The 173,723-nt window shown below is 34.7% G+C and carries 123 protein-coding genes and 1 tRNA gene (1 of these 124 only partly in view); 76 read left to right on the top strand and 48 right to left on the bottom strand.

Annotated features, from left to right (window positions below; all coding sequences use genetic code 11):
* Nucleotides 1–228 precede the first annotated feature (228 nt).
* The 3 genes from ICJ84_RS08360 to ICJ84_RS08350 form a co-directional block, all read right to left on the bottom strand.
* Nucleotides 229–2,649, bottom strand: a complete 2,421-nt coding sequence (locus ICJ84_RS08360; protein ID WP_188215916.1) for a glycoside hydrolase family 95 protein — start codon at nucleotides 2,647–2,649, stop codon at nucleotides 229–231.
* A gap of 673 nt (nucleotides 2,650–3,322) precedes the next feature.
* Nucleotides 3,323–4,795 (bottom strand): sulfatase, encoded by a 1,473-nt coding sequence (locus ICJ84_RS08355; RefSeq protein WP_241748725.1) that lies wholly within the window; start codon nucleotides 4,793–4,795, stop codon nucleotides 3,323–3,325.
* Nucleotides 4,796–5,044: 249 nt separating this feature from the next.
* A complete protein-coding gene (locus ICJ84_RS08350; RefSeq protein ID WP_188215915.1) occupies nucleotides 5,045–5,608 on the bottom strand; it encodes an RNA polymerase sigma factor in 564 nt (187 codons plus the stop codon).
* A 123-nt stretch (nucleotides 5,609–5,731) separates the two neighbouring features.
* Here ICJ84_RS08350 and ICJ84_RS08345 point away from each other — a divergent pair, with 123 nt between their 5' ends.
* The 15 genes from ICJ84_RS08345 to ICJ84_RS08275 all read left to right on the top strand — a co-directional run bounded on the left by ICJ84_RS08345 (nucleotide 5,732) and on the right by ICJ84_RS08275 (nucleotide 30,184).
* Nucleotides 5,732–6,862 carry a FecR family protein gene (locus ICJ84_RS08345; protein ID WP_188215914.1) on the top strand — a complete coding sequence of 377 codons (1,131 nt, stop codon included), beginning with the start codon at nucleotides 5,732–5,734 and terminating at the stop codon, nucleotides 6,860–6,862.
* Between the two features lie 215 nt (nucleotides 6,863–7,077).
* Nucleotides 7,078–10,359, top strand: coding sequence for a SusC/RagA family TonB-linked outer membrane protein (locus ICJ84_RS08340; RefSeq protein WP_188215913.1), 3,282 nt, complete (start codon nucleotides 7,078–7,080; stop codon nucleotides 10,357–10,359).
* Between the two features lie 18 nt (nucleotides 10,360–10,377).
* Nucleotides 10,378–11,694, top strand: a complete 1,317-nt coding sequence (locus ICJ84_RS08335; RefSeq protein WP_188215912.1) for a RagB/SusD family nutrient uptake outer membrane protein — start codon at nucleotides 10,378–10,380, stop codon at nucleotides 11,692–11,694.
* A gap of 13 nt (nucleotides 11,695–11,707) precedes the next feature.
* On the top strand, nucleotides 11,708–12,526 hold the full coding sequence (locus ICJ84_RS08330; RefSeq protein WP_188215911.1) for a DUF4843 domain-containing protein: 819 nt from the start codon (nucleotides 11,708–11,710) through the stop codon (nucleotides 12,524–12,526).
* Between the two features lie 22 nt (nucleotides 12,527–12,548).
* Nucleotides 12,549–14,132, top strand: a complete 1,584-nt coding sequence (locus tag ICJ84_RS08325; RefSeq protein WP_188215910.1) for a PKD-like family lipoprotein — start codon at nucleotides 12,549–12,551, stop codon at nucleotides 14,130–14,132.
* A gap of 22 nt (nucleotides 14,133–14,154) precedes the next feature.
* Nucleotides 14,155–16,740, top strand: a complete 2,586-nt coding sequence (locus tag ICJ84_RS08320; protein WP_188215909.1) for a M60 family peptidase N-terminal accessory domain-containing protein — start codon at nucleotides 14,155–14,157, stop codon at nucleotides 16,738–16,740.
* Between the two features lie 13 nt (nucleotides 16,741–16,753).
* Nucleotides 16,754–18,100 carry a TlpA family protein disulfide reductase gene (locus tag ICJ84_RS08315; protein ID WP_188215908.1) on the top strand — a complete coding sequence of 449 codons (1,347 nt, stop codon included), beginning with the start codon at nucleotides 16,754–16,756 and terminating at the stop codon, nucleotides 18,098–18,100.
* A gap of 130 nt (nucleotides 18,101–18,230) precedes the next feature.
* Complete coding sequence (locus ICJ84_RS08310) at nucleotides 18,231–19,649, top strand: TlpA family protein disulfide reductase (RefSeq protein WP_188215907.1); 1,419 nt, start codon at nucleotides 18,231–18,233, stop codon at nucleotides 19,647–19,649.
* A 13-nt stretch (nucleotides 19,650–19,662) separates the two neighbouring features.
* A complete protein-coding gene (locus tag ICJ84_RS08305) occupies nucleotides 19,663–21,162 on the top strand; it encodes an aspartyl protease family protein (RefSeq protein WP_188215906.1) in 1,500 nt (499 codons plus the stop codon).
* A 24-nt stretch (nucleotides 21,163–21,186) separates the two neighbouring features.
* On the top strand, nucleotides 21,187–22,587 hold the full coding sequence (locus ICJ84_RS08300; protein ID WP_188215905.1) for a redoxin domain-containing protein: 1,401 nt from the start codon (nucleotides 21,187–21,189) through the stop codon (nucleotides 22,585–22,587).
* 1,211 nt (nucleotides 22,588–23,798) lie between these two features.
* Nucleotides 23,799–24,383 (top strand): YceI family protein, encoded by a 585-nt coding sequence (locus ICJ84_RS08295; protein WP_188215904.1) that lies wholly within the window; start codon nucleotides 23,799–23,801, stop codon nucleotides 24,381–24,383.
* A gap of 40 nt (nucleotides 24,384–24,423) precedes the next feature.
* Nucleotides 24,424–25,698, top strand: a complete 1,275-nt coding sequence (locus ICJ84_RS08290) for a hypothetical protein (RefSeq protein ID WP_188215903.1) — start codon at nucleotides 24,424–24,426, stop codon at nucleotides 25,696–25,698.
* A 135-nt stretch (nucleotides 25,699–25,833) separates the two neighbouring features.
* A complete protein-coding gene (locus ICJ84_RS08285) occupies nucleotides 25,834–26,409 on the top strand; it encodes a YceI family protein (protein ID WP_188215902.1) in 576 nt (191 codons plus the stop codon).
* Nucleotides 26,410–26,595: 186 nt separating this feature from the next.
* Nucleotides 26,596–28,704: a glycoside hydrolase family 2 protein gene (locus tag ICJ84_RS08280; protein ID WP_241748724.1), complete on the top strand. Its 2,109-nt coding sequence runs from the start codon at nucleotides 26,596–26,598 to the stop codon at nucleotides 28,702–28,704.
* A gap of 49 nt (nucleotides 28,705–28,753) precedes the next feature.
* The gene (locus ICJ84_RS08275) at nucleotides 28,754–30,184 is read left to right on the top strand and encodes an alpha-L-fucosidase (protein ID WP_188215900.1); all 1,431 of its coding nucleotides are present in this window, start codon (nucleotides 28,754–28,756) and stop codon (nucleotides 30,182–30,184) included.
* 51 nt (nucleotides 30,185–30,235) lie between these two features.
* Here the strand turns inward: ICJ84_RS08275 and ICJ84_RS08270 are convergent, their stop codons facing one another.
* Nucleotides 30,236–30,700 carry an Lrp/AsnC family transcriptional regulator gene (locus ICJ84_RS08270; protein ID WP_188215899.1) on the bottom strand — a complete coding sequence of 155 codons (465 nt, stop codon included), beginning with the start codon at nucleotides 30,698–30,700 and terminating at the stop codon, nucleotides 30,236–30,238.
* Between the two features lie 167 nt (nucleotides 30,701–30,867).
* Between ICJ84_RS08270 and ICJ84_RS08265 the strand changes: the two genes are divergently transcribed.
* Complete coding sequence (locus ICJ84_RS08265) at nucleotides 30,868–31,824, top strand: NAD-dependent epimerase/dehydratase family protein (RefSeq protein WP_188215898.1); 957 nt, start codon at nucleotides 30,868–30,870, stop codon at nucleotides 31,822–31,824.
* Between the two features lie 13 nt (nucleotides 31,825–31,837).
* Complete coding sequence (gene kbl, locus ICJ84_RS08260) at nucleotides 31,838–33,028, top strand: glycine C-acetyltransferase (protein ID WP_188215897.1); 1,191 nt, start codon at nucleotides 31,838–31,840, stop codon at nucleotides 33,026–33,028.
* A gap of 107 nt (nucleotides 33,029–33,135) precedes the next feature.
* Here kbl and cydB read toward each other — a convergent pair whose 3' ends face one another.
* From cydB to ICJ84_RS08215, 9 genes are all read right to left on the bottom strand, one after another.
* Nucleotides 33,136–34,212, bottom strand: a complete 1,077-nt coding sequence (gene cydB, locus ICJ84_RS08255; protein WP_188215896.1) for a cytochrome d ubiquinol oxidase subunit II — start codon at nucleotides 34,210–34,212, stop codon at nucleotides 33,136–33,138.
* A gap of 2 nt (nucleotides 34,213–34,214) precedes the next feature.
* On the bottom strand, nucleotides 34,215–35,546 hold the full coding sequence (locus ICJ84_RS08250; RefSeq protein WP_188215895.1) for a cytochrome ubiquinol oxidase subunit I: 1,332 nt from the start codon (nucleotides 35,544–35,546) through the stop codon (nucleotides 34,215–34,217).
* Nucleotides 35,547–35,749: 203 nt separating this feature from the next.
* Entirely contained in the window at nucleotides 35,750–36,337 is a 588-nt protein-coding gene (locus tag ICJ84_RS08245; RefSeq protein ID WP_188215894.1) for a methyltransferase domain-containing protein, read from the bottom strand.
* Nucleotides 36,338–36,340: 3 nt separating this feature from the next.
* Entirely contained in the window at nucleotides 36,341–36,637 is a 297-nt protein-coding gene (gene trxA, locus ICJ84_RS08240) for a thioredoxin (protein ID WP_188215893.1), read from the bottom strand.
* Nucleotides 36,638–36,643: 6 nt separating this feature from the next.
* Nucleotides 36,644–36,913: a heavy-metal-associated domain-containing protein gene (locus tag ICJ84_RS08235; protein WP_188215892.1), complete on the bottom strand. Its 270-nt coding sequence runs from the start codon at nucleotides 36,911–36,913 to the stop codon at nucleotides 36,644–36,646.
* A gap of 10 nt (nucleotides 36,914–36,923) precedes the next feature.
* The gene (locus ICJ84_RS08230; protein WP_188215891.1) at nucleotides 36,924–37,256 is read right to left on the bottom strand and encodes a rhodanese-like domain-containing protein; all 333 of its coding nucleotides are present in this window, start codon (nucleotides 37,254–37,256) and stop codon (nucleotides 36,924–36,926) included.
* 128 nt (nucleotides 37,257–37,384) lie between these two features.
* On the bottom strand, nucleotides 37,385–38,797 hold the full coding sequence (locus tag ICJ84_RS08225) for an MBL fold metallo-hydrolase (RefSeq protein WP_188215890.1): 1,413 nt from the start codon (nucleotides 38,795–38,797) through the stop codon (nucleotides 37,385–37,387).
* A gap of 67 nt (nucleotides 38,798–38,864) precedes the next feature.
* A complete protein-coding gene (locus ICJ84_RS08220; protein ID WP_188215889.1) occupies nucleotides 38,865–39,662 on the bottom strand; it encodes a sulfite exporter TauE/SafE family protein in 798 nt (265 codons plus the stop codon).
* A 64-nt stretch (nucleotides 39,663–39,726) separates the two neighbouring features.
* Nucleotides 39,727–40,359, bottom strand: a complete 633-nt coding sequence (locus ICJ84_RS08215; protein WP_188215888.1) for a Crp/Fnr family transcriptional regulator — start codon at nucleotides 40,357–40,359, stop codon at nucleotides 39,727–39,729.
* Nucleotides 40,360–40,567: 208 nt separating this feature from the next.
* Here ICJ84_RS08215 and ICJ84_RS08210 point away from each other — a divergent pair.
* The 23 genes from ICJ84_RS08210 (at nucleotide 40,568) to ICJ84_RS08100 (ending at nucleotide 81,147) form a co-directional block, all read left to right on the top strand.
* A tRNA-Arg gene (locus tag ICJ84_RS08210) sits at nucleotides 40,568–40,641 on the top strand.
* 1,159 nt (nucleotides 40,642–41,800) lie between these two features.
* Nucleotides 41,801–43,282, top strand: a complete 1,482-nt coding sequence (locus ICJ84_RS08205) for a DUF4886 domain-containing protein (RefSeq protein ID WP_188215887.1) — start codon at nucleotides 41,801–41,803, stop codon at nucleotides 43,280–43,282.
* A 261-nt stretch (nucleotides 43,283–43,543) separates the two neighbouring features.
* On the top strand, nucleotides 43,544–44,647 hold the full coding sequence (locus ICJ84_RS08200; RefSeq protein WP_188215886.1) for an alpha/beta hydrolase family protein: 1,104 nt from the start codon (nucleotides 43,544–43,546) through the stop codon (nucleotides 44,645–44,647).
* 151 nt (nucleotides 44,648–44,798) lie between these two features.
* Nucleotides 44,799–48,644, top strand: a complete 3,846-nt coding sequence (locus tag ICJ84_RS08195; RefSeq protein WP_188215885.1) for an FG-GAP-like repeat-containing protein — start codon at nucleotides 44,799–44,801, stop codon at nucleotides 48,642–48,644.
* A gap of 30 nt (nucleotides 48,645–48,674) precedes the next feature.
* Nucleotides 48,675–50,456, top strand: coding sequence for a hypothetical protein (locus ICJ84_RS08190; RefSeq protein ID WP_188215884.1), 1,782 nt, complete (start codon nucleotides 48,675–48,677; stop codon nucleotides 50,454–50,456).
* A 168-nt stretch (nucleotides 50,457–50,624) separates the two neighbouring features.
* Nucleotides 50,625–52,568: a right-handed parallel beta-helix repeat-containing protein gene (locus ICJ84_RS08185; RefSeq protein WP_188215883.1), complete on the top strand. Its 1,944-nt coding sequence runs from the start codon at nucleotides 50,625–50,627 to the stop codon at nucleotides 52,566–52,568.
* 102 nt (nucleotides 52,569–52,670) lie between these two features.
* A complete protein-coding gene (locus tag ICJ84_RS08180; RefSeq protein ID WP_188215882.1) occupies nucleotides 52,671–54,164 on the top strand; it encodes a PQQ-dependent sugar dehydrogenase in 1,494 nt (497 codons plus the stop codon).
* A 922-nt stretch (nucleotides 54,165–55,086) separates the two neighbouring features.
* A complete protein-coding gene (locus ICJ84_RS08175) occupies nucleotides 55,087–55,665 on the top strand; it encodes an RNA polymerase sigma factor (protein ID WP_188215881.1) in 579 nt (192 codons plus the stop codon).
* 158 nt (nucleotides 55,666–55,823) lie between these two features.
* Nucleotides 55,824–57,905, top strand: coding sequence for a DUF4962 domain-containing protein (locus tag ICJ84_RS08170; RefSeq protein WP_188215880.1), 2,082 nt, complete (start codon nucleotides 55,824–55,826; stop codon nucleotides 57,903–57,905).
* 231 nt (nucleotides 57,906–58,136) lie between these two features.
* Nucleotides 58,137–58,715 (top strand): RNA polymerase sigma factor, encoded by a 579-nt coding sequence (locus ICJ84_RS08165; RefSeq protein ID WP_188215879.1) that lies wholly within the window; start codon nucleotides 58,137–58,139, stop codon nucleotides 58,713–58,715.
* Between the two features lie 105 nt (nucleotides 58,716–58,820).
* Nucleotides 58,821–59,969 carry a FecR family protein gene (locus ICJ84_RS08160; RefSeq protein WP_188215878.1) on the top strand — a complete coding sequence of 383 codons (1,149 nt, stop codon included), beginning with the start codon at nucleotides 58,821–58,823 and terminating at the stop codon, nucleotides 59,967–59,969.
* 110 nt (nucleotides 59,970–60,079) lie between these two features.
* The gene (locus ICJ84_RS08155; protein WP_188215877.1) at nucleotides 60,080–61,879 is read left to right on the top strand and encodes a glycoside hydrolase domain-containing protein; all 1,800 of its coding nucleotides are present in this window, start codon (nucleotides 60,080–60,082) and stop codon (nucleotides 61,877–61,879) included.
* A 16-nt stretch (nucleotides 61,880–61,895) separates the two neighbouring features.
* Nucleotides 61,896–64,865 (top strand): DUF5107 domain-containing protein, encoded by a 2,970-nt coding sequence (locus tag ICJ84_RS08150; protein ID WP_188215876.1) that lies wholly within the window; start codon nucleotides 61,896–61,898, stop codon nucleotides 64,863–64,865.
* 536 nt (nucleotides 64,866–65,401) lie between these two features.
* On the top strand, nucleotides 65,402–68,881 hold the full coding sequence (locus ICJ84_RS08145; RefSeq protein WP_188215875.1) for a TonB-dependent receptor: 3,480 nt from the start codon (nucleotides 65,402–65,404) through the stop codon (nucleotides 68,879–68,881).
* Between the two features lie 62 nt (nucleotides 68,882–68,943).
* Nucleotides 68,944–70,632 (top strand): RagB/SusD family nutrient uptake outer membrane protein, encoded by a 1,689-nt coding sequence (locus ICJ84_RS08140; RefSeq protein WP_206688689.1) that lies wholly within the window; start codon nucleotides 68,944–68,946, stop codon nucleotides 70,630–70,632.
* 213 nt (nucleotides 70,633–70,845) lie between these two features.
* Entirely contained in the window at nucleotides 70,846–72,069 is a 1,224-nt protein-coding gene (locus tag ICJ84_RS08135; protein ID WP_188215873.1) for an Nramp family divalent metal transporter, read from the top strand.
* Between the two features lie 26 nt (nucleotides 72,070–72,095).
* Nucleotides 72,096–73,220: a M20 family metallopeptidase gene (locus ICJ84_RS08130; protein WP_188215872.1), complete on the top strand. Its 1,125-nt coding sequence runs from the start codon at nucleotides 72,096–72,098 to the stop codon at nucleotides 73,218–73,220.
* A complete protein-coding gene (locus ICJ84_RS08125; protein ID WP_188215871.1) occupies nucleotides 73,213–74,250 on the top strand; it encodes an NAD-dependent epimerase/dehydratase family protein in 1,038 nt (345 codons plus the stop codon). The genes ICJ84_RS08130 and ICJ84_RS08125 overlap by 8 nt, the downstream gene beginning before the upstream one ends.
* Before the next feature lie 103 nt (nucleotides 74,251–74,353).
* Nucleotides 74,354–74,995: a class I SAM-dependent methyltransferase gene (locus ICJ84_RS08120; RefSeq protein WP_188215870.1), complete on the top strand. Its 642-nt coding sequence runs from the start codon at nucleotides 74,354–74,356 to the stop codon at nucleotides 74,993–74,995.
* 272 nt (nucleotides 74,996–75,267) lie between these two features.
* Entirely contained in the window at nucleotides 75,268–76,335 is a 1,068-nt protein-coding gene (locus ICJ84_RS08115) for a dihydrodipicolinate synthase family protein (protein ID WP_188215869.1), read from the top strand.
* A gap of 310 nt (nucleotides 76,336–76,645) precedes the next feature.
* Entirely contained in the window at nucleotides 76,646–77,428 is a 783-nt protein-coding gene (locus ICJ84_RS08110; protein ID WP_188215868.1) for an alpha/beta hydrolase, read from the top strand.
* Between the two features lie 27 nt (nucleotides 77,429–77,455).
* A complete protein-coding gene (locus tag ICJ84_RS08105; protein WP_188215867.1) occupies nucleotides 77,456–78,451 on the top strand; it encodes a Gfo/Idh/MocA family protein in 996 nt (331 codons plus the stop codon).
* Nucleotides 78,452–78,873: 422 nt separating this feature from the next.
* Nucleotides 78,874–81,147 carry a TonB-dependent receptor domain-containing protein gene (locus tag ICJ84_RS08100; protein WP_188215866.1) on the top strand — a complete coding sequence of 758 codons (2,274 nt, stop codon included), beginning with the start codon at nucleotides 78,874–78,876 and terminating at the stop codon, nucleotides 81,145–81,147.
* 515 nt (nucleotides 81,148–81,662) lie between these two features.
* Here the strand turns inward: ICJ84_RS08100 and ICJ84_RS08095 are convergent.
* From ICJ84_RS08095 to ICJ84_RS08075, 5 genes are all read right to left on the bottom strand, one after another.
* Nucleotides 81,663–82,919, bottom strand: a complete 1,257-nt coding sequence (locus tag ICJ84_RS08095; RefSeq protein ID WP_188215865.1) for a tyrosine-type recombinase/integrase — start codon at nucleotides 82,917–82,919, stop codon at nucleotides 81,663–81,665.
* Nucleotides 82,920–83,410: 491 nt separating this feature from the next.
* Nucleotides 83,411–84,841: a TolC family protein gene (locus ICJ84_RS08090; protein WP_188215864.1), complete on the bottom strand. Its 1,431-nt coding sequence runs from the start codon at nucleotides 84,839–84,841 to the stop codon at nucleotides 83,411–83,413.
* A gap of 23 nt (nucleotides 84,842–84,864) precedes the next feature.
* Nucleotides 84,865–86,226 (bottom strand): HlyD family secretion protein, encoded by a 1,362-nt coding sequence (locus ICJ84_RS08085; protein WP_188215863.1) that lies wholly within the window; start codon nucleotides 86,224–86,226, stop codon nucleotides 84,865–84,867.
* A gap of 6 nt (nucleotides 86,227–86,232) precedes the next feature.
* Entirely contained in the window at nucleotides 86,233–87,897 is a 1,665-nt protein-coding gene (locus tag ICJ84_RS08080) for a peptidase domain-containing ABC transporter (protein WP_188215862.1), read from the bottom strand.
* Complete coding sequence (locus tag ICJ84_RS08075; protein WP_188215861.1) at nucleotides 87,887–88,567, bottom strand: TetR/AcrR family transcriptional regulator; 681 nt, start codon at nucleotides 88,565–88,567, stop codon at nucleotides 87,887–87,889. The genes ICJ84_RS08080 and ICJ84_RS08075 overlap by 11 nt, the downstream gene beginning before the upstream one ends.
* Before the next feature lie 446 nt (nucleotides 88,568–89,013).
* On the opposite strand from ICJ84_RS08075, the gene ICJ84_RS08070 reads away from it, so the two are divergent.
* The 4 genes from ICJ84_RS08070 (at nucleotide 89,014) to ICJ84_RS08055 (ending at nucleotide 93,436) form a co-directional block, all read left to right on the top strand.
* Nucleotides 89,014–90,507, top strand: a complete 1,494-nt coding sequence (locus tag ICJ84_RS08070; RefSeq protein WP_188215860.1) for a retropepsin-like aspartic protease — start codon at nucleotides 89,014–89,016, stop codon at nucleotides 90,505–90,507.
* A 148-nt stretch (nucleotides 90,508–90,655) separates the two neighbouring features.
* Nucleotides 90,656–92,338 carry a GMC oxidoreductase gene (locus tag ICJ84_RS08065; RefSeq protein WP_188215859.1) on the top strand — a complete coding sequence of 561 codons (1,683 nt, stop codon included), beginning with the start codon at nucleotides 90,656–90,658 and terminating at the stop codon, nucleotides 92,336–92,338.
* Nucleotides 92,331–92,954, top strand: coding sequence for a gluconate 2-dehydrogenase subunit 3 family protein (locus tag ICJ84_RS08060; protein WP_188215858.1), 624 nt, complete (start codon nucleotides 92,331–92,333; stop codon nucleotides 92,952–92,954). The genes ICJ84_RS08065 and ICJ84_RS08060 overlap by 8 nt, the downstream gene beginning before the upstream one ends.
* Before the next feature lie 8 nt (nucleotides 92,955–92,962).
* Nucleotides 92,963–93,436, top strand: coding sequence for an RNA methyltransferase (locus ICJ84_RS08055; protein WP_241748723.1), 474 nt, complete (start codon nucleotides 92,963–92,965; stop codon nucleotides 93,434–93,436).
* A gap of 68 nt (nucleotides 93,437–93,504) precedes the next feature.
* On the opposite strand, the gene ICJ84_RS08050 is transcribed toward ICJ84_RS08055, so the two are convergent.
* The 4 genes from ICJ84_RS08050 to ICJ84_RS08035 all read right to left on the bottom strand — a co-directional run bounded on the left by ICJ84_RS08050 (nucleotide 93,505) and on the right by ICJ84_RS08035 (nucleotide 101,754).
* Nucleotides 93,505–95,100, bottom strand: coding sequence for an arylsulfatase (locus tag ICJ84_RS08050; protein ID WP_188215857.1), 1,596 nt, complete (start codon nucleotides 95,098–95,100; stop codon nucleotides 93,505–93,507).
* A gap of 88 nt (nucleotides 95,101–95,188) precedes the next feature.
* Nucleotides 95,189–97,042 (bottom strand): RagB/SusD family nutrient uptake outer membrane protein, encoded by a 1,854-nt coding sequence (locus tag ICJ84_RS08045; protein WP_188215856.1) that lies wholly within the window; start codon nucleotides 97,040–97,042, stop codon nucleotides 95,189–95,191.
* Between the two features lie 10 nt (nucleotides 97,043–97,052).
* Complete coding sequence (locus ICJ84_RS08040; RefSeq protein WP_206688688.1) at nucleotides 97,053–100,448, bottom strand: SusC/RagA family TonB-linked outer membrane protein; 3,396 nt, start codon at nucleotides 100,446–100,448, stop codon at nucleotides 97,053–97,055.
* A gap of 157 nt (nucleotides 100,449–100,605) precedes the next feature.
* Nucleotides 100,606–101,754, bottom strand: coding sequence for a FecR family protein (locus ICJ84_RS08035; RefSeq protein ID WP_188215855.1), 1,149 nt, complete (start codon nucleotides 101,752–101,754; stop codon nucleotides 100,606–100,608).
* Between the two features lie 170 nt (nucleotides 101,755–101,924).
* On the opposite strand from ICJ84_RS08035, the gene ICJ84_RS08030 reads away from it, so the two are divergent.
* Nucleotides 101,925–102,503, top strand: coding sequence for an RNA polymerase sigma factor (locus ICJ84_RS08030; protein WP_188215854.1), 579 nt, complete (start codon nucleotides 101,925–101,927; stop codon nucleotides 102,501–102,503).
* A 3-nt stretch (nucleotides 102,504–102,506) separates the two neighbouring features.
* On the opposite strand, the gene ICJ84_RS08025 is transcribed toward ICJ84_RS08030, so the two are convergent.
* The 8 genes from ICJ84_RS08025 to tsaD form a co-directional block, all read right to left on the bottom strand.
* Nucleotides 102,507–103,685 (bottom strand): THUMP-like domain-containing protein, encoded by a 1,179-nt coding sequence (locus tag ICJ84_RS08025; RefSeq protein WP_188215853.1) that lies wholly within the window; start codon nucleotides 103,683–103,685, stop codon nucleotides 102,507–102,509.
* A gap of 6 nt (nucleotides 103,686–103,691) precedes the next feature.
* Nucleotides 103,692–104,780 carry an AI-2E family transporter gene (locus tag ICJ84_RS08020; RefSeq protein WP_188215852.1) on the bottom strand — a complete coding sequence of 363 codons (1,089 nt, stop codon included), beginning with the start codon at nucleotides 104,778–104,780 and terminating at the stop codon, nucleotides 103,692–103,694.
* 70 nt (nucleotides 104,781–104,850) lie between these two features.
* The gene (locus ICJ84_RS08015; RefSeq protein WP_188215851.1) at nucleotides 104,851–107,196 is read right to left on the bottom strand and encodes a glycoside hydrolase family 95 protein; all 2,346 of its coding nucleotides are present in this window, start codon (nucleotides 107,194–107,196) and stop codon (nucleotides 104,851–104,853) included.
* 93 nt (nucleotides 107,197–107,289) lie between these two features.
* Complete coding sequence (locus tag ICJ84_RS08010) at nucleotides 107,290–107,787, bottom strand: TrmH family RNA methyltransferase (protein ID WP_188215850.1); 498 nt, start codon at nucleotides 107,785–107,787, stop codon at nucleotides 107,290–107,292.
* 219 nt (nucleotides 107,788–108,006) lie between these two features.
* A complete protein-coding gene (locus ICJ84_RS08005; RefSeq protein WP_188215849.1) occupies nucleotides 108,007–108,648 on the bottom strand; it encodes a DUF4159 domain-containing protein in 642 nt (213 codons plus the stop codon).
* Between the two features lie 9 nt (nucleotides 108,649–108,657).
* On the bottom strand, nucleotides 108,658–109,374 hold the full coding sequence (locus tag ICJ84_RS08000; RefSeq protein ID WP_188215848.1) for a 16S rRNA (uracil(1498)-N(3))-methyltransferase: 717 nt from the start codon (nucleotides 109,372–109,374) through the stop codon (nucleotides 108,658–108,660).
* On the bottom strand, nucleotides 109,374–110,012 hold the full coding sequence (locus ICJ84_RS07995) for a peptidylprolyl isomerase (RefSeq protein ID WP_188215847.1): 639 nt from the start codon (nucleotides 110,010–110,012) through the stop codon (nucleotides 109,374–109,376). The genes ICJ84_RS08000 and ICJ84_RS07995 overlap by 1 nt, the downstream gene beginning before the upstream one ends.
* Nucleotides 110,013–110,037: 25 nt before the next feature.
* Nucleotides 110,038–111,060, bottom strand: a complete 1,023-nt coding sequence (tsaD, locus tag ICJ84_RS07990) for a tRNA (adenosine(37)-N6)-threonylcarbamoyltransferase complex transferase subunit TsaD (RefSeq protein WP_188215846.1) — start codon at nucleotides 111,058–111,060, stop codon at nucleotides 110,038–110,040.
* Between the two features lie 299 nt (nucleotides 111,061–111,359).
* On the opposite strand from tsaD, the gene ICJ84_RS07985 reads away from it, so the two are divergent.
* The 5 genes from ICJ84_RS07985 (at nucleotide 111,360) to ICJ84_RS07965 (ending at nucleotide 120,062) form a co-directional block, all read left to right on the top strand.
* Nucleotides 111,360–115,706, top strand: coding sequence for a translocation/assembly module TamB domain-containing protein (locus ICJ84_RS07985; protein ID WP_317173661.1), 4,347 nt, complete (start codon nucleotides 111,360–111,362; stop codon nucleotides 115,704–115,706).
* Nucleotides 115,707–115,871: 165 nt separating this feature from the next.
* The gene (gene pfkA, locus ICJ84_RS07980) at nucleotides 115,872–116,858 is read left to right on the top strand and encodes a 6-phosphofructokinase (protein ID WP_188215844.1); all 987 of its coding nucleotides are present in this window, start codon (nucleotides 115,872–115,874) and stop codon (nucleotides 116,856–116,858) included.
* Between the two features lie 17 nt (nucleotides 116,859–116,875).
* Nucleotides 116,876–117,877, top strand: a complete 1,002-nt coding sequence (gene gap, locus ICJ84_RS07975; protein WP_188215843.1) for a type I glyceraldehyde-3-phosphate dehydrogenase — start codon at nucleotides 116,876–116,878, stop codon at nucleotides 117,875–117,877.
* A 90-nt stretch (nucleotides 117,878–117,967) separates the two neighbouring features.
* The gene (locus ICJ84_RS07970; protein ID WP_188215842.1) at nucleotides 117,968–118,831 is read left to right on the top strand and encodes an N-acetylglucosamine kinase; all 864 of its coding nucleotides are present in this window, start codon (nucleotides 117,968–117,970) and stop codon (nucleotides 118,829–118,831) included.
* A 10-nt stretch (nucleotides 118,832–118,841) separates the two neighbouring features.
* Nucleotides 118,842–120,062 carry an ATP-binding cassette domain-containing protein gene (locus ICJ84_RS07965; protein ID WP_188215841.1) on the top strand — a complete coding sequence of 407 codons (1,221 nt, stop codon included), beginning with the start codon at nucleotides 118,842–118,844 and terminating at the stop codon, nucleotides 120,060–120,062.
* A gap of 14 nt (nucleotides 120,063–120,076) precedes the next feature.
* Here ICJ84_RS07965 and ICJ84_RS07960 read toward each other — a convergent pair whose 3' ends face one another.
* Nucleotides 120,077–121,117, bottom strand: a complete 1,041-nt coding sequence (locus ICJ84_RS07960) for a GMP reductase (RefSeq protein WP_188215840.1) — start codon at nucleotides 121,115–121,117, stop codon at nucleotides 120,077–120,079.
* A 135-nt stretch (nucleotides 121,118–121,252) separates the two neighbouring features.
* Here ICJ84_RS07960 and ICJ84_RS07955 point away from each other — a divergent pair, with 135 nt between their 5' ends.
* The gene (locus ICJ84_RS07955) at nucleotides 121,253–122,668 is read left to right on the top strand and encodes an ATP-binding protein (RefSeq protein WP_188215839.1); all 1,416 of its coding nucleotides are present in this window, start codon (nucleotides 121,253–121,255) and stop codon (nucleotides 122,666–122,668) included.
* Nucleotides 122,669–122,675: 7 nt separating this feature from the next.
* Here the strand turns inward: ICJ84_RS07955 and ICJ84_RS07950 are convergent, their stop codons facing one another.
* Both ICJ84_RS07950 and ICJ84_RS07945 read right to left on the bottom strand, forming a co-directional pair.
* Nucleotides 122,676–123,056, bottom strand: a complete 381-nt coding sequence (locus ICJ84_RS07950) for a RidA family protein (protein WP_188215838.1) — start codon at nucleotides 123,054–123,056, stop codon at nucleotides 122,676–122,678.
* Nucleotides 123,057–123,120: 64 nt separating this feature from the next.
* Complete coding sequence (locus ICJ84_RS07945; RefSeq protein WP_188215837.1) at nucleotides 123,121–125,898, bottom strand: putative LPS assembly protein LptD; 2,778 nt, start codon at nucleotides 125,896–125,898, stop codon at nucleotides 123,121–123,123.
* 193 nt (nucleotides 125,899–126,091) lie between these two features.
* Between ICJ84_RS07945 and ICJ84_RS07940 the strand changes: the two genes are divergently transcribed.
* The 8 genes from ICJ84_RS07940 (at nucleotide 126,092) to bshA (ending at nucleotide 135,474) form a co-directional block, all read left to right on the top strand.
* Complete coding sequence (locus ICJ84_RS07940; protein ID WP_188215836.1) at nucleotides 126,092–127,216, top strand: N-acetylmuramoyl-L-alanine amidase family protein; 1,125 nt, start codon at nucleotides 126,092–126,094, stop codon at nucleotides 127,214–127,216.
* Between the two features lie 50 nt (nucleotides 127,217–127,266).
* Complete coding sequence (locus ICJ84_RS07935; RefSeq protein WP_188215835.1) at nucleotides 127,267–128,202, top strand: MlaD family protein; 936 nt, start codon at nucleotides 127,267–127,269, stop codon at nucleotides 128,200–128,202.
* Nucleotides 128,203–128,208: 6 nt separating this feature from the next.
* Nucleotides 128,209–129,516, top strand: a complete 1,308-nt coding sequence (locus tag ICJ84_RS07930) for a (Fe-S)-binding protein (RefSeq protein WP_188215834.1) — start codon at nucleotides 128,209–128,211, stop codon at nucleotides 129,514–129,516.
* A 7-nt stretch (nucleotides 129,517–129,523) separates the two neighbouring features.
* Nucleotides 129,524–129,898 carry a hypothetical protein gene (locus ICJ84_RS07925; protein ID WP_241748722.1) on the top strand — a complete coding sequence of 125 codons (375 nt, stop codon included), beginning with the start codon at nucleotides 129,524–129,526 and terminating at the stop codon, nucleotides 129,896–129,898.
* Between the two features lie 32 nt (nucleotides 129,899–129,930).
* Nucleotides 129,931–130,725, top strand: a complete 795-nt coding sequence (locus tag ICJ84_RS07920) for a (Fe-S)-binding protein (protein ID WP_188215833.1) — start codon at nucleotides 129,931–129,933, stop codon at nucleotides 130,723–130,725.
* 39 nt (nucleotides 130,726–130,764) lie between these two features.
* Nucleotides 130,765–131,250: an ABC transporter ATPase gene (locus tag ICJ84_RS07915; RefSeq protein ID WP_188215832.1), complete on the top strand. Its 486-nt coding sequence runs from the start codon at nucleotides 130,765–130,767 to the stop codon at nucleotides 131,248–131,250.
* A gap of 147 nt (nucleotides 131,251–131,397) precedes the next feature.
* Entirely contained in the window at nucleotides 131,398–134,316 is a 2,919-nt protein-coding gene (locus ICJ84_RS07910; RefSeq protein WP_188215831.1) for a glycoside hydrolase family 3 N-terminal domain-containing protein, read from the top strand.
* Between the two features lie 21 nt (nucleotides 134,317–134,337).
* Nucleotides 134,338–135,474, top strand: coding sequence for an N-acetyl-alpha-D-glucosaminyl L-malate synthase BshA (gene bshA / locus ICJ84_RS07905; RefSeq protein WP_188215830.1), 1,137 nt, complete (start codon nucleotides 134,338–134,340; stop codon nucleotides 135,472–135,474).
* Nucleotides 135,475–135,568: 94 nt separating this feature from the next.
* Here bshA and ICJ84_RS07900 read toward each other — a convergent pair whose 3' ends face one another.
* Nucleotides 135,569–136,054: a hypothetical protein gene (locus tag ICJ84_RS07900; protein WP_188215829.1), complete on the bottom strand. Its 486-nt coding sequence runs from the start codon at nucleotides 136,052–136,054 to the stop codon at nucleotides 135,569–135,571.
* 151 nt (nucleotides 136,055–136,205) lie between these two features.
* Here ICJ84_RS07900 and ICJ84_RS07895 point away from each other — a divergent pair, with 151 nt between their 5' ends.
* The gene (locus ICJ84_RS07895) at nucleotides 136,206–139,130 is read left to right on the top strand and encodes an FAD-binding and (Fe-S)-binding domain-containing protein (RefSeq protein ID WP_188215828.1); all 2,925 of its coding nucleotides are present in this window, start codon (nucleotides 136,206–136,208) and stop codon (nucleotides 139,128–139,130) included.
* Between the two features lie 55 nt (nucleotides 139,131–139,185).
* Here the strand turns inward: ICJ84_RS07895 and ICJ84_RS07890 are convergent, their stop codons facing one another.
* Nucleotides 139,186–140,031: a UDP-2,3-diacylglucosamine diphosphatase gene (locus ICJ84_RS07890; protein ID WP_188215827.1), complete on the bottom strand. Its 846-nt coding sequence runs from the start codon at nucleotides 140,029–140,031 to the stop codon at nucleotides 139,186–139,188.
* A 280-nt stretch (nucleotides 140,032–140,311) separates the two neighbouring features.
* Between ICJ84_RS07890 and aroC the strand changes: the two genes are divergently transcribed.
* From aroC to ICJ84_RS07870, 4 genes are all read left to right on the top strand, one after another.
* Complete coding sequence (gene aroC / locus ICJ84_RS07885) at nucleotides 140,312–141,376, top strand: chorismate synthase (protein WP_188215826.1); 1,065 nt, start codon at nucleotides 140,312–140,314, stop codon at nucleotides 141,374–141,376.
* A 237-nt stretch (nucleotides 141,377–141,613) separates the two neighbouring features.
* The gene (locus ICJ84_RS07880; RefSeq protein WP_188215825.1) at nucleotides 141,614–142,936 is read left to right on the top strand and encodes a dicarboxylate/amino acid:cation symporter; all 1,323 of its coding nucleotides are present in this window, start codon (nucleotides 141,614–141,616) and stop codon (nucleotides 142,934–142,936) included.
* A 2-nt stretch (nucleotides 142,937–142,938) separates the two neighbouring features.
* Nucleotides 142,939–143,757 carry a sulfurtransferase gene (locus tag ICJ84_RS07875; RefSeq protein ID WP_188215824.1) on the top strand — a complete coding sequence of 273 codons (819 nt, stop codon included), beginning with the start codon at nucleotides 142,939–142,941 and terminating at the stop codon, nucleotides 143,755–143,757.
* A gap of 21 nt (nucleotides 143,758–143,778) precedes the next feature.
* Nucleotides 143,779–144,393 (top strand): YiiX/YebB-like N1pC/P60 family cysteine hydrolase, encoded by a 615-nt coding sequence (locus ICJ84_RS07870; protein WP_188215823.1) that lies wholly within the window; start codon nucleotides 143,779–143,781, stop codon nucleotides 144,391–144,393.
* A 2-nt stretch (nucleotides 144,394–144,395) separates the two neighbouring features.
* Here the strand turns inward: ICJ84_RS07870 and ICJ84_RS07865 are convergent, their stop codons facing one another.
* The 4 genes from ICJ84_RS07865 to recG form a co-directional block, all read right to left on the bottom strand.
* Nucleotides 144,396–144,815: a thiol-disulfide oxidoreductase DCC family protein gene (locus ICJ84_RS07865; RefSeq protein WP_188215822.1), complete on the bottom strand. Its 420-nt coding sequence runs from the start codon at nucleotides 144,813–144,815 to the stop codon at nucleotides 144,396–144,398.
* Nucleotides 144,816–144,850: 35 nt separating this feature from the next.
* Nucleotides 144,851–147,016, bottom strand: coding sequence for an endonuclease MutS2 (locus ICJ84_RS07860; protein ID WP_188215821.1), 2,166 nt, complete (start codon nucleotides 147,014–147,016; stop codon nucleotides 144,851–144,853).
* Between the two features lie 373 nt (nucleotides 147,017–147,389).
* On the bottom strand, nucleotides 147,390–147,971 hold the full coding sequence (gene miaE, locus ICJ84_RS07855; protein WP_188215820.1) for a tRNA-(ms[2]io[6]A)-hydroxylase: 582 nt from the start codon (nucleotides 147,969–147,971) through the stop codon (nucleotides 147,390–147,392).
* A 35-nt stretch (nucleotides 147,972–148,006) separates the two neighbouring features.
* On the bottom strand, nucleotides 148,007–150,109 hold the full coding sequence (recG, locus tag ICJ84_RS07850; protein WP_188215819.1) for an ATP-dependent DNA helicase RecG: 2,103 nt from the start codon (nucleotides 150,107–150,109) through the stop codon (nucleotides 148,007–148,009).
* Nucleotides 150,110–150,193: 84 nt separating this feature from the next.
* On the opposite strand from recG, the gene ICJ84_RS07845 reads away from it, so the two are divergent.
* Genes ICJ84_RS07845 through ICJ84_RS07835 form a run of 3 tightly spaced genes read left to right on the top strand, consistent with a single transcriptional unit; the run spans nucleotide 150,194 to nucleotide 153,962 of the window.
* Complete coding sequence (locus ICJ84_RS07845) at nucleotides 150,194–152,155, top strand: M1 family metallopeptidase (RefSeq protein WP_188215818.1); 1,962 nt, start codon at nucleotides 150,194–150,196, stop codon at nucleotides 152,153–152,155.
* Between the two features lies 1 nt (nucleotide 152,156).
* Nucleotides 152,157–153,059 (top strand): patatin-like phospholipase family protein, encoded by a 903-nt coding sequence (locus ICJ84_RS07840; RefSeq protein WP_188215817.1) that lies wholly within the window; start codon nucleotides 152,157–152,159, stop codon nucleotides 153,057–153,059.
* A 3-nt stretch (nucleotides 153,060–153,062) separates the two neighbouring features.
* On the top strand, nucleotides 153,063–153,962 hold the full coding sequence (locus ICJ84_RS07835; protein WP_188215816.1) for a patatin-like phospholipase family protein: 900 nt from the start codon (nucleotides 153,063–153,065) through the stop codon (nucleotides 153,960–153,962).
* 509 nt (nucleotides 153,963–154,471) lie between these two features.
* Here ICJ84_RS07835 and ICJ84_RS07830 read toward each other — a convergent pair.
* Nucleotides 154,472–154,993, bottom strand: a complete 522-nt coding sequence (locus ICJ84_RS07830) for a DUF7935 family protein (RefSeq protein WP_188215815.1) — start codon at nucleotides 154,991–154,993, stop codon at nucleotides 154,472–154,474.
* Between the two features lie 17 nt (nucleotides 154,994–155,010).
* Entirely contained in the window at nucleotides 155,011–156,558 is a 1,548-nt protein-coding gene (locus tag ICJ84_RS07825; protein WP_188215814.1) for an FMN-binding glutamate synthase family protein, read from the bottom strand.
* A gap of 149 nt (nucleotides 156,559–156,707) precedes the next feature.
* Here ICJ84_RS07825 and ICJ84_RS07820 point away from each other — a divergent pair, with 149 nt between their 5' ends.
* The gene (locus ICJ84_RS07820) at nucleotides 156,708–159,074 is read left to right on the top strand and encodes an ATP-dependent helicase (protein ID WP_188215936.1); all 2,367 of its coding nucleotides are present in this window, start codon (nucleotides 156,708–156,710) and stop codon (nucleotides 159,072–159,074) included.
* A 59-nt stretch (nucleotides 159,075–159,133) separates the two neighbouring features.
* On the opposite strand, the gene ICJ84_RS07815 is transcribed toward ICJ84_RS07820, so the two are convergent.
* Entirely contained in the window at nucleotides 159,134–159,970 is an 837-nt protein-coding gene (locus ICJ84_RS07815; RefSeq protein WP_188215813.1) for a hypothetical protein, read from the bottom strand.
* Between the two features lie 172 nt (nucleotides 159,971–160,142).
* On the opposite strand from ICJ84_RS07815, the gene ICJ84_RS07810 reads away from it, so the two are divergent.
* Nucleotides 160,143–160,763 carry an L-threonylcarbamoyladenylate synthase gene (locus ICJ84_RS07810; RefSeq protein WP_188215812.1) on the top strand — a complete coding sequence of 207 codons (621 nt, stop codon included), beginning with the start codon at nucleotides 160,143–160,145 and terminating at the stop codon, nucleotides 160,761–160,763.
* Nucleotides 160,764–160,767: 4 nt separating this feature from the next.
* Here the strand turns inward: ICJ84_RS07810 and ICJ84_RS07805 are convergent, their stop codons facing one another.
* The 5 genes from ICJ84_RS07805 to ICJ84_RS07785 all read right to left on the bottom strand — a co-directional run bounded on the left by ICJ84_RS07805 (nucleotide 160,768) and on the right by ICJ84_RS07785 (nucleotide 165,158).
* On the bottom strand, nucleotides 160,768–162,150 hold the full coding sequence (locus ICJ84_RS07805) for a sulfatase (RefSeq protein WP_188215811.1): 1,383 nt from the start codon (nucleotides 162,148–162,150) through the stop codon (nucleotides 160,768–160,770).
* Between the two features lie 50 nt (nucleotides 162,151–162,200).
* A complete protein-coding gene (locus ICJ84_RS07800; RefSeq protein ID WP_188215810.1) occupies nucleotides 162,201–162,647 on the bottom strand; it encodes an SRPBCC domain-containing protein in 447 nt (148 codons plus the stop codon).
* A 144-nt stretch (nucleotides 162,648–162,791) separates the two neighbouring features.
* Nucleotides 162,792–163,631, bottom strand: a complete 840-nt coding sequence (locus tag ICJ84_RS07795; RefSeq protein WP_188215809.1) for an OmpA/MotB family protein — start codon at nucleotides 163,629–163,631, stop codon at nucleotides 162,792–162,794.
* Between the two features lie 88 nt (nucleotides 163,632–163,719).
* Entirely contained in the window at nucleotides 163,720–164,715 is a 996-nt protein-coding gene (locus tag ICJ84_RS07790) for a glycosyltransferase family 2 protein (protein ID WP_188215808.1), read from the bottom strand.
* Complete coding sequence (locus ICJ84_RS07785) at nucleotides 164,712–165,158, bottom strand: type I restriction enzyme HsdR N-terminal domain-containing protein (RefSeq protein WP_188215807.1); 447 nt, start codon at nucleotides 165,156–165,158, stop codon at nucleotides 164,712–164,714. Before ICJ84_RS07785 ends, ICJ84_RS07790 begins: the two co-directional genes overlap by 4 nt.
* Before the next feature lie 103 nt (nucleotides 165,159–165,261).
* Here ICJ84_RS07785 and holA point away from each other — a divergent pair, with 103 nt between their 5' ends.
* Entirely contained in the window at nucleotides 165,262–166,266 is a 1,005-nt protein-coding gene (gene holA, locus ICJ84_RS07780; protein WP_188215806.1) for a DNA polymerase III subunit delta, read from the top strand.
* Here holA and ICJ84_RS07775 read toward each other — a convergent pair.
* Nucleotides 166,263–167,756, bottom strand: coding sequence for a YfcC family protein (locus ICJ84_RS07775; RefSeq protein WP_188215805.1), 1,494 nt, complete (start codon nucleotides 167,754–167,756; stop codon nucleotides 166,263–166,265). The genes holA and ICJ84_RS07775 overlap by 4 nt on opposite strands.
* A gap of 90 nt (nucleotides 167,757–167,846) precedes the next feature.
* Here ICJ84_RS07775 and ICJ84_RS07770 point away from each other — a divergent pair, with 90 nt between their 5' ends.
* The 6 genes from ICJ84_RS07770 to ICJ84_RS07740 form a co-directional block, all read left to right on the top strand.
* On the top strand, nucleotides 167,847–168,512 hold the full coding sequence (locus ICJ84_RS07770; protein WP_188215804.1) for a uracil-DNA glycosylase: 666 nt from the start codon (nucleotides 167,847–167,849) through the stop codon (nucleotides 168,510–168,512).
* Between the two features lie 761 nt (nucleotides 168,513–169,273).
* Nucleotides 169,274–170,113, top strand: a complete 840-nt coding sequence (locus tag ICJ84_RS07760) for a 1,4-dihydroxy-2-naphthoyl-CoA synthase (protein WP_188215802.1) — start codon at nucleotides 169,274–169,276, stop codon at nucleotides 170,111–170,113.
* Nucleotide 170,114: 1 nt separating this feature from the next.
* Nucleotides 170,115–171,017 carry a 1,4-dihydroxy-2-naphthoate octaprenyltransferase gene (gene menA, locus ICJ84_RS07755; protein WP_188215801.1) on the top strand — a complete coding sequence of 301 codons (903 nt, stop codon included), beginning with the start codon at nucleotides 170,115–170,117 and terminating at the stop codon, nucleotides 171,015–171,017.
* 44 nt (nucleotides 171,018–171,061) lie between these two features.
* Nucleotides 171,062–171,739 carry a metal-dependent hydrolase gene (locus tag ICJ84_RS07750; RefSeq protein WP_188215800.1) on the top strand — a complete coding sequence of 226 codons (678 nt, stop codon included), beginning with the start codon at nucleotides 171,062–171,064 and terminating at the stop codon, nucleotides 171,737–171,739.
* Nucleotides 171,740–172,777 (top strand): o-succinylbenzoate synthase, encoded by a 1,038-nt coding sequence (locus ICJ84_RS07745; RefSeq protein ID WP_188215799.1) that lies wholly within the window; start codon nucleotides 171,740–171,742, stop codon nucleotides 172,775–172,777.
* Nucleotides 172,778–172,780: 3 nt separating this feature from the next.
* Nucleotides 172,781–173,723: the 5' portion of a CPBP family intramembrane glutamic endopeptidase gene (locus ICJ84_RS07740; RefSeq protein WP_188215798.1), read on the top strand. Its footprint extends 35 nt past the window's final position; the window shows 943 of its 978 coding nt (coding positions 1–943); the start codon lies at nucleotides 172,781–172,783; its stop codon lies beyond the right edge, outside the window.

The following is a 173,723-nucleotide window of genomic DNA, read 5'->3' as shown; positions in this document are numbered from 1 at the left end:
AAATAACACTAAATTTAACCACAAATGAATAGATTTTGAGCACTTAGTTTACTATGCTCACTTTGACCCGCCGCGGGAGGCTCACTTTGTCCGCCCTATCCACTATTTGGTGTCCTGTAAATTTTGATGTTATTCTTTTCTTACTATGTTCGTTTGAAATTAATAATGACGGGATTAAATATTATTCTTGTTTTTGGTTGCTTCCATTTGCACAACTTTTACGAAGTCTTACCAGTTTAATTTAATTTTTTCACCCTTTTTAAGTTTAACAGTTTTATTAGTGTCTCCAAATACAACGTTGGTTGAACTATCTGTTTTTGCTAAAATCTCTGAAGAAATCAATACACCATCCTTCCATTCTATTGAAATTTCAAATCCACCGCGTGTGCAAACTCCTCTAATGAAACCGTCTTTCCATGTCTCAGGTAAAGCAGGTAATAGATATATTGTGTCGTTAGTAGATTGTACCAACATCTCAATAACAGCGGCAGCTCCACCAAAGTTACCATCGATTTGAAATGGAGGATGGGCATCAAATAGGTTAGGGTAAGTGCCGCCATGACCTTTGTGTTTTCCATCCGATTTATCGGGGTCTACATATTTAAGTAGTTCTCGGTACATTTTATAAGCATGGTTACCATCTAGTAATCTGGCCCAAAGATTAATACGCCAACCTTTTGACCAACCTGTAGTTTCGTCTCCTTTTATATTGAGAGTAACCTCAGAGGCCTCTGCTAAGTCTGGTGTTTCCCTCACTGTTATGTGGTGTCCAGGGTAGAGTCCGAATAAGTGAGATTGATGGCGATGCTGTGGGTCTTCATCCTCCCAATCATAGTACCATTCTTGTAAATTACCCTTTTTACCAATTTTGTAGGGATGCAGGTTTTTATTAGTTTCCACTACCTGCTTGATAAATGCATCCTCAATATTTAGTTCCTGTGAAGCATGAATAAAATCAATAAATAACTCTCTAATCATTGCTAAATCAGCTGTACCTCCATACAAAGTGGCTCCATGATATCCATTTGATGTAATGTATTTATTTTCAGGCGATGTTGAAGGCGATGTTATCCATTGTCCATTTTCATCTTTTACCATCCATTCCAGACAAAATTGTACAGCTCCTTTCATTAATGGGTATGCATAATCTCTAAGGTATGTTTTGTCTTGAGTAAAACTGTAATGTTCCCATAAGTGTGTTGCCAGCCATGTACCACCCATATTCCAGTTAGCCCAGTTAGGGTCGCCTTGGCCATAATCGCCTACGGGATTACTAAGTGCCCAAATGTCAGAATTTTGGCAGGCCGTCCACCCATTAACACCATAATAGGTTTTAGCTGTAATAGCACCTGTTTCTGCGACATTTTTAATATAACTCAGTAAGGGCTTGTGCAATTCTGATAGGTTGGCAATTTCTGCGAGCCAATAGTTTTCTTGGGCATTAATATTTAAAGTGTAATTACTGCTCCATGGCGGGCGCATATAAGGATTCCAAATACCTTGTAAATTAGCAGGAACTTCTTTGGTTCTTGATGAAGAAATCAATAAATAGCGACCAAAATTAAAATAAAGTTCTTCCAGGTTTTTGTCTTCCAAGCCATCATTATATCGTAATAAGCGTTCATTGGTTGGTATTTCAGGAATATCAGTGTTTCCTAAATCCAAAGAAACACGATTGTAAAGGTTTTGGTAATCTTTAATATGGCTTTCCTTTAAAGTTGTAAAGGACTTTTTACTTGCCTTTTGAAGTGTTTCCAAGGCGACAGCCTGATTATCGAGACCTTCGGTTACTGGGTTTTTATCAAATCCGTTAAAACTTGTAGCTATGGAGATATAAATGGTGGCTTCTGAACAATTTTTTAGTTCAATGGTATTGTTTTCAATAGATATATCACCATCTATATTGTCAACTTTAAAAAGTGTTGTAAAACGTGTGCCTCTATTTTCATCAAAGCGAATGGCATTCGGCATGTTACCTCTATAACTTGGTTCTGCGTGGTAAGGCGCATAACCGTCCACTTTTAATATGTCTCCTTCTTGCGTCACCTTATATTTTAAAAGGCTTTCAAATCCAATGGCACAATTTATGGTTTTTTCTATATCGCTTGTTAGATGAATAGCCATAATTTGGTCTGGATGCGATACAAAATATTCCCGCTGAAAAGTTGCACCATTGTTTTGATAATTCACCTTAGAAATTGCATTACTAATATCCAGTTCTCTATAATAATTTGTGAAAGTATCTTGTTCTTTAAAATTAATTAGCATAGTTCCCAAAGGAGCATAAGATTGCGTAAAAGGTCCTTGAATAAATTTATTTAAGGAATCAGCTAATTTGTAATTCTCATCATTTAATGCTTTTCTAACCGGTTCAACATAGTTATAGGCATTCAGGTTGTTGTAGGGATTAATAGGTTCCCCAGACCATAATGTAGCATCATTAAGATATATTTTTTCAGAATTCACGCCTCCAAAAATGGAAGCTCCCATTTTGCCGTTTCCTAAAACTAAGGTTTCTTCAAAATAGTCTGCAGGTTTGTTGTACCACAGTATATTACTGGTTTTGCTATATGGAGAATTAAGTTTTTTTTCTGAATAGCAAGAACATAAAAGGATGAGAAAACAATAACTTGTAAGTGTTTTGTACATAACATTGGTTTTAAAATTCAAAAGACTATGAAACAGAGAATTAATATTTAATTAAAGATGCTTTGTTAACTAATCAATTAAAAATCGAAGATATGTAATAAAATAAATGATATAAGAGCATTTCCTGTCCAAAATCTGTTAAATCATAATATGTCCATGCATTGGATTTATATATCCATGTAAAGATTGGCTTCTCCATAGTTTTACATGGAATATAAATTCCTGTATTAGGAGTTTTAAACATACTAGTTTGGTTGTTGGGGAGCTTGGAGAACCTTTTTTATAAATGCACTACTTAGAATACTACTTTGCTTTTTTTTAATTAAATTATATTAGAAGATAGAATAATAAAGCGCTCAGCAGCCATACCCAATACCTTAATTCATCAGGGCAATACTTTTACTTTAGTAACCCCTTTATTATTTATAATTTAATCTACTAATAAAAATGGTTAGCATCGGCATAAAAGTATTTATACTTAATAGAAAGGACTATTTTGTTTTTTGTTTATGTAAACAGATTCAAGAAGCAAACAATTTTGGATTGGCTAACCAAGGGAAGCAGGAAGATGTAGCATAAAAACATTTAACAAGGCAAAAAAGACTGAGCATTTCTACAAAGTATCCATAATCACCTGAAAAGCAAAAAATAAATTAAAAGTCTTGTTTGCTGACTAGTAAAATATTTCTTTATTACCTTTTTCTAATATTGGTATTAATTTTTCAACTATTTCCTTGTTGTCATTTGATATATTTTTGGACTCAAAAGGGTCACTGTTATGGTCATAAAGTTCAATAGTAGGTTCTTCTTTTCTATAATATTTCGTGAGTCTGTATCTGTTTGTGCGCAATGAAATTCCATCTCTGTAATATGAGTACGCTACATTATCTGTTTGCATATTCTTTTGTTCAAGGATGCTAACAAAGCTTTTACCGTCTAATGAATCAGGAAGTTTTATATTGCAAAGTTCCATAAGTCCTGGATAAATGTCTACCGTTTCAATAATGGAATTAACTGATTTAGATTTATATTTGTTAGGTACTTTTATTATTAATGGACTTTTTAGGGCGTTTTCAAAAATAGTATGCTTGCCCCACATTTGTTGGTCTCCTAGATGCCAGCCATGATCACCCCAAACAACTACTATTGTATTTTTATCCAAGCCTAGTTTATTAAGCTCTTTTAGAATATGTCCAATTTGGTTATCAATATAGCTAACACAAGCGTAGTAGGCGTGACGGAGTGTTCTTGCATATTGCTCAGATACAGGGTGATTTAAACTTGCTTTTTCTTCTCCTAGTTTATATCCGTTTAATTCACCACTTTCATGGAGGCTTTTTAAATTTACACCTTCAGGAATCATTGGATTTGGAGATATAGGTATTGAATCTCTGTCGTATAAATCCCAATATTTCTTGGGGGCATTAAAAGGTAAATGGGGTCTAAAAAAACCAATCCCTAGAAAAAAAGGTTTAGAACTTTTTTTAAGTTGATTTAACTTAGAAATGGCTAACTTCGTTGTTAATCCATCAACATAGCCTGTATCATTTACTACTCCTTTTTCGTATGGTTTTACTTGTCTTTTAAGACTTTGTCTGTTTTCACCATTTGCATAACCAAAGAAAGCATTCCATCCGCTTTTCCATTTTCCATAATCAAAATCTAATTCATCCCAGCTATTCGGTAACTCTTGTTTTGTTGAGGGGGCTTCATTGTAGCCATAAATGTAACCGTCTGCAGAATGGCTTATTTTACCTATGCCCACAGTATGATAACCATTTCTTTTTAAATGATGAATGAAGGTTTCAGGCGCGTCTTGTTCTTGTTTGTTGGTTAATGTAAGCTCCGTTATATCATTTCGTAGATAGTCTTTACTAATAGGTCGCATTCCTGTTAATAAACTATGTCTTGAAGCTCCACAGGTAGGAACATTCACAAAATGGTTTGAAAAAAGTACCCCGTCATGTGCTAGTTGGTCTATGTTGGGAGATTTTATTACTGTATTGCCATAGCAACCCAGTTCTGTTCGTAAATCATCTACAGCAATAAAAAGAATATTAGGAGGCATAGTCTCTTTTTTCATAGTACATGAGGAAAATAAAATACCAATCAATACTAAAATAGCAATGTTACTCTTATTCATCATAATTCATAATTTTTATTTTCAGGTTTTCTGCAAAATGGTTTTAGTTGAAATTATTTAAATTTCAAGAGGATTTTCAGGTTACGAAACTAAGATATTAAAATTTATATGTAGGGAGTTAGTTCTTTATTTTTTCATTTAAAAATGCTCATGAAGTTCAAATTTTATAAAATGTTTAATAGTTGTTTCTATTTGTGAAATGTGAAAAAGTTTAGTAAATAAAGGAAAAAATATAACAAGTTTTAAACTCCTCTAGTAATCTGCGAAAACAATAAAAAGGTAAAGTTCATTATCACCTTCAAAGCCTTCACGAATTTTTTGGTAGGCAATACGCATTTGTGATTCTACTGTTTTTTGTGAGATACCAAAATGTTCAGCTATTTCCTTATATTTTAAACCTTCAATTTTATTTAGTTTTAGAATTTCTCGACATCGTTCAGGTAATTCGTCGATTAGGAGTCTTAATTTCTTTAACTTTTTTTCTATGATATCTTCATCTTCCGTGATAAGTTGTAGACTATCATTTTTAAGCTCATCAATAAACGTTTCCTTTTTTTTAGTCTTTCTGCAATGGTCGATATACTTGTTATAGGCGATTTTAAAAAGATAAGACTTGGTTGATTTTGATGTGTCAAGCTTTTCTTTAGTTTCCCAAAGGGTTATGAACGTTTGCTGACCAATATCGGATGAAAGATCCTGATCTTTTGAAATAGTCAATACATATGCAACCACTCTTTTGTAGTAACGATCGAACAGTTCTTTAAAAGCTGTTTCATCACCTTTTTTAATAGCTTCAGAAAGTTCTATGTCGCTCATGATTTGCATATTTTCTTATTAAGAAGAATTATCGCGTGTAAAGATTAAAAAAAAATTAAAATTTATTTAAGGGTATGTTAAGGAAACTGCGTAATAGCTTAAAATTAATCAAAATAGACCGTTTTGAAAAATCTCATAATTAAATATTTAAGCGACAAAATTACCGAAAAAGAGTTAAGTGAATTAACAGAATGGTTAAAAAATAAGAATAACCAAAAAATATTCAATCAATATATTGGAGATGAATATAAAATAAATCTGTTATTATCTAAGGTAGATTCTGAACTCGATTATCAAAAGGTGAAACAAGCTATTGAAACCAAAGAGCCGAAAATAAGGTATTTATCTAAATCTTGGTTTAAATATGCTGCAATTTTAGTTTTATTACTAGGTGTAGGATATATGTTAAAAATGACTATGCTTAATAGTAGTAATGTGCTTATTATTAAAGATGAGCCAATTACATTGACTCTGCACGATGGTAGTGTTCAAACTTTAGATGTTGAAAAAGTAGAGCAATTATTTGATGATAACGGAAATGTTGTTATAGAAAAAAACAAAGATAAACTTTACTACTCTAACGACTCTGGAGTGGAAGAGGTTGTTTTTAATACATTGAAAATTCCGTATGGAAAACGATTTGAATTGACCTTGTCTGATGGAACAAATGTGTCTTTAAATTCAGGTACTACTATTAAATACCCAACCAAATTTATTAAAGGCAAGAATAGACAGGTTTATCTGTCTGGAGAGGCTTATTTCGATGTAGCTCACGATGAAGATCATCCATTTATTGTAAACGCAGAGGCCTTAAATGTTCAGGTATTAGGTACAGAATTTAATGTGTCATCTTATCAGGATGATTTTATCACTAACGTGGTTTTGGTTAAAGGAAAAGTGAGTCTTTCAGAGGAAGATGATGCTGAAAAAGTTAACAGTGTTGTGATTCTTCCAGGAACAAAAGGAGTCTTTAATAAGGAGCTTGGTTCTATAGAAACTTCAACGGTTAATACAGATTTATATACTGCTTGGATGCACGGGGAATTGGTGTTTAGAAATACCAGTTTTAATGATATTCTTAAAAAAATAGAACGTCATTATAATGTAAAAGTTATCAATAAAAATAAGGCTTTAAGTAAAGAGGTTTTTAATGCTCGATTTAATAATCAGCCAATTGATTCAGTGTTAAGTTATTTGAATGACAGTTATAATATAAAGTATAAAATAGATGAAGGGCAACTAATAATTAAATAAATTATATATGAGATTAAGAAAACTATAGAGTTAAACCAAAAACTAAACCAAAAAATAATTTATGTCGAAAGAGACTCGCTTTTTTCGATAGAACTATTAACTATAAACATATGCGAATGAAAATGTTGTGTAAAGGTTTGAAAAGAAAAAACTTTTTACCATGCAAATTAAGCTTAACACTTACATGCTTAGTTGTATTATTTAATTGGGGACTGATGCACGCAGACGCCAGTAAAATTCAAAAAACAAAAATTACTTTAAACGTTGAAAACGAATTAGTAAGTAATGTTATTGATAGAATAGAATCTATTTCAGAATACAGATTTGTCTATAATGTAAAGAATGTAAATCTATTGAGAAAGGTCTCTATCAATGTAACTAATAAGGATATTGAAGAGGTTTTAAAAACCTTGTTTCAAAATACTCATACTAATTTTAAAATTAGAGGAAGCCACATTGTTTTAAATGATAAAGAAGAAACTTCAGAGGTAGAAAATTTACCAATAAAACAAAAAATTATTACTGTAAAAGGTAAGGTATACGATGAACGTAAGCAGCCATTACCGGGAGCTACGGTAATGGTGAAAGGAACCCTTAAAGGTGTGGTTACAAACTTTGATGGAGAATATGCAATACAGACACCTAGAGGAGAAGTTATGTTATTTAGCTATGTTGGTTATGAAACCAAAGAGGTTAAAGCAGAAAGTGAAAATATAGATGTTCAACTGTTCCCAAATGTAGAGGAGTTAAACGAAGTTGTTGTAACGGGTATCTTTAATCGAGCCAAAGAAAGCTATACAGGAGCAGCTACTTTTATTAATAGAAAACAATTAGAAGAATTTGAAAACAGGGATATTTTAAGGACTATTAGTAATATTGATCCCGCTTTTAATATATCAATAAGCAATGAATTTGGTTCAGACCCTAACCGCTTGCCAGATATTAATATTCGTGGTACGTCTAGTGTGCCCAACAAAAGTCAGCAAGAACTTGATCAGCTTCAGGACAGTGAACGTGCCAATTTAAATACGCCACTTTTTATTTTAGATGGGTTCGAGATTTCACTTCAACGTATGATGGACCTTAACCAGGATGAAATTGAATCGGTTACAATTTTAAAAGATGCCAGTGCAACTGCAATCTATGGAGCACAGGGTGCTAATGGAGTTGTTGTTTTGACTTCAATAAAGCCAAAAGCAGGTAAACTTAATGTTACTTTCCGTTCAAATTTTAATGTTGAGGTACCAGACTTAAGGAGTTACGATTTGTTAAATGCAGGAGAGAAATTAGAATTAGAACGTCTTGCGGGTTTATATGATTCCGAAGATTTTAATCAACAACTCTTACTTAAGCGAAGCTATAATGATAAACTTAAATTGGTAGAGGAAGGGGTTGATACTTATTGGCTATCTCGACCTGTACAAACCGGATTAGGTCAAACGCATAATCTGAGTTTAGGAGGAGGAGATCCTGCCTTTAGATACTCTATGAATTTTGGTTTCAGAAAAACAACTGGAGCAATGAAAGGATCTGATAGAGAGAACTTCAATGGATCTATTAATATCACGTATCTATTAGATAATATCCAGTTTTCTAACATTTTGTCTATAGGCTTTAACCAATCTGAAAATTCGCAATATGGATCATTTTCGCAGTATGCAAACTTGAATCCGTATTGGAAGCCGTATGATGAAGATGGACAAATTCCAGATCAATATGGAGAAGGTGATCCTGCTTCAAGTGTCGTATTCAATCCTTTGTTTAATGCGCAATTAGGAGGGTACGATAAGAGTAAGTATACCAATATTAGAGAAAATTTTCAGTTAGAATGGTCGATTAATGATAATTTTAAGGTACGAGGTGTTTTAGGGTATACTAAAAACTTAAGTAATTTAGATAAGTTTACACCACCAAATCATACCGATTTCTATGGAGTGAGAGACGAAGATTCTCGAGGAAGATATTCTTTAAGTATTAGAGAGAATTCTACTTTTAATACACAAGCTACCCTAAATTTTGCTAAGGTATTTAATGATAAACATAAAGTGTTTATTGGTGTTAACGGAACGATGAGAGAAACCTCTTATGTTAGTTATGGGATTGGTGTAAGTGGGTTTGCTAATGATAGAATGGATTTTATCTCGATGGGAAGTCAGTATCTAGGAGATTCGCCTTCTGGAACAGAAGGAACAACAAGGAGTTTAGGGCTAACCTCTAATGCTAATTATAGTTACGATAATATTTACTTTGCTGATTTATCGTATAGGTTAGATGGAGCATCTTCTTTTGGTAAAAATTCAAGATTTGCACCCTTTTACTCAATTGGTTTAGGAGCCAATTTAAGTAGGTTGGCGTATATTAAAGAAAAATTGCCAGTAATTTCAAATTTAAGACCTAAATATTCTTATGGAGTAACAGGGTCTTTACAGTTTAGTCCTTATGATGCGTTAACAACTTACAATTATTTGACAAGCAACGATAGGTACGATGGTAATTTAGGAACAGCTATAAGAGGTATTGGAAACCCCGATTTAAAATGGCAAACGACCTTTCAGCATAATATTGGTTTAGAACTTGGGTTTTGGAATAACCTTATATCATTAAACTCAAACTACTATTACAAAAGAACGGAAGACTTAATTACATCGGTTACTTTGCCATTATCTAATGGGTATACAACCTATACAGAAAATTTAGGAGATGTACTTAACCAAGGTGTTGAGATTGATTTGTCGGCTAATATCATTAGAAATAATCCAAAAGGTTGGAATTGGTCAGTTCGTGGAGGTATTGCACATAACCGTAATAAGTTATTGAAACTTTCAGAAGCAATGAAATTAATAAGCCTTGCAAATGAACAGTACAATATAGGGAAATCAGAACCTAATGTTTTATACCGTGAAGGTGAATCAATGAATGCCTTATATGTTGTGCCTTCATTAGGAATAGATCCAGCTACAGGTAGAGAAATGTTTGTGAATTCTGATGGTGAAGTAACTTATACTTATCCACAATATAACCGTGTAGCTTATGGTATTATAACTCCAAAAGTAAATGGTAGATTAAGTTCTAATGTAGGTTATAAAAATTTTAGATTAAATCTAGGTTTCTCGTTTAAATTAGGAGCTAATCTTTATAATTCAACTTTAGCAAGTCGTGTAGAGACAACTGATTTTACAAAAAATGTAGATCAACGTGTTTACGATGGGAGATGGCGTCAACCAGGCGATGTGGTGCCATACAAAAGTCTTACGAGCAATGATCCAACCTTGTTAACGAGTCGTTTTGTTCAAACGGAGCGCACCTTAGCGCTTAATACGCTTAATTTCGATTACAGAGTACCTAATGCCTGGGTTAGAAAGCATTTAAAAATGAACAGATTAAATATCTCATACTCTACTAACGACCTGCTTTATTTTTCAACAATAAAACTAGAGCGTGGAACGGGGTATCCATTTGCATGGAGGCATAGTCTTGCTTTATCATTTGGATTTTAATCTTAAATACAGAATCTTATGAAAAAAATATTTTTATATATCATAGCCATATCGAACTTCTTGGTTTCATGTTCGGTAAATGACTGGCTTACAGTACAGCCCGAAGATACACTTTCTAAAGACGAAATGTTCGAGTCTAAACAAGGGTTTTACGATGCGCTTTTTGGTGTTTATACGCTTACAAGAGATAATTATGATCATAATGGTCGTTTAATGAGTGAATTTATTGAGCATTTAGCAGCACAATGGGAAGTCACCTCTGGAACGATAAATGAATCAATAAAGTTTCATGAGTACAGTTTGTTAGATGGTCAGATTTCATCAACATTTGGAGCTCAATACAAACCTATTGCCAACCTTAACTTAATGCTTGAATATTTAGAAACACAGGATTTTCTTTCAGATGAAGATTACAAGCTTATAAAAGCCGAATGTTTAGGATTAAGAGCGTGGTTACATTTCGACTTGATAAGGCTTTGGGGGCCAATTCCCTCAAAGGTTAATACAACAAAAAAGTATTTGCCTTATGTAACTGTACTGGGATATGAAAGGAATCTGGCTATCGGTTATAATGAATACATGCAATTGCTGCAAAGCGATATTAATGAAGCCGAACAAATATTTAACAACTACCCGACTCACAAAACTTTTAGGTTAGGTAAATGGGGGGTGCTAGCCTTACAATCGCGCATAAATTTATGGTTAGGAAATAAAGAAGCTGCTTTGGGCTATGCAAACACTATTTTAGACTTTGTAAAAACTGATAGTGATGAAACTTTTAAATTAGGAGCACTAGATAATATTGGTATTGAAGATTATCGTTTTAACCGAGAGCATTTGTTTGGCATTCATGTAGATTTTGAAACGACCTTGTTTAATAATCAATTATATAATAATACAGCTTATTTAAATGAATTATATGAATATTCAGGTAGTGATATTCGTTTAGAGCTATGGGAAGATCGTAAAGTTACAGGTTTAGCAGAACCAGCTAAAAACCCACTGAAATATACTGGACAAGAAGGTTCTGTCCCAATTATACGACTTTCAGAAATTTATTTAATAGCTATGGAGTGTGGAGATTTGACTAAAGCCAATGAGCTTTATGAGGAGTTTGCAGAATCCAGAGGAATTGGTTTTGTAGAAATTACCAGTATATCTCAATTAAATGAAATTCTTTTAAAAGAATATAGGAAAGAGTTTATAGGAGAGGGCGTATTGTTTTATTACTATAAGCGCAATGATGTTTCAAGAATACCTAGAAATCCCGAAGTATGTAATGACGATTGTTATGTACTGCCTTTACCTAGAAAAGAAATTGATGTTAATGGATAAAACAAATAAGATGATGACAACAAAAATATTGAAATATACGGCAGGGTTATTTGCAATCTTAATTGCAGTAACATCGTGCAGTGAAGACGCTGTTGAGTCTTGGAATGCTCAGGATTATATTCATTTTGATAGCAATTATGAAAATTTCTTTTCCTTCGTTTATGCAGGATCTGAAGTAGAAAAAGACACCGTCAAGTTTAGATTAAATATTGCAGGGAACCTGTCTTCAAGAGATAGAGTATATAAAGTAAATCAAGCCAAATCTTATGGTTTTATTTACGAACAGGACGAATTTGGTAATGTTGTAGATTCTGCATTTATAGAATTACCTAATCAAGCTAAAGCGGGTGTGCACTTCGAAGATTTTTCAAATAAAACCTTTGTTGTTCCTGCAGACTCCTTAGGAGCAGATTTTGAGGTGGTGTTGTTAAGAGATGCATCACTAAAAGAAAATGATTATTCATTAAGTTTAGAAGTCGCAGAGACCGAGGATTTTAAACCAGGTAACGCTCCTACTCAAAAAGTGAATCTTGCAATTTCAGATAAGATTATTGAACCAGAATTGTGGACGAACTTTGCGGTTGGTAATACAACAGTATTTACGGTAATGGGCTACTATGGAAAAGTAAAACATCAGCTGTTAATAGACGCTACAGGACAGCGTTGGGATGATAGTTTTATTGAGTTAGAGCTTACTGAAGAGTATTTAGGATTTTATAAAAATCTAGCCGTTCTGGAATTAAATAGAATTAATGAAGAACGTGAAGCTCAAGGATTACACAAATTAAGAGAAGACGATTCCAATCCAAATTCAGAGGTGTATTTCTTCTAAAGTAAAAAAAATAAAAAGTAAAATGAAAAAAATAATATATATACTTAGCGCCTTGCTTTTTGCTTCTTGTTATGAAGATACTGGAAATTATAATTATACAGAAATAGAGGATATTACTATAGAAGAAGTGCCAAGTCAGTTAGGGGATTTAATTTTAATAGAAGATACCATTAAAATTAATCCGGTTGTAGGCCCCAAAGCCGAATTCGATAATAATAATTTCAATTACTACTGGTCTTTAAAAGAAGGCACAGGAGGTAGTGCTAAGTTAGTACGTTTTGCCTTCGAGAAAGATTTGGTTATGCCAGTTACTTTAGCAGGTGATATTACTTTAATGTTTGAGGTGGAGCATAAAGAAACGGGCATTATCAATTATCAAATAGTCAATGCTAGAGGAGTTTCTAAATTTTCCAATGGGATGTATCTATTAAAGGAGACCAGTAATGGTAAAACCGATATTGATATGATTGGTTTAGATAGTCAAACGGGGGAGCCTACAACATATCCAAATTTAATTAGTGTCCTTAACAACGGAACGGGATTAGATGGTACCCCTGTAACAATTGATTATTGGGGGTACAGAAAAGAAGATTATGAAAATGCGCAATTGGTAGCAGTACCCGCTTTACGCATCGCTTCGAAAGAAGATATTATGGTTATCGACACCAATGAGTTCGGTGTGCTTGGACAATTTGAAGACCTTTTTTTAGGAGATGTTCCTGCTGTTCGTAATATTCAAAATTTAAAATCGATTAATGGTAACACCACGTTAATAAATGATGGGAAAGTTTATGCATTTTCTAATTATTCCAATGGAATAGTTGCTGGTGAAGTTAAGGAATATGGAGGGAACAAATTTTTACCTGCTTTGGTGGGCGATTATTACATGGATAATGATATTGCTTGGGCAGCCAGAGATCAGGCGAATACTTTTTTAATGTACAATACTGTTGATGGTCATTTTAAATATACTATTACAACAGCTTCAGAACCAAGAGATGTTAGAGAATATCCAGGTTTTACAGACTTTAAACAAGACTTTAATGCTAATCTTTTGTTTATGGAATCTATAGCTTCAGGAATTTATGGATATAATGTTTATGCTTTACTTCAAAATAAACAAGATCCCGAAGTTTTGACGATGCTTGATATAAATGCTCAAAACATTAATGGAGGTTATGTGAGATTAAATAGCAGTACTTCACTTGCCGCTAGTGATTATAGGATAGACGATGCTTCCATGTGGTGTGTACACCAGCACAGAAAACAAATTTATTTTGTAGCAGATAATAAAATCTGGAAATATGATGCTGTAAGTAAAACGGAGCAGATGATTAAGGAATTTCCTGGTGAAGAAATTACGCATATCGATGTTTTAAATGAATGGTATACAGTCACAGGAGGTATCATCTTACAGCTTGAATATACAGATTTTATTGTAGCTACAAGCACAGGAAATAATTATAAATTATACAAGTTCGATATGGCTGCAGGAGATATAATTGAATCGGAGCCATACTTTACAAGTACTGGAGAAGGTAAGGTTACAGATTATATCTATATCAAACCATCAACAACACCTTTTTGGATGCGAACAAAATATTAGTAACTAACTAGAAGAATAAAAAATGATAAAGAAGTTATATATATTATCAGTTTTAGGGTGTTTGCTGGCTATGTTCAATAGCTGTGACGAATCCCTTTCAGAAGATACGATTAGAGATTTTAATCTAGAATTATCTAGAGATACCTTATTATTTAATGTAGGTGGAGGTATAAAATCTGTTGAAATATTTACCAATCAGGATGCGTGGACAGCTGAATATGATAATACGGACTGGTATACTGCAAGCGAATATAGAGATGCCGATGGTTATGAAATGCTTACCATTGAAGCAGAAAGCAGTGATGAGCTGGAAACCAGAGAAAGTTTAGTAAACATTACAGCAGGACCATACTCTAAAGAATTATATATTATTCAGTTAGGTAATGCACCTTCTATTATGTTTGAAAATGAAAGAGTTGAGGTTGATAAAGATACAACAGTGGTTGATATTAACTATGTAGCTAATATAGATTTTACGATTTCTAATGCTAGTACATGGGTAACAACCGAACTGATTGAAGATATGGGAGAAACAATTCTGCGTTTAAAAATTGGTAAGAATGAAACGGGAGCTAATCGCGAGTATGCCTTAATGTTTAATCAGGTTGGTGGCGAGTATACTGCTGTGCTTAACGTAGTACAATCGGCAACCTTATCTGGTTATGAACCAGCAAGTGTTGACGAAGTTACAGGTAATAAGAAAATACCTGTCATTTCAGGAACTTCCTCATCTACATTGGGCGATTTCGATATCAGTAAGTCTTTTGATGGTGATTATATGAGCTATTTTCAGTCAGATTACCAGGAAACTGAAAAATTAGAGTTTTCATATAAGTTAGATGCTGGTGATGATATGCTTAACTACATCGTATATTATCCTTCGGAGGAAGCACAGAGCCAATCTATGAGATTCGGTAATATCTATGTCAAAAAAGTAGGAGAAGATACGTTTACTAAAGTATTGTCTATGCAGTCATTCTATCAAGCAGATCCTAAAGTGTTTGAATTTGCTAATCCTATTGAAAATGTAGATGAAGTAAAATTTGAAGTGGTATTATCGTTTGCTCCATCAGGAACAATTCCATCGGTGTCTTGTGCTGAAGTTGAGTTTTATACATCTGCTGTGATTTACGATAATATTTTTACCGATATTACATATAGCGAATTATTACCTGATGTAACAATTGATGCTATTTTAAATATTGATAACGAATTCTATAGAAATATAGCAAAGCATTTGTTAAATGGAACTTATGAATATGAACGTATTTTAGATTTACAACCAATACAAAGCGATAGAGTAAATGCCAAAATCAATAAAGCATCTTTATATGAATATGCTACAGGTATTTATTTTGAAACTGGTCAAGATGTAGTTGTCTTTTGTGGGGAGCAATCAGGTGCTTCGCCGAGTTTAATTGTTTTAAATACAAATGGAACTACTCAATATCCATTAAAAGAAGGTGTTAATAAAATATCCGTTGCTCATGGAGGGAAAGTATATGTTAACAACCCGACAGCTTTAAAAGTTCATATTGCAAGCGGTATCTTAGAAGGTGTATTCAACAGTAACAATATTGATGATATTCAAAATTTAGAAGCTCGTGATTATAATGTAGTTGATATTGTAAGTGAAAATTATCATTTGATAGCGCCTTTAAGTTATGCACAAACCACATTAGCTAATATCGTTAATGCAGGAACAAATCTCGATGCCTTTATTGCAAATGCAAAAACATTTTACGCGGTTAATGAAGGGGCTTATATAGTTAATTCTAAATTAGGAATTGTTTTAAATGAAACCGATTTAAATTTAGGATCTGTGGTTAATTTAACAACAAATCAATTAGAGACTTTAGTAAATTATACAACAGGTTATGATGAAACCGTTTTTAATGTGTTAGAAGCTATAGGGGAAGCTTACGAACCTTATGTTAACCGAGCTTGGACTCAGGCAGGGGTATCGGCTAAACTGTTTGCTTTAGATTATTTCTACTACAACGGAGGTTATTCGGTACTTAAACAGAACAATATTTATGCTCAGGCATTTCAGGATATTATCGTAACCGATTTAAATTATAATAATGCTGAATCTGTTTGGTCTCAAGTGGTACCACTATGGCAATTAAATTATTACGCTAAAGAGTTGTTGGGAGTGTCTGATTACTATGCCCAAATGGCAACTAAAGTTAAAGCCTTAAGTTCGGTATCGACTAATTACACGACACATTTAAAAGCATTCACCACAGAAGTACTTAATTTAAATTTTAATGGCTTTTTTAATGTTTGGAATATGGGAACCACAACAACAGCAATTGTAGAGGAAGCGCCTGCAGGTTTAGCTTATTTTGCCGAGGATAATAAAGCGGCTTATATCACGCCAGCCGATGTCATTCAAGGGTCATTTTTTCCAAGTTTGGGGGGGTATCCTACTTTGTACGGCTATAAGAATGTGGTGGCTTTAGAAGTTTATAATGCTGGATTTTTGGCTCATGTGGCTATTGTTGGTGATGGTGGTAGCTTCTATAAATTAACCTGGCCTGAATTTAAATCAAATATGAAAATAGTTGCTATAGGTTCAAAAGGCGACAGAATTCAAGTAAATTAATTAAAACAATAAAATGAAATATTTTTTAAATCTAAGCTTAATCTTTTTTGTAATAGTTAATGCTTATGCAGGAGGCAAAACAGATAAAAAGCTAGAAATTCAAATTACATCCCAAGTTGATGCGGAAATCGTTCAGGTTTTCCGCATTGAGCAGGGAGATAAAATTATTGTAGATGAATTTCCATTAAAAACAGATGGAAACAGAATTTTTAAAGACACCGTTGCACAGGCATTCTATGTTGTAAAGTTTAATAGGGTAGAACGTAAAATATATGGTAAAGCAGGTGAGCTAGTAAAATTAATAGTTACCGATAGTACTATAGATTATGTGAAACCGAATAAAGAAAATAAAATTTTAGATAAATGGTATAATCTATCTAAAGAAGCACGTCGATATTCGGTAAAATATCATGGTCTGGATAGTAATGAACTTTTTAAAAGAACGCCTTTTTATGACAGACAACGAGCTTTAGAAAGTGCAAGTGAAGATTTTCATAAACAAATAAGTAAGTACCGTGGTGATGATTATTTTAAAAATGCCATGCATTTACTTGTGGACACAGAAATGACTTATTTTAAAGTATTTTTTATGCAAATACCACTTTTAGGGTATTATGATAAAAACGAATTACCTGAAGATTTATATGGCTCTATAAAAAACGAAAAAAGGTTTTCAGATCCTGGGCTTTTAGAGGTGTTCGAATATTTATTGCCATATGGGAAACTTTATTCTGGTTGGTGTCAGTACAAAGATTATACAAAAATGAAGCCAACCATAGAATATTTTGCGTCCCCAGAGATTAAAGTAGCCTATCTTTTAGGTTGGGCTGAGATGGATAAAAGTGGGGTTGAACTAGAGAAGTTAGAAAAGAAATATTTGCATTTGTTTAAATCCGGTTATTCGTTGCAGAGACTTAAAAAGTTACAAGAACAATTTGCTTACCTTAAAGATTCTAGTAAAACACCAAATTTTGAGTTTCAAAAGTTAGACGATGAAATTGTACCATTATCTAATTATTATGGTAAACTCATTGTTATAGATGTTTGGGCAACCTGGTGTGGACCATGTATGAAAGCAAGACCAGATTTTGAAGCTTTAGCTGAAGAAATGAAAGATGAAGATGTAACCTTTATAGGGGTTTCTGTAGATGATTCAGATTTAAAATGGAAAAAAACAGCTTCAAACTCACATTGTGTTGAGTTGCGAGATAAAGAAAAAGCATTTTCAAAAGCTTATGGCCTAACCACTATCCCTCGGTACATGATTTTTAGTAAAGAAGGAGGACTTCTTGTGAAATCGGCACCATCACCAAAAACGAGTGATTTAAAGAAAGAAATTTTAAAACACTTAGGTAAATAGTAATTTTTAAGTTAATCAATTTAGCACACTCTATAGTTATAACTATTATGATAGTTATAGGGTGTGCTTTTTTTTCTAGAATTCTTAAAGATTCAAAACTTCATATGCAATCATAATCTAATAGTATATAATGAAAAGAATTTTAATAGTTTTTGTAGTGTTAATTTCTGTATGTAAGGTGTCTGCTCAGGATGCAAAAATTTTGGTGCTTGGAACTGTAAAGGACACTATGCATATTACAACATACAGGTATATAGAAAACAGAGCAAAAGCTTTTAGTGAGTATATTTTTGATTCAGGTAATAGTTCAGAACACACTATAATTATTCCAGAACATATATGTAGTGAGCGTCTGTATTTTTCTTGTAATAAAGATTATACATTATTAGAAGTGAAGCCAGGAGCAACTATTGTAGTAAGTGCAGATGACAATAAAATGCATTTTTCTGGAGATTATGCTAAAGTAAATAACTATTTGTATCAATGGGTGAAAAACGATACAGCATCATTTTCAAATGTTTTGAATTTCAGATTAGGAATTAAAAACTACTACAATAAATCACATTATAGTTTTCCTGATAATTTTTTAGATACTCAGGAAGCCCAGTTAAAGATAGCTTCGCTTAACAAAAATGGGGTAAAGGAATTAAAAAAAGCAAAAATAAAAGATAAAGATTTTTTAAGCCGTCAAACGGTTTGGGTTAAAAATTTAGGGCTTCAAATTGCATTGGAAAATTACAAATACGCTGTTAGTAAGGGGATATCCTTGTCTTCAGATTTTTTAGAACTCTTTAAAGACTGGACTTTTGACGATGCAGCTCTTATAAGTCATCCTCAAGGGATACAACTCATGGAAGACTTTTTCGAAATGCAGGAACAAGAATTTGGCATTACACGTATTGTTCCAAACAGATTGGCCAAACGTGCGGCATCTATTAAAAATCCTGTTTTAAAAGAGTATTACGTACTACATCAGTTAAACGTATTTTTAAGAGCAGGAGTTTCTTTTATGATTGCTGATATATATAAAAATGCGGCACCAAGTATTACTTCTTCAGCGGGATTAGAAACATATAAAGCCATGAAAACACGTGTAGAAGAGGTTGATCAAATGAATATGACCGGAGTTGAAGCTTATAATTTTAATTATGAAAATGATAAGGGAGCGCGCGTTAAGTTAAGCGATTTTAAAGGCCAATATGTGTTTGTTGACTTATGGGCAACTTGGTGTGGCCCTTGTATTGTTGAAATTCCTTATTTAAAACAATTGGAAAAAGAACTTCACGGTAAGAATATTTCATTTGTCACTATTTCTTTCGACGAGCAGAAAAATAAGCAAAAATGGAAGAGCTTTTTAAAAGGTAATCGTATGGAGGGTGTGCAATTAATTACAAACAATGGAAAAACAAATCAGATTAAAGCATACTACCAAATTCATGGTATTCCTAGGTTTCTGTTAGTTGATCCAAATGGGAAAATTATTTCGGCTAACTGTTTGCGACCTTCAGATTCAGGTCTTAAGGCATATTTAAAATCAATATTATTATAACTAATTCTTTTAAATGAAATTACAAAATTGGGTTTTAATTGTCCTTTTAGGACTAGCGGTTAATAGTTTTGCTCAGGACTATAGTAAAGAACTTAATACTCTTAATAACTATAAAGCCTGCTTACTTAAAGCAGATAAGAGTTTAATTAAGAATTTTATTTCCGAAGATTTCAGATTAGGAGTTTATCAACATCCTCAGGCAAGTACGTTTTTTAGTGACTTTATAGATAATGTTGAAAGACCAACCGATATTTATTGGGATGAAATTAGCGGAGATAAAGAAAAATCTAATTGTCAAGTCCATTATGTTTTTGGTGAAAAGGAATTGATTTCTAAAGTGGTGTTTTCTGAAGATGGAAAGCTATTGTATTCAGATTATTTAGATCAAAAAGGATTCAATTTTAATCGTTATGGTAAATCTGAAAAAATAGCCACATTTCCCTTTACTTACGATCGTGGCTCGATTATTTTAAAAGCGAAATTAAATAAGTCAGATAGAGTGTTGAACATGATGTTCGACACGGGAGCAGATGGATTGGCGTTAAAAGCTGATTTACAGGAGGAAATGGAGGTTGAAATTACCGAAAAGCGAAAGGTATTTGTACCAGGAGGAGAGATGACTGTAAATTTTTCAGCGGGCAATACTTTAACAATTGGAGATTTTACATTGAAAAATCAAAATATGGTAATGTTTTCTAAAATTAAACCTGGTCTCGATGGTATTATAGGAGGAGCTAATCTTTTCAGAAATTATATTACCGAAGTGAATTTCGAACGACATGAAATTATATTGTACTCATTTGGTGTAAATGACTTTTTTAAAGAGTACAATGCGACTACATTTAGATATTCGGAAGGGGTTCCAACCATTCCTATCACAATTGCTTCGGAAGGAAACACATTTGAGTCAGAATTTATTTTAGATGCCGGAGCAGGGTATCAAGCTATCATGTTTGGGTCAGGAACAAAGCATCAAGATGAAGATTTGTTAATAAAAAGTATGAAGCCCTTGTTTAAAACATATAACGTAAGTGTGGGGCATAAATCACCGGTTCAAATCGGTTTAGTCGATAGCATAAACTTCGCTGGACTAACCTTTAAAAATGCTAGTCTAGCTGTAGAATCGTATGAAGAGCGTAGGCATAAAGGCCATAATGCGTTTGGGTCAATAGGTATTGAGTTTCTTAGAAGATTCAATTGGGTTATTGATTTGAATACGTATAAATTATATACCAAAAAGAATACAGAAACCGTATTGCCATTAGATTTTGTAATTGAAGATTATTTAATAGGTTATATAAATAATGTATTAGTGGTAAAACGTAATTTAACTACAGAGCAAGGGACAGAAGCAAGTGAAACAGATCCATTAAAATTATGGGATAGAATAGTGACCATCGATGGAGTATCTGCAAAAGATTTAAATGAAGCCTTAGTTTCTAAAATTAAGGAAAAGGAAACGGTGAAACTTCAGGTTTTTAGAAAAGGCCAACTCATTGATGTTGAATTATAGTTAATGATTTAAAAAAAGTTGATAATGAAGATAAATGATTTTCTTGTAGGTCTTATAGTGATTTCATTTGTAGGGTGTTCGGCAAGGCACAATATTACTAATGTAACTTTAGAGGAATTAAATCAAATGGCCCCTGAAGAGGCTAGTAAGACAATTAAGCACCTTTTAAGAAGTAAAGATGAAGATAATTACAAGGTCTTACTTAGTTATTATAAAATGTCAGGAGATTCAATTGCTGAAGCGCAATTAATTGAAAAGGTTATAAAAAGGAAGCCAGATAGTGAGTTAGCTATTCAAAGCAGAGTAAAAAGGATATGGTTACTTGATAATGATGAAGAGAGGGAGTCAGCTTTCGAGAACTTGAGACTAAATCATCCAAACTATAACTTTTCAAAAGAGTATTTTAAGCTTGCAATCAATTTTATGTTTAATGATAATATATCAAAGGCTTTAGAGTATGGTAATAAAATTGATAAGAGTGATCATTTAAGATATTTTTTCGTAAATCGTATTACAACTAAAATTTCAAATACTAATTCTCAAATTAATAAAATAGATTTTCTTAAAATAGAGATCAATAATATTGAGAATCATTACAGTGGTAGTAAGAAGCAACAGGTTTTAAAAGAAAGTAAATTAAACTTAGTAAATGCGCTAGAGGAAAGCAACAATATAACAGAGGCGCTTAAATCATTAGAAGATTTATATTTTAGTTTAGAAGGTGATGAAAAAAGTTCATTACAAAGTGTTTACGGAATAATGTTAGCAAAATGTAATGAATATGAAAAGGCTATGCCTATCTTAGAAAATGTTGTTGTAGATGGGTTGGCAACCGATGAAGTTAAAAAATATTTGAAATTGTCTTATGAGGCTCTAGGAAAGTTAGATTACCAATCATATGAGCATATGCTTATGAATCAGTTATCTAATAAAACTCATGAGGAAATAATTGAAAAAATAGTTAATGAGCCTTGTCCTAAATTTGCTTTATTAGATACTGAAGGCAAAACGGTTAAGCTAGAAGATTTTAAAGGAAAGACTGTTGTTTTAGATTTTTGGGCTACCTGGTGCGGACCATGTAAGGCTTCATTTCCAGCAATGAAAGAGGTTGTTGAAAAGTACAGGGAAAATGAAAATGTGAAGTTTTTATTTGTGCATACTTTTGAAAAGGATGAAAACCCATTAATATTGGCTAAAAATTATTTAGAGGAGAATAATTATAATTTTGAGCTTTATATGGATTATAAGAATGTAAAATCTAAAACTAATGAGGCTGCCAAGGCATTAGGTATTCAAGCAATTCCAACAAAAATCATTATCGATCCAGCGGGTAATATAAGATTTGTAGTCACAGGAGGAAGCATAGCAACTGATAAGGTAGTTAGCGAGATGTCTGTCGTAATTGATTATATTACATTTAGTTAAATTGTATTTAATGAGCTATCCCCAATGCGACTGCACCTTATGTTTAAGCCTAAATCAATTAAAGGTAAGTTTAACTAAAAACTCTATTACCTATATTTATCATAATAATACAAAAGTAACCGAATTTTATTAATTTTTGAATGTTGGTGAACGATTCGGTGAATTGTAAAATTGGACAATCGGCTGAAAGCGTTAATAAAGAGCTGATAAAATTTTAGCTTCTTTTTGGTATCGTGACGAAAGGTGTCTTTTTGGATTAAATAATTATTTGATTTTTACTATTTTAGTCTTAGCCGGGTTCATTTCAAATCGAATATAACGCTGTAATATTAGGTGTTCTTTTTACAGCGCTATTTTTTTATATATAGATGGGGGCTTATTAGAATGGAAAAAGAATAGTTGTTAACGTTTCAGTTTAATTAGTGGCTATTACACGTAAACCTTTAAGTTGAGTTTGTTTCAGCCATACCTTAAGGCCATCAAATTCTACTTTAGAGACTTATTTAAGGTCAATTTTATAAATAAAAAGATACAGTACTAAAATGGTTTAGGTTTAGTATGTGTATAGTTAAAAATAAGCCAATTAACAGCTGTTAATCGGCTTATTTTTTTGCATAATTTGTCATAACAGACAGAAGCATTAACTATTCTCTTTTTCTAATCTGTTAATGTATTTAATAAAATAGTCTTTCACCTTTTTCTTTCCATTTTCGTTTTTTAACGCCTCAAGTAAATCTAGATTGGTTTTTAAAAATATTTTTTAAGGTAAACTTATCTAGTTTAAGAAATTTGAAGAGGTTAAATTAGAAACACCTTTGGTCTCGTAATTTTGACTGATGATGTACGATCTTTTTTATGATTAATTGAGTTTGGTTTATATAGTAAAATTATGGTGTTATTATGAATAATATCAAATCTTAATAATTGAATTTTTAGATTAGATTTTATAAATCTGTAATAAGCAAAGTGCATTTTCTATTTTCAATTTTAAGATTCTGTAAAAGTAAAATACAAAAATCTTTAGAAATTTAGCAAAATGTACTTTGGCGCTTGTAATATTTTTACTAATATTATGTTGTTGTTTATCAGTTATTTAAGTTGTTTATAGTAGTGCTTGTTTAAGTTTGTTTAACCGAAACATGATAAAAATCATAGTTTCAAAATTGAAGTGCAATGTATCTTTGTAGTATAATTTAAAACATAAAAAAGAGATGAGTAAATATAGAAATTTAGGCGTTAAAATGTTGGGCTTAACAGTTATATTATTTATTAGTTTAAGTCAAGTTCAGGCTCAAGAATATAACTTAGTAAATAAAGAATCTTCATTAAAAGTTTACGGAACTTCAAGTTTACATGATTGGCATATTGATGCCGAAAATCAATCTGGTAAAATAAAGTTTTCGAGTACAGAATCCTGTGCAATCGATCAGTTGACGTTGGATGTTGTAACCGAAAGTTTAAAAAGTGGGAAATCAGGTATGGATAAGAACACTTATAAAGCTTTAAATACCAGTAAATACAAATCTATAGCTTTTAAATTAACAAAAGTTAATAACGTAACAGATAAAGGATCTGGGGTTTACGAGGTGAAAGCAAATGGCGATTTATCCATAGCTGGAACTACTAAAAATGTTCCTATGAATTTTAAAGTAACTATTAACGGCTCTAAAATTGCTTTAGAAGGGGAAAAGGCTTTTAAAATGACCGATTTTAAAGTTGATCCTCCCACAGCGATGTTCGGAACCATAACCACAGGCGATGAAGTAACAGTAAAATTTTCAACCATATTTAAATAAATCAATTTAAAACACTTAACAACTTAAACAATTAGAAATCATGAGATCAATTTTAAAAAATGCAATTTTAGGTTTAGCTATGTTGGCGGGACTTAGTTTCTATGCACAAAATAACAGAAGTTTAGATAATTACAGGCAACCAGACAAAAATGGAGTGAATGTATTTGAAGCACCGAAAGATACCGTTTCAACGTTTGATGGTGTTAAAGTACGAATTGGAGGGGCTTCTACATTGCAGTTCCAAGCTTTAGACCATGAGAATTCTGGAGCTGTAGATTTAAAAGAAATAGGAAGTAACTTTAATTTAGCTACCGCAAACTTAGATTTAGATGTCGCTTTAGCCGATGGTATTCGTATGCATTTAAGAACGTACTTATCATCTCGTCATCACCCAGAACCATATGTAAAAGGTGGGTATTTTCAAATCGACAAATTAGACTTCATTAGTGAGGGATTCTTAAGCGAATTTATGAAGCATACGACTATTAAAATAGGTCATATGGAAAATAACTATGGAGATACACATTTTAGAAGAACTGATAATGCACAAGCTATTTATAATCCATTTGTTGGTAACTTAATTATGGATGCCTTTACAACTGAAGTAGGTGCTGAAGTTTATTACAGATGTGATAGCGGATTATTTGGAATGGTTGGTTTCTCTAATGGGAAGTTGAATCAGGATGTTGTTTCTAGTGATGGAACAACGGGTGGAGCTGCCTTTTTAGCGAAATTAGGTTATGATAAACAATTAGATCAGGATTTAAGAGTTAGATTATCTGGATCTTTATATAATACTGGATATGTGAAAAGTAATTATTTATATACTGCAGATAGAGCAGGATCTAGATACTATTTTGTGATGGAAGGTGTGGATGCATCAGCTAAAGGGAATTTTAGATCAGGACGTTTTGATCCAGGATTTAAAAACCAAATAACAGCTGTAATGTTTAACCCATTTGTTAAGTACAAAGGATTAGAATTTTTTGGAACTGTTGAAATGACATCAGGTAGAGCGTTGAGTGAAACAGATAGAAGAAACACTAATCAATTTGCTGGAGAGTTAATCTATCGATTCGGACAAGATGAGAATTTTTATCTAGGTGGACGATATAACACTGTTGATGCTGAATTAGCAGGTGGAGATGATGTAAACTTAGATAGATTTCAGTTAGGCGCTGGTTGGTTTATGACTAAAAATATTCTTTTAAAAGCTGAATATGTAAATCAAACTTACGATGGTTATGCAACCGATAATATCTTAGAAGATGGTAAGTTTAATGGTTTAATGATGGAAGCGGTTATTAGCTTCTAAAATTATAGGAAGTAATTAATAGCAAAGTATTCAAGTCTCTAAAGTGTTGTTAAATAGTTAAACTATATAAATAACTAAATACTTTAGAGACTTGTTTATTATCTTTATACAGGAATAAATAAAGTTTATAGAAAAATGAGAAGAGTTGTGTTTGTAGTGTTTATACTGGCAGCATTAGCTTTTACAAAAACGGATACTGCAGTAAATACCACGTCGGTTGTCGTGTCTTCAAAAAGTACACTTGTAGTTAAAGGAACCACAAATGTGAATGCCTTTAGCTGTGTTTTTGATTCCAAACGATTAAAAAATCCTATATCTGTTACTTATTTTTCTAATGGCCAAAAATTAAAATTTAAAGAAACCGCTTTAGTTTTAGATAATGGTTGTTTCGATTGTGGAGGGAAAGGGATTAATCGTGATTTTCAGAAAATTTTAAAGTCAGAAACCTACCCTCAAATTAAATTAATTCTAAAAGAAACCAGTAGTTTAGAAGATAAAAGTGATGTTCAAACACTTGTTGATGTGGAAATTGCTGGAATAAAAAAAGAGTATAAAATACCGGTTACTGTGAGAAATAATGGAACCACATTAATCAACGGTGGATTAAAGGTTTGTTTGAGTGATTATAATTTAGAACAACCCAAAAAAATGTTTGGACTCATTACGGTTGATGATGAAATTCATATAGACTTTAATTTGGTTGTTGAATAACCAACGTTTTTTTTATAAAAGATAAAAAGGCTTCACAAATGACTATGAAGCCTTTTTTATGCGGTAATATTTCGTTATGATTAAAAATTACACCATGTCTGAAAGATAAGCCCTCATTAATAATTTATAAAAAGACTTTTTTTGTATTTAGCTTGATTTCCCCAAATGAATAAAAAAAATAGAAAATTGAAATTAGGAATTATATTGTTGAGTTTTGTGATAACACAATTTGGGTTTTCACAAACTGGTCGTAAAGTAGAAGCGTTTAACGACGGTTGGCAATTTAAAAAAGGACCATTTCCTGAAAATGAACTCATCTTTATGCAGGACTGGGATAAAAAGTGGACAGAAGTAACGATTCCGCATACCTGGAATGCTAAAGATATGCAGGTCGATTATGGTAATTTTTATGAAGGCGATGCCTATTATAAAAAGACTTTTTTGGTTGAAGAATCCTTGAAAGATCAACGCTTATTTTTAAAGTTTGAGGGTGTAGGTCAGGTTGCCGATTTTTATATTAATGGTGTTTTTGTTGGAAATCACAAAGGAGGATATTCGGCGTTTTCATTTGAGATTACTAAAGCTGTAAATTTTGGTAAGGAGAACGAATTTTTACTAAAAGTAAATAATGAAGCGCGTAAAGATGTTATTCCTGTAAATCATAATTTATTTGGAGTTTATGGCGGAATCCATCGTTCAGTTTGGTTAATAAGTACCAATCAAGTCAATATCGATGTTACCGATTATGCCTCCAATGGTGTTTATATCTCTCAGGAATTAATAGATAACAAAAAGGTGAATGTATCAGTTAACGTGAAACTGTCAAGTAAGCTTAAAGACATTCAACAGATTAATTTAGAATGTAAAATTTATAATCAAGAGGGAAAATTGGTTGCTCAGAAAAGCAATCCAGTTTCAGTAAGACCACAGGGTGTTCATGAGTTTACAACTTCTTTCATACTTAATAAACCACATTTATGGCAAGGACGAAAAGACCCTTATTTATACAAAGTGGTAACTACCCTTAAAGATGGGAATAATATTCTAGACGAAATTATTCAGCCTCTCGGAGTTAGAAAAGTCGAAGTCTTGGCTGATAAAGGCGTATTCTTGAATGGAGAAAAGTACCCGATGTATGGAGTTTGTCGTCATCAGGATTGGTGGGGAATTGGTAATGCTTTAGAACAAGAACACCACGATACCGATTTAGATATGATTATGGAAATGGGCGTAACAACGGTACGCTTGGCACACTACCAACAATCAGACTATTTCTATTCCAAATGCGATAGTTTAGGCTTATTAGTTTGGGCCGAAGTCCCTTTTGTTAACCGTGTTACTGGCGAAGAAGGTGCCAATGCCAAATTGCAATTAAAAGAACTTATTCGTCAAAATTACAATCATCCGTCAATTTATGTATGGGGGCTTCATAATGAAGTCTATAAGCCACACGATTATACGGCACAGCTAACCAAAGAAATGCACGATCTCGCTAAAGGGGAAGATCCAGGCAGATATACGGTGGCTGTTAATGGCTATGGACATATGGAGCATCCGGTGAATTTGAATGCCGATATTCAGGGTATGAATAGATACTATGGTTGGTACGAAGGGAAAATTGGCGATTTGGAAACATGGGCAAAAGGTTTGAAAGCCGATTATCCGGAGTATAAAATCATGTTAACGGAATATGGAGCAGGTGGAAACCCGAATCATCAAACCGAATTTATTGAAAATACCTGGGAATACTGGAAGCCTTTTTATCCGGAAACGTATCAGACAAAAACCCATGAAATTCAGTGGGGAATTATCAAAAATAATCCGAATATACTCAGTTCTTATTTATGGAATATGTTCGATTTTTGCGTGCCAAAATGGAATAATGGTGGTATTGAAGCCCGTAATCATAAAGGTTTAGTCACTTTCGATAGAACGATTAAAAAGGATGCGTTTTACTGGTATAAAGCCAACTGGAGTCAAGAACCGATTTTGTATATTACAGAAAGACGTATGGTAGACCGCGAAAAACAACAAACCAATATTAAGGTTTATTCTAACCTTGGAGAACCAAGGGTGTTTTTAAATGGTATTGAATTAGAAAGACCAAAAATGGGAACTACAGAGGTGCATTACATTTTTGAAAATGTAAACTTAGTACAAGGAGAGAATAGTGTTAAAGCGGTTGTTGTAAAAGAAGGGAAGGCATTTGAAGATATTATCAAATGGAATTTTAGGTCAGAAAAAACAAAAGATTTTAAAATGAAAGAGAGTACTAAAGTTCATGCTGGATTTTAGTGTTTTATTAAGAAAAAACAATACTACCAGAATAAAGAATATTTAATAAATGAAAAAAATATTATTAACCTGTCTTATTTTTATAATAGGAGTTACAGGACAATTACATGCTCAGGAGGAGTCGGAAAAAGAGGTGAAATACGGACAAATAACCGAATTGCCACGTCAGGATGACGCCATGAAAAAATGGCGTTCAAATCGTTTCGGACAATTCATTCACTGGGGGCTTTATGCTATTCCCGGAGGCGTTTGGAAGGGGAAAACGTATGAATATGCAGCCGAGTTTTTAAAGAGTTCTGCAGGTATTAGTACTGCTACATGGGATTCTTTACAGTATCAATTTAATCCAATAAAATTTAATGCTATGGCCTGGGCTAAAATGGCTAAAGCTATGGGGGTAAAGTATGCAACGATTACAACCAAGCATCATGAAGGGTTTTGTTTATGGCCTAGTGAATATACAGATTTCGATATTGAAAATACGCCTTATGGGAAAGATTTATTAGGGGAATTTATTGAAGCTTACAATGCCGAAGGTATTGATGTGAGTTTGTACTATTCTGTTTTAGACTGGCATCATCCAGACTGGCGTTATAAATTAAATTCTGAAGAAGATAAAGAAGCTTTTGAACGCTTAAAAATATTTACCAAAAATCAATTACTTGAGCTATTAGACCGTTACCCTACTGTTAAAGGTCTTTGGTTTGATGGAACTTGGGATCAGTGCTGGAAAGATAATGGCCAATTTTCTTATGAATTGGAAAAGAAACTGAAAGAAAAGCATCCGGGGTTAGTAGTTAATAGCCGCATGCGAGCAGATGAGTATGGTAGTCGTCATTTTGATTCGAACGGCGTATTGATGGGTGATTATGAGTCGGGTTATGAACGCCGTTTGCCTAATCCGTGGGATATTGAGGTAACTAAAAACGACTGGGAATGTTGTATGACTATTCCGGAGAACCAATGGGGTTATCATAAAGACTGGACTTTAACACACATTAAAACAGCTAACGAACTTATTGAAATGTTGGTGCAATGCACCTCTCAAAATGGTAATTTTCTATTGAATTTTGGTCCGACAGGTGAAGGAGATTTTAGAGAAGAAGAAGTGAAATTGGCAAAAGAAATTGGAGATTGGATGGATGACAATAGTTCTGCGATTTATAACTGTGGTTACGCTGGTTTAAAAAAACAAGGCTGGGGGTATTTTACTCAAAACAATGATTCTGAAACAACAATTAATATGGTGGTGTTTAATAAGCCGATTAATGGTAAATATCGCGTAAAGTTGAATAAAGGCAGTGTGATTAAAAAGGCGTATTTGTTATCTAAACCGGATAAAGCTCTAGATTTAGAAGAAATTTCGAATGGAGAATATTTTATTGAAGCAAAAAAGGTAAAAACTAAAGATCCTTTTGTGATTATTATAGAACTTGAAAATAAAGATTCTAAGAAGTTTCATCAAAAAGCGTTGACTTAAAAGTGAAAAATTGACAGCAAAAAGCCTTTGGACTGAGACCAAAGGCTTTTTTTATATCACAAATTCAGTAGATTGCTTGATTTCCTTTAATACAAAATAGCTCTCCAATACCCCGATATTCGAAATGTTCGAGAGCTTTACTCTCACAAAATCATGGTAATCATCTAAGCTAGTCATATTTATTTTTAAGAAGAAATCGACCTTTCCAGCCATATGGAAGCATTCCTGTACTTCTCGAAGTTCTTTAATTTGCTCTTCAAATTTATCAATAAACCCCTCGTTATGGTAACGAAGTGATACCATGCAAATAACGGTTACCGGATAGTTTAAAAGTTTCTTGTCTAATATCGCGACGTACTTTTTTATATAGCCATCGTTCTCCAAACGTTTTATGCGTTCGTAAACCGGAGAAATTGTCATATTTAAAGAGGCTGCAATTTCTTTGGTGGTCTTTTTTGAATCGTTTTGTAAGATTTTTAGAATTGTTAAATCTATATTGTCCAGTTTTTCTACCATAAGATGAAGTTATTTTTTCTTCAAATAAAGATAAATAATTATTTAAAAGGAATATTTTCTTTAAAAATTAATTTTTAAAAGTTTAATTACTTAATATATGTGTTTGAAAAGTGAATTTGTTTTTTGAATCGGCGTAATTCGTAATTTTATACTTTACAATTTAAGGTATGCAAAACGAAAAAATATTAGTTACAGGTGCTGGTGGCCAATTAGGTTCTGTGTTGGTTGAGGCCCTTAAAAATAAGTTTGGAGAAGAAGCTGTTATCGCTTCAGATTTGAACGAAATTAAAAATTATCAAGGTATTTACGAGCAATTAGATGTGACTGATAAAGCGCATCTGGAGGCTATTGTGAAAACATATAAAGTAACACAGATTTACCATTTAGCAGCTATATTATCTGCCAGAGGTGAGCAAAATCCATTGCAAACCTGGGAGATTAATATGAAAACTTTATTTAATGTTCTGGAAGTATCGGTTGCCGAAAAAGTGGGCAAAGTATTTTACCCAAGCTCAATTGCGGTGTATGGCGATATGGCACCTAAAATGGATACGGCACAGAGTGATTTTTTAAATCCGTCAACCGTTTATGGTATAAGTAAAGCTTCAGGTGAAAACTGGGCACAATACTATTTCTTAAAATATGGTTTAGATGTGCGCTCGTTGCGTTATCCAGGGGTTATTGGTTATCAATCTTTACCAGGCGGAGGAACTACTGATTATGCTGTAGAAATCTATCATAAAGCGATTAAGGAAGAAGATTTTGAATGTTATTTGAAAGCTGATGCCATGTTGCCAATGATTTATATGGATGATACCATCCGTGCTACTTTAGAACTTATGGATGCTCCAAAAGAGGCGATTACAGTAAGAACTTCGTATAATTTACAAGGAATGAGTTTTACTCCGGAAGAAATTACTGCGTCTATTCAAAAATATTATCCTAATTTTAAGGTGACTTATAATCCGGATTTCAGACAAAACATTGCTGAAAACTGGCCGTCATCAATTGACGATTGTCAGGCAAGACAAGACTGGGGTTGGGCACCGAAATACGATTTAGATGCCATGACCCAAGACATGCTTAAACACTTAAAAGAACAATACAATTTAGTAACTCAATAAAAATTTACACACTATGTACGGAGCAGTTAAACAACAGCTTGAAAACGAGTTAAACGACATAAAAGAATCTGGACTTTATAAAAAGGAACGTATCATTACGACGCCTCAAGGTGCAGAGATTAATACGACCGCAGGTAATGAAGTTTTAAATTTTTGTGCAAACAATTATTTAGGATTGTCTTCGCATCCCGATGTTGTAGAGGCTGGGATTGAAGCTATGAGAACGCACGGATTTGGTTTATCTTCTGTGCGTTTTATTTGCGGCACACAGGATATTCATAAAGAATTAGAGCAAAAAACAGCCGAATTCTTAGGGATGGAAGACTGTATACTTTATGCGGCGGCTTTTGATGCTAATGGTGGTGTTTTCGAACCGATTTTAGGTCCTGAAGATGCGATTATCTCAGATGAATTAAACCACGCATCTATTATAGATGGTATTCGTTTATGTAAAGCAGGACGTTACCGTTATTCTCACAACAACATGGAATCTTTAGAGGAGCAATTAAAAGCGGCTTCTGGAGCAAGAAGAAAGCTTATTGTGACTGATGGTGTGTTCTCTATGGATGGAACCATCGCGCAGTTAGATAAAATCTGTGATTTAGCCGATAAATATGAGGCTATGGTCATGGTTGATGAATGTCACGCTACCGGATTCGTTGGTAAAACAGGTCGTGGAACACATGAGTACCGAAACGTTATGGGACGTATCGATATCATTACGGGTACCTACGGAAAAGCTTTAGGTGGTGCTTCTGGTGGATTTACTGCTGCTAAAAAAGAAATCGTTGAGATGTTAAGACAAAAATCACGTCCTTATTTATTCTCAAATACCTTAGCGCCTGCTATTGCAGGAGCTTCGATTGCGGTTTTAGATAAATTAAAAACATCAACCGATTTAATTGAAAAAGTTCAGGATAACGCGAAACGTTTCAGAACTAAAATGACTGAAGCTGGTTTCGATATTATTCCAGGAGAACACCCTATTGTTCCTGTGATGTTATACGATGCTAAATTAGCTCAGGAGTTTGCCGCCAGATTACTTGATGAAGGTATTTATGTGATTGCCTTTTTCTATCCGGTAGTACCAAAGGAAAAAGCGAGAATTCGTGTGCAGCTTTCAGCAGCTCACGAAACACATCATGTTGATAAAGCGGTTGAAGCCTTCACTAAAGTAGGTAAAGCTTTAGGGGTTGTTAAATAACAAAACAGCATGTAATTAAAAGAAAACCTCGACATAAAAGTGTCGAGGTTTTCTTTTAAATTTAAAATGGAATCAAGAGAAAATGATCTTAATTTAAATAGATCATATTAGTGTTCTCCGTAGCCTACATCATCCATTTTTCCTTTAAATACTTTATACTGAATGGTAAAGTAAACAGCTACCAGAATTACTGCAATAACAAACCAGTTTACCCCAACCGAAAGGCCGTATGCATCGGCAGCCATATTGTAAATGGTTAGATCAGGGTTCGTTGTATTTGTAGATGGTAATAACTTTGGGAAAATAGAAGCCACTGTTGAGCTGATACCTCCAAATAAAAACAGTGACGAAAACAAAAATGCCGTACCGTCCTTTTTGAATGTTCTCACCTTAAATAATCCGAATAATCCCGTAAAGGTAATGATAGGGAAAATCCATAGCCATGGTGTTTTTATAAAGTTGTGAAAGGGTTTCGGTTCGATAATATGCCAGATGAAAAGGGATAGAACAACCAAAGCAAGCAACCCAAAATTCAGTTTAAATATGATGTTTTTTAGTTTTGAATTTAATTCTGAATTGGTTTTGTAAATAATCCAGTTCGCCCCGTGAATGGTTAAGGCGATAACGCCAATAATTCCTAATAAAATGGTAAACCAGTCAATAATACCTAAATGTTCGGCTTTAGGGCTAAATGTGGGATTCCAAAGCGGTAAAAAGAAATAATGCGGTTCGTGTGCTGAAACGCCATCAGTCACCATCCCTAAGTTAACGCCACGCACCACGTTTCCTAAGGCAATACCGAAGAATAGCGCTAGAAGTAAACTTGCTATTCCGAAGGCTTTATCCCAAATGGTTTCCCAAATTTTGTTGTGTATTTGTCCGCGTAATTCTAAACCAATGGCTCTAAAAATGAGTAGCCATAAAATCATAATTAACGGCAAGTAAAACCCGCTAAAGGACGCTGCGTAAAGTGTAGGGAAGGCAAAAAATAAAACGCCACCAGCAGCAATAAGCCAAACCTCGTTGGCATCCCAGAATGGCCCAATGGAGTTTGTGATGGCTTTTTTATCTTTTTCGGTTTTAGCAAAGAATAAATGTACAATGCCTGCTCCAAAATCGTAACCATCTAAAATAACATAAACGGTTAGCATGCACATTAAAACGATATACCAGAATAATTCCATAGTTAGTGTTTTGTAGTTTGTGGGCCTTTGTAAATAATTTTTCCGACAAGGATTAAAAAGAGTAGACCTAATAAAAGATACAATCCAATAAATCCGAGTAAGGTGAATAAGGTGTTTCCAGATGAAACGGTAGGCGAGATACCTTCGGTGGTTCGCAGTAAATTATAAACCAACCACGGCTGACGACCTAGTTCGGCAGTGTACCAACCTGTCGTGTTTGCGATATAAGGGAGTGGTACCATGAACAGTAACGCCCATAAAATCCATTTAGTTGTGAACAGTTTTTTTCGGAATAACTGAATAGCCGCTAAAAGCATTAACCCAATAAAAATGGTGCCCAGCCCCACCATAATGTGATACGCATAATACAAGCCTGGAATATTGGTCGGGTAGGTGTTGGGTTCAAACTCATTTAAACCTTTTATTTCGGCATCCCAATCTTGATACGTTAAAAAGCTTAGAATGTTAGGAACCGCTATTTTATTGTCTAATTTCTTTTCTAGGATGTTTGGCTGACCAATTAAAACAATTTCGCTACCACCTTCTTCAGTTTCAAAAATACCTTCCATAGCTGCAAAGGTTACGGGTTGATGTTTTACAACGTTTTTAGCCACTAAATCGCCCGTAGGGAAAGCAACTAAAACACTTGAAACCAAACCAAAAATGACACCGGTTTTAAGAAATAGTTTTCCGAAGTCGCTATGTTTATTATTCAACAGATAAAAAGCACCAACAGCCGAGACTACAAAAGCGGCGGTAATAATGGATGCTAATTGATTATGTAAATAAGATGGCAGTAACCAAGGATTTGAAAACAGGGCACCAAAATTATTAAGAACAAACTTTCCATTTTCTAAAATTTCATAACCTACCGGATGTTGCATCCACGAATGTGTGGCTATAATTAAATAGCCACTGGCCCAGGACCCTAAAAAGACTAAAAATCCGGTGATAAAATGGAGTTTGTGCCCAAGAAGTTTTTCACCAAAAAGGAAAAGACCTAAAAACGAGGATTCCAGAAAAAAGGAGAACATACCTTCCATAGCCAGTGTCTGACCAATGATGCCTCCAGTGAGTTCGGAGAACTTCGCCCAATTGGTTCCGAATTGAAATTCCATGGGGATGCCAGTCACCACTCCCATGGCAAAGTTAATCGCGAATATTTTCATCCAGAACTTTGCGGCTTCATTATATTTTTCGATTTGTGTTCTTAAAAATTTCCACTTAAACCAGACAATCATTAAAGACAATCCCATGGTTAATTGCGGAAACAAGTAGTGAAAGGTAATGGTGAATGCAAATTGCATTCTATCATAGAAAAGCATGTCTTCCATAGGGGGTAGGTTTGATTCCTAACAAAAATACGGCACAGAAAATTAAATCTCCTTGAAACACATAAAAAAAGCTTCCTTTTTCAAGAAAGCTTTTTGGCCTATTAATCAATTAATATGGGAGTATAGTTTTATACATTATTAATCTTCTGCAAGTTATTGTTTTTAAGTGAAATGCTTTGTAATAAATGTTACATAAGTCCTTTTTAGTCAACTTGTTTATGCGTCATTTTAATAAATAATTCCTTACCATGTCTGGGCGTAATGGAATTATAGCAAGGAGCTAACTCGATATTGAAATAAGGACCGAAATAATTGATGTAATCTGCCTCGCAGCCACCAAAAGGTGGTTCTGTTTGATTCAAAGGCATATCAAATAAAAGCCCGACCAGTTTTCCTTCAGGCTTCAAAAGCTGATGCATTTTTTCTGCATATTTAAACCGCAATTCCGGGTTAATGGCACAGAAAAAGGTTTGTTCGATAACCAAATCGAAGTGGTCGTTTAAATCGAAAAAATTACCTTGTATCATTTGGCTTTCCGGAAACTCAGGAATACGAGCCTTAATATTATCTAAAGCGGTTTTTGAGAGGTCTATAACATAAACGTTTTTAAACCCTGAAAGAAATAAGTATTCCGCTTCGTAAGCATTGCCAGCACCAGGAATTAATATTTTTAAATCTTTATTGGTAAGTTGATCAATATAGGTTTTTATTGGGGTTGAAATATGACCAATATCCCAACCCGTATTATTGGTTTTGTATCGGTTATCCCAATAACTTTCCGATAAATCCATAGGCTATTTGTATGATTGTAATAACGAAATTAAATCATTCTTTTGAAGTACGCCAGATTGACGCCATAATTGTTTTCCGTTTTTAAAAATCATTAAAGTGGGAACACCACGTACCTGAAATTTAGTAGCTATGGACTGATTTTTGTCTACATCTATTTTTATAATCGATACCTGGTCCTGCATCGTTTCTTTTACATCTTTCAGAATAGGGCTCATCATTTTGCATGGGCCGCACCATTCGGCAAAAAAATCGACTAAAACCGGTTTGTCTTGATTTATTATTTCTGAAAATTTGCTCATAATATTCTATTTTGAAAATTTACCCGTAGCACAACTTACAAACGATTTTGCTTTAGAGGAAAAACTGTTTTCATCTTCGATAGAAGGATAGCCCAAGGCTTTTAGTTTTGTTTCTACTTTTACAACACCGATTTCATTATCACAATTAAAGCTTACAGTGCTTTTTTCTAGGTCTATCTGAATATCTGAAATTTCATCGATATTCTCAAGGTTGTTGGTGATGGTGTTAGCACAGCCACCGCATTTAAGGTTTTGAATTATTATTGTTGTTTGCATGTTATAAATTTTAACGATAGTTAGAAAAGCCACCTTGTAAATCGTAGATTTCGGTGAATCCCATACTCGATAATTTTTTTGAAGCACTTCGGCTTCTGGCACCACTTCTACAATACACATATATTGGTTGGTCTTTCTTTAAAGCTTCACATTTTGAGGCAAATGTATTTGAAAAAATGTCGATGTTTTTTGCATTTTTAATCGCTCCGGATTTGAATTCGTTAGGCGTTCTCACATCAATTAATTGAACATTTTTCTTTTGAATGTGTTCTTTGAATTCGGATGCTGATAAAACATTTATGTTAGTGTTTTTTGTTCCGAAAAGGAATGATAATATGGACATGTTAAATGGATTTTTAGTGTTGAATATTACGCTATAAATTTACAACACAAAACTGACGCATGGCGTAACCTATGTTACAAAAAAAAGAGCGGTATTACCGCTCTTTTACTATCTATATAAACTTAAAATTATTTTAAGGTAGATGGACAAACATAGTTTGTTGTCGGGATGCCAGCGTTTTTAATCGCTGCATAACCACCGGCAACATCAACTAAATTATGAATGCCACGGCTTTTTAAAATTGAAGCTGCAATTACAGAACGGTACCCACCGGCACAGTGAATATAAAACGGTTTGTCTTCTGGGAATTCAGCTAAATGATCATTTAAATAATCAAGAGATGTGTGGTGTGCATTTACCACATGCTCAGACTTGAATTCACCGTCTTTTCTAACATCAAAAACAGGAACTTCTTCTTTGTCTAATATGTTCTTAAATTCTTCAGCAGAAATTGACGAAATGGTATCGTATTCGAAACCGTTGTGTTTCCAGGCTTCAAATCCGCCTTTTAAGAATCCTAAAGTGTTGTCGAATCCAACACGCGATAATCGAATAATGGTTTCTTCTTCACGTCCTTCTGGTGCAACTAAAAGGATTGGTTGCTTAACATCGGCGATAAGTGCACCTACCCATGGCGCAAAACCTCCGTCGATACCGATAGAAATAGATCTTGGGATATGGCCTTTTACGAAATCGTTTTGGTGACGTACATCTAAGATGATTGCTCCGGTTTCGTTAGCAATTGCTTCAAATGCCTTCGGCTCTAAGGGTTGGGTTCCGCGTTCTAAAACATCATCAATATCGTCATAACCTTCTTTATTCATTTTTACGTTTAACGGGAAGTATTGAGGTGGTGGTAATAAACCATCGGTTACTTCCTGAATAAACTCTTCTTTGGTCATATTGGCGCGTAGGGCATAGTTGGTTGCTTTTTGTTCACCAATCGTACCTACAGTTTGTTTGCTTAAGTTTTTACCACAAGCTGAACCGGCACCATGAGCAGGATATACAATAACATCATCAGCTAACGGCATAATTTTAGTACGTAAACTGTCGAATAGCAATCCAGCTAATTGCTCCTGAGTCATATCGGCAGCTTTTTGAGCTAAATCCGGGCGGCCAACATCGCCTAAGAAAAGTGTATCTCCACTAAAAATAGCATGGTTTTTACCGTTTTCATCTTTTAAAAGGTATGTGGTACTTTCCATAGTGTGACCAGGCGTGTGTAAAGCCACAATGGTAATATTGCCTAATTTAAACTCTTGACCATCGGTAGCGATAATCGCATCGAAATCTGGGTTTGCATTTGGTCCGAAAACGATAGGAGCACCAGTGTTTTTTGAAAGTGTTACGTGTCCACTTACGAAATCGGCGTGGAAGTGTGTTTCAAAAATGTACTTAATCGTTGCGCTATTGTCTTCCGCTTTTTTAATGTAAGGAGATACTTCTCTTAACGGATCAATAATGGCTACTTCACCTTGACTTTCGATGTAATAAGCACCTTGTGCTAAACATCCAGTATATATTTGTTCTATCTTCATAATCAAATCGATATTTAGTGTAAAATTAGCGTTTTTTAAAATTAGTGGCGTAACATAAGTTACAATATTAGTGTTGCGAAAATTCTTTTATAATGATGTAAACAGCCATAATTAGTACAAACCAACCAAAGCTTGTTTTTAGCTTTTTGTTCGATACATATTTTGATAAATAACCACCAATTAAAATGCCTATGATGGTAATAGCCGAGAAGGATAACAGAAAGATCCAGTCGATATCTAAGGTGTGTAAGTCTCCTGTGAATCCAATAATGGAATTAAGAGAAACAATAACTAAGGACGTTCCAACGGCGCGTTTCATTGATAATCCCGCCCAAAGCACTAATGCAGGTACATATAAAAATCCGCCACCGGCACCAATTAAACCTGTAATTACGCCAATAACAGCACCCTGAACAAAGGTTTTGTAGTAGGGTTGTTTGGTGTGGACTTCAACCACTTCTTTTTTTGTTTTAATCATTGATGTTGCGGCCATAAACATGATGATTGCAAAAAACACCATAATCGCCATGTCTTTGGTTAAGGTGTAGCCATTAAGGGTAAATATGTCGTTAGGAATGGCAGGAACTAAAAATCGTCTGGAAATGTATACGGCTAAAAAGGATGGGAAGGAAAACGATAAACCGGTTTTAAAATCGACTAAATTTTTCTTCGCTTTTTGAATCACACCAACCAAAGAAGAAGATCCCACAACAAATAAAGAATAAGCTGTAGCCACAATAGGATTGAATCCTAAAAGGTAAACCAATAACGGAACCGTTAATATAGAGCCACCTCCACCAATTAACCCTAGAACAAGTCCTATTAATAATGCGCCTACAAAGCCTATAATTTCTACAACAGTCATAATTTTCTTTTAAGCCACAAAATTATGCTACTTCGTAGGGGTGTTCAGTAACATTGGTTACATATTAAAAGTCTAGAATTTTAATGTTATTTCTATTGAGTTTAATTTTTCCTTCGTTTTCAAGAGATTTTAATAGTCGAGAAATAACAACTCTAGAGGTGTGTAAATCGAAGGCGATATTTTGATGCGTTACATTAATCACATCGTTATGATTTACCATAGCTTTGTCTTTTAGATATTTGAAGAGCCTTTCGTCCATTTTTAGGAAGGCTATAGAATCTATGGCTTCCAGAAGTTCCGTCATTCTATCATGGTAGCTTTGCAGAATAAAGTTTTGCCAACTTTTATATTTTCCCATCCATTCACTCATTTTTTCTACAGGAATCATAATGAGTTTGGTCGGGGTTTCGGCTACTGCTCTAATTTCACTTCGTTTTTGTCCCATGCAACATGATAAGGTCATGGCACAGGTGTCACCACGCTCTATAAAATAAAGTAGAAGCTCGTCGCCCTTATCATCTTCTCTTAAAATTTTTACGGCGCCACTAACCAGTAAAGGCATGGATTTGATGTATTCGCCTATATCGATAAGTTGAAATCCTTCGGGCACTTCTTTATAAGTTCCAACATTATTTATTTCGTTTAATAGCGCATCTTCAAAGAGATAGCCGTAGTTTTCTTTTAGTTCGGTGATCATTAAAGCTCCAATTTACAGTATAAAGATATTGACTAAATATTAAATAGCCTACACTTAAGTTGTAATAAGCTTGTTTTTAGAGTGTTGAATAATAGTTTGAATTGAATAATAAAAATAATGAAAAAAAATGTAAAATTAACTTTGTTAGAAATGTAGTTAGTTCTATATTTGCACACCGAAAACGAAAAACGTTTTCCTTATTGGTTCAGGTCGCGTAGCTCAGTTGGATAGAGCATCTGCCTTCTAAGCAGACGGTCACAGGTTCGAATCCTGTCGCGATCACTGATAAACAAAGGGCTCACAGATTGTGAGCCCTTTTTTGTTGCAAAACTCTTCATAATTTCACTAATAGCGGTACTTTACAGCATAATCGAGTAAACGAATTCAAATAAAATTATTGCGGTAATATAGATTGATTCAATTTGAATAAGTTTGTCATTTTCAATACACTAAGATTTAAATAGGCAGACGGCACAGCAATTGTGTAAAACGAATAAATAAGTCCTTATGTCCTTATTTTATTGGTATTTTCTTGTTTGAAAAGGTTAGATAATGCACGCTTTGTGCACATATTTTTAGAATTAATTAAATATGATAAAATTAAATGTAATTTAATTCATACTAATAGGGTTTAGTTTGATTTGAATTGTTATTTATTTTATAAATAATTTAAATTTTAAAAAAATGTATTCATTTATTGGTAATAACGTATCTAGATATGTGGCTTTCTCTAATGTATTTTTGAGAATTTAAGATTCCGCTTTGAAGAAGTTTATAAAAATTTCGAAGTAGGTACAAAAATCGGCCATAGAGAAGTGCTTGCTGTAGAAAACATTTAGCCTAGCTGAAAATTGTGTAAGCCTTAGTTGATCATACTTTATATCAAAAAAATTGACTGGACCATTATATTTTCTGGTAATGGTTCTCAGTTTTCGTCCTATCCAACTTTAGCAAAAAGTTCACATTTTGCTAAAGTCAAACACTTTCATTTTAAAAGTCCAAATAGTTTTAGTGTTATCATATACTCCTTCATTCCGTTTCAAAGGTCTATAGTATGAATAAGCAAGTGCTAACTTTTATCAAATTATGAAAATATACTCCATTTTATTTGTTAGAGTTCTAATTGAGAGCACTTCGATTACTGATATATAGTATGAATATGAAAAAATACAAGCTTTTAATTTTAACATTTTTCATCTTTGGGCTTTCCTTTGGTGCGGTTTCCTATGAAAAACAATCGCAACAAGAAGAGGATAGCCTAGAGCAATCTTTAGTTTTAGATAATGAGTCATTTACCCTTATAATTGGTGAGGAATTAGTTCTGAAGTCTAACATTGACTCAATAACTTCTTCAAACCGGACTTACGAATGGAAGACTGATAATTCTGAGGTAGTTTCTATTTTCCCAGAGACAGACTATTCCGTAAGGATTGAAGCAAAAATGACTGGGACCGCTAACGTTTCACTTGCATCTACGGATGGGATACAGGTATCTGTTTACACAATTACTGTAAAAGATATGCCTGCTGAGTTTGTAGAAGATGGGATCATTAGAATATTAGCTATCGGAAATAGTTTTTCTTCGGATGGGGTTGAGTCTTATTTATATGAACTAGCAAAAGAAGAAGGAATCCCAATTGTGATTGGTAACCTCATCATCGGAGCATCTTCACTTGATATGCATTGGCAAAATGCAAGCGGAAACATTCCTGCTTACGAGTATTGGAAGAGAGATCAAAATGGTTCTATATCAAGAACTCCCGAAACTAGTATTGAAGCTGGATTAGCGGATGAGCAATGGGATTATATTAGCTTTCAACAAGTGAGTCGCAATTCAGGACAGTACGAGACCTATGTTACTCCGCTTCCATTGCTTCTCAATTATGTTAAAAGTAAAGCAACTCATCCCTATGTGAAATATATACAGCATCAAACTTGGGCTTACGCACAAAACACTACGCATGAAGGTTTTGCAAACTATAACAATGATCAAATTACAATGTATAATGCCATTGTAGATGCTACAGGACGGGCAAAGAATTTGGTTGGTCTGGATATTTTAATTCCTGTTGGTACAGCAATTCAGAATGGAAGAACCAGTGTAATTGGAGATAAATATACTCGTGACGGTTATCACTTGGATGTTAATATAGGGAGATATACTGCGGCGTGTACTTGGTTTGAGGCTATTTCAGGGAAGAGTGTAATCGGCAATACATACAAACCATTTACTCTTTCTGAATATCACGCTGAAATAGCTCAGAATGCTGCTCATAATGCTACATTGAAACCTAGCGAAATTACCGAAATGGTAGATTACAAAGGAGACGGTCCCGATGCTTTAACAGATGAAGTATTTATTAGTTTCGGGTCCGAAACGGTTACCTCAGGCTGGAATGGTTTTATGGGATCTTCAAGTTATACAAAAGGAAAATTTATTCTTAACCTAAAAGATAAGAATGATGTATTTACTGGAGCTTCTATTGAAATTGTTGAAGGATTCAACTCACGAAATGATACAGGAGAGAAAGGAACAATTACGGACTTTAATATGTCTGATGACCTATCGTCATATTCTTATTTTGGTAATTCTAAACTTGATTTTTCAGAAAAACTAATTGAAAAGAGTGTTCTAAAACTTTCTGGTTTGGATAATAGCAAGACCTATGACCTTTGCTTCTTTGGTTCTAAATCTTCTGCTGTTTTAGGTGAGAATGGAGAGACCAAATATACTTCAAAAGGGAAAAATGAGATAGCTGTTCTTTTGGATGCTGCAAACAATAAATCAAACACAGTGTGCGCAAATGGTATACAACCAGACGACAATGGTGACATTTTAATCACTATTAATGCAGGGGAGAATAACAACAATGTATACGGATTCTATTGTATAAATGCAATGCGTATTACTCTATCAAATTAAAAGGATTAAATCATAGGTGAAGAGAAAATATTTGAATAATTAACGATTGTATTTTTCCGAAGAAAGATTAACTGAGCATTATGAATGATGAAACTTAGTAAAATAAAAAACGTTGTAATTATCATTTTGTAGCCAGTTATTCTTTCTTAAACTTCTACCGTTAGGTTTGGGATTAAATATAACATTAGCTTAAAATCAAAGCCTAATATTTTAATAATTAACATTTTAATATAAAAAATAAACAATATGATTTTAAAAATTTTGAGATATACCGTTAGTTCATTATTACTAATTAAGGGATTTCAAGTAATTGCTCAAAACAATACGATTGTTCCTAAAGAGGTTGAACTTGTTCGTATTAATGCTTATGAAAAGCAGTTGGAGGACTATCTGATAAATTTCTTAGTTGATGAGTATGAAACCCGTTCGGAAAAATCTTGGAATCGAGATTATAGTAATCCTGATGCATTGATACGAAGTGTAGAACCAAACCGAAGAAGATGGGAGCAGGTTTTAAGTCCACCAGTTCTTAGTAAAAGTGGTCCTCTTTCGAAAAAAACATATGCATTAGGGGATATTCAGGGAGAATGGATAGAGCTTCCATTAGGGATGCTTACGGCACAAGCCGTTTTGGTTTTTCCTAAAGAAGCAAGTATTCAAAAACCAGTACCTATAATAGTGGTTCAACATGGAATTGGTAGTACTCCAGAGAGCCCGTTTTCTCCAGGAGGGTATCATGAATATGCTAAAGGTTTGCTTAATGCGGGCTTTGCGGTACTTGCTCCCATGAATTTAAGATCTATAGAGCGGAGAAATAAAATTGAGCGTTATGCTCGTTTGGCAGGTACCAGTTTACCTGGTATTGAACTTGTTAGAGTTCAACACCTTTTAGATGTTGTACTTGCTGACCCAAGAGTGGATGCAGACAGAGTGGGCATGTGGGGTGTATCACTAGGAGGGATGGCTACGATGTTTTGGATGCCACTTGAATCTCGTATTAAAACGGGAGTAGTTTCTGGCTGGTTTAACAATCGTATAAATAAAATGGCAGTAGAAAGTCCTCTTTATTCCAGTTTCGCACCAGCAGAAGAGCATGCGTTTTTTAATGGCTGGCTAACAGAGTTTTCCGATTCAGATGTTATTTCTATGATAGCTCCAAGACCTATTATGTTGCAGCATGGAAAAAAAGATAATATCGCACACTGGCCACAGGTTGTAGAAGAATTTGAGAAATCTAAAGACCACTATCAAAAGTTAGAAATGCCAGAGCGAATCGAATTAACGCTTCACCCTGGAGGGCATGAAGCAATAGTAGACGAGGGGGTAAGTTTCCTAACGAGATGGCTTAATCCAGATAAGAAGTAAGCATTAAACATCATGAATTTACAAAAGTATACGAATAATAAATATACCGACCGTCAATATATTATTTGCTTTTAAGCAATTTAATTGATTGGTAGGTTAAACGACTAGTACATTTTTGAAAGAAGCTCCCAGTGTTAAAAACAATATTTAAATGAGAAGTAATAGTCTATTACAAAGGTTAAGGAATTACGTTACTGTTTTTGTGTTAACTATAATTTTTTTACCATTTCACCTAGCAGCCATGCAAGATCAGGATGAAATTCCGAAGCCTGTGGTTCCAGTATATCACAAGTTGAAAAATCTTTACTTAACCACACAACTTGTTAATCAATCTCGTCCGGAAATTACAATTGTGGCACCAAAAGTTTATGCTACAGAAGTATTAGCGATTCAAAACGCTATCGAGAATATTACAGGAGTAACTGTGCCTGTATTAAACGACGCCGCCTTAGCTATTCCTTTGCAGAAAAATGTAATTTTATTGGGAAATCGGTCTACAAATAAATCAATCAGCGATTTATACGATAGGGCATATACTTTTCTCGATCTAAAATACCCTGGAGTTGGTGGATTTGTTGTACGTAGCTTACATAATCCATTCGGAAATGGGAAAAACGTTCTTTTTGCTGGTGGTAGCGATCATGTAGGAGTTAAGGCTGCTGTACAAGCTTTGATTGAATCGCTTAAATCGGCTGGAGGTAAAAAAGGCTTTTTGTCGGTTGATCATTTAGCTGAGGTTAAGTTGTCTAAAGATTATAAAGTTCCTCAAAACATAGAAGAGGCAGAAATATGGGAAGCTTCTGAAAAGTATAATTCTACAGGTTACTTCGGTTGGAATATGATAAGTAAGCATATGTCTCTTTACTACATGACAAACGAGGAGTACTATCTTAAAGAGTTTTTAAGATTGTCTTTTCCAAACGAGGAGATCATTAAAGAAATAGCTCTTGTAGATGGCGAATTGATAGAAAATAAAAATGACCCTTTGGCAGGGCCATATCATTATTCGGCGCACATGATGATTGAGATGTGGGATTTAATAGAAGAAAGTCCTTTGCTCACAGACGAAATGCGTTTAAAAATCACTAATGCCTTTGCCCGTCAGCTTCCTCATCGTGTAGTTGAGGGTATTTATGATGCCAAAGAGGAGTCACCATCTATTGGTAGTCGTCATAGCGACTGGTCTGCATTTTCATTATATGTTTTGGGGAGGTATTTTGAAAAAGACTACCCTAATCCTATTTGGAAACGTTCCATGTATGCCGCAGATTTATATTTTTCAGGTCTTAAAAACACCTATTGGATGGCGGGAACTAATGATCATCTTTTTTGGTTTACCTCCTTTTTTGATCCAATACTAAATTACTTGCTTCTTACTGGTAATCGCGATCCTGAAACAATGGCCAATCTAAGGCAGGCATTTAATACACAACAAATAATTTTTACGGGGCATAAACCTGATTGGGGCCTTCACACGTCATCATTGAGCATGCTTAATAAAACAGCTTACATTTTAAATGAGGGAAGATGGCTTTATTATCGTGAACATGTTGATTTAGACACCGACGCGTTTCGTTTGGGTCAATCCTATTGGCCAGATTCTAACTTACCTGTGGAAGTACCTAAAGATTTAAGTGGAAGTTGGAATATACAACTAATGCCAAAAGAAATGTGGAAGGCTCGTAATACTGGCTTCACCCAAAAACAGTCATTCCGTTGGTGTAGTTACCGTAGTGACCTTGGTGCAGGAGGTGATTTTGTTCTTATAAAAGGTTATAATGGAGCTTTGCGTAACCCGTACCATTCATTTGATATTCTGGAGCTTCGTCTTAAAGGTTCAACATTGCTAAAAGGATACCATAATCAAGTAATTACTAGTGCTGATGGTATGTTCGAACCTAAAGTAGCAATGGATGCAGCTTTACTATACCAAGGAGTGGTTGGAGAGGTGACAACTGCAGTTGCAGAGGTGCCCGACCTAGCTTTTACAAACTGGCGTCGTTCGCTGACGCTTCGTAAAGAGCGATATGCTCTTATTGCTGACGAAATCACTTTCCGAGGTAACAGTGAAACCATCCTTGTTGAAACAACGTGGGATATTCCTGAAGCATCATGGATGCCAGAGGGTAACTTTATTAAAATACAGCCTCAAGAAATCGCAGAAGCTAAATATGAGCTTCACTCATCGGAAGAGATGGAAGTAAAGCAAGCAGATAAAATGATTATGAACTGGCGTGGAGCTGGACGTGAAGGCGAGAAACGTAGTTTTTTTCATCTTTTAGGAGAAAATAAGTCTGGTACCGTAGGTGAATTGGCCAGTTTGCAGTTAACAAAAAATGCTGCAGCTCTTTTATTGCCCGAAGCTGCTATTGCTGTAACTGGAAAGCACGAAGGCATTGATGGCGAATTGGTACTACTAAGCGAAAAATCTGTTTACGGACATAATATACGTACTGCAGGATTGAGTAAATCGTTACTTAGTGCAACTGCACCGATAAAAATAGACTGGGATTTTGCAACAGGAAAATTAGTGGTTGAAAGTGATGAAGCCGTTACACTTATGCTGGCACTCGATACTCCTGGTAACATAATGATTGGGCGGAAACAAGTAAATGGTAAACCAGCAGGACAGCTGTATAGTTTTGAGCTAAGAGCAGGAAAACAAGAGTTCAACGGAGTAATACCTTCAGTAGCTGTCATGCAAACTTTAACTACTGAATTATCAGCTCTATTGCAAACAGCAAAAGAACGTCGCGCATCATTGTTTGCTAAAAATAGTGAGAACACTAAAAGTGCTGTTCCAGTTATGAAACCAGTTTTGCAGGCAAAGATTAACGGAAGACCAGTAAATAGTGTAGTTATTCCATCATCTAAGGGTAATGTTATTGCTATGGCTGCAGAGAACTTGGTTAGTTTATTAAATATTAAAGGTGAAATAGTTCAAAAGTTTACAACACCTGGTGAAGTACGGGTTCTGCGTTGGTGGGCAGAACCAAAATTACTTTTGGTAGGATGTGCAGATGAAAAGGTGATTGCTTTTGATGAAAATGGAAACAAAAGGTGGGAGTTTACATCTGTAATGGATCCAGCCGTTTTTGAAGCTGGGAAACAATATTGGTTCAAATCAGCTTACCCAGGAGTTCATGGCTTGTATAGTGGAGAGTATGATAATGGAAAGAGTAGAGCTTTTGTGGGTAGTGCGGGTACTATAGAGGTTTTGGATGAGCAAGGCAAGCTGGTGAAACGTATGCCTGTATTTTGGGGCAACCCTCGCCAGTTTATGATCTTAGATCAGAATGATGGCAGCAAAAACCTGTTGGCTGGGCGCTGGGAAAGTGATAAACCGAACCTCGCCATTATAAACAGTAAAGAAATGGAAGTAAGTGACTATGGTTATATGGGGGTTCCAGAGGGACATACTCAAGTTAACGGCTGGATGGTAATGAACCGTTTTGATAACTTCCATAAAGATATGAATGGAGACGGGACGTGTGAAATAGTATCTGCCATTAATGGTTCTTGGAATAGAATAACCGTTTACAGTAACGATGGAGAACCATTGCATAACGTTCAGTTTGGGCCAGGTAGCACTACTCCGCGAGCAAATATACGCATGATGGACGTGGCCGATATTACAGCTGACGAAAAGCCTGAAATTGTAGTGGCGCTTTCTTCTGGATTTGTGAACCTATTTGATGGACAGACAAACTCATTATGGGCTAAAATGTTGCCATCTCCTCCAATGGTTGTAAAAGTAATACAAGGTAGTCATGCGCCATGGCTTTGTATTGGAAGCGAGGACGGAACCATAATAGCTATGGACGCTAGTGGAAACATAATTAGTAAAAGTAAAGTGATAGGAAGCCCTGTAGACATACAGGTAATAAAAGTGGCTAAAGGAGAGGTCGCCGTGATTACTACTGATACTGGTGAAGTGAATGGTTTTCAGATTAAAGGGAAGGTGTATTCAAAGAAAACAGAAAATAATTCATACTAATTAATTCGATTAAATTAAATGCTAAACTCTTTGCTACGGATTAGTCAAAAAACAGCTTTAACTCTGGTTTTCGGATTGTTTTCTGGATTGGCATCAGCTCAAGCAACAACCTATTATTTTTCCAATAGTGGAAATGATTCTAATAAAGGAACCAGCATATCAGCCCCAAAGAAAAGTTTGGCGGCAGCCACAGCATTAGCCAAAGCTGGTAACAAATTGTTATTTAAAAGGGGAGATGCTTGGTATATACCTTTTGGTTTATTTGATCTCAGTAACAAATCAGGAACGCGAAATAACCCTGTAATCATTGATGCGTATGGTGCTGGGGATAAGCCTGTTATTTCCAATTTAAACGTATTGAGCGATGACGGATGGGAAAACATTATAGGCACAACTACTTGGAAGCATGCGATATATGGGTATTCCAAAGCCTTGCGTTTGTTTGCAAACGGCGTATCAAAATATAAAGTAAATACCAGCGATAAATTAGCTAATGAAACGGACGTAGACCAACCTCACGAATGGTTTATAAAGGAAGGCGTGATCAATAAGAACGGTATTGTTTATATGAATACAGGTTCTTCGCTTGTTGCTCCTAAAAATGTAGAAGTGCTTATGGTTGGGAGCAAGCCAGTAGTACTAATGGAGAATACCAATTATTTTACATTTAGGAATATCGATTTTAGAGGTGGCTCTACAAGTAATATTGTTAACATATGGGCACCAAGTGCCAATATTACCTTCGATAGCTGTATCATTCAGCAGGGGGCCGGATCGGGAATACAAGCAGGACACTCAGGTCAGGGTGATCTTACAACCTATGTTGCTAACATCAATATACTTAATTGTTTGGTTGATAAAGTATGGTCTGATTATGAGAATGATCCTAATATATTGTTGAGCGGTGATGGTATTTTTATGCTTCATGCGGTAGAAGGCGGGCTTGTTCAAGGCAATAAGATACTTAATTGGGGACATTCTGGCATTTCCATAACTTCATACATACTTGGAGTTCACGGGGTTCATAACCTAATTGTCGAGATGAACGATGTTTCTGGAGGCGAATCTGCTTATACACATGCCATAGATATGAATGGGTTTGAGGGCCTAACGACTCACAACATTATCCGTAGGAATTACTTTCATGATTATACGGTAACTGGTCATATTTTGGGTAGTTATAATCAGATCTACAGCAATATTTTTGCTGGAGTAACAGTGACCAAAATGCCTCGGCACTCACACCAGGGTTGGGGAGTGGATTGGGCGGTTTGGCGTTATCGGGGGACGGGTCCGTGGATTGAAGCACACCATAATTATTTGGTAAATAATACATTCGTAAGTACAGAGGAATGCGCTATAATGATTCAGGATAGTAAAGCAAACCCTATTGCAGTCAGTAATAATGTAATTGCCAATAATATCATCTATAATTTTGGAGATATAGCTATAGACGTTAATACTAATGTCGCTGGGACAGTTATTGTTCAGCACAATAACTTTTGGCAGGAAAACAGTACAGAACCTGTTGCAAGATTTAAGAATTTAGGGACGAAAGATGTGTACAACGCTGCAGAACTAAATCTTGTATTACCTCAATATTTTAGAGGAAATACGCAATTTAATCCTCGTTTTACCGATGTCGCCAAACGTAATTTCACACTCACTGAAAGCTCACCTACCGCTCTAAAATATGGTGGTACTACTCAGTATACATCCCTACTTGGTGAAGATTTTGTTGATTATTTCGGAAAAAAGTGGGATCCGTTCAAGCCTAGTATGGGGGCTATTCAATACAATGGAGGTGATTAATAAGAGGTTTAAAATTTAAAAAAGTGAGTTAACCTTTTGATGAAGTGTTTGGATTCGATTCAGCGTAAAGCTGAATCAATTAAAAATATAGTTTCAATAAAAATCTACAATGTTCCCTATAGAGGTAACTGTAATTTAAATAAATAATTAATAACTAAATTTTAAAATATGAACCAATTTTACAAGATTAGACAAGGATTAAAAAAAGGAATTCATTATTACTTTATTGGAATTTTAACCTTATTCTCAGCTGTTCTGCATGCCACGGAATATTATGTTGACGCTACATTGGGTAATGATAGCAATAATGGTACTTCCGATGCTACGCCATGGAAGACGTTAAATAAAGTCAATAACAGTTCTTCTGGTTTTATGCCAGGAGACGTGATATTTTTCAAAAGAGGTGAAATTTGGAATGGTGAACGTTTGTTCTCGAATTTCCATCCTTCAGGAAGTAGTGCCAATCCAATTACCTATTCCGCATATGGTACTGGCGAAAAACCTATAATTGATGTTATTATACAGCAAAACCCTGTTTGGACAGATGAAGGAAATAATGTATGGTCAACACCTACTGACAATTATCAGCGATTTTTCAGGAATGGAGTTGAAATGTTAAGAGCTAAACAAATAGCTGATTTAGGTTTGTACGGAACCGGTTATTATATTGGAGGAGGAAAGTTGTCTGTGTACTCTACAAGTTCCCCTGCATCTGATACCTTTAGCTGGGCCAAATACGCTGAGGCAGTAAGATTACGATATGCAGATTATATAAACATTGTTGGCTTAGATATTCGAGGAGGATCTAATGCTTCATTAAGAATAATGGACAATGAAGGTTGGGAGGTCGATGATTGTAATATAGGGTTTAACGCTGCATATGGCAGCTCTATAACTGGTTCATCCAATATTGTCATTAAGAATTCATCTATTGATTCAAACAATACGGTCGATCAAAGTCAGATGCCGGCTAGCCTAGCACATACGGTAACAGGATGTATTGATGGTATTTTTATCACTAACAACTCCCACTATATTACAATAGACAATTGTTTCTTTAAAAATTGGAGTCATGCCAGTTTTGGTGCCGTTGGAGGTAGTGACCCATCCCTAAAAGTATCTCATGTTGTTTTTCGAAATAATGAATTAACATCTCCCGATATTCTTTATGGAGGAAGAATTGGTTTCAGTGGTTATTCTGAAGATGGTGAGTATTATAATAATTATATTCACAATATTTCTGTTAGTAATCAACTTGGAGGAAGCAGAAATCACTTTCATCATAATATAATCGATGGTGTTCTTGATAGCCCTTTAAAAATTGATAAAATTGGTGTAGGTATACAGTTAGAAAATTATAATGTGCAAATAAGGGATAACATTATAGAAAATAACATTATTGCTAATACACAAAGTAAAGGGTTGGTACTTTACTCTATAAATTGGAAAAAACCGAATGAAGTTTCAGGAAATATCATTCGAAATAATATTTTTTATAATTGTGGAACTAATGACAATAATATTGCAGTTCAGTTTCATGAAGACCAAATGGGGCAACTAATATATAATAATACTTTTGAAAATAATTTAATTCATAACGATTTTAGTGTAATGACTACTATGTATATGTATAACGGTACTGTTTCTGAGGCATCTACATTTAATACGCTGAATGCTAATATAAAAAACAATATAGCAGGAAACCCCTTGTTCGTAAATGCTCCTTCAGATTTTCATCTTAATATTAATTCCCCGGCAATTGATGCAGGAATTATACCATTGGCCACTTTAGATTATGATGGAAATGTTATTCAAAATGGTTCAACTCCTGATATTGGGATTTATGAATATTCAGCAGCATTAGGAATTAATGAGAGCACAATCAACAAAATTGGAATTTTCCCAAATCCTGCAACTGATAGTGTTTTTATTTCAGATGAATTTTTGAATGAGGACTATAAAATAATTTCTTTAACACATAAGGTTGTGAAAAGTGGGAAAGTTGATGGGAATCCTATTAATATAAAGAACCTAAATCCAGGTGTTTATATTGTTAAAATTGTAGAAAGAAAATCTGGAAGATCAATGACTGCAAAGTTGATAAAAAGATAAATAATCATAAATCTGGATCTAAATTTTAAAATTTAGATCCAGATTTAATGCTCTGATTAAAACCCCACGAATTGAACTAAAAATATCACATACAAAGTATTCATGAAAAATTCACTCATAGTTTCAACTATAATAGGTTTATCTATTATATTAAGCAGTTGCAATACCAAAACAAAGCGATTTAGCAAAGTTATAGATAATAATATTCAATTAGAATCCACTGTTTTGAGTATCAGTGTGGTTGCGGATAGCTTAAATGTGCCTTGGGAGATTCTTTGGGGGCCAGATGATTGCATATGGATAACGGAGCAAAAAGGTGTAATTAGTAGAATTAACCCAATAAATGGAGATAAAAAGAAAATGTTAACAATTCCTCAGGTTTGGATGAAACGAACATCTGGTTTATTAGGTATGGCAGTTCATCCAAATCAAAAGGAAAATCCCTATGTTTTTGTTAATTATACCTTAGAAAAAGAAGGAGAATGTTTTTCAAGACTAGAAAGATATACTTTTTATAAGGATACCTTAATGCAACCAAAAATAATTTTTGAAATTCCAGCAGGGACAGGACATAATGGTTCACGATTAACATTTTCAAGAAATCTTCAATTTTTATATTGGGCTACTGGCGATGCTGCTAAAGACGGAAACGCACAGGATGAAAAAAGCTTAAATGGTAAAATCCTCCGAATGAATTTGAATGGAGAAATCCCTCAGGATAACCCTACCAAAGATTCTTACGTATGGGCTTCAGGTTTGAGAAATGTGCAAGGATTAGTTGACGCCTCAAATAATAATTTGTATGCTTCTGATCATGGTGATGCCATAGAAGACGAGGTTAATTTAATTCTTCCTAATGGAAATTATGGATGGGATGTGATTGAAGGCTTTCACGATCAAGATAATGAAAAAGAGTACGCTGAATTGCATAAAAATGTAGAGCCGATGTACTCTTGGACACCAACAATAGCACCCGCAGGGTTAGATTATTATTCGTCGAATAAAATACCAGAATGGAAAAACTCTTTATTGCTAACTACCTTAAAAGGCAAAAGTTTAAGAGTGTTAAAACTGAATCAATCCGGATTGGAAATTGTTAATGAAGAAATTTATCTCGAAGATGTTTATGGAAGAATTCGTGATTTATGCGTTTCTCCTGAAGGGGATATTTATATTTCAACAAGTAACCATGACTGGAATCCAATGTCAAAACCGCATAGCACAGACGACCGAATCCTTAAAATCACAACAGTTGAAAAGGCGGTAAAAGTTCCTCTGCGTCAAAAGGAAACAGAGTTGGATGCCTTAAAACAAAATACAGGAGAGATATTGTATGAAAAATATTGTGCGGCATGTCACAAGCAAGATGGGAATGGTATAAAAGAAGTATATCCATCCTTAATAGGTTCTTCCATTGTTCAAGACAAAAAAGCCTTAATTTCGTTAGTTCTAAAAGGGTCTGACAATGACATCTCTATGCCGTCATTTAAATTTCTAACAAATGAAGAGGTAGGCAAAGTATTAACCTATGTTCGAAATTCTTTTGAAAATAAGGGTGATTCTGTAGTTGAAGAAGATATCGAGAAATTCAGATAGACTTGTTGATTTCAGTGGAAGATAGGTTCACTTATCAAGGTTCAAACATTTTTTTAAGTAATAACATCTTATTTACAAGTAACGTATGCGTACAACGATGAAAAAAGGTGCATAGCTTTTACATCAACTATATTTCTAGTGAATGCTGTTGATGGAAAAACGGTTCCTCATCAAAACAGCTTAAGTGACTTTACAGCATTAAATACAAAGGATATTCTCTAAAATTTAAGAGGGGATGGCTTTGTCTTTTGGAAACAAAATACCTTTCAATATTAGACCCCATAATACGAAGCATATTTATGGGGTTCTTTTTTTTTCTTAATTGAAATTTTCATGTGAATAAAGAGAATTGTTCAAATATTAGTTTCAGAAAACAAGGTGTTTAAATTTCACTTTATAGATTTAAAGGCCTGCTTCAGGAGATCAAATTATAAGGTAAAAAAACTATGTGATTTTTGCAGGAGTGACTTTGACTTGAATGGAAAGGCTGAAAATTTAAGTTCAACTTTATGGCTATTTTGATAAATGTAGGACGATAGATCTTAGTTTTATTAATACTGACCTTCAGCATTAAAAGACTATAGAATACAACCATTCGAAACTTTCCTAATGCACAATTAGTTTTTTTTTGTTTTAAGTACTCCCATAGGCTGTTTCAAAGGTCTATAATATAGATTAGTGACTAATTACGGGCTTTAAATCCGTGAAATTTGCTTGTTGAATTATTTTAAGTGTCTGTAAGTTAAATGTTTGTGTTGGGTAAAATAATCTGTTATTTCAAGCTGATCTGCTTAAATAATAATATTTAGAAGTGTTTTCATTAAGATTTAGCATGTCGAAATAGGTGTTATTTTTTCATATATAAGACTTGTTAATGTACTAGAAATGTATATCTAAAAAAAATATATTAACTAATTAGCGTATGGCATATTTCAAAGAGACCTCAGATAAAGAACTATTTTCTCTCATAAAAAATGGAGATCATAAGGCCTACACTGAACTTTATAATAGGTATTCACCTGTTCTATATGCGCATATTCTAAGAAGATTAAATGATAGAGAAGAAGCGAAAGATATTATTCATGAGTTATTTTCTTATATCTGGGTAAATAGATTGAAAATTGAAATTGAAGGACATCTATCAGGTTATTTATATACAGCAGTTCGAAATAGAGTGATTAAAGTAATTTCACGCAGAATTGTAGCCACTAAACATGTTGATATGCATAGGCCAAGTCCTTATAATAACATCGCTTCTGATTATTTAATAAGAGAAAATCAGCTTCGAGATCTAATTGAAAAGGAAATTGAATTATTGCCACCACGAATGCAGGAAATATTTCTTTTGAGTAGAAAAAAGTTTTTAACTCACAGAGAAATTGCCTATGAATTAAATATATCTGAACTGACGGTTAAAAAGCAGGTAGCAAATGCTATTAAAGTTTTAAGAACAAAACTTGATTTAATAGTTAATGTATTCTTTTTTGTTTTTTTCTTATAACTACAAATTTAAAATTTCAAATAGTTAATTTGTTTTCCCTGTACCTCTTCAAGCAGTCTCAAAGGTATCTAGTGTAGAAAGCACCTAATCATATTCAATTTTACCAGTGAAACTATTGAATTCAAATAATGAATGTTTATCAACTTAGCTTTATAAAAATGAAAAGAAACAAATTTACATTATTTGCACTCTTTAGTAGATACGTTGTAAGCACATTATTTAGTAACAGGCTATATTTTATTGCCCTTTTCAATTTGACTCTATTAAACTGTCAAACTAACAAACCTCAAGAAAATCCAATTCCTGTTGATCAAGTTTCTGATTCTGATTTTCAACCAAGTCTCTATATGACCTCGGAGTCACATGAATTTCTAAAATCAAAAATCAATAGCCAAGAATATGCCCCTTTGCTTATTCAGTTAAGATCAATAGCAGATAATTATGTTCGAACGGGGCCGCCAGAATACAAACCAGGTAGTGGCTATGATGAGCAACTATGGCAACGGCCAGTAGGGAATGCAATACCAGAATTGGCCATGACTTATCTGATGACAGATCAAGAAAAATATTTTGAGAGTGCTAAAGAATTTATGCTTGCTTCGGCTTCTTACCCTACTTGGGGAATAGGGGATATAGATAATGCGGATTTAGCTACAGGACATCAGTTATATGGCATGGCTGTTGGATACGACTGGCTCCATAATAAACTTGACGTTACTTCACGTGATATTATACGTAATTGTCTGAAAGAAAGAGGTGCTCGATTGTATAATCTACTACTTACTCAAGATAAAACTGTCTGGTGGAGAGAACAATATTTCCATAATCATCAACATGTGGCTTTAACTGGTTTAGTAGCAGCAGGTCTTGTTTTATCTAAAGAAGATTCAGATGCAGAAAAATGGGTCGCTTTGGGGCAGCAAAAACTTGACAAAGCTATAGCTTCAATGCCAGATGATGGAGGGTATGTTGAGGGAATTCCTTATAGTGAGTACAGTATTACATACCTCACAAAATTTATGGGATTTAATCACGAGCTATTGGGTGGAGATTCTTTTGAAGTTAATGATGATACTTTTTTTAAGAACCTTGCGAGCTTTAGAATATATGCCATGTTGCCAAGAAATCATTGGAACGCATCCTCTACCTTGATGACGCTTGGTGATGGCCCTCGCTATGATTGGTATGGACCAGAGCATTTCCTCCGTAAAGTAGCTGCAGAATACAACGACGGATATGCCCAATGGTTTGCAAACGAAATCAGTTCATCAGGGTTTTCAGTACCCAGTGCATTCTTTTTGAATCTACTTTGGGTTAATCCAGAAATCCAACCACAGAGACCTGATAACCTTCCAACGTTTAAGCATTTTAATGATCTTGATATAGCTTATATGAGATCAGGATGGGATGGTAATGAATCATTATCTATGTTCAAATGCGGAACATGGATCGGTAAGCGAGGAGCTTCAGAGTATACTTACGATCCTTATGGGGGACATACTCACCCAGATGTAGGTACGTTCCAAATTTTTAGTCATGGTGACTGGTTGATTACCTCTCCTGGTTACTCATGGGGACGCACTATTTATCAAAACACGCTAGTTGTAAACGGCAAAGGCCAAATTGGGGAAGGCAGATGGTTTAATGGTACAGATTACGCTCAAGCTTCGGAACAACCTTCTATTGTATACTCACATTCAGAAGAAGATTACGATTATGTTATTGGGAATGCAAAACCTGCTTATAAATCCGAAACGAATTTAACATCTTATTATCGCCATATTCTTTACTTGAAGCCTGACTATTGGATAATTGCCGATGAGGTTACAGCAAGTTCACCCTCTTTATTTGATTTTTACTTTCATTCGGATTTTACCTTTACTGCTGATGGTGCGAATCAATTTAGAGTCAACGGAGCATCGGCAAGCATGAATGCAAAAATTTTAAAACCATCAGATGCAGGTAAGCAAACTTTTTTACAGGACATTGAAGATACAGGTGTAGGCATAGCCCAACAATTATACGTATTGAAAGTAAGTAGTAAGGATAAGTTGGGTGAATTGTTTATTACAGTTTTTGATACTTACGCAAAAGGAAGTATATCCACAGTAACAACTTCGATATCTACTTTTGAAGGTTCGGAATACTTGGAGGTAAGGTTAAAAAATGATGTGAAAAAGTTTAGAATAGCAAGTGATCGAGCGGATAAAAGCTCGCCTCTTTTCATTGAAGAAGAGTAATTAATAATGTTTTCAATATCTGAAACAGTTTAGTAGGTAAACACACCTTACATTAATTTGATACATTTTTTTACGGATAGCATCATTTATAGGGTAGGTAATGTAACATAATAATCAGAAGTGTTTTTTATTAAGATTTAACATGTCGAAATAGACATGAATTTTAAAAATAGGAATTGATAATGTGTTATAAATGTATATCTTAAGCAAAATTTACTAACTAAATAATGAATGGCTTTTTACCAGGAAATCACAGATAAAAACTTATTTTCTCTCATAAGAAAAGGGGATCATAGGGCCTATACTGAACTTTATAATAGATATTCACCTGTTTTATACGCGCATATTCTAAGGCGATTAAATGATAGAGAAGAAGCGAAAGACATAATACATGAGTTGTTCACGTATATCTGGGTGAATAGAATGAAAATTCAAATAGAAGGACATCCGTCAGGTTATCTATATACAGCGGTTCGAAATAGAGTGATCAAAGTAATTTCACGCAGAATTGTAGCTACAAAACATGTTGATATGCATCGACCAAGTCCTTATAATAACATCGCTTCTGATTATTTAATTAGAGAAAATCAACTTCGAGATCTTATTGAAAAGGAAATTGAATCATTACCACCACGAATGCAGGAAATATTTCTTCTGAGTAGAGAAAAATTTTTAACTCATAAAGAAATTGCCTGTGAATTAAATATATCGGAACTAACCGTTAAAAAGCAGGTAGCAAATGCTATTAAGGTTTTAAGAACAAAATTTGATTTAATAATTAATATATTCTTTTTTGTTCCATTCTTATAACTACAAATTAACAAATTTAAAAAGTTTTTTTCGTTTCCCTATACTCCCTCTTTCCGTATTAATGGTCTATAGTATAAGGAAGCAGGTAATCGCTAACATAACACTATGAAAACGTCTTCATTAAAAGAATTATTGGAAAAATATAACTCAGGTAATTGTACTGAGGAAGAAAAAATATGGGTGGAAAATTGGTATGCTCAACAAGATAACTTAAATCCTCTTCCAGTTACGGCCGAAGAATTTGAAAAGGATTTGAAAGATATTTATGATACGTTACCATCAAAGAAGGAATTCAGGATTAGAAAAAAAACATGGCTATCGGTTGCTGCTGCTTTGTTTGTAGGTCTAGGCATCCTGGGTGGCTATAGTTATTTTAATAATGATTTAAATTATCCAGTATCTGGTATATTCATTTCTAAGGATGATATAAATGTAATAGATAAAACAACGCTTCGATTAGCTGATAATTCAATTATTGATTTAGATGGTTTAGGTGTAGGTGAAATTTATAGAAATGAGGATTTTCAGATTCGTAAATCAGAAAATGGATTAATTGAATATTTAAGCTTGTCTAAGGATGGTTTATCAAAAACAACTGAAGTATATAATGAAATAAGCACGCCAAATGGTGGGCAATTTCAAATAGTACTCCCAGATGGGACCAAAGTTTGGTTAAATGCAGAAACTTCATTAACGTTTCCTGTTAGATTTTCAAAAAATGAACGAGTAATTAGTTTAAAAGGTGAAGCATATTTTGAAGTCTATAAGCAAGGTAGTCCTTTTTATGTTCAAACTAAAGGTCAAACAATTGAAGTTTTAGGAACACATTTTAATGTGAACGCTTATGAGAATGAATTTGTATTAAAGACAACATTACTTGAAGGTTCAGTAAAAATAACTTCTTCTCTTATTGAGAGTAAAAATCAAGGTGTCATTTTAAAACCTGGTGAACAAGCTGTGTTGGGTGAAAAAGAACTCGATGTTATTAATGTAGATACCTCGAAGATTATTGCTTGGAAGAGGGGAGTATTTAGTTTCCAAGGAGCAGGTATTGAAAGTGTAATGAGGGAATTTTCTAGATGGTACAGTGTTGATATTCAGTTTAAAGGAAGGGTTCCTGATACGAAGTTATACGGAGAGGTTTATAGAAATTCTGATCTTTCTAAAGCACTACAAATTCTAGAGTATTTCGATTTTCAGTTTAAAATGATTGAGGAAAATGGGGTTACTAGAATTGAAATTTCAGAGAAATAATTTTTTAATCCTAAAATTTCTGAAAAAACAGAATCAAATTAATGATAATTCCGAAACCAAAAGATAAAATGCAAATAAAGCAGACATATTATAATTTAAATAAAGTCATTATGAAAAAGTTTACGTTCAGAAGAAAAACAAAAGCGCTATTATGGCACAAGGCGTTGTTGGTATTTATTCTGTTACCAGTTTTTGGACTAGCTCAAGTTAAAACAGTATGGGCGTTGGGGGATGGCGAAAAAATTTTTCGTAGTGAATTAAATCATCCGAATAAGATTAAAAATTTTACTTGGGACGGAGAAAAGATTAGGTTAAAAGGACTTTATAATGAAGTACTCGCTTTCCAAGTCATAGTAGAAAGTGGAAGTGAAGATGCTAAAAATGTTGAATTATCAGTGGATGCCCCACTTCATAAATTATCTGGAAAACAAATTGGGAACAATACTTTAAAGTATGGTATTGGTGGTACTATTGAAGTCTTTGTGCAACATTATCTGCATGTCGATACTCCTACTTTGCCACAATGGTTCTATGGATCTGCCGCTTCGGCACCTAAAGAGATGACTGGATGGATACCTGATGCATTGGTGCCAACTGATGCACTGCCCAATCATGAAGGTTATCCTGTTAGCATTCCTTCAAATTCCAATCAAGGTTTTTGGATAGATGTTCATTTACCTCGAGACCAAAAAAGATATCCTGATGGTTTATATACAGGGATGGTTCAAGTTATGGAACAAGGAAAAATAATAAAGGAAATTCCTCTTGAAATAACTTTATTACCACATTATTTACCGGATGAAAATCATACCAATATTTGGCTATTCACCTCGGATGTTCATAAATATTATCCTGAAATGTCGAGCCAGCAAGTTGACAATATGTTGAAGTTTGAAGGACACCGACACCGCATCGATGTTGTTGGAGGCTTTGAAGTGAATGCCCTTCCATTCAATCAAGAAACAATGGATGCATATAAACCTTATTTAAATGGAGATGCTTTTACCGCTGCCAAGGGGTACCATGGACCTGGTCAAGGAGCTGGAGAGAAACTTTTTCCTGTAGGCATGTACGGATCTCCTGTATTAGGAACCAATAAAGCAGATGTTCAAAAACAGTCAGATTTATGGGTGGAGTGGTTTGATAAAAATGCACCTGATGTAAAATATTTTTGGTACATGATAGATGAACCGCAGCCAGATAGTTATGCTTGGATTAAAGAAAGAGCAGGATGGATAAAAAGCAATCCAGGTAAAGGTAAGTTACTTTCCACATTTACTACCACTCCTTACAAACTAGAATTGGATGGAGCAATAGATATCTGGGCAGGAAATGATGGATTGGATTTAAAAGAATTACCTGCTATCAGGAAGAGGGATGGTGATCATTGGTTTTATAACGGCAACCGACCTCGCTACGGCTCAGTAATATTGGAAGGAACCGCAGTTGATTTTCGTGTTAATAGTTGGATTTTATATAAATATGATGTCAATATGCATTTTATATGGCATGGTACGCATTGGGATCATAATAGACAGGGACCAAAAAGGCATCTTCATCAAAATGTCTTCAAGAATCCGTTAACTTTTATAGGTGAAACAATGGAATTTGGAAATGGTGATGGGATTCTTTTTTATCCGGGGCATATGCCTTTTTATCCTAAAGAAGAAAGAGGCCTGAATCAACTATTACCATCCATAAGGTTGAAAAATATCCGAAGAGGACAGCAGGATGCACTAATCATGTCAATGGTTGAACAAAAGTCAGGGAAAGGTAATGTGATAAATATAATCAACAGTGTTGTTCCTAAAGCATTGAGTGAAGTATCTATGGATGAGACTGTACCTTGGTCTCAGTCTGGAGATAGCTATGATAAAGTTCGTGAACAATTATTAGGGTTAATTGAATAAAAAACAACAACGACTTATGATTGGATTATTGAAATATAAAATATTTGGTTTTGTTTTATTTATAGTTAGTGTTCCGGGAAGCCTGGTTGCCCAGAATAATTCCACTGTCACAGAAACTACAAAAAAATATGTGACTTATCCTTTTTCGGATCCCAATCCCATTCCGTCGGAAGGAAAAATCTATCCGTATTTTAGATATGATGGTTTTACTGAAAAAGCTGAAAAGAAAGACTGGAAGATTGTTGAGTTAGAAAATGATTATATCAAAGTACAAATTATGCCTGAAATTGGCGGTAAAATTTGGTCTGCACTTGATAAACGAAGCGGGCAAAATTTTCTCTATAATAACGAGGTAGTTAAATTTAGGGATATAGCTTTGAGAGGTCCGTGGGTTAGTGGTGGAATCGAATTTAATTATGGCATAATTGGTCATACACCTAACACGGCAACTCCTGTAGATTATCTGACCAAAGAAAATTCAGATGGTAGTGTTAGTTGCTACATAAGCACCTTTGATTTACTCACTCGAACGAATTGGGTATTGGAAATTAAATTGGAAAAAGATAAATCATATTTTTCCACGAGTTCCTATTGGTTCAATTCCAATTCAACGGAGCAACCCTATTATACGTGGATGAATGCTGGCATTCCTGCCAATGACGATTTAGAATTTCTATATCCAGGTAATAAGTATTTAGGTCATGAGGGAGAAACTTTCAATTGGCCGAACGATTCGAAAGATAGAAATCTTGCTTTGTATTCTGAAAATGCATTTGGAGGATCGAAATCTTTTCATGTTTTTGGTGTTCATAGTGACTATTTTGGGGGATATTGGGAAGATAATGATCATGGAATGATTCATTATGCAAAACGAGGAGCAAAATTAGGAAAGAAAATATTCCTTTGGGCTCAATCTGATGAAGGTAAAATCTGGGAAGATTTACTTACTGATGATAGTGGTCAATATGTAGAAATTCAAAGCGGTCGTTTATTTAATCAAAATACTTTTGAGAGTAGTTCAACTCCTTTTAAACAGATTGGTTTTGTTCCTTATACTACTGATGAATGGACTGAATATTGGTTTCCTTTTAATGGAATTAAAGGTTTTACAAGCGCTAATTTGTTAGGCGCCTTTAATATTAAATATGATAATAAACTTCTCTCTATAAAGCTTAGCCCGGTAAAATCTATTAGTGATACCTTAACAGTTTTTTCTGATAAAGGAAAAAAACTTGCCAACGTTTTTGTAAAAGCTAATCCAGTTGAAGTGTATGAAGAGCAAATCCTCATAAATTCTGAAGATAACCCGGCATATATTATTTTAGAAGGGCAAAGAATTGCAGTCAATCAAGATAGAAAAGAAAGAGAACTAAGTAGACCACTAGAAGTGCCTAATGAATTTGATTCAGAAAGTGCTTATGGTCTTTTTCTTCAAGGGAGAGATTTGTACAGATTTAGAAACTATAAATTATCTGAAGAGAAGATATTAGCTTCTTTGTCCAAAGATCCTTTATTTATCCCATCTCTGGTCGAAATGACAAAAATTAAACTCTTTAAACTCGAAATTGACTCGGCATATATTTATGCAAAAAAAGCATTGAGCATAGATACATATCATCCTGAAGCAAATTACTATTACGGCTTAGCAGCATTGAAAAAAAATAAAATGTATGATGCTTTAGATGGTTTTGAGGTGGCTAGCCTTTCAATACCTTATAGAGGAGCAGCGTATACAGCTTTGAGCAGGACATACTTAAAGTCTGGTGATTATTACCAAGCTAAGGAAAATGCAGAATTGAGTTTAAAGAGTAATCCAAGGAATTTGGAGTCTTTGAAAATTTTGTACATGATATCGCGTATTAATAAGGATGATCAGTCCTTAAAATTGTTAAGGGAAAATATAGAAAAATTAAATCCCATTGATCATTTCGTTCGTTTTGAAAATTATTTTTCTAATTCAAACGAGATACAAAAAGATATTTTTCAATCCCTTATAAGGAATGAGTTACCTGTAGAAACTTATCTTGAGTTGGCAATTTGGTACGCTGGACTTAATAGATATGAGGAGAGTAAAAGAATTCTACAGATGGCTCCACAGAATTCCATTGTTCTTTACTGGTTGGCTTGGCTACACAGTAATGATGGGAATAGAGAGGCCTCTAACCAATATCTAGAAAAAGCTCACGCCACTTCTGTTGATTTTGTTTTTCCCTTTCGTGAGGAGACATTTAAGGTTTTAGAATGGGCCTCTGCCCAAAAAAAATCATGGAAATCGGATTATTTGTTAGCACTAATAAATGAATTTAAAGGAAATGAACAGGAAGCATATTCTCTATTAGCATCTTATGACAATATAGAATTTGCACCCTTTTATGTAATGAAAGCGAGATTAGAAAAATCAGCAACCATACATGAAAGGTTGACATCGATGCAAAAAGCAGTTGAATTAAAACCAGAGGAATGGCGTTATGGTAGATTACTCGCTGCAGGTTATCTAGAAATAGGACAATTCGACAAGGCTATCCAAATATTAGAAAAATATTATAAGATCAATAAAGAAAACTATTACGTGGGGCTTGATTTGATTGAAGCACTGATAAAGGCTGAGCGTTATAAAGATTCAGAAAAAATTCTATCAAATATTACCGTTTTACCTTTCGAAGGAGCTAATGAAGCAAGGCAATATTACAGACAAACAAAACTCATGCTTGCCTATCAGGCTATAGAGAATGAACACTATGATAATGCCCTAAAAAAGATAGAAGAGGCAGAGGAGTGGCCTTTAAATTTAGGAGTAGGAAAACCGTACTCAGAAATGATAAATAATAATTTGGAAAATGCCTTACGGGTTAAAATTTTTTATGAAACTGGAGATGTAGAATTACATGAAAAGTATCTTAAAATAGTGGAAGATCAGATTATAGAGTATGGAACCCTATATGAAAAAATAAAATCCCTTTTAAAGAAAGATAAGAGATTATTCTAAATTTTAGTTTTCATAGTAAACTCCTTATTTAACATATGGGTATACAGTACTTTGAATCTTAAATAAGGTTTTAGGTATGGAAGGGCAATGGCGTGATATTTTGTATTATAAACCTGAATAATGGTTTTATTCTTAATAATTAATAGGTAAAATGTTGATTATTAAATTTTAGAACATGTTTTACAATAGTTGAAATTTCAATCAAAACTTAATTTTTAGAATAATAGTTTAAACACATTATGAAATGGTTGGACGGATATTATAATGTTATTATAACCTATGAGAATGTAGAAATTGACAATTAAACATTTTCAGGTTGTCTTAATTTAAAGGGCTCTGTTGAAGATGCATTTAAAACATTTTAGAAATCTATAGATAGTAAATATGACTTGAATGAAAACGGATCAATATTAATTAATAAAATAGAAAATATGGATTAAATAACAGTATTAAAAGCTAGAGGATGCAATAGTATTCTTTGGACCCGTCAATCAAATTAACTTTTTAAAGCAAAAAAACCAACGAAAAATTAAATTATGAATAAAAATAAAAGATTGAGGCTTTGTTATGATTTCAATAACTTTTCACGGAATTTATTCAACACCGTTTGTGTGTTAATTATCTTATTGGGGCCTAATATTGTTGAGGCCTATATACCCTCTTTATATGCTCAGGAAAAAATAGATATCGATATTAAGGATGTAACCTTGGTCGAGTTTTTTAAAGAAATTCAGCGAAAAACCGAATACATTTTTTTGTATAAAGAAGACGTATTAAATGATAATGTAAAGATTTCAGTGAGTCTAAAAGAGTCATCGCTGGATGAAATTTTACGACGTGCTTTTTTAAATACAAACCTAATTTATGAAATTTCTGATAGACAAGTTCTTGTGAAAAAACTTTCGGGAAAGGCTGAGGTTATTGATTTAAAAACAATCCAAGAAACAATCTTAGTTTCTGGAATTATAAGCGAAACCGGTACTGGCATGCCTATTCCAGGGGTTAATATTATGGAAAATGGAACTCAAAATGGAACAAGTACTGATTTTGATGGGAATTACTCCATAAAAGTTTCTAAAGATGCCGTTTTAGTAGTAAGTTATGTAGGATATGCTACCCAGAAAATAGAAGTTAAAGGACTTAATAATATAAATATCGTTTTAGAAACAGATACAGCTGCTTTAGAAGAAGTAGTAGTAGTAGGCTATGGCACGCAAAAAAAGCAGAATTTAACTGGGGCTGTTGCTACAGTTTCAGGGGAAGAATTATCAAATCAGCCTTTACCCAATGTTGGGGCAGCTTTGGCTGGTATCTCGCCAAACCTTAGTATCAATGTGGGCGGGCCATTGGGTGGTGAACCTGGAGCAAGAAGATCTTGGAGTATTAGGGGGTTGGGTTCACTAAGTGGTAATGATTCTCCTTTAATTTTAGTTGATGGAGTAGAAATGGATATAGATAATTTAGATCCTCAGAACATTGAAAGTGTGTCGGTTTTAAAAGATGCTAGTGCTTCTGCTATTTACGGTGCGCGAGCTCCTTTTGGTGTTGTTTTAATAACCACAAAGAAAGGTAAAACTGATGGGAAGGTCTCTGTACAATACAATACGAATATGGTAATTGGTACAAAATTGGGGATTCCTCACATGGAGAGTTCAGTGGTTTACGCTACAGCATATAACCAAGCATCAGCAAATGCAGGAAGACCTCCTGTATATTCTGATGAACTGGTAGAACGAATGAAGGGATATATTGCAGGAACAATTACTGATGAATATGATCCTAATAATCCACCAAACTCCATCTGGGCTACAAGAAGATTAGGAAATGCTAATTATGATTATACGCATTTGCTTTTAAAAGACGCTAAGGTTGATACAAAGCATAATGTGCATGTGAGTGGAGGAAATGAAAAGACGCAGTTTTATGTGTCTATGGGCTACTTTGATGAAGAAGGTTATTATGCGGTTGGTTACGATGAGTATAAAAGGTACGATATTCTTTCTAATATAGATACTAAAGCAACAGATTGGCTTACTTTTGGTTTAAGTACAAAGTATGCCAATTCCAGAAGAGATTATCCTCAAGGAATAACTACTGTAGAAAGAGAAAATTTTTTCACTCTAGCACTTAATCACTTTGCTCCCAACACGGTACTTTATAATATTGACGGGAGTATAGCAAATCCAATATATAGAAACATCGAAAGTGCGGGTAGAGATATTTCCGTTGACAATGATTTACTGGTTACACTAAAGGCAGAAATTGAGCCGGTTACGGGTTGGAAGACGAGATTTTCTTACAATTACAATTTTAAAACAGGTAGGAGAGAATCTAATCCAAAACCTGTAATGGTGAAACTTGGAAATGGTGAATTTGGTAACGTAGGTAAACCTATTTCTTCTTATGCATCTACAATGACTGATGCTCCTTATTCCTTGTTCAATATGGTTAGTACCTATGAAAAAGGTTTAGGTGATCATAACTTCAATATATTGGCTGGATATGAACAGGAGGAAAAGAATTTTTATCAGCAATACGCAAGAGCAGAAAATTTAATAACAGATCAAATTCCTTCTTTAAGTACGGCACTAGGAGCAGTTGTAGTTGATGATACAATATGGTCTTGGTCAACTATGGGGGTTTTTGGTAGATTCAATTATAATTATCAGGAAAAATATTTATTGGAAGTTAGTGGACGATATAATGGTTCATCAAAATTCGCTAAAGATTCTAGATGGGGATTTTTTCCATCCGTTTCTGCCGGGTATGTTATTTCTAAAGAAAGTTTTTGGGAACCTATTAAAACTTATGTCAACAGTTTTAAAGTTAGAGCCTCTTATGGACAATTGGGAAATCAAAATGTTGATAATTATTTACATTCCTCAAGTATACCTATTAATATTCAAACGCCATGGATTATTGCGGGTGCACGACCACCATATGCGGATGCGCCTAATCTATTAAGTAGTGGGTTAACTTGGGAAACAATAACTAGCGCCAATCTTGGTATTGATGCTGCCTTTCTCAATAACCGCTTAAACTTGACTGTTGAAGTGTTCAATAGAAAAACAACAGACATGTTTGGGCCACAGGAAACCCTTCCTTATACCTTAGGTGCAAATACACCATTAGCAAATAACGCTTCCTTAGAAACCAAAGGATTTGAGGTTATTTTGGGATGGAAAGATAGACTTTCAGACAACTTTTCGTATCATGCACAGGTTACCTTAGGTGATAATAAATCAATTATTACCAAGTATAAAAATGATAACGGACTAATAAGTACTTGGTACAGCGGTAAAGTGGTTGGAGAAATGTGGGGATTAACTACCGATAAAATTATCCAATCTCCAACTGAAGAAATGCCAGATCAATCAGCCTTTCATCCAAGATGGGGACCAGGTGATATAAAATACAAGGATCTTAATGGAGATGGTAAAGTATCCTATGGAGCAAGAACCCTTGACGATCACGGCGATTTAAGTATTATTGGAAATTCACAACCCAGATATAATTATGGGGTGAATGGTGGCTTTAAATGGAAAAATTTAGACTTTGCAATGCAATGGATGGGTGTGGGTAAACGTGATTTTTATCCATATGATCGTATGAACACCTTTTGGGGATTAGCTACTTCCTGGACAGAAAGTGCGGTGTTTAAAGGCACACCAGCATTAGATTACTGGAGACCAGCAGATGAGACCAATATGCTTGGTCCTAATACAGATGCTTATCTTCCAAAACCATATTTTAGTACCGAAAGTGTTAAAAATAGGCGAGTTCAAACAGGCTACCTATTAAACGCAGCTTATTTCCGACTTAAGACTGTTCAAATTGGTTATACAGTTCCAACTGATTTTGTTAAGGCGAGAATTTTCTTTACAGGAGGTAATCTGTTAACTTTTACAAAATTACCTAAGGCTATTGACCCAGAACAAGGTTTGACGGCTGGTGTTACTGGTGGGGGATATCCAATTTCAAGAACCTTTACATTAGGTTTAAACCTAAATTTTTAACTTAATACTTAAAAGAAGAAATTATGAAAATCATAAAAATTATAGGTTGTATTATATTAGGTATGATCTTATATACGTGTGAAAAGGATTTTTTAGATAAACACCCATTAGACCAGGTTGGATCTGAGGATTTTTTCAGAAGTCCAAGAGATTTAGAGACCTACGTCAATCAATTTTACACTAGTGAAAATTTCCCTATATCTCCTGCTTTTGGAAGAGATTTTGATTCCGATAATTCCATTGACATAACAGCCGATATTCGATTGCAAGGTGCCTTAAATCTTGATGATGCTAGGAGTATCGATTTTTCTGGTGTTAGAAGTGTTAATTTTTTTCTTGATAATTATGCTCGAGTTAAAGAAAATCACGACCTTGAAGAGTATAAGCAGTATTTAGGAGAAGCTCTTTTTTTCAAAGCTTTAATTTATTTTAATCTTTTAGATAGATACGGAGATATTCAATGGTTAACAAATACCTTGAATACGGATTCACCTGAGTTATATAAGGCGAGAGACCCTAGAAATGTCGTGACAGATAGTATTATTGCAACACTGGATAAGGCTGCAACTTATCTTACAGATAGCAAAACAAATGGTGCTTCTCGAATAAATAAATGGATGGCTCTAATGCTTCAAAGTAGAGTCGCTCTTTTTGAAGGTTCATGGGAAGAGTATCATGCCAACACAGCTTTTGGCGTGGTTAATCCTCAGCCCGAAAAATATTACAGTAAAGTAGTTGAGGCTACTACAGCAATTATAGAATCTGGTTTGTACGATATATATTCAACAGGCAATCCTACCTCAGATTATTATAACCTTTTTAAATTAAGAGATTATTCTTCCAATCAAGAAGTAATGTTTTGGCAAGAATTCAATACTGAATTGGGACAGGGCGATTTAGTTTTTCGACGAGAGCCAAACTACAGGATGCAGTTTCCTTATGAAAACTCCTTATCTAAATCATTGGCTGATTCATATCTCTGTATAGATGGTAACCCAATAGCGAATAATAATCTTTTTCAAGGGTATACTTCAATCGTAACCGAAACTCAGAATCGAGATCCGAGATTTACTCAAACAATAGCCATACCTGACGATGTGTGGAAAATTTACGGGGATGGATCAATTAGCTATTATAATGAAGTTTACGACAACCTAAATACTAGGGTAGATTTAAATTGTCCTGGTGGCTATGTTATTAAGAAGGGTTATAATCCAGAAGTTGTTTATCATGTGCCACAGTATGAGGATACTCCGGGTATTATATACAGATATGCCGAAGTGTTACTTAATTATGCTGAAGCCAAGGCTCAATTAGGCATCATTACCCAAGCTGATCTTGATATCTCAATTAATAAACTAAGAGAAAGAGTGGGTATGCCGAACCTAGTCCTTGGAAGTATCGTTCAAGATCCACAATGGGATTTTCCTACGCTCTCTCCAATAATTAACGAAGTTAGACGTGAGAGACGTGTTGAACTTGCTCTTGAAGGGCTGCGATTTTTTGATATAAGAAGATGGGCTGCTGCCGATGAGCTGATTGTTGGTGAGAGACCCAAAGGATTTTTAGCTTCTCAGCTTGTGAGAAACATTTACCCTGTTGATCAGAATGGTTTTCTTGATCCTTACAAGAATCAAATTCCTAATGGTTATTTGTTTGATGTTAGTCGTGATTATTTGCTTCCAATATCAAAGGCTCAAATAGAATTAAACAAAGATAATCTGATACAGAATCCGGGTTGGGGTGAGTAAACGCTAAATATGACAAAGCGAAAATCACAATAATAGGTAGGTTGGCACATCAAAAAAGGAGGTAAACTATGAATCGTCGATTCCATGAAATTTTTTAAGGATTTGATAACCTTTGGAAATAAGCATTATAGAGTTTTTTTCAATGAAAAGGAAAGCGCTTGAATTGATAGCTAAACTAACGAATTAGAAATTTACCAAGTACGAATCTAGAGTATGTTTGATAAGATAAAAAAAGTGATAAAATCATTAGGGCCAGGTATTATTATTGCGTCGGTTGTCTTGGGGCCTGGTAGTATTGCAGTAGCTTCGAGAATTGGATCTGAAGTGGGGTATAGTTTCCTTTGGGTAATTATACCTGCTTCCTTATCTATGATTATTTACGTATCTATGGCCGTAAGGTTTGGAATAACAAATAGTCAATCGATTCTCCATGCAATTGCTCAAACGTATGGTCGATGGTTTTCAGTATTAATAGGAGTGTCTGCCTTCATTTCAGCTGCCTGTTTTCAATTTGGAAATAATCTTGGAATCGGAATTGGAATGGAGGGAATTACTGGAATCGATGAGCGTGTCTGGCCTGTTGTTTTTACTTTTTCGGCAATAATATTGCTTTTTTGGGCTAAAAACCTTTATAAAGCACTAGAAAAATTAATGATGATATTGGTAATGATAATGATTCTAGCCTTCTTTATTAACATATTGGTTGTAAAACCAGATGTGGAACAAGTCGCAAAAGGTTTTTTACCAATATCTCTAAATGCAAAAAATCTGAATATAGTTGCTGCCTTAATCGCTACTACTTTTGCATTGAATGGAGCTATCTATCAATCTTATTTGGTCCAAGATAAAGGATGGAAGATTTCAAATTTAAATAGAGCATTAAACGATAGTTATATGGGAATTTTCTTTTTAGCTCTTATTTCTATATTGATAATAATAACGTCGGCGGCGGCACTTTATCCAATAGGTGTTACAGTAAATTCAGCTGCGGATATGGCACTTCAGTTAGAAGCTTTGTTTGGAAATTATGCCATGATTGTTTTTAGTTTTGGATTATGCGCTGCTGCTTTTTCTTCACTAATGGTCAACGCAGTAATTGGTGGAGGTCTTTTATCAGATGGCCTAGGTTTGGGACGTTCTATGAATGAAAGAATACCAAAAATTTTAACCACTATAATTCTTGTATTGGGAATGTTGATTGCTGTTTTTTTTCAAGGGAATGTCATATATGCATTAATAGTTGCACAGGCAACAACTTTAGTAGTTGTTCCCTTAATTGCAGTGGGAATGTATTTGATCCTTAATAATAAACAAATCATGGGCAATTTTCGAAACTCAACATGGCAAAATATATTGGCCATGTTGAGTTTTATATTAATTAGTATTATTATTTATTATCTGTACTCAAATTTCATTTCATTTTTAAGTACAACATAATGAATTAAATTATATCAAATATATTTATGTATGATGTTGTTTCACTAACCCAAAAGCTTATTGCTTTTGATACTGTAAACCCACCTGGAAATGAACACCTGGCTGCAAAGTTCATAGGTAGTTTACTTGAAGAAAACGGATTTAATGTTGAATATGTACCCTTTGAAGAAAATCGAGTCCATCTTATAGCAGAAAAAGGATGTTCTGCAAAAACTCCACCTGTTGTATTTAGTGGTCATTTTGACACGGTTCCTTTAGGTGCGAAGCCATGGACTGTTGATCCATTTGGTGGTGAAGTTAAAGATGGAAAACTTTATGGTCGAGGATCTACTGATATGAAAGGTGGTGTGGCCGCTATGGTTATTGCTGCTATTGAATCTTTTGAGCATGAATACCCTCAGGGCGGTGTTCGGCTGGTTCTTACAGCAGCAGAAGAATTAGGATGTCGCGGGGCCAGGGATTTGGTAGCCAACTATAAAAATTTAGGATGCGCTAGTGGTATAATTGTAGGGGAACCCACAGGTAATGTTCCAGGAATTGGACATAAGGGAGGTGTTTATTTAAATTTATCAGCATTTGGAACCACTGCTCATTCTTCTATGCCGCACTTGGGAGATAATGCCATTTATAAGGTTTGTCGAGCTATTTCCAAAGTAGAACATTTTGATTTTTCCGTGGAAAAAGATCCTTTATTGGGCTTTTCTACCATTAATGTAGGTATGATGTCTGGCGGATTAAATATAAATTCAGTCCCAGATTCTGCTAGTTTTACTATTGATGCTCGGACAACTACCAAAATAGATCATAAAGAATTCATTCATAATCTAAAGAAAGATTTGGGCGATGAGATTACTATAGAAATCCTTGTCGATTTACCCGCAATTTCAACCGATGAAGATGCGGCTTTTGTGAAGATGGTATATGAGGCCTGTGGAATTTCTAAGAATGTTGATGGATTCCCTAAATCCTTACCTTATTTGACTGACGGATCTGTTTTACAGAAGGCTTATGGCGGTGCACCAACAATCATCCTTGGACCAGGGGAGATAGAAATGGCTCACCAAACTGATGAATACTGTTATATAGATAAACTTCAAAAAGCAGTAGAAATATATAAAAACATAATATTAAAAAGACTTTACAATGAATGATTATCCAAACAGAATATTAGATGATAAACAGTTGGAAGAATTATTGTCAAGACCGGCAGAAGAAACGGTTGAAATGTTTAAAAGATTAGAAGGTGATATCATGTTTCTGGGTATAGCTGGTAAAATTGGCCCCTCTTTGGCAAATATGGCCAAACGGGCATGTGACGAGGCTGGAATAAAGAAAAGAATTATTGGGGTTTCTAGGTTTAGTTGTGATGAGGAAAAAAAGCATATTGAAGAATTAGGTATTGAGATATTTCAAGGGGACCTGCTTGAAAGAGACTTTCTGGAAAGTCTACCAAAAGTAAAGAATGTCTTCTTTTTGGCTGGCATGAAATTTGGTTCTGAAGAGAATGCCTCTCTCACCTGGGCCATGAATTCATACTTGCCCGCTCTTATAGCTGAACATTTTAAGGATTCCAAAATTGTAGCCTATTCTACTGGTTGTGTATATCCGCTTGTGGACATAGATTCGGGTGGGTCGAAGGAAACCGATGTCCCAAAGCCTTTAGGTGAATACGCCCAGTCCTGTCTTGGTCGAGAAAGAATGTTTGAGTATGGAAGCAAAAAGTATAACACGCCTGTAGTTCTTATTCGTTTAAATTATGCGGTAGAACCTCGTTATGGAGTTCTGATAGATATTGCTACAAAAGTAAAAAACAGCATTCCAGTTGACTTGTCGATGGGTTATTTTAATGTCATTTGGCAAGGTGATGCAAATAATCAGGTGCTGAGATCCCTTGAATATACCGAAACTCCAGCTAAGATTCTAAATATTACTGGACAAGAAACACTTTCTGTTCGGGATATTGCTGAAGAATTCGGGAAAATTTTCGGAATAATGCCCATAATTGTAGGCGAAGAGGCTCAAACTGCTTTTTTAAATAACTCAGATCTAGCTCATAATCTATTCGGAAATCCTAAATTGTCTATTAACAAACTTTTGAAATGGACGGGGTACTGGATAGAGGATGAAAAAAAGATATTGGGAAAACCTACCCACTTTGAAGTTAGAGACGGAAAATATTAATTTTTTTAGTTGAGATAGAAAAGCAGTAATTTCTATAATTTGTAAATATGAAATATTCATATCATTGAAAACCTTATTTGTACCAGATTAGAAAGAAAACGAAATGATAGAAAGAAATCGAGAATCTGTGGAAACTTATAATAAGTCAGCTGATAATTATCAAGCAAAGTTTATGAGTATGGATTTGTACAATGATACTTATGATAAATTTTGTGAATTGATTCAACCTTTAAAAGCTAATATTCTTGAAATAGCATGTGGACCAGGAAATGTAACGAAATATCTACTCAATAAGAGACGTGACTTGAATATATTAGGTGTCGACTTAGCTTCAAATATGGTTAAATTATCTAAAAGGAATAATCCAAATGCTGATTTTAAAATATTGGATTGTAGAGAAATCTCTAAAATTGACAAGAAATTCGATGCTGTTATGTGCGGGTTTTGTATGCCTTATTTATCTGATAGTGAATGTGAAAAACTCATTCTTGACTCATCAAAAATCTTGAATAGAAAAGGTGTAATATATATAAGTACAATGGAAGATAATCCTGAAAAATCGGGATATGAATTAACAAGTTTTAGTGGTAAAAATAGAGTGTATATTTATTATAGAAAAGCGGAATTTCTAAATAATATTCTAACAAAATATGAATTTGAAATCCTGGATCTTCAAAGAAAAAAATATCCTGAGCCAGACGGAACTTTCCTAACTGATATGATATTTATTGCTCGAAAAAAATAAACATGGAACAATAGTATCTATAGTTAATATGGATTTTGGTGTTTAATCCAAAGTCTATCTATATTTATAAAGTCCGTCAAATCTTTTGATTTGGCTAAAAAAAAATGAAAAGATAAAACAAAATAAAAGCTTTGGATAATTGCAAATCCGAGAATTCAACTATTTTTAATCCTCTACTAACCATAGCCTAACCAGAATATTTAATTCCACTATTCCCGTAATTTTAACTTAATTAATTTTTAATTAAATCGAATATTAATATTAGAAATAAAATGAACCATACTGAATTACCTAAAGATGTTTTAAGCTCGTTTCATAAAGGTGTTGTTATACCAGCACTTCCATTAGCCTTGGATAAAAATCGGAAATTGGACGAACGCCGCCAGAGGGCTTTAATGCGGTATTATTTGGAGGCTGGTGCCGGAGGTGTTGCCGTGGCTGTCCATACAACACAATTTGAAATTCGTCTGCCAGAATTCAGGCTTTATGAACCAATTCTAAAAATTGCTAAAGAAGAATTTGATCGATATACTGAAAAGACTAAAAAGCCAATATTTCGTGTGGCAGGAGTCATTGGAAATACCGTGTCAGCCAAAAACGAGGCTAAGCTTGCTGTTGAAAATGGATTTCACGCCGTGTTACTTAGCCTTGCAGCATTAAAGGAAGCTTCTAATAAAGAAATTCTGGAACATTGTAAAGCTGTGGCCGATATTGTTCCAGTAATAGGTTTTTATTTACAAAATGCTGTTGGCGGTGGAAAATTGAATGTTGATTTCTGGCGGGAGTTTGCACGTATCCCAAATGTAATTGGGATAAAAATGGCACCTTTCAACCGGTATAAGACAATTGATGTTGTCCGTGGTGTTGTGGAATCAGGAAGAGCAGATGATATCACTCTCTATACTGGAAATGACGATAATATCTTGGTTGACCTTTTATCAGAATATGAATTTATGGTAGAAGGTAAAATGGTTAAGAAGCGAATAGTTGGCGGTTTGTTGGGACATTGGGCCGTTTGGACAAAATCTGCCGTCAAATTACTGAATGAAATCCAAAATGGAAAATTTGATACTAATAATAGAGAAATGTTAATCAAAGCTAATCAAATTACCGACAGTAATGCAGCATTTTTCGATTCTGAGAATAATTTTGCTGGTTGCATTGTTGGGCTTCATGAGGTTTTAAGACGACAGGGCTTACTTGAAGGGCTATGGACCTTAAAAGAAGGTGAAGCCCTTTCATCTGGACAAAAAGAAGAGATTGATAGGGTTTATAAAGCATATCCACACTTAAATGATGATTCATTTGTTTCAGAAAACTTAGAGAGATGGTTATCCTAAATTAAGTGAAAAAATTGTCCCGAAGAGCACCTCGGCTCGGAGTATTAGGTAAAGACTGAAAACTGATAGTTTTCATAAAATGTTTAAATTTTTTGAGTTAAGTAACTCGTGTATCAGCACTGAGGTATTCAATTAGAGAAAATCAATATCAAAATTATTTTTTATGAATTTAATTAAAATAAATAATAACCAAATTAAAAATACAATCTCTAAAAAGGGAGTGTTATTTATTGTTATTTTAGGATTGTCCCTCATAACAACTGCAAATATTCAAGCCCAAAGTAGAGGGATTGTAAAGAGAAGTTTAACAATGAAAAGTGTAGAATTGAATCAGGATATTAAATACACGATTTATTTGCCTTCAGATTATGCAAAAAGCAATGAAGATTATTCTGTATTTTATCTGTTGCATGGATTTACAAATAACGAAAATACGTGGATTGATAATGGGTGGGTAGATATAGCTGAAGTTCAGGGTGTTTTGGAAAATGGTAATGACAAAATGATAATAGTTATGCCTGATGGGGGCAACAGTTGGTTTGTGAATCATCCTAATGGAAAATTTAATTATGAGAATATGTTTTTCAAAGAGTTTATTCCATATATAGAATCAATATATCAGATAAAAAGTGATAGAGCTAATCGGTTTATTGGAGGGTTATCTATGGGAGGCTATGGAGCTTTAGGCTATACAATGCGACATATAGATATGTTTTCTGTTTGTGTTGCATTTAGTTCTGCAATTAGAACTGATGAAAATACACTTAGTATGACCGATGATGATTTTGATTATCTTTATGGATCTGTATACAATAAGAATATTAAAGATTTTAATCGTATTTCAGAACATTGGAATTTAAATAATCCACTTTATTTAGTCCATCAACTTTCAGATAACCAATTGAAAAGTGTTAAATGGTATTTGAGTTGTGGAGATAAAGATTATTTACTTGATGGAAATATTGAGATTAATAGAATATTTAGAAATAGAGATATTCCGCATGAATTTAGAATAGAAGGAGGACATCATAATTGGGATTATTGGAGATTAAACATAGACGATGGCCTTAAATTTATAAGCGAGGTTAAATAATATTGAATATAAAGTAAAGGAGTTATATTGAAACAACTTATTTATTTTTCATGTTTTTTTTTGGCTTTATATACACAGGTAATAAGTCAAAATAGAATTGGTATTATTGGACTTGATACATCTCACGCTCCAGCTTTTACTAAGCTAATAAATACTGATGATAAAGAATTGGAAGATAAAAATTTTAAAGTAGTTGCAGCTTATCCTTATGGATCTAAAAGAATAAAGTCTAGTAACGAACGAATCCCTATATATACAGAGGAATTAAGGGGATATGGAGTTGAAATTGTATCTTCTATTGCCGAGCTATTAGAAAAAGTAGACTTTGTCATGTTGGAAACTAATGATGGTAATTTGCATTTGGAACAGGCTAATGAAGTTTTTAGAGCAGGTAAACCTATTTTTATTGATAAACCCATAGCAGCATCACTATCACAGGCTATTGCAATTTTTGAACTTGCTAAGATATATAACGTACCAGTTTTTACTTCATCTGCCTTAAGGTATTCTCTTCAAAATCAAAAAATACGACATGGAGAATTTGGAAAAGTATTAGGGATTGATTGTTTTTCTCCAGCTCAAAATGAACCATCGCATTCTGAATTTTTTTGGTATGGCATTCATGGTGTAGAAATGTTATTTACAACCATGGGAACAGGTTGCATATTTGTTAGTCGAATGTCTTCAGAAGGAACTGATGTAGTGGTTGGAAAATGGAATGATGGAAGAATAGGCACTTTTCGAGGTCGGCGAACAGGGAAGAGTATGTATGGTGGAACCGCATATACATCGTTAGGAGATGTGCCTTTAGGTGGCTATGATGGTTATACTTTCTTATTGAAGGAAATATTGAAGTTTTTTAGAACGCAGGAATCACCTGTTTCAGAAAGTGAGACACTTGAAATATTAACTTTTATGGAGGCTTCCAGCCTCAGTAAACAAAAAGGTGGGAAAATAATTTCCATGAAGAAAGTATTTAAAAGGGGACAAAAAGAAGCGAAAAAACTTATTAAGAACTTGTGAGTTCTTTGGTTTATGCGATGTTTAAATTCTAATAAATTTGTGACGGGGACTTTATAGGATTACTAATATCAACAATTTTGAGGATCCGAAGAAAAATTAGTATACGGAAACAATATCCTGGATATTTTATTTTGGTCTTTTAGTTTTTTTGTTTTGGACTGGAAAAATTAGTTCTGTTAGTTGAAAGATTAAGCTGCAGTTAGGGTTATACAAGTCTAATTCAAATTCACTAATTGTCCTATTCACAAAAAGATAATGTATTCTATTTTTGTACAAGGTTTCTATCCGTCCAATAATGGATATGGAAATTATTGCTTCCGATCTCAACATTTAAGTGCCTATAAGATTCATTCTACCTTCAATGTGGATTTAAAATAAAAAGTCAGACATTTTTTCTAAGACGCTTGCCACTTCAAAGATTTATGAAAAAAACATTATTTCTAATAATATTGTATTCAAATGCATTGATCTGTCAAATTTCTAAAGGTAAAGTAGTTGATATTGAAACAAACATCCCTTTGGATTCCGTATCAATAATAGATACTGAAAATAAAGTAATTACTGTAACTAATAAAAATGGTGGTTTTGAAATTTCATCATTAGGAAATTATACTTTCAAGAAAATAGGCTACAAAACCAAAGCATTTAATATTGATTCAAATTACACCGTTATTCAGTTAAGCTATAACCCTAATGAGTTAAATGAAGTCATTATAAGCACAGCCCATTTACCAGGAAAATTAAAAAAGTCTATTTATGGAACAAGTTTTATAACAACTAAAGACTTAAATAGCTCAATTAATACCAACATACAGCACAGCCTAAATAAAATACCAGGAGTTTTTATGCAAAGCGGTGCGCTAAATACCAACAGAATTACAATTAGAGGCGTAGGATCAAGGAACCTTTTTGGCACAGCCAAAATAAGAGCCTACTTTAAAGACATCCCTCTTACCAATGGTAGTGGTGAGAGCAATATTGAAGATTTCGAACTCGCTTCATTATCCAGAATAGAAATCACCAAAGGAGCCACTAGTCTTTATGGAGCGGGTCTGGGTGGCACTATTAGGCTAGTACCTAAAAATACAGCTTTAAATCAAAAATCCTTTGAAGCTGAATTCTCTACAGGATCTTTTGGTTTAACTAAAGAGACCTTATCTTTAGGGTACGGTTCTTTTAAAAACAGTTTAACAACAATATTTAGCAACACAATACTTAAAGGATTTAGAGATAACAGTAATTACAAAAGGCAAACCTTTACAATTAACGATAACCTTTTTGTAGGACAAAAAGACGAACTATCCTTTTTAGCCAACCATATAAATTTAAAGGCTTTCATCCCCAGTTCACTAGATATGGAAACTTACACAAATAATCCATCCAGCGCTGCCTATACATGGAAACAAGCCAAAGGTTTTGAAGATTATTCAAGAGGCTTATTAGGCATATCTTGGAACCATCAATTTCAAAAAAATCTAAAACTGACAACCAGCATTTTTTCATCATTTAAAACCAACTATGAGCCCAGACCTTTTGATATTTTAGACGAACAAATCCTGGCAACAGGTTTAAGAAGTCGATTAAATGACTCCATAAAACTTCTTAAAAAACAATTCAATTGGAGTATTGGAGGAGAACTGTTTTACGACACCAGTAAATACTCCACCTCAGAAAACCTTTACCAAGAATATCCTGAAGGCACAGGTAGTGTAAAAGGAAGCTTATTATCCAATTACCAGGAAAAAAGAGGATATACAAATATATTTTCTGAAGTTAATTACTCCTCAGAAAGCCTAATGATTTTGTTAGGTTTCAATTATAATCAAACTTGGTATCGTTTAAAAGATAGGTTCCCTATAGATTCTGAAAACCTCGATCAATCTGGGTATTATAAATTTTCAGGCATATTATCCCCTACAGTTGGAATTTCCTATCAAATTGCAAAGCCCTTATCCATATATACCAATATAACTCATGGATTTTCTCCCATTTCTCTTTCCGAAACCTTACTGCCAAATGGTATGATAAACTATAATCTTAAACCTGAAACTGGATGGAACTATGAAATTGGCTCAAACGGTTCTTTATTAAAAAATAAACTTTCATATAATATATCTTTATATCGTCTGGATATTAGAAATTTATTAGTTTCAAGAAGAACCCTTGATAATCAATATATAGGTATCAATGCTGGCGAAACTCAACATGATGGTCTAGAACTATCCCTGCGATATACTTGGTTTATAAATAACGATTTGTATTTGAGGCCTTTTTTAACTTACAGCCTCAATGATTACCATTTTAAAAATTTTATTGATAATGAAAGTAATTACTCTGGAAATAAATTAACTGGAATACCTCAACAGGTATTCAATGCAGGAATAGATTTTGACACCAAAAAGGGCTTCTATGGTAATCTTTATTTCCAATCTGTAGATAGCATGCCAATAACTGATGACAATAGCTTGTTTTCCGATTGTTATAAATTAATAAATCTAAAATTAGGTTATAAAAATAATATTAACAACAACCTCAAGGCTAACTTGTTTTATGGGATTAATAATTTATTTAATGAAAAATATGCTTCTCAAATTTTAATTAACGCCTCAGGTTTTAACGGTAATAGCCCGAGGTATTTCTATCCAGGAGAACCCACAAATTATTACACTGGCATTAATATAAATTATCATTTTTAAAACAGTTACAGGATACTTAACAATTCTCTTATTTTAAGGCTGATAAAGTTCATTTTTCGACTGGATACGTACCCAATACACCTTTAAAATATTTAGATTTTTAATTAATTCGACCCTTTAGCAACTCAATCCATGAGTAGAAAGGGGGATTATTGGAATAGTTCAGTTTCTGTATACCTTTTAAAAGCATTAATAAAAGAACTTATTTACGAGGATGATTAGAAAACCATAGAGTAGTCTAAAACCGATTTTTTGTGGGTACACCGAAATATGGTAGAAAAAGAAACGTTATTATTCTTTATTAGGGTATATAACTCCTTATGAAGTAGAAAAAAATATAAATATAGAATGCCATAAGTTTGGTTTTATTAGGATTAATTTTTCTGTTAATCGAAATGTAGTTTATTTGTTTTAAAATTTTATTAAAATATAGTACCATCTTTATATCTAGTCTAATGTAGAGGAAATCATCAATTAAAATGATGGTTGTCCTTAAAATCTACTTATTATTAAATTCAGCTCACAATCAAATCATTGGCATCATCAAGTACATCATCATTAAAATTTTTAAGATAAATTTCTGTAGTGTTTAGTGAATGATGTCCTAAACTTTCACTGATAACCTCTGAAGAAATACCCATAAATTTTGCAATGGTAGCCCAGGAGTGTCTGATGGAGTAGGTGGTGAAGGTTTCTTCTATACCTGCATCTTTTGCAATAACCTTTAAAAGCTTGTTCACTCTTCGTCTTTGGGAAAGATAAAAGGTGTGATTTTCAGGCGTGCCATCATAACCTACTGGAAATATGAAATCATTACTATTTTTGTTAATTGTATAATGATCAAGAATATCCGATAGTTCGGTAGTTATTTTTACAGATAGGGGCGTTCCAGTTTTACTTCGGCCATAGGATAATCGGTCTCTGTTTATTGCACTTATTCTGAGTTTAGCTAAATCGATAAAATTCATACCTCTGCAATTAAACATAACCAAGGCATAATTTTTAGTGTGCCATAACTCAGAATGTTTTTTATAATTTAATTCTCGGATTTTTAAAAAGACATCTTTTGAAATAGCTCTTTTTTTAGTTCTATGTGTTTTCGGGATTTTATAATGTTCAAAAGTATTTTTTACCGGAACATATCTGTCTTCCTTTATGGCGCTATTATAAATGGCTCGAATAGCTCTAAGGTAAGAACTAATACAGTTTATAGAATTACCTTTACTCTCATGATGCGTTTGAAACTCATTTAAAAGAGTAACAGTGATATCATATAATTTAATGTCCTCGGTGCCTGTGAAATTTAGTAGACTTTGAACGCCATCTTTATACCATTTAGCAGAACCAGGTTTGTTTGCTTTTAATTTTCTATCAATAATAGTTTTTGACCATTCCTTTAAAGTAATACTGTTGATTAATTTTCTTTTAATTACCGAGCCTTCTTTTTGGTCCCAAGATAGTTTTATATGTTCTACTAAATTATCCACACTGGTAGTATGAATACTTTCACCAAGTTCCATTATTATTTTTCTTGATTTATGAAGCCTCTCATAAAGCTCTTTATTGATAAAATCACAGTCTTGATTTTTATTAGCTAAAGCAGATTTTTTGAGTTTAAACAATTTATCATCCCACCCGGCGACTGATGTATGAAAGGGAAGTCGAATCATTCTGGGTTTAACATGAAATACCCTAAGAGCAATTGGAAATAAATTCGTAGATTTACTTAAAGATGACTTTCTAGTGTCTAAAACGAGCCTTGTACGTGCCATAAATAATAGATTTGGTATTTAAAGGTAAACAAAAAAATGCACACTTTATGCGCAGTTTTATTTGTTAGAGTTTGATGCAATTTTGAATCAAATGAATGTAAATAATTTATAATCAATATTTTATAATATTCATTTGTTTTTATTTGTAGGTAAAATATTATACTTCTAAGCAGACGGTCACAGGTTCGAATCCTGTCGCGATCACTGATAAATAAAAGACTCACAAATTTGTGAGTCTTTTTTGTTTGGAAATACTTCATAATGGTATTAATAGAGGTACTTTACAGTATAATCAAATAAATGAATACAAATAAAATTATTGGAGCTATTCAGAATGGTTCAATTTGTGTTGGCTTATAATTTTCAATAGGCTGTTATTGAAATATCTTTGTTTTTCTAATTGGAAAGATAGTTTAAACCGGTATAATTTTAAACTATAACAGCCTTTCAAAATATTTTGAAAGGCTGTTTTTTGTTTATGCTTTATGAATTTAGTATTCCAAAGTGTTTAGAATCTGGGCAAACATGGCTTTGGTTAATAATACTTTATTGGTAACTTCAATATTTTTTAATTCGGTTTCGATAAGCTTAGCTTCCCGGTAATTAATTAGAAATAAGGAACCTTCACCAAGTTCAAACTTTTTTTCTTCGGCAACCACCAATTGCTTGTAATCGTTAACTAAATTCTGAATAATAGTACTCTGCTTTTCATAAGATTCTATTTCCTGTTGCACAGCATTAATTTTATTAAGTAAGCTCACTTTAGTTGATGATAAATTAAAATCAACATCCTGTAATTTTAGTTTGGTCAGTTTCAAATCAGCCCGTTCTTTTCGCAAAAATAATGGCATGCTAATATTTAATCCGGCTTTGTAGTTTTGAGTATTTAACGAATTCAGATTTTCGTAATCGCTGGTTAAAAAATTGTATTGTAAATCAATTTTTGGCAACAGATTATTAGTGTTTAATCGTTTTTCAAAAACTAATTGTTGCCTTTTTAATGCTAAGGATTGTATTTTAGGATGATTTTCTAAAACATCATCTGATACTTCCAGAAGACTGCTGTTTAAAACTTTGTCTGCTAAAAAGGGTGAATTAACATCTGGTATTAAACTGTAATCGAGTTCTACAGGTGTATTGTTTTCTAACCATAAAAAGTTAGACAATTCCAATTGTGATTTAATGTATTTTATACGTGATTTTTCGACATCAAGTGCTCGGTTTTTATAATTGATACTAGCTTCTAAAGTGTCTACCGCAGGTTTATCTCCGGCTTCAAAACTGGTAATTACATTTTTTAAGCGTTCATCTGCATTGGTTTGATAATCGGCGTAGACTTTATACTCCTGGTAATATTTTAGCCAGTTAAAATAGGTTTCAACAGCATTATAAAGTACTTCGTTAACGGCAAGACTTTGTTTGTTTAAGCTAATATCTCTATATAGTTTAGCTTGTTTTAACGTAGCCATGCGTTCGTTGGCTAAAAAACCTTTCGCTAAAGACATAGAAACGCCTGCGCTATATAAACCGTCATCTGGGACTTTAGATTCAGGATTTAAGTAGTAGCCTTCGTTGTTTTCATAATTAGCTTTCAGTTCAATACCGTACCAGGTTGGTATTTTAAATGCAGCATTTAATTTATCGTAATATTCAGTACCGGTAAATTCTTTTTTATTGTAATCAACTTCTATTTTGGGGTCGAAAGCACCACGAGCTTTAAGCAGTTTTATTTCTCCTTCAGAGGATAGTAATTGTGCCTGTTTTACAATAGGATGGAACTGTTTTACATAACCCAAATACTCTTCTAATGTAAATACCTTATCATCAATTGTTTGTGCCTGAATGTTTGTGTTCACACAAAACAATAATGAAAGAAGAGGTAGTATTTTAAGTTTTATTATATAATTATCTTTTAAAATCATTATTTAAAATTAAATGATTGGGGTTATTTTTTATTTTCACTCTTTTTGGAACTATCTTCATCATCAGGAACATAGAAATTAGGAGGGAAGCTGTTGATTTGTCGCCATATTTCAAACCAAATTGGTACATCTTCTAAAAGAGTAATGGTTTGTGCACCAGAACCAACACGTAAAGCTTCTGGCCATGGACCGTAATTAGGATCTCTGGTAATTAGTACACGGTACATCCCATTTTTACCAGCGAAATTTTCTATAGCTACAATTTCTGCACCATAAGTTCCGTAAGACACATTAGGCCATCCGCTAAAGACGATGGCTGGCCAGCCTTCAAATTGCACTTGTACATGTTCGCCTTTATGGATTAGAGGTAAATCAATAGGGCGAACCCACATTTCAACCGCCAACTCATAGTTTGCAGGCATGATGCCTACTAAAGGTTCACCTTCTTTGAAGGTTTCTCCAATTCCAGATATGATTGCTTTGTTGATGTAACCGTCCTGGGGTGCGGTAATGTATAGTAAACTGTTACGTTTTTCGTAGTTTGCCAGACTGTTTTCAAGTTTCGATACCTGAGCTTCAGTGTCCAGTGCACTAGATTCTGCGGAATACAAATCACTTTGGGCTTTAGATAATTTATCGCCGTAAGTAGCGCTAATGGTTGAGATGTTTAGATTTGCATTGATGACTTCATTTTTAGAAGCCAACCATTTGTTTTCCTGAGAAACATATTTGGCGTTGGCCTCCTGAAGTTTGTTGCGATATTCCTCAACATCTTTGACTGCTTTTAAACCTTGTTCCTGTAATGAAATGGTTCGTTGTAACTGAGTTTCGGCAATATTGGCTTTAATTTTTGCAGCTTCCAGATCAATACTGTCTGATTCAACCTTTAATTTAGATTGAAGGTATTTGTTTCTGGCCTGTTCTAATTTTAGTTGTTGCTCTTGTTGTAAGGCAGCATATTGATTTTTTAAAGCCTGTACTTTGGAACGATATGCATCAACCGAAGCTGATTTAGCCTTAATTTGATCACCGGTACGTTCGGTTAACTGGTCGTCAAAATATTCACTTTTTACTTCTGAAATTTTAAGTATCGTATCGCCTTGCTTAACAAAATCGCCTTCTTGAACAAACCATTGATCAATACGCCCAGGGATAGGCGATTGTAAGGTTTGGGGACGTTGATTTGGTTTTAGCGTAGTAACCAAGCCTTTGCTTGTAACATTTTGAGTCCATGGTAAAAACAAGATAATAATTACCAAAATCAAACTAATAAGGAGCACACGTCTAAATAAATTGTGCTGATTGGTATGTTGTGTGGCTTTACCTGATTTATACTGATTTAAATCAAGGAATTCTGAGACTTTATTATGAGATATATTTAGCATGTTTTTTTACGAATTAATCATGTGACCGTCTTCTAAAGTAATGTGCTTGTTGCACTTGTGTTTCCAGTAATTTAGGTTACTAACAACGATAACGCTCCAAGGATTTGATTTGTCGCATATGTATTCAAAGATTTTTTCAGATTCTTCAATGTTGAATTGCTTTAACGGATCTTCTAAAATAAGTACTTTAGGCTGTTTTAAAATAGCTCTCGCTAATAATAGCTTGCCAGAAATAAAGTAAGGAATTTGCTTTCCTTCGGGCTTTAATAAGGTGTTTAATCCTTTTGGCTGTTGTTTTAAAAAATTGTTTAAACCTACTTTTTCAAAAACTTTAAAAATGTCTTCATCACTTATGCTTGAATTGCCAAAAGTGACGTTTTCACGGATGGTGCCTTCAAATGGCGATTCTTCAGAAAGAACCATTCCTAAATGCGAACGATATTTGTTAATATGTAAACTTTCAATAGAAAGATTGTCAATGTAAATATAACCATCGGTAGGTGCTACAACTCCCGCAATAAGCTGTAATAAACTAGATTTTCCGGAGCCACTTTCTCCCTGAATCAAAACACGATCGGAAGGTTCTATTTTAAATGAAATTTGTTCTAGAATAGGTTTGTTACGATTGGCTACACGATAGCCCGCATTTTTCAATTCAATAGCAAAAGGTTTTGCGCTGCTGATTTCTTCACCAAACTGATTTTCTACGGGTTTGTCTACAACCTGACCTAATTTTTCAATAGCCGTTAATACATCATAAATAGATTCTAAACTTAAAATAAGCTTTTCAACCGACGCTATAATTAGGATAATAATGATTTCTGCAGCAACAAACTGTCCGATATTCATTTGCTGTTCAAGAACCAAGTAACCTCCAACCAATAATAAGCTAGCAGTTACAATAACTTTAAAGCCAATCATTTGTTTAAACTGAAGCATTAAAATTTTAAAGTGACTTTCACGTCCGTTAACATAATCGTAAACTAAATCGTCTGTTTTATCAATGGCCAAACTGGTTTTTCCAGATAATTTAAAACTGATTACTGTACGGGCCACTTCTTCAAGCCAATGCGCCATTTTATATTTGTATTTCGATTCTTTAAGACTTGTGTCTAAACCTTTTTTCGCGGTAAATTTGAAAACTACAAAGATGAGTCCTAACAAAAGAAGTCCGAAAACGATAAAAAATGGATGATAAAATGATAATAGTATTAATGCGAATACAACCTGCAAAAATGCAGATGGAACATCAATAAGAATTTTAGAAAGCCCTTTCTGAATGCTTAAGGTATCAAAAAATCGATTGGCTAATTCCGGTAAGTAATAGTTACGCATTTCTTCCATTTTAATTTTAGGAAATCTAAATGCTAAATCGAATGATGCTCTGGTGAAAATACGCTGTTGTATACTTTCAATAATTCGTATTTGTATGAGTTTTAAAATTCCGGTAAAGGCTACACCAGAGGTTACTAAAACCACTAGGACAATCCAGGAAGTAGAAATTTGTCCGCCTTGTAGAAGGGTAATAATAGCTTGAATTCCTAAGGGTAAAGTCAGGGCTAAAATACCTTCGAAAATGGCGAAATAGGCAACTCTAAATATATCTTTCTTTTCGAGTTGAACAAGGCCTAGAAAACGTTTCCAAGGTGATAAAACGTCGTTATTCTTCATGCTTTAATGTGTTAAAGATTAAGTTGGTGTAAAATTGGGTTACTGATGTTTTTGAGTTACAGTTTGTAATACTCTTAATGTGTTGTTTAAAAAAATGCTGTTGTAAAGCACCTTCAATAGTAGAACTAGCTAAGCTTAAGGGATGCTTATAGGTTTTGTTGTACTCTAAAATAAGTTCAGAAAAACGCATGACAACACGTTTAAAAGGCTTGAAAAAGCCTTCTTCGTTTTCGGTGTCGACATCACAGGTCAGGTAAGCCTTGGCGTTTTCACTGATAATAATTTTGTTTAAAACGACTTCATTAATATGTTCAAAATTACTGTCTTCTTCAGTAGTACGCGTAAGTACTTCTATCCCTTTTTTTAGTTTATCCTCGGTGTCTTTTAAAGCAAAGGTCTCTAATACTAACTGGTATTCTATCCAAACCCAGTACCAAGATGTTAGATACATAAGTAAATGATGCTTACTTTCAAAATATCTGTAAATCGAACTTTCATTGGAGTTTATTGCTAGGCCTAACTTTTTAAAAGTAAAAAGTTCAAATCCCAGTTCGTCTATTAATAAGATACTATGTTTAATGATGCGCTTGCCTAACTCTGAGGTCTCAGGGTCTTTAATAAAAATACCTTTGGGTACTTCTATTTTAAAGGATTGAATCAAATTAATCATATTACTAAATGTGTATCTCACAAATTTAATAGTAATACTTTTAAAATTGTGTTTTTATATATTAAAAATTTGTGAATATTTTTTAATTATTGATAATTAAATCCGGAAAAAATAATAGGTTTTAAAATTAAGAATAAATTGATAGAGAATAAGGTATAGTTGATGAATTTGTATGGATTGAGAGAGAAGGAATACTCTTTCTTAAAATTATCATAAAATAAAAAAAGATATAAGGGTATTTATTTTTCCAAACGTTATTAATTAAAATCATACTGCTTAAAGTTTTTTATGAGAGAGGAAAACAGATGCAGTAGATTTTTTGCTTCTCACTAACTTTATATTTCATAACGATATATATTTGAATTAGTCACTCAAAATAAGTGAAGAAGTTAAAAAGGGCTACCTTGGTTGTAGCCCTTTTTTCACTAAACTTAAATACATTAGATATGAAAATTTACACTCTTGCACTAACACTTTTAATCGCACTCAAAGGGTTTTCTCAAGATTTTAACCAAGAGTTTAATACATTAAATACTTATAAAGCCTGTTTGTTAAAAGGTGATAAAACCCTAATAGAGGATTTTATTTCTAATGATTTCAGATTAGGGGTTTATCAGGCTCCAATGGCAACTAATTTTTTTAGAAATTTTATTGATAATGTAGGAAAGCCAAATACAATCTATTGGGATGCAATTGTAGAAGATAATGGACAGCGGAGATGTACAGTTCATTATGTGTATGGTGATAAAGAAGAGGTTTCTAATGTTGTATTTTCTGCAGACGGAAAATTGTTGTATTCAGATTATTTAGATACAAAAGGCTTTAATTTGAATCGTTACGAGGAATCTAAAAAAATTGCAACATTTCCTTTTGTATACGATCGGGGTTCTATCATTTTAAAGGCTAAATTAAATGATTCTGATAAGGTGTTGAATATGTTGTTTGATACCGGAGCAGATGGACTAGCTTTAAAAGCTGACTTACAGGAAGCTATGAATGTTAAAATAACAGAAGAGCGTAAAGTGTTTGTCCCAGGAGGAGAAATGACGGTAAACTTTTCAGCAGGAAATACTCTAAGCTTAGGTGATTTTACGCTAAAGAACCAGAATATGGTCATGTTTCCAAAAATAAAACAGGGAATAGATGGTATTATTGGAGGTTCTAATTTCTTTAGAAATTATATTACCGAAGTAAATTTCGAACGTCACGAGATTGTTTTGTATTCGTTTGGAGAAAATGATTTTTTCGATGATTACAATGCCACAACATTCAGATATTCAGAAGGGGTTCCAACAATTCCCATTTCAATTAATTCAGAAGGGAATACTTTTGAATCAGAGTTTATCTTAGATGCAGGAGCAGGTTATCAAGCTATTATGTTTGGCTCTGGAACAAAACTCCAAGATGAAGATTTAATAATTAAAAGTATGACACCTTTGTATAATTCATTTAATACAAGTGTTGGTCACCAAACACCTGTTCAAATTGGTCTTGTAGATAGTATCAGTTTTGCAGGTTTAACTTTTAAAGATGCCACTTTTGCACTAGAGTCTTATGAAGAAGGCAGACATAAAGGGCATAATGTTTTAGGGTCTATTGGTATTCAGTTTTTACGTCGATTTAATTGGGTAATCGATTTGAATACTTATAAGTTTTACACAAGAATGAATACCAAAACCATGTTGCCTTTAGATTTTGTTATCGATAATTATTTAATAGGTTTCGTTAATAATGTTTTAGTTGTAAAGCGTAATTTATCTACAGAACAGGGAACTGATGCCAGTGAAAGCGATCCGTTGAAATTATGGGATAGAATCATTAGTATTGAAGGAACATCAGCAAAGGAATTAAACGATACCTTGATTTCTAAGTTACAACAAAAAGAAACGTTGAAATTTCAAGTCTCAAGAAGAGGACAGTCTCTTGAAGTGGTGTTGTAGTTAATAGTCTTAGCACAAGATATATAGCGGCTTGGTGTTTTATCAAGCCGTTTTTGTTTTCCGAAAATATCTACCTTTTTTTATAAAATAGTCACCCATAAAATCTTAAAAAAATACTGTATTTTGCAGTGATTGATAAAGCAAGATAATGTACGATGCGATAGTTATAGGAACGGGGATTTCCGGAGGATGGGCAGCTAAAGAATTATGCGAGCAAGGTATGAAAACTTTGGTGTTGGAACGCGGAAGAGATGTAAAGCACGTTGAAGATTACCCTACCTGGAATAAAGATCCTTGGGATTTTGAACATCGAGGACTTAATACATCTGAAGAATTAAAGAAACAACACAAACAGGCTCGAACAGGGTTTGTAACGCATCCATCAATAAAACACTGGTTTGTTGATGATTTGCAGAATCCTTATCAAGAGGATAAGCGTTTCGACTGGATTCGCGGCTATCATGTAGGCGGACGTTCGTTAACCTGGGGACGCCAGTGTTTACGTTTAAGCGATTTAGATTTTGAAGCTAATAAAAAGGAAAACATTGCCGTAGACTGGCCTATTCGTTACAAAGATATTGCACCCTGGTACGATAAAGTAGAACGCTTTATAGGCGTTTTTGGTGAACCTTTAGGATTGGAACACTTGCCCGATGGCGAGTTTTTACCGCCTATGGATTTAAATTGTGTTGAGTCTGAATTTAGAAATAAAATACAGCAGCAGTATCCCGACAGACATCTAACCATAGGGCGTTTTGCTAACTTAACAGGTGATAAATATTTTGAAGGTCGTGGAACATGCCAGTACAGAAATCGTTGTATGCGGGGCTGTCCGTACGGTGCTTATTTTAGTAGTAATGCCTCGACATTACCAGCCGCCGATAAAACTGGAAATATGACTTTGCGTCCGTTTTCAATTGTTTCTAAAATTATTTATAACGAAAAAGAAGGGAAGGCAATCGGAGTTGAAGTGATTGATGCCAATACTAAGGAAACGTTGGTTTTCGAAGCTAAAGTTATTTTTTGCTGTGCCTCAACGGTGGCATCAACAGCCATTTTACTCAATTCAAAATCGGCTCGTTTTCCTAATGGCTTGGGAAATGATAGCGGTGAATTAGGCCATAATTTAATGGATCATCATTTTAGAGTGGGCGCAACGGCTACCGTTGATGGTTTTGATGATAAATTCTATAAAGGCCGTCGTCCGGCGAGTTTCCATATTCCACGATTCAGAAATTTGAATTCAGAACATAAAGAGAACACCTTTTTAAGAGGTTACGGTTTTCAAGGCAGCGCCAGTCGAGAAAACTGGCAACGTGCCATTCCTGAATTAAGCTTCGGCACAAAACTTAAAGAGGAGTTGTTTAAACCAGGACCATGGAAAATTGGAATGTCTGGCTTTGGGGAATGTTTGCCATATCACGACAATAAAATGACGTTGAATTATGAAAAGTTAGACCAATGGGGACAGCCAACCGTTCAGTTTGATTGTGAATTTAAAGAAAACGAGAAGGAAATGCGTAAAGACATGCAGGCGCAGGCCGTAGCTATGTTTGAAAAAGCAGGTTTTAAAAACGTAGAAGGTTACGATATCGAATGTCATCCTGGGCATGCGATTCACGAAATGGGAACCGCTAGAATGGGGCACGACCCTAAAACATCGATATTGAATAAACACAATCAAATTCATACGGTGCCAAATGTTTATGTTACTGATGGCGCTTGCATGACCTCGTCGGCCTATCAAAATCCGTCGCTAACCTATATGGCTTTAACGGATCGAGCGGTACATCATGCTGTAAAACAAATAAAAGGAATTCAGGATGCATAGACGTGAATTACTTAAAACCATGCCTGTTTTGCTAGGTGGTGTTGTGGCTTCATCTACGTTGTTTACTGTGCTGGTATCTTGTAGAGAAGAAGTCAAATCAGAGCAAAGTCTTTTGTCATTTTTTAATGACGAAGAGCGTGCTGTTTTGAGTCATTTGGTGGGTCTTATTTTACCTGCTTCAGATACCGTTGGTGCTATGGATGTGAATGTGCCTATTTTTATCAATCGTGTTTTAGAGCATGTATTGAATAGAACAGAACAAATGCAGTTTATTAAAGGGCAGGATTATTTCATTGGTAAATTTAAAAGCATTTTTAAAAAGGAAGTTTCTCAAGGTAATCAATCTGAATTTTTAGAAATACTCACCGCTTATTTTGATGTTTCCGAAGATAAACAGCAACAAATTTTTAAAATCATGGAACAATCTGAAAATGACGTTGAGAATGAGGAACTGTATTATATATATAAATATTTAACTTTCATAAGGCATTATACATTATATGGCTATTATACTTCAGAAATTGTGGGTAAAGAAATTTTAAATTACGACCCATTTCCGGGAGCCTATGAGCCTTGCGTACCTGTAACTGCCGTTGGTAATTCGTCTTCTATTTAAAATTTTAAATGTCTATTTTTGTCCCTATGGACAATTTTACAAATGAATATTTCGGAATAGGGATTCAGAATGGGAAAACACCTGAAAACTTAGGGGTGTTATGGAGATCGGCGCAAAATTTAGGCGCCAGTTTTATTTTTACGATAGGCAATCGTTATGCGAAACAGGCATGTGACACGCATAACGCGGTTAAAGCCATGCCTTATTTTCATTATGAAACGTTTGATGATTTTTTTAATAATCTGCCCAAAGGCGCACGATTAGTTGGTGTTGAACTTACTGATGAAGCTGTACCGTTAGAATCTTTTCATCATCCCAGACGTTGCGTATATTTATTAGGGGCTGAAGATCATGGATTGTCTAAACAAGCCATTGAAAAATCGCATTTTTTAGTAAAATTTAAATCGGAATTGAGTCTAAATGTTTCTGTCGCCGGAAGTATTGTAATGTATGATAGAGGGATTGGCAAACCGAGATCTTAAAATTATATTTAAACAAAAAAAAGGTGCTATTTGCACCTTTTTTTGTTCTTTCAATCTCAATATTATGATTAATTTACAAATTTAAAGTGTCGTCCATAACTAATCCAACCATTATCAAGATTACCGTCACATTTTTCAATTAATTCAGAAGTTAAAGCTTTAACTTTTTCCGGGTATTCATTTGAAACATCATTTTCTTCTTTATAATCATCGGGTATATAATATAATTGAAAGATGTTTTTAGGCGCAAAATATCTCAGTTTCCAACCGTCATGGGTTATTAGAGCAGGACCCATGAAGGAGCCGAAAGCAATTGAAGTATGTTGTTCCTCTGATTTTTGTTTTTTATTCAATAATGTATTGTAATATGAAGTACCATCTTTATTTTCTTGTATGTTAACCCCAAGCATATCAGCCATAGTAGTCATAAAATCATAATTAGCTACGAGTTTATCAGATGTTTGCCCAGGCTTTATTTTGTTAGGCCAGTAAATAAATAAAGGTACTTTTACACCACCATTCCAGTTACTGCGTTTAAGGCCTGCCTGACCATTGTTGCCATCAAAAATATCACCCCCAATTTCACTATAAAATTTATCTGTTATGTTGTTAAAAGGCTGCCCAGTTTGCATATTTCTATAAGGTTTGGCTGTACGATCTTTATAATTATAGTACAATTCATGGCCATTATCTGAAGAAAAAATAATCATGGTGTTATCAGCAATACCTAATGCATCAAGTTCATTTATAATAATCCCTAAATCATCGTCTAAGCGTTTTACCATAGAGGCATAAGCTTTTTCAATTTGAGTTAAATCATCGTTAAAGGCAATTTCAGGATGAATAGCAGGTATGGCAACAGGACCATGAGGTAACTGAGTAGGGTGGTATAAGAAGAAAGGGTTCTCTTTGTTAGTTCTAATGAACTCTAACATCTTATTAAGGAATAAATCTTGAGAGTAAACCGTTTTACCATTCATATCCCAACGGGCCTGTTCTTGTTGTTCATCAGATCCTGACTCACCGGTTTTAGCAGCATCAGGATGAGTATTTCCAGGTATAGAAATGCGATTACCATTCTCATGTAAAAACATGGGGTAGAAACCATGACACTGTGTATGATCGTAATAACCATAATGATAATCCCAGCCATGATTATTCATTTGCTTAGCGGTTGTTAAAAATCCGTAATCTAATTTACCTATTTCTCCTGTAACATACCCTGCGGCTTTAAAGACTTGTGGTAAATAAGTAATGTCAGGTTCTATTCCTATGACAGCATCTATTCTGTTTTGAACAATTTTATCTTTTGATGCGTCTATAGCAGCTTCCTTATAACCTTTTCCGCTGGTTAAAACATATTTATTTTCACGACAATCGTTGTAACCAGTAATGAAGGTAGCCCTTGAAGGGGCACAAAATGTGCTAGAATAAGAATTATTAAATACGATACCCTGTTCTGCAATTTTATCTATATTAGGGGTAGTAAAGTATTTTTGCCCGTAGTAAGATAGCATACCTGGTCCCAAATCGTCAGCCATGATATAAATGACATTGGGCTTATTCTTTTTTTTTGATGACTTGCTTTGAGCAGAGGAAAATGGAATACTAAAAACTAAAGTGATTATAAAAATCACTGCAGATTTAAGGACGTTATTTATCATATAATTAATGAATATCTAATTGATTAAAATGAATTTGTAAAAAAAAGCAACAGTTAATAAAAACTGTTGCTTTTACAATATTACATATTTATTCCCAAAGTGGATTTTGATTCAGATTGGGATTAAGGGTTCTTTGTTTTAAAGGGATTGGATATAGATAGTAGTGTTCTTTCCATCCTAAGCCTAAATGTAAGACATCATCAATACGGTAACAGCGCCCAGCATCTTCGCCTGTTTCAATCCATTTAAGTGATGTCGGGTTGCCTTCACGGGGAATACGAACACCTAATGGTTGTTGATTTATGTAGAAATCAGCTTTTTTCCAACGTCTAATATCATCGAAACCAAATCCTTCACCCATAAGTTCTACCATACGCTCTCTGCGAATTTCCCAAAGAATAGCAGGTACTGTTTGATCTCGGTTTGGATCAAAAGAGTCAGAGATATCAGATACAGTCATATTTGCTATTCCAGCACGAGGGCGTAATTTGTTAATAGTCACGTCTGCTACACTTTGGTTGAACTTCCCTAATTCGAACATTATTTCTGCATAGTTTAATAAAACTTCTTCGATGTGAAAAATAGGAGAATCTGTGGTTGAAAATCTAGCGCCCCCTGTTACATTAGTTGACACATTATAGAACATGTTCATGTAGTAACCACAAAAATTAGACATCGGTGCTAATGAATTAGCAGATCCTTTAATATGTGGCATTCTATCAATTGTAAAAGGCTGCCAAGTTAGAAGAGGAAAAGGACGATCTCCAGTAGTATCAAGATTATTCATTAAATCTATGTATTCGCGATCTTGAGGATTATCTGTGTATTCCCAATCTACATTATTACCATTAATTCTATTCACTTTATAAGGAGGGAACACACGATATAATAGTCTAAGATCTCGATTTCTAAATTCGTCATAGATTGTGGCATCACCGTCATACACATTACTTGTAGCTATAGGTTTTCCATCAGCGCATAAATAACGTTCTAATGTACGGGCATGCATTTCTACCACTTGACCTCCTCCTCGTTCATGTCTAGAAAAAGGTTGCATAATAACATTTGTAGCATACTCTTTGTATAATATAGTTCCTGGGTAAGTACTTAAATCTTCAGTAGACCAACGATGTTGAAAATTATCACCTAAAGTAGGGTAGTTGTCTATGAGTAGTTTAGAAACTCTTTCTGCTGCTTGTAAATAAGTGTTTTCATCTTGAAGTCCGTGGTATTTGCGCCATGTACCTTCACGTAGACCAAATCTTGATAATAAGGCACGTACACAATCTTGGTTTATAGTGTTGTTACCATCTCCATCAATTTTAATGTGCTCTTCGGCGTATTTAAGATCTCTTAAAATATTTGAGGCGACTAAATCTCTGCTGTCACGAGGTCCCCAAATAATATCGGTTTGGTCTTCTGTTATTACATTTTCTACCCAAGGTACATCTCCGAATCTGCTTAATAGCTCCATGTAATGATAGGATCTGAAAAATAATCCGACTGATCGCCAGTGCTCTTTTTCTCCTTCAGTCATTGAAGAATTATCAATATTATCAAGCATAACATTTACTGTTCTTATATATGAGTAGTCCCATCCTCCAGGTGCATTTTCAACCGTTACAGTTTGCCATGCCCATCGATTTCTGCCATTTGGACGGTACAGATAATTGGCTTCTACATCTCCAACATAGGTGTCGCCAGCATTGTTTATTCGTTGTAAATGGTTGTCAGATGAAAAAATACTATACAAAGACCATGCATAAGTTTTAAAGTTGTCATATGATCTAAAAGCTGTTTGTTCTGTATATTTGTCTTGTGGAAGTTCGTTGAGAAAATCATTATCACAACTTACTGTTACAGTAATAACAAGAAGACAAAATATAGTGTTAATTAACCTGGTCAATTTTTTAGTTGCTATATATTTATTCTGAATTTTCATTTTTTCTTGTTTAAAATTTAACATTTAATCCAACAGATGAAGTCGTATAGTTTGGATAAGACCAAGATGTTGATTCTGGATCAACACCCTGAACCAAGTTTGAAATTGTGAATAAGTTTTCACCACTATAAAAAATGTTTAATTCACTTAAACCTAATTTTTCAATAATGTTTTTAGGGAGCTTGTAGCTTAATGTTATGTTTTTAACACGAAGGTAAGAGGCGTCTTGAAGAAATTTGGTTTGAACTCTTTGATTAACACCGTGAGCTTCTTGTGCATTTGCATAAATACGACCGTAATAAGCATCCGTATTGTCGGGAGTCCAATAATCTAATTGATGACTTAATAGTGTTGAAAAGTATCCTGAGTGAGGGAACATAACGTCTCCTCCAACCCAAAGGTCTCTTTTGGCTACTCCTTGTAACATAAATGAGAAATTAAAGTTTTTATAGTTTAAATAACCATTAAATCCAAAATTATAACGCGGTGTACTATTACCTATAATTTTTCTGTCTCCAGAGTTATCCAATGTGTTTTCTCCAGCATCAATAACGTTGGTAGACGTTTCAGAATCTCTTAAGTTTTTATATTTAATGTCTCCTTCATGAGATATAACACCGTTAATACTTACAACACCATCTTTAAGGGTGCCATCCGTATTAAAATCTTCAGCAGTATAGAATCCATCAGTTTCGTAACCCCATATTTCACCAATTTCCATTCCAATGTAATAGTTTTGTAACCCACCACTAGCTCCTATATCAAGAGCATTATTGTCGTTTTTATATTTGGTTATAATAGATTTAGAGTCGCTCAATACGAATCCTAATCCATAAGATAAATCATTAGAGGTTCTATCTTTCCAGTTTAAGGCCAATTCCCAACCGGTTGTTTTTAAGTCAGCAGCATTTTGTAGCGGTGCAGGAGAGCCAGCCACGGCAGGTAAGTCAAGTCCAGGAGCTAGCATGCCTAGAGTTTGACGTTTAAAAATTTCAAACGAACCAGTAAATCGATTTTTAAAGGCTCCAAAGTCTATACCTCCATTTAAAGTCTCTACATTTTCCCATGTATAGTTAGCTCGTACTAGGCTAGGTGTTGATAGGCTTGTTGGTTGTTGGGTATTGTGTATCCAGTTGGCTTCTATGGGATTCATAGTTGCCAAAAAGCCATAATTACCTATGTTTTGGTTTCCTAAAGAACCAAAAGAACCTCTGATTTTGAAAAATGTAAGGGTGTTTTTTATAGGGCTAAAGAAGGGTTCATTAGAAATAACCCATCCAGAAGAAACTGAAGGGAAAAAACCAGAGCGATAGCCATCAGGGAATTTCGAACTTGCATCGTTACGCCCATTGAAACTCACTAAATATTTTTCCTTGTAATTGTAGCTTAATCTTCCAAAAACACCTCGAAGTGTATAACGGTCATAAGCATCATTTGTTTCAGGAGGTGTAGCTCCTGTTGTTCCTCCTAAAGAGGGCAGTTCATTACTAATTTGTAGAAATGAACGGGACCAATGCTCTTCAAAATCACGTTCTTCTTGGTTGAATCCGACAACAGCTTCAAAGTTATGAACCTCATTAAAGGATTTGTTGTAATTAGCAAAAAGGTTAAAGGTTTTATAAGTTCTTAATTCATTTCTTAAGTAAAAGGCAGTATTCTGATCTGAAGGGTTTAAAGCGTCTTGAAGCCCTTGTTGCAGTAGGAAATAATTGTTGTATCTTCTGTTTTTTAAATTGTTCTGCTGGTATGAATAATCAAACGTTAATTTTAAATCTGTTATTGGGGTAATTTCTGTGTGAGAAAATAAGCGAATGTTGCTGTTTTTCCACGTTTGTTTGTTACCTAGTTTAATCGCATTTTCAGGCGTTTGAACTGGGTAATCTTCTCCTTGGTAGGGCAGGGTGCCTTCTGGATGATAAGATGGATAGTTGGTGCCAAATAGTCCAAAAGTACCTGTGTTTGGATAACCGCGATCATCAATAGCGTATTTGATATCGATTGATGAGGTTAGCCAAGGAGTAATATCTGAACTAATATATGATGATACATTTGTTCTTTTATAAGAATCTTTATTTGTTATTAATACTCCATCTTCATTTAGTTGCCCAAACGACATTCTGTAACTACTATTTTCTGATCCACCAACAATTGAAAGATCGTGCATACTTTTGAAACCTCCAAAGCTTTCAAACATATCTTCTACAACATTGGTTTCTTTTAAGAAATATTTTGTGCCATCAACTTCAGTCCATCCTTTGGGGTATTGTGAAGGGGTCGCATTATATTCATTTAGTAAGTCTAACCACAAATCTATGTTTTGTCCAGACCAATAGCCATCATATCCCATATCTTTTAAAGCACTAACTGTTTGAATTGGTGATGCCGCTTTTAAGATATTGATAGGTTTTGATACTGAAAAGTTATTATTATAGCGTATTGAAGGTTTTTGATCCGCTTTCCCTTTTTTAGTGGTAATTAAAACCACTCCGAAAGAGGCTCGAGCTCCATAAATAGCAGCAGCAGAAGCATCTTTAAGTACAGTAATGCTTTCAACATCATTTAAGTTTAGTAAACTTAAATTTTCCATAACAGTATTGTCGACTAAAATTAATGGACTACCTCCGTTAATGGAAGTGGTACCTCTAATATTAAAAGTGTTACCACCTCCAGGCACATTTGATGAAGATGATGTAAATCCGGTCATGGTACCTTGTAGAGCAGAGCCTAAACTGGTAACGGGTCTGGACCCTAAAACATCATCCATTTTAATCTGACTCACTGCCCCAGTAAGATCTTTTTTCTTTTGTGTGCCAAAACCTACAACAATAACTTCATCTAAAGCTGATGCTTCTTCTTCTAAAATTATGTTTAGAGCATTAGTGGAATCAACAATAAGTTCTTGCGATTTAAATCCAATATAAGAAATAATTAAAGTTGTTGTTTTGTTTGCGACATTAATAGAGAAATTACCATCAAAATCGGTTTGAACTCCATTAGTCGTCCCTTTTTCAATAATATTAGCGCCCATTAAAGGCATCCCACTTTTGTCGATTACCGTTCCTTTAATTTCATGTTTCTGAACGTCTTTTTTAAGAGCAGTCTTACTAATTGCAATGGTGTTTTTAGCAACTAGATTTAAATTGAAATTTTTATTGCTAATAATTTCTTCAAGTAGCTTATTTGCCTCAATTTTTCCTTTTTTTAGATGAATTTTAGCAGTGTCTTTAAACAAGTCTCTTTCGTATAGAAACGAAAAGTCTGTTTGTTTGCGTATGAGATCGAAAACTTCGTCTATAGAAAGAATTACATCTTGATCAATTACTATTTTGGTGTTTTGTGAAAAAGTGTTAGTTGAAGTAAAACTAAAAACCGTTGTGCAAAACATGAGTATTAATGTCTTCATCATAATTAGTAATAACTTTTTCCTAAAAAAGGAAAAAGAGTTGGTAAGTTTTAATTTCATAAATTTGTGTTTTTGATTAGTTAAACATTTAATTAATTGAATAATGCAAAGGGAATAGAAGAGGTGTACTGTGGCGGTATGTTCTTTATTCCCTTCTTTTTTATTTTATGATTATTATATTATCATTTATTTCATAGGCATTTATTAAGTTGGTTTTGTTAATGACTTCCAATATTTCTTCAAGACTTTGGTTTTTCTTCAAGACTCCATTAAACATTAATTTTTCGGAATCTATATCTTCGAAATTGAATTCGATGTTATACCAGCGAGATAATACAGTCATAATTTCCTTTAACGATTTACTCTTGAAGCTGAACAAACCATCTTTCCATGAAATTTCAGAGTAAACATCCACTTTTTTTACAATTAGGTCGCCAGTTTCTTTGTTTAATACCGATTGCTGATTTGGAGATAATTGTTTGTGTTCCTTTTCAGTATTTAAAGCAACTTTACCATGGACTAAAGTTGTTTGAATTTGGTTTTCATCTTGGTAAGCTTTTATATTAAACGCTGTACCTAAAACTTGGATTTCTTGAAGTTTTGTTTTCACACTAAATAGACTACCTTGGTGTTTGGAACTTGGAGATACTTCAAAATAGGCTTCTCCATATATTAATTCTACATCTCGAGGTTGACCCTCAATAAAGGTTATAGGGTATTTTAACTTGGTTTCAGAATTTAACCAGACTTTAGTTCCGTCAGATAATTGTAATGCATACTGTCCTCCTCGGGGAATTGTTAGATAGTTAAATTCTAGACTGTTATTTTCTGGATTGTTATTATAAACAATTCCATCACTATTGTTTTTTGAGTTTTGACTTTCGTATTTTGATTTTTCATTTAATATAATGTCAGAACCGTTTTCTAGAGTAAGGATGGCCTTTGCTTCTCCTGGAGTAACTGTATTTGTAATTTTATGAGCAGGTTGTTCAATAGGCGTATTGGTGTTAGTGGTAACATTAAAAAATAACGTTGTGGTTAACAAAACACCAACTAAAATAGCAGCAATGGCGTATTTATAATAAAGTTTTCGAGTTCCTTTTTTGTTATGTTTTTCAATTGTGCTTTTAACTTTTTTTAGTGCTTCGCTGTCATCAATTTTATTAAACGCTAAGCTTAGATTGTAGTTTGCTTGGATGAATTTTTTAAACTTCTTTTTATTCTCTGGATTTTTCAACCAAAGACTTAACTCATTATATTCCTCATCGGTTAAGTTGTCATTCAAATATTTTAATATATATTGTTTCATTATGGGTGTCTAAAACTATTATTTTACGGTTTGAAATGTCAATTGTGTCAAATCAATTTATTCTATAACAACACCAAATTTTAAAAACCCTTAAAAAGAATTATAAAAATTTAATAATTTCTTTTTTTAGATAACTTTGTAAGCACTATTTTTTCAGTATAAATTATTTGATGGAGGACGAACGTTTAATAGACAAAATTCGAAAAGGTAATAGTCAGGCATTTGATTTGTTATTTAAAAAGTATTATCAGTCGTTAGTACATTATATTCATTCTTTTTCTCAGGATATATATCTGGCTGAAGATGTCGTTCAGCAAATGTTTGTAAATCTTTGGATTAATAGAGAAGATTTAAAAATAAAGAAATCGGTAAAAGGGTACTTATATTTAGTGTCTTACAGTTCATTTTTAAATTATGATAAGAAAGTAAAGCGTCGACAAGGTTTATTGGAAGAATTTAAAAAGGAAGTTATTAGTGATTATGCAACAGAAGATTCTGAGGTATTGAATCAAAGGATTAATCGATTAAAACAATTAATAGAAACGTTACCACCTAATTGTCAGGAAATTTTAAAATTGAATAAATTTGGAGGGCTTAAGTACGATGAGATAGCTAAGAGAATGAATATTTCCAAGAAAACAGTCGAAAGTCAGATGCGTATTGCTTTTAAAAAAATACGAAATGAGTTTGATAATGATAAGTTGATTTTAGTTTTTATGCGTTCATTTTTTAAAGTGACTAAAAATTAATATTTAAAGTTTACTCGCTACTAAAATAATTTTGTTTTCATTGCAGTCTGTTGTAAAGAACAGGTAGCAGTTTCCTCCGTCTTTAATTTTGAATTTTTTACGAAGTTGTTCCACGGTTTCCGGGAAGTTTCGTGTGGTGATGTTTGCTTTAGTGATACCTAGTTTTTTAAGCTCTTTTTTATTGTAGTTTACAAAAGCATCTATTTTAAACAGTCTTCCAGGGAAATTAACAATGGCCTCACTTGTATATAAATGAGAGTGTTTATGAAGTTTATAAACGTTTATTTTATTGCTAATAGAATGGAAGCCTCCTGCTTTTAAAATGGCACTGTTAGGTTCGTATAGGTAGGTGAGCGGTTGGCTGTAATTGGAATCTAAAGTTTTCTCTTTTTCAAGTGAAAAATTGAAAATTTCTTTCCCCTCTTTTTTAAGATTGATGGTTTCTATAGTAATAGTTCCCGAAAAATCCTGTTCTAAAATCCAAAGAAGTTCTTTTACCTCGCCGTTTAAAGCAACAACGTGAATCGTTTTTACATGTTTTAACTCGTCAATGCCAATAGAGAAATCGAGTAGAGGCGATGTTTTAATTAAGATGTTTTTTGATCGTTTAAATAGAAGTTTTAAATGTTCAGGGACATTTGGCAGACAATCATTTAAAAAAAACACTTTGCCTTTACTGTCGTTGCGACGCGACGGATCGATGTAAATCCAGTCGTAGGTTTTGGTTGTGTTTTTTAAAAAATTCATGCCATCTATAGCGTGAGTTCTTATGGTTTTAACACCGAGTTGTTGGTAGTTATGCCGGACAATTTCAGATAGTGATTGGTTTATTTCGCAATGGTCTACTGTTTTAAAGCGTTTTGAGAAATAATAGGAATCTACTCCAAAACCTCCGGTTAAGTCTACGATAGATTCGCCCGATATTAACCCTGATTTGTATTCGGCAGTGACTTCCGAAGAGGTTTGTTCAATGTTTAATTTGTTGGAATAATATATGTTCTCAGTATTAAACCACGTGGGTAATTTCTTTTCACAACGTATTTTAGCTTCAATTTGTTCAATAAGATCTTTCGTGTTTATTGAATGAAAAGGGGAGCCTTTCAGAATTAATGAAGTGATATCAGAATTTAAATTTTGATTAATAAACTCTTGTACTCCAGTATTTAAAATATTAGTATTCAAAAGGGGTTATAAATCTTTAGTCAGTTTTTTTACTATGCTGTTTTCCGATAGAAATTCTTTTAATACCACTTTAATTGCAGTATATGTCGGAACGGCCAAAATTAAACCAATAACGCCAAATAAAATACCAGTAATTAAAATAACTAAGAAAATTTCCAGAGGATGAGATTTAACACTTTTTGAGAATATAAACGGCTGACTGAAAAAGTTATCGACTAACTGCCCAATTGAGAACACGATAAATACCCAGAAGGTTTTTGGTAGAATAATATCACTAAAACTCTCTCCTAAATGGCTCGTCATGGTTAGCGTGAGCATTAAAACTACACTAATAATCGGTCCAACATAAGGAATGAGGTTTATTAAAGCACATAAAAAGGCGATAACAATTGGGTTTTCTATTCCGATAATAAGCAAGCCTGTGGTATAGATTACAAAAAGAATGGATATTTGCAGAATGAGCCCAACAAAGTACCTTGATAATAAATCTTTAATTTTTGTTGAAGAGTTTTTCCACTGCAACTCTTTATTATCTGGGATAAAGGTAAGAATGCCATTTTCGAATAAGTGACTGTCTTTTAAAAAGAAGAATGAGATAAAAAGCACTGAAAATAAACCGACACTAAAACTTCCTAAACCACTTACCACCGAGTTTAAAAACGAAGGAATTATTGATAGGTCTAATTTTGATAATAGTTTGGTATCTTCGAGTGATTGCCGCACATCAATTTTCCTTAAGTCAAAATAGTTAATAATTTCGGTATATAAATCATCAATGTTTGTTTGTAATTGATTGATGTTTAATAGCGATAATTTGTGACCTTGCTCAATAATTAAAGGCACAAACATTGTAACTAAACCAATAACAGAGCCAAGTAAGAAAATGATGGTTACAACCACAGCTAAGGTACTTGAGAATTTCAATCGGTTGGTTAAAAACATCACAACTGGTCTCCCAATAAGCGAAATAACAGAGGCAATAACCAAATAGCTAATTACCGATTGAATTTTGTACAAAAAAAAGAGCAATAAAGCCACTCCTAAAAGAATGGCAATTGCTCTTAAAATACCGTTAGCGATGATTTTTGAATTCATTTAGTAAATATAATAAATAGGATTACAAAATGTGCTTAAGTAACTCATATAAAGTTGTTTCTTACGATTACTAAATTTCAAAGATATAAGTTTCTCCTTTTTTAAGTTGAATGTTTGCTTCAGTATCCTGATAAATTAATTTGAATTGATGGTCGAATTGAGACGTAATAGTCACTTTGTCTAACTGATTGTTGCTCCAAGTGATATCGATGGTTAAACCACCACGACCTTTTAATCCCTTAACAGAACCACTTTTCCATGCTTTTGGTAAAGCAGGTAAAATACGAATAACATTTTCTTCATGCGATTGTAAAAGCATTTCAGTTACGCCAGCTGTATAACCAAAATTACCATCAATCTGGAAAGGGGGATGTAAGTCAAATAAGTTTGTTCCAATTGACTTCTGAAATAGCAGTTGAATATGTTCGTGAGCCATTTCAGCCTCCTGAAGTCTTGCACTACAATTAATTAACCACGCGCGACTCCAACCTGTTCCAGCACCGCCGTTTGCTAAACGGTAATCTAAGGTCTTTTTAACGGCATTAAATAATTCTGGATGACCTTCTTTTGTTACACTATTTCCTGGATGGAAACCATATAAATGAGACATATGCCTGTGACCCGGTTCAGGTTCGTCATAAGGTCTGTCCCATTCTAGAATTCTTCCCTCTTCGCCAAGAACAAATCCTGGACGAAGTCTACTTTTTTGTTGTTTTATTTTTTCAACAAAGTCATTATTAATGTTTAAAATATCACAAGTTCTTAAATAATTTTCAAAGACTTCCTGTATTACTTGCTGATCCATAGCACTTCCTAAACAGGTTGCGACTTTGTTGCCTTTCTCGTTAATAAAGCGGTTTTCAGGAGAAGTAGAAGGCGCCGAAATTAAGGTGCCGTCACGAGGGTCTTCAATAATCCAGTCACTGTAAAATTTGGTGATTTCAGTAAGCGCAGGGTATACGCGTTTTTCTAAGAAGGTTTTGTCTTTTGTAAACTCGTAATGTTGCCAATAGTGTTGCATTAACCAACCACCGGCACCCATGGAGCAACCCCAAAAGGCTGTTGGTGCACGAAGCCAGGTTGGTCCCCATAAATCGGTGGCATGTGGGATAAAAGAACCACTACAACCAAAGTTTTTGCTGGCGGTGGTTTTTCCGTTTTCAACCAACATATCTACATAATCGAACAGTGGGTTATTGAGTTCACCTAACCCAGTCATGTCGGCCAGCCAGTAATTCATTTGCAGGTTAATATTGGCATGATAATCGGCGTTCCAAGGCGCTTTAATATGTTGATTCCATAAGCCTTGTAGATTAGCCGGATTGGTGCCTTCTCGGGAAGAGGAAATTAATAAATATCTACCGTAATTAAATAACAGCGTTTCCAGTCCGGTATCAACATTTCCATTTTTAATGGCATCTATTCTTTGGTTAGTAGGAATGTGGCTTAAGTCGTCATGATTAATTTGAAGGTTAACTCTGGAGTACAAACCTTGATAATCTTTAATATGAGGCACTTTAAGTTGCTCAAATGTTTTATTGCCAATGGTTTTTAAATCTTTCTGGTTTTGCTTTTTATAATCTTCGAAGTAATACGAGGTATTATTTACGATGTAAATGGTTGCTCTTTTTACATTTTTTAACTCTAAGTAATCTTTAGCATTTAAAACAGATCCGCCTTCATTATTTATTTTTAACGCCGTTTCAAATTTAACCCCGTGAGTTATAGGAGAAGGTTTAGAATTGAATTTGCCTTCGCGTTGTGTAACTTCACCTTGCATTAGAAGTAGTCCTTTTTCGGTGGCAAAAGACTTTGCCGTTTCAAAGCCTGCATCCAAAGGTCTGCTTAGTTTTAGTTTAGCATTGATACCATCAGGATTTTCAGTTGTTAATTCAATAACAATCGCTTTATGCGGATGAGAGACTAGTATGTTTTCAGTAAATAAATAACCATTAGATTTAAAAGAAACCTGAGAAGTCGCATTTTCAATATTTAATTCACGACGATAATCAGAGATGTTATCATGTTTAAAATCGATAAATAAATCACCTAGTGTTTGATGTGATCTAACAATAGTTTTATTTGAAAATTTATCTACAAACAAACTATCAGCAGCTTCGTTATTCCCCTGAAATAATAATTGTCTGATGTGCTCAAGGTCTTCTTTATTACCTTCGGGTTCCACCCAATCCGGATCATTACCCGGCCACATGGAGTCGTCATTTAGCTGGATGTGTTCGTTAGAAGGATTTCCGAATACCATAACGCCAATTTTACCATTGCCTAACGGAAGTGCTTCATTCCAATTATTAGCAGGTTTGTTATACCAAAGTATGTGTTCTTGGCCGAAGCATAATGAACCTAATAAAAGAGTTATAAAATGGAGTTTTAGTTTAAATTTAAAAAGGTAATTCATTTTTAGTCTGATATATTATTGTTGTTTGTTTACAAAGAAGCTAAAATAAATAAAAAAAAGAGGGGTGTATTTTCTTCTTAGAAGTGTACTTTTTTATAAAAGCTGCTTGGTTATCTCGTATATAGCGATATTAGTAGCTTGAACCACGTTCATACTACTGTTGTGTCCGAACATATCAATATGAATGACTGCATCGGCAATTTCTAAAATGGCATCTGAAACCCCAAAGTTTTCATCACCAACCACTAAAGCAATAGGTTGGTCTTTTGGAAATTGAAAGTTGTGAATTGGTTGGCTCGAATTCGTAATTTCAAGAGCAATTATGTAATGGTCTTTTTTTAAGCTTTTAATAACAGAAATAGCGGACTCACAAATCTCGTATGGCACAACTTTTTCAGTTGCTCTGGATGTTTTTGCTGTTTTTCTTCCCAGCGTTATACCATCGCCACAAAGTATAAGTTTTTCTACACCAAAAGCATCACACATTCTGAATAAACTACCAATATTAGGCGCATTGGTCACATGGTCACCAACTACTGTAATAGGGAATTTGCGCTTGCTGAAATTGGACGTATAATGAGTGAGTTGCATTAGCTATGGTTAAATGTTATTGGTTTAAAAGTTTGTTGGTACTTATGCGGTGTTTATGTAATTTGATTATTAATGAATAAAGAATGGAAAAAATGACGATAAGAATAAAAATTTTAAGAATGATGTAAAAAATACTCTTCCATATGTTTCCTTCCTTTGGATTAAAAAAAATATCCATTAGTATTTCAATTAATCCTCGCATTTGTATAATTAGAATTTCTAATGTTCAAAAGCATATTTAACAATATTAGCACCCATTTTTAGAGCTTTTTCTCTAACATTTTCAGGGTCGTTATGAATTTCAGGATCTTCCCAGCCATCACCTAAATCGCTTTCAAAAGTAAACAGAAGGATCAAGCGGTCTTCATGAAATAACCCAAAGGCTTGAGGGCGCTTGCCATCGTGCTCATGAATTTTAGGTAAACCATCAGGAAAAGGAAAGGCTACATTGAAAATCTCGTGGTTGGCAGGCAATTCTACTAAATCCTTATCGGGGAATACTTTTTTAAGTTCTTTCGTGATATAAGGTTGCATACCGTAATTGTCATCGATGTGTAAAAAACCTCCAGAGATTAAATAATTACGGAGGTTTTCAACGTCATTATCACTAAAAAAGACATTACCATGCCCTGTCATGTGGACTAAAGGAAACTGAAATAAATCCGGACTATCAACATCAACAGTTTGTGGTTTCGGATTCATTTGCGTGTTAATATTTTGATTACAAAACGCAATTAAATTTGGTAAAGATGTTGGGTTACCATACCAGTCGCCACCTCCTTTATATTTTAAAAATGCGAGTTCTTGTCCAAATGATACCAAAGAAAGCAGTAATACAAATATAGGTAGTAGTCGTTTCATAAGTTTAGATTACCCGTTGCTGGTTTCGTTAACAAAGGCCACACTATGACAAGCTACAATAGCTGCGGTTTCGGTTCGTAATCGGGTTTCACCCAAAGTTACAGGAATAAATTTACTTGCAATAGCCAATTCAATTTCTTTCGTACTAAAATCACCTTCAGGACCTATTAAAATAGTCAAGTTAGTGTTGGGTTTTAATTCCTGTTTCAAGGATTTTTTGTCGGTTTCTTCACAATGAGCAATAAACCTTTGGCCTTCAAAATCCTGAGAAATGAATTCTTTGAACGAGATGGCTTCCTTAAGTTTAGGCAGGTAGCAACTTAGTGATTGTTTCATGGCGGACTGTAGGATTTTTTCAAATCGGTCAGCTTTAATGACTTTACGTTCACTATGGTCGCAAAATACAGGAGTAATGCTTTCAATGCCTATTTCGGTGGCTTTTTCTAAAAACCATTCGTAGCGATCATTCATTTTTGTAGGCGCTACAGCCAAATGCAAATTACAGTTGCGCTTTGGTTGTAGCGTTTTTGAGGTTATGTTAACTAAACAGTTTTTTATATCGGCTACCGTAATTTCGGCAGTAAACAACCAGCCAAGTCCGTTAGTAATATGCAAGGTGTCTCCAATGCTTTTTCGAAGGACTTTTACAATGTGTTTGCTTTCTTCTTTATCAAAAGAAAATTGTGTGGTATTTTCGGTTATGTCTGGATTATAAAATAACTGCATTAGTTTATAGCTTCAACAATTTTTAAAACTTTTATTTCAGCAATATGCTTAGGTTCATGTGTTTGTAATACTAGATAATATGCGTTGTTTTCGGGTATGTCGATGCTGAAAATATCTTCTAAGCCGTGACCTCCGTTTATGACTTCGGTTTCAAATATCATGGGCATTTTTCCTTCAGTAAACCAACCTAAATCTCCGCCTTTTTTAGCATAATCATCCATAGAATATTGCTTGGCCAAATACGAAAACGGAATACCGTTATTGTACTTTTTAATAATTTCTGAACGTAAATTAATAATATCACTTTCAGAAAGTTTGTTACCATCTAAGTAAATATAGCTTACCCGGTAATATGGTGTTTTATTTTTTTCAAGAACCTTGTAAAAGGTTTTTTCAAATTCATTTTCTTTCGTTTTTACAGCACCTCGAGACATGCTAAAGAGTTCTTTAGCCAAAATAGTTTTGTGCTTTTCTTCATTAAAAACAACGATTTTGTTGCCTTTGTGTTTTTTTGTTTGTAAAAATGAGTCCACTTGTTTTGTGCTCTCAATGGCAATCAAATCGTCTTCGGTTGCTGTTTGCGCTAAAGCAGAAACAGTAAAACAAAACAAGCTGTAGGTAAGTAGTTTTTTAATCATAGAGGTTGTTTGGGGTTTATAAAACTTAAATTTTTAATCTAGCTGAAGCTGCTACACTTTGGTCGGCAAATTCTTGTTCTAAATATTTTAAATGACCAACAATGGCAATCATTGCGGCATTATCGGTAGTGAATTCAAATTTAGGAACGTAGGTGGTCCACCCAAATTTCTTCTCTCCATCTTTTAAAGCCTGACGAATACCTGAATTAGCCGATACACCGCCACCAATAGCAATATGTTTAATGCCGGTTTCTTTAGAAGCCAGTTTTAGCTTGTCAATTAAAATGCTAATGATGGTATACTGAATGGATGCGCAAATATCGTTCAGGTTTTCTTCAACGAAATTCGGATTGTTTTTAGTTTCATTCTGAATGAAATACAAAATGGCTGTTTTCAATCCAGAGAAACTGAAGTTTAATTCGTCAACCTTAGGTTTAGTGAATTTAAAGGCTTTCGGATTTCCTAATTTGGCACGTTTATCAATTTCAGGCCCGGCTGGGTAGCCTAAACCTAGAATTTTTCCGCTTTTATCGAAAGCTTCGCCAACGGCATCATCAATAGTTTCGCCAATTACCGTCATATCAAAATAACTATCGCATCGTACAATCTGGGTATGACCTCCAGAGATGGTCATTGCTAAAAACGGAAAAGGTGGTTTTTCAAATCCGTCTTCATCAATATAATGTGCCAGAATATGACCTTGCATGTGGTTCACATCGATTAACGGAATATCTAAACCGTAAGCCAGAGATTTTGCAAACGAGGTGCCTACTAATAAGGATCCCATTAAACCTGGACCTTTCGTAAAGGCAATAGCGTTTAGTTGTTCTTTGGTAATTCCGGCTTTCTTTAAGGCCTGATGTACCACAGGAACAATATTTTGTTGGTGTGCTCTAGAAGCCAGTTCCGGCACCACACCACCGTATTCTTCGTGTATTTTTTGGTTTGCAATAATGTTACTTAAAATACGTCCGTTATGCATTACAGCCGCAGCTGTATCATCACATGAAGACTCAATTCCAAGAATGTAAATATTTTGTGTCGCCATTAATAAGATTTAGGCATAATAATTGTTAATTTTGAAAACCAATAAGCCGTCTGTTTTATTGTTTTCAACGTAAATACAAAACTACTTAATTATTTTATTAATAGAAATGTAAAAATGGTGAATGTGGTTTGCTTAAGATTCGAAAGAAGCTTAAGCCTGTAAACGATAAACAGAATCTTATTTTTTTCAGAATTTTAATTTAACGGCATATCAAAAAAGTCCTCAAAATAATACTAAAGCTTTTAGCGCTATTTGTGCTGATGTTCATCATTTTGGTATTGGTGTTAACAATTCCTTTTGTGCAAACTCAGCTGGGGAATTATGCTACAAAAACACTTAACGAGGAGTTTAAAACCAATATTAATATCGACCGGGTAAGTATGCAGCTTAATGGCGATATTGAGTTAAAAGATATTTATATTCAGGATTATAAGCAGGATACTTTAATTAGTGTTTCTGAGTTGAATACTTCTATTGTAAGTTTTAAAAATTTATATGAAGGAAAACTGGTTTTTGGCGATATTGATTTAGAAGGTTTGGTGTTTAATATCGTAACCTATAAAGATGCCACAGAAACCAATTTAGATGTCTTTGTAAATAAATTTGAAGACGACAACCCAAGAAGTGAAAAAAGTAGTTTTTTAATGTCGTCCAGTGATGTCTCTATTTACGATGCTGTTTTCAGACTTTTAGATGAGAATAAAGAAACGACTAAACTAGTTGAATTTTATAATTTAAATATTAACGCAACTAACTTTTTAATTAACGGAAGTGATGTTAGTACGCGTATTAACACCCTTAATTTTATTGATAGTCGTGGCGTGTCAGTGAAAAATTTGAGTACGAATTTTGCCTATACACTGTCTGATATGACGTTTGCGAATCTGGATGTTAAAACACCTAATTCGAGATTAAAAGGGGATTTGAAATTCGAATATTTACGAGAAGATCTTCAGTATTTTACCGATAAAGTTTTAATCACCGCGAGTTTTGAAGACTCTTCGTTACTTTTAGATGAGTTAAACACCTTTTACGATGAGTTTGGCACAGGGCAAGAGGCACGTTTTAGTGTCAACTTATCAGGAACTTTAAATGATTTACAAACGAAAAATTTACGGCTAAATACGAGTAGAAATACCCGAATTTATGGAAATATAAATTTTAAAAACCTTTTTAGTACAGCCGAGGGTGATTTCTCCATGAACGCGTATTTGTCTAATTTAACATCAACCTATAATGATTTAAAAGCCTTATTGCCGAATGTTTTAGGGAAATCGATTCCGTCGACCTTAGATCGCTTGGGGCAATTCCGAATTACAGGAAATACACAGGTTACGGCTTCAACAGTTGTGGCCGATGTTAAAATTGATACCGATCTTGGTTTCGTGGATTCCGATTTGGAAATCACTAAGATTAATGATATTGATAATGCTTCCTATAAAGGGAATATCATTTTTGAAAAATTCGATTTCGGAACCTTTTTGGAATCAGAAGATATAGGCGAAGCGTCATTAAACTTTGATGTGAAAGGTAAAGGTTTTGTTTCCGAAACTATTAATACTCAAGTGAAGGGAGATGTATTTGAGGTGTTTTACAACGGCTATAATTATCACGGTATTAAGGTGGCTGGAAATGTTAGAAATAAAATTTTCGATGGAAATTTAATTTCAACGGATAAGAATTTAAAACTGAATTTCTTAGGGTTAGTAGATTTCTCTGATAAAGTGAGTAAGTACGATTTCGTAGCCAATGTAGGTTATGCGAATTTAAATGTTCTGAACTTTATAAAAAAGGATAGCATTTCAATTTTTAGAAGTGAGGTTAAAATGAATATGAATGCTAGTAGTTACGATGATGCTTATGGTCGGGTGGTATTCGAAAACACGTCTTACAGAAATCAAAACGATACTTATAGATTTGACAAGTTTGAAGTTTTTTCACGCTTTGAAAATAACATGCGTTACATCGGAATTAACTCTCCCGACATTGTTGAAGGCGAACTAAAAGGAAACTTCAAATTTAAAGACTTAAAGAAATTATTTCAAAATTCGCTGGGTTACATTTATACTAATTACGAACCCTATAAAGTGTCTACCGATCAAAGTATTGACTTCAGTTTTAAAATATACAATAAGATTGTTGAGGTGTTTTATCCCGAAGTTGAATTGGGGAAAAATACATTTATTAGAGGTCGGGTAGAAAGTGATGAGAGTCAATTTAGATTAACTTTTAGATCACCTGAAATAAAATTACTGGACTATTTTGCCAATAATATCGAGTTGCAGGTTGATAATAGTAATCCGCTTTTTAATGCTTATGTAGAAGCCGACAGTTTAAATACTAAATATTACGACGTTTCAAAGTTCAGTTTGATTAACGTAACAGTAAACGATACGTTGTTTATGCGTACCGAGTTTCAGGGTGGTAAGCGTAATAAAGACATTTTTAATTTAAGTTTTTATCACACCATTAACGAAGAGAATAAATCGGTAATAGGATTTAAAAAGTCCGATTTCACTATAAAAGATTACACCTGGTATATAAACGAGGAGAATGACCATAATAATAAAGTGTCGTTTGATAAGGCATCTTCAGCATTCGATATCGATAAGTTTGTTATAAGTCATGGAAGTGAAGAAGTGAAACTGTCGGGTATGATTAAAGACTCGACGCAAAAGGATATAAAGTTAGATTTTAAGAATGTAAGTTTATCTAAAATTGTGCCCGATATTGATAGTTTATCTCTGGAAGGTCGCGTGAATGGAAAACTCGATATTTTGCAGCAAAACGGAAGTTACTTGCCAAATTCCACCATTGTTATTGAAGATTTTAAAGTAAACCGATTCGATTTAGGGTCGTTTGATGCTTCAATTACAGGAAATGAAAATCTGACAAATTATAACGTTGATATTTCAATAAAAGACGATGAGAAAAAGTCGTTTAGAGCGGTAGGTGATATTAATGCTTTGGGAGAGCAGTCGAGTATTGATGTGAATTTAGAGTTTACCGATTTTAATTTACAGCCTTTAAATCCGTTACTACAAGATGTTCTGTCTAATATTCGGGGACTGGTAACGGGTGTTGTACACGTGGTGGGTAATTTAAATAAACCCGATATCAATGGAGATTTAAAACTGAATGATGCCGGTTTAGGAATTCCATATTTAAATGTTGATTACAATTTTGCCCAAAACTCGTCGGTTTCATTAACCGATCAGACGTTCATGTTTAATAAAATTCAAATTTCAGATAGTAAATACAATTCCAAAGGCCAACTAAACGGTTCGATAAGTCATGTGAATTTTTCTAACTGGAGTTTAGATTTAGATATACGAACCCCTAATTTATTGGTCTTAGACACTAAAGAAACGGAAGATGCTTTATATTATGGTACTGGATTTATGGGCGGATATGCCACGTTAAAAGGACCAACAGAGCAACTTGTGATAAGCGTTTTAGGTGAAACCAAACCGGGAACGGTGTTTAAAATTCCGTTAAGCGATACCGAGTCTTTTGGTGACAACACATACATCCATTTTATTACTAAAGAAGAAAAAGAAGCACGACGCAATGGAAAAGATCTTATTTTTAATGAAATTGAAGGTTTGGAATTGGATTTTGATTTAGACGTTACTCAAGATGCCGAGTTGGAAATTATTATAGACAAGAACTCAGGACACTCGCTCAAGGGGCGTGGTAGTGGTGGTTTACTGGTGGAAATCAATACCAATGGAAAATTTAATATGTTTGGAGATTTCTCTGTATTCGAAGGGGTTTATAATTTTGCTTACGGTGGATTAATTCAAAAGGAATTCAATGTGCAACCTGGTGGAACTATTGCCTGGGAAGGCGATCCGCTAAAGGCGCAAATTAATATGCAGGCGGTATTAAAAGAACAAACGAATCCGTCACCATTATTAGAAAACCCTATTAACAGAAGTATTCCGGTAGAATTGTATATCGATTTAACCGGAGATCTGGAACAACCTAATCCGGAGTTTAGTTTTAAGTTTCCTAATGTGAATTCTACTATCAGATCAGAGCTTCAGTATAGTTTGGAATCGTCAGACGACAGACAAAATCAGGCTTTATATTTGATTTCCACAGGGTCATTCTCAAGAGGATTAAGCGAACTGAACTTCTCAGGAACCATAGCAGATCGACTTAATGGTATTATTAATGGTATATTTACCTCTGGAGATAGCAAATTAAACGTCGGCTTAAATTACGAAGCGGGTTCAAACAGACCCGACTATCAAACCGGCGATCGTTTTGGTGTGACCCTTCAAACTAAAATCACTGATCGCGTTTTGATTAACGGTAAGGTTGGAGTGCCGGTAGGAGGAGCTGGAGCTACTGAAACTGTGATTGCGGGAGATGTTGAAATTGACTTTCTGTTGAACGAAGACGGCACTTTAACGGCTACAGTTTTCAACAGGGAGAATAGCATTCGTAATTTTGGTGAAGCCATAGGGTATACCCAAGGTGTGGGAGTGTCTTACAGTGTTGATTTTGATACCTTCAAAGAATTGATTCAGAGTTTGTTTAAAAAATCAGAAAAACCAGATCCTGTGCTAATTGAAAATACAGAAGAACAGGAGGAAAGCGCTATTCCAGAATTTATTCGTTTAAAAAGTTCTAAGTAGAAACAAATCACCTTTTTACATTTCGGAAATCACATTTTTTCAGCTTTTAATTGTTTTTTTTATTAACTAAAACGTTATAGTTTTAAAAGGCTCATTAAAATGCAATAAATGCCATAGATATATGGTTTTTCTTTACTAATTTTACTCTCATATACTAATCAATTTATGTCGAATAAAATAAAGAAACTTGCAGTTTTAACCTCTGGAGGGGACTCTCCGGGAATGAATGCAGCCATTCGTTCAGTTGTTAGAACCTGCTCTTACCATAACATAGAATGTCTGGGAGTTTATCGTGGCTATGAAGGGTTAATTGATGGCGATTTCGAAGAACTTACTGCACGTAGTGTAAAAGGCATTATTAATAAAGGAGGAACATTTTTAAAGTCTGCGCGTTCAAATCGTTTTAGAACCGAAGAAGGCAGAAAACAAGCCTATCAAAAGCTTAATGAAGTTGGAGCCGATGGCCTGGTGGTTATTGGAGGAGACGGGTCGTTTACTGGTGCTATGATTTTTAATCAGGAATTCGGATTTCCAGTTATGGGAATTCCGGGTACTATTGATAACGATATTTACGGAACAACCCATACTTTAGGGTTTGATACTGCTTTAAATACAGTGGTTGATGCCATTGATAAAATACGCGATACAGCGAGTTCACATAACCGATTATTCTTTATTGAGGTTATGGGGCGCGACGTGGGGCATATTGCGTTAAATGCCGGTATTGCTGGTGGTGCCGAAGAGATATTAATCCCTGAAGAAAATTTAGGTTTAGATCGTTTAGTAGATTCTTTAAATAGAAGTAGAACATCAGGGAAGTCATCAAGTATTGTTGTTGTAGCTGAAGGTGATAAAATAGGGAAGAATATTTTCGAATTGAAAGATTATGTTGATCAAAATATGGAAGGCTACGATGTTAGAGTTTCTGTGTTAGGACATATGCAACGTGGTGGCGCACCGTCGTGTTTCGATCGTGTTTTAGCGAGTAGAATGGGTGTGAAAGCTGTAGAATCCTTATTAAAAGGTGAAAGCAATTACATGGTGGGCTTATTAAACGGAAAAATGGAGCTTACGCCTATTGAAAAAGCGATTAAAGGAAAAACAAAAATTAATTTAGAATTATTGCGTGTCTCAGATATCATGAGCACTTAACATTTATAAACAAGATTATGTCAAAATTAAAATTAGGAATCAACGGATTTGGAAGAATAGGTAGAATTGCTTTTCGAGTAGCAGCTTCAAGACCAGATATACAAATAGTAGGAATCAACGATTTATTAGACGTAGAGCACTTAGCATACTTATTAAAGTATGATTCTGTTCACGGTCGTTTTAACGGAACTATTGAGATCGTAAACGGAAACTTAGTAGTAAACGGAAACGAAATCAGAATTACTGCAGAACGTAACCCAGAAGATTTAAAATGGGATGCAGTAGGCGCTGAGGTTGTTTTAGATTGTACTGGTATCTTCACAACTTTAGAAGGTGCTCAAAAGCACATCACTGCCGGAGCTAAGAAAGTTGCTATTTCTGCACCATCTGCAGATGCACCAATGTTTGTAATGGGTGTGAACCACGATAAAATTACAGCAGAGCACACAATCGTATCTAACGCATCTTGTACTACAAACTGTTTAGCGCCATTAGCTAAAGTAATTAACGATAACTTTGGTATTGTTGAAGGTTTAATGACTACTGTTCACGCAACTACTGCAACGCAAATGACTGTTGATGGTCCTTCTAGAAAAGACTGGAGAGGTGGTCGTAGCGCATTGGCTAACATTATTCCTTCTTCAACAGGTGCAGCTAAAGCCGTAGGTAAAGTAATTCCTGAATTAAACGGAAAATTAACAGGTATGGCGTTCCGTGTTCCAACTCCAGACGTTTCTGTGGTAGATTTAACGGTAAGAACTGAGAAAGCAGCATCTTGGGATGAAGTTAAAGCCGCTTTAAAAGCAGCAGCAGACGGACCTTTAAAAGGTGTGTTAGGATATACTGAAGAAGCAGTTGTGTCTCAAGATTTTGTTTCTGAATCATTAACAAGTATCTTCGATGCTGATGCAAGTATTGCTTTAAATGATAATTTCTTTAAATTAGTATCTTGGTACGATAATGAATTTGGTTATTCAACTAAATTAATCGATCTTGCTCAACATATAAGCAAAATATAATTTAATAAGTATATTATAATAGTATTAACAACTCCACAGGTTATTGTAAACAAAACACAACGGTCTGTGGAGTTTTTTATTTAAAAACTCATGATTTTAATTGTTGATAGTGGCTCTACAAAGTCAGACTGGATAGCAGTAGATAGAAAAGGTAATAAAATGCTGGAAAAGATGCGTACAAAAGGTCTTAATCCAGAAATTATATCCGATAAGAAAATAAAAAAGATTATTAAAGGTCATGAGGACTTAAAAGCCAATAGGAAAATTGTGTCTCATATATTTTTCTATGGTGCCGGCTGTGGTACCGAAAAACCACAAAATATAGTCAAAGGGGTGTTACAGGAAGTGTTTGTAAATGCAGAAGTGCATGTGCATGAAGATACCATGGCAGCTGTGTTTTCTACCATTAATACTCAAACTGAGGCTGCTGTTGTATGTATTTTAGGTACCGGATCTAACTGTAGTTATTACGACGGTAAAGTATTGCATCAAACTGTTAATTCTTTAGGGTATATCATTATGGATGATGCTTCCGGAAACTATTTTGGACGCCAGTTAATCAGAGATTACTACTTCAATAACATGCCTGAAAATATTCGTGTGGCTTTCGAAAGTAAGTACAACATGGATACCGATTATATTAAATACAACCTTTATAAAAAGCCAAATCCGAATGCATATTTGGCGCACTTTGCTGAATTCATGTTCTTAAATAAAGATTCGGAGTATTGTGTGGAATTGATTAAAAAAGGGATTCGTCTATTTGTCGAAACTATGATTTTCCAATATGCAGAAGAATTAAAGACTGTACCGGTACATTTTGCTGGGTCTATTGCTTATTTTGCCAAAGAAGAAATTATACAGGTAGCCGAAGAGATGGGCTTTAAAGTAGGTAACTTCGAGCGCAGACCAATTGAAGGTTTAGTAGATTTTCATGTTAAGAATCTAAAATAAGCATAGTCTTTTGAATACTCATATTGCGATTTATATCTCTAATAAAGATCGTAAACAAGACCTTATTGATCGTATTCAAAATGGAACTATTGTAAGTGGCTTTTCAAAATCTAAGTCGGCACTATTTTCAGAAATAACTATTAATAAGTTAATTCAGGAAGAGCGTATTCACGGCACTTGTCCAGTGGTAACACCAACTGGGAATGCTTTGGGGAATTCATCACAAGGTGAACGGAAAAGAGCACTTTTAAATCATATCATATCTCAAAATACCGAATCCATTATTGTTGATAATGTATTTGGGAATTTAGATATTGAAGCTCAGGCAGAAATCGCTCGGAAGCTAGATAAGGTAAGTAATCAGGTTAGAATTCTACAAATTACCAAGCGTAAAGAAGATATTCTACCGTTTATTGAACAAATTTATCATTTTGAAGGGGATAAGTTTGTTGAATTTAATACCGAGTATAAAGCTGAAAACAATCAAGAAATTTTTGTAGAAGAATTGCCAAAGGCTTATCGACCTGTTTCAGAAGAAATCAATCCCATTGTAAAATTCACTAAGGTTTCGGTTAACTACAGAGCGCGACACATTCTCGATAAAATCGATTGGGAAATCAAAAAGGGTGAATTCTGGCAACTCATGGGGCCAAACGGTTCTGGAAAAAGTACAATTCTTAGCATGATTTTTGGCGATAATCCAAAGGCTTTTGGTCAGGATATTGTACTCTTTGGAGTTAAGAAGGGTAGTGGAGAGAGTGTTTGGGAGATTAAGCAGAAAATCGGCTATTTTTCATCAGATATGTTACGTGGATTTACACGATTAGATTCCATTGGAAATATGATTGTTTCCGGCTTTTTTGATACTATCGGATTGTATAAAACGCCAACGAACGAGCAGATTAAAATAGCACAACATTGGTTGCGCGTTTTAGATATGTTCGATATCAGAAAGCAGGATTTTTTATCACTATCTAAAGGTTATCAAAGTCTGGTGTTGATTGCCAGAGCCATGGTAAAGCATCCGCCATTACTTATTTTAGATGAACCAACTAATGGTTTAGATGATGCCGATGTGCGCTTGTTTACCCAACTTATTAATAAAATTGCTTCAGAAACCGAAACGGCTATTCTGTACGTGTCCCACCGAAAAGAAGCGGGTTTAACCCCCGATTTTATATACCAATTAACCCCATGTGAAACAGGTTCAACAGGGGGTGTGGTTGATTAAAGTTTGATATTTGATTATTCCGTATAAACGCGATTTTCTTGCTCGTTTACACGAATAAAAGTGGTGCGTTTGGTTAATTCTTTTAAGCGTTTCGCCCCTACATACGTACAAGTGCTTCGTAGTCCGCCTAAAATATCCTGAACTGTATTTTCAACATCGCCACGGTAAGGGACTTCAACGGTTTTACCTTCACTGGCGCGGTATTCAGCAATACTGCCTACATGTTTTTCCATAGCGGTCGATGAGCTCATACCATAAAATTTTCTGTAAGGTTTACCATTTTTTTCTATGAGTTCGCCTCCACTTTCGGTGTGTCCGGCAAGCATACCTCCAAGCATTACAAAATCGGCACCAGCCCCAAAGGCTTTGGCAATATCTCCGGGAATGGTACAGCCGCCATCACTAATGATTTGTCCGCCCAAACCATGAGCAGCATCGGCACATTCTATTATTGCAGACAGTTGCGGATACCCAACACCGGTTTTTACACGTGTTGTACAAACCGATCCTGGGCCAATTCCCACTTTAACAATATCGGCTCCAGAAAGTAAGAGCTCTTCAACCATTTCACCGGTCACGACATTTCCGGCAATAATAACTTTGTCGGGATATAAAACACGTGTTTTCTTAACGAATTCAGCAAAATGTTCAGAATAGCCATTAGCGACATCTATGCAGATGAATTTTAGATATGGATTGAGTTTAAAAATCGAGGCGAGCTTTTCGGAGTCCTGATGACTTATTCCTGTGCTTACAGCGATGTAGTTTTCAATATCTTGAGGTAAATTGGAAGAAAATACATTCCAGTCGGTAATAGAATAGTGTTTATGTATGGCAGTAAAGAGTTGTTTTTCCGATAAGGCTTTGGCCATTTCAAAGGTCCCTACGGTATCCATATTGGCAGCCATAATGGGAATGCCTGTCCACTCGAAAGGGCTATGTAAAAATTTGAATTCGCGTTCTAGACTAACTTCCGATCGGCTTTTTAAAGTCGATCGTTTCGGACGAATCATAACATCTTTAAATCCGAGTTTTATATCATATTCTATTCGCATATTTAACAGATTAGGGTTAGGAAATGTATCTTGTCATAAATTTAAAGAAAACAAAATATTTAAACCGGCTTAAATGCTTGTAATACACTTGTTAATTCATATAATTATGGATATGTTTGTTAAAATACTTTTTAAATGCGATTTGTCCCGAACAAAAAACCGGTAAAATTAAAAACCGTAATTTCTTCAATTATATTGATGTGTATTGCCGCTGTTATTGTTTTGGGATATTGTTTCGTAGATGAAAAACTTCCGTTACAAACGATAGTCATTATTTTATTTGCACTGGTGATTGTTCAGATTTTACTACTTCAGATTTTTTATAAAAATGAATTAAAGAATAGAACTAAACGAAAACATTCGAAAACCTTAATTGAAGACTTAAAAAAGAAGTTAACAGAAGCTAATAAGGAAGCCGATTTTAGTGCCGAGTACTTAGCGAACATCAGTTATGAGTTAAGAACATCGCTTAGTACCGTATTAGGCATGTTGGAGATGCTTAAGAAAACGGATTTAGATGAAGCACAGCATATGCAGTTGGAAATTGCTAATATTTCTTCGAAGTACATGCATCAGCTGGTGAATATGTTTTCAAGTAATTATGAAGTAAATAATGGAGATGTTATTTTAAACGAAGTCGCTTTCGATTTGAATGCCGAGTTGACTAATTTATTTAAAGTGTTTGATTATCAGTCTTGGGAAAAAGGCCTGACTTTCGATTATCAGTTTTTAAAATCTAATGCATCAAAGTATTTACTAATTGGTGATACCTTACGAATTCAGCAAGTGTTGGTCAATCTGGTGAATAATGCGATTAAATTCACCAATAAGGGCAAAATTTCAATAATTGTAGATCAATCGGTGAGTATAGAAGATGATCAAATTATCACCTTTTATATCAAGGATACCGGTGTTGGTATGCCCACGGATAAAGTAAAACAGATTTTTGATAGTTCTAAGAATCAATCCACTATTTTAACTAAAGAATATCGAGGCGGAGGCTTAGGCTTGTCGACCTGCCATAAATTGGTAAAGTTGATGGGAGGAGAGTTGAAAATCGAAACACAGGAAAACGAAGGGACGACGTTTTATTTTAGTTTACAGTTGAAAAAGACACTAAATATTAAGGTTGAAACGAAAGCTTTTAAACCGCTACTTTCTAAAAAACGACATGTTTTGGTAGCTGAAGATAGTCGTATGAATCGACGTGTTCTTAAATATTTATTAGAGCAGCAGGGTGTCGATTGTACTTTTGCGAAAAATGGAGTAGAAGCTGTTGAACTTTATAGAATACTGGACTTCGATTTGGTTTTTATGGATTTGTACATGCCCGGTTTAGATGGATTTGAAGCGACAAAATCGATTAAAGAAACGAGAAAATATCAGACTAATAAAACGCCGATTATAGCAGTTTCGGCAAGTGATTTTAAAGAAGATAAACTGAAAGTGAAAGCGTTTGGTTTGAATGCTTTTTTGTCTAAACCAATCGATGTGTATAAGCTAAAAGATATTTTGGTAAAATACCTTTTAGCTCAAGAAAAAGTAAGTTAGTTACAGCTTATTTAACTGCAATAACACTAATTTCCACATTTACATTTTTAGGTAAACACGCCACTTGAACAGTTTCACGAGCAGGCGCTGTAGCTTCATTAAAGTAGCTTCCATAAACGTCGTTAATGTTAACAAACTCTCCCATATCGCTAATGAAAATAGATGCTTTTACTACATTTTCAAACGTCATATTTGCAGCTTCTAAAACGGCTTTAAGGTTTTCCATAACCTGTTTGGTTTCCGTTTTAATATCGTCTAAAATTAATTCTCCGGTTTCAGGATTGAATGCGATTTGTCCTGAAGTATAAAGTGTGTTTCCACTTAAAATTGCTTGGTTATATGGACCAATAGGAGCCGGAGCTTTTGTGGTTGTGATTATTTGTTTCATCTGTTGTTTATTATTTAAGAATCAGACTGAAGTCTGTAGGTTTTTAGAAAAAGCTATGAGTTGATTATAGTTGAATATCTGGTTGTCTGCGTTTCTCGTATTTTAAATCTTTCAGCATACTAGATTTGATGCCAATAAAGAAATTCCAAGAGGTTCTATCGCTAAACGGAATCCAGCTAAAATTCATACGCCAACTTTTTAAATCGCGTTCAAAACGCAACTGGGTATAGGTAAAACCAGCATTTTTTAAGTCATATCCAGATGAGTAACCGATAGACCATTTGTCGGATAGTTTTACGTCTCCAGAAAACATCAGAGAGTGCGACGAAATCTGATTTTCACGTCTCGAGTTCGAGTAGTTTACCGCATAAGCAATACGCAAACTCCACGGGATGCTGTAACTGTACAATCCGTTTTCAGCATCATCACTTTCTTCGCCTTCTTCACTGAACTGCTGATTGGCAAAATCTTCAGAAACACCAAACATATCGTCATCACGACCACCACTACGAATATTTTCCTGAATACCACGGTCATTGCTTTTATCTTTGGATTTGCCATTTTTACTTGAAATAGACCAGCTGGTGGTTAAGTTTGCACTGGTTAATCTAAAAAGACTCCCGCCGTTATCAAAATTAAATTTATCAATACGGTTGTTGTTGTTATCTAAGGCGTAAGGATCTAAAGTCGCGCCAAAGTTAACACTCATTTTATTATTAAAGAATTGCGTGCCACCACTCATTCTTACAGGACTCCATTGCAATGAGTCTCCTGCAAAATTGTAAGAGGTTGAAAAGTTTAAATTGTTTAACAGAATTATTTTCTTAGCTTCGGTTGCAGTGGAATCTTTATCTCGAACTTTGGCTTCTAAGTTGTTAGATACCGAAATTCCCATTGAACTGGAGAAGTTTTTATTAGGTGAGCCGAAAATGCCATTTTGAAAACGAGAATATTCTAGGTTTACATTTTCATAAATAGCATCAAGTTCCCCTTGGGTTAATCCGTCGGCATTAACAACTTCAGCAGTTTCATAATATTTATCGAAAGCCGGGTTAATATTATAACTAATGGAAGGACGAACCACATGACGAATGGCTTTGATTTTTCGGTCTGTGCCTTCTTTTTCAAAGTTAAACATACCGTAAACCGTAGTACCTAAACTGGTGCTGAAATTATAAGTTCTAAAGGCATCAAATCCATTTAGAGTTTCTGTTTCTTTTTGTTTTTCAAAAGCATTGTAAGTTTGTTTTTCAGTTTTAAAAGTCCAAACCTCGTTGTAGTTTGTACTGGCACTGACGCTAAAATATTTAAACAACTTAAAGTTGGTACTTAATGGAATACTGTGTTGAAATCCGGCACGCGCATCGTCAAACATTTCACTTTTAAAGAAAAACTCATCCGTGGTTGAAATGCGGTTTTCTCCACGAACGCTGTATTGCAAGTTGATGTTCTGAAAGATTCCTTTTTTTGATCCTGTTTTCGGAACAAACGGATAAATTCTACCAACACTACCTTGAAAAGTTGGTAAGGTCATGTTAATGGTTTCTGTATTCGTGTTTTGCGAGTGTGTTGCCGTTAAACTGAAATTCACCGATGGTTCTCCTAAAAAGGTTTTGGAGTACGAAACTGATGATGCTAAAGTGTTATTTAAAAAGGAACCAGAGTTAATCTGGTTAATGGAGTTTCGGTAATATTTACTGCTACCTAAGTTAACCGATGCTGAGAATCTGGAATTCGGACTAGCCTTTGAGTCTTGACTGTGCGACCAACGAATGTTGTAAATCGTATTTCGGGCGTAATCTGGGAATCCGCGTTCGCTGGTGATCAGGTTTTCGTATCTGAAACCAACATTTCCTCTAAATTTATAGCGTTTTGCATAAGTACTTTCCAAGCGCATACCGTAACTACCATTGGTATAGTAATCTCCTAAAACAGCCAAATCTACATAATCACTAATGGCGAAATAGTATCCACCATTTTGTAAAAAGTAACCGCGGTTGTTTTGTTCACCAAAACTAGGAATAATAAGTCCCGAGGTTTGCTTTTCTGACTGCGGAAAGAACCCAAATGGTAAGGCTACAGGCGTAGGAACATCATAAATGTATAGGTTGGTAAATCCGGTTACGATTTTCTTTCCCGGTACAATTTTAGCTTTTCGAAGTCTGAAATAATATTCCGGATCATCTAAATCTTCAGCAGTGGTATATTTAGCTTCCTTTAAAAAGTAAACCGAATCGTTTTGTTTTTTTGTCACTTTAGCAATAACAGTACCTTCACCTTGTTCGGTTTGCGAATTATATATTAAAGCTTTTTTGGTTTTTGTATTGAAAATGATAGAATCAGGTTCAACGACATTACTTCCTTGGGTAAAAACAGGTTTTTGAGTGTAGCCGTTTATAGTATCGGTAATCCCTTTGGCATGAACGGTATTATTCGTGTAGTCGATAACAATTGTTCCCGCAGCAATATTCATATCGCCGTAATCAATAGTGGCTTCGTTATGTAAGTATAGCTTATGTTCAGTTTTATTAAACCTGGTGTAGTCTGTAGCGTGGTATTTTACTGTGTGCTCCAGTAATTCTTTTTTAGGTTTAACAGAGTCGGTTAAGGTGGTGTCTTGCGATTTCTCTGATAGTTCTGGGGCAATAATACTATCGGCATTAATAGTTAATGTTTCTTTACTTCGTTCAATGGTTTTACCCTTTTTCGGGATGTCTTGTGCGAAGCTTAACGTGTTTATAAACACTGTAAAACTTAATGCAAAAAGTATTTTAAAGTTGTTTGTATGCAACGCTTTTAAATGTATTTTTGTAAAAGTATGGCTCGGTTTTTGAAAAGCCAAAATTACATATATTTTTCTGTGATTGATTTATAATTTAATTAAATTTTAAAATTAAACGTAAGCACAATTTATTAGTGTAATAAAGGGTGTTTTTTATGCGTTAAAATTTAAAACATACCTAATTTTAGATTTTAGTTAGAGTTGCAGCTATAATTATGCCATACCTTAATTTTTTAATAAAATGATTTACCAAATGAAAACGAACTGCCTATTACTTTTCGTATCTTTTATACTAGTATTAACATTTTCTTCTTTCAAACCGATTGAAGACCGTGATGACCGTGGCAAATTTGTGGTGGTGTTGGATGCTGGTCATGGTGGGCACGACCCGGGGAATATGGGTAATGGTTTTAAAGAAAAAGATATTGCATTAAAAATAGTACTGGAAGTTGGTAAGATGATTGAAAAGAATCCCGACATAAAAGTGGTTTATACACGCAAATCAGATGTGTTTGTCGATTTATTTGTACGCGGTCAGATTGCCAATAAAGCGGATGCAGATTTGTTCGTTTCGGTACATTGTAATGCGCACCATTCGGCAGCGCACGGAACAGAAACCTTTGTGTTAGGAACGCATAGAAATCAAACGAATTTTGAAGTTGCTAAAAAGGAAAACTCGGTGATTTTCTTAGAGAGCGATTACGAACAAAAATATGGGGGCTTCGATCCGAATTCACCGGAGTCTGTGATGAGTATTCTATTAAGTCAGGAAGAGTATTTAGATCAAAGTATTCAGTTAGCAAGCTTAATTCAAAAGAAATTTACAAATAGATTAAAACGTAAAGACCGTGGCGTGAAGCAAGCTGGATTTATTGTGTTGCACCAAACCGTTATGCCAAGTGTATTGATAGAAACCGGATTTTTAACTTACAAAGAAGAAGGAGGATATTTGAATTCTTCAAAAGGTCAGCGTGAAATGTCTACGGCGGTTGCCGATGCTATTTTAGAATACAAACATATTATTGACGGGAATGTTGGGGAATATGCTTTTTTAGAAGATACAGTTCATGAGGAAGAAACCCAGACGCAAGTTGCGGCAGCAGATATTCATAACGATATCACCTTTAAAATTCAAATTGCGGCCAGTTCTAAAGCATTAGATCCAAAACCGTATAACTTTAAAGGATTAGATGATATTTCCAGAATTAAAGAAGGCAGTTTGTATAAGTATTTTTATTCGAGTACTTCCGATTACAATCAAATAAAGCAAAAGGAAGAAGTGGCTAAGCAAAAAGGCTACAAGTCGAGTTTTATTGTAGCTTTTAAAGACGGAAAAAAAATTAGCCTTGCCGAGGCGTTAAAAACAACTGCTAATTAAAAGCGTTCTTTTTAAATTTATTTTAAATTTGTGCAACTAAATCATATACTTTGAAAATATCAAGAGAAGTTAAAACAGGCGTATTAGTAGTATTAGGAATTGTTCTTTTTATTTTTGGTTTCAATTACTTAAAGGGACATAATTTACTCGATGTAGAAGATGTGTATTACACCGATTTCGATTATAACGCATTAACCAAATCTTCAATAGTTACGGTGAAAGGTAACACCGTAGGTAAAGTTCAGGATATCTCTTATGATTTCGAAACAGGAAAAACGCATGTCGCTTTTACGGTTAATCCTAATTTGAAATTTTCAAAGAATTCCACCATAAGAATGTACGAAACCGGACTTATGGGCGGTAACGGTTTGGCTATTTTAGTAAGTGAAGAAGGAGAACAAGCGAAACCTGGTGATAAATTAAAATCAGAAGTTGAAATGGGATTGGTAACCAGTCTTTCGAAAAATTTTTCAGGTTTAAGTATGGATTTAAATTCTACGTTAAAATCAGCCGACTCTTTAATTGTTAGCTTAAATAAAGTGGTTAACGATCAGTCGGAACAAGGTTTAAGACATACTGTAGCGCAGTTAAATGAAACTTTAAAAGCGTTTGAAGCAACTTCTTTACACATCAATGGATATTTAGTTAACAACAAGAAAACCATTGAAGAAACCCTTGTTAATTTCAAATCTACAAGCGAAGATTTATCAGTAATGATGTCCGACTTAAAAGAAGCCGATATGGGAACTACAATAGCCTCATTAAATAAAACCTTGGAAAGTTTACAAAGTGTATTGGCTTCGGTTGATCAGGGTGAAGGAACTCTTGGAAAGTTGCTAAAAGACGAAGGTTTATACAACAATATAGAAGGTGCAACCAAAGAAATGGAAGAGTTGCTTAGAGATATAAAACTGCACCCAAAACGTTATTTCAGAATATTATCGAAAAAGGAAATTCCGTACACCAACGAAGAAGAAACTAACTAATTACTAATGGAATACTTGCCAAATATACTTTTTGCTGTCATATTAGCTGCTGGTATTGGCTATTTTGCTAAAAATGTAAAGAAGCTAATACGTAATATAAAATTAGGACGTGATGTCGATCTAAGCGATAATAAATCAGAGCGTTTTAAAAGCATGGCCATGATTGCCTTAGGACAAAGTAAAATGGTACGCAGGCCGGTAGCTGGTATTTTACATATTATTGTGTATTTGGGCTTCATTATTATTAATATTGAAGTGTTAGAAATTATTATCGATGGGTTATTCGGAACGCATCGTATTTTTTCAGGAATCGGAGCAACTTATGGATTTTTAATTGGAGCTTTCGAAGTTTTAGCGTTATTAGTTTTTGTATCGGTTATTGTATTCTGGATTCGAAGAAATATTATTAAGCTGAAACGTTTCTGGAAAGCTGAAATGACCAGCTGGCCTAAAAACGATGGTAATTTCATTTTGTATTTCGAAATGGTATTAATGACTTTGTTTTTAGTGATGAATGCTGCCGATGTGCATTTTCAAGCAATGAATTCAGGGAATGTTATTAGTCAGTTTATCGCACCTTGGTTTGGTGGTTTTTCAGAAGGTACACTTCACTTCATTGAAAGAGGTGCTTGGTGGTTCCATATTGTTGGAATTTTAGTGTTCTTAAATTACTTATATTTTTCAAAGCATTTACATATTCTATTGGCATTCCCGAATACCTATTATGGGAAATTAGCGCCAAAAGGGCAATTCAATAATTTAGAGTCGGTAACCAACGAGGTGAAAATGATGATGGATCCGAATATTGATCCGTTTGCTGCACCAGCAGAAGGAACCGAACCGGCGATGCCAGAAAAATTCGGAGCCAGTGATGTGCAGGATTTAAGCTGGGTTCAGTTATTAAATGCTTACACCTGTACCGAGTGCGGACGTTGTACAAGCGAATGTCCGGCGAATTTAACAGGGAAAAAATTATCCCCACGAAAAATTATGATGGATACCCGCGACCGTTTAGAGGAAGTTGGTAAAAACATTGATGCTAATAATGGTGAATTTAAAGCCGACGGAAAACAATTATTAGGCGATTATATTTCAACCGAAGAACTTTGGGCCTGTACAACCTGTAATGCTTGTGTAGAGGCTTGTCCGGTAAGTATCGATCCATTATCAATAATTTTAGAAATGCGACGTTATTTAGTTATGGAGCAAAGTGCTGCACCAACCGAGTTGAATAACATGATGACTAATATTGAGAACAACGGTGCACCCTGGCCATACAGCCAAATGGACCGATTAAACTGGAAAGACGAATAGATGAATTATGAAGTGCTCAACCGCCATAGTAACGTTAATTTTAATGTTTTTATTTAAAAACGTTTCGGCACAGGTTGGATACAAAAAAGATTCATTACAAATTAAAGTGTATACAGAAGTCGAATATGAGAATTATTGGGCTCAGGATATACGAGTGAAAAAGGTGTTTTGTGATTATTGTTCAGAATTTCAGAAGGAACAAATAGGAAATGAGGCGCTAAGACGCACTTACTTTGTAAGAAACGATAATAAATTCAGAATGCCAAGTGGCGTTTTTCGTCACGCCCTTTATATTAGAATAGCGAAAAAGGATTTTGCAAGATTGCGGGAAGATAATATCATGCAGGATTCCGTTTTAACCATAAACGAACAACCAAAATAAAGACGTTGGTCTTTATTTAAAAAGAATATCTAATGAGCGAAGTACTTAAGGTGCCAAGTATGGCAGAATGTATGGCCGAAGGCAGACAGCCCGAAATTTTGTTTTGGGTAGGTTCAGCTGGAAGTTATGACGATAGAGCAAAAAAAATAACCAGAGCTTTCGTTAAAATTCTAAATAAAGCCAATGTCGATTTCGCTGTTTTAGGAACCGAAGAAAGCTGTACTGGCGATGTGGCTAAGCGTGCGGGAAATGAATTTTTATTTCAAATGCAGGCGGTAACCAATATAGAAATTTTAAATGCCTACGACATTAAACGCATCGTAACCGCTTGTCCTCATTCTTATAATACTTTAAAAAATGAGTATCCGCAGCTTGGAGGACACTATCAAGTGCAACACCATACACAATTTATAGATGAATTGATTCAATCTGGACGTTTAAAATTAGAACGTGAAAACACGTTTAAAGGCAAACGTATTACCTTTCACGATCCATGTTATTTAGGCCGCGCTAACGATGTTTACGAAGCACCAAGGGCTTTGTTGCAAACTTTGGGTGTAGAATTGGTGGAGATGAAGCGTCATAAAAAAACAGCGCTGTGTTGCGGTGCCGGTGGAGCGCAAATGTTCAAGGAACCGGAAAAAGGAGATAAAGATATTAATGTGTTAAGAACCGAAGATGCCTTGGAAACTAATCCAGATATTATTGCTACTGGTTGCCCATATTGCAATACCATGATGACCGATGGAGTGAAAGTTAAAGAAAAAGATGCCGATATTTCGGTATTAGATGTGGCGGAATTGATTGCCAATGCACAAAATTTATAATGCAGTAACGCATCGTATTTCAAATTAAAAAACAAAAAAATGCTAGTAGATTTTAATACATTACCAGAGGAGTCTCGAGTTTGGATATATCAGGCAAATCGTTCGTTTACCGATCAGGAGATTACAGAAATAGAAGAAAAATTAAACGTATTCATCGAGAATTGGACGGCGCACGGAAGCGATTTAAATGCAGGGTATCTTATTAAATACAAACGATTCATTGTTATAGGTTTAAATCAGAATTTAAATAAGGCGACAGGATGTTCTATAGATGCTTCGGTGCGTTTTATTCAACAATTAGAGGAAGACTATAAAGTCGATTTAATGGATAAAATGAATGTGTCGTATAAGCAAGGCGATTTTATAGCTTACAAGACGCTTACCGATTTTAAACAAATGGCCAAGGATAAAGCCGTGTCTAAAAATACTATTGTTTTCAATAATTTAGTGGCTAATATTGCCGATTTTAATGAAAACTGGGAAGTGCCTGCAAGCGAAAGCTGGCATAGTCGCTTTTTAAAATAATCGTATATAATCTTTTAATTAATTATACCATGGAAATTAATATAAATCTATATTAAAATCCTTCGATTTTACTGCTAAAAGTGTTATTTTGGCATGGTTATTATGGTTTACCTATACAATTAATAACGGTCTAAATTAATCCTCTTTATGCGTCAAATCTTTTTTATAATTAATACCCTCCTTATTACCACAGCTGTTTTTGCTCAAAGTACTGTAAATCCGCTAATAACAAGTGATGCTGTAGCACAGCAAAAATGGGTTGACAGTGTTTATAATACCTTGTCTTTAAAAGAAAAAATAGGACAGTTGTATATGGTTCAGGTCATGTCTAACCAGGATCAGGCAACTAAAAATAAAATCGTTGATTTGATTAAAGACTATCAGATTGGGGGGATTATCTATTCTTTAGGTGGGCCTGTACGTCAAGCCAAATTAGATAACGAATTGCAAGCCTTGTCTAAAGTTCCATTATTGGTTGGCATGGATGCCGAATGGGGTTTGAGTATGCGATTAGATTCGACGTATGCCTTTCCTTGGAACATGACGCTTGGAGCGATAAAGGACAACAAACTGGTTGAGCAAACCGGAAGACAAGTCGGCGAACATTGTAAGCGTTTAGGTGTGCATTTTAATTTTGCTCCGGTGGTCGACATTAATACAAATCCTAAAAATCCTATTATCGGAAATCGTTCGTTTGGAGAAGATCGCGATAATGTTACTGAAAAAGCTTTAGCCTTTATGAAAGGGATGCAAAGCGCAGGTGTTTTGGCTAATGCCAAGCATTTTCCTGGACATGGCGATACCGATCAGGATTCTCATAAAACACTTCCAACGGTTAGTTTTGATGAAAAACGTATCGATTCCATCGAATTGTATCCGTATAAAAAACTAATAAAAGAAGGATTGTCCAGTGTTATGGTGGCGCATTTAAATGTGCCTAGTTTAGAACCTCGCGAAGGCTATCCGTCGTCATTATCAAAACATATTGTTACAGATATTTTAAAAGAAAGGTTACAGTTTCAAGGCTTAACGTTTACCGATGCCTTGACTATGAAAGGTGCTGCTAATTTCAGTGAAACAGGTGATATCGATTTGGCTGCTTTTAAAGCGGGTAACGATGTCATGTTAATGTCGGAAGATGTCGGTATTGGGGTTTCTAAACTTACTGAGGCGTATTATGCAGGAGAGATTTCAGAAGAGCGCTTGGCGTATTCGGTAAAAAAAGTGTTGATGGCGAAATATAAAGTAGGATTGAACAAATACAAACCTATCGCGATTAACCATTTGGTTGAAGACTTAAACCGGCTTAAAGATGATATGCTTTACGAAGAGCTTTTGGAAAATGCCATAACGATCATTCAAAACGAAAGAGACTTACTGCCAATTCAGCAATTAGAAACTAAAACCATTGCTTATGTAGGTTTAGGGGATGATGACGGAACGCCGTTTTTTAATGAGCTAAAAAAGTACACCAAAGTACATCATATTGAAGCGCCTACTTTAGATGAATTAACCGCTAAGTTACAGGATTATAATACGGTTATTATTGGCTTTCACCGCTCGAATGCTAATCCCTGGAAAAGTTATGAGTTTAGTGAAGATGAATTGAATTGGATTGATAGCATATCGAAATCGCATAGTGTAATTTTAGATGCGTTTGTTAAGCCTTATGCGTTGTCGAGTTTAAAGTCCATTACCAATATTGAAAGCATTATTGTGAGTTATCAGAACAGTGAAATTGCACAACAAAAATCGGCACAACTCATTTTCGGAGCTATTGATGCGGTTGGTGTGTTGCCGGTATCTATTGGACAAACCTTTCCTGTTGGTCATGGTGTTCACAGGCATGCAATTAAGCGTCTGGGGTATACGATTCCGGAACGTGTAGGTGTGGATTCAGATAAATTAAATAAAATAGATTCCATAGCGCTTAAAGCTATAAACGGAAAAATGACACCTGGTATTCAGTTGTTGGTAGCCAGAAAAGGAAAGGTAATTTACAATAAGAATTTTGGAAAGCACACCTACGGCGGAAAAGAAAAAGTGGCTTGGGACGATATTTACGATGTCGCTTCACTAACAAAGATATTAGCAACCTTACCCTTGGTGATGGAAATGGAGCAGGAGGGGATTATTTCATTAGATTCTGAACTGGGAGAATTACTGCCAAAATATAAAGGATCGAATAAAGAGCATATTACCATAAAGCAAATGTTATCGCATTATGCGAGACTGCGCCCTTGGGAGCCGTTTTATTATAATACTTTAGACTCAGTTACTAAACGTCCAAGTGATGCTTATTACAGAACGGAACGTAGTAAGGAATTTGATGTTGAGGTCGCTAAAAATATGTATTTACGATCTGATTATCCAGATACCATTCAAAAGATTATTAGAGAGTCAGAATTACTTCCAAAGTTAAAATATCGTTATAGTGACTTTCCTTATTACATTTTAAAGAAATTTATTGAGACTTATTACGACAGAACCTTGGAGCAGTTAGTACAAAGTCATTTTTATGAGCCTTTAGGCGCGAATAATACCTTGTATAATCCGTATCATAAAATCAGTAATAAAAAGATTGTTCCGACCGAGGTCGATAATTATTACCGATACAGAGAAGTACAAGGTTATGTTCACGATATGGGGGCGGCGATGCAAAATGGTATTGGAGGTCATGCCGGAATTTTTAGTAATGCTAACGATGTAGCCAAGATTATGCAAATGTATTTGCAAAAGGGGTATTATGGCGGAAAACAATTTTTAATGTCAGAAACAGTAGATCGATTTAATACGAGTTATTACAGTTCGAAAGATAACAGGCGAGGTGTTGGTTTCGATAAACCACAACTAAGTGGTGAAGGGCCAACTTGCGGTTGTGTGTCTTTATCGAGTTTTGGACATTCAGGGTTTACCGGAACTTATGCCTGGGCAGACCCGGAAAAAGAAATAGTTTACGTATTTTTGGCGAATAGAACTTACCCGAGTGCAGATCATAATCTGTTGTTAAAAGAAAATATTAGAACCGATATTCAAAGCTTAATATATCAAGCCATTATCGATTAAAGAAAGCAGTTATAATAAAAGATGAAAATAGGTATTGTTTGTTACCCAACGTTTGGAGGTAGCGGTGTAGTAGCTACAGAATTAGGTTTAGAACTTTCTAAACGTGGTCATGAAATTCATTTTATCACTTATAATCAGCCGGTTAGGTTGGAGTTGGTGAGTAATAATGTGCATTATCACGAAGTGAATGTGCCAGAATATCCATTATTTCACTATCAGCCTTACGAGTTAGCTTTATCGAGTAAACTGGTGGATATGGTGAAATTACACGGTATCGAAATTTTACATGTGCATTACGCTATTCCGCATGCGTATGCAGCGTATATGGCGAAAAAAATGCTTATTGAGGAAAATATTTATGTGCCTATTGTTACTACGTTACATGGTACTGATATTACCTTAGTAGGAAGTCATCCATTTTACAGACCAGCGGTAACCTTCAGCATCAATAAGTCTGATGCGGTAACTGCTGTATCACAAAGTTTAAAGGATGATACCTTACGCTTATTTGATATTAAGAACGAAATTAATGTGGTATCTAACTTTATCGATTTGGATAAACATGATTGTAAGTTTACTGATTGTCAGCGTTCTTTAATGGCAAAGGAAAACGAACGAATCATCACTCATATAAGTAATTTACGTCCGGTAAAACGTGTTGAAGATGTTATTGAAGTCTTTTATAATATTCAAAAGGAAATGCCGGCCAAGTTAATGTTGGTTGGAGAAGGGCCTGAGCGTGAAAGAATAGAAGCGCGATGCATGGAATTAGGCATTTATAATAAGGTCGCTTTTTTAGGAAAAAGTAATGAGATTGATAAAATTTTATGTTTTAGTGATCTGTTTTTATTGCCTTCACAATCAGAAAGTTTTGGTCTGGCAGCTTTAGAAGCAATGGCCTCTAGTGTTCCTGTAATTTCAAGTAATACTGGAGGAATTCCGGAAGTAAACATTCACGGTGTTTCAGGTTTTTTAAGTGACGTAGGCGATATTGCCGATATGACTAAAAATGCACTTTACATTTTAGGTGATGACGATCGTTTAAAAACCTTTAAAGAAAATGCACGACAAACAGCTTTAAAATTTGATGTACATACTATTGTACCGCAATACGAAAAGATTTATGAAGATACCTTAGCAAAATGTTTGGTATTGTAGTTTTTAGGATGAAGTTATAACGGTATCCACCAAATATATTTATATAAAAAAAAGCGCCATAATTGACGCTTTTTTTTTATATATATTCTTTCGATTAGAATTGGTATCTAATACCTAAGGCGATATCAAAATCTAAGTCATCACTAAAATCTCCAAAACCTAATTCAGGTCTGAAATCTAACGATAACATTAATGGGATATCAAAATTGTATTCAATACCTAAGTCACCTGCAATAAAAATAAAGGTTTCACTATCATCGTTAAATTCAGGATGATTGTCCCAACTGTAAGATCCTAAACCTCCACCAGCACCAACATACCAGTTAAAACGGTTTTCTAAAGGAAATACCCATTGGTATAAACCGGTAAGTTTAAAACCATCCCAGTTGTTTCCGCTTCTCCATCCTAAGTCTGCTTCTAAACGGTTAGCAGTACCAAGAGCATGTTGGTAAGAGATTTCGGCTCCAAAGCCATCACTGTCACCAAGTCTTAAACCTAAGGCGTGTTTTGAAATGTCCTGTGCATTTGAGACAAATACAAATCCTAATACTGCAAATGCTAATAAAAATAATTTTTTCATAAAGTTTTAAGTTTTGTTTATTACATGAATATACGAAGTTTTTGAATAAAAAGATTATAATTTTCGTACTCCACAACTAATTGTAAAAATATGATGAAATTTGTAATTATATTTATCTTTTTTAGAAATTGTTGAAAACGTAACTTAGCAAATGACCTTAAATGCACATTTACAGACACTAAGCAAAACCTTATCTGGCGAATTATATGCTGATGATTTAATAAAAGCTATTTATGCTACCGATGCTTCTGTATACCGCATGTTACCTGAGGCCGTTGCTTATCCGAAAAATAAGGAGGATATCAAGTTGCTTATAGAATTTGCTAAGGTTCATAACACGTCTTTAATTCCCAGAACAGCCGGAACTTCACTGGCCGGTCAATGTGTTGGAAAAGGCATTGTTGTAGATGTATCCCGGTATTTTACAAAGATTTTAGATTTCAATGAAAAAACTAAAACAGTTACTGTTCAACCTGGTGTGATTCGCGATGAACTGAATAATTATTTAAAACCTTTCGGATTGTTTTTTAGTCCGGTAACATCGACTTCCAATCGCGCCATGATTGGTGGTATGGTTGGGAATAACTCTTCAGGGACAACCTCTATTCAATATGGTGTTACCCGCGATAAAGTTATTGAAGTACAAGCTGTTTTAAGCGATGGAAGTGAGGCTGTTTTTTATGAAGTAACTCCTGAAGATTTTCATAAAAAAGCAAAAGAACATAGCTTAGAAGGCCATATTTACCGTAGTATTTTTGGTGCTTTGAATTCTAAAGGTGTACAGGTGGAAATTAAAGATAAATTTCCCAAACCAGAGATTCACCGACGAAATACGGGTTATGCGATAGATGAGTTAATCAAATCGAATATTTTTAGTGATTCTGAAGCTAACTTCAATATGTGCCAGTTGCTGGCAGGTAGCGAAGGAACACTTGCGTTTTCAACCCAGATTACATTGCAGTTAGACGACTTGCCACCACAGGAAAGCATTATGATTGCAGCTCATTTTGATAGTATTGAAAGCTGTTTAAATGCGGTTGAGTTAACTATGGCTCATAACTTGTATACCTGCGAAATGATGGATAAAATCATTTTAGATTGTACAAAGAACAACCGAACCCAGCAGGAAAACCGTCGATTTATTGAAGGTGATCCGAAGGCTATTTTAATGTGTGAAGTTCGAGCGAATACAAAAGCAGAAGTTGATGTTTTAGCCGACAAGTTAGAAGCTACTATTGAGGCTTCAGGCTTAAGTTATGCGTATCCAAAATTGGTTGGTGAAGATATTAATAAAGCGAATACTTTACGCTGTGCTGGTTTGGGATTGCTGGGGAATATTGTTGGCGATAAAAAATCGGCAGCTTGTATTGAAGATACTGCCGTAGCTTTACCCGATTTAGCTAACTACATTTCCGAGTTTACTGCTTTAATGAAAAGCTATAATCAGGAAGCCATTTATTATGCGCATGCCGGTGCGGGGGAGTTGCATTTGCGTCCTATTCTCAATTTAAAAACAGCGGAAGATGTTGGACTGTTCCGAAAAATCACGACCGATGTCGCACATTTAGTAAAGAAATACGGCGGGTCTATGAGTGGAGAACATGGAGATGGTATTGTGCGTGGCGAATTTATTCCGTTAATGATCGGAGATATTAATTACCAGATATTAAAACGTGTAAAAGAAGCTTTCGATCCTGATAACATTTTTAATCCCGGAAAGATTGTTGATGCGTTACCAATGGATGAAAGTCTGCGATATCAACCCGATCGCAAAGAACCGAAAATAAATACGATGATGGATTTTTCATCGTCTTTAGGTATTCTTCGGGAAACCGAAAAATGTAATGGTTCAGGTGATTGTAGAAAGCCACCTGAGTTTGGTGGGGTGATGTGCCCTAGTTACCGAGCCACACGCCATGAAAAAGATACCACCAGAGCGCGAGCTAATGCGTTGCGGGAGTTTTTAACGAATTCCGAAAAGGAAAATAAATTTGACTACGAAGAGTTAAAAACTGTTTTCGATTTGTGTTTGAGTTGTAAGGCCTGTGCCAGCGAATGCCCGAGTAGTGTGGACGTAGCAACCTTAAAAGCAGAATTTCAATATCAATATCAAAAAGCAAATGGTGTGTCATGGCGAACCAAGATGTTTGCTTATAATAATACTTTAAATCGATTTGGAAGTAAATTTCCAGGACTTACAAATTTTATGTTTTCAAACGGGGTTACATCTACGTTGCTAAAGAAAACGTTTGGTATTGCTAAAGAGCGTCAGTTCCCTTTAATATCTAGGAAAAGTTTTGATAAAGCCTTTAAAGTCCTTGATGAAAAAACATATGTCAGTAAACCTATAAAAACGGTTTATTTGTTTAACGATGAGTTTTTGAATTATCTCGACACGCCTATAGGTATTGATGCATTCGAACTTCTAACGAGGCTTAATTATGAAATAAAAGTTATTAAGCACGCCGAATCCGGACGTACCTTTTTATCAAAAGGTTTGTTAGAACAAGCTAAAACCGTAGCAAATAAAAACGTTTCAATTTTTAAGGGTTTAGTTTCAGCTGAAACACCTCTTATAGGTATTGAACCTTCGGCAATTTTAAGTTTTAAAGATGAATATTTAAAGCTGGCTGAGGATAAAACGTCGGCAGAATATATTTCAAAACATGTGTTTTTAATAGAAGAATTTATTCAGCAGGAAATTAAACTAGGGAATATAAAACCGGAACAGTTTACTTTAGAAGCTAAAACCATTAAATTTCACGGCCATTGTCATCAAAAGTCATTAGGAAATCAATTGCCAAGTTTCGATGTGCTGAATCTACCTAAAAACTATAAAGTAACTATTATTCCAAGCGGTTGTTGTGGTATGGCAGGTAGTTTCGGTTACGAGAAGGAGCACTATGAAGTAAGCATGAAAGTTGGTGAGCAAACGCTGTTCCCGGCAGTAAGAAAGGCTCCAAGGGATACTATTATTTCGGCTAACGGAACCAGTTGTAGGCATCAAATAAAAGATGGCACGCAGCGCGAAGCCAAACATCCTGTAACGATATTAAGGGAAGCTTTATTAGATTAATTAGGGATATTTGATTTTTTAGACATCCAAATCAAGTCTTAATTCTATTAAAAGCTTAAGATTTCTTTTTTTGCTGTTCCACAATCGTAATAGCAGCAATTAAGTCTTTAATTTCTTTGTCTTCGAACTCTTCGTCAGGATAAAAGGGCGCCAGTTTATCGTTATTATAATTGTAGATTTTCCAACGCTTAAATTGGTATTCCAGAGCGGTAAAATTTTCAACCCAATCACCAGAATTAAGATAAACAGTTTTTCCGTGTTTATTCTCGATATACTCCATTTTAGGTTGATGAATATGTCCGCAAACCACATAATCGTAACCATTTTCAATGGCTAAATCAGATATGGTTTTTTCGTAGTCATCAATATATTTTACAGCACCTTTCACACCGTTTTTAACTTTTTTGGATAACGAATAACGTTCTTTGCCACGTTTATCCAAATACCAGTTTACTCCGCGGTTTAGTAGGGTTAACAAATCGTAACCATAACCTCCAAGTTTAGCTAGCCACTTAGCATTTTGAATAGAAACATCAAACACATCACCGTGAAAAAACCATGCTTTTTTACCATTTAGTTCCATAACTAGTTTATCAACAATAGAAATATTTCCAATGGTTGTGCCACTAAATTTGCGAAGCATTTCGTCGTGATTACCTGTAATGTAAATAATCTCGATACCATCAGCCGCCATATCCATGATTTTTTTAATGACTTTTAAGTGCGATTTAGGGAAGTAGCGCTTGCTAAATTGCCAGACATCAATAATATCGCCGTTTAAAATTAATGTTTTAGGGTTAATACTGTTCAAATAAGTTAACAGCTGTTTGGCGTGGCAGCCGTAGGTGCCCAAATGCACATCTGATATTACGGCGATTTCTATTTTTCGTTTAATCTTCAAGTGTTTATAATATTTACTCGATAATCGAGATTAAAATGTTCCGAGGCTTGCCTCGAAATAGAACAAAGGCTTCTTTTAATACCTTTAATGTTAACAACGAGGAAGTTTATTGTAAAATACGGGAACATATATTATCTAATCATTATCTGGTATTTATTTAAATATCAGTTTATTGTTAAGGTTGTGTTATCAGTTATTCCTGCTTTTTGTGTGTGTTTCATGCAATTTCATTTTCGTATCTCTCAGAATAAATTTACTTTAGCAAACAAAATTTTTAGACATGGCGGGAAATTCCTTCGGAAAACTGTTTACACTATCAACTTATGGCGAATCTCATGGTCCTGCATTAGGTGGGGTTATCGATGGTTGCCCTTCAGGAATTGAGTTAGATTTAGAGGCAATTCAAAATGAATTAGATCGTAGAAAGCCAGGACAATCGGCAATTGTAACTCAGCGTAAAGAGCCGGATACCGTAAAGTTTCATTCCGGAATATTCGAAGGAAAAACAACGGGAACATCCATTGGGTTTGTGATTGAAAACACCAATCAGAAATCTCATGATTACTCGCATATCAAGGATAGTTATCGTCCAAGCCATGCCGATTACGTTTATGATAAAAAATACGGATTTAGAGACTACCGTGGAGGCGGACGTAGCTCGGCACGTGAAACTGCAAGCCGCGTAGTTGCCGGTGCTGTAGCAAAACAAATGCTGAAGGACATCGAGTTTACGGCTTACGTATCGGCGGTAGGAACCATGAAATTAGATAAACCCTACACCGAGTTAGATTTAACGCAAATAGAATCGAATATCGTAAGATGCCCAGATGCCGATATGGCAGCAAAAATGGAGTCTTACATTAAAGATGTGCGCTCAAAGGGAGATACGGTTGGCGGTGTTGTAACCTGTGTGATTAAAAATGTGCCTGTTGGTTTAGGCGAACCGGTATTCGATAAATTACACGCCGAGTTGGGTAAAGCCATGCTATCTATCAATGCGGTGAAAGGCTTCGAATATGGGAGTGGTTTCGAGGGGAGCACCATGTACGGCAGCGACCATAACGATGCGTTTAATAACGACGGATCGACCAAAACAAACTACTCAGGTGGAATTCAAGGTGGTATAAGCAACGGCATGGATATTTATTTCAACGTAGCTTTTAAACCAGTAGCAACACTTATTCAAAAATACGAGACTATAGATAAAGACGGAAACACCGTAGAAATGCAAGGTAAAGGGCGTCACGATCCTTGTGTAGTGCCACGTGCGGTGCCTATTGTAGAGGCCATGGCAGCACTGGTTATTGCTGATTTCTGGTTACAGAACAGAGCTTTGCATTTGTAGCTGTTTCCCGCTTTCCGTTAAATCTTTTTACGCCTTAACCTTTCTGTTTAAGGCATAAAAAGGATATCACTTCAATCGGGGCTATGGCTCCGATTCATTTTAATAATATTTAGTAACTTCATCCCAAACAGAAGAAATTATTTAGTATGAAATGCCCATTAATAATAAGAACAAAATAAACGATATGGTAATTAAGGGCATTCCATCTGACAATTAAAAACAAATAAACATCAACAGATGAAAAAACTAGCATTACACTGGAAGATTATAATAGGTATGGTTCTGGGTATCATTTTCGGATTCATCATGAACGGTATTGATGGCGGAAAAGGGTTTGTAACCGACTGGGTTGCGCCTTTCGGAACCATCTTTATCAATCTTTTAAAGTTAATTGCAGTTCCGTTAATCCTGGCGTCTTTAATTAAAGGAATTTCAGATTTAAAAGACATTTCCAAAATTAAATCAATGGGATTGCGTACCATTAGTATTTATATTTTTACCACTTTAGTAGCTATAATCATTGGTTTAGGTATTGTAAATACCGTGAGACCAGGTGTTGGAATGCCTCAGGATACCATTGAAAAAATTAAGGCTAAATATGAAAACGATGCAGGTGTAGTTGATAAGCTAACCAAAGCAAGCGCTCAAAAAGATGCAGGACCACTACAGGCTTTAGTCGATATTTTTCCGAGTAATATTTTTCAATCGTTTGCCGAAGCTTCTATGTTACAGGTTATTTTCTTCGCTATGTTTGTGGGGATTTGTCTGTTGTTAATTCCTGAAAAAAAGGCAAAACCGCTCATTAAATTCTTTGATTCTCTGAATGAAGTCGTTATGAAAATGGTGGATTTAATAATGCTTTTCGCCCCGTATGCGGTATTTGCATTGTTGGCAAATGTCATTATAGCTTTCGATGATATTGAGATATTAATTAAACTATTATACTATGCAGGTTGCGTAGTTGGTGGTTTAATGATTATGATTGGGTTCTACTTGTTATTGGTAAGTATTTACGCTAAAAAATCACCATTGTGGTTTTTACAACAAATTAGCCCAGCGCAACTTTTAGCATTTTCAACAAGTTCTAGTGCGGCAACCTTACCTGTAACTATGGAGCGAGTAGAAGAGCATCTTGGTGTTGACAAAGAAGTTTCTGGTTTTGTATTGCCGGTTGGTGCCACAGTAAATATGGATGGTACCAGTTTATATCAGGGTATCGCTGCGGTGTTTATCATGCAAGTTATATGGCCAGAAGGTTTAACCTTTTCTAATCAATTAGTTATTGTGGCAACAGCCTTATTGGCATCTATAGGAAGTGCAGCTGTGCCAAGTGCCGGAATGGTAATGTTGGTTATTGTACTGGAATCCATCGGGTTTCCAGCAGAATTATTGCCTATAGGATTAGCGCTTATTTTTGCGGTAGACCGACCTCTAGATATGTGTAGAACCGTTGTAAATGTAACCGGTGACGCAACCGTATCGGTATTGGTAGCTAAATCTTTAGGTAAATTACACGAACCTCGTGTGAAAAACTGGGACGATAATTTAAAGAAATCATAGGTATGGCCAAACTTGTTTTAAAAGAGTCAGCAGTAACAGTCGATTGGCTTTATAAACGTTTAGATGCTGAAAATCTAGTGATTTTAGACGGAACCATCAATAAGACTTTCGATGCTTTTCAAGAGCAAATTCCAAATACGAGATTTTTCGATATAAAAAATAAGTTTAGTGAAGTTGGTGCGACATTCCCAAGTACGTTTCCTTCAGCAGAACAATTTGAACGAGAAGCGCAAGCTTTAGGAATCAACAACAATAGCGCTATTGTAGTCTACGACGACAAAGGCATTTATTCATCGGCTCGGGTGTGGTGGTTATTTAAAGCATTTGGACATGATAATGTGGCGGTTTTAAGTGGAGGATTTCCATCATGGAACAAAGTGAATTATCCAACGGAAGCTATGACACCATATTCCGGACAGGCTGGGGATTTTATAGCGGAATTACATCCTGAAAGCATGAAGTTCTTTGAGGACATGAAAAACGCGTCAGCAAACAAAACCCATACGATTATTGATGCACGTTCCCAAGAACGTTTCAATTGCGAAGAGCCAGAACCTCGTGAAGGATTGCGTATGGGAACCATTCCAAATTCGGTAAATCTACCGTTTACCGATTTACTACAGGATGGCGAATTAAAACCAACAACCGAAATTGAAGCTATGTTTTCTAATTTAGCCGAGAAGAATGAACCTATTATTTTCTCTTGTGGCTCAGGAATTACTGCTTGTGTTTTGGCTTTAGGAGCAGAGCTTAGTGGGTACAAGAATATCTCTGTTTACGATGGTTCGTGGACCGAGTGGGGAAGTCTTACCAAAAGTTAAAAAGTAATTAGAAATTAACTGATGCGATTTTTATTCTTACCAATACTGCTATTTTTTTTCAAAGGAAATACTCAAACTATTGACTTGCAAAACGGCGATTTAATTTTTCAGTCGATTGATTGTGGGCCGTTATGTGATGCGATAAAACAGGTAACTGAAGGCTACAAAGGTCTTGATTTTAATCATATGGGAATGGTGGTTATTCAGGGTAATGAGCGTTTTATTTTGGAAGCGGCAGGAACAGAGGTTGCTTTAACTCCTTACAAGGATTTTGTTTCAAAAACTGATTTACCGATGTTTGTTGGTCGATTAAAAAAACGTTATCAAAACTTGATTCCAAAGGCTATCGATTTTGGAAAAAGGCAATTAGGGAAGCCTTACGATGTGAATTATTTATACGATAATGATAAGTACTATTGTTCTGAGTTGATTTACGACTGCTTTTTAGATGCGAATGGCAAGCCATTTTTTAAACTCTTTCCTATGACTTATAAAGCCCTAGGTTCTGATGTGTATTTTGAAGTATGGGAAGATTATTTTAAGAAACTGAACATGGAAGTCCCAGAAGGACAGCCCGGTTGTAATCCCGGAGGAATGTCGCTTTCAAAAAAGATTAAAATCTTAGGGATACTTTAAGATTATTCCAAAAATTTACTTTTCAGTTCTGGTGTTGGAACCATGCACGATTCTTTTTTACCAAACCATTTGTATCTGTTTTTGGCAATCATATCATAAACCCAGTTTCTAATAAATGCCGGTATAATTAGAAATGCCGATAGAATATTTATCGGAAAGTTTAAATGCGAAGCGATTTTTAAAGCCGCTGTAGATTTGTAAGTGATGCCTTTTTCAGGAGAGTAAAGCAGAATGGAATCGGTTTTTGAAGTGTCTATATTGTAGTCTTTTATAATTTGTGTTCCAATGTCGCTTTGCAGCGCAGTAAATAAGAATCTATTTTTCTTATCGTGTTTAATAATGAATTTTACGCTGGAATTACACAAATTGCAAACGCCATCGAAAAGAATGAGTTGTTTGTTTTCTGGGATAGCGACCTTCATGCTTTAAAGGTATAAAAAAGATAAAACTTATTGAACTACTTTATGCGTTCAACAAGTTCTAACTGGTCTAAACTTACATTTGTGGTGAAAATACCGTAGTTAACTACGGCTTTATTTTTCTCAATTTTATCAATAGTTCCAATCGCACGACCGTCTTCTAGGCGTACACGATCGCCAATGGTTAAAATAGGTTTTGGCTTTGGAGCTTCAATAGCTTTCTGTTTCGCTTCTTTTTTCTTTTCGCGAATCATTTCAACCTTTTTCTCAACTTCTTTTTTAACCTTGTTTTCTTTGGCTTTTATTTGTTGTTTTTCCTTTTTTGTGACTTTTTGACGTTTTGAATTTTCAACCTGAACCAACTTGAATAACTCGTCCATTAAGGCACGTTTTTGTTTGTTGTTGAAATACTTGTCGGCTAAATCATCAACTTTTTGTCCGATGTAAATTAAACGCTGGTTGCTATCGTAAAGTTCCTGGTAGCTTTCAAGTTTCTTTTGAATACGATTATTGATTTCTTCCAGTTTATCGGCTTCTTCAATTTTCTTTTTCTCATTCAGTTTTAAAGATTCGCCTGTTTTTTCAAGTTTAGAGCGTTCTTTTTGAAGTTTAGCTATCGTGGCATCAAAACGGACTTTACTGCGCTCAATTTTCTTCTTAGCACGGTTAATTAACCCGAAAGGGATACCGTTTTTCTGAGCCACTTCAAACGTAAAACTACTTCCGGCCTGACCAATAACTAATTTGAAAAGCGGTTCTAAAGTGCGCTCGTCAAAAAGCATATTGGCATTTAGCATGTTTGGTAATTCGTTGGCTAATATCTTTAAATTGGAATAATGCGTGGTAATAATTCCGAAAGCTTCACGGTGATAGAATTCCTCTAAAAATGTTTCGGCCAGAGCACCACCTAATTCAGGGTCACTTCCCGTACCAAACTCATCAATTAAAAACAGAGTGTTTTTGTTGCATTTCCTTAGGAAATAATTCATCTGTTTTAATCGGTAGCTATACGTACTTAAATGATTTTCTATCGACTGGTTGTCTCCAATATCACTCATTACCCGGTCAAACAGACTGGCTTTACTGCGTTCATGAACCGGAATAAGCATTCCACTTTGTAGCATGACCTGTAATAATCCAACGGTTTTTAAAGTGATACTTTTTCCTCCGGCATTAGGTCCTGAAATAACAATAATACGACTATCTTGTTTTAATTCTACAGTTTGAGGGAAGGTTTTCGTTTTCTTTTTAAGATTATTTAGGTAAAGTAAAGGGTGATATGCCTCACGTAAGAACATGCTGCGATCTTCGCTAATTTCGGGAAGTATGGCGTTTAAAGATTGTGCGTATTTGGCTTTTGCCGAAATCACATCGATCGTTATTAAAAATTCCTGATACTTGGCAAACAATTCATTAAACGGACGAATATATTCGGTAACTTCTTTTAAAATACGTGTGATTTCTTCCTTTTCTTCGTATTCTAAATTATTCAGTTCGCGTGAATATTTCAGGGTGGCTTCAGGCTCCATATATACAATGCTACCTGTTTTGCTGCTTCCTAAAATAGTCCCTTTTACCTTTCGACGGTACATGGCTTTCACCGCCAATACACGTCGGTTTTCTAAAACAGACTCCCTAATGTCGTCTAAATATTCTAATCCATTGTATGTGTTTAAAGCCGTAACGAAACTGCTGTTTATTTGGCCTTTTACTTTGTTAATAGACTGTCGTAATTCGTAAAGGGTATCCGAGGCATTGTCTTTTATATCGCCAAAACGGTCTATAATAGCATTAATCTTATCGATAACAATTTTAGTCACTTCGATGTGAGATGCGTATTCGTTAAGATTCGGATAGTATTCTTCAAACTTATTTAGGAATAAGACTATCTCGTTCGAGGTGGTTGAAATCGACGCGATTTTCTTCAGACTAAAAACCTCTAAGAAGGTGTTTTCAATATTTAAAAGCTTGATTTCTTTCGAAATGGTTTCGAAACTGTGGTTGGGAATGCGGTTATCGTTGGCGAATGATGATACATATTCGTTAGTTAACTGCAAACTGTTTAACAGTTCTGTTTTGTTTCTGTAAGGGGCTATTTCTAAAGCTCTTTCATTTCCAAGTGGCGTGATACAATGTTCGCTGACTTGTTGTAAAACGGTTGGAAATTCTAAGTCTTGTAATGTCTTGTCGTGAATGTTAATCATTCTTTGTCTTAAATGTGAATACGAAAGACGCAAAGTTACGCAATCTCATAATAAATTTGAAGTGCTAATTACTTGTCTCAAAAAATGTTAATTAACATTTGTAAGTTGTTCTTTAACAAAAGAATAACAGTTGTGTGTTGAAATAGTGAATACCTTGTTAGAGAAAAGTTGAGTATGAAGATGTTGTTTGAACATACGAATTGAAGTTTTAAAAAAATGTCATCAATCATCAAACTATAGAACAGTTTGCAAAGCTCAACATGGTTAGGTTGAGCTTTGTTTTGCCCCAATATATTTCGATATTTAATTACTCTGTGGATTATCTCGAAATCAATTAAAATATTTCAGTTTCTTGTACTTGGATTGTTACATCTTACCCATGTAACGAATCGCCCGTTCCGTAGCTTTTAATAATTTCGCTTTCAAAGGTAACAAGTTCTTTCCAGCGTTTTTCAACATTAACGCCTTTTCCATATGTTCTGGCGAAAGTGATGAATGTGGTATAATGACTCGCTTCACTGACCATTAAATCGTAATAGAATTTGGAAAGTTCTTTGTCTTTAATAGTGTTTGATAATAATTTAAAACGCTCACAACTTCTGGCTTCAATCATGGCTGAAAGAAGTAGTTTGTCTACCATACGCTGAATACGGTTCCCACCTTTATTCATAAATTTAAAAAGCTGGTGAACGTAGCTATCTTTACGTTCGGGGCCTAGTTCGTAACCACGGGCTTTAATAATATCGTGAACCATTTGAAAATGCTCCAGTTCTTCCCGAGCAATTTCAAGAAGTTCGGTGACCATATCGGGATATTCCGGATTTTGAGTAATTAAGGTAATGGCACTGGTTGCCGCTTTTTGCTCGCACCAGGCGTGATCGGTAAGGATTTCTTCTATGTTTGATTCGGCAAGTTTAGCCCAACGCGGATCGGTTTCCAGTTGTAAATGAAGCATAATTAAATTTTTGCAAAAATAAAGGTTTCCGTTTTCTACGAAATATAATTCCAGATGTTTTTAAACTTACTCAGCTTTCGGTATGTATCTAAAACTACTGCGTTATCAGTCGAAGCCAGTTTAGGGTCTTCGTTAAGGATCTTTTTGGCGTGGTAGCGGGCATGTTGTAATAAATCCTTGTCTTTTACAATATCGGCAATCTTCAGGTTAAGCACACCACTTTGTTGTGTTCCCATTAAATCACCGGGGCCACGAAGTTTTAAATCGACTTCGGCAATTTCAAAACCATCACTGGTTTTAACCATGGTTTCCAATCGGGTTTTGCTATCGTTACTCAGTTTATGCCCGGTCATTAAAATACAATAACTCTGTTCGGCGCCACGCCCCACACGACCACGTAACTGGTGGAGTTGCGATAATCCAAAACGTTCGGCACTTTCAATAATCATAACTGAAGCATTAGGAACATTTACACCAACTTCAATAACCGTTGTAGCGACCATAATCTGGGTTTCACCTTTTATAAAACGTTGCATCTCATAATCTTTATCGGCGGGTTTCATTTTACCATGAACAATCGAAATTTGATAATCGGGCATCTGGAAATCGCGAGTAATACTTTCGTAGCCATCCATCAAATCTTTGTAATCCATTTTTTCACTTTCCTGAATTAACGGATACACTATATAAACCTGTCTGCCCTTTGCAATTTCATCTTTCACAAAACGAAAAACATTGAGTCTGTTTTTGTCGTAACGATGTACGGTTTTAATAGGCTTTCTTCCCGCAGGTAATTCGTCAATAATTGAGATATCAAGATCCCCATAAACCGACATCGCCAGGGTGCGCGGAATAGGGGTGGCGGTCATGACTAAAATGTGTGGCGGAGTAGAATTTTTATGCCATAATTTACTTCGCTGAGCGACACCAAAACGATGTTGCTCATCGATGATGGCAAGCCCTAAATTGTGGAATTCTACCTTATCTTCAAGTAGGGCATGGGTACCAATTATGATATTTAAATCCCCATTTTTTAATGATTCTAAAATTTCTCTTCTTTCTGAAGTTTTTGTTGAGCCAGTTAATAATTTAATATTGATTTTCAGTTCTTTACATAGATCAAGTAATCCGTTATAGTGTTGGACTGACAAAATTTCAGTCGGGGCCATTAAACAAGCCTGGAAACCGTTGTCAAGTGCCATTAACATGGACATTAGGGCCACTATGGTCTTTCCGGAACCTACATCACCTTGCAAAAGTCGGTTCATTTGAGCGTTGCTTCCCAAATCGGCACGAATTTCTTTCAGCACACGTTTTTGTGCATTGGTTAAATCGAAGGGTAAATGTTCTTCAAAAAAAGTTTTAAAATGTTCGCCTATATGTTCGAAAGGGAAGCCTTTAATTTTTGATTTATGAGCCAAATTTTTAATAATCAGCTGCAGCTGAATATAAAAAAGTTCTTCAAATTTTAATCGGAATTGAGCCTTGGTTAACAACTCCGGACTCTTCGGAAAATGGATGTTAAAAAGCGCTTCACTTTTACTGATGAGATTCAGTTCTTTTCGTAAGGAATCCGGAAGGGATTCGTCGAATTTTCCGTTGGCATCGACAAATAATTGCTGAATCATTTTACTCAACACCCGATTTGAAATTCCCCGATTCGATAACTTTTCGGTAGATGGATAAACGGCTTGCATTGCTGAGCGTAAATTTTTTTCGTGTTCGGCTAAAGGTTCCAGCTCCGGATGCGGCATAGAGAACGTACTGTTAAACCAATTGGTTTTTCCAAACGCCACATAAGGCGTGTTCAGTTTTAAACTGTCTTTTATCCATTTATGTCCGCGAAACCAAACCAGTTCCATAGTTCCGGTGTCATCCTGAAACTTAGCAACCAAACGCTTGCCCCGATTTTGTCCAACCTCGGTAAACGAAACAATTTTCCCAATTACCTGTACATCGGCATTGTTGCGTTGTAATGCATTAATCTTGTAATATTGGGTACGATCAATATAGCGATTTGGGAATAAATTCATTAAATCCTGATAGGTATGAATCCCCAACTCTTTACGAAGCAAATCGGCCCTGCTCGAGCCAACGCCTTTTAAATAATCGATAGGAGTTTGTAGATTTATTGCCATGACAGGACGAATTTAAACCTTTTCAAGCAATTCAAAAAATAGAAATTTTACGTATTTTGGCTTGATACTTGTTAGATTTTAAATATGAAATTGAACCTACTTGCTCTTTTCTTTTTCTGTACAGGATTTTTATTTGCACAACAAACTGAATTTGTTGATTTTAAAAATGCAAATGTATCTGTGACATTTCTTCCCGAATTGAAAACTGTATCAGGACAGATACTTTATAAACTTGATATTTTAAAATCTAAAGATTCCATTTTTTTAGATGCCATTAATATGAAATTTTCTCAGGTTACTTTAAATGGTAGTTTTGTGGAGTTTAAAAATGATTCAAAAAGACTCTGGGTTAAGTATCAATTTAAAAAAGGAAAAACTTATGAGTTAGCATTTCAGTATGAAGCCCAACCGAAGAAAGCCCTGTATTTTATAGATTGGGATTATGAAGATGGTAACAAACAAATTTGGACGCAAGGGCAAGGGAAATATACAAGTAACTGGTTGCCGAGTATTGATGATATGAACGATAAAATTGAGTTCGATCTAATCATCACGTTTAATAAGGATTTCGAGGTCATCTCTAATGGAAAATTAACTGATAAGCAAGTAAACGATTCCACGATTACTTGGCATTACGATATGCAAAAACCTATGGCGAGTTACCTTGTGGCTTTAGCTATTGGTAAATATGATAAGCAGATAGAGTATTCAAAAAGTAACATTCCGTTAGAAATGTATTATTATCCTGAAGATTCCTTAAAATTTGAACCAACGTATCGACACACCAAACAGATGTTCGATTTTCTGGAAGAAGAAATTGGAGTACCTTACCCTTGGCAAAATTACAAACAAATTCCGGTGAAAGACTTTCTGTACGCAGGCATGGAAAATACAAGCGCTACCATTTTTTCTGATGCTTTTGTGGTGAACGATACCGCTTTTGTAGATAAGAATTATGTAAATGTAAATGCCCACGAATTAGCACATCAGTGGTTTGGCGATTTGGTTACCGAGACTTCAGGAACGCATCACTGGTTGCAGGAAGGTTTTGCAACATACTATGCCTTGTTAGCTGAACGTGATGTATTTGGCGATAATTATTATTACTGGCGGTTATATGAGTATCTGCAGGAGTTGGATATGCAGGATAAATCGGGAGGAAGTACGGCATTATTAGATCCGAAATCCAGCAGTACCACGTTTTATAAAAAAGGTGCCTGGGTTTTGCATTTGCTTCGTGAGCAGGTTGGAGATGAGGTTTTTAGAAAGGCGGTACAGAATTATTTGAAGATCTATGCCTTTACAAATGTAGAAACAGAAAATTTTATTATAGAAGTTAAAAAGACGAGTAAGCAGGATTTAAGCAATTTTGTGAAGCTTTGGTTGGAAAACAAAGATTTAAATTATAACTTGATGTTAGAAAGTTTAAAACAATCGGTGTTTATTCAAGAGTATCTTATGGTCGACTGTGAATTGTATACTTCTAAATGTAAAGCGTATTTAAATTCAGGGATTTCAGATGAAGCCAAGGCAAAGGTTATTGAACAAATACCAAATCAGATAACAACCGATAATTTTAAAAGCCCTGTAAAAGTGCGTCAAGCCATTGCAACATCAATCTCCATTATTCCTGAGCGATTAAAGCAGGATTACGAATCTTTATTACAAGATGAATCGTATGTGACTATCGAAGCAGCTTTAATGAACTTATGGCGAAACTTTCCGCAGGAGCGCTTTAAATATTTAAATCAGACCAAAGGTATTATAGGCTTTCATGATAAAAACGTTCGAATCCTTTGGTTAACCTTAGCCTTAATTACGGATAACTTTGAGCCAGAGAAAAAGTCTGAATATTTTAGAGAGTTAACCGATTATACCTCGCCGAAATATAGTTTTGATGTCCGCCAGAATGCGTTTATGTATTTAAAACAAATACAGGCGTGTAATAAGACATGTAAAGACAATTTAAAAGAAGGTACAAAACACCATAACTGGCAATTTTCAAAATTTTCTAAATCCATGTTAGAAGCCATAAACCCAAATTAAGATGAGAGCGTTAGTAATTTCAGGAGGTGGTAGTAAAGGGGCATTCGCCGGAGGTGTAGCGCAGTATCTTATTGAGGAAATGAAGCGCGATTATCAGATTTATATTGGTACATCAACCGGTAGTTTACTGGTGTCTCATCTGGCTTTAAAGGAAATTGATCGCATCAAGCATGTGTATACGAATGTCACCAATAGTGATATTTTTAGTGTCTGTCCGTTTGTGGTGAAACAAAGACACGGTAGTCAGAATATTGCGATAAACCATATTAATGTGCTTTTAAATATGCTTCGAGGGAGTAAGACTTTCGGAGAAAGTTATCATTTAAAAGATCTTATAAAACGAACCTTAACACCTGAAGATTTTGAAGCTTTGAAACAGTCAGGGAAAGATATAGTAGTTACTGTATCTAATATTTCATTGAATCAAGTGGAGTATAAGAGCATTCAGGAATTCGATTACGAAGCCTTTTGCGAGTGGATTTGGATTTCCAGTAATTACACACCATTTATGACTTTAGTTAAAAAGCACGGCTGCGAGTATGCCGATGGCGGTTTAGGAAATATGGTGCCTATCGAGGAAGCTATAAACCGCGGAGCCACCGAAGTTGATGCTATTATTTTGCAAACCGAAACAACACTCTATAATCGGATGCCTTCAAAAAACCCCTTTTCATTAATGACCAATATGTTCACATTTATGCTCGATAGAATCGAATCGCAAAACATAAAAATAGGTAAGCACGTGGCCAATCATAACAATGCTATTATTAATTTTTATTATGCGCCAACCGTTTTAACCACCAATTCATTAATCTTTAATAAAGAAAAAATGACCAAGTGGTGGGAAAGTGGTTATAATTTCGCTAAGTTTAAAAACAAACAAGTAAGCGCATTAGAAGATTAATATATGAAGGCATTAGTGATTTCCGGAGGGGGAAGTAAAGGTGCGTTTGCGGGTGGCGTAGCGCAGTATTTAATAGAGCAGCAAAATAAAGAATACGATATGTTTCTCGGTACATCAACCGGAAGCTTACTGGTGCCACATTTGGCAACGAATAATATTGGTAAATTATATGATATTTTCACTAACGTAAAGCAAAGTACAATTTTTAGTATCAATCCTTTTGTGCAACATAAAAAAGGCGATAGGGAATATGTGTCTATCAATTATTTTAATTCTATTTTACAATTTATTAAGCGCAAACGAACCTTTGGAGAAAGTAAAAATTTACGAAAGCACATAAAAAAGCACTTTACCGAAGAGGAATTTAATTTAATTCGAGAAACTAAGGAAGATGTGGTGGTTACGGTATCGAATCTGTCTAAAAATCGCGTAGAGTATAAATCGATTAACGATTTTAGTTACGAAGAATTTTGTGATTGGATCTGGATTTCCTGTAACTACATTCCGTTTATGTCGTTGGTAAAACGTGATGGCTTTGAGTATGCCGATGGGGGACTAGGTTGTGTAATTCCTATTCGTGAGGCTATTCTTCGTGGGGCCACCGAAGTTGATGCTATTGTGTTGGAAAGTGAAAATTTAGAGTATAATAAAGTCCTGGGGAAAAACCCGTTTTCGTTGATGATTAACCTGTTTGGGCATTTGTTGGATCAGGTAGAAAAGGCAGATATTGCTATTGGTAAACTCGCCGCAAAACATCGCGACGTTAAGCTTAATTTATATTATACGCCAACACAGCTCACCGAAAACTCCTTAATATTCAGTAAGCGATTAATGACCAAATGGTGGGAAGACGGTTTTGAATATGCCAAACAAAAACATATGGGGGCTGAGGTTTCAAAATGAACAATTAGAAATCGATGATTAAGAGGTTAAAAATATTAGTCATTTTTTCATTTATTATGATTTCTTGTTCTGAAAGATCTAATGAAAATATTTACATCACTTTTGATATTGAAAAGATTCAATCTGAAAAGAAATTCAATGATGGATTTTAAATTAGCTATCCCAGAAAGATAGTCAAGAATAAAAATGGAGAAAATTATTATGGTTTATCAATTAATTCCTCAGAATCTGTGTTTTTTAAGCCTTTAAAAAGAACTAAAATAGAAGAGAAAGAGATTGATAATTTGAATGTGATTTCAATAGATTCAATGATAAAGTTGTTACCTTTTTTAGGGTATTCTAATTCGAAAAATAGAAACATTGAATTTAATATAATTGAAATATCAAAGGATGGTATGGTAAATATTAAAGTAGAACCAACTTTGATTGAATATGATTAAAGAGTGTCATTCAGAAACAAAAAAGACAGCAATCTGCTGTCTTTTTAAGTTTTTTTAAATTTTCAACCGTTACCAGATTTTACTAACTTCATCTTTAATAAATGAAAGGGCTAAATCGCTTGGGGCACGGCGCTCTAACATTTCGGTGAGTACCACTTCGCGTAATTTGTCGGCGGTATCGGTTTTTTCAAGTAAACTTGCTTTTCTAATCAATTGAATGGTGGCGTTTTTTGCGGTGTTTATAATACTCCAGCATTGTTCGCTAACATAAATTTGTTGTGCTAAGTTATGCTCAAATTCCGATTCAATAGCTTGAATAAGCATGCTTTCATAGGTGTTCTTATCCGAAGAGGTTGGAGCTACTCTAAGTAAAAGTTTAGATGGCGCAATGCGCTCTAAAAACAAGGTCATACGTTCATAGGCTTGTAAACGAGAAGGCAAGGCGCTTACCTGTAGATCTTTATGAAGTAAAAATCGTCTGCGGCCATCTTCATTTTTTGTGTGTTCTTTAAAAAAATAATAAGCTATAAGTCCGGTGATTAAAGACGGAATAGCGAATAATAATAAATCGATAATTCTTGACGAATCCATAAAAAGTCGTGTTAAGTTTATTTATTCCCTCCCAAATATATACAATCTTTTAAATCCTGCATATTGTTAAATGGTACAGGTGTTTTTTCATACCTGTATGTTTTGTCTAATTCTTTAGAAAGGTTATGATCATCTACATTAATTTCAATATCACTCATTTTAAATTGGCACGGGTGTTCGTAACCTGCTGCATGTGTAATTTCAATAAATTCCTTTCTAAAGGTTTTAAAATACTGAGCTAGCCGAGCTGATTTCAACGTCGGGTCAATACCACCTTGTAGCCATTTACTTTGAGTGGCTACACCACTCGGACAACGATTGGTATGGCAAACCTGTGCCTGAATACATCCAATACTCATCATGGCTTCACGAGCCACATTAATACAGTCGGCACCCATAGAAAAAGCCATAGCTGCTTTAGCAGGAAAACCTAATTTACCACTGCCAATAAAGACGATGCGTTCGGTTAAGCCTTTCCGCTGAAAGAGTTTGTATAAATCACTAAATCCATAAACCCAAGGTAATGAAACATGATCAGCAAAACTAGGAGGTGCTGCACCGGTGCCGCCTTCACCACCATCAACGGTAATAAAATCAGGGCCTTTACCTGTTTTTTGCATGATGTTAGCTAGTTCTTCCCATTGTTCCAGTTTACCAATAGCAGCTTTAATTCCCACTGGTAAACCGGTAGCTTCGGCGATTTTTTCAATAAAATCAACCATTTCAGGAACATTTGAGAAGGCTGAATGATTGGGAGGAGATATCACATCTTTGCCTAATTCCACATGACGGATTTCTGCGATTTCTTTCGTGATTTTTGACGCAGGTAAGACACCGCCTTTACCCGGTTTTGCGCCTTGAGAAAGTTTCACTTCAATAGCACGAATAAACGGATTCTCTTCAACAAGTTTGACTAATTTGTCTAAAGAAAATGTTCCATCTTCATTGCGAACTCCAAAATACCCCGTTCCGAAATGGAAAACAACATCACCGCCATAGCTATGGTAAGGCGATAATCCACCTTCACCAGCATTGTGGTAAGCATCAGCCATTTTCACGCCTTTATTTAAAGATTCAACTGCTTTAGCTGAAAGTGAACCAAAACTCATCGCCGATACATTAATAACCGAGGCCGGACGAAACGGTTTTTTGCGTTTATTATGAAGTCCCATGACTTTGGCGCAGGGTAAAAAGGTTTTATCTATTTCGTTCGGGTGGTTTTCAGAAGGCTTAAAAGGCATCATGGCATTATTGATAAAAATGTGCTGATGTGCGTAAATATCTCTATCTGTTCCAAATCCTTCGTAGTTGTTTTCTTTTTTAGCCGAAGCATAAATCCAGCCGCGTTCTATACGGTTAAAAGGTAATTCTTCACGGTTGTTAGCTACCAAATACTGACGTAATTCGGGGCCTATTTTTTCAAGTATATATCTAAAGTGACCAACAATAGGGTAGTTGTGACTAATGGTGTGAGCCTTTTGAAGAAAAATATCACGAATAGCGACGAGGAAAAGTATAATTAAAATCCAACCCCACCACGTAATAGTTGATAAAAATGCGAACATAAAATGTGTAAATTTTCAGAATTTCAGCTAAAGATATTTAAATTTTAATAAAAGCTACGGGCAATTAGAATTGTTTATAATTATTAATAAAACCTTTTAATTAAACGGCTAGCAATGTTTAATTTTAACCCTTAAAATTGAAATTAATTTTGGAGAAGTATTTAAGTCAGTTAAACGAGGCGCAATTAGCACCTACCATTCAGAAAGACGGACCGATGATTGTGATTGCAGGTGCAGGGTCTGGTAAAACACGTGTGTTAACCTACAGAATAGCCTACTTAATGAGTCAGGGTATAGACCCATTTAATATTTTGTCGTTAACCTTTACCAATAAGGCGGCTCGTGAGATGAAAGAGCGTATTGCGGCGATTGTGGGACAAAGTGAAGCAAGAAATTTATGGATGGGGACGTTTCACTCAATTTTTGCCAAGATTTTGCGTATTGAAGCTGATAAATTAGGTTACCCGACCAATTTTACCATTTACGATTCTCAGGATTCCGATAAATTAATCGGTTCTATAATTCGTGAAATGGGACTGGATAAAGATATTTACAAGACTAAGCAAGTGCGTTCGAGAATTTCATCGTATAAAAATAGTTTGATTACTGTACGCGCATATTTTCAAAATCCGGAATTAAAAGAGGCTGATGCTATGGCACGTCGCCCTAAAATGGGAGATATTTACAAGGAATATGTCGATCGTTGTTTTAAAGCAGGTGCCATGGATTTTGATGATTTATTATTGAAAACCAACGAGCTGTTAACGCGTTTTCCGGAAGTTTTGATGAAATACCAAAACCGATTCAGATACATTTTGGTAGATGAGTATCAGGATACCAACCATTCGCAGTATTTAATTGTTCGTGCGTTATCTGACAAGTTTCAGAATATTTGCGTGGTAGGAGATGATGCGCAGAGTATTTATGCCTTCCGTGGTGCGAATATCAATAACATTTTAAACTTTCAGAAAGATTATGATAATGTAAAACTGTTTCGTTTAGAGCAGAATTACCGTTCGACCAAAAATATTGTCAACGCCGCGAATTCCATTATTGATAAGAACCAGACTAAGCTGGATAAAGTGGTTTGGACAGCGAACGATGAAGGTGGTAAGATTGTTGTAAATCGTTCGTTAACCGATGGCGACGAAGGGCGTTTTGTGGCAAGTACCATTTGGGAAACCAAAATGAATGAGCAGCTCGAAAATAAAGATTTTGCCGTTTTATATAGAACGAATGCGCAGTCCAGAGCCATTGAGGATGCGTTGCGTAAGCGTGATATTCCTTATAAAATTTATGGAGGCTTATCGTTTTATCAGCGTAAAGAAATTAAGGATGTGATTTCATATTTACGATTAATTATCAATCCTGCCGATGAAGAAGCTTTAAAACGGGTGATTAATTTCCCGCCGAGAGGTATTGGAGCGACAACGGTAGATCGATTGGTAGTTGCTGCTAACGGTTATAAGCGTTCTATTTTTGAGGTGATGAAGAACATCGATAAAACCGAGTTAAAAATCAACTCAGGAACCAAATCAAAACTACAGGATTTTGTAACCTTGATAGAAAGTTATCAGGTGATGAATGAGAATGCCGATGTGTTTGAATTGGCCGAACACGTCACACGTACCAGTGGATTAATTAAAGAATTTAAGAAAGATGCTACGCCAGAAGGGGTGACTCGTATGGAAAATATCGAGGAGTTACTGAATGGTATGAAGGATTTCGTTGAAGGTCAGAAAGAGGTTGCTGATGCGACGGCATCGTTAGCAGAATTTTTAGAAGATGTCGCGTTGTCGAGTGATTTAGATTCTGATAAGGAAGATGTTGATCATGTGGCATTAATGACGATTCACCTGGCGAAAGGATTAGAGTTTCCGCATGTGTTTATAGTGGGATTAGAGGAAGATTTATTCCCAAGTGCTATGAGTATGAATACACGAAGCGAATTGGAAGAAGAGCGCCGTTTGTTTTATGTGGCCTTAACACGAGCAGAAAAGCAAGCGTATTTAACTTATGCGCTATCAAGATACCGTTGGGGTAAGCTAGTGGATGCCGATCCTAGCCGTTTCATATCAGAAATCGATGAGCAGTATTTAGATATTACCACACCAATAGAAGAACGCCGTATCAACCCGATGCTAGATGCTGATATTTTTGGAGATGTGAGTCCGAATACCAAACGCAATGTTGTGTCCAGTAACAATATTCGTTTTAAACCAGCAAAACAAGTGGAACTGAAAAAGGGAAGTCCAGCAAAGGAACAGCCTAAATTTCAGCCAACAGTACCTAAAAAGTTAACCCGAGTGGAGTCGTCAGGTGCCTCAGGACAGGAAGCTAATTTGTTTGACGGTAAACTGGTTGCAGGAAATATTGTTAACCATATGCGTTTCGGTAAGGGAGAAGTCTTGAAGATTGAAGGCGTAGGCTCCGATGTAAAAGCAGAAATAAAATTCCAACAGGTTGGTGTAAAAAAATTACTATTGCGTTTTGCTAAATTGGATGTTATTGGGTAGTAAGAAAAAATAAATTAGAATAAAAAGCCTGTGTTTTTAACACAGGCTTTTTAAGTTAGTCACTCTATAAGCAGATAATATAATTGTTTGTTGTAAGGATCGGTTTCTAAAGACTTCAATTTTAAAGCATAGATCAATTCTTGGTCTTTTAATCCTAATTTTTTACTGAGCTGTTCAGCGAGAAAGGTGTTAAAATAATATTGTTCTTTATTAAAAGAATCTATGACAGCATTGTAAGCTTTGTTATAATCCTCAGTCTTGCTTTCTGGATCTAATAGTGTTTGAAAGGCACTTAATTGGGTGTCAATGAAATTTATGGCATTTTCACCTTGAAGGTTTAGGCGATTGTTAAATGGTTTATTCTGAACATAAGTAAATCCCCCTAAAAGAGTGTATCCATTCGAAATATCATCCGCCCCAATAATAATATTTATTAATCGACCTTCTTTTGAAAAAATGAACCCTGTTGGAAATCCAATGCTGTTAAAAGCCCAAAATAGGTATTTGTTTCTATAGTCTGAAAAATTACATTCGTAAAATAGAAAATCATCAAAGTCAACTTCATTAAGACTTTTATTAAGATCTAATGCTCTAAAGGCGTTATCGGTTATAGATCTTTTTTGATTGCCAAAAGATGTTATTACAAACAAGTGTTTTCCCTGTTGTTCAGCTTTAAGTAAAGCGTCGTCTAGGGTGCCTTCAACCATATTGAGCCTTTTGAACTTATAGTTTTCATAAAAAAAATCTTTGGCAAAATCTTTTGATTCCTGACTTAAGGGTGGACCGGTGTATGTTTTAGAAGGAAAATTGTTGTTAATTGTATCTTGCGCAACGCCTATTAAACCAATTAAACTAACAGTAAGTGCTAATAATCTATTAATTGAATTTAAAATCATGATTATGTTATTGAAAATGAGTAGTTTAAATTTAGTAATTATAGGGTAGAAATACAAATATATCGTAGGACTTTTATTTCATGTAAAACGATAGGTTTGCTGAAGTGAAAATATTGTTTTACAATTCAAAAAATGTCGTTAACTTGTTGCTTGAAGTGAATATACAGTACCTATGGCCGAGTTTATTAAAATATACGAAGAGAACCCAAACTCAAAAGCAATTGAAAAAGTTGTTGAGGTTTTAAAACGGGGCGGACTTATTATTTATCCAACCGATACCGTTTATGGTTTGGGCTGCGATATTAGTAATATTAAAGCTTTAGAAAAAGTAGCTCGTATTAAGCAGGTGAAGTTAGAAAAATCTAATTTCTCTTTTATTTGTCATGATTTAAGTCATTTGAGTGATTATGTGAAACAGATAGAAACATCGACATTTAAAGTATTGAAACGAGCACTTCCTGGTCCTTACACTTTTATTTTGCCAGGTTCTAAAAATTTACCACATCCGTTTAAGAAGAAAAAAACCGTTGGTATTCGTGTGCCAAACAATAAAATTGCATTAGAAATTGTCAAGAAATTGGGACATCCAATCATTTCAACTTCTATACGCGATGAAGATGAGGTTATTGAATATACCACAGATCCGGAGCTAATCCTTGAAAAATGGGACAATCTGGTCGATATCGTTATAGATGGTGGTTACGGAGATAACAATCCGTCGACGGTTATCGATATGTCTGAAGATCCGGTAATTATTGTTAGAGAGGGTAAAGGGAGTTTAGATGTTTTGTAATGCTTTAGTCTTTATATTCTGGATTGATGGTTGTTGGTATGGGAGCGTTTGTTTTTTTCCACCATTTTTTAAGTTGCTTTACCATCTTTTTAGCTTGTTTAGTGTGTTCTAAAGCCAAATTATATTGTTCACTAATATCTTTATCAAGGTTAAAAAGTTCTATGTCATTATTTTCAAAATAATAATGTAATTTCCATTTTCCATCTCTTATTACAGATCCTGGACGTGTTCTGAATAGCACATCTCTGTTTTCATTGTCATTCTTTTGATAGGCTTCCAGATAAATAGGAAAATGCCAATATAGTTTTCGTTTTAAATCTTGTTTTTGGTTTTGTAAAACCGGTAATAGATTGTTTCCGTCAAGGGGATATGTATCCCGAATTTGTGCAACATTTAGGAGTGTAGGAAATAGGTCTAAATTAGTAATTGGGATATCACTTTGAGTATGACTTTTAATCTGGTCTTGCCACACAAAAAAGAAGGGTTCGCGTATTCCGCCTTCATAATAACTGCCTTTCCCCGCTCTTAATGGTTTTTGTTGTGTGATGCCGTAAACGCCTCCGTTATCAGAGGTGAAAACAATAAAAGTATTCTTGAAAATACCCTTTTCTTTGAGTTTAGTAACTATTAAGCCAATATTTCTATCCAGATTTTCAATCATCGTAGCGTATTTAGCATTGTTTTGTCCTTGCCAGAAAACCTTATTTTCGTATTTATACATTAAGCTGTCAATGGCTTGAATAGGGGTGTGTACCGCGTAAGTTGCGTAATATAAAAAGAATGGTTTGCTTATTGTATCTATATAAGTAATGGCGTGTTCGGTAATTAAATCGGTAAGATGTTCGTTGTTTCCTTTTGAGATATTTACATTTATATAAGGTGGATAATAGTTTTTTGGATGTCCGTTGTGGCCGCCACCAATATTTACCTGAAAACCAAATTCTAAAGGATTATCGCTTAAATGCCATTTGCCGGCATGGCAGGTAGAATAACCATTTTTACTTAAAACCTGAGGGATGATAGTGTGGTCTTTGGATAATGTTTTTGTATTTGGAGTTGGAATGATTTTTCGATCTTTGGATTTCCCTCTTTCAGAATTGTCAACAGTATAAATGCCGTGCCTTGGTGTCCATTTACCAGTCATTAAACAGGCCCGACTCGGAGCACAGTTTGAAGAAGCAGCATAGCCATTGGAGAAAACCATACCCTGATTAGCAAGACTATCGATATTTGGCGTGTTGTAATATGCACTACCCATAAAACCAACATCTTTCCAGCCTAAATCATCAACGTTAATCAATAAAATATTAGGTTTATTATTTTGGTTGTTTTGCGCAAAAGTTATACTAAATGAAATTATTGTAAAGATGAATAGGATTGGTTTCATTAAAGGCGATTCAAAAGCAATAGCTATGTTATAAGGGAATAAAAGTAATACTATACCTTAACTTTTGAAAGTTCTTTTTCCAATCGATCAAAGTTTTCTTCATTTTTTGGACCGACAAATGCTCTGATTTTTTCACAGTCGGAAGCAGATTCAAAAATCATCCTGAACGATATTTGAGTTTCATAGTCACTTACTTTTTGAAATTCAATTTCCATATCGAAAATTGGCTTAGTAAGTCTGCTCCAAGAGACTAACTGAAGTGGTTTAATTGTTTTAAAAACCGATGCATTTTCATAGTTTATATTATTGGGTCCATGCATAGTGAGCAACCATTTTCCCCCTGGACGTAAGTCAAATTCATGAATTGTATTTGTAAAATCTTCAGGGCCCCACCATTCTTTTAATTGGTCAGGATTTGAAAAAGCATGATAAACGTTTTCAATTGACGATTCAATTAAACGTTCATTATAAATCTCTTTATTGTTTTTAGTTGGCATGTTGTTGATAATGTTTGGTTTAGTTGTTCAATATAATAAAATTAATGAGATTTAAAAAAGGAGTATAAGATTAGGGACTAGTTATAAGAGCAAAAAAAGCCCGACCAAATGGTCGGGCTTTTAAATGTTATACTAGAATTCTAATTAGTTACCAGCTTCTAAGTTTTTCATTTCTTTTTCAATCATATCGTAGAATTGATCGATTTTAGGTAATACTAAAATACGAGTACGACGGTTTCTAGCTCTGTTTTCAGCAGTGTTGTTTTCTACTAATGGCACGTAATCAGCACGTCCTGCAGCAACAAGTTGGCTTGGATTAACACCTAAGTCTTCTAAAACTCTAACTACAGAAGTCGCACGTTTAACACTTAAATCCCAGTTGTCTAAGATTACACCGTTGCTTTTATAAGGTACATTATCAGTGTGACCTTCAACCATACATTCGAAATCTGGTTTGCTGTTTACTACTTTAGCAACTTTTGCTAATACATCTTTAGCTTGAGAAGTTACGTTGTAGCTACCGCTCTTGAATAATAATTTATCAGCGATAGAGATGTAAACCACACCTTTTTCAACATTTACCTCGATGTCTGGATCGTTAATTCCAACTTCGCGTTTTAAACTAGTCACAAGGGCTAATGTTACACTGTCTTTCTTAGTAAGAGCATCTTGTAAACGAGTGATTTTCATGTCTTTCTCTTTCATGCTCTCTAAAGTTTTTTCAATGTTAGAAGCACCTTTAGCAGATAAAACCTGTAAGTTTTCGTTATAGTTTCTTAAATCTGATACTTGCTCTTCTAATGCTTTTGCTCTAGCTGAAGCAGAAGCTCTTTCTTCTAAACAAGAATTTAATTTTACGGTTGCAGAATTTAGTAAATCTTGAGATTCTTTGTATTTTGCTTCAAGATCTGTAAATTGTTTTTTGGATACACATGAACTTAGCACAAGCATCGTAGAAGCGCCAAATAATAGGACTTTTCTCATAATTATTTAAGGATTAATATTTTAAGTTATTACCACAAAAATATGTAAAAAACAGCCGATTTAACAATTTTAATAAAACTTTTATCAACTATTTTTCCAGATTTTTGAAGTGTTTTCTACTATTTACGAAATAATCGAACACTATAGATGTTCGATGGTAATATTTCGTTTTGTTTTTAATTTGTTTACGTTGTTTCAATAGCGTTCTTAAGTGGCCGTAAAAACTGAAATGTGCTTTTAGGACTGCAAAAGTATGCTTTGGTTTAATTTCGATAACAAATTTTATGCCAGCAATGCCATCTAAAACCAATCTGATGAAAATTTTTGGAAATAAGGGCCCAGTAGCATTTTTAGTTAAGGTGTATAAGCTGTTTCTGAAATTAAGATAGGTTTTTTTAGGATTCAGCGTATTTAAAGTGGCACCACCCACATGATAAACTGTTGATGTGCCAACATATTTAATGGTATGCCCCGAATTTTTAGCACGCCAACACAAATCAATTTCTTCCATGTGCGCAAAAAAGGCCTCGTCAAAGCCATTTAACATATCGAAAACGTTTCGTCTTATAAACAAACAGGCGCCAGAGGCCCAGAAGATTTCTGAAGTGTCATTGTATTGACCTTCATCAGTTTCAATGGTGTCAAATATTCTACCTCGGCAATACGGGTAACCATATTTATCAATAAATCCACCGGCAGCTCCTGCATATTCAAAACGGATTTTGTCTTTATAGTCTAATATTTTAGGTTGAATAATTGCCGTATTTGGTTCTGCATGGAATGTGTCAATTATAGTTGGTAACCAGTTTTCGGTAACTTCAATATCACTATTTAAAAGACAGAATACATCGGCTTTAATGTGTTTTAAAGCATCGTTATAGCCTTTAGCATACCCGCCGTTTTCTTTGTTTTTTACAATCTTAACATCAGGGAAATGTTTTGTTACGAAATGAATAGAATCATCGGTTGAAGCGTTATCAGCTAAATAAATATCGGCTTCCTTAGAGTAGTTTATAACCGAGGGTATAAACTGTTCTAATAAGGCTTTTCCGTTCCAGTTTAATATAACAATAGCTAGTTTCATGCGCTGTAATCAGGGATATCTTTTAAAAAATCGTAACGTTCATTTACAAAATCCATTTGACAATAATAATGATTTAAACCATTGGTTACCATTAAATACGTAGCATTAAGTACTTGATTGTATTGCGCAATTTGATCGAACGTTTGCTGATTTATAGTAACCGAAGGCGCTTTGCATTCCACTATAAGGTGAATGCTTCCGTCTGGATTAAAAATAACAATATCGTAACGTTTTTTTAAGTCGTTAACTATGAGTTCTTTTTCAATGTTTATTAACGATTTCGGGTAGCCTTTTACTTCCATTAAATACATAAGGCAGTGTTGTCTTACCCATTCTTCAGGCTGTAAAACCACAAACTTTTTACGAATACAATCGAATATAGAAATTTTATTTTCGCTACTTTTGAATCGAAACGAAAACTTTGGAAAATTAAGGTCTTGCAATGCTGTTCTTTTATAATTTCAAAGTTAATGTACATTAATCAAATACCAAATTACCAAGCCTGTTTTTGGAGTTTAGTGTTTATAATTTTGGATTTTTTCAATTTTGGACGAAGTAAAACAATTAGTAACCGATATTAAAAATGGTAAACTGAAACCTATCTATTTTTTAATGGGTGAAGAGCCGTATTATATTGATAGAATTTCAGATTTTATTGAAGATAATGTTTTAGCTGAAGAAGAACGCGGCTTTAATCAAATGGTACTTTACGGTCGAGATATTACTATTGAAGATATTGTAAGTAATGCCAAACGTTATCCTATGATGGCCGAATATCAGGTGGTGATTGTTAAGGAAGCGCAGGATTTATCGCGTTCGATTGAAAAGTTGGCAGATTATGCTAAAAATCCGCAGCCATCAACCGTGTTGGTGATGAATTATAAATATAAAACCATTGATAAGCGCAAATCCCTTTACAAAACGCTGAAGACAACCGGAGTGATTTACGAAAGTAAAAAGCTTTACGAAAATCAGGTAGCCGATTGGATTAGACGCGTACTAGCCTCTCAAAAATATAGCATAGAGCCTAAGGCTGCTCAAATGCTGGTTGAGTTTTTAGGAACCGATTTGAGTAAGATTAATAACGAATTGGAAAAGTTAAAAATTATTCTACCTGATGGAAGTCAGATTACACCAGAACATATTGAAGAGAATATTGGGATAAGTAAAGATTTCAATAATTTCGAGTTAAGAAAGGCCATTGGTGAACGCGATGTAGTGAAAGCGCATCGTATTGTGAAATACTTTGGTGATAATCCTAAGGATAATCCTATGGTGATGACGGTGTCTTTGTTGTTTAGCTTCTTTTCGCAGTTACTGCATTATCACGGATTAAGCGATAAATCGCCAAGAAATGTGGCAGCGGCATTAAAAGTCAACCCGTATTTTGTGAATGACTACGTTACAGCAGCTAGGAATTTTCCGATGCGTCAGGTGAGTTCGGTTGTTTCAACGTTACGCGAGTTCGATGTGAAAAGCAAGGGAGTTGGTGCTAATGCGGTTTCGCAAGGCGATTTACTAAAAGAACTTTTAGTTAAAATTCTGGGTTAAATATAGACAGCTATAGTTAAGGCTATCATTATAAATACGGTTAGAATGATAACTAGGGGTATTACAAATTTCAGCCATTTATCATAGCCTACTTTTACAATCGCTAAAGAGGGTAATATTAATCCGGTAGGATTGATGAATGCAAAAAGACCCATGCCATACTGATAAGCATTTACGACTAATTCTCTTCCAATACCAACACCATCAGCTAAAGGTGAAATAATAGGCATGGTTAATACCGCCATTCCTGAAGATGAAGAGATAAAGAACGATAATCCGCCAAAAATATAAAGTAGCGCATTTACAAAAAGGCCTTTATTCATGCCGTTTGTTGCTGTGCTTGCATAATTTAACATAGTATCACTAATTTGTCCGTCATCCATAAGAACAGTGATGCCTCTGGCGATTCCTATAATTAAAGCAACGCCAAGCAAGTCGCTGGCGCCTTTCACAAAAGTATCTACAAAAGTTGCTTCATTAATTTTCCCAAGAATGCCAATAATTACCGCTCCAACAAAAAACACGGCGGTCATTTCTATAAACCACCAACCTAAATTAGATACGCCGTAAATCATAATGACAAAACACATGGTAAAAACAAACAACATAAGGCGAAGTCGTCTTGTTAAAACAACGGTGGCATTCGTGGTGTTGCCAAATAGTTTTTCAATAGATGCTTTCTGATCGAAAATGATAGATTTTGAAGGGGCTTTTTTTACGCGTTGCGCATATCTGATGATATACAGTATACAAATGAGTGTTCCTAAAACAAGAATAATAAAACGTCCTGTTAATCCAGTTGTCCAGCTAATTCCAGCAGCATCTGAAGCAATAATCACACTAAAAGGATTAACGGTTGAACACATAGTTCCAATAGATGTACCTAAATAAATACAGGCTAAGGCAACCAAGGCATCATAATTTGCAGCGAGAAAAATTGGGATTAAAATGGGGTAAAAGGCGATAGTTTCTTCTGCAAGTCCAAAAGTAGTTCCGCCAATAGCAATAAGTGTGGTTACAATAATGATTAAGAGGAACTCTTTACCTTTTAGAGCATGGGCCAACCAATTTATGCCGGCATCAAAAGCACCAGTGAAATTCATAATGCCTATTAATCCGCCGATGAATAAAACCAGAAAAATAATATCGGATGCTTCAATAATTCCCTTAATTGGCGATTTAATAAAAGCCTCCAAACCCTGTGGTGAGGAAGGAACTTCTTTGTAAGTATTCGGGATTCCAATAGGTTTCCAGATGTCCTCATTGGTGAATTTTTCCAAAGGGATTTTTACTTCTAATCCATCTAAGGTTTGTTGTGTAGCTGGTAAATTTGTAGTTTGACCTAAACTGGTTTTTGTGAAAATATTTTCCGATTTATTGTATGATAAGGTGTCAAATTCTCCAGATGGTACTAACCAGGTTAAGCCAGCAACTAAGGCCGCAATGAGTAGTAAGATGGTTTGCGCAGTTGGAAATTTTAGTTTTTTCATTAGATATGTTTAGTGAAAAGTGATTTTTTAACCGGTAAATTTATCAGGATTAAAGATAGTATTATTTTATTTGCATTTTAAAATCAATTTATGAATCTACAGTTGCACGATAGCTGGAAACCTTACTTGCGAACCGAATTTGAGAAGCCCTATTTTAAAGCTTTGATGGATTTTGTGGAAGAGGAGTATAATACAGAAACCTGTTTTCCGCCAAAGGATCAAATTTTTAATGCTTTTAATCATTGTCCTTTTGAAGAGGTTAAGGTGGTTATTATCGGGCAGGATCCTTATCATGATGATGGCCAGGCTAATGGATTGTGTTTTTCGGTAAATGATGGGGTGAAGCATCCACCATCATTGGTTAATATTTTTAAAGAAATTGAATCCGATTTAGGAATATTATATCCAGAAAGTGGAAATTTGGAACGCTGGGCAGATCAAGGGGTGCTTTTGATAAATGCAACTTTAACCGTTAGGGCGCATGAAGCCGGTAGTCATCAAAGGAAAGGCTGGGAGGTTTTTACCGATGAAGTTATAAAAACCATTAGTGAGCAAAAGGAGGAAGTTGTGTTTTTACTTTGGGGTGGTTATGCGAAAAAGAAAGTAAAGCTGATAGATGGGGAAAAACATTCCGTATTAATCAGCGGACATCCGTCACCCTTAAGTGCTAATAGAGGATTTTGGTTTGGTAATAGACACTTTAGTCAAACCAATGCAATTTTAAATTCCTTAGGTAAGACTTCTATAAATTGGTGAGTTTTAAGTGAACAAGTGTTGAAATTAAAGCCTAAAAAAAACTGTAATTTTCATAATCAGTTATAAAAGTTACAGTTTGATTTCTTTTGTAAAACACTCTTAAAGTTGCTCTAACAATTTAAATTACTTAACTACCTGTTGGAGATAATACCTGATCTTGACCGATAGAAATTTCAGATCTAATGATAACGGGCATTTTGTTCACTTTAGAAGACTTTGGGGTTTTGTTGCAACTAAATTTTAAAAGTAAAAAATTCACAAATACAAGGGCAGCAATACAAAGAGTAATAGTCACTAACATAGGCACGTGGTTTGGATTAACGACAAGATAAGTAAAACAGAGTTAAAGAGTGTTACTTAATCGTTAATTGTTAAACTAGAGCAAATTTACTCATTAAAGGACTACAAACCAATACGTGGTTCTACTTATTTTGATATTCAGAATTTACTGTTAATATTTTTATTATTTTTTGTTTTTATTGAGGATTTTTTAATGCTTTCTTACTAATAAGGTTAATCTGTAGAAAAAAATGTTTTTAATTGTTTTTTATTCTTACATAAAAATGTAGGTGATATTGTCGTTTTTTTGATGAATTATATTGCTTGATATGGAATTAATTATGTTTTTCGATTGATTAGCAGTAGGTTAGTGTTTTTTAGGGTAATTGAAGAAATGCAATTTATAAATCCAAAGGTTATTTTTAAAAATGAAATAAGGGTATTAATGAAATATAATTTATTTTTGGCTAAAATATAAAATGATGGAGCAAATAGATTGGAAAGTTGCTAAAGAATACGAGGATATAACCTATAAAAAATGTAACGGCGTTGCCCGAATTGCCTTTAATAGACCAAATGTACGCAATGCATTTAGACCAAAAACAACCAGTGAATTATATGATGCTTTTTATGATGCTAACGAAGATGTAAATATTGGAGTAGTGTTATTATCAGCAGAGGGGCCTTCAACGAAAGATGGTATCTGGAGTTTCTGCTCAGGTGGTGATCAAAAAGCCAGAGGGCATCAAGGTTATGTTGGTGAAGATGGGTATCACCGATTAAATATTTTAGAAGTTCAGCGATTAATACGTTTCATGCCGAAAGCTGTTATTGCCGTGGTTCCGGGTTGGGCTGTTGGTGGCGGACACAGTTTACATGTGGTTTGCGATTTAACTTTAGCAAGTAAAGAACACGCTATTTTTAAGCAAACCGATGCTGATGTAACTAGTTTTGACGGAGGTTACGGTTCTGCATATTTAGCGAAGATGGTCGGACAGAAAAAAGCAAGGGAAATTTTCTTTTTAGGACGCAATTATTCTGCTCAGGAAGCTTATGAAATGGGTATGGTTAATGCCGTTATTCCACATGATGAATTAGAAGCTACAGCCTACGAATGGGCTCAGGAAATATTAGCAAAATCACCAACGTCTATTAAAATGTTAAAGTTCGCAATGAATTTAACCGATGATGGTATGGTTGGTCAGCAGGTATTTGCAGGTGAAGCAACACGTTTAGCCTATATGACAGATGAAGCTATTGAAGGTAGAAATGCCTTCTTGGAAAAGCGCAAGCCTAATTTTGCTAAAAAATGGATTCCATAATATGAAGAATATTTCAGTTTGGATTTCAGCGATGCGTTTAAGAACGCTGCCTTTATCTATTTCCGGAATTATTTTAGCTTCTTGTTTGGCGGCTTATAATGGGTATTTTAACGGATTGATATTTACTCTAGCTATTCTAACCACTTTAAGTTTTCAAATTCTTTCAAACTTGGCTAACGATTATGGCGACGGTGTCAAGGGAACCGATAATTTGGATAGAGTAGGACCGGATCGCGCCATTCAATCCGGTGAAATTTCACCGGAGCAAATGTTTAATGCAATTAAATTGAATGTACTTATCTCTATAGGCTTGGCGTTTTTTTTAATTTTCGTATCGTTTGGCGTAAATCATTTCCTGCTAACCTTGTTATTCTTTGTATTAGGAATTTCCAGTGTCATTGCTGCAATTAAATATACGGTAGGGAATAACGCTTATGGGTACAAAGGTCTTGGTGATGTATATGTGTTCATATTTTTTGGTTTAATTAGCGTTATCGGTTGTTATGTATTATATGCCAAAACTATTGATCACGTGGTATTTTTGCCAGCGATTACGGTTGGAATGTTAAGCGCAGCGGTTTTAAATTTGAATAACATGCGTGATATCGAATCTGATGTTAAATCAAATAAAATTACTTTAGCGGTTAAATTAGGAATAGCCAATGCCAAAAAGTATCAATTATTTCTAGTTGGAGGGGCTATTGTTTTATCAGCCTTATTCGGAATTTTATATTACACGTCCATATTTAACTTGATATTTTTTGTAGCCTATATTCCTTTATTTCTTCATATTAAAACCATAGTTACCAACAAAGATTCAAAATTACTGGATCCGGAGTTGAAGAAAGTTGCTTTAACAACCGTGTTGTTAGCCGTTCTTATGGGGATAGGACATTTGTTATAGATTTTTCGTATTTTTCCTTGTTCAATTTTTAAGATAATTATAAGATGAAAATTACATTTTACGGTCACGCTAGTTTAGGAATCGAAGTTAATGATGTTAACATTCTTGTAGACCCATTTATTTCGGCGAACCTAAAAGCATCGCATATTAATATAGACGAACTAAAAGCAGATTATATTCTGGTAACGCATGCACATCAAGATCATATTTTAGATGTTGAAGCCATTGCAAAACGCACCAATGCGGTTATTATTTCGAATGCCGAAATTGCAACCTATTATCAAAATAAAGGATTTGAAGCACACCCTATGAACCACGGTGGTCACTGGGATTTTGAATTCGGAACCGTTAAGTATGTGGTCGCCTTACACTCGTCATCATTTCCAGACGGTACTTACGGCGGTCAACCTGGAGGTTTTGTAATTGAAGGCGAACGTAAAAATGTTTATATCGCGGGAGATACAGCTCTAACTTACGACATGCAGCTCATTCCAATGCGTACCAAACTAGATTTGGCTATTCTTCCAATTGGAGATAATTTTACCATGGGGATTGATGACGCTATTGCTGCTAGTGATTTTGTAGAGTGCGATAAAGTGTTAGGTTATCATTTCGATACGTTTGGTTATATAGAAATTGATCACGAAGAAGCGAAACGCAAGTTTTTCGATAACGACAAAGATTTAATGTTGTTAGAAATTGGTGAAAGCATAGAGTTATAGATGATAAGTGCATCATATAAAAAATATGTTTTAAATTTTAAGCAGGCCTCTGGTACATCCAGAGGTGTGTTAAGAACCAAGGAAACTTGGTTTCTTATTTTAAACCACAACGGAAAAAAAGGCATTGGTGAATGTGGTGTGTTTCGAGGTTTATCGGCTGATGATAAACCTGATTATGAAGATAAGCTAATATGGACCTGTGAAAACATACATTTAGGATTAGAGTGTTTATTAGAAACACTTACTGAATACCCGAGTATTCAGTTTGGTTTAGAAACGGCTTTCAAATCTTTGAAAAGTCAGGATGGATTTGATTTATTTCCATCTAAGTTTACTCGTGAACAAGCTCCTATTGCTATAAATGGATTAATCTGGATGGGTTCAGAGGCGTTTATGAAGCAACAGATTGAAGACAAACTCAAAGCTGGATTTTCCTGTATTAAAATGAAAATCGGGGCGATTGATTTTCAGTCTGAAATCGATTTGCTAAAATCTATCAGAAAAGAGTTTTCTGCTCAAGATATCGAGTTGCGTGTGGATGCTAACGGAGCATTTTTACCTTCCGAAGCTTTAGAGAAACTAAAAATGTTATCCGAATTAGAGCTGCATTCTATCGAACAACCTATTAAACAAGGCCAGATTGAAGATATGGCAAGACTTTGTGAAGGAAACCCATTGCCAATTGCTTTAGACGAAGAGTTAATCGGAGTATTTCATCTATCTGATAGAAAAGCATTACTTCAAGCCATAAAACCACAATATATTATTTTAAAACCGAGTTTGGTCGGAGGATTTAAGGGCAGTGACGAATGGATTTCAATCGCCGAAAACCAAAATATAGGGTGGTGGATAACCAGTGCGCTCGAAAGTAATATTGGCTTAAATGCCATTGCGCAGTACACCTATCAAAAACAAAGCCCGTTGCCACAAGGTTTGGGAACAGGTGGTTTGTTTACCAATAATTTTGATTCGCCCTTAGAAGTTACTAACGGGGCATTACGATATAATAATACACTAAGTTGGAAATTTAATTTATAAAGCATGTATATAGCTCAGGCATTTAACACATTGCACGATTGGTGGCGCTACATTGTAGGGGTGGTTATTGTGGTTATTGCTGTTACTTTAGGACAAATACCATTTACCGTTACGGTAATAGTTAAGATGAATATGGAAGGGGAAAATATGATGGAGTTGAATCAATCCAACATGATGAGCTATCTGGAACCAAATCTCAATTTATTCCTGATGCTATTGTCTTTTGCGGTAGGCTTGATAGCTTTATTAGTGGTTGTAAAATACCTGCATAAACAATCGTTTACCCAGTTAACAACGTCAAGAAAGCAAATCGACTGGAAACGGTTTTGGTTTATATTCTTTTTTTGGGGTGTCATTTCAAGCGGAATGGTTTTAGCAGATTATTACATGGCGCCAGAGAATTACGAGATTAATTTTAAGTTAGTGCCTTTTGTGATTCTTAGTGTTATCGCTATAATTTTTGTGCCTTTACAAACCAGTTTCGAAGAGTATTTATTCAGAGGCTATTTAATGCAAGGTATAGGTGTGGTGGTAAAGAACAAATGGGTGCCTTTAATAATTACTTCAGTAGTTTTCGGGCTGTTGCACATAGCCAACCCAGAAGTAGATAAATTAGGTCCTATGATTATGGTGTATTATATTGGAACTGGATTGTTTTTAGGAATTATGACTTTGATGGACGAAGGTATGGAGTTGTCTTTAGGGTTTCATGCGGCGAATAATTTGTTTACCGCACTTTTAGTCACTGCCGACTGGACCGCTTTCCAAACACATTCTATTTTAAAAGATATGTCCGATCCTTCGGAAGCAGGCCTGTCCGAAATTTTTGTGCCGGTATTTGTGGTGTTTCCTATCATTCTGTTTATACTATCTAAAATTTATAAATGGACCAATTGGAAAGAAAAATTATTCGGAACCGTTGAAGATCCAATTGTTGAACCATCAG

Origin of the sequence: Aestuariibaculum suncheonense (assembly GCF_014596935.1) — a bacterium.
Taxonomy (GTDB): Bacteria; Bacteroidota; Bacteroidia; order Flavobacteriales; family Flavobacteriaceae; genus Aestuariibaculum; species Aestuariibaculum suncheonense.
Note: the sequence above shows the minus strand (reverse complement) of the source record. Positions and strands in the feature narration are given on the sequence as shown.

Coding starts and splice junctions, on each gene's coding strand:
- ICJ84_RS08360 (WP_188215916.1), bottom strand. CDS start 2,649: ATGTACAAAACACTTACAAGTTATTGTTTTCTCATCCTTTTATGTTCT.
- ICJ84_RS08355 (WP_241748725.1), bottom strand. CDS start 4,795: ATGATGAATAAGAGTAACATTGCTATTTTAGTATTGATTGGTATTTTA.
- ICJ84_RS08350 (WP_188215915.1), bottom strand. CDS start 5,608: ATGAGCGACATAGAACTTTCTGAAGCTATTAAAAAAGGTGATGAAACA.
- ICJ84_RS08340 (WP_188215913.1), top strand. CDS start 7,078: ATGCACGCAGACGCCAGTAAAATTCAAAAAACAAAAATTACTTTAAAC.
- ICJ84_RS08335 (WP_188215912.1), top strand. CDS start 10,378: ATGAAAAAAATATTTTTATATATCATAGCCATATCGAACTTCTTGGTT.
- ICJ84_RS08330 (WP_188215911.1), top strand. CDS start 11,708: ATGACAACAAAAATATTGAAATATACGGCAGGGTTATTTGCAATCTTA.
- ICJ84_RS08325 (WP_188215910.1), top strand. CDS start 12,549: ATGAAAAAAATAATATATATACTTAGCGCCTTGCTTTTTGCTTCTTGT.
- ICJ84_RS08320 (WP_188215909.1), top strand. CDS start 14,155: ATGATAAAGAAGTTATATATATTATCAGTTTTAGGGTGTTTGCTGGCT.
- ICJ84_RS08315 (WP_188215908.1), top strand. CDS start 16,754: ATGAAATATTTTTTAAATCTAAGCTTAATCTTTTTTGTAATAGTTAAT.
- ICJ84_RS08310 (WP_188215907.1), top strand. CDS start 18,231: ATGAAAAGAATTTTAATAGTTTTTGTAGTGTTAATTTCTGTATGTAAG.
- ICJ84_RS08305 (WP_188215906.1), top strand. CDS start 19,663: ATGAAATTACAAAATTGGGTTTTAATTGTCCTTTTAGGACTAGCGGTT.
- ICJ84_RS08300 (WP_188215905.1), top strand. CDS start 21,187: ATGAAGATAAATGATTTTCTTGTAGGTCTTATAGTGATTTCATTTGTA.
- ICJ84_RS08295 (WP_188215904.1), top strand. CDS start 23,799: ATGAGTAAATATAGAAATTTAGGCGTTAAAATGTTGGGCTTAACAGTT.
- ICJ84_RS08290 (WP_188215903.1), top strand. CDS start 24,424: ATGAGATCAATTTTAAAAAATGCAATTTTAGGTTTAGCTATGTTGGCG.
- ICJ84_RS08285 (WP_188215902.1), top strand. CDS start 25,834: ATGAGAAGAGTTGTGTTTGTAGTGTTTATACTGGCAGCATTAGCTTTT.
- ICJ84_RS08275 (WP_188215900.1), top strand. CDS start 28,754: ATGAAAAAAATATTATTAACCTGTCTTATTTTTATAATAGGAGTTACA.
- ICJ84_RS08270 (WP_188215899.1), bottom strand. CDS start 30,700: ATGGTAGAAAAACTGGACAATATAGATTTAACAATTCTAAAAATCTTA.
- ICJ84_RS08265 (WP_188215898.1), top strand. CDS start 30,868: ATGCAAAACGAAAAAATATTAGTTACAGGTGCTGGTGGCCAATTAGGT.
- kbl (WP_188215897.1), top strand. CDS start 31,838: ATGTACGGAGCAGTTAAACAACAGCTTGAAAACGAGTTAAACGACATA.
- cydB (WP_188215896.1), bottom strand. CDS start 34,212: ATGGAATTATTCTGGTATATCGTTTTAATGTGCATGCTAACCGTTTAT.
- ICJ84_RS08250 (WP_188215895.1), bottom strand. CDS start 35,546: ATGGAAGACATGCTTTTCTATGATAGAATGCAATTTGCATTCACCATT.
- ICJ84_RS08245 (WP_188215894.1), bottom strand. CDS start 36,337: ATGGATTTATCGGAAAGTTATTGGGATAACCGATACAAAACCAATAAT.
- trxA (WP_188215893.1), bottom strand. CDS start 36,637: ATGAGCAAATTTTCAGAAATAATAAATCAAGACAAACCGGTTTTAGTC.
- ICJ84_RS08235 (WP_188215892.1), bottom strand. CDS start 36,913: ATGCAAACAACAATAATAATTCAAAACCTTAAATGCGGTGGCTGTGCT.
- ICJ84_RS08230 (WP_188215891.1), bottom strand. CDS start 37,256: ATGTCCATATTATCATTCCTTTTCGGAACAAAAAACACTAACATAAAT.
- ICJ84_RS08225 (WP_188215890.1), bottom strand. CDS start 38,797: ATGAAGATAGAACAAATATATACTGGATGTTTAGCACAAGGTGCTTAT.
- ICJ84_RS08220 (WP_188215889.1), bottom strand. CDS start 39,662: ATGACTGTTGTAGAAATTATAGGCTTTGTAGGCGCATTATTAATAGGA.
- ICJ84_RS08215 (WP_188215888.1), bottom strand. CDS start 40,359: ATGATCACCGAACTAAAAGAAAACTACGGCTATCTCTTTGAAGATGCG.
- ICJ84_RS08205 (WP_188215887.1), top strand. CDS start 41,801: ATGACTGGGACCGCTAACGTTTCACTTGCATCTACGGATGGGATACAG.
- ICJ84_RS08195 (WP_188215885.1), top strand. CDS start 44,799: ATGAGAAGTAATAGTCTATTACAAAGGTTAAGGAATTACGTTACTGTT.
- ICJ84_RS08185 (WP_188215883.1), top strand. CDS start 50,625: ATGAACCAATTTTACAAGATTAGACAAGGATTAAAAAAAGGAATTCAT.
- ICJ84_RS08180 (WP_188215882.1), top strand. CDS start 52,671: ATGAAAAATTCACTCATAGTTTCAACTATAATAGGTTTATCTATTATA.
- ICJ84_RS08175 (WP_188215881.1), top strand. CDS start 55,087: ATGGCATATTTCAAAGAGACCTCAGATAAAGAACTATTTTCTCTCATA.
- ICJ84_RS08170 (WP_188215880.1), top strand. CDS start 55,824: ATGAAAAGAAACAAATTTACATTATTTGCACTCTTTAGTAGATACGTT.
- ICJ84_RS08165 (WP_188215879.1), top strand. CDS start 58,137: ATGGCTTTTTACCAGGAAATCACAGATAAAAACTTATTTTCTCTCATA.
- ICJ84_RS08160 (WP_188215878.1), top strand. CDS start 58,821: ATGAAAACGTCTTCATTAAAAGAATTATTGGAAAAATATAACTCAGGT.
- ICJ84_RS08155 (WP_188215877.1), top strand. CDS start 60,080: ATGAAAAAGTTTACGTTCAGAAGAAAAACAAAAGCGCTATTATGGCAC.
- ICJ84_RS08150 (WP_188215876.1), top strand. CDS start 61,896: ATGATTGGATTATTGAAATATAAAATATTTGGTTTTGTTTTATTTATA.
- ICJ84_RS08145 (WP_188215875.1), top strand. CDS start 65,402: ATGAATAAAAATAAAAGATTGAGGCTTTGTTATGATTTCAATAACTTT.
- ICJ84_RS08140 (WP_206688689.1), top strand. CDS start 68,944: ATGATCTTATATACGTGTGAAAAGGATTTTTTAGATAAACACCCATTA.
- ICJ84_RS08135 (WP_188215873.1), top strand. CDS start 70,846: ATGTTTGATAAGATAAAAAAAGTGATAAAATCATTAGGGCCAGGTATT.
- ICJ84_RS08130 (WP_188215872.1), top strand. CDS start 72,096: ATGTATGATGTTGTTTCACTAACCCAAAAGCTTATTGCTTTTGATACT.
- ICJ84_RS08125 (WP_188215871.1), top strand. CDS start 73,213: ATGAATGATTATCCAAACAGAATATTAGATGATAAACAGTTGGAAGAA.
- ICJ84_RS08120 (WP_188215870.1), top strand. CDS start 74,354: ATGATAGAAAGAAATCGAGAATCTGTGGAAACTTATAATAAGTCAGCT.
- ICJ84_RS08115 (WP_188215869.1), top strand. CDS start 75,268: ATGAACCATACTGAATTACCTAAAGATGTTTTAAGCTCGTTTCATAAA.
- ICJ84_RS08110 (WP_188215868.1), top strand. CDS start 76,646: ATGAAAAGTGTAGAATTGAATCAGGATATTAAATACACGATTTATTTG.
- ICJ84_RS08100 (WP_188215866.1), top strand. CDS start 78,874: ATGAAAAAAACATTATTTCTAATAATATTGTATTCAAATGCATTGATC.
- ICJ84_RS08095 (WP_188215865.1), bottom strand. CDS start 82,919: ATGGCACGTACAAGGCTCGTTTTAGACACTAGAAAGTCATCTTTAAGT.
- ICJ84_RS08090 (WP_188215864.1), bottom strand. CDS start 84,841: ATGATTTTAAAAGATAATTATATAATAAAACTTAAAATACTACCTCTT.
- ICJ84_RS08085 (WP_188215863.1), bottom strand. CDS start 86,226: ATGCTAAATATATCTCATAATAAAGTCTCAGAATTCCTTGATTTAAAT.
- ICJ84_RS08080 (WP_188215862.1), bottom strand. CDS start 87,897: ATGAAGAATAACGACGTTTTATCACCTTGGAAACGTTTTCTAGGCCTT.
- ICJ84_RS08075 (WP_188215861.1), bottom strand. CDS start 88,567: ATGATTAATTTGATTCAATCCTTTAAAATAGAAGTACCCAAAGGTATT.
- ICJ84_RS08070 (WP_188215860.1), top strand. CDS start 89,014: ATGAAAATTTACACTCTTGCACTAACACTTTTAATCGCACTCAAAGGG.
- ICJ84_RS08065 (WP_188215859.1), top strand. CDS start 90,656: ATGTACGATGCGATAGTTATAGGAACGGGGATTTCCGGAGGATGGGCA.
- ICJ84_RS08060 (WP_188215858.1), top strand. CDS start 92,331: ATGCATAGACGTGAATTACTTAAAACCATGCCTGTTTTGCTAGGTGGT.
- ICJ84_RS08055 (WP_241748723.1), top strand. CDS start 92,963: ATGTCTATTTTTGTCCCTATGGACAATTTTACAAATGAATATTTCGGA.
- ICJ84_RS08050 (WP_188215857.1), bottom strand. CDS start 95,100: ATGATAAATAACGTCCTTAAATCTGCAGTGATTTTTATAATCACTTTA.
- ICJ84_RS08045 (WP_188215856.1), bottom strand. CDS start 97,042: ATGAAAATTCAGAATAAATATATAGCAACTAAAAAATTGACCAGGTTA.
- ICJ84_RS08040 (WP_206688688.1), bottom strand. CDS start 100,448: ATGATGAAGACATTAATACTCATGTTTTGCACAACGGTTTTTAGTTTT.
- ICJ84_RS08035 (WP_188215855.1), bottom strand. CDS start 101,754: ATGAAACAATATATATTAAAATATTTGAATGACAACTTAACCGATGAG.
- ICJ84_RS08030 (WP_188215854.1), top strand. CDS start 101,925: ATGGAGGACGAACGTTTAATAGACAAAATTCGAAAAGGTAATAGTCAG.
- ICJ84_RS08020 (WP_188215852.1), bottom strand. CDS start 104,780: ATGAATTCAAAAATCATCGCTAACGGTATTTTAAGAGCAATTGCCATT.
- ICJ84_RS08015 (WP_188215851.1), bottom strand. CDS start 107,196: ATGAATTACCTTTTTAAATTTAAACTAAAACTCCATTTTATAACTCTT.
- ICJ84_RS08010 (WP_188215850.1), bottom strand. CDS start 107,787: ATGCAACTCACTCATTATACGTCCAATTTCAGCAAGCGCAAATTCCCT.
- ICJ84_RS08005 (WP_188215849.1), bottom strand. CDS start 108,648: ATGAAACGACTACTACCTATATTTGTATTACTGCTTTCTTTGGTATCA.
- ICJ84_RS08000 (WP_188215848.1), bottom strand. CDS start 109,374: ATGCAGTTATTTTATAATCCAGACATAACCGAAAATACCACACAATTT.
- ICJ84_RS07995 (WP_188215847.1), bottom strand. CDS start 110,012: ATGATTAAAAAACTACTTACCTACAGCTTGTTTTGTTTTACTGTTTCT.
- tsaD (WP_188215846.1), bottom strand. CDS start 111,060: ATGGCGACACAAAATATTTACATTCTTGGAATTGAGTCTTCATGTGAT.
- pfkA (WP_188215844.1), top strand. CDS start 115,872: ATGTCGAATAAAATAAAGAAACTTGCAGTTTTAACCTCTGGAGGGGAC.
- gap (WP_188215843.1), top strand. CDS start 116,876: ATGTCAAAATTAAAATTAGGAATCAACGGATTTGGAAGAATAGGTAGA.
- ICJ84_RS07970 (WP_188215842.1), top strand. CDS start 117,968: ATGATTTTAATTGTTGATAGTGGCTCTACAAAGTCAGACTGGATAGCA.
- ICJ84_RS07960 (WP_188215840.1), bottom strand. CDS start 121,117: ATGCGAATAGAATATGATATAAAACTCGGATTTAAAGATGTTATGATT.
- ICJ84_RS07955 (WP_188215839.1), top strand. CDS start 121,253: ATGCGATTTGTCCCGAACAAAAAACCGGTAAAATTAAAAACCGTAATT.
- ICJ84_RS07950 (WP_188215838.1), bottom strand. CDS start 123,056: ATGAAACAAATAATCACAACCACAAAAGCTCCGGCTCCTATTGGTCCA.
- ICJ84_RS07940 (WP_188215836.1), top strand. CDS start 126,092: ATGAAAACGAACTGCCTATTACTTTTCGTATCTTTTATACTAGTATTA.
- ICJ84_RS07930 (WP_188215834.1), top strand. CDS start 128,209: ATGGAATACTTGCCAAATATACTTTTTGCTGTCATATTAGCTGCTGGT.
- ICJ84_RS07925 (WP_241748722.1), top strand. CDS start 129,524: ATGAAGTGCTCAACCGCCATAGTAACGTTAATTTTAATGTTTTTATTT.
- ICJ84_RS07920 (WP_188215833.1), top strand. CDS start 129,931: ATGAGCGAAGTACTTAAGGTGCCAAGTATGGCAGAATGTATGGCCGAA.
- ICJ84_RS07915 (WP_188215832.1), top strand. CDS start 130,765: ATGCTAGTAGATTTTAATACATTACCAGAGGAGTCTCGAGTTTGGATA.
- ICJ84_RS07910 (WP_188215831.1), top strand. CDS start 131,398: ATGCGTCAAATCTTTTTTATAATTAATACCCTCCTTATTACCACAGCT.
- bshA (WP_188215830.1), top strand. CDS start 134,338: ATGAAAATAGGTATTGTTTGTTACCCAACGTTTGGAGGTAGCGGTGTA.
- ICJ84_RS07900 (WP_188215829.1), bottom strand. CDS start 136,054: ATGAAAAAATTATTTTTATTAGCATTTGCAGTATTAGGATTTGTATTT.
- ICJ84_RS07895 (WP_188215828.1), top strand. CDS start 136,206: ATGACCTTAAATGCACATTTACAGACACTAAGCAAAACCTTATCTGGC.
- aroC (WP_188215826.1), top strand. CDS start 140,312: ATGGCGGGAAATTCCTTCGGAAAACTGTTTACACTATCAACTTATGGC.
- ICJ84_RS07880 (WP_188215825.1), top strand. CDS start 141,614: ATGAAAAAACTAGCATTACACTGGAAGATTATAATAGGTATGGTTCTG.
- ICJ84_RS07875 (WP_188215824.1), top strand. CDS start 142,939: ATGGCCAAACTTGTTTTAAAAGAGTCAGCAGTAACAGTCGATTGGCTT.
- ICJ84_RS07870 (WP_188215823.1), top strand. CDS start 143,779: ATGCGATTTTTATTCTTACCAATACTGCTATTTTTTTTCAAAGGAAAT.
- ICJ84_RS07865 (WP_188215822.1), bottom strand. CDS start 144,815: ATGAAGGTCGCTATCCCAGAAAACAAACAACTCATTCTTTTCGATGGC.
- ICJ84_RS07860 (WP_188215821.1), bottom strand. CDS start 147,016: ATGATTAACATTCACGACAAGACATTACAAGACTTAGAATTTCCAACC.
- miaE (WP_188215820.1), bottom strand. CDS start 147,971: ATGCTTCATTTACAACTGGAAACCGATCCGCGTTGGGCTAAACTTGCC.
- recG (WP_188215819.1), bottom strand. CDS start 150,109: ATGGCAATAAATCTACAAACTCCTATCGATTATTTAAAAGGCGTTGGC.
- ICJ84_RS07845 (WP_188215818.1), top strand. CDS start 150,194: ATGAAATTGAACCTACTTGCTCTTTTCTTTTTCTGTACAGGATTTTTA.
- ICJ84_RS07840 (WP_188215817.1), top strand. CDS start 152,157: ATGAGAGCGTTAGTAATTTCAGGAGGTGGTAGTAAAGGGGCATTCGCC.
- ICJ84_RS07835 (WP_188215816.1), top strand. CDS start 153,063: ATGAAGGCATTAGTGATTTCCGGAGGGGGAAGTAAAGGTGCGTTTGCG.
- ICJ84_RS07830 (WP_188215815.1), bottom strand. CDS start 154,993: ATGGATTCGTCAAGAATTATCGATTTATTATTATTCGCTATTCCGTCT.
- ICJ84_RS07825 (WP_188215814.1), bottom strand. CDS start 156,558: ATGTTCGCATTTTTATCAACTATTACGTGGTGGGGTTGGATTTTAATT.
- ICJ84_RS07815 (WP_188215813.1), bottom strand. CDS start 159,970: ATGATTTTAAATTCAATTAATAGATTATTAGCACTTACTGTTAGTTTA.
- ICJ84_RS07810 (WP_188215812.1), top strand. CDS start 160,143: ATGGCCGAGTTTATTAAAATATACGAAGAGAACCCAAACTCAAAAGCA.
- ICJ84_RS07805 (WP_188215811.1), bottom strand. CDS start 162,150: ATGAAACCAATCCTATTCATCTTTACAATAATTTCATTTAGTATAACT.
- ICJ84_RS07800 (WP_188215810.1), bottom strand. CDS start 162,647: ATGCCAACTAAAAACAATAAAGAGATTTATAATGAACGTTTAATTGAA.
- ICJ84_RS07795 (WP_188215809.1), bottom strand. CDS start 163,631: ATGAGAAAAGTCCTATTATTTGGCGCTTCTACGATGCTTGTGCTAAGT.
- ICJ84_RS07790 (WP_188215808.1), bottom strand. CDS start 164,715: ATGAAACTAGCTATTGTTATATTAAACTGGAACGGAAAAGCCTTATTA.
- ICJ84_RS07775 (WP_188215805.1), bottom strand. CDS start 167,756: ATGAAAAAACTAAAATTTCCAACTGCGCAAACCATCTTACTACTCATT.
- ICJ84_RS07770 (WP_188215804.1), top strand. CDS start 167,847: ATGAATCTACAGTTGCACGATAGCTGGAAACCTTACTTGCGAACCGAA.
- ICJ84_RS07760 (WP_188215802.1), top strand. CDS start 169,274: ATGGAGCAAATAGATTGGAAAGTTGCTAAAGAATACGAGGATATAACC.
- menA (WP_188215801.1), top strand. CDS start 170,115: ATGAAGAATATTTCAGTTTGGATTTCAGCGATGCGTTTAAGAACGCTG.
- ICJ84_RS07750 (WP_188215800.1), top strand. CDS start 171,062: ATGAAAATTACATTTTACGGTCACGCTAGTTTAGGAATCGAAGTTAAT.
- ICJ84_RS07745 (WP_188215799.1), top strand. CDS start 171,740: ATGATAAGTGCATCATATAAAAAATATGTTTTAAATTTTAAGCAGGCC.